The sequence below is a fragment of the Nonlabens sp. genome (assembly GCF_018401815.1).
In the GTDB taxonomy this organism is placed as follows: domain Bacteria; phylum Bacteroidota; class Bacteroidia; order Flavobacteriales; family Flavobacteriaceae; genus Nonlabens.
The window spans coordinates 1-230,686 of the sequence record NZ_JAGYKG010000005.1; the positions used below are offsets into that span (position 1 = coordinate 1).

A 230,686-nucleotide genomic window follows, 5' to 3' on the forward strand; every position below is an offset into this window, starting at 1 on the left:
ATCGTTAGACGGGTCATCACACAACCTGTAGGTCGCTACTGGATTGGCTACTGGTTGTGTATCTAAGCTCACTGTAAATGAAAAGGTGTCAAAACAAGGCTCGTTATTCAGGTTATCAATACGAGCAAAGAAAGTTGTTGTTGCCGTAAGGTCAAATGGGGATGCTTGATCATTTGCACCAGCATCAGCATCAGCTTGATTTAGGTGATAAGTAATTACATAATCAGGATTTGTTTGAGCAGCAAGAACCTCGTTATCAAAGTCAGTTAAAAGTATGATTTCTGAGCTGTCATTTGCCACATCACATATTGTTGTATCCATTATTGGATTTGCAATAGGAGTATCCCAAACAAATAGATCTACTTCAGTAGTGGAGGTGCAGCCACTAGGACTGTTATCTTGAAGTCTAATAAAAACTCGTTGCGTAGTTACCGTGACGTTCGTATAAGTTGTTGGATTTGTAATAGGATTCGTTCCAGTTCCTGCCTCAGCGGCGGTATTGTAATAAGAAATTGTAAAGGCACTGGCAGGTAAACCATTAAGCACTTCTGTTTCTGTAGATGTCAAATCAAAAGTAGAGAAGCCATTATTATCATTATCACAATTATTTAAATCTGCTGGACGTGAGGCCCCAGCTCCACTAGCAACTATTACATCAAAGGACCCGGTATCAAAACACAATCTAGAAATAGCATTTTCATCATTTGTAATCCTTGTATATACTGTGGTCGTACCTAACGGGAAATCGTAAGGTAACGCAATAGCACCCACGTTATTATCAGCTTGATTTTGAGTTAAGAAATAAGCAACTACGTAGTTAGGGTTGGTTTGCATGTCAAGTACTTGAGGAGTTTCTACTACATCAAGATCTCTGCTTTCTATTCCGTCTCCATCACTATCACAAAGAAACACATCGGCCACTATATTGTAAATAGGGTTGGAGTATATAGTAATATCTGAGGTTGCAGTAAATCTAAAGCCACCATTACGAACGATTAATGTAACGTTATAAACACCAGGGCCAGGAAAGGTGTGAATTGGATTCATTAAGGTACTAATTGGGCTTCCATCTCCAAAATTCCAAGTCACCGTTGAAGTTGGACAGAAATCAGTTGTAGAGGCTTCAAATTGAACAGGAGTTTGGTCGCAAAAATCCACTTGGTTGATAGAGCCTCCAGAAGCACTTCCAGCAACATAGGAGCTAAAAGAAGGTTCAAAAAAGGAAGTGATAAACGGTGGCAGTCCTTCTCGAGAATTATTATTTAGAGCAATTCCATCATCGGTGTAAGCTGCGCCAACACCAACTACATCAGGATCTCTTATCACTCCTAACCAATTTTGACATACTCTAGCGTGATAAATTTTACCATCAATTCCTAGTTGCAAAGCACCACGTCCACTATTTGCTCCAGTCGCGGCAAGCACAACTGGTGAAGAGTTCCAACCGCCACCACTATTAATATTATATTGTAAAATCTCTCGTGTGTTTGTAGCTCCACAACCATTTCCAGTATCATTAGAATTGGCATTTAAATAAACCAATTGCGAATTTGGAGAGAACTCTGTACCATAGAATCTATTACGAGTACCAGGTGTGGTTAAGGCAATAGGATTACTTACTATCCCAGTTACATTGTTGAAGTCCGCAAGCCACGCAGTTCCAGGATTGCCTATAGAGGTATTTGATATTTTAGTAGCATTTGGAGATAATCTAATATATCCACGAGCGTCAGACAATCCATTGGTACCTGGAACAATTGAATTAACCCCTCTGGATGGAAGTATAATACCCCCAGCAGCTGGATAGGAACTGTACACTCCATCTTCAAAAGTTACGATCCAATAAAAATTACCGTTATCGCTCAGGGCTGCGGTCACCTTTTCTTGAGTGTTCTGTTGTATAAGAATATCTCGTCGACCCGGTAAAACATCACCAAGCCCTGCGTTTAGGGTCATATCAACAATACTATATCTCAAACCTGTAAACCCCCCAATAGTAACGACAAAATACCTACTGGTACTACCTAAATCAGGTATAATAATAGCCGATTGCGCACTAGATGAATTCCCAGATAGACCGGTACCATTAGGCATAGGGACACCATTTCGATTCCAAATAGTGGTTCCATCAGAATACATTTGCAGGACTCCACAGGAGTCGGATATAGAGCTACAACCTTCGTCAGTACTTAGGCTACCCGCAGGCGCTGCTAAAGGAGCGCCAGAATTAAAATCTACGCTGGCATTTGTCCCAAAAAACCACCAAGCGGCTTCTAATTGGGCAAAGCCTATTATTGGAAAAAATATAAAAATTAAGAGGAATAATTTTTTCATTATTGTTAATTTTGGAGGCCCTAAAATACGCAATTTTATTGAAATCCTTGAATCGAACAGTAAGGCGATACATAGACATGTTATAAGGGTAAATGTATACGTAATACAAGTGTTAATTTACAGCTATCCTTGAATGATGAACATTGCTGGCCTTTTATGAAGTTCAGGAATCTGCTTTTTCCAAAGGTCGACGCTTAAAGTTCTTATGAATTCTGTAGGTAGACTGATATCGCATGCAATGCATACTTTTGTGTTTCCAGATAAGGATAGTAGTAACTCTTCTAGCATTTTGTTATTGCGATAAGGTGTTTCTATAAAGGATTGAGATTGCTGATTTTTTAAAGAACTATTTTCAAGGTCTTTTATCTTTTTACGTCGTTCGTGTTTATCAATAGGCAAGTATCCATTAAACGCAAAATTTTGCCCGTTTAAACCGCTGGACATCATAGCCATAAGGATGGAGCTAGGACCAACAAGGGGTTGTACTCGTATTCCTTTTTCATGGGCGATGGCAATAACATCAGCACCAGGATCTGCAATTCCAGGAACTCCCGCTTCACTCATAAGGCCCATGTTTTTACCTTCTAAACAAGGCAATAGAAAGGCTGGTAATTCACTTTTTTCTGTAAATTTATTGAGGCTAGCAAATTCTAAAGAAGCTTGTTGTTTGGATGGATAAATACTTTTTATAAACCTTCTAGCTGTCTTTTCGTTTTCTACGATATAATGATCGACCATTCCTACCACCTTTTTTACAGATAGCGGCAGCACTTCTAAAGGACTTATGTCTCCTAAAGGTACTGGTATTAGAAATAATTTACCTTTTTCTTCCATGGTTTGTATTCTGGGTTTATTTTGAATAGTTGTTTCGCTTTCGCGAAAGCGAAGTGTTTAAAAATCAATGACTTGATAGACTCTTTTATGTCTTAAGTAACTACTTATTATATGAGTCACTTGCTTACTTTCTTCAATAGGGGTTAATAGGTTTTTGAGCATGGAAGAATCCGTCATTTGTATTCTTAGATTCACAAATGCATAACCTATAACTTTACCTTCTTCTATTAAAATAACACTGCGCTCACTTGTTTCTCGACCTCGATCAACGATGATCTTGCTTTTTTCTAAAAGACTAAACTTTTCTTTTATTACAGCAATAATTTCTTGAGGGGATTTATTATCTTCTTCCTGCTTTTCCATAAAATTAGTTCCAGACTTGGAAGAGGAAAAGCTCAATAGATAATTAGGATCTTTGGCGGCCGACTTAATTTGTAGACTAGGTTGATCTTTCTCATTAATATGAACATATAATCCATGTGAGAAATTGCTTTTTTTTATCGTCCCATTCCAGATAGGTTGATGCTTTTTCACTTCTATAAATTCTTTAAGGATAGAAATTAATTCATTTCCAGTTTTTTCAAAAGTAACATCAGCTACTTGCTTTTGAATCTCTTTAGATTTCTTACTGGAACTGGTAAAGATTTGAGTGACTCTTTTTTTTATATTTCTACTTTTCCCTATATAAATGATTTCTCGATTTGAGTTATAAATGTAAAATACTCCAGTAGTATTGGGGATGTTTTCGAGTATTACTTTAAGGTTGGGTTCTATTTGTAATGGTTTGAAGTATTTTAAATTTTGTGTTATGATCTTTTTATCTACATCTTTTTGAAGCAATAATTTAAATAATTTTACGGTGGCAAGTGCGTCACCGGTTGCTCTATGCCTATCGGTAATAGGAATTCCTAATGCCTTAGTTAGTTTGCCTAGATTAAAACTATTTTGTTCTGGTAAGAGGCTCTGAGCTAATTCTACTGTGCAAAGTGTTGGGCGCATATAATCAAATCCTAACCGGTCAAATTCCAAACGCAACATACGGTGGTCAAAATCGGCATTATGTGCGACTAGCGTTACCCCTTCTGTAATTTCTATAATTCTTTTTGCTACTTCATAAAATTTAGGAGCGCGTTTTAACATGGCGTTATTAATTCCAGTAAGTTTTACCACAAATGGCTGAATTTCCTTTTCTGGATTGATTAAGCTTGCAAACTGATCAACTATCTCATGACCGTCAAATTTATAGATGGCGACTTCAGTAATACCCTCTTCATTATACTTTCCACCAGTGGTTTCTACATCTATTATTGCGTACAATTCTGAATTTTTAAAAGACCATTAGGTCTATATTATTAGGCGTAAGCTACTAAAAAAAGCCGTGTTATAAACACGGCTTTAGGTAATTTATGCAATGACTTATTAAATTTTTGAACCATAGATCTTGATGTAAAGATCCTGGTAGCGTGCTTTAATATTTCTGCGTTTCAATTTAAGAGTAGGGGTCAAGTGTTCTGCCTCAATGGTCCACTCTTCGGGTGTAAGTTCAAAGGTTTTAACACGCTCCCATTTTCCAAATTTTTGGTTGTGTTCTTCAACTTCTTTTTGGTATCTAGCAATGACTCTTTCGTTATTGCATAGGTCATTCCAGTTTTCAAATGCGATTCCTTTGCGCTTTGCCCAGTCCGTAAGAAAAAGAAAATTAGGTTGTATCAAAGCGGCAGGCATTTTTTCGCCCTCACCTATCACCATGACCTGTTCGATAAAACGACTTTGTTTCATGGTATTTTCAATTAATTGAGGAGCTACATACTTCCCACCAGAAGTCTTGAACATTTCTTTTTTACGATCCGTAATTTTAAGAAAACCTTCAGAGTCAACTTCCCCAATATCTCCGGTATGGAAGTAGCCATTTTCATCAATGGCTTCTTTTGTCTTTTCTTCATCCTTGTAATAACCCATCATGCGTTGTGGACCATTTATCATAATTTCTCCATCCTCAGCAATGATGACATCTGTATCAGGCAACATTTTACCCACAGTACCTATTTTAAAACCACCACCTCTCATATCATTGACGGAAATTACAGGACTTGTTTCAGTAAGTCCATATCCTTCCATTACAGGAACTCCTGCTGCGTTAAACACTCTTGCTAATCTAGGTTGTAAAGCTGCGCTGCCACTAGCAATAGCTTTTAAATTACCACCAAGAGCTTCTTGCCATTTAGAGAAAATTATTTTTTTTGCAAGGCCAAGTTTTTTCTCGTACCACCATCCGTTTGCTCCGTAAGGTTCCCATTCTAAACCTAGTTCTACGGCCCAAAAGAAGAGTTTTTTCTTAATACCAGAAAGATCGCTTCCTTTTGCAATAATTTTATCATAGACCTTTTCCAATAATCTAGGTACCGCGCTCATTACTTCAGGAGAGATTTCTTTTAGGTTATCTGAAATGGTTTCCAGTGACTCTGCAAAATAAATTCCAGTACCGGTGTAAGTATACATATATTGAAGCATTCGCTCATATATATGACATACAGGTAAAAAACTTAAAGCTTTTGATTGACCAAGTTCTAGAGGTAACCTTCCCGCACTCGTCACGGCATTACTAGAAATGTTTTTATGAGATAACATGACCCCTTTTGGGCGTCCAGTAGTTCCAGAAGTATAAATTAAAGTAGCAAGATCTTCTACATCGATAGAAGCCATGATACTTTCTAGCACTGCTTGATTACTATCATCTTCACCTAATTGTTTAACATCTTTCCAAGTTTTACATCCGGTAACATCTTCAAAAGAGTACACCTCTAACAAAGAAGCCACTTGATCTTTAATATTCATGACTTTCTCATAAACTTCTCGATCTGAAACAAAAACATATTTTGATTCACTATGATTCAAGACGTATGCATAATCTTCTTCAGAAATAGTGGGATAGATAGGTACATCCTGGGCACCAGTTTGCATAATTCCTATGTCCATGATGTTCCACTCGGTTCTGTTAGTGGTAGAAATGATAGCTATTTTATCATTTTTTTGAACTCCTAATCTTAGAAGACCTCTAGAGACAGCATTTGCTTGCTCTACAAAGGACTGCGTAGAAGTTTTTATCCATACCCCATTTACTTTTGAAACTAAGGCATCTTCACGTGGAAATGTTTCTAGTTGGTACTGAGGGAAATCAAAAAGTCTTTTATACTGCATGTTCAATTATTTCGTTATGGCAAAGTAGTGAAACATTGGGAATTTTCAAACGCTCTTTTTATGATACTTATAATTTATTGGCTCTCGCTTTCGCGAAAGCGTAATTTTTAACAGTCTCATGTATCAAAAAAGCCTAATCTTAACTAAGAAGAGGCTTTTTTACTTCCTAAAAGGCCATTGATGTTGCCTTTGATTGTAGCGATTTACCAGTTTAGCAACTAAAAACTTACCGTTTTTGTTTGGTTTCTAAAAACTAATTTGTTTTCAAAAGCATCAACAAGAACAACACTATCCGTACTTATTTTACTAGATAATAGCTGTTTGGAGAGTTCGTTAAGAACCTCTTTTTGAATGACCCGCTTTACAGGTCTGGCACCATATTGTGGATCATAACCTTTCTTCGCCAGCAGTTCAATTGCTTGCTCTGTGGCATCAATAACAATTCCTTGTGCCTCTAGCAATTTAGTAATTCCTTTAAACTGCAAACTTACTATTTGCTTAATTTCCTCTTCATTAAGCGGAGTAAACATGACAATATCATCAATACGGTTAATGAATTCTGGACGTACACGTTGTTTTAAAACGCCAAGAACATCTTTTTTAGTTGTTTTTGTAAGGCTAGCAATATCTCCTTTATAATTATCAAAATTTTCCTGTATGATATCTGACCCCATGTTAGAAGTCATGATAATAATGGTGTTTTTAAAATCTGCTACGCGACCTTTATTATCGGTCAATCTTCCTTCATCGAGTACCTGTAATAAAATGTTGAACGTATCTGGGTGGGCTTTTTCAATTTCATCTAGCAATACCACGCTATAAGGCTTTCTGCGCACTGCTTCGGTAAGTTGCCCACCTTCATCATAACCTACATATCCAGGTGGTGCACCTACTAATCGACTTACACTATGACGTTCTTGATATTCACTCATGTCAATACGTGTCATAGAATTTTCATCGTTAAAAAGGAATTCTGCTAGAGCTTTGGCTAGTTCTGTTTTACCAACTCCTGTAGTTCCTAAAAATAAGAACGAACCAACAGGTTTTTTCTGATCTTGCAATCCAGCACGACTTCTTCTTACAGCGTCGCTGACCGCTTGTATAGCTTCTTTTTGCCCTACCACTCTGTGGTGAAGTTCGTCTTCTAGTTTCAATAGTTTCTCACGATCACTTTGAAGCATTTTAGTAACCGGAATTCCAGTCCATTTAGCAACAACTTCAGCGATGTCTTCATAAGTTACTTCTTCTTGGATCAAGTTGTTAGAATTGTCATTTGCTTCCATATCAGCAAGCAATTTGTCCAGTTTTTCTTGGGCTTGTTTTATTTTTCCGTATCGCAATTCGGCTACTTTCCCATAATCTCCATCGCGCTCGGCACGCTCGGCTTCAAGTTTATAGTTTTCAATATCAGTTTTAGCGTTTTGAATGTTATCGACAACGCTTTTTTCATTTTCCCATTGTGCGTTGAGTTCGTTGCGAGATTCTTTAAGATTAGCCAATTCAGACCTCAGATTCTTTAACTTAGTCTCGTCATTTTCTCTTTTAATAGCTTCGTGTTCAATCTCTAACTGCATGATTTTACGGTCGAGTACATCAAGTTCTTCAGGCTTTGAATTGATTTCCATACGCAGCTTTGCCGCTGCCTCATCCATGAGGTCAATAGCTTTATCCGGTAAAAACCTGTTTGTGATGTAGCGCTGAGACAACTCGACAGCACCTATAATCGCTTCATCTTTTATTTGCACCTTATGATGGGTTTCATATTTATCTTTAATACCTCTTAAAATGGATATCGCACTTTCGGTATCTGGCTCATCGACCATTACTTTTTGAAAGCGACGTTCCAAAGCTTTATCTTTTTCAAAATATTTTTGGTATTCGTCCAAAGTTGTTGCTCCTATAGCTCTCAACTCACCACGAGCAAGCGCAGGTTTTAAAATATTTGCTGCATCCATTGCGCCTTGCCCACCGCCAGCACCTACTAAAGTGTGGATTTCATCAATAAAAAGAACAATGTCTCCTTCACTAGAGGTCACTTCTTTGATCACTGCTTTTAAGCGCTCTTCAAACTCTCCTTTATACTTGGCTCCCGCAATAAGAGCGCCCATATCCAAAGAATATATTTGCTTCTCTTTAAGGTTATCTGGAACATCACCGGCAACTATACGGTGCGCAAGGCCTTCGGCAATAGCCGTTTTACCAACTCCAGGTTCTCCAACAAGAATAGGATTGTTTTTGGTGCGTCGGGAAAGGATTTGTAATATTCGGCGTATTTCCTCATCGCGCCCGATCACAGGATCCAATTTGCCTTGATCGGTGAGTTCATTGAGGTTTTTGGCGTATTTTTTAAGACTGTTATAAGTTTCTTCGGCATTTGGAGAAGAAACCTTATTCCCATTTCTCAATTCTTCAATTGCCGATTCTAGGTTCTTTTTAGAGATGCCTTGATCTTTTAATAATTGAGCAGTTTTTGAATTTCCATCAAAAATCGTTAAAAGTAAATGTTCTATACTTACATATTCATCGTTCATCTTTGTGGCAAGGGTCATCGCTGCATTGAAAACGCTATTGGTTTCTCGAGACATTTGCAATTCACCACCTTCTACTTTTGGTAAAGACGCAATTTGACTTTTAATTAATTGTATTACCAAATCTAATTTTACATGAAGTTTTTTAAATAAAAAGGGCAATACATGTTCGTCTATCATAGTTATAGCAAGAAACAAGTGTGCATTCTCTATTTGTTGTTGACCGTATTCTTGTACCAGTTGCTGCGCTTTTTGCAGCGCCTCTTGTGATTTTGTAGTTAGTTTATTTGGATTCATGATCGTTTTTTTTAAACATCATTTCAATTCTTATACCCTTTATAAAAATTGACAACTCGACAGTTTTTTTTGTGTTTTTAACAGACATAATGTCGTGTTTATAAAAGCTTTACGATTTTGCTTATCGGAACTGCAGATAGTTGTAATTTAGTTTTTTTTATTAAAGAAACCTATTGCTTGTCCGCTTTTTGCGAAAGCAACCTACAAAACAAATGCTATGAAATTTATGGATAAGCTGTTTAAAAAACAGCCAAATAAGGAAATAAAGGAACTAACCGGAATACAATGGGAACCTCTAGAATCAATAGATCAGTTAGAGAATGTGATCAAAAACTCTATTTTAAAACCAAAGGTAATTTTTAAGCATAGCACCAGATGTGGGATTTCAAGAATGGTTCTAAGGCAGTTTGAAAATGGTTTTGAAAAAAACGATGACGAAGTTACCTTTTATTTTTTAGACCTATTAAATTACAAAGAAGTAAGTGCAGCCGTTGCCAATAGGCTTAATGTAGTGCACCAATCGCCACAGGTGATTATACTTTACAACAAAGAGATTTTACACACAGAATCTCATCAAGGTATTGATATTAAAAAAGTTCAACAAATTGTTGCACGCAAAAAATAGATCATGCATCCCAATAAACACCTATTAATAGCTCTAGTTTTTGTTCTATTTTCTTGTAAAACTAATGTCTTTACAGGTAAAAAAACTTTGAATTTTGTACCAGATAGTACCTTGTTCCCTATGGCTTTTACCCAGTACGATCAGTTTTTAGGAGAAAACAAAGTAGTCACAGGAACTAAAGAGTCTGAAATGATTACTAGAGTAGGCCAAAAAATAAAAACAGCAGCTCAACGATGGTTGAATGCCATCGGCGAAGAAAAGTACTTAGCTAATTACCAATGGGATTATAAATTGGTTCAAGATGAAACTGTAAATGCATGGTGTATGCCCGGAGGTAAAATTGTTTTTTACACAGGTATTTTACCTATTTGTCAAGGAGAAACCGGTGTTGCCATAGTAATGGGTCACGAGGTGGCTCATGCCCTAGCCAACCACGGTGCACAGCGCATGAGCGCTTCACAAGTACAAGCATTAGGAGCTGTAGGAGTTGCAGTAGGTGGTCAAGCAGCTGGAGCAAGTAAAGAATCTCAACAGCTTATCAATCAAGCTTATGGTATAGGTTCTCAAGTAGGAGGTATGTTGCCATTTTCTAGAGCACATGAAACAGAAGCAGATAAAATAGGTCTTTACCTTGCTGCTATTGCTGGTTATAACCCAGAAGAAGGAGCTCGATTATGGGAACGTATGAAATCCAATAACGCTGGACAAGCACCACCAGAATTTTTAAGCACACACCCGTCTAATGACAGCCGTATTGCCAATTTAAAAAGTTTGGCTTCTGAAGCAATAGCCGAAGCTGCAAAATACGGAGTAACTTCTTTTCAATAAACGTCTAAAAACACATACTTTTAAAGGGTTCTTAATGAACCCTTTTTTTATGAAAAAAATTCTACCTCGAGGCTCCAAAAAGTTACTCAATGCTTGGGCATTTTACGATTGGGCCAACTCCGTATATTCCCTAGTAATTAATAGTGCCATTTTTCCGATCTTTTATGCCGCTGTAAGTATCAAAGCTTTTAAAGAAGGAAATGTACCAGACATACTTCAAGGAGTTAATAATGAATCCATTATTATCGTTACCACAGCTATTGCTTTTTTAATCGTAAGTATCCTATCTCCTATTCTTTCTGGTATTGCAGACTATTCAGGTAATAAAAAACGATTTTTGCAATTCTTCTGTTATTTAGGAGCTTTTAGTTGTATAGGCCTGTCCTTTTTTAGCTTTGATTATTTGTGGAACAGTTTATTGATTTATTTACTGGCACTGGTCGGGTTTTGGGGAAGTTTGGTTTTCTATAATTCCTACCTTCCAGATATTGCATTTCCTGAGCAGCAAGACGCTATTAGTGCTAAGGGCTTCTCTATGGGATATATAGGAAGTGTCTTGCTCCTTATTATTTGTCTAGTATTGTTAGAAGGGGGGTTTTATCCAGAAGATGGTTTGTTGCCTGATAATGCGTATTTCCAACTCTATTCGTTTCAGCTTTCTTTTATTCTAGTAGGACTGTGGTGGATGGGTTTTGCTCAATACACCTATAAGTACTTGCCTTTAGGAACTAAAAAGGACCGAAGTGAGGTAAAAAACATTTTTACTAATGGTTTTAAAGAACTCAAAAAAATATACAAAAGCCTATCGGCTAACCTGCAAATGAAACGTTACCTAGGAGCCTTTTTTATCTATAGTATGGCGGTTCAGACTGTTATGTTAGTGGCAACCTATTTTGGTACAGAAGAGGTGCAATGGGAAGAGGATGGTGCGACCATGGGATTGATCATCAGTATTCTATTGATTCAATTGGTAGCTATTTTTGGAGCTTGGTTGGCTAGTTTGCTTTCGCGAAAACTAGGTAACATTAAAACCTTAATCGTTATTAATATACTATGGGCTGTCATATGCGTTTATGGATATTTTGTGGTAACTCCTATGCAATTTTATATAACAGCAGGATTTGTTGGGCTCGTAATGGGATCCATACAATCTTTATCACGCAGTACCTATTCTAAAATGATTCCTGATGGAAATCCAGACACTGCTTCTTACTTTAGTTTTTACGATGTGGCAGAGAAAATAGGAATCGTTATAGGTATGCTCATTTTTGCTGTTGTAGGAGAATTAAGTGGTTCCATGAGAGAGCCTATTCTATTCTTAATCGTCTTCTTTATCGTTGGAATTATTTTACTTTCTCGAGTGCCGACGTTAATAAGGTGACTGTTTAATTCATATAGACATAATACATAATTAAAAGTAATAGAATAGATTTTAACTATTCTATTGTAATTATATAAAATTAAGAAAGTAGCATCAATGCGTTATTTTGTTTAACTTTAGAGCTATAACAAACTATAAAAGATGATTTAATGGATACCAAAGACGCTAATAAAACTCCAGTATGGGATATCAATCAGTCTGATGCTGCGGCAAAATGCCCTTTTATGGGGGACCCTTCCCGTAACGCTGCAGGACAAGGAACTAAAAATAACGATTGGTGGCCTAATCAACTACGACTTAACGTTCTACGCCAAAATGCACCAAAGTCAGATCCGATGGATCCTGATTTTGATTATGTAAAGGCTTTTAATAGTTTGGACATGAACACTTTGCGAAATGATTTAACTCATTTGATGACTGATTCTCAGGATTGGTGGCCAGCCGATTACGGACATTATGGAGGTTTTTTTATTAGAATGGCTTGGCATAGCGCTGGAACTTATAGAGTGGGAGACGGTCGAGGAGGTGCTAGTGTTGGAAATCAACGATTTGCACCCTTGAATAGTTGGCCAGATAATGGAAACCTAGATAAAGCACGATTGCTGTTATGGCCTATCAAACAGAAATATGGTAAATCTATTTCTTGGGCAGACCTTATGATACTTGCAGGTAATGTAGCCATGGAATCTATGGGATTAAAAAAGCTTGGTTTTGCAGGAGGAAGAGTAGATTCTTGGGAGCCAGAGCAGGATATTTACTGGGGTAGCGAGACCAAATGGTTAGGAAATGATGACAGGTATGAAAACGGTGAGTTAGAAGGAATTCTAGGTGCCGCTCATATGGGATTGATTTATGTGAATCCAGAAGGTCCTAACGGTCAACCTGACCCGATGGGAAGTGCACATGACATTAGAGAAACATTTGGCCGTATGGCAATGAATGATTATGAAACAGTGGCCTTAGTTGCTGGTGGTCATACCTTTGGAAAAGCTCATGGAGCAGCAAATCCAGACGAATTTGTGGGACCAGAGCCAGCAGGAGCTCCTATAGAAGAAATGAGTAAAGGTTGGAAAAATTCCTTTAAAAGCGGGGTAGGTGATGACACCATTACCAGCGGTTTAGAAGGCGCATGGACCCCTCATCCAGATCAATGGGATCACGATTATTTTAGAGTATTACTAGATTACGATTGGGAACTTACTAAAAGCCCAGCAGGTGCCCACCAATGGAAACCTACTGCAGCTTCTAATGCCGATCAAGCTCCGAAGGCAGGGGATCCTTCAAAGCGTCAAAATTTAATGATGTCCACAGCAGATATTGCTTTGAAGACCGATCCAGAATACTTAAGAATTTCTAAGCATTTTAGAGAAAATCAGCAAGAATTTGAAGATGCTTTTGCAAAAGCATGGTTCAAACTAACACACCGAGATATGGGGCCAGCTTCTAGATATTTAGGTGCAGACGTGCCTGAAAAAGAAGAATTATGGCAAGACCCTATTCCTGCTGTCACTCATACATTAATAGAAGACAAGGACGCAGTTCATTTAAAATTCCAAATTTTAGAGTCTGGTTTATCGGTGCAAGAATTGGTTTCTGTAGCTTGGGCTAGTGCATCCACTTATAGAGACAGTGACAAGCGTGGTGGTGCAAATGGAAGTCGTATAAGACTAGCACCTCAAAATGAATGGGAGGCAAATAATCCTAAACAATTACACAAGGTACTTGATGTGCTGACTAAAGTGCAAGCTGATTTCAACAAAGCTCAAATAGGAGATCAACGAGTTTCTATGGCCGACCTTATAGTTTTAGGTGGAAATGCCGCTGTTGAAAAAGCAGCAAAAGATGCTGGACAGGATATTACTATTCCATTTCATCCAGGAAGAGGTGATGCCACACAAGAACAAACAGATGTGGAATCCTTTAGTTACTTGGAGCCTCGTGCAGATGGATTTAGAAACTTTTTAGGCAACGAGCAAAAGGCAGCCGGAGAAGATTTATTGGTGGATAAAGCAAATCTTTTAAGCCTTTCAGTTCCTGAAATGACTGTTCTTATAGGAGGGTTAAGGGCGATGAATACCAACTATGATCACTCTGACTACGGTGTATTTACAAAGACTCCAGGGGCTTTAACAAACGACTATTTTATCAATGTCTTGGACCTGAGTACCACTTGGAAAGCAAAGTCAAGTGCTGAGTTGCTTTTTGAAGGACGTAATCGCAATACAGGAGAGTTAAAATGGACCGGTACACGTGTAGACCTTATTTTTGGTTCTAATACAGAATTAAGAGCTATTGCCGAAGTCTACGCCAGTAATGATGGTAAAGAAAAAATGGTAAAAGACTTTGCCGCTGCATGGAATAAAGTGATGAACTTAGATCGTTTTGATTTAAAGTAAATACCCTTATTTTTTTAAAAAAAGTTCCCCAAATCTTTTTTTTGATTTGGGGAACTCTTTTTTTACCTCATACGATGAGCTACATTTTGGTAATATCACCACTACCGATAATGTTCTTTTTCACATTGCTTGTTGTTCCTTTATATCTTAAATCTCCAGAACCTATAATGGAGGCTTGAAGTTCTCCACCGTTGCAATAAACAGAAACATCACCACTACCGGCTATGGATGCATCTACATTATTTGCCTTAAGATTATAGGCAGAAATATCACCACTTCCAGCTACACTTGCATCCAGATACTCTGTGCGACCGCTCAATTTCACATCACCACTTCCCGCAATGCTTACCCGAAGTTTTTCTGCTTCTACTTCTACAGCAATATCACCGCTTCCAGCTACAGAAATAGTCATAGTTCTAGACTTGAGTTTCATAGTGCTTGTAATATCTCCACTTCCAGCCATACTTAAATTACTGATACGTTCAACTGCCACCCTAATTTGAATTCCTTTACGGGTATTGATGTTGTAACCATCCTCAATTCCTATTTCTAGTCGGTCTCCTTTTACTTCGACCTCTAGGTGTTGCATAATATTAGATTCTGCTTCAACAGTTATCGTTCCTTCTTTACCTTCTACGAGGACAATGTTAATACTGTTTCGGCCCGAGATTTTGTCATAATCAGACGTATTAAATACTTTAGTGATGACCTTGCCATTTCCATCGATGCGTTTATTACTACTCCACCATTGGGCGTTTGCAGTATGGGTTCCTAAAATGGCTATAAGAAGTAGGAGAATTTGTTTCATGATAGTGTTATTTTTAAGTTTTTTTTAATTAGCCTGGGGTTTTCAACCTAGTGATTTTTTAATTTTTCTTTAGACTCACACGGCCGAAGCTGGATCTTATATTGATTACTGCGGTACTGCTTTTAGGACCATAATAGCCAGATTTTTGCTTGTCTGTGTTGTCACTTTCAGAACTCGTAACTTTTAGGTCATCAGAGAGTTGGATACTGGAATATTCTGTGTCAATATCAAACCTAAAGGAGGCCTCTGGATGATAGTTGATTTTTATTCCTGTGTATTCTGATTTGATAGTGACTTCCTTAAAATCACGTCCCAGCTCTTCTACACTGATGGATCCGAAGTCTGTATTCAAATTCAAAAGCTTGCTGATGTTTCCTATTTTTATGGTAGTATAGTCTCCACGGCCCACTAGTTCGATCAACTCATCTATTTGTAAAGTAGAAAAGTCTCCATTAAAATCCAGAACTTTGACATCGTGAAAGGTAGCTTTGGTATAATCACCTTCATACGTTACTTTTTCTGCTCCGTAAAGTTCGAAGCCACTAAAATCTGCTTGTATGTTTCCAGACTTCATATAATCTATGTGTGAGTTATTCGTATAATCAAATTTAAGATCATTATTTTCTGCTAGGAGTTGTCCTATGTCCAGTCTTCCAAAGTCACAGGTGATTGTAGCACGGCCTTTTAATCTATCTAGACTCACCGCGCCATAATCGTTACTTAAATCTAGTGAAGCAGTAACTGGCATCTTAATGATGTAATCTATTTTCATATTAGAACTTCGGTTGGAATCGCTTCCAAATAATAAGTTCCATAAACCGCCACTATTGTTAGAACGGTGATCAGCATCAGTTACAGCGCTTACCTTAGAAGCACTAGCTTCAAAATTCACATCTATTTCTTTGAGCTGATTGATAACGCGATCTTCATTATTACCACTTACTTCAACAGTAATATCAATAGATACGGTAGGAGAATCCCAGGTCGTAATGCTCACACTTCCGAATTCGTTTTGAATAGCTACCAGACAATTTTTGTTGACGTTAAAAGTTTTACTAATTTTTTTGGACTTGGTATATTTCCCGTCTTCAGGACCGGCTACAAGCAATGCTGGAAGTAAAAACAGCAGGATACTTAGTTTATATAAATGTTTCATCTTCTTGTTCTTTAAAATTTTTCAGTTGTTCTATTTGCTCCAAAGCAGTTTCTAGTAAATCGATTCTATTTTGAAAATTTTGAATCATCGCAGCGATAACCGCTTTACTATCGTTGTTTATTTTAAAATCTACTTTGATGGACTGGTAATCCGATTCTAATTTATTCAAAGCCGTTTTGGTGTCGGCGATAATGCGCTCTGTATCTGGGGTTTGTTCTTTGTTCAGCTTTTTTAACTCTTCTTGTATAGTTGTTGTAAAAAAGTCTTGTGCTTGTGCCATTTCTGGTGACACACTGGAAAGTCCATTATCTACCGTTTTAGTTGGCGCCAGGCGCATTCCTGCAAATCCTAATAAAACAGCCAGTCCAGCAACTAGGGACCATTTGAACCAAGAGTTCATTGGGATCGCCTTGGTATCTTTCTTTGTTTTATCTAGAGGGAGTTGTTCCATAAGGACCACATCACTTTCTGGATGCTCTTCTTCTTCACCAGCTGCTTCCAGCTTTTCTAAAAATCTATTTCGGTGGCCGCTAGGCAATGATTCTGTATTAAAATCTTGTTCTGCAAACCATTCTTTCATGTCCTTTTTCATATCAGTTGCATTTTATTTCTGAGGCTTTCTTTTGCTCTCGATATTGTGGTTCGGCACATAGCATTTGACAATCCCATAATCTCACATATTTCCTCATTATCCATACCTTCAATAAGGCTTAGGGTTAACACTTGTTGGTAATTATCTTTTAGTAACTTCATTACTTGGAGTACTTTTTTTGCAGTCATTCCAGCAGCTTCCATATCGATCTGCACCTCTGTTTGCTGTTCCATCTCGTAAGCGACATCATCATATGCTACTTTAAGCATTTTCTTTTCTTTCTTTAAGTGTGTCAGACTATTGTTGACAACAATTCTTTTTAACCAGCAGCCAAAGGTTGCTTCACGGTTCCATTGTGACATCTTAGCAAAAGCAGTGATCATGCTATCTTGCATAATATCTTCGGCTTGAGCGCTGTCTTTTACGATCCTTAAGGCGACGTGGTACATTCCCTTAGCATATTGATCATAGACACGCATTTGTGCCTTGCGATTGCCTTGTTCACAGCCTTTATAAAGTTCTATTTCAGTTATTGTTAAAGTCACTTGGTCAGTGTTACGCTTTAAAGATGCAATTTATTCCAGTATGTTACACGTCATGGCAAGGAATTTGAAAATTATGGTTGATGTTCCTAATGGAATCTGCAGGATGCTATTTTACAATAACCTAAAATACTATTTAGTAGTTTGATAATGTGTTTATTATGTAGGTAAATTTAGCTTTCGCGAAAGCGAAATACCAGCATGACCCAAGCAGAAAATAATTATTAAAAATAAAAGCCAATAGTCAATATGACAATATGGCGACTGAAAAAGATATGTTCAAACCAAATAAATTTTCAATAGACAACTTGTCACTCCAAGAATTTGATCAAGATGCAGAATTCATCCCTTTATTAAGTAGCGAGGATGAGGAAGAAATGAATAACGAAAACGTACCAGAAACTTTAGCTATTTTACCATTACGCAACATGGTATTGTTTCCAGGTGTTGTAATTCCTATTACCGCAGGTCGCGATCGTTCTATTAAATTATTGCAAGATGCCAATAAAAAGGGTAATGCTATAGGGGTGGTAGCTCAAAAGAATGAAGATGTGGAAGAGCCGTCGTTAGAAGACCTGCATCGCACCGGAGTAGTTGCGAAAATATTAAAGACTTTTAAAATGCCTGATGGCAATACGACTGTAATTATTCAAGGTAAAAAGCGCTTTGAAATGGGTGAAATGGTAACAGAACACCCCTTTATCACCGCTGTTGCTAAGGAAATTCCTGATGTACGACCTGTAAAAGAAGATCCTGAATTCAAGGTTATTATTGACAAAATAAAGGAACTAGCTCTAGAAATTATTAAAGAAAGTCCCAATATTCCGAGTGAGGCATCTTTTGCTATTAAAAACATTGAGTCCGATTCCTTTTTAGTCAATTTCGTCTCTTCTAACATGAATTTGAAGGTAGAGGAAAAGCAAAAGGTACTTGAAATCAATGATTTAAAAGAGCGTGCGCTAGAAACCTTGCGTTTTATGAATATAGAACGACAAAAACTAGCCCTTAAAAATGATATTCAGTCCAAAGTACAGACGGATATCAATAAACAACAAAGAGAGTATTACTTGCATCAGCAAATGAAGACCATTCAAGACGAATTGGGAGGCGGAGTCTCTTCCCATCAAGAAGTGGATGAGATGCGGCAGCGTGCTAAGAAAAAGAAATGGGACGATAACGTAAAGGAGCATTTTGATAAAGAATTATCAAAGTTGCAACGTATGAATCCACAAGTAGCAGAGTATTCTATACAGCGTAATTATTTAGACTTAATTCTTGACCTTCCCTGGAATGAATTTTCAAAGGACAATTTTGACTTAAAACGCGCGATGAAAATTTTAGATCGGGACCATTACGGTCTAGACGATGTAAAGAAACGCATCATTGAATACCTTGCCGTGTTGAAATTGCGCAACGACATGAAGTCGCCTATACTTTGTTTATATGGACCTCCTGGGGTGGGTAAAACCTCTCTGGGTAAATCTATAGCAGAGGCCTTAGGACGACAGTACGTTCGTGTTTCCTTGGGAGGTTTACGAGATGAAGCAGAAATACGCGGTCACCGTAAAACCTATATTGGAGCGATGCCTGGACGTATTTTACAAAGCATTAAAAAAGCTAAAACTTCAAATCCTGTTTTTGTACTGGATGAGATTGATAAATTGAGCAATTCTCATAATGGAGATCCTTCTAGTGCGATGCTGGAAGTTCTAGATCCAGAGCAAAACAATTCCTTTTATGACAACTTCTTAGAAATGGGATTTGACTTAAGTAAAGTAATGTTTATTGCCACAAGTAATAGTTTAAACACCATACAACCTGCATTGCGTGACCGAATGGAGATTATAAATGTTACGGGTTATACCATAGAAGAAAAAGTAGAGATAGGAAAACAACACTTACTTCCTAAGCAATTAAAGGAACACGGACTTGACAAAATTCAACTTAAAATTGCAAAACCACAGATTGAAAAAATTGTGGAAGGCTATACCCGTGAAAGCGGTGTGCGATCTCTAGACAAGCAAATTGCAAAAATGGTGCGCTATGCTGCTAAAAGTATAGCTATGGAAGAAGATTACGACCTTAAAGTGACCAACGATACAGTTATTCACGTATTGGGATCGCCTCGAATGGAACGTGATAAGTATGAGAATAATGAGGTTGCTGGTGTAGTTACAGGACTGGCATGGACTCAAGTAGGCGGTGATATTCTATTTATTGAATCCATTCTTTCAAAAGGAAAAGGGAATCTTACCATAACGGGTAATCTCGGTAAAGTGATGAAAGAAAGCGCTACTATAGCAATGGAATACATCAAATCAAACGCCGAAGATTTGGGGATAGACAGTTCGGTTTTTGAAAAATACAACGTCCATATTCACGTGCCTGAAGGAGCCACTCCTAAAGACGGACCTAGTGCTGGAGTAAGCATGTTAACTTCATTAGTTTCTTTGTTTACACAACGTAAAGTCAAAAAAAGTCTAGCGATGACAGGAGAAATCACACTAAGAGGTAAAGTACTTCCCGTAGGTGGTATCAAAGAAAAAATTCTTGCAGCAAAACGAGCTAGAATTAAAGAGATCTTGCTTTGTGAGCAAAACCGTAGAGATATAGAAGAAATAAAGGCTGATTACATTAAAGGCTTGACCTTCCATTATGTCAGTGATATGAGCAATGTGCTGGAGCTGGCACTTACCAAGCAAAAGGTGAAGAATGCCAAGAAATTGTAGTTCTAATAACTAATAAAACAATAAAAGGTCGAGAAGTATTTTTCGACCTTTTTTTTACATCATTAAGCTTTAAAAACGCATTAGTTCATCCTAAGTTTTTCCTAAAAAATCTATTTACATCTTATCTATAATCCACCACCAGTTTCTTATACCATTTCCCTGAATCTCTGGAAATATCTTTATAATTCCTAGTCGGTTCTGTTGTTAGTCTGGAGTTAGAACGCTCTTTTAACGAGAGGTTTGCTGTTAAATAGCCTTGGAATTTCCCAGCATCATCTATAATTTTTGGTATCTTGTTTGAAACCTTGTTCCATGGTGACAGGGGATTGTTAGGGTCTCCATAATTATTTAAATGGTTCCATACGGAAGTCTTGCTAAAACTGCTGCCGTAACCTCCAAAAGCCTTCCAGATGACTTGCTATCCAATTTAGAACAGTCCATACATCCTAAATATTCGGTATAACCCGCACCACCAAAGAGGGGCAAGTTTTGAGAATTGGCATAGGGACTGCTTGCAATTTCAACTAATATTAGGAGTGTGTTGTTCATTTTATTGGAATGAAATCTATGTTATAAATTGATTTTTGTAACATTTTTAAAGCGGTTCTTTAACAAATAACTAGTTATTGATAACCAGCAGCTTGTAAGTTAAATAGTTGTTCATACAGCTTTGGAGTAGCCATAAGTTCTTCATGGGTACCTATTTCAGCCACTCGACCTTCTTCGAGAACTAAAATACGATCTGCCATACGTACAGTGGAGAATCGGTGTGAGATAATAATACTGGTTTTCCCTTTGGTAAGCCCAATAAAACGTTCAAAAACATCGTATTCGGCCTGTGCGTCTAATGCACTGGTAGGCTCGTCGAGCACGATAACATCAGCATCTTTCATATAGGCACGAGCCAAAGCAACTTTTTGCCATTGTCCACCGCTCAATTCTTGACCCTTTGCAAAGCGTCTTCCTAACTGTTGATCGATACCGTCTTTCATTACGGCAACAACTTGATCTGCCAGGCTGCGTTGTGCAGCATCATTGATCATCCTATCATTAGTAAGTTCGTCTATATTTCCTACGGCTATGTTCTCTCGCAGGCTAAACTCATACTTAAAGAAGTCTTGGAAAATAACACCAAAACGTTTTCTGTACTCTTGTTTGTCAAACTGCGCAATATTGATTCCGTCGAGTAATATTTCTCCTTGTGTAGGTTCATAAAAGCGCAAGATCAATTTGATTAAGGTAGTTTTTCCTGCACCATTCTGACCTACAAAAGCTATTTTTTCTCCAGCGTTGATCTTAAAACTAACTCCTTTCAGTACATCCGTGTCACTACCTGCATAACCAAAATGCACATTTTTAAGTTCAAATCCTTCTTGAATACTTTCAGGAAGTGGAGTCGTAGAAGCTTCCTGATCTGTGACCTGTATATCTAAAAAATCAAAGTAATCCCTTAAATAAAGCGAACTTTCAGAAATGTCTGTAAACCTGGAAAAGAAGCCTTGAAGGTTATTTCGCAACCGGTTAAATGATCCAGATAAAAAGGTCAATTCTCCTATAGAAAGCGTCCCCGAAATCACTTTAAAAATGATAAGGATGTAAGCGCCATAATAGGACAATATTCCTAAAATATTAAACAAGGAACCGTACAAGCTTTGCTTTATGGAAAGCTTTTTATTGATTTCGTAATAATCACCTGACAGCTTTTTAAACCGCAAGGCGATGTAATCCGTTAGGCCAAAAAGTTTGACTTCTTTTGCCGTTTGATTATTAGCTCCTATAAAACGTAAATAATCCAGTTCACGACGCTCGGCGGTCCAGCTGCGAGCTACAGAATACCGGTGGGAGCTGAATTTTGCTTCATTGATAAAGGAAGGTATAATACTCAATACCAAAAGGATGATCAATAAAGGTTCAAAATAGATCAAACCTGCGATTAAAGATCCTATAGAAATAATACTTTGAATCTGGCTTAAGGAAGCACTCATCAATCCTACTCGACCACTGGTTTGCTGTCTAGCGCGTTCCAGCTTATCATAAAAATCAGGATCTTCTAATTGCTCTAAAGTCAGTTCGTTTGTTTTCCTAATGATTCTTTCTGAAGAGGCATTGGAATATAAGTCTCCGATCAATCCATCGGTAAGGTTGATCAATCTATTTAACAAATCGGCTATCACCGCAACACTTAATTCGATTGCAACATAGGTCCAGATTTGATTAAGGTTTTTTTCATCTAGTGAGATTTGTAAAATAACCTCATCAATGATCAATTTTCCTACCCATAACAATATAACAGGACTTAGTGCAGTAAGCAGTCTTGCGATAAAGTTGGTCACAAAAAGCTTGGGACTCACACGCCAAATTTCCTTAAAGAATCTAGGTAAGGTTTTTAAGGCGCTAAAAGAGAATGTCGTTCCCTTTTTACTCTGTTCTTTTATGGATGCTGGAACTCTTGCCACATTTTTTGTTTAGAAGTCAAAGGTACGATACAAGGGATTGTTTTATGGCGTTCTCGCTTTCGCGAAAGCGGACTTTTAACAACCTCTTTTATTAGAATACCATAGAGCAGCGGAAAGAGAATGAAAGCTAGTTGTCAAGTGTGCGTATTCAAAAACAACAACGGTTTGCTGTAGCATCATTTATAAACCAATACTCATTTAGTTTATAGGTTTTTTGAAACTCTTCCTAAGGCAATTCTTTACCCGTCGAAGCATTATAAATCTGAAACCAGTGCGCTAATGACATCTGGATATTTAAGGAGTCAACAGCTGTTTTAATACGCTCGATTTTACCAGTCCCCAAAATGGGAATGATGCCAGAAGGATGCATTAATAACCATTGATAGAGGATCTGCTCTGTTTGGGTTACCCCCAGTTCTTGTGCTACAGCTTCTACGGCTTGAATCAGTCTAGTTCCTTTCTCGGTTTTGGGAGTTAGAAGTTCCCCACCAGCAAGTGGCGACCAAGCCATAGGGCGTATTTTTTTGGAGATCAGGTAATCTAGGTTTTGGTTTTCAAAATGCTCTAAAGAGTAAGCAGAGATCTCGATTTGGTTCGTGACTAGTGGTTCTTCAACAAAGGCTTGTAAGGACTCCAATTGCAATGGAAGGAAATTAGAAACCCCAAAATGATTTACCTTCCCACTAGACTTTAATTGATCAAAGGCTTTGGCTACTTCTTCAGGATTAAAAAATGGTGATGGTCGGTGCAATAACAACACATCTATATAATCGGTTTGCAGGTTTTTTAGGGATTGCTCAACTTGAGATATAATATATGAGGCGCTGTAATCGTAATACTTCAACTTGCGCTCTGGAAATTTATTGGTATTGAGTTTGATGCCGCATTTAGTAACCAGTTGCATTTGGTCGCGTAATAAGCTGTTATTTTTTGTCACTTTTCCAAAAGCAGCTTCACATTCGTGATTTCCATAAATATCAGCATGATCAAAAGTGGTGACCCCTATTTCTACCGACTCCTTGATAAAAGAGAGTAATTCTTGATGCGTTTTATTCCAGTCGATCAAGCGCCATATTCCCAATACCAATCTTGATATTTCTAAATGGGATACAAGTTTTGTTTTCATTTCCATAGGACCAAAGTTACCATTCATTTTTAATTTAACGCTCCACACTATGTTGAATTAATTCTAGGTTGTTTTAAGGTGGAATACCGCTTCAAATCATCAGCTTGTATGAATAATGGGAGCATTGGTCATTCTTCTAACTTCTCAATCTGGCTTCTATTGGTGTTCATGGCGCTTATCCGCAGCATGTTCAATTCATGAATGGTTCATATTTTTCAGAAAAGCTGCTGTCTTATTCAATAGACCGATCTTTACGTTGGTTGTGAACGATAGTGAAGATGAAAAGTCCCTTTTTAATGGTGTTGCAAGAAATTATCTATAAACCGATTAGGTTCCTCTTCGTTTTTGTTTGTTATTCGTCAATATTTTTCTAGTTTAATTCAGTTAATTTTTAATTTCTTATTGATTTCTTTATATTTTTTAAAGGAATTGAACTTGTGCGAAATACAGGAGGAATAAGACTAAACATACTCTCGAGTAGGAATGCACTTGTGGATTGAATACAGTTTTGTAATATAAGGTTCTGTTGTTCTTTTTGTAAACGCGTTATTCAGGTAAAATAAGCATGGTGATTGCAAAAATATGTTGAGTCACTATGATGTTCTCAAATGAAAGCGAAAAACACTACCAAATAAAAATAACTTGGAGTACACTTGATAGCGGAGAAGTTGCCAAACAGTCTTTGCAATTTTGGTGAGTCAGCAAACAGTCTACTAGATCTGTTAACATATGTAAAAGGAGTCCGATTCCTAAAATCCGAAACGGCTTACGTAAAAACAAGAGTCCCACATAAAAAACCATGGCATAGTAGGAATGTAACGGGTGGAAATTGATACTTCAACGGTTAGGATCAAATATAGGAGAGGCGAGAAGGTGGTCCAGGTCCACCAGCATCGTAAGAAGTAAAAGCAAGTAGGCGTTCTTCCATTCGTTATTAAAAAACACCCACGCGATCGCCAACGGGAAAACCAGGTGTAAAAAATAATGGAGAACTGTTTGCATAAAGCTTAACGAACTTGTTTTTTATTTAAAGAGCTAAATTACTGTTATTCTTGGTGGATAGTATGTTGTTTTTAAGGCAGCTGAATGTTTTTTACAAGATTTTTTTAGAACTTATTTCTAGTCAGTATTTATTGAAAAAAGCTACAGAATACCATAGTAAAACAAAAAAAAGACCCTGAACTGAATCAGAGTCTTTCTTGATGTACCCTATTTAACGGTACTAAAATTTATTTTACTTCTTCAAAGTCTACGTCTTCTACGTCACTTGTAGCGTCTGAGTCGTCAGAAGCATTAGCCCCAGCATCTGGACCAGGTTGTCCACCTTGACCGTCAGCTTGTGCTTTGTACATTTCTTCACTTGCAGCGGTCCAAACCTTATTTAATTTTTCAAGTGCTGGATCAATAACTGCTATGTCTTTAGACTCATAAGCAGCTTTCAATTCATTAAGTGCTTCTTCAATAGGAGCTTTTTTATCAGCAGGTAATTTATCGCCAAATTCTTCTAGCTGTTGCTCTGTTTGGAAAATCATCTGATCTGCTGCGTTTAACTTATCTGCAGTTTCTTTAGCTTTTTTATCAGCATCAGCATTTGCAGTAGCATCTTGCTTCATTTTTTCAATTTCTTCCTCGCTAAGTCCAGAAGAAGCTTCAATACGAATATCTTGTTTCTTTCCAGTTGCTTTATCTTCAGCACTTACTTTGATGATACCGTTAGCATCAATATCAAAGGTTACCTCAATTTGTGGTGTACCTCTTCTTGCTGGCGGAATATCTGATAAGTGGAACCTACCTATGGTCTTGTTATCATTTGCCATAGCTCGCTCCCCTTGGATTACATGAATCTCAACACTTGGTTGATTATCTGCAGCCGTAGAGAATACTTGAGACTTTTTAGTTGGGATCGTTGTGTTGGACTCAATTAATTTAGTCATCACACCACCCATAGTTTCAATACCTAAAGAAAGTGGAGTAACATCTAATAAAAGAACGTCTTTTACATCACCTGTTAATACACCACCTTGAATAGCAGCACCTACAGCAACTACTTCATCAGGGTTGACTCCTTTTGATGGTTTCTTACCGAAGAATTTCTCAACAGCTTCCTGTACCGCAGGAATACGAGTAGACCCACCAACGAGAATGATCTCATCAATGTCTCCAGTAGAAAGACCTGCGTTTTTCAATGCCGTTTCACATGGAGCGATCGTTCTTTTTACTAAGTCGGCGATTAATTTTTCAAAAGCAGACTTGGTCAATGTTTTTACAAGGTGCTTAGGGCCACTGGCTGTTGCAGTTACGTAAGGCAAGTTGATTTCTGTTTGTGCACTTGAAGAAAGCTCAATTTTAGCTTTTTCTGCAGCTTCTTTAAGACGTTGTAAAGCCATAGGATCTTTTCTAAGATCGATATCTTCAGCAGCCTTAAACTCATCAGCTAACCAGTCGATGATTTTTTGATCTACGTCATCACCACCTAAGTGAGTATCACCATCAGTTGAAAGTACTTCAAAAACTCCGTCACCTAATTCTAGGATAGAAACATCATGTGTTCCACCACCAAAATCAAATACTACGATTTTCTGATCGGTATCTTTTTTGTCTAATCCGTAAGCCAGTGCTGCAGCAGTAGGCTCATTGATAATACGTTCTACTTTAAGACCTGCGATCTCACCAGCTTCCTTAGTCGCTTGACGTTGAGAATCGTTAAAATAAGCCGGTACCGTAATTACGGCTCCAGTTACTTCGTATCCTAAATAATCTTCAGCGGTTTTCTTCATTTTTTGAAGAATCATCGCGCTTAATTCCTGTGGCGTATAAAGGCGCCCATCGATATCAACACGTGGGGTATCATTATCTCCCTTTACTACTTTATAAGGTACACGTCCAGCTTCATTAGTAGACTCGCTATATTTGTTACCCATAAAACGCTTGATAGAAGCAACTGTTTTTGTTGGGTTGGTTACCGCTTGTCTTTTTGCAGGATCACCTACCTTAATCTCACCACCCTCTACAAAGGCGATAACAGATGGGGTAGTTCTTTTTCCTTCTGCGTTAGGTATTACTACAGGCTCGCTTCCTTCCATTACTGAAACACAACTGTTAGTCGTACCTAAGTCTATTCCTATTATTTTACTCATTATAAATTATTTTAATTAAGATTCGATTTATTTACATCCTCGTTAAGTCAATGTTTGTGCCATGACAATTCTAATGACATGATGTCATTTTGACTGTCACTATCTCATGATAGTGGTGTCGTTCAACTCCTTTATAAAGGTTTCGCTTTCGCGAAAGCGAGATCAAGACAAAGAATTTAGTGTGTTTTCCTCTTAACTAACAACAGTCAGGCTGATAGCAAGCTGCATTTGAAATATCGGGTAGTTCCTCTGCCTAACGGAATTACTAAGAGCTATCTCAAAAGTGAATCGAGTTGGTTTTCTCTATGTTGTATTTCTAGAGAGGAGAAAAGCCCGCAAAGAATACTACTAACACCTCTTTTGCTGAGATTTATCGAATTATGGGAAATAGCATGCGCCAGTTCTTTCCCATCTGTAACAGGACCTGAACCTATTTTAAACGATCAGATTTGATGACAAGCATTCTAAAAATCAGCTAGCATACTTTTATTTTCTATCGGCATTATGTTTACTTTTACCTTGTAAATTTGGTATCATAATGAAACAAAATTCTCCTGCTAAAATTGAAGCCATCAGTGTGTTTGACATGCTTAAAATAGGTGTAGGCCCTTCCAGTTCTCACACCTTAGGTCCATGGCGTGCGGCACGTCATTTTTTAGCGAAATTGAAAGATAAAAACAAGTTGGAATTGGTGAAATCTATAGAAGTAGACCTTTACGGCTCGCTATCCTTAACGGGTAGAGGACATGCTACAGATCTCGCTTGTATTTTGGGACTTACTAATGCAGATCCAGAGACTTGTGCCATTGATGAAATCCCTGAAATTATAGACTATATAACCAATCAAAAGTTATTGCAACTCGACGGGGTTCATTTGATCTCCTTTGATCCAAAAACACAGATTCATTTCCATCGTAATTTTCTTCCGTTTCATCCCAATGCTTTTCGCTTTAAAGCCACCTTAAATAATGGGAAGCTAGTATTTGAAACCTATTACAGTATTGGTGGTGGTTTTTTTGTACAAAAGGAGCGTAAAAGATCTGCCAAACAAGTAGCTCTTTTTGAGTGTTTTCCCAGACCTATTGAAAAGGCAAGCGAACTTCTTGCCTATTGTGAACGCGATCAAATGTCAGTGTCACAAATTGTTCTTCAAAATGAAGAATACCTTCGGAGTCCCGAGGAGATCGATGAGCTATTTCGTAAAATTTGGGAGGTTATGTTGGATTCTATGTACATAGGTTGTCATACAGAAGGAGTACTTCCTGGGGGTTTAAATGTACGCAGAAGGGCTTATGATACCCATGAGCGTTTGCAAAAGGGAAAACCTTATTCCAATAAAGAAGAGTGGGTAGAAGCCATACGCGATACAGAAGTGAAATTTAGAGAAATTCTCAAATGGGTTTCTTGTTATGCGCTGGCGGTGAACGAGGTAAACGCTTCTTTAGGTCGCGTGGTTACGGCACCTACCAATGGAAGTGCTGGAGTGATTCCTGCCGTGATGATGTACTATATGACCATTGAAAATCACGATGCCGACTTTGAGGACGTCAAGAAATTTTTATTGGTAGCAGGAGAAATAGGAGCCCTCTTCAAAAAAGGAGCAACCATAAGCGCTGCAATGGGTGGCTGTCAGGCAGAAATAGGAGTGAGTAGCGCTATGGCTGCTGGTGCCTTAACAGAGCTTATGGGCGGCACACCAGCTCAAGTGCTAATAGCTAGCGAGATTGCCATGGAACATCACCTGGGGTTAACTTGTGATCCTATAGGCGGATTGGTGCAAATCCCTTGTATTGAACGCAATGCAATGGGGGCCATTAAAGCCATAAATGCCTGTGAGATGGCCCTAGAAACAGATGCTAAAAACGCTAAAGTTCCTTTAGATAAAGTCATAGAAACCATGTGGCAAACGGCTCAAGACATGAATACTAAATACAAAGAAACCAGTCAAGGCGGGCTGGCTGTTAATGTCGCACTTTCTGATTGTTGATTTTTTACAATTAGGATAGGTATGGTAAAGGACACACTAGCTTATTGTTTTAAAGCTATGGTTGTGGTTTCCGCTTTTATTCTTTATTTTGGAATGAATAAAGTTAATACGGCGCTTATTGTAGTGCGAAAGGCTAACTAGTATTACATTTATACACTAACAAAGCATGATGACAAACGACCAAGTTCTAGCTGACCGATTACCAAACATAGAAGAAGCAGTTTTTCAAAAACATCCCAAAAGATTTTTAAACAAAAAATTGATCGCCAAAGTGATCATTTTCTTGCCTTTGCTGGTAGGTGTAGGGGTTTTATATTTTCTTGTAGAGGACATAACTTGGTTGTGGAAAGCAGCACTAGCAGCATGGGTATTCTTGTTCTTAATAGCTGTCTTTTTGGCTTACAAAGAGTATTTTGTACGGGGGTATGTATTGAGAGAACAAGATATTACTTATAAGAAAGGCTGGTTGTTCCACAGTCAAACAACTGTCCCTTTTAATAGAATACAGCATACAGAGATCAATCACGGACCTATAGACCGACTATTTAAGCTTTGTGAACTGGACATATTTACCGCAGGTGGAAGCGCTAGCGATTTAAGCATCAGCGGACTGGATCCTGAAGACGCGGCAAAACTAAAGGACTATATTTCTGGAAAACTGTCAGTACATGCTTGATTTAACTATACCTCAAAGACAGAGCAAAAAGATCATTCTATTTTACTTGTTCAAGAGTATTAAAGGTTTAATTCTTTACTTTTTGTTTGCCGCTATAGGAACAAAGTCTATGGGAGCTTATGGTTGGTACATGACTGCTTTCATTGGTTTTATAGCAGTCATATCACTCTTGTCTCCTGTTCTCAAATACATTTATTTTACCTTCCATATAGAAGATGATGAATTGATTATTCAAAAAGGATTCTTGCAAAAGGAGCGAAAAGCAATTCCTTTAGAACGCATACAGTCTATCAATATCAATCAAAATGTCGTACAACGTATTTTGGGAATTGTTTCTCTGGAAGTAGATACGGCTGGTTCCAAAGCTAAGGAATTGGAAATCCCTGGACTGGAGCGATCCTTTGCTAGCCAATTCAAGGAGTTGCTTCAAGAACGCAAAGAGAAAATTGTGGAAGAAATGGATGCAACCTCCGGAGTAGTTACGGAAAATAAAAAAGCAGATTTTAGCGATGAATCCACCACATCAGCTAAAATGTCTCAAGTCATAACAGAAGTAGTCATTCTTCAATTGAGTGTTATTGATATTTTAAAAGTAGGAATTACTCAAAATCACCTAAAAAGTGCCGGTCTTGCTATTGGAGTAGCTTTTGGAAGTTGGTACAAAATAAAAGATATAGTAGAACAATATTTTGGAGAATGGTTGGGGCAATTCTCGTTTGAAAATGTTGTTTCGGGAACCAGTATAGGACTTGCCGTTGCCGCTGTGATTTCTTTCATGTTTTTCTCGGTTGTGATTAGTATGTTACTAGCCATTAATAAATACTGGGATTTTAGTATGGTTAAAAAAGGAACCGATCTAGAAGTGAAAATGGGATTATTCAATAAAAAGGAAATTAAAATTCCATTGAGTAAAGTTCAGATTTTAGAATTCCATTCCAATCCGTTGAGGAAGTTGTTAAACTTTCAGACGGCTCAACTATATCAAGCACAATCTACCGACAACAAGCTGGGTAGTGTTTCTGTGCCCGCTTGTAAAGAAGTACACAGGATTTTATTACAACATTTGATCTTTAAACAACCGGTGGAAGAAACAGAGCAAGAACTTTATTGCAATCCTTTTTCTTATGCTCGATTAGCGTTTTATGTCATTTCTGCAGTTGCGATACCATTACTAGGAGCCGCTATTTATTTTGAAGTATATGTGGCACTTGGACCGGTGGTCGCAATTTCATTCTTTTTAGTTTTTGCGGCTTTTATGTACGGAAAGAATAGCAAAATCATCAAAGATGATGATTTTGTCGTTTTTAAGAAAGGATGGATTTTCCCTCAAATCATTATCTCACCAGTCTTTAAAACTCAAGCGGTAGAAAAATGGCGTAGTATTTTTTTAAAACGTAGAAGAGAAGCGCATTTTAAACTTCATAGTGCCGCTGGATCAAGAGGTCTTAGGTTCCTAGAGGAAGTTGCCTTAAATAAATTGATGAATACCATCAATAATGAAGTGATTTGTAGTGAAGAAAAATGGATGTAGGCTTATGAATATTAATTAAATTAGATTTTAAAAAACTCTTTATTTCAAAAAGTTGGAAGTATTTCTCTCCCGAAGCAAGTTTGGGACCAGTTTCGCGAAAGCGAAATAAAACAAAATAGTCCAGACCTGATTTCATTACTAGCTATTGAAGCATAGCTACTTCAAACTTTCACGTTTAATAAACACTTCAAATTCTTTTGACAGGATCAAGTGTGCTACCTTTGTATCGTGCACGGAATAAATAAAAATTGAATAAGCAAGAACAATTAAAATCAAGTCGTTAAGTTCGTTTTCAGAGGTATTCTGTTTCTTGAGTATTGACTAAATTTTACATGCCTTATTTGGGTTTAAAAAGACTTGCTTATTCTCAATATTTTTGCTGTTAGTGTTTTGGGGACCTGATGAAGTGACCGTCAATCACCTGTCGCTTTTACTTAAATACCATTAGAGTATTTCCTCTTTTAAATGAATGCAGCAGTCCCATCTTATCGAGTGACGCCCTAGTAATAAGCATGATTCCAAGTTGATTATTCAGCTTGCCGAATAAGGAAAAGAGCTTAAAAATGAAGCGAGTCCAGTAGTGCCAAATGAAAGGCTACTAACATTGCTCACAGCAAATATAGAATTTCCAGAGATCACCCATTTAAAGGAATTATTGGAAGAATGAATTGGAGTACTGGATGAACAAAAATCAAAAATATTAAAAGAAATGGAATTATTAGAACGACTAAAGTGGCGCTATGCGGCAAAAGCTATGAGTGGAGAAAAAGTACCACAAGAAAAAATAGATAACATACTAGAGGCGGCAAGACTTGCAGCAACCTCTAGTGGATTACAACCTTTTGAAATTTATGTGGTAACTAACCAAGAAGTTAAAGAGAAAATTAGGCCTGTAGCTTGGAATCAATCCACCGTAACCGATTGTTCTCATTTGTTAGTTTTTGCAGCTTGGGATACTTACACCGCAGACCGTATCAATTACATGTTTGATTTAACCAATACCATACGTGGTTTTAAAAATGAAGGATGGGAAAATTACCGTCAGCAGCTCTTAAGCACCTATCCACAACAAGATGCTGAGGTAAACTTTAATCATGCGGCCAAACAATCCTATATCGCTTTTTCACATGCCTTAATTGCTGCTGCTTTTGAAGAAGTAGACGCCACCCCTATGGAAGGCTTTGATGCAGATGCTGTTGATGAGATTTTAGGATTGAGAGCAAAAGGCTTAAGATCCACAGTATTACTTCCTATAGGGTATAGAAAGCCATCAGAAGACTGGTTGGTCAACTTAGAAAAGGTGAGGAAGAGTACCGAAGACATGGTTACCATCATAGATTAATCTAACTAACTATGATATTGAAAAATTAATATATACAGCTATGGTACTTGCCTTGTTTGCAGCAATAAGTTGTAAAGATCAAAGCTAAATGGCAACTAGTGCCGATTTAAATAATAGTAGTAATCTTTAAAAAGAAAACAATATGAAAGTTTTATTTGTATTAACATCACACGATCAACTTGGAGACACTGGTAAAAAAACAGGATTTTGGGTAGAGGAGTTTGCTGGTCCGTATTACACTTTAACAGATAAAGGTGTTGAAATTACATTAGCAACACCTAAAGGTGGTAAAGCACCTATAGATCCAAGTAGTGATGCTCCAGATGCAGCAACAGAATTTACCAAGAGATTTGATAAAGACGAAGAAGCTCAAGAGTACATCAATAACACACATCAACTAGCAGATGTCGATGCTGCAGATTATGATGCGGTATTTTATCCTGGTGGACACGGACCTTTATGGGATTTGGCTAACGACGAAACATCCATTAAGTTGATCGAGACTTTTAACAGTCAAGAAAAGCCTATAGGCTTTGTATGTCATGCTCCAGCAGCCTTGAAACGGGTTAAAGGAACTGATGGAAGTCCATTAGTGAAAGGAAAGAAAGTAACTGGATTTACCAACTCAGAAGAAGATGCGGTGCAACTTACTGATGTGGTGCCATTTCTAGTGGAAGACATGCTTAAAGAAAATGGAGGTGTTTATTCTAAAGGAGCTGATTGGACAGCATACGCATTACAAGACGGTAATTTGATCACAGGACAAAATCCGGCTTCCTCGGTATTAGTAGCAGAAAAACTATATGCCGCGGTCCATTAATGGAGTAAAAAAACATCAAAAGGATTACAATCATTTGGATTTGAGCTTTATGCACAAAAAAATATTTTCCAAATGATTTAGAAATACAAACTTTCCCTATTCTTTGACTTCAGCTGCTGATGTTTTTGGTAGTGTATTGATTAGAGAGGAAGCATTAAATCATTATAAAATGGTCCCCGTGAAAAAGCCACTTCAACCTGAAGTGGCTTTTTAGTTGTATTAAAAATAAAATTAGGTTCCTAAATATTGGAGTGCCACTTGCGCTTGCCTGCTGCTTATATCTTACCATTAATTTATCGGTGACCTATCATGTCTTCTGGTTTCACCCATTCGTCAAATTCTTCTGAAGTAACGTATTCTAAAGCTAGTGCAGCAGCTTTAAGAGTGGTGCCTTCTTCATGTGCTTTATTTGCGATTTCGGCAGCTTTATAATAGCCTATTTTAGTATTTAAGGCAGTTACCAGCATTAAAGAGTTGTCGAGTAAGGATTTTATGGTTGCCGTATTAGGCTCAATACCCACGGCACAATTCTCATCAAAACTTCTACAAGCGTCGCCTATCAACTGCGCACTTTCTAGCACAGCTGCTGCCATAACTGGCTTAAACACGTTGAGTTCAAAATGTCCTTGCATGCCACCTACAGTAACTGTTGTATCATTGCCTATCACACGAGCACATACCATGGTGATGGCTTCTGCTTGTGTCGGATTTACTTTTCCAGGCATGATAGAACTTCCAGGTTCATTTGCTGGAATGATCAATTCGCCTATACCGCTGCGGGGACCACTAGCAAGCATTCTAATATCGTGAGCGATTTTATTTAATGAAACGGCTACTTGCTTTAAGGCACCATGAGTCTCTACGAGAGCATCGTGAGCCGCTAAAGCTTCAAATTTATTATCGGCTGTTTTGAAAGGCAATTCGGTAAAATGTGCAATATACTCTGCTACCTTTACGTCATAACCTCTAGGGGTATTAAGTCCAGTACCTACGGCGGTTCCCCCTAGAGCGAGTTGACTCAAGTGAGCTAGTGTATTTTCTAAAGCGATGATCCCAAAATCCAGTTGCGATACATAACCAGAGAACTCTTGCCCAAGGGTTAGAGGTGTTGCATCCATCAAATGTGTGCGACCAATTTTTACAACGTCTACAAATTCAATAGACTTATTATGCAAGGTATTTCGCAGTTGTTTGATTCCAGGAATGGTATTTTCTACTACTTTTTTATAACATGCAATGTGCATTCCTGTAGGAAAGGTATCGTTAGAAGACTGCGATTTATTCACATCATCGTTAGGTTGTATGATTTTTTCACCTTCACCTACTGTTTTACCAGCGAGCTGTTGTGCACGGTTTGCGATCACTTCATTTACATTCATATTAGACTGTGTTCCAGAACCAGTCTGCCAAATAACTAATGGAAATTGGTCATCGTGTTTTCCATCTAATATCTCATCACAAACTTGAGCAATTAAATCGCGTTTCTCTTCTACAAGAACTCCTAGATCACAGTTGGTGAAAGCAGCAGCTTTCTTTAAATAAGCAAATCCATAAATGATTTCTAGCGGCATACTACCAGAAGCACCTATTTTAAAATTCATACAGGAGCGCTGTGTTTGCGCACCCCATAGCTTATCTGTTGGGACTTCTACGTCCCCCATTGTATCTTTTTCTATTCTATATTGCATGTGATTGAATTTTTAACAAATATAAAACCTGCAGTTTGTTTAATCGTCTGATTATAGATAATTATAACAAGATACAACAAGAGGATCTTCTTCAATAACTCAAGTTGAAAGCGAGATTATGAAAGGAAGTCCAAGACAGTAATGAAAGATAATAAGGGGAGCCAGTTTTATAAACAGTTTTTTGTTAATAAATGACGTGTAGTCTTTGAATTTTTGGGTTGTAGTCTTTATCTTTGCACCAAATAAAGAAATACAATGTTCGATTTTGATCAATACTTAGGCTTTTTAGCTTTTTTAGGAATTCTAACTTTAGGGTTTTGGCTAATGATTTTTTTGACGGCAATTATACCCTATTGGATAACAGGTTCTTTATTAGAAAAAAGAAAATTAAAAAAAGAAGCAAAACTTAAAAAGCAAGAAGTAAATAGTTCCTTATAAGGAATTGATATAGCCTATTTTGAAAACCGTTCCGCTACTGCTGAACGGTTTTTTTATGCCTTAATCCTAGGAACAACTGATGTTCATAGATCATATAATCAATCAAACATCAAAAGTAAATAAGCTCTGTTTTATAGGTATTAGTAACCTATGTTGCACTATGTGGTTTCATCCATTTATGCTCTATTTTAACTCCTTGGAAGCTGTTAAGAATAGTCACGAGGAACAACTCCTGCACAAGAAAAAAAGGGAAAAAAGTACGAAAATTTGACAATGTTTTCTTATTAACTACACAGCAATAGGTGCTTTTCAATATTAAGAAAGCAGCGTTTAAAGTTGCACATTAGGTCCTTATCAACATCAAAAGACTAAGAAAAGAACTCAATAGATTGCTTTTGGCACTTTATTTAGAATCAACACAGGGCATGAAAGAGGTTTCAACGCATCCCCAATTTGACACGTACGCCAAGGAACGCCGTACTTACAACCCCTTATTTATTGAGGCATAATTTTAAAAAGCCACTTTTCAAGTGCCTTTTTTTATTTCTTGTTGCGAGCCTAGCTACAAGATTTTATATTTACACCATATAATAAGTAACTATTAAACTTTAGAAATGGGTAGAGCATTTGAATTCCGCAAGGCGCGTAAAATGAAACGATGGAGTGCCATGTCTAAGGCCTTTACAAGAATAGGTAAAGACATTGTCATAGCAGTAAAAGAAGGTGGGCCAGATCCTGAAACCAACTCTAGATTAAGAGCGGTGATACAAAACGCCAAGGCGGTTAATATGCCTAAAGTAAATGTAGAGCGCGCCATTAAAAAGGCTACCGATAAGGATACAGCCAACTATGAAACCGTACTTTTTGAAGGGTATGCACCTCATGGTATTGCAGTACTTGTAGAAACCTCCACAGATAATAATAATAGAACGGTGGCAAACGTGCGCAGTTATTTTAATAAATGCGATGGCAACCTAGGCACTTCTGGATCGGTTGAATTTATGTTCGATCATAAATGTCATTTTAGAATCCCAGCAGGCAACTTAGATTTAGATGAGCTGGAATTGGAATTGATAGACTATGGTGCTGATGAGTTGTTCTTTGATGAAAAGGATGAAGACGATGACAATTCTGTAGATGGTATTATCATTTATGCAGAATTTCAAAATTACGGTACTTTGCAAAAAGCATTAGAAGAGATGAACCTAGAAATATTGAGTTCAGATTTTGAATATATTCCTACCATTCAAAAGGTAGTGACAGCTGAGCAAAAAGAGGATATCGATAAATTACTGGAGAAGTTAGATGATGATGACGATGTAAATAATGTGTATACCACCTTAAAAGAAGAGGAATAAACAAGCGATGATAGGTTTTTTTGATAGCACCTGTAGAGATGTTTCGTTGTGTTGAAATCAAGACAGTATTAAGTGATGTTTAATGACATTCCTTACTATAGCAATTATGTTATACTTCTTTAAAATAGTAACTTAGAGGCAAAGTTTAAAATGATTTATTTTATGGTAAAAGAAAAATATCAAAGCGTCTTAGACTTAGGAGAAAAATTAAACATCCAAAACGGAGATGTAAAAATAAATGGGGACACATTAGAAATAAGAGGTACCGCTGCAACTCCTTATCATAAAAATTTATTGCTAGATGAAATTAAAAAAATAGGTGGAGCTAGTCCATCAGATTTAATAGCAGACATTAAAGTTGCCGATGAATCCATATATGCAAAGCATGTGGTAAAAAATGGAGAGTCCTTAAGCCTTATTGCAACACATTACTTTAAGAATCCACTAAGATACCGGCAAATTTTTGTTGCTAACATCGACATATTAAAAAACCCAGATTTAATTCATACAGGTCAGGAGTTAGTAATTCCTAATTTATAATTATCAACCTATTCTATTTAGGTAAAAAGACTCACAATTTGCGAGTCTTTTTTTTAGCTTGACTCACATAACACAGCGCTTTTATCGTCGAGGAAGATCATTATCTAAATCTTTAAGAGGTAATTGAGAAGTCCCCATTAAATAGGAGTCGACATGATGCGCTGCTTCTCGACCTTCAGAAATTGCCCAAACTATTAAGGACTGACCGCGTCGCATATCTCCAGCAGCAAATATTCCATCGACGTTGGTTTTATGGTTAGAGGGGTCTGCTTTTATATTTCCTCTCATATCTGTATCTAGGCCTAACTGGTCAATCAACGTTTTTTCTGGTCCAGTAAAGCCTAAGGCAAGCAACGCCATATCACATTTCCATGTTTTCTCTGTTCCTTTGACCTCTTTTAATTCTGGTCTTAGCTGACCTGGTTTTTTAATCCATTCTACATCCACAGTTATCAGGCCGGTGAGATTTCCTTTTTGGTCTCCTATAAATTCTTTAGTAGAAATGCTAAAAACTCGTTCTACGCCTTCTTGATGTGAAGAGGTGGTTTTTAAACGCATAGGGAAATAGGGCCAGGGTTGTTCTTCTGACCTTTCTATAGTAGGTCTGGATAGGATTTCAAAGTTGGTTACAGAGGCTGCTCCGTGTCTATTAGAGGTTCCTATGCAGTCAGAACCTGTATCGCCACCACCTATAACCACTACATTTTTATCGGTGGCCATGATGACTTCTTCCCATTCTTGAAAATCGTCTACACGTTCATTATTTTGCTTTAAAAAATCCATTGCTTGATAGACCCCTTTAAGATGTGCTCCTTTGATAGGAATCCCTCTTCTTATGGTAGCACCTCCGCAAAGAACAATGGCATCGTGATCACTTTTAAGTTTTTCAACGCTGATATTTTTACCAACCTCAGAATTTGTTTTGAAAATAATTCCTTCTTCCTCTAAAACTTGCAGGCGTCTATCGATCACGTCTTTTTGTAATTTAAAATCTGGGATTCCATATCTTAATAGGCCACCTATTTTTGCGTCTCGTTCATAAATAGTAACGCTATGACCAGCGCAGTTTAACTGTTGAGCTGTTGCGAGCCCTGAGGGTCCAGAACCTATAACAGCAACAGTTTTATCGGTTCGTTTCTTTGGAGGTTGTGCCTGCACCCATCCTTCTTCAAAAGCTTTTTCGGCAATATTCTTTTCTATATTCTCAATACTTACAGGATCTTCATTAATTCCTAGTACACAAGACTCTTCACAAGGAGCTGGACATAACCTTCCTGTAAATTCAGGGAAGTTATTGGTGCTGTGTAAAATTTGAGCAGCTTCTTTCCAGCGGCCTTTATACACCATGTCGTTAAAATCAGGAATCAGATTCCCTAGCGGGCAGCCACTATGGCAAAATGGGACACCACAGTCCATGCATCGTCCTCCTTGTTTTTTTAGTTCGGGCTCTTTAAGAGGTACGGTAAATTCTTTATAATTCTCTACTCGTTCTTGAACAGGTAAATAAGTTTCATCTGCTCTTTTATATTCTAAAAATCCGGTTGTTTTTCCCATCTCTAATTTCTTTAATTCTTTTAAAACTGTTGCTTATGACCTTTTGTTGAAATCACTTTTAAGACTCCAAGTTTTTGCTATATATCCCTATACCACAGTGCTCCATTTCTTTTTAGTCATCAAACAGTTTCTGTATTCTCTTCTTCTAATCTCAATAAGGCCAGTCGGTACTCTTCAGGCAACACTTTTACAAAATGTGTCACTTCTTGTTCCCAGTTTTCTAACAATCGCTGGGCTAATGGACTCAATGTCATGTTGTAATGTTCTTCGACTAGTTCTTTTAAAGTATGTAAATCGCCTGTAGTTTCTACAGGGATGAAATTGAGGCCATCCGTATTGGACTTGGATACCAGAGTGTGGTCTTTATCATATACAAAGGCGATACCTCCGCTCATTCCAGCGCCAAAGTTTCTTCCTACACCTCCTAAGATCACTACAGTTCCACCCGTCATGTATTCACATCCATGGTCACCTATGCCTTCTACAACTGCTTGAACTCCAGAATTACGAACACAAAAACGTTCACCAGCTTTTCCATTGATAAAAGCTTTACCAGTGGTAGCCCCATAAAAGGCAACATTACCTATAATCACATTTTCCTCTGGTGCAAATGTGGATTCCATTGGGACTTTTACAATCAATTTTGCCCCAGAGAGTCCTTTACCTATGTAGTCATTAGTGTTTCCGGTAACGCTCAGTGTAAGCCCTTTTGCTGCAAAGGCTCCAAAACTCTGCCCAGCAGATCCTTTAAAATTCACTTTAAGGGTATTATCAGGAAGTCCGTTAACTCCGTAGATCTTTGAAATTTCATTACTGAGAATAGTGCCGACAGCCCGATCTTCATTAGTAATGTCAAAGTCTAAAATGGTTTTCTCCTTTCTAAATAAAGCGGGATGTGCTTTACTGATGATTTTAAAGTCTAAAGCTTTTTCAAGATCGTGATTTTGCTTTGTTGTATTTCTTAAAGCCACCGTATCAGGAACATCTACTTTATGTAGGATAGGAGAGAGGTCGAGTCCCATCGCTTTATAAGAATCTATAGATTTATTTCTGTCTAGTTTTTGAACTTGACCTACCATTTCATCAACGGTTCTAAAGCCTAATTGTGCCATAATCTCGCGTAATTCTTGAGCGACGAAATACATGAAATTTACCACATGTTCTGGTTTTCCTTTAAACTTCTTACGCAATTCTGGATTTTGCGTGGCTATACCTACAGGACAGGTATTTAAATGACAGACACGCATCATGATGCAGCCAGAAGCAACTAATGGAGCGGAGGCAAAACCAAACTCTTCAGCACCTAATAAAGCTGCAACGGCGACATCACGACCAGTTTTTAATTGACCATCACATTCCAATACCACTCTATTGCGCAAGTCGTTCATGACTAGTGTTTGTTGTGCTTCTGCAAGGCCCAATTCCCAAGGCAAACCTGTATGTTTAAGCGATGTAAGTGCTGCGGCACCAGTTCCACCATCGTGACCAGAGATGAGGATCACATCGGCTTTTGCTTTTGCCACTCCAGCGGCAACAGTTCCTACACCTACTTCTGAAACCAACTTCACATTAATACGGGCTTCTCGATTAGCCGATTTTAAGTCATAAATTAATTGAGATAAATCTTCAATAGAATAAATATCGTGATGAGGTGGTGGCGATATCAATCCTACGTAGGGTGTAGAGTTACGCGTTTTTGCAATTGCTGCATTTACTTTAGGTCCAGGCAATTGTCCACCTTCACCTGGTTTAGCTCCTTGAGCCATTTTAATTTGGATTTCGCTAGCATTAGTCAAGTAATTAGAAGTTACTCCAAATCTTCCTGAGGCCACTTGTTTAATAGCGCTGTTTTTCCAGTCTCCGTTTACATCTTTATAGAATCGTTCTTGGTCCTCACCGCCTTCTCCAGAATTGCTTTTTCCAGAAATACGATTCATTGCAACGGCCAGATTTTCATGGGCTTCTTTAGAAATAGAACCATAAGACATCGCTCCAGTCTTGAATCTTTTTACAATTGCAGTCCAAGGCTCCACTTCATTGATATCTATAGGGTCAAAGTTGGTAAACTCAAAGAGACCTCTAATCGTCATCAATTGTTTTTGCTGATCATTGATTAATGCAGCGTATTCTTGGTAAACTACAGGTTTGTTACTCCGCACAGCCTCTTGAAGCTTGGCAATGGACATCGGATTGAACAAGTGTTTTTCTCCCTTTCTTCTCCATCGGTATTCACCACCTATTTCAAGATCAAAGTTGGTTGGTTGTTTCGCTTTCGCGAAAGCGGTATCATAACGTTTATGAATATCTTTTTCAATCGCATGCAAACCAATTCCCTGAAGTCGTGTTATTGTGCGAGGGAAGTATTGTTCTACCACTTTAGAATTGATTCCTATACATTCAAAAAGTTGAGAACCACGGTAAGAATTTAATGTAGAGATTCCGATTTTATTCATCACTTTTAAAACCCCTTTACCTATGGCTGCATTAAAGTTTTGGATGGCAATCTGTGGGTCATCCAATTCTAGTAAATCTATATTGTTCTCAATGATCTCATTTACCATATACGGGTTGATCGCACTGGCTCCATAACCAAATAATAAAGCAAAATGATGTACCTCACGAGGCTCAGCAGACTCGATGATCAAACTGGCTCTAGAACGTTTTTTGAGTTTTACCAATCCGTTATTGATATAACTACAAGCCAGAAGTGCTGGAATAGGAGCGCTGTCTTTACTTACTTCACGGTCTGATAGAATGATGATGTTGGTCCCTTGATCAATTGCTTTGGCAGCTTTTCCTAGAAGTCTTTCCAGAGCATCTTCTAAACCATTATGACCTTTCTGTACTTCATAAACCATAGGAATAGATATGATATTAAAGTGATCATGCTTGAAGTTTTTTACTTTATCCAGATCTTGCTTAGAAATCACTGGATTCTGAATTTTCAGTTTTCTACAATGAATATCATTAATATCAAAGATGTTAGAATCGCTTCCTAAAGTGAGGCTTATATCCGTGATCAACTTCTCTCGTATTCCGTCCAGCGGTGGATTAGTCACTTGTGCAAACAGCTGTTTAAAGTAATTATAAATGAGCTGTGGACGCTCTGATATCGCAGCAATAGGGGCGTCATTTCCCATGGATCCTATAGGCTCTTTACCCAGATTTGCCATAGGAAGAATAATGCGGTCTATTTCTTCTTGTGTGTATCCAAATAATAATTGTCGTCTGACTAGCGACTCCTGATTGAGAAATACAGGACATTCATTGTACGGAATGTCTTTTAAATACACGAGATTTTGATCCAGCCATTTTTGGTAGGGATATCTAGAGGCAATTTCCTGTTTGATCTCTTCATCATTTATAATTCTTCCAGCACTCATGTCCACTAAAAACATTTTTCCTGGTTCTAGTCTTCCATGCAGTTCTACATTAGCAGGCGCTATATCGATAACTCCAGTTTCTGACGACATGACTACGTAGCCATCTTTAGTAACCGTATATCTGGAAGGTCTTAATCCGTTTCTATCCAGAACGGCACCTATGTAATTGCCATCGGTAAAAGGAATAGAAGCAGGGCCGTCCCATGGCTCCATAAGGCAAGAATTAAATTCATAAAAGGCTTTCTTTTCTGGAGACATGTCAGGGTTTTTTTCCCATGCTTCTGGTACCAGCATCATCATGACTTCGGGTAGCGATCTCCCTGTCATTAATAACAGCTCTACCACCATATCCATAGAAGCAGAATCAGATTTACCTAGAAGTACAACCGGTAAAACCTTTTTAAGGTCTTCACCGAACCAATTGCTTTTCATGAGCTCTTCTCTAGAAAACATTCGGGCTACATTACCTCTTAAGGTATTGATTTCTCCATTGTGACACATGTATCTAAACGGCTGTGCCAAGTCCCAAGTAGGGAAGGTGTTTGTAGAAAATCGCTGGTGTACCAATGCTAGTCTAGTAACAAAAGAAGGTTCATTTAACTCTTTATAAAAAACCTTAATATCACGAGGACGCAATAATCCTTTATATATGAGAATTTTAGTTGAGAAACTGGGAAGATAAAAGAAAGAGCTTTCAGAAAGTTTAGAACTATATATAGTGTGCTCTGACGTTTTACGAGCGATGTATAATTTTAAATTGAAGTCAAATTCACTTTGGCCCTTAGGCTTTTCTACAAATAATTGCTTGATAAAAGGCTGTGATACTTGTGCGATTTCTCCTAATACAGACTCATCCACTGGAACATCCCGCCATCCTAAGATCTCTAATCCCTGTTTTTTAATTTGCTCTTCAAGAATATCAATACAGTAGTCTTGTTGATTAAGCTTGCGTGGAAGAAAAAGATTACTTACAGCATAATTCCCCGCAGGCGGAATCGCGAAGTCACAAACACGTTCAAAAAAATCATGTGGAATATCAATGAGTATTCCAGCTCCATCTCCAGTTCTACCATCGGCACTCACCGCACCACGGTGTTCTAATTTTTCTAAGATTTGAAGTGCTTTGTGTATAATGTCGTTAGACTTAGTTCCATGTAGGCTACAAATAAAACCTGCCCCACAATTATCGTGTTCAAATTCTGGAAGGTATAGTCCTTGTTTCTTAAGCATGTGTTGGATTTTAGGGGTAAAATGAAAGGCAAATGATTTTAAAGGTAGCTTTCAATCTACTGAACTCCTAATGCTTAGGTGATTTTTATTAATATCTAAATTTTGTTTTATGATAATTATCAATTTGGAAGAATACCAGCTTTTAAATAAGATTATCGAAATCACATTTTAGATTTATTTAACAAAGAGACTTTAATTTCTTGAAATAATTGGATGTAAGTATTGTTTTTAACGAGGAATATATATTCAAAAGCAGGCACTAATTAGGGAATTTATAATTAAAGAGCGATTGATGTCATTTTATATATGGAGGTGCCGCCCTAAAAAGAATTCCGTATATCATTGTCTGTTGGGGGAGGAAGGTTAAGAGTAGGTAGAACTAAAAAGCCACTAACTTTTTGCTAGTGGCTTTTTAATGACACATAGCATTAAAAAGGAGGAGAAGTTTATTTAAAAAATAGGATCTCCTACTAATACTCTTACTTTAAGAAAAAAGGTGCTATTTGAACATATCCATACCAGGGATACTAGGCATGCTGTTTTTAGCAACGGCAGCAACTTCAGCATCGTAAATCGCTTCGGCTTTAGAAAGTGCTTTGTTGGTCACTAGTACAAGATAATCTTCTAATTGTTCTTTGTCCTCTAAAAGTTCTTTTGCAATGTTGATGTTTTTAATTTTTCGGCTTGCGGTAACCGTTACTTTTAAAAGGCCATCGCTAGATTGTTCGTCTATCAATACCGCATCCATTCTCTTTTTAGTTTCTTCTACTTTTAGTTGGGTTTCTTTGAGTTTGCCCATCATATCTCCGAACATAATTTCTATTTTTTATAGGTAATGTTGTAACGTGTTTATGGTTATTCCGCTTTCGCGAAAGCGAGAACAAAATTAACTATATCACAACCATAGTAACAAATGGAATGCAATTTTATATCTTGCGGCGCTTTTAAACTTAAAGATTTTTATGGCTCATCAGGCACCTATTGCAAAGAAAATTACCCACGTTCACGACATGCATGGACATCAACGAATTGATAATTACCATTGGATGACAGCGCGTGATGCTCCTGAAGTTATTGATTATTTAAAAAAGGAAAATGAGTATTACGATGCAAGTACGCAGCATACAGCAACTTTAAAAGAAATTCTTTTTAAGGAAATCAAGTCTCGTATTAAGGAAGATGATGAGTCTGTTCCTTACCTATTAAATGGGTACTGGTACATCAGTAAAATGGAAACAGGTGAGAGCTATCCTTATTTTTACAGGCGTAAAGACGGTAGCGAGGAGAAAGAATTGCTTTTTAATGTCAATGAAATGGCTATTGGTCATGATTTTTATAAGCTTACCTCTTTAAATATATCACCAGATAATAAGCTAGTTGCCTATGCGGTGGATACTAAAGGCAGAAGAGAATACACGATCCATATAAAGAATCTAGAAACAGGTGAAACCTTTAAAAATAATTTAGAATTCACAACTGGAGGATCTGTTTGGGCAAACGATAATACAACACTTTTTTTCACACGTAAAGATCAACAAACTTTACGTGCTAATAAGATTTTCAAATACAAAATAGGTCATCCAGCTTCTTCTAACGAGATGATCTTTGAAGAGAAAGATGAAATCTTCAATTGTTTTGTTTACAAAACCATGTCAGAGCGTTTTATTATGATTAAATCATCTTCTACGCTATCTGATGAAGTGCGTTTTATAGACGCAGATTTACCGCACAGTGATTTTAAGATGGTTCAAGAACGCCAGCCAAAAATGGAATACAGCGTGTCTCATTTTCAAGATAGTTTTTATATCATGACAAATAAAGATGAAGCCACCAACTTTAAAATCATGAGAACTGCCATAGCAACACCAGAGATGGAAAATTGGGAAGATTTTATTGCACATGATCCAGAAGTGCTACTGGAAGATTTTGATCTTTTTGAGAAATACGTTGTTATTTCAGATCGTTTTAACGGCTTGAATCGTATTAGAATCAAGTCCTGGGACGATACAGTAGATTACTTTTTACCCTTTGATAACGAAACCTATACCGCTTTTACCAGTGCTAATTTCCAGTTCAAGACCAATAAGTTACGCTACAATTATAACTCGATGACCTTGCCTCCATCGGTTATCGAATTTGACATGGAAACTAGGGAAGAGGTGATCTTAAAAACGCAGCATATAGAGGATCCCAATTTTGATTCTGAAAACTATATATCAGAGCGTGTATGGGCAACTGCTTCTGATGGTGTTAAGGTCCCTATCAGTTTGGTGTATAGGAAGGATTTGAAAAAAGCTGATGGGAATCCGCTGCTGCAGTATGGCTACGGGAGTTATGGGAGCACCATCGACCCTTACTTTTCTATTTCTAGGCTGAGTTTGCTGGACCGTGGATTTATATTTGCGATTGCACACGTTAGAGGTGGGGAGTACTTAGGTAGGCAATGGTATGAAGAAGGGAAGATGTTTAAAAAGCGTAATACGTTTACCGATTTTATAGCTTGTAGTGAGTTTTTAATCAAAGAAAACTACACGACTTCCAATCATCTCTATGCTTCCGGAGGAAGCGCAGGCGGTTTACTAATGGGAGCAATTGTAAATATGGCGCCACATTTATATAAGGGAATCTTAAGTGCTGTTCCTTTTGTAGATGTAGTTACTACAATGTTAGATGATAGCATACCACTTACCACAGGAGAATACGATGAATGGGGAAATCCCAACATCAAAGAGAGCTATGATTATATGTTGAGTTACTCCCCTTATGATCAAGTAATCGCCCAGAATTATCCGAATATTTTAGTGACTACAGGTTATCACGATTCACAAGTACAGTATTGGGAACCTGCTAAATGGGTAGCTAAGTTGAGAGAGTTTAAAACGGATTCCAATTTAATACTATTTAAAACAGACCTTTCCAGTGGGCATAGTGGCGCATCTGGAAGATATGATGCTCTAAAAGAAGTAGCTGTAGATTTTGCTTTTCTGTTAGACCTTGAAAATAGTAACGGCTAGATTTTTTTATGTAGATTTGTCAAGTTTTAAGTTAAAAGTGATGCACACAGAATTTTTAGTCAGGTTTTTTAAAATTGAAAACAAAACTAAAAGTTCCAAGCAAAAACCAACATATGAGCGACAACATTAAAGCGTATAATAATGTACTGGAATTAATAGGAGAAACCCCTTTAATAAAACTTTCTAAGTCAGTAGAAACATTTCTAGGTAGTTATTACGCTAAAGTAGAGGCTTTCAATCCAGGGCATTCTTCCAAAGATCGTATAGCACTTCATATCATTGAAGAAGCAGAACGCAAAGGGATTCTAAAGGCAGGCGATACCATAATAGAAACTACTTCTGGAAATACGGGTTTTAGCATTGCGATGGTAAGCCGTATCAAGGGTTACGACTGTATTCTTGCGGTAAGTTCAAAATCTAGCGCAGATAAAATAGACATGTTAAAGTCTATGGGAGCAAAGGTTTATGTTTGTCCCGCTAATGTCAGTGCAGATGATCCACGTAGTTATTATCAAGTAGCAAAACGTCTTCATGATGAAATTAAGAACAGTATTTACATCAATCAATATTTCAACGACCTGAATACAGAGGCACACTACTTATCTACAGGTCCTGAAATATGGAATCAAACTGCTGGGGAAGTCACCCATTTAGTGGCTTGTAGTGGAACAGGAGGAACTATTTCAGGTACTGCAAGATTCTTAAAAGAGCAAAATCCGAAGGTTAAAATTCTAGGGGTTGACGCCTATGGTAGCGTTCTTAAGAAATATCACGAGACACAAGAATTTGATAAAGAGGAGATTTATCCTTATCTTATTGAAGGTTTGGGTAAGAACTTGATTCCTACTGCTACTGATTTTGAGGTGATCGATAGTTTTACTAAAGTTAAAGATGAGGATGCTGCGCATATGGCACGTCAAATTTCACAAACAGAAGGCTTATTTGTAGGGTACACAAGTGGAGCGGCTATGCAAGCAGTAAAACAATTGGCTGCTTCAGGAGAGTTTGATGAAAACTCTAAAGTGGTTGTTATTTTTCCAGACCATGGTTCTCGTTATATGAGTAAGATTTATAACGATGAATGGATGCAGGATCAAGGTTTTTTTGATTCCAAATCAACGGCTACTCAGCAACACATAGAATACATCAAGTAGGTTAGACAAAGATTTAACATATCATAAACCCTTGTATTACAGAAATATAGGGGTTCTTTTATTGGTTTTCTTAAAAATTAACCCGCCCATATTTGGATAACCACCTATTTATCAACAGATTATTGTTATCAACTTGTTTATTATGCACGCATAAGGAATGTTTCAATTGTGTTTAGAATTGTATCTTTGCAGTGTTATAACATTCTTATGAAAGATTTATTTGATAAAATTTACAAAGACAAAGGCCCGCTAGGCAAATGGGCTAGTGTAGCTGAAGGATATTTTGTATTTCCAAAGCTAGAAGGTCCTATATCGAACCGCATGCATTTTAATGGTAGAGAAGTGATTACCTGGAGTGTCAATGATTATTTAGGACTTGCTAATCATCCTGAGGTAAGAAAAGTTGATGCAGAGGCTGGAGTTCAATTTGGTAGTGCCTACCCTATGGGAGCACGCATGATGAGTGGTCATACAGACTTACATGAACAACTGCAGAATGAGTTAGCAGCATTTGTCAATAAAGAAGCATCCTATTTATTAAATTTCGGTTATCAAGGCTGCATGTCTACTGTAGATGCGTTGGTTGGTAAAGACGATGTCATTGTATATGACGTAGATGCGCATGCTTGTATTATTGATGGGGTACGCTTACATCAAGGTAAACGATTTACCTATAAACATAACGATCTAGAAAGTATAGAAAAAAACTTGCAACGCGCCACTAAAATTGCAGAGCAAACCGGTGGGGGGATTCTAGTAATCTCTGAAGGCGTTTTTGGAATGCGCGGGGAGCAAGGAAAATTAAAAGAAATAGTTGCCCTTAAGAAAAAGTATACGTTCCGTCTTTTTGTGGACGATGCACATGGTTTTGGTACCTTAGGTAAAACTGGTGCTGGAGCAGGAGAGGAGCAAGGCATACAAGATGATATCGATGTTTATTTTGCCACTTTTGCAAAATCTCTTGCTAGTACAGGTGCTTTTATAGCAGCTGATAAAGAAATTATCGATTATTTAAAGTACAATTTACGTTCTCAAATGTTTGCAAAATCTCTACAATCACAATTAGTGGTAGGAGCTTTAAAACGTCTTGATATGTTGCGCACTATGCCAGAGCTTAAGGAAAAGTTATGGGAAAATGTAAATGCACTACAAAATGGTTTAAAAGACAGAGGCTTTGATATAGGCACCACACAGTCCTGTGTAACTCCTGTTTATTTGAAAGGAAGCATCCCAGAAGCGATGGCTTTGGTTAAAGACTTGAGGGAAAACTTTGGGATATTCTGTTCTATTGTTGTTTACCCGGTAATACCTAAAGGATTAATCTTATTAAGATTGATCCCTACTGCTTCTCATACCATGCAAGACATTGAGGAAACGTTAACCGCATTTGAAGGAATACGTGAGCGATTAGATAGTGGTGTTTATAAAAGACTTAGCGCAAGTGTAGCTGCCGCTTTTGCATAACTAGGACATCAAATAAGTATAGATATAAATGGTTAAAAGCTCTGTTTTTTGCAGAGCTTTTTTATTTAAAATAACTAAGCAATGATTCTTTTGTAATCTCGACTTTTGGTTTGATAAAATACATTCCTTACTTACGCTATAGTCTATTAAGGCGTTAGTTTATATAGTGATGCTTGCTGCACGACGCTAATGGGATAACTAACGACTTCATATCCCGCAGCTTCACCTGTTTTTTCTTTATTCTTTAATACTGACATAGTAATCATAAAATCCATACGGTCTTGGTAAAAAACTTCGCTATTTTGTAATAAATTACCAGCAACTTCATAAGTGCTAAATAAGGTGTTTTTAGAATAAGCTACAGGTAGTAAAATACCGTTATTTTCATCGAGTTCATAAATGTTAGGGTTTTCTGTCTGAATTAATGTGTAGGCTCTTTCTGATCTTTCGGCTCCATAATATATTTTATAATCGTATTTTAAATGATCAGTTGTGGGGAGAAGATGAAACTCCATTGGAATGATTTCTATTCCATTACTTGTCGTGTTCATTAGGTCTCCTTTATAGATGCCTAAAAAATCATCTGGAAATATCAGTTCTTTTTTGATTTCTTCCACATAAGGCGCTAAGGTTATAGTGTGTTCCTTAGGTGTTGTTTTACAGTTTACTAAAACCAGTAGGAGTGCGATTACAGGCCATTTTTTCATTTGTCTAAAATATAAATTTATTTACTTTGATTGATGATATCCTATAAAGTTTATTAATAAAAGAAGTCCCAAGCCGTCTATAAATAACACCTTAGGACTTCTAACCAACCAACCAAAAAAACTTTATGAAAATTACTTTATATCACTTAACTGTTACAATATCAATACATGTGCCAAACTATTATGCATGCATAATGAAATAAAAAGCAATTCAGTTAATTTCATTTCTATCGTTATGATGTTTTTTGTTCTGATGTAGGAGTCCTAGGAGATGATGCCGGTACCGAAAGGGTGTCTAAAGGAACTGGTTAACGTAGTAAAGAAATTTATGTCGTTTAAAAATATATGATACGTACTATATTCTTTCAATAGGTTGTTTTATTAGATGATGGGTCTCAACTTAATTTATTTTTTGAAGCAAGTATGCCGAGGGCCTAAGTTGCAATGATCCTATTTTTAATGAGCCAACAGCGTTATCAGTACCGTCATTAAAAATGTAAGCTTCCAACTACATTGATCTATTTTGTTATAAAAATTACAATTCGGTAATTTTTTCATAACACTAGTAAAGCTATCAAGATATTAGGCTACAAATAATTAGAAAGGCATACTCACTACAACCACTTTTTCCATTTAAAAACGATGATAAGGCTTATAAAGATAATAACGTTAACTATCCAAAAATATTGATATCCATGTTGCCAAGTTAACTCAGGCAGGTGTTCAAAATTCATTCCGTAAACACCCGCTAAAAATGTCATAGGGATAAATATTGAAGATACTATAGTAAGTACTTTCATGATCTGATTCATTTTGTGACTAACACTAGAAAGGTACATATCGCGCAATCCAGCGTTGATCTCCCGGTAGGTCTCAACGGTTTCAATGATCTGAATGCAGTGGTCGTAAGCATCTTGCAGATAGGCATGAGTACGAGTGTCAATAAGAGTATTATCTTCTTTTAAAAGTCTAGAAATGGACTCTCTTAATGGAAAAATAGCATGTCGCAACTGCAGCAACATCCTTTTGTTCTTTTGTGCTTTATTCAAAGAATCTTTCTGTGGGTCATCAAAGACTTCATCCTCTAGTTGGTCTAAATAATCGCCTATTTGTTCAATGGCAATAAAATAATGATCTATGATACTGTCAATAAGGGCATAGAATAGGTAATCACTTTTTACTGACCTAATGCGACCACGGCTATTTTCAATACGTTCTCTAATATTTTCAAATACATCACCTGTTTTTTCTTGAAAAGTTATTACAGAACCTTGAGAAAGAATGATACTCACCTGTTCTTCTACGAGCTCATGATGTTCTGCGTCATAAGAGATCATTTTGATGCATTGATAGATGTAATTATCGTAGAATTCAGTTTTAGGACGTTGAGTGGTATTGGCTATATCCTCCAAAAGTAAGTGGTGCAAATGGAACTTACTTCCTATTTTTTCTAATAAATTTATATCATGAACCCCGTCCACATTGAACCAATTGACGCGATCTTCATTTAACTGATCTAAAAAGATTCCCTCTTGTTTCGAAAAATGAGTCTCGTTATACAAAATGGTTTCAGTAGTTACAGCACCGGTTCGGTCTTCTCCTACATATGAAATCGTTCCAGGTGGCTGAAACACACTATTTCTAGACTTAGGAGTTGCCTTGCGTCGCAATCTTAAATTGGATTTTCTCATGAGCAGGTAGATTAGAATTCCATTTTAATCAAATGTATGAAGTTTAAAGGGAACTATTCCAACAAGCTCTTTAACGGATTTGCAATACTATAGTAGGGATACGTCCAATTACTTTAATTTTTCTGCGACATAGGGAGCGGTATAACTATTTTTTATGAGGGCTATTTCTTCTGGTGTTCCAGCAGCGACAAGTTTTCCGCCAGCTTTTCCACCCTCTGGTCCGAGATCAATAACATGGTCGGCACATTTAACCAAGTCCATATTGTGCTCTATAACGATGACAGAGTGTCCTTTATCAATCAATGCATTGAAGCTGTCTAGTAGTTTATTGATGTCATGAAAATGTAATCCAGTAGTAGGTTCATCAAAGATGAATAAAGTCTTATCAGAGGTGGTTCCTTTTACTAAAAAGCTAGCTAGTTTGATGCGTTGTGCTTCACCACCTGAGAGGGTAGAAGAACTTTGTCCTAAGGTCACATATCCCAAACCTACGTCTTGAAGCGGTCGTAATTTTTTAGTGACTTTCGCTTGATTTTTACTGTCAAAGAAGGCAATGGCGTCATTGATGGTTAGATTAAGGATATCGTCGATATTGTTATCGTGAAATTTCACTTCTAAGATTTCTTTTTTGAAACGTTTGCCATTACAAGTTTCACATTTCAAAGTTACGTCTGCCATAAATTGCATCTCAATAGTGACTTCACCGTCTCCTTTGCAGGTTTGACATCTACCTCCATCCACATTAAATGAAAAATGTTTAGGTTGATAGTTTCTAATTTTAGCTACTTTTTCATTTGCAAATATGTTTCGGATGTCGTCATAAGCTTTGATATAAGTTACTGGGTTGGATCTTGAACTGCGACCTATTGGATTTTGATCAATAAACTCTACGGTTTTTACATTTTCAAACCTTCCTTTTATTTCGCTATACTGCCCTGCTTTTTTTCCATAACCCCCCAACTTTTTCAAAAGTGCAGGATATAAAATTTGCTTTACCAAAGTGGATTTTCCACTGCCTGAAACTCCGGTAACCATGGTTAAAACACCAAGAGGAAAACGCACGTCTATATTTTGAAGATTGTTCTGTCGAGCACCTATAATGTCTATATAATATTTGTGCGACCTTCGCTTTCGCGGAAGCGGAATTTCCATAGATCCATTCAGATACTTTGCCGTGAGACTATCCGATTTTAATATTTCGGCAAGTGATCCAGCGGCAACCACCTCACCTCCGTGAGTTCCAGCTTCTGGACCTATATCGATTATCTGATCAGCCGCCTGCATGATTTCTTCATCATGTTCTACAACAATCACGGTATTTCCTAGATCGCGTAGATTTTTTAGTACTTTGATCAAACGCTTGGTATCTCGTGGATGCAATCCTATACTAGGCTCGTCTAGAATATACATACTACCTACTAGGCTACTTCCCAATGAAGTTGCTAGGTTGATACGTTGTGATTCTCCACCAGAAAGGCTGTTAGATTTGCGATTTAAAGTCAAATAATCTAAACCTACGTCAGATAAGAACCTAAGTCGGTTAGTGATTTCAATAAGTAGTCTTTTGGCAATTTGTTGATCGTGATCACTAAGTTCTAAATTCTTAAAAAAGCGGGCCAAATCTGTTATAGGTAAGGTGACTAATTCGGTGATTGTGGTTCCGGCTATTTTTATAAAGTTGGTTTCCTTTCTCAAACGTGCCCCATTACAATTGCTGCATTTGGTTTTACCACGGTACCTGGAAAGCATCACGCGATTTTGAATTTTATAAGCTTTCGCTTCGAGCTCTTCAAAAAAGGAATGTAAACCGTCAAAATATTTATTTCCGTCCCAAACCAGCTGTTTTTGCTTCTCGGTTAATTCAAACCAAGGTCTATGAATAGGAAAATCAAATTTGTCAGCGTTCTTTATGAGTTGGTTGTTGTAATAAGACATACTCTCACCGCGCCAAGGGAAAACGGCTTGTTCATAGATAGATAGAGCCGTATTGGGAATAACCAATTCTTCATCTATTCCTATGACATCACCATAGCCTTCACATTTAGGACAAGCACCGTACGGATTGTTGAAACTAAATAAATGCGGGTTAGGTTCTAAAAACTCTATGCCGTCCAATTCAAATTTATTAGTAAACTCCCGGACTTTACTGCCGTCTAGGTGTTCTATAAAAGCGATGCCTTTTCCTTCAAAGAAGGCAGTATCAATGGCGTCTGCTAGTCGGTTATAGAAATCTTCATCATCACGGACAATGATGCGATCCACTACTATTTTTACTTCGTCTTTGTTAGAATAGGATAAATTTTCTTCATCCATTCTATGAACGCTGTTGTTAATTTTGATACGGGTAAAGCCTTGTTGTTGGAGTACTTGTAATTGTACTGAGATATCGCGCTTTCCTTTTACAATAAGCCTTGTAGTAAGCAATAATTTGGAACCTTCTTCTTGTTGTTTTACATATTTAACGACATCGCTAACCGTATCTTTTTTTACTTCATCGCCAGAGATAGGTGAATAAGTGTGTCCTATACGGGCAAATAATAATTTAAGGTAATCATATATCTCGGTAGTCGTCCCCACTGTAGATCGCGGATTTGTAGAATTCACCTTTTGCTCTATAGCTATTGCAGGTGCGATTCCTTTGATGTATTCTACTTTTGGTTTGTTCAAGCGGCCTAAAAACTGTCTGGCATAGGAAGAAAGACTCTCTACATAACGACGTTGACCTTCGGCGTAAAGGGTATCAAAAGCCAGAGAAGACTTACCGCTTCCAGACAAACCAGTGATAACAACTAGCTTATTGCGTGGAATGACAGCGTCTAGGCTTTTAAGGTTATGAAGCTCGGCACCTTTGATAAGAATATTTTCTTTAGGGCTCAACTGGTCAATATTGGCAAACAATTTAGTTTCTGGCATAGATACAAATATACTAGGGAGATCGTCCTTCAAAGAATCGTTTATAGTGATTTAAATGTTAAAAAACGTTATTAGTTTTTGTATTAATGGAATAAATGTTCCTATATTTATCTTTTAATAGTGAAAAACCCGCTGCCTATAGTATAACATTACTTTAAAATCTGATCAAAGACACCTATTCTGAGGTCACCAAAGTTGTTATACTATGAAATTAGAAAACGTACAAGATGCTGTATTAGTAAGGCAGTACCTAGAGGGAAATGAAAAAGGTATTGAAGTCCTTATCATTCGTCATAAACAAAGAATCTATAACTTTATTTTTTCCAAGGTATTGGATCGTGATATTTCTGAGGATATTTTTCAGGATACTTTCATTAAGGTAATACGTACCCTTAAAAAGGGAAAATATAATGAGGAAGGAAAGTTTCTTCCTTGGGTGATGCGTATTGCTCACAACTTGGTTATTGACCACTTTAGACGCAACAAGCGCATGCCTAAATTTCAATCTCGTAATGATTTTGATATTTTCGATGTGATTAGTGACGGAGAAGAAAGTATGGAATACGAAATGATCACCTTCCAAATGCATGAAGATGTCAGACGTTTGATCGAAGAACTTCCCGAAGATCAAAAAGAAGTTCTTGTCATGCGTATTTTTAAAGAAATGTCTTTTAAGGAAATAGCAGCTGCAACCCACGTGAGTATCAATACGGCGTTAGGCAGAATGCGCTACGCACTCATTAATTTACGCAAGGTAATTGATAAGAACCAGATCATCTTAACAAGATAATTTTAAGGTTTTTAATAGATTCCTATACTATAGTCTTTAAAAGTACGTTTAATTCAGAACTAAACTTACTTACAACATGGCACAACTTTACAATGAATCATTTCCTGAACCCGTAAAACCTATGGTTCCTAAAGAAGAGACGGTAAAATTTTTACTGGACTTTTCAAAAGCATTAAGTGTTACAAGATATAAGAACATGACGTTTGAAACACTTAACAATTGATATACTTCAGCCTGGTATCAATATTTGTTTTCAGTTCGAAAACCCATTTTCAAAGCTACTGAGGATGGGTTTTTCTTTTTATGCTAGTTTTTATACAAAAGTAGTGGGATGTTCTGCTGCTTATCAATTTTAAAAATTTGTGTTGTGGCCTGTATGATTGATCAAGGATTTGTTACAATAACTATGCGATGCTAGCTTATTTTCAGGGAATTTCTTTACAGGTTTTCTATTTCTTTAACTTTTTATAATAGGCATCGAGTACCGATTTTCTTCCTACGGTTTTTGTAATGATGTCCTTTTCTAAATCCCAACCACGTGCTGGGCTATATTCACGACCGTACCATATGATTTGAAGATGTAAGTCGTTCCATATTTCTTCTGGAAAGAGTCTTTTAGCATCTTTTTCTGTTTGCACGACATTTTTTCCACTAGAGAGGTTCCAACGGTACATTAGTCTTTGAATGTGTGTATCAACTGGAAAAGTTGGTATTCCAAAGGATTGGGCCATGACAACAGCAGCAGTTTTATGACCTACGGCGGGAAATTCCTCTAATTCCTCATAAGTTCTAGGAACAATGCCATTGTGTTTATCAATGAGAATTTTAGAAAGTCCATGGATCCCTTTGGCTTTCATAGGGGAGAGTCCCACAGGTTTGATGATCTCACGTATTTCTCCTACGCTCAGTTGTACCATGTCATAAGGATTATCTGCTCTGTCAAATAAGAGTGGTGTAATCTGGTTAACACGCACATCTGTGCTCTGTGCACTTAATAATACAGCTATTAACAAGGTGTACGGATCGCTATGATCTAAGGGTATGGGAATTTCTGGATATAACTCGCCAAGTTTTTTTATGACAAATGCAACTTTTTCTGATTTGTTCATTCTTATCTTTATACTTTAATTCATTCAAAAATACGATATGACTACATTAAAAGTAGGAGATAAGGCTCCAGATTTTTCAATTCTTAATCAAGATGAACAAACAGTTTCTTTGTCGGATTTTGCCGGTAAGAAGCTGGTTTTATTCTTTTATCCTAAAGCAAGTACACCAGGTTGTACCGCTGAGGCATGCAACTTAAGGGATAATGTAGATCGTTTTCGCGCAAGCGGCTACGAGATTTTAGGAGCAAGTGCCGACAGTCCTAAAAGACAAAAGAACTTTCAGACTAAATACGAACTTCCATACGACCTTCTAGCAGATGAAGAACACACCTTGTTAAAAGCTTTTCAAGTATGGGGTCCAAAGAAGTTTATGGGAAAAGAATACGATGGCATTCACCGGACAACTTTTGTAATAGATGAAAACGGCGTGATCACTGATGTTATTCAAAAGGTGAACACCAAAGATCACACAGCTCAAATTTTATAAAGGCAGGTCCTCTGTATGAGGAGTGGTATCTTTCTTAGAATTTTGCTCCTTATTGTTGCACCCGAAGAGATTTTCTTTTTCCATCAAATTAGGAATTCCTTCGGGCAACATTTCTTTCCAACCGTCTTCACCAGCTTCGATCATTCTCAGTACTTCTCTAGAAAAAATATGAAGAATATCAGGATTGTAGTCTTCTATATCTTTTAATTTCCCATTGTATTTAAAAAACTTATAAAGTTCTTTCATACGTGGATGTACTTTTAAGTTATCGCTTGTTGTGAGTTCTCCAGTTTCAGCATCTAGCATCGGGTATAAGTACACCCTTAAGTCTTTAAAGAAAAGTTTTCCAAAAGCTTCCAGAATACCACCACTGAGGTGGGTATAGTATTTAGTGTCAAAAATTTCAATTAAATTGTTAACTCCCATAACAAGTCCTATACGTTCTTTAGTATAGTTATTAAAGTATTCTACTAGCTTATAGTATTCTTTAAAGTTAGAAATCATTACGGTCTGCCCAAGAGAACAAAGCAGCTCTGCTCGGTGCATAAAGTCTTTTTCGTCAATTTCTCCACTAGCTCTTAAATTAGAAAGAGTGATTTCAAATACGGTTTCTACATTTTCTTCTTTAACTGTACCTGATTTTAAGAACCTTCTTCGAGCAGTTTCGAACATGTCCATATTTACTTTGGTTACTGGACGGAAACTGCCTCGTAGGGCCAGCACATTTTTTTTATAAAGAATACGTGCACTTAAAATATTATTGCCATCAGGACCAAACATCACCGCCTCTGTCATTCCATGTTTGAGAAGTTGTAAACTCATCAGGCGATTATCTACTTCCTCAAAACGAGGACCAGCAAAATTGATCATGTCAATCTCGATCTTATCCTTATCGATATGATCGTATAGGTACTCTAATAATTTTCTTGGGTTATCGTGTTTATAAAAGGCACCATATATCAAATTGGTACCCAAAATACCCAATGTAATTTGCTGTAATCTAGCATCGCGTTCTTTAAAACGCACATGTAAAATAATCTCTGAGTAGTCCTCTTCTGGGGAAGCTTGGAATCTTATTCCTACCCAACCATGGCCCAAGTATCTCTTGGCAAAGTCAATAGTCGCTACAGTATTAGCATAAGTAAAGAATAATTTTTCTGGATGCTTCTCTCGAGACAGTCTTTCTTCAATAAGATTGGACTCATGATCCAGCATTTTCACTAATCGAGACTCGGTGACGTAGCGTCCATCATCTTGCAAACCATATATAGAATCTGAGAAATCTTTGTCATAGGCACTCATTGCTTTTGCAATAGTACCAGATGCGCCACCAGCTCTAAAAAATTGCCTAACTGTTTCTTGTCCGGCGCCTATTTCAGCAAAGGTTCCGTAAATGTTGCGATTCAAGTTAATTCTAAGGACTTTGTTTTTTAAGGAAGGAACAGATTCAAAATCGTGATCTCCTGGTAAGCTTAAACCCATTTTGTATATTTTGGTGTTGATACAAAGGTAGCAAACAACCCTACTTTAATGAAAAAATATCAATACTTTTATAAAACAATTATGGAGGTAAAAATTACGATTTTAGGAACTGGTACATCACAAGGAATTCCTGTTATAGGCAGCTCACATCCAGTGTGTTTGAGTAATAACCCTAAGGACAAGCGCCTTAGAGTGAGTGCTATGTTTGAAATAAATAACAAACGTTTTATTATCGATTGCGGTCCAGATTTTCGCCAGCAAATGCTACGGCAAAATGTTTCTAACATTAATGCGATGCTTTTTACTCATGAGCACGCTGACCATACAGCGGGTTTGGATGATTTGAGGCCGTTTTATTTTCGTCAGGGCAATCTTCTTTGTTGCATGACTTCTAGAGTTCATAAGGCTCTTAAGGAACGTTTCAGTTATATATTTACTACAGTAGATAAATATCCAGGTGTTCCCACCTTAGATGTGTATGAATTTGAAAAGGAATCTTTTGAAATTGAAGGTGTTGAAGTAATTCCTATTCTGGCAGATCATGGTTACATCCCTGTACATGGTTATAGAATAGCAGATGTCGCGTACATGACCGATGTGAAAACGATTACTGCCGACGAAAAGAAAAAACTTAAAAATCTAGATGTTCTTATTCTCAATATGCTGCGAAAAGAAACTCATGCCACACATTTAAATCTAAAAGAAGCTCTAGAATTAGTAAGGGAATTGCAACCTAAACGTACTTACTTTACACATATAAGTCATCATTTAGGTTTTCACGATGAAGTACAAAAAACACTTCCTGAAAACGTATTTTTGGCATACGATAACCTTGAAATTAGATCAAATTGATAAAAAGTTTTTATTTATACCTGTTCATTTTTGCCTCTTTAATTGCACTAGTCATTTATGTGAATGGCAGAAAATACCAAGAAAAATTAGAGGACCAAGTGCAAAGTCTTAGAAAAGAGCTTTATGAAACAGATCAAGAGCGTAAAGAAGCACTGTCCACAGAAGTAAAAGCCGATTACGAAAATGCTGTTTTTTCCTTAAAAGGAAATCCAGAATCAGAAAATTATTTGTACAACCTAGGTTTAGAACCTTCTGAAGTTGAATCACTGGTTAGAGATCAATTGTTAGAACTCAATATCAAGGAAGGTGGTAACCCATTAGTTCCTTATATAGGTCAAGGACGTGGTTTTAGAATCAATGACACTAAGTTTATCAATCATAAATGGGTGCTCGCTAACTTTACGGATAACGATCGCTGGGGTGATGTGTTGATACGCTATGATATCAATGAGAAGAAAGAAGTAGAGCTAGAAACAATCAAAGCCTTGTTGTTTGATAAGAATACCAACAATTAATCCAATCGGTAAACTCTAACTTTTCTCTTCTTAATTTTACTATTATTAAGTCGCTGTGCTAAATCGTAAGCCTTTTCAAATGGTACTGCGATAAAAGCACAATCTTGCTTCAATTCAATTTCTCCTAATTCGTTTTTTTCTAGATGACCTTGTTTAAAGAACAATCCCGCGATGTCTCCTTTGGAGATTTTATCTTTTCTACCACCTGAAATAAAGAGTGTTTCCCACTTTTGTTGAGGCATAACTTTTAATCGCTCTCCATATTCTAAAGGGGTACTTTCTCCTATATAGTCTGGGAGGGGGTGTTTTTTATTGTGCAAAACATAAGCCGTACCATTAGCATGCATTCTTGCAGTACGACCATTTCTATGGGTAAATTCTTCTTTGTGGAATGGAAGTTCGTAGTGAATAATAAAATCTAATTCAGGCACATCGATCCCACGGGCGGCGAGATCTGTCGCTAAAAGTAATTGATGAGTTCCGTTTCTAAATTTAATTAGGGCACGCTCGCGATCTCTTTGTTCGAGTCCGCCATAAAAAACAGAATGAGAAATATCTCGGCTTTTTAGAAACTCGCTCACTTCTTCAATAGAATCTTTGAAATTGCAAAAAATGATCCCATTCCCATTATTGGTACGGGCAATAATTTGTTCTAGATTCAGAAAGCGGTTCTTAGAGTCAGAAGCCATTGTTTTAATTTGGAGTACGCTATCCGTCTTCTTTTCAAACTTCAATAGTTGGGGATCCTTCAATCCAACAAATTCTGGAACAGCTACTTTAAAAGTAGCAGAGGTGAGAATGTTACGTCCTACATTGGGCAATGCGCTTAAAATTTCTTTCATTTCCTTTTCAAACCCAGTTTCTAAAGACTTATCAAATTCGTCAAGAATCAATGTTTTAATAAAAGAGGGATCAAAAGATTCTCTGCGTAAATGATCGGCTATTCTTCCTGGAGTTCCAATTAGCATAGCAGGGGTGTGTTTCAAATCTTCCTTATCTTTTGTTCCAGAACGGCCGCCATAAATAGCATTTGCCTTATAACCAGTTCCCATTTCTCTAATCACTTGTTCTATTTGAATGGCAAGCTCGCGAGAAGGCACTAAAATTAGAGCCTGAACTTCTGTAAGCTCTGGATTTAATAATTCAATTACAGGAAGAAGAAACGCCAGTGTTTTACCGGTTCCAGTAGGAGAAATAATCAGAGTATCTCTATGATTAGTTATGGCATCATGCGCTTGCAATTGCATGTCATTTAAAGAAACAATCCCTAGTTTATCCAGAATTTGTTGTTGAGATTTGATAGAATTATTCATGGATCACTTTTTAATTATCAGCTAATTTACTGGCCTAAAACTCGTTTCTCGAGCCACTGCTTCATGTCGTAAAAATTATCTCTAGAAACACCGTGTCCTATGGGGTATTCTTTAAATACATAATCGGCATGGATTTCTTCTAGAAGCAGCGGGGCCTGTTTTGCCCATGTAAAAGGGATGACTTGATCCATGGTTCCGTGAGAAATGAAGTAGTTGGTTTGGATCTCGCTTTCGCGAAAGCGTGCTTCTAATCCAGCTCTCCCTGCAATTAAATCTTCATTGATGTAACCACTCATTGCCACTAGGTTACGGAATAATCCCGGATGCGAAAGGCTTAATCCATAAGCAAGAATCGCACCTTGACTAAAACCTAGTACATTCAAGTTATTAGGATCAATAGAGTAGGTGGCCTTTAACTCTTCTATAAAATCAGTAATCTTTAACATGCTTTCTCTAGCTTGATTGTCATCGCTAAACTTACCTCCAGAAGCATCAAAATTGATGGCATACCATGCAGCTCCTTGTGGAGGCATATCATAAGGGGCTCGGACTGAAACTATAAAAATGTCTTCACTTATCTCTGGCGCAAAGGAAAAAAGGTCCTCTTCATTACTGCCATAACCGTGAAGTAGCAGAAGCAATGGGGCATTTTCCTTGCGAGCAGGTCGCGTGATGTGGGATAATGTAAGTGATGTATGCAACGTTATTATTTAATAAATGTGAACCATTTCTGAAAGTACTTCCCTATAAATGGCAATAAAGCTTGTTGATTGCGCAGGGTACTTATCAAGCCTAATAGGGCGAGCAATACCATTAAAGTAATAATCAACAGCGGCAGTATCAGCTGGTCTTTAGGAATGTTATCGGCAAATACAGAAACTATTATCGCAACGATGGCTATACCAAACATTTGTCTGATATGGAATGACGCAAACTTATTACCTTTGTTATAATTAAGTATAATGGCTACCCCAAAAACAGCTATAAACACCATTAAGTGCAGGTATAAAAATACAGCACTGGCATAAGCAAGTGTAGCAAGGCTTTTAGCGGGTGGATTCTCATTCATTCCAAAGGGCCTTTTTATTATTGATGATTCCAACAACCGATCCTCTCATGGGTTTTCCTAAAAATGCAGAGTTCTTAGAAGTAGAAACAATATGACTTTTTTCAAAGTTATAGCTGGTATCTGGTTCAAATAGGGTCAAATTGGCTATTTGCCCTTCTTTTATTTCTGGTATTTCTTGATTAAAGATGCTATAGCCTTTGGTCAGCAATTCAATGGTGGTGGTAAGGTCTGTCAATTGATTTAATATACCAAATGCAGTTTCTAGACCAATAGTTCCTGCAGTGGCATGGTCAAATTCTAGGTCTTTGTGTTCTATAGTTAGTGGTACATGATCGCTAGTAACGACGTCAATCACCCCTGAGGCAAGAAATTTTTGTAACCGTTTTACTTCTTTCTCCTCTCTTAGTGGAGGCTGAATTTTAAAGTTTGCATCAAAAGTTTCTAATTCCTTACTTGATAAACTCAAATGATGAATGGAAACACTGCAGGTGACATTTTTAGCAGTTTTCTTATATTTTTTGATCAATTTTAAACCTTCTACGGTGCTTACGGTAGGAATGTGTAACCTTCCATTGGTGTAGGTTGCGATTCTTAAATCTCTCGCTATCTGAAGCTCTTCGGCCAGGCTAGGCATGGACTTGAGTCCTAAGTTGGTAGTCACGATATCTTCATTGACCATTCCTTTTCCTGCGATGTCTTTATTTTGCGGAAATGATTGCACCACAGCATTAAAGGAGGATGCGTATTGCAAGCCTACCTTTAGCAGGTTGGCATTAGTTACTTCATGCTTGTAGTCGTAGAAGGAAACCGCTCCAGCTTCTTGCATATCATATAATTCGGCAAGGTGTTCTCCATTTTGGTTTAAGGTAAAAGAACCTACTGGCAGGACGCTTACGACCTGATGTGCAGTAACGTTTTTCAAATATTTGATTCCCGATTGATCTTGAGGGTTGGGTTGGTTATTAGGGTTCAACATAATGGTAGTAAATCCGCCTGCTGCCGCTGCTTTAACTCCGTTCTCTAGTGTTTGTCGTTCTTCAAAACCTGGTTCTCCTAGACTGACACTTGTGTCAATCCAACCAATGGAAACATGCAAATTTGCAGTCTCGATGATTTTGGCACTTTCTTCTTTTATAGAAAGGCCTATTTTTTCAATCTTCCCATTTTTAATGAGTAGATCTCTTTTTTTGCCGTTTAAATCAGAACTGGCATTTACAATAATCACGTTTTTAAGTAGTATCATTTCACAAACTTTAAAATCAATAATTCACAAATTAGAAAGAATAGAGCTCCCATAACAAAATATCTCCACAAAGAAAGGACATTTTCTTCCTTAGTGAGTTTATAAAGTAATTCATCAATAGATTCCGAAAGGTCCTTTCCTAAATCAGCAGTTGAATAATATACTAACTTATTCTCTTGACGCTTGTTATTGAAGCTTAGTTTGGAGATCTTTTGTTCTTTAATTTTTACCATATAGGTTCCTGGTTTGAACAACTCGTCACCAGTAGCAATGAGTACATAACTATCAAAAGCCTGCTGTCTTGGAATTACTTCAAATGAATCATTTGCAAGGCTCAAAATGCCATTTTGGTTGGTATTTACGGCTATGTTATTGCGCTCATCGAGTTCGTAATACAATTGTGAAATCGGTAACGCATGAACCGCCATGTTGTAAAAAACAGGAACAATTAGGGGTGAATTTTGAAAGTTACTGTTTTCCAAATTAAGGCTTGTTGTAAAAAAATAAGTAGTGTTGTCTTTATAGAGGAAGCTGCTTCCATCGTCATATTTAAGTATAGGATCTATAGCGTTGGTAGTTTTTAAAACGCTAGTTACGTTGGGGTATTGGAAGTTGGAAACTTGCTTATTAAAAACACCTTTAAACAAGGGATGATTGAAATTAATTTCAGTAACCTTTTTTGAAAAACCGTTGTATTCTAGTCCACCAAGGCCTATGTGTTGATATCCAGAAGAATTTTGTGCTGGAATAACAACCAAGTAACCACCACTAGCAGTTAATTTGTTTAACTCATTACTAAGACTTAATGGAATATCAGTCAACTCATTAAGGATAACGATGTTTTGATTTTTGATTAAATTATAATTGATATCCCTTTCTGCCACGCTGATGTATTCAAATTCATCCCCATTATAAAGTCGGTCAAGGAAATTAGAGTCGGACCCATTGATACTTAAAACGTTAATTTTTTGCTTATTAGGCGTACTTATAAAAAGCTCGTTATCCATGGAGATTCCATTATCATCTATAAAGATTTTACCATCTATAGGCTCATCGATCTCCATTTCAAAATGAGCTGTGCCAGACTGATTTTCCATAAGCACCGAGGTTTTTGCTATTAAAATAGTATTGTTTTCAAATGATAAGGTTACAGGTTGTCCCACTTTATAATTAGCACTTAATTCCACTTGAATTTTTATGTTTTTACCCGATTGACTCATTATAAAAACGGTATCGATGGAGATATTATTAATTTCTTGTGGGGCTACCTTTACAAGTTCTCTTGTTACATTTTGTAAAGGTTCTGGAAATGGTTTTCCTGGATTTTTTTGAAAATCAGATATGAGAATAATTTCTTTAGCAGCATTCTTATTTTGCAGTAAGGAAGCGGCTTTAAGTTGCACTTGATCAAAGGAGAGCACTTGGGTGGAATAATTATTAGAAAGCAGCTCATTTGTGATCTTCTGTTTATTGGTATTAGTAAAGACGTTATCATTGGTAAATAGAGTAAATACTTTATCTGCGGGTAATTTTTCTAGTAGCTGGGTGGCTGCATTTTTATATAAAGCTCCATTCTTACCTTTTAATTCCATGGAGTAAGAGTTGTCCAGATAAATAGCAGTTTGTTTTTCCTGTGTAGTAGCATCGCTTTCTGGCACAACAGGTTGTGCAAAAGCCAGTACCATGCAAGTGACAGCCGCACAACGAGCTAACAAAATCAGCCATTTTTTAAGCAGGCGACTTTTTCTAGTTGTAGTGATTAAAGGTTGAAGGAAGGCAACATTAGTAAAGGATACTTTATTAAACTTTCTAAGCTGAAAAAGATGAACAATAATAGGAACTATAAGAAAAAATAGACCGTAAAGTATTATTGGGTTTTTAAATAACATCTATTCTATTTGCAAATCAAAGATACTGCCTTTGCATAAAAAAGCCCTTATTTTTTAACGGTAAATGTAAAAGTTGTTCCAGAGTTGATTTTCGATTTACACTTGATGGTTCCGCCTAGTTTGCCAACAAGTATTTTAACCGTCGAAAGACCAATGCCATTACCTTTTTTGCCAGTTCGATCGGTTTGGTTTAAAGTGGTAAATAATTTAAAAATATCTTTTTGTTTATCTTTTGGAATACCAATACCATTATCTGTAATGCTAAATTTATAGTACTTAGTTGTTTTTTTTGCCGTAATTTTTATAATAATAGTATCTTGAGTATTGTATTTAATACTGTTGCCAATGAGGTTTAATAATATTTGCTCAAAAGCTGTGCTGTTACTATTAAGGATCATATTTTCTTCCGGAAATATGAGTTGTATATCATCTCGAAGTCCTACCATTTCTTCTACTTTTTCAATAATAGAATACATATCAAACTCTTCTTTATCCTCTATGGCTAATTGGTCACTTTCATAATGATTCAAAATATTATCTATATAATCACTCATAGAAAAGGCTGTTTCTTTAATAGAGTGCAGGTAACGTTTACCATGGAGATCTAAACTCTCGTTGTATTTTTCTGATAGAAGATCAGTAGTAAGTATCATGCTTGCTAAAGGCATTTTCATATCATGTGATACGACTCTAGCAAAATTCTTTAACATCTCATTATTTTCTTCTAACAGCTTAGATTTTTTTTTGAGTTCTATATTTGTTTTGTTAAGCTTAAGTTGCTGCATGATAAGATCAGCAATCATCTTCAAAGATTTCTTTTGTTCTGAACTTAATCTGTGAGGTCGATCATCAAGTACGCAAACGGTACCTAGAGGTAAATTTTGTTTGTCTTTTAATTGTACTCCTGCAAAAAATCTAATAGTGGAGTTTTCTTTTAAAAAGGTAGCGTTATTAAAACTTGAAGTTTCATGCACATCTTCGACATAAAAAAAATTGTGGTCGCTAGCTATCGTATGAGCGCACCAACTTAATTCTCTAGAAGGATTATCGAGCTGCAACCCTTTTTGAGATTTGAACCACACTTCATCTTTGCCGACTATTGCAATTAGGCATTTTGGGACGTCAGTGAGCTTACAGGCAAACTCCGTAAGTTGATCAAGCACTTTTACTCGTTTAGCATCGATATGAAATGATTCTAAATAGGCAAGACGTTCGTTTTCACGAGGATGTAAGGATGCTTTGGTCATTGGAAGGCAGAAAGCATCAAAATTAACAAAACTTACTAAATATTCTGGTGCTTTTATAGAACTATAATTCTTTAAAAGCGCCTAATCCAAAAAGAGCAAAATCATATTTAATGGGGTCTTTAGGGTCAAATTTTCTAAGCACTTTGTCCAGTTCAGCAACGGCTTTTGCATCGTTTTGTTGGCGTTGGAGCAGCTTTAGTTTACGAGCTACATTCCCGGTGTGTACATCTAATGGTAGGGATAAAGCACTCATAGGTATGGAGTTCCATATTCCAAAATCCACTCCGGCATTGTCTTTTCTCACCATCCACCGCAGGAACATGTTGATGCGTTTTGCACTGCTATTTTTCATGGGATCACTGACATGCTTTTGGGTACGTGGCAAATGATCTACCTCAAAGAAGCTGGTTTTAAATTGGGAGATGGCTTCTTGCAAATTTGATTTTTCCTGATACGCTTTCGCGAAAGCGTGCTCTAAGCCATCATATTTCTTTTCTATATGCTGCAATGATCGCATAAAAGTCTTGCAATCTTCACTGTTAAAGGTACGGTGTACAAAACCATCCAATCGATCCAAGTCCCTTTCTTCATGATTTCTTATAAAGTCTGCTGGAGATTGATCTAAGAGGGTCATCAATCTATTAGCATTGTTGATGATGGACTTGCGGTTCCCCCAAGCAATTGTAGCGACGAGAAAGCTGGCTATTTCTATATCCTTTTTATCAGTAAAAAGATGGGGTATCTGAATAGGATCGTGAGGAATAAAATCTGGAGTGTTGTATTGCACGACTTTTGCATCGAGAAATTCTTTAAGTTTGTTTCGGTTCATTTGAAACCTGTTTTATTTTAGAATAGGATGGTTGCAGTCTCTTCTTTTGGTACGGCCTTAAAAAAGCTTAGTGTAATGCTGGTAAGACTGCTATTTAAAACCTTGATTAGCTCAAAAATAACGGAATTTAGGAATGGGACAATACAACCACTTCTTACAGAAATTTACCATCGCTCATTACCAGCTTGCGGTCTGCTAGATCTGCGAGTTCTTCATTATGGGTAACGATAACAAAGGTTTGATGGAATTCTTTTCTTAATTGAAAAATTAATTCGTGTAGGTCATGGGCTGTCGCACTGTCTAAGTTTCCAGTAGGTTCGTCAGCAAAAATGACTTTTGGATTATTGATTAATGCTCTTGCTACGGCAACACGCTGCTGTTCACCACCAGAAAGAGCTCCAGGCTTGTGATCCATTCGGTCAGATAACTTGAGATAGGAGAGGAGTTCTTTAGCTCGTTTTTCAGCTTTTGATTTATCAGTATTTGCGATATAAGCAGGGATACAAACGTTCTCTAAAGCTGTGAATTCGGGAAGTAATTGATGAAACTGAAATATAAAGCCAAGGGATTGGTTTCTAAATTTATTAAGCTGTTTACCACTCAGTTTCATAATATTGGTGCCATCTATTTCTAGGCTGCTGCCGGTACTTATGTCTGGTTGTTCTAAGGTGCCAAGAATATGAAGTAAAGTGGTTTTACCAGCACCAGAACTACCCACAACACTAACTATTTCACCAGCTTTAATTTCTAGATTTACGCCTTTAAGGACTTGTAAATCTCCAAAACTTTTATAAATCTGAATCGCTTTAATCATGTTAACAAAGTAATGAATATTTATGCTTTAAACCATCTTTTTGCATCATTAAAGTCAAGGAAATAAGTAACTCTAAGAGATAAATTGTGACGAGACGGTTGCGTAAATAATTCGTCTAGGCTGTCCTGAAAAGTGATATCCCCTTGATTATCAAAGTTAAATATGCTATTGCGGTATAGTAAAGTAGCTTCACTACCTGGAGCAAAACGCCATCGGTAGGAAAGGTCCAGGTTCCATACATTAAAATTTGCATCAGGATCAAAGTCGTCTGTCAAGGTGTAATCGGTAGGAATGGCAGCACCGTTGGAATCGAGTTCTTTAAAATCCCGACTAAATGTTGCTCGAGACCAAAAATTTCTAAAGGACAAGCTCAGCGCTTGTTTGTTATTAAAGTTATAAGTTCCAGACACTCTGTTTTCAACCGAATGTGTATGACGCCTGCTTACAATGGGGTTATCGTTTATATCTGTATCTACATAACTGATGCGATTGTCGTTTTTGTCCCATGCTAGGCGGTAAATAAGTAGGAATTGATCTGAGAATCTATACCTAGGACTAATATTAAAATTATAACTTTCTTCTATATCATTAAATCGTTTGAACCTACCCAACCTGATGTCTGTTGCAAATTTCTTACGATAATCTGTAGAGATAAAGCCTCCTGTGAAATAGGAAGGTTCGTATCTCACAACTTGTCCTACTTTACGCGCTTCAAATTGATTTAAGTTTTTAGTAAAGAAATTAATATCACCACCGAAGGCCAAACGTTCTCTAGTAGAAAAGAATGGGTTGATATTGAACTCACTATTGGTAGCTATATCTGGATCGATCTGTCTTCTATGTCTTATTCTAAAGTCAATATCATATCGATTAAAAATACCAACAGGCACAAACTGGTTGTAACTCAAATCTGCTGCAAAAGTTTGTGTGTTGTTTTGAAAATTACGTCCTAAATCATTAGGGTTCCAGTTTTTATCTCGGTAAAAGTGGGCGAGTCGTGGCCTCCATCTTCCTCTAGTTTTACGCCAGCTGGTCTCACTTGCGATACCCGTTTGCGTTCCTGTTGGAGTCAATCGATTACTCATTTTTAATTCTGCTCTATAATTATTGGAAGCATTTTTATCATTGTGGTCGAGTACCAAGGCATTAACAATTGCATCTGTAAAACTCCCATTTCTTAAGGTACTTGCCGTAGATAAAGCAATAGAACTGTTTTTACTGAATTGCTGGTCCAGAATAAACATATTGTAATTAGTAAAGGGTTCTGTGATTTCTGTACGTCGCTCATTGTTAAGTAAGTTTTCAATAGTAGCTTCTGTTTTTTCGGTTACGGCATTTAAAAAGCCTATTCCTAATCTATTTACTGTCCTTCCTGTAATTTTTACTGCATTGAGCAGTTTCGCGTTATTAGGGTTATCAATGATATATTCATTTTCTAAGAGGTTGACGTTACCAAAACCACTCGGGGTTTGTCCTATTCTACGCGAAAAGAAAATACCTCCCTTGTTAAATAAATCTGTTCCTTCATTAAAAAAAGCTCGGTTTTCTCCAAAGGTTTGTTCAAATGGTCCCAAATTAAGAACCACTTGGTCAAAAGCCACTTGACCAAAATCTGGTATCAATGTCGCGTCAAGAGTAAAGGCATCGTTAATCCCATATTTAAGATCCATACCAGCGTTATACTCTGTTGTTTGTACTCCATTAAAATTATCATTAACTATGGTGGCGTAAGGGTAAAGATTTAACCTTAAGGGGGGATTAATATTTTCAACCCCTGTCATCAAGGCATCGTATTGTGTGCTTATTCCTTTGGTTATATCTACGAAGTTATAAGAGTACTCTTCATTTAAAGCACGAATTCTTCTAAAAACTTGAAAACTCCAATCTTGTTTTTCTATTTCTGGGAACCTCAACGTTCTATATGGAATTTTCATTTCTACAAACCATCCAAGTTCATTAATGCTGGTCTCTGATTTAAAAACAACGTTATAACTAAAGTCTTCTCGATTACCTTCAGCAATGGCATCACCTAATGCGTTGGCACTAGTAGCAAAAAATTTTGTTTGATTAATTTGATTGTTGTAGTTGTTTAAAAAGAATCCAAAGACATCGGCCTGAGCGTTTATTTCATCTCTTTGTGAAAATTGTCTTGGAATGCTTTTTGGATTGTTGTCATAAAGAAATGCGGCAACATAAAGGGCATTATCATCATAAGCAACTTTAAACTTTGTTGTATGCGTATCTCTTTCTTTTTGACCATTTGATGGCTCTACCATTACAAAATCCCCTCCAGATGGAATAGCATCCCAAAATTTTTCAAAAGGCTTGCCATCAATTACTGGCAGGGTACTAACTCGGGTAGCTCGATATACTTTTCTTTTGATATCAAGAGTGTCCTGAGCTATTTGTGATTCCGCTTTCGCGAAAGCGAGAACTACAACCAACCAAGTGAGAATAAATTTAAATTGCATAAGAGGAGGTAAACGGCACAAAAATAACTTGTTTAACAAATCATTTCATTAAAGGCATGTTAATTAAAAAAAAGATAAAAATGAGTAGACTAAATTGCTAAAAAAAATATGGATGAGGCAATTTTTGCAGGAGGGTGCTTCTGGTGCACAGAGGCAGTTTTTCAAAGAGTTAAAGGAGTAGAGCGAGTGAAATCAGGTTTTTGTGGCGGGCATATTAAAAACCCAGCTTATAGAGAAGTAGTGCAAGGTAGAACAGGGCATGCAGAAGCTATTCACCTGACTTATGACTCTGAAAGAGTTTCCTATGAGGATTTAGTGGCCGTATTTATGGCGACTCATGATCCGACTACACTGAACAGACAAGGTTATGATGTGGGAACACATTATCGAAGTGCAATATTTTATCTTAATGAACAACAGGAAAAGACGGCTAGAGAGGTTATTAAAAATATGGAAGAAAAAGCTGTTGATACAGATCCTATAGTTACAGAGATCGCTCCGGCTACAGCCTTTTATCCTGCAGAAGATATTCACGATGAGTATTATAACAATAATAGAGAACAAGGATATTGTCAAAATATAATTGACCCTAAAATAAGAAAATTGATGACGGGTTTTAAAGAATTGGTCAAATAAAAAAAGCTCCTTTTTGAACTTGCTCCAAAAAGTTAGACGCTATTTAGGAGCTTTTTTTTATGAAACCTGATTTACATCGACGGACTTTTCTTTATCGCTACCTCTTCCAGATTTGATAAGATAGGTATAACACCACATGATGGTGAATGACGGAATGATATCCACGCCAGGGAGCAATTCTTCTATAGTTGTAATAATACCCGCCGCTACTCCAGATTTCCCTGGATAAAGTTTTGTCATTAAGTAACCCGCTAATGGTGCCCAAACCAAATCCATAAATTCTAAAACTCCATAGCCTAGTAATGACAGCATCCCAATAAGATCTAGTATTACACCACTAATTAATCTAGAACGTTTTGAATGAAACATAAGATTGATTTAATGGATTAAAATTACTAAAATTTAATGTAAAATATGTTAATGCAATTTTGAAGAAATAAGGTTCATGAATTCGTTACGGGTCTCTACTTTTTGAAATTGGCCTCTAAAACCACTTGTGGTAGTTACGCTGTTTTGTTTTTGTACACCACGCATCATCATACACATATGTGAAGCTTCTATAACTACAGCAACACCTTTTGGTTTTAAGGTATTGTCAATGCATTCTAAAATATCATGTGTTAGTCGTTCTTGTACTTGAAGTCGACGCGCAAAAACATCTACAATACGAGGGATTTTGGAAAGGCCTACAATATGACCATTTGGAATATAGGCAATATGAGCCTTTCCAAAAAATGGAAGCATGTGATGTTCACATAAAGAATATAGTTCAATGTCTTTTATAAGTACCATATCTTTATATTCTTCTGCAAACATAGCACCTCTTAGTATTTGAGCAGGATCTATATCGTAACCTGACGTTAGAAACTGCATCGCTTTTGCAGCTCGTTCAGGGGTCTTCACAAGTCCTTCCCTTTCTACGTCTTCCCCTAATTCGGTAATGACATCGCGGTATTTCCCTTTGATTTCATCTGTTATTTTTTCGTTGTATTCTTCAAAAAATCGGTAAGGAGCCATATAGTTTTAATTAAGCTACAAAGTTATCTATATTTTGTTTAACTATATAAATAATTAGTTAAACATTACAGAAATTAAGAGTTAGGCCAATGCAATTTGAAGTAGCACCGAGGTTAATAGCTAATTTTTGTCAGTTATGTTCTGTTTTGCCTATTCCGTATCGCTTATCAAGATATGCATTTTGTTCAGGTATATAGCGATTTACAGTTTCTGCAGCAGCAATGCTAATAACCATGTAACACTACATCGGTAAAAAAAAAAGGATCCTAACCCATAAACGAGAAACAAGAAATTAATCCAACTGTATACATTTTACTTGTACCTAAGGATTTTTAAATTCTTATGTTAGTAGTGAAGTCGGCAGAAAATCTAAATCGGGTATACGGTGGGAAATAATCGAAAACCAGATTCTCCTGAAAAAGGTCTAATCTCATGATCTTTTTAAACCAGTTTGCGGAGTTGCTCTTCCCGTAATTTTCATAAGTATTTGCTGTAATCATCATCCGGCAGTAGCACTAGATATTATCTACACACTGGTGCGCCTTCATTAGGAGTGTTTTGTAACTAACCCAAGAGCATAAATCCCTACGGTAACCCTATAATTATTTTGTGGGCCTCCAAAAAAACAACTAAAATTTTGTGATGCAAGGATATCTTTTTTTTATTCCTAGAGGAGTCAATTGATTCCTTATCAAAGGCACATAAGCCAACAACAAACAAACTTGTTGCACCTGCAGGATAAAGATCCCGTTCCTGCCAAAGAAACGGTCTAGAGTAGGAGCAGGCAATTCCATTAAAAATGTTTCCGCTATCGTATTCGAGCAAGTGCCATCTGTTCTTGTTTTCCTATTCTGATGCAGTGTAAGAGTCTGCTTTAAAACTTTAAAAATATAGCAGGTTTGCTATTAGAAGAATTTCTATCAAAAACGTATGTTACAAAAAAATACGGCGTTCAAAATTAAGAATTTCAACCAATTAAAAACATAAATAAAAGAATGGAATGTTTAATTTAAAAAATAGGCATGACTTTATAAAATAATACTATATTTGCAACCGCTTAGAGGTAATTTAAGTGAAACGGGCTCGTAGCTCAGCTGGATAGAGCACCTCCCTTCTAAGGAGGCGGTCACAGGTTCGAATCCTGTCGGGCTCACTAAATTGGATTAAATCAGAAAAAACGCCAAGTTCGCTTGAGCGTTTTTTTTATGGGTCACGCTCTCTTAATGATGCATCAGGAAGACCATTTAGAACTAATCAGGACCGATTGAAACTTTTGACTAATACTTAACCTGCGGTCATTAGTGCAATTTTAATAAATATTTCAATGGCTAGACATGAAAATTTTATTTGCAAAAGCACACACACAAGCTATAATAATACAGCAATAGTTTTTGTAAGTCTTTAATGATTTTGAAGCACTTTATTTTTTATTTTGTAAATCAACACCTACTTCAAAAAAAAATAGGAGTAGCATTCCTGTTAATTGAATGAAGTGAACAATAATTATGCTTTTCACCAATAGAATTTGAAGGTTATTAATTGGAGTGTTGCTGCATAGTAGATAACTCTAAAACCTTAGGCTTAACATGAACTCATTGGTATTTCCGGATTGAGCAAGCGTTGATCTTGTACTTGTCTCATAGGCATAACCTAAAGTAAAATTTGGACTTATGCTTATAGAACATATCCATGCCAATGCTTGGTCTGTTCTATAAGTTACTCCAAAACCAAACTTGTTTTCTAAACGTAACATCGTATTGATGTCTATAGATATAGGGGCACCATTAACATACCTTAATAAGAATGACGGGTTAATCGTCCATACTCTATCTGTGTCCAACCCTAATTTATACCCCGATGACAAATAGTAATGAGGTCTGTCTGTCGCTACCGTTGCTTGACCATTGTCGTTCCTTGCTCGCTCTGTGTTTAATAATCTTGGAACTGATAAGGAAACATACCAATCCCCTCTAACTAATAATCCTCCCAGTCCTACATTTGGTGTAAAATTATTGATACTCTCTAACGACGGATCTGAAAATATATTATAGGTATTTAAACCCACTGTATTAACATTATAATCATTACCTCCAGCTTTTATTCCCAAAAACAATTGTGTCTTTTCTGATACTTTTAAGCGGTATGAAAAGTCTATAGAGACAACTGTTTGAGTCTCTATAAAGGTCTTATCTCGCATCATAGATAAACCTAAACCTACATTCCTACCTAAATAGGTATCAAAAGTTAACATTTGAGTCTGCGGAGACTGATCTATACCACTCCACTGATCTCGCACCATTATGGTTGCGCTGGTTTGACCATCATACCCCGCATAGGCTGGATTGATTATATTCATGTTTGACCAGTACTGAGTTATAGCTGTCTCTTGCTGCGACCAAGATATGCTTACTACTAAAATTAATAAATTACTTATATATCTAAATTTTCTCATCTCTTTATGTTAATTTTCCCAATACTTTTTTAATTATCATTTAGTAATATAGATCCACCCTTCTTTATCCACACGACCATCACTATTTAAATCTAAACGATAATAATAGGACCCATCAGGTAGTGGCTCTGAGCTGTTCTTATAATAGGTATTCCAATCATTATTATAATTATGAGAATAAAACACCTCGTTCCCCCACCTATTATAAATACGTACCGTATTGTTAGGATACTCCTCTATACCATAGATTATCCAAGTATCATTGATGCCATCTCCGTTTGGTGTAACTCCCTGCGATACATAAACAGATAAATCATTCTCACACGCATCTCCTATGCCATCTCCATCCCTGTCTTCTTGATTTGGATTGGATATAAAAGGACAATTATCTTCCTCATCGATTATACCATCATTATCATCGTCTATATCACAAACATCTGGAAGACCATCTAAATCATTATCCGATAAATTTGTAGTTAATACCGTTACCGTTACGTTAGTTATATCTATCTGACCTACTCCGTCAGTAACTGTAAACGTTACCGTTGTATCTCCTATTGACCCGTCCTGAAATATGTATACACTAAAACAAATGTATATGTATAAAAACGATGGATATGTAAGACGATACAGTGAGAGTTTTAAACTCAAAGTCCTTGATGAACTCACCAAGGGAAACCACTCTAAAAGACAGGTAGGACTGCTCTACGGCATCCAACCCAGTACCATTAACGAATGGATAAAAAAGTACAATCGCAAAGATTTAATGAACACCCGTGTACTCGTGCAAACAGACGATGAACTTACCCGAATAAAAGCCCTGCAAAAGGAGCTTAAACAGCTAAAGGAACTTCTTATTAAGAAAGACCTAGACAAGCTTATTGATGATAGTTATCTCAAAGTAGCAGCTAATAAATTAGGCTACAAAGATGTTTTAGAACTTAAAAAAAAACTAAACATCTAGCACTAATGGAAACTATAGACAATAACCCAAAAGAAAGGCCTTTTAGCATCCTTACGATTTGCAATGGATATGACTTGACTCGTGATGCGTTTTATAAATACAAAAAGCGATATGTCAAGCGAATAACAATTGAAAACCAGGTGTTAGATATCGTCCACAAAAGAAGAAGGACCCTGCCTAGAGAAGGTGCCAGAAAACTGATGAGATCACTAAGATCCGACTTTGAAAGGCACAACATCAAGATAGGAAGAGACCAACTATTACGGATTTTAAGAGATAATGACTTGTTGATTAGACGAAAGAAATATTCGTCTAGAACAACTAATTCACACCATAGGTTTTACAAGTACAAGAATTGTATTAAGGATGTTATAATCAATAGATCAAACCAAGTGTGGGCAGCAGATATAACCTATATAAGAACCATAAATGGGTTCTGTTACTTGGCGCTCTTAACGGATATGTATTCCCGCAAAATAGTTGGCTACGACCTTAGTGACAGTCTTGAGTTGACAGGATGTGTTAGAGCACTTAAAAAAGCTTTGTATCACAATAAAGGATTCGAAAATCTGACTCATCATTCAGACAGAGGAATACAGTATTGCAGCAATGTATACACGAACGAGCTCAAGCGAAAAAGAATCACAATCAGTATGACAGAGGAAAATCATTGCTATGAAAACGCGCTAGCAGAACGAGTAAATGGAATATTAAAAGACGAATTTTATCTCGACCAGACCTTTGCCAGTGTGGAAGAGGCTAAAAAAGCAACCAAAAATGCAATCAAACTTTATAACTCTAAAAGATTACATTTATCTTTAAACTATGAAATACCTAATAACGTGCACCAAAATGCAGCTTAATCTTAATCAATAACCTGTAGACGTATTTTAGGACGAGACAGAGTAGCGGTAATCGTTGCGTTACCATTGGTATCTAGTGCAACCGTGACATCTTTTCCAAACACTAGTGCAGCATCTTTTGTTTCAACAGCTATTTTCTTAACATAGTTGTTTTCTATCGCTAGTTTATACTTTAATTGTAGTAGCCTAGAACAGAACCCCATTTCTTGCATTTTATAAGAGTTGTTATCAAAGATAAAAGGATTCCCATCTTCTTAAATTAGTTGTATTGAGCCCATGATGTAGATACAACAAGAGATCTTATTACTTCTTTGATTTAAAAGGAGATTTTCATAGCAAGTAAGAAATTTATAGTGACGTTTGATGCGTCACCATTGTACCAGTAATTCAAATTTAAATAAGCTAATTACTCACCGTATTTATCATAAGTATTCCAAAAAGTACATCTCACTTTGGGTATTGCGCAAATTGCATCGAAAGTTTATAAAGAAAATGGATCATCCTTTATTGGTTAAAGGACTATATGGTCACCCTCCAACTTACTAATATTGTTTGTCTTTTTATATGTTGTTATTGAGGGATTTTAGGATCCTTATAGTATTGAATTTATACTGGTTTTTTTTGAAAAATCAACGGAATGCGCTTAAGTAATAATAATCCTAGCTACTGCTTATTTCACCGCCAGGAAAGTGTCGTCCATAAAAAAAAAGGTTCTTCTTTATAATAACACCTTGTAATAGCAATTCTAAAGTAAGGTTAGTTGAGCGTGTGACCAGTAAGACTTTGAACCGTTAAAATTTGTGCACTCTGAGGCACTGGCAAGCTTACTCCTAAAGAAGAAAAATCCTCCAGTGTGTAGTCCAATTGATTTTCAGACTTGACAAGACCTACGTCTTTTGCCCAATAGTTATCAATGACAATCACCTCTTGTGATTGTAAAAGAGGAATCTGTTGAGTAAATCCGGAAATACTAACATCTGTAGTGATTGAGGCAGTGATAATGAGTTGTGAATGCAACAAGTCTGTAAAACTTATTCCTTCAACGGTCATTTGGGATACAGGAGCTTGCTGCACTGTAGTGACCTCATAATTAATATTTAAATCAAAATTCTGAACTGTTTGGGTAGTAGATCCGGTAGTACCATATAGCACTTCCCCAGCGTTAGCATTTTGATCGTACAGTGTGCCGTTAGTAATAATAACATTAAAGTTGTTCAATCCCTGTAATCCAAAATCAATCGTTCCATTACCTATCAACTTTCCAGAATCTGCTTTTAAGGCTCCACCACTTAAAATACGTGTCATGAATCCAACTGCATTAACAGGATTGGCTGCTAAGGTATATTCATTTCCTGTCATTGAGGCTACTGTTAGATTTTCGGAAGAAGAGTCTGCTCCTGTTACTACATCATAATCCCAACTGTTTGTAACGGCAAGTGGGAAATAACTGAAATCAGTATTAGCTCCATTAGAACCACTATTATCATCACCTGGGTCACAAGAAACTAATGAACCGACACAAAATAAAAGTATAATATTTTTAAACATAGTTTTTTTATTACAAGGTAAATATATTAGTATTATATAGAATTTGGTTATTTTTCTTAATGTTTAATTACACATAACTGTTTTTTCCTAAAGGTAGTACCTAATATTTTAAGTTTCGGGAGCCTCTAAATGTAAAGTCCTTTTTAAACTTTGACTTTTTAATAGCATTTAAGGGAGGTAAAATCACTCTTTCCGCCTATTGAGATAACATTCTAATAGGTTTTCTTGCAGTGATGCATACAAGATTAACATCAGAGCTTATGGTGAAGTACAGTGTTGTCGTTACCTTTTTCAACACTAAAGGTGTTTTTCTAACCGGTATGTCAAAATCATTCTAACGCATTCTTAAACCTTTGGACTGCTGTATTTTTGAATTTTCATTTGTGTTGTCTCGGGGCACTATGGAAATTTAGCTTGTTACACCCCTTAGATTGCTATCTTCATCTAGCTGTTCCTAAGTGGTGTTCTTCATTATTGACTCTTGTATAACTCTAATTTTTTTTAATTTTTGTTCAATCAGTTGAAAAATGACTAATTGCATCGCTTTGTTTTAGTATAAAGAATGAGTTGCTGCATAATCAATAGCGAATGGATAGGCGATTTAGCACTAGTAATCGCTCCATTTTGGTGAAGCACAAGCTTTATTAAATCATAAAGGTTCTTCATAAATATTCTTCGTTTATTTTTTGGAATTGCGTATCTAAGGATTGCATCTAGGCTTTGTTGCGTCTGCTTTTGATAAGTAATACACAGCAGCTTTATAAGAGCTTTTTTCTGAGCCTAATTGACTAGGTAGATAACTGCTTCCCAGTAACACCACCATAACAACAAGATCATACAGTTTTTTAAACTATAAAATTTTATAAGGATATTTATAATGTACACAAAGCTAATGCGATTCATATAGTATATTTGCCTTTATGGCAGGAAATACCTTTGGCAAGCAATTTACCGTTACCACATATGGAGAATCTCATGGACTCGCCTTAGGTGGTGTTATCGATGGATGTCCAGCAGGAATAGCTATTGATTTAAATGCAATACAATTAGATTTAGACCGACGCAAACCCGGTCAAAGCAAGATTGTTACACAACGTAAAGAAAGTGATACCGTAACGTTCTATTCTGGAATATTTGAAGGAAAAACTACAGGAACACCTATTGGTTTTCAAATTGTAAATGAGAATCAAAAATCTAAAGACTATTCGCATTTAAAAGAAACCTATAGACCTAGCCATGCCGATAAGGTTTATGAAGATAAATACGGTCATAGGGATTACAGAGGCGGTGGGCGCAGTAGTGCTCGTGAAACTGCTAGTAGAGTAGTAGCAGGAGCTATTGCAAAACAATTGCTTTCTCCTATCAAGATAACTGCTTACACCAGCAGTGTAGGAGATCTTTTTATAGATAAACCTTATCAAGAACTCGATTTCTCAGAGATTGAAAATAACGCGGTGCGTTGTCCTGATATCGCTTTCGCGAAAGCGATGGAAGAAAAAATCCTACAAACTAGAAAAGAAGGCGATACCATTGGAGGAACTATATCTTGTGTTATTCAAGGTGTGCCGGCTGGTCTAGGAGATCCTGTATTTGATAAACTTCATGCCGACCTAGGCAAAGCCATGCTCTCCATCAATGCGGTAAAAGGTTTTGAATACGGCAGTGGTTTCGCAGGGACTCAATTCAAAGGAAGCGAGCATAATGATCAGTACAATGCTGACGGAACCACCAAAACTAATTTAAGTGGTGGTATTCAAGGCGGTATTTCTAATGGTATGGATGTTTATTTTAGAGTGGCCTTTAAACCTGTGGCAACCATCATGCAATCACAAGAAACGATCAATTCCAAAGGCGACCTTGTAGAAATGCAAGGAAAAGGAAGACATGATCCCTGTGTGGTCCCTCGAGCTGTGGTGATCGTAGAAGCCATGGCAGCACTCGTACTGGCCGACCATTTTTTAAGAGCACGTACGTCAAAGATGTAAAGCGATCACTATACAGATAGTTTTAGGCAAATAGCTGTTCTTGATTTTAGTTTTAATTTTGTTTTTATACTCGCTTTCGCGAAAGCGGACCAGCACAAAAACTTTACTTATATTACGCCTCAAAGAATAAAAGAATTCAATTTTACATGAAAAAATTAGCATTACACTGGCAAATATTAATCGGGATGGTTCTTGGAATTGCATTTGGGTTTATCATGACACAAATGGAGTGGGGAAAAGATTTTGTAGGAGACTGGATCGAGCCTTTTGGAAAAATATTTGTCAATTTATTAAAATTGATTGCTGTTCCCTTAATTTTAGCATCACTGATTAAAGGGATTTCTGACCTTAAGGACATTGCAAAATTCCGTAATATGGGATTGCGTACGGTTTTGCTCTATATAGCCACTACGGTAATAGCGATTTCAATAGGTCTTGTTTTAGTTAATGTTTTTAAACCTGGTGAAGGGATTTCAGAAGAAACTATTGCCAATTTAAGTGCGACTTATGAAAACAATTCAGATATCCAAGGAAAACTTGCCACAGCTGCGGCACAAAAAGATGCGGGTCCATTACAAGCATTAGTTGATATGGTTCCTAGTAACGCTGTAGAAGCAATGGCTAACAATAGTTTGATGTTACAAGTAATCTTTTTTGCTATCTTCTTAGGCATCTCTATGTTATTGATAGGTGAAAAGAAAGCCGAACCATTAAAAAAATTCTTTGATAGCCTTAACGACGTGGTATTGAAAATGGTGGACTTGATCATGTTGTCAGCTCCATTTGCCGTATTTGCGTTATTAGCAACCGTAGTAGTCACTTCGGATGATCCAGAAGTACTGCTTGCTCTCTTGTATTATGCGCTTACAGTCATAGCTGGTTTATTGCTGATGATCGTGGTGTATTGTATCATTTTTGCTGTTTATGTCAAAAAATCACCTCTGTGGTTTTTACAACAAATAGCACCTGCACAATTACTCGCTTTTTCTACCAGCTCTAGTGCCGCAACCTTACCGGTAACTATGGAACGAGTAGAAGAGCATATGGGGGTGGAAAAAGAAGTTTCTAGTTTTGTACTTCCAGTGGGAGCCACGATCAATATGGATGGAACTAGTTTGTACCAAGCCGTTGCTGCTGTTTTTGTTTGTCAGGCTTTAGGTATAGATCTTACTATTGGTGCTCAATTAATCATAGTTCTTACAGCACTGCTTGCTTCTATAGGAAGTGCCGCGGTTCCTGGAGCTGGGATGGTCATGCTGGTTATTGTTTTAGAATCCATAGACTTCCCTAGTGAGCTGTTACCAGTTGCCTTGGCTTTAATTTTTGCAGTAGATCGGCCATTAGATATGCTTCGAACTACAATTAACGTTACTGGAGATGCCACGGTTGCTTCGGTCGTGGCAAAGAGTTTGGGTAAGTTTGGTAAGCCTAAGGTTCAGAACTGGGACGATCATCTGGATGAGGTTTCTTCCTAGTTGTGCAGCTTGTTGCAGTGTTCTTTTGGAGGTCAATAGGTTTGTATTTTTAAAGGATAGCATGTGTATTTTTTGCTTTCATTCCTTTTAACAAAAACGTGAAAAGTACTTTTATCGTGAATAATATTGCCTGAATTTCACCAGTAACTTCATTTTTTCTCCTTAGTTTGCTGAGGTAATTAATTCAAAAAATCAAAACATGAATGTTTGTTTTATCATGTACCCCTGGGAAGAAATTAACCCAGAAAAAGATTCTACTTTAACCCTGATTCACGAATGTGTTAAAAGGGGGCATCGTGTGGCCATAGCAACTCCATCAAATCTTACTATTAGAAATAGCATTGCTTATGCCTTCTCTAAAATAATCAAGAAAACAGAGAAAGTTCCCGCGCAATTAAAATCCTTTTATAAAAATGCAACGCTTAAGGAAAAAATGCTGCCGCTCGCAGGGTTTGATGTGATAATGATGCGAGCAAATCCGCCTTTGGATCCTATTGCCTTGAATTTTCTCGATTCTGTAAAAGATGATGTATTTATTGTCAATGATATTCAAGGATTGCGAGAGGCTAATAATAAACTGTATACCGCTTGTTTTGATGATCCAAATAACGAGATCATTCCAGTGACTCACGTATCTAAAAATAAGGAATATTTAAAATCTGTAATTAAAGAAAGCCCTAAGGAAAAGATGATCATGAAGCCTTTAAATGGTTATGGAGGAAGTGGAGTGATCATGATCGAGAAAACAGCCATGGGTAATGTTAATTCGCTATTAGACTTTTATATAGACAATAAGGACGGAACCACCAATTACGTGATCCTTCAAGATTATATAGAAGGGGCCGAAAAGGGTGATGCGCGTATTTTATTATTAAATGGAAAGCCTATTGGGGCAGTGCAACGTGTTCCTGGAGAAGAAGACCATCGCTCTAATATAAGTGCTGGAGGTACCTTTAAAAAACACACGCTCACACCAGCAGAGAAAAACCTTTGCAAAAAAATAGGCCCTAAGTTAGTTAAAGACGGATTGTATTTTGTTGGTATTGACGTCATAAACGGCATGCTGGTAGAAGTTAATGTCATGTCTCCAGGAGGGATTACTTATATTAATAAAGTATCTAAAGTAAAATTACAAGAAAAGGTTATTGACTTTTTTGAAGAAGTTGTTGAGGATCGCATCAAAGAATTAGAAAGACGAAACAAACTTAAAAGTACCATGCTGGATGATTAAATTGTCTGTTATTGAGATCATCACTCGTATTGAAAATAAAGAATGCTTTCATGCAGTGGTTGAAGACTATTCGTTCTCCATAAAAATTGAGGATTATGTACCTTATGCTTGCGCAGCTATTCATAATGGGCATCATTTTTCAAAAGATTTATGGGATAACTGCTCGCATACCGAGTACGATCGCTGGTATGAAGAAGATCCATGCACAGGTCAGATGATTTCTGGCTTGCCCATTACTTTAATTGCGCAGGACAGTAGGTTTGAGTACGATTTAAATAGAGCACCTGAACAAGCTATTTATGAAACTGCTTGGGGTAAAACGTTGTGGAAAAAGCCGTTAAGTCAAGATAAAAAAGATAGAGCGCTCTCCAAACATAAAAACTTTTATAACGTAGTTCATGCCCTTACGATGAAGTTAGAAGCCTTGTTCGGCAGTGTTGTTTTTTACGATATGCATTCCTATAATTGGAAAAGATGGGACCGAGAAGTTCCTGTTTTCAATATAGGAACTACTAATGTAGACGAAGAGAAATACCGTGCCGAAATCACTCAGTGGCAGGATATTTTAGATGATGTGCAACTGCCTATAGCGCAAAAAGTACATTGTAAAATCAACGACGTTTTTCAAGGAAATGGATATTTTTTAAATTTTGTTAGTAAGAACTCCCTCAACACACTTGTCCTTGCGACAGAGATTTCAAAGATATATGCAGATGAAATTACGGGAAGAATTTTCCCAGAAGTAGTAACAGCAATTCAAGACCTTCTCAAGTATTATATTAAAACACATGCTCACCGTTTTTATGATAGACACCACACTCCCAAAATATAAGAACATTGATTTTCATACCTATCAAGACGTATTTGAAATCGATACTAATATACATAGGATCGTAAAGAACTTAGAACTTCTAGCGTATATCAACCCGTTGAATATCGCCCAAGAACGCAAAGAGTTTTTTAAATCTAAATATACGTACGAGCCCAAGTTCAAGTACCGCAAACTTAAGTTCAAACCATACAAATTACACCGTATGTTCTATAGCCAGCGGCTGGAACGTATAGAGGATGAAGACATCAGATCTTTATATAAAGATATTATATACACCTACAGCGGATTGGTGCAATGCATAGAAACCATCAGTGAACCTAATAGCAAGTTTTATTACAACAGTTTGCGTTTTTTTGGAACACCTACAGAGAAGATGGTAGAAAATGCTAAATTCATCCTGCATTTTCAAGAAGAACAACTTGCAGCGCCCAAATACGACGCTGTGCTCAGTACTGATCAGGCAGAAGCTTTTTTTATCAATTACAGGGAAATGTACGATTTTGATTTTAACATTAAAACAAGTAGTGCGATGAGCGCTGCGGCTATGGTATCCAACAAGGATAAGATGCTGATTTTAAAAAAGGGCCACCGGTATTCACAGCATGAATTAAACGTACTGGCACATCATGAAATAGGAGTACATTTAGTAACTACCTTTAATGCTATAAAACAACCGTTGTATATTTTTAGCAATGGATTTCCTAACAATGTTGAAACGCAAGAAGGGCTCGCTGTGATGTCAGAATATAGGAGTGGTAATTTGACCTTAACTCGATTGAAAGAACTAGCTTATAGAGTCATAGCAACTGATTCCTTAATTAAAGGGTACTCTTTTGCAGATACATTTGATTTGATACATGGACAGTACAAATTAGATCGAGACCGTGCATTTAACATTACCTTACGCGTGCATCGTGGTGGTGGTTTTACTAAAGACGCATTATATCTTTCTGGACTGAAGAAGGTGTATGATCGTTACAAGAGTAACACAAATATCGACAATATGCTATTAGGAAAATGTTCCTTAGAATACAACCCTATTATTGAGAAAATGAAGTCCTTAAACCTGGTTTTACCAGTAACACACCAAGCTAAAACTTTTGATCAACAGTTGAATACCAATCCTACCATTGATTTTATTCTAGGTCATTTAAAATAGTAGAGAGGTAGTTTTAACTATCTCGCTTTCGCGAAAGCGGAACAAGAATAATTAATTACAACATCTTAAGCTAAACCGTTGCTAGAATATGTAGTATTGCAATTCGTAAAAACAGAGCATGTCAGACTTAAGTAAACAATTAGAAGAGCGATCAGGAAATACTTGTGAGCTTTGCGCTGCAACAGATACTTTAGAGGTTCAGGTGCACCTAGAGGTATATGAAGTGCCAGACTCCCCTAAAAATGTGAAGGATACTACTGTTTTTGCCTGTGAGACCTGCAGAAAGCAGTTGGAAGGAGAAACAGAAGTAGATCCTAACCATTGGCGTGCCCTTAATGATTCTATGTGGAGTAGCGTACCTGCCGTTCAAGTTGTTGCCTATAGAATGCTCGATCAATTGCGAGCTGAAGGATGGCCTGTAGACCTTATGGACATGATGTATATGGAGGACGATACCAAACAATGGGCTGAGGACGGTATACAGCGTGGAGCTAAAATCATACATAAAGATGTCAATGGGAATATTCTTCAAAAAGGAGATAGCATCGTGTTGATTAAAGATTTAGACGTAAAAGGCGCCAATTTTATTGCAAAACGGGGCACACCTGTTCGAAATATCACCTTAGTGCACGATAATGCGGCTCAAATAGAAGGTAGAGCAAACGGTATCTATATCGTAATCCTTACAGAGTATGTAAAGAAAACGCCTAAATCTGAATAAAGTACGCTGTATTTTTGGTATGGTTAAATTTTAGTTGATCCCTACCTTAACTCAAGCAAAATATAACATATTCACTGCGCACGTGCGAGTAGTTGTCCATTAAATAGTTAAGGACCAATCTTAAACCACATAAATTTCTTACAATGAGAAGGGTTAAAATATCTGTAGAAGGTTTTTAATATTCTAATAAGCACCTATCATCTAAATGAGGATGTCTAAATAGCAGATTACCTACCTGTAATGAAGACAACAAATACGTTCCTACTCATAACGCAGGGCCTCTATAGGGTCAAGCTTTGCTGCTTTTACTGCAGGAATAACACCAGATGCAAAAGCAATTAAGACAGAAACAATGGTTGCGGCACTGATCGCATTCCAAGGGATTTCAAAGGGGATTTCAAAACCTGCAGAGACGGCATAACCTATAAGCATTCCTAATAAAATACCTAGTATACTACCGTATTGACTAATCAAAAAAGTCTCAATAAAAAATTGCCAAGAAATGGTACTGCGCCTGGCTCCTAAAGCTTTTCGAACACCTATCTCTCGTGTGCGTTCTGTTACTGAAACCAACATGATATTCATCAATGCTATAGAAGAACCAAAAATAGTAATCAGACTTATGATAATGGCCGCAATATTCAACGATTTAGTTATGTCATTTAAATTTCCTAAAAGCTGATCGCTTTGTACGATTCCAAAATTATCTTCTTCGATAGGGTTGAGACCTCTGATGTTCCTCATTAAAATTTGAGCATCATTTTTTGATTTTTCCATTAAATTCTGCTCAAACACCTTGACACTTAAATCATAATTGATGTTGGGGGAGGTATAGATGCCTCTAGCTGCCTCAATAGGAATGAGGACTCTTAAATCAACATTATTACCAAAACTGGATCCTTTTTCTTCTAGAATTCCTATAACTGTAAATTTATTTCCTCTAATACTTAAGGTTTTATTTAATGGGCTCAATCCTTGAAAGAGATCCTTCTGCAAATCACTTCCGACGACACAGACTTTAGAATTATTTGAAATGTCTAAAGAAGAAAACATACGACCTTCTTTTAGCTGGATCCCTGTATTCTCCGCATAAAATTCATTGACACCAGTAACAATTACTTTTGGTTTGGTCTTGCGGTCTTCATTTTTTACTTCGGCACGGCTAGTGGCTTGAAAAGAAATACCTACTTGAGTTAACGGAGCAGTATACTTATTTTTAAATTCGGTGACCTGTCGGTAATTAATGATTGGATTTATTTTTGTTCTTTTATTACCCCCTCGGCTTTGAAAACTGCGGGCATATTGTTGTACATAAAAAGTATTGGTACCTATTCCTGAAAAACCGGTACTTAGAGTAGAAGAAAGAGCATTTACTGCACTTAAAATCCCTACTAGAGCGGTGATGCCTATGGCGATAATAATAATGGTTAAGATGGTACGCAATAGCTGTCCTTTGATGCTTTGCTGAGCGATACTAATATTTTGACGAAGTAATCCTATCATGAAACGTAAGACTTAAAAATATTTAGAAAGTTACAAGTTCTCTAGTTAAATTATTTTTTTATTAAAATTACTTTAGGAATAGACCTATATTAACTGTTTATATTTGCATCTTTAATTCCAATTATGGCACAGCAACCATCTATTCCAAAAGGAACAAGAGATTTTAGTCCTCTAGAAGTACAACGCAGGCACTATATCATGAACATCATCCAGCGACATTTTGAACTGTATGGTTTCATGCCTATAGAAACGCCTAGTTTTGAGAACTCGGATACCTTGATGGGTAACTATGGCGAAGAGGGAGACCGATTGATATTTAAGATTTTAAATAGTGGTGAATATCTAGAAAAGGTAGATCCGAAACTGTTACAAACTGGAAAAGAAAATCAACTAACATCTCAAATTTCTGAAAAAGCCTTACGCTATGACCTAACTGTACCCTTTGCTCGATATGTAGTTCAAAATCAAAACGATATCACTTTTCCTTTTAAAAGGTATCAAATGCAAAATGTATGGCGAGCAGATCGCCCACAGAAAGGGCGTTTTAGAGAATTTACTCAATGTGATGCCGATGTAGTAGGTAGTAATTCTTTGCTTCAAGAAGTAGAGTTGGTGCAGTTGTACGATGCTGTTTTTACAGATTTAAAACTTCATTCCTGTACTATAAAAATCAATAATCGTAAAGTTCTTGCCGGTATTGCCCAAGTAATGGGAGCAGAGGATAAGCTTATAGACTTTACAGTCGCCCTAGATAAGCTAGATAAAATTGGCAAGAAAAAGGTTCAGGAAGAGATGTTGTCTAAAGGAATTGAACAGCAGGCGATTGATATTTTAGATCCTGTTTTTTCTCTATCTGGATCTTACGCAGAAAAGATTGCGAGTATGAAAGAATTACTCAAAAATTCTGAAATAGGGTTAAAAGGTATTGAAGAGCTGGAATTTATTAATACTTCCATTCTTCAGGTGCCTTTAAAAAGTGCGATTCTCGATCTGGATATCACCCTGGCTCGCGGCTTAAATTATTACACCGGTTGTATTTTTGAAGTCGCTGCTCCAGAAGGAGTTTCTATCGGAAGCATAGGTGGTGGTGGCCGTTATGATGACCTAACTGGTATTTTCGGATTGAAAGATGTCAGCGGTGTTGGAATCAGTTTTGGATTGGATCGCATTTACTTAGTTTTGGAACAATTGGAGCTATTTCCAAATTCTGTAAGAGCAGGGGTAGAGGTGCTTTTTATTAATTTCGGGATAAAAGAAGCTCAGTATTGCTCGTTGTGGTTGTCTCGCTTTCGCGAAAGCGGAATCAAAACAGAACTCTATCCGGACGCTGCTAAAATGAAAAAGCAACTGACTTATGCTGATCGCAATGCTATTCCTTATGTAATACTTGCTGGCGAAGATGAAATAACTAAGGGAAAACTCAACCTAAAAAATATGGCTAGTAGCGAGCAGTTCCTGCTTACCCCTGAAGAGGTGATCTCAAAATTATCATAATACCTGCAAGGTAGCGTCAGGTTTTCTTTTAGAAGAACAACAAATTACTGTTGGTGAATGAAGAGCCATCCGATCGATGTAACGCAGGTGTTTTTAAAAATAAGCTTCGTTGGTGATCCTATATTTTTAGGAGTTTTATACTTAAGATTAGGATATCTTAAAGTAGAAACAATTTGACTGGTTAGCGTGGTTGAGTTATTAGAACTCTTATTGTTGCAATTGTTGGTATACCAAAAGTTCTTTGCTCCTTTTTTACTGATACCAGTTCCTGAACTCAATTAAAATCTCTTCGTTGTTCCGATACTCATTGTTCTAACAGCAGTATCAAGAGGGGTTAATCCCATACTGTTTGGGGTGTTGTCATTTTCAAAAATAGCAACTGTGTTTTCTAAAACGGCCAATGCTGTTGCAGCGGTTCCACAACAACCACCAGAGCTATATTAACGTTTAAAAAGGAAGCGTTTTGACCACTTTGTAATCCTGTTTACGAACAGTGTTTCTTCACAAAGTTGTTCTGGCAATGCCACCTCCATCCCAACTTTGATTGTGCCTATCTAAAAAGCGAGTGCTATGATAGTAGTATCTGATAAACAACCAAAGTAGATACGGGTATAATTAACTACCGAACCGATAGAGCACTCAGAAGATTATAATACCTATCCAATATCATCGCTAGAAGAACCTCTTGCAAGTAGTTTTCGCCAGACCAAGAGGACCCATTTAGATCTAAACTAACTGGATTGGTTGGAGCGACGCTTTACAAAGGATAAAAAGAGAATAATAAGAACCTTATAAATATCTAAGAGATAGAAGGGAAATTTTTTCATGGGAGTTGTTCTTTTTAAGGTATACAACTATCAATACTGCTTATCGTTAAAAAGAGTTTTGCAAAAAATAATCAGTGTCTGAAGTCACTATAGTAGACTATATGGAGTTGTTATTGACATGTGCTACGTAATTAAATAAAATTGATGTGGTTAAGCGATGAATTAAAGTAGTAATCTATGATATAAAGATCGGACTAGAATAAAGAATATTTGTCAGTGTAGAAGAAAACTCATATATTTCTTTTGGTAGTAGGAAACACATGAAAAAAGAGAAAGTAACCTTAAAGCAGTTGGCAGATTTGTTGAACTATTCGATTTCGACAATTTCGAAAGCTTTAAATAATAGTGAAGAAATAAATAGTCATACAAAGCTAAAAATTATAGATGCCGCCAAAAGCATGGGCTATAAAATTGCTCATACCTCTTTATCTACTTATAAGACAATAGTTGTGATGATTCCAGATATAAGGAATGATTTTTTCGCACAGGTTTTAAATGGATTAGAAGATGCAGCTAGGGAGCACAACTTTAAGATCATTACGGGTTTTTCTAATGAATCCTATGATCAAGAAGTCGCTTATTTAGCAGCTTTAAAAAAGGAATCTGTTGATGGTTTTATAATAGCTGCGGCAAGAGAAACCCAACAGATTAAAAAATATGATCATTTTGAAGAGCTCATAAAATTAGGGTTTCCCTTAGTTATGTTTGACCGTGTTATCGATGAGTTGGAATGCGATAAAATAGTTAACGACGATTACCAATCAGGAGGCAGGGCTTTTGATTCCTTGATAGAAAGTGGTGATAGAACGATTTGTATGGCAAGCACTATTAGTTGGTTAAGTGTAGGTCAGTTAAGAGAAAAGGGGATTAGAGCAAGTGTAGAAAAAAGTGAAAATGTCAACTTTCAAGTAATTTCTGCGTCTGATGAAGAGGAATATGCTATAAAGATTGAAAAAGCTCTGAAAATGGACGGAATTCAATCTATCATCGCGCTAGATCAAATCGCTGGAGTATTGGCATTAAATAAAGCACATGAATTGCAAATTAAAATACCAGAAGAATTACAACTTATATGCTATTCTGATGGACTTTTGTCTAATTATTCCTTTCCAAAAATGTCTGTTATTGATCAACATGCAAGCGAAATAGGGAAAAAGTCTTTTGTCCGGATGTTCCATCTTATTAATAATACCGATAAAATAAAGGTAACCCGTATTCACACCTTAAAATCGTCACTTATCAAAAGAGGAACCACTAGATAATAAAAAAAGCCCTTACTAGAGTAAGAGCTTTGTAGCGTGGGGCGGGCACGATCCGCCGACCTCAGCATTATGAGTGCTGCGCTCTAACCAACTGAGCTACCACGCCATTTATTGGTAATGCACTTTATCGCTAAGCGGCTGCAAATATACATTTATTTATATTTTCATTCCAAACCTTACTCATTATTAATTTTGATTAATTTTCTTTTTTCAAGAATGAAATTATAACCTATATTGCCATAAAAGTTTATTAAATGCAAGACCCAATCAAATTTGATCTTGAATTTCCAATTCAAGCATCACCGTCTTTGTTGTACCAACATATTGCAACGCCTTCTGGAATGTCGGAGTGGTTTGCTGATAACGTAAACAGTCGTGGCGAATATTTCCGATTTATTTGGAATGGTCAGGAAGAAAAAGCAAAGATCCTTAAACGTGTTTCTGGTGAAAGAGCTCGTTTTCAATGGGATTATGACGAGGATACCAAAAAATATTTTGAAATCAGAATTCAAGTAGATGAAATCACTAAGGATGTTTCTTTAATGATTTCAGACTTTGGTGATGATGAAGATGAGGTCGAAGAGCAAAAAATGTTTTGGGAAAACCAAATAGCGGAGCTAAAGAAAGTCTTAGGGTCTAGATAATGCCCTAATTAATATATAACTTTGAGCCCTGAATTTACAGGGCTTTTTATATGGTAATAATCAATAGAGAATTTTTAGAAGAACAAAATGCTGTTATCCCTTATGATAATAGAGGAACCTTTTATGGCGATGGTGTTTTTGAAACCTTGAGGTGTTTTAATGCTAAATCATTACTTTTTGAAGAACATTATTTTAGATTAATGTCTAGTATGCGCATATTACGCATGGATATCCCCGCATTTTTCACACCTGAATTTCTAGAGGACAGTATACTGGAGCTGCTTTCTAAGAATGATTTACATAAAAATCACGCCAGGATAAGAATTAGTGTTTGGAGAAAATCAGGTGGTTGGTATGCACCAAATGATTTGTCTGTAAATTATTCCATCTCCTGTTCTTTGCTGGAGGGTGCCTTTAGTAATGTATCTAAGAAAGAAATTGATTTGTTTAAAGATCATTTTGTTTACGCCTCAATGTTGAGCACTTTAAAAACGACCAATAAAGCAGTCAATGTTTTAGCTGGTATTTATGCTAGCGAAAATGAGTATGATGATTTATTATTGCTCAATCAAAATAAGATGGTGGTTGAAGCTATTTCGGGCAACCTCTTTTTAAGAAATGGTGACCAGATAAAAACCCCACCAATTGATGATGGTTGTTTGAACGGTATTATGAGAACCTATATTATTAACCAACTTAAAAAAATGCTCAACTACCACATTGTCGAAGAAACCATCACGCCATTTGAATTACAAAGAGCCGATGAAATCTTTACTACCAATATGATTAAAGGAGTTCAAAGTATTACTCAATACCGCAAAAAGAGCTACACTAAAGAAACAGCAAACGAGTTGATAGCGTTACTTAACGAAAGCTTTTTTGACTAGTTGGAAGAAGGGTTTTCTGGAGCGTTAGACCATAACTCATAATTACCTCCAAGATGTTTCATCTTTTTTTTCCAAATATCCTGCATGCTATTGGACAAAAGGTTTTTGCTATCGGTGTTTTCTACCACAACCCAAGAATTAGAATTTAATTCCTCCTCTAATTGTTGGCGTTCCCATCCTGAATATCCTAAAAAGAATTTAATTTCTCCACTTGTAATGGTTCCTTTCTTGAGTAAATCACTTACCGCGTCAAAATCACCACCCCAATAAATACCGTCTTCAATCAATAAAGAGCCTGGAATGAGGTCTGGAATATTGTGAAGAAAGTAAAGATTGTCGGTTTCTACAGGTCCACCTTGGTATACTTCTAATTGTAAGTTGATTTCTGGTATTAATTGATCAAGAGTACAGTTTAGCAGCTTGTTGAGTATAAAACCTACAACTCCCTCCTTATTAGATTCAGTGAGTAAAATCACCGAACGTGAGAAGGAATCATCTCCTATTATAGATGGTTCAGAAACTAAAAGAGTTCCCTTATCTGGTGCTATATGTTTCATGGAAAAATCTTCAACCCTTAAACTTAGTAAAAATTAATGAGTAGCCCACTAGTTTTTATGAAATAGGATAAAAATCAAACAAAATACCTCCTGCACCGAATAAAAAAAGTCCCAATCTTAAACGTGTTAAATTGGGACTTCTAAATAGTGAAAACTAATCTAAATTAGTTAACAGCTTTTTGTAAATCGCTACCTGCTTTGAATTTTACAACTTTTTTTGCAGCAATTTTAATGGTCTTACCAGTTTGTGGATTTCTACCTTCACGGGCAGCTCTTTTAGAAACTGAGAAAGATCCGAAACCTACTAGAGATACTCTATCTCCTTTTTTAAGAGAACCTTCTACATTTCCTAAGAAAGATTCTAGTGCTTTTTTAGCTGCTGCTTTTGAAATACCAGCGTGCTCTGCCATTCCTTCGATTAAATCTGTTTTGTTCATAATTGAATTTAAATTAATGTTGGTTAAACTAAAACGTCCCACAAATTTATACGGAATATGCGACCACGCAAGGATTACAGCGTAAATCTCAACAATTTGTTCATAAAACCAATAAATTGTTAATAACTATAGGCGTTTTAAGGCGGTTTCCCCTAAGGCCTTGCCAAATCTAGCTTCTCGAGCAAAGGTATATCCGTTTAAAAGATCTTTTACATTCATACGTTTTTTATTAGGTAGCTGTATTTCTTGAATTTCAATCATATCTTCAGCACAAGCCACTAATATTTGATTGTTTTCTAATACCAAACTACCTGGTGTCATCTTATGCGACTTTTCAACAACCTTACTTTTATGAATTTTTACATCTATGTTTTTTTCATTAAACAACACCGCTTTTGCTACTGGGTAAGGATACAACCCGCGGATCAACGCATCGACGGTTACAGCAGGTTTATTAAAATCTATAAAAGTATTTTCATTGGTAAGTTTTGGTGCTTCTTTTAAATGAGGGTGATTCTTTTGAATTGTCGTGGTTACGGTTCCAGCGGCGATCGCATCAACTGTTTTTAAGGTGAGCTGGGCTCCCATATTCATCAGTCTGTTATAAAGAGTTCCTGCGTTCTCTAATGGAGCTATAAGAGTTTCACGAGTAGCTATAATGGCACCAGTATCAATTTTTTCATCTATAAAAAAAGTAGATACCCCTGTTTGCTTTTCTTGATTAATAATCACCCAATTAATAGGGGCAGCTCCTCTGTACTGTGGTAAAAGGCTTGCGTGAAGGTTAAAGGTGCCCATAGGAGGCATTTTCCATACGGCTTTGGGAAGCATTCTAAAGGCTACTACTACTTGGACATCGGCCTTGAAAGAAGCAAGTTCTTTTAAGAAGTCTGCGGCTTTCAAGTTATGGGGTTGTAAAACGGGTAGCCCATGTGTTACTGCATACTTTTTGACATCACTTTCATTTATTTTCCTTCCTCTTCCCGCCGGTTTGTCTGGAACAGTTACCACAGCTACTATTTCATGTGGCGACTCTTGTAGGGCCTGTAATACACCTGTGGCAAATTCTGGCGTACCAAAGAATACAATTTTTAAAGACTTATTCATTGATCTTATATTTATTATGGCTAGTTAAAATAACTTTTCCTTGTTCTAGTAATGATTTGAGTAGTGTAATTACGACATCTTTATCTTTTTTAAGTTCTTGACAGATCTCTTGAGCATTAAGGGGTCGTTTGTGTAAGGCGATTAGGATTTCTTCTGAAGAAATGCGTGAGACTACTTGACTGCAATTACTGCAATTACCACAATCAAGTAATGTTTTTTCGTCAAAATACTCCAATAACATCCTATTGATACATGTGGTTGTATTGGTTACCAGTTGTACTAGCGATTTTAATTTATGGTGTTTTAAGGCATTCTGACGTTCTAATTCTCTCGAGAATCTATTGATGGTCCGATCGTCATCTCTAGGAGTTAAATAGGTAATTTGTAAATCTGTATGGGTAATACCGGCTTCTATTAGGTCTTGATCGTGAAGCAACTGTAAGGTATTAATTACTTCTTCTTCACTAGTATTACTTCTTGTAGCAATTAAAGCCGTATTGATTTGCAGCACGTGATTTTTACTACTTCCATAGCTGCGCAATATGGCTTGAATAATGGCGTTAACCTCCGGTTTGTTGTGGGTAAAAGAAAGAATTCTTGTACTGCTTTCGCGAAAGCTCACACTACATCGTCTGTGATATCCTTGAGAAAGACTTATAACACTAAACCTGTCTAAGGTATTAAGAGCACTATAAGCTTGCATACCGTTAAGTTGATAAGTTGCGCAAAATTTTGCAAAGGAAAGAGAATAGGTTTGCTCTTCACCTTCACCGAGGGCTATTCTCAAATAATTTGATAATTTGCGATAGATGAATTTTAGATCATCGGCAGTAGGTTGGGATTTTACGAATTGATTATATGCGTGTTCAATATCGTTTTGATTGTATATAAAACAAGCAATACTTTCCTGACCATCTCGACCTGCTCTTCCGGTTTCTTGATAGTAACTTTCAATACTATCGGGTAACTGCATATGAACTACACTTCGCACATCTGGCTTATCGATTCCCATACCAAATGCGTTAGTAGCTACCATTACTTGAAGTTTATTATTCATCCAAGATTGCGCAGTATTGGATCTCATCTTATTGGAAAGCCCGCCGTGATAGAATCCTGCTGTAATTTGATCATGTTGAAGATCTAAGGTAAACGCTACAGCATTCTTTCTACTCCTAACATAGGTAATGCTGCTGCCACGTTGGACCGTATAAAAATGCCGTAGGGCTTCTCTTTTATCTCCAGTATTTTTTATTTGATAATGAATATTAGAACGCTCATAACTGGATTGGAAGACCAAAGCGTTATCTAGTTCTAAAACGGTCTTGATGTCATTTTGCACTGCTTTTGTAGCTGTTGCCGTCACCGCGATAATTGGGACTTTCGGATGTAATTCTTTTAAGGTGATGATTTGCCGGTACGCTGGTCTAAAATCATGCCCCCATTCACTGATGCAATGCGCTTCATCAATGGCAATAAGATTGACATTCATTTTGAGGATACGTTCTTTTACCAATGCTTGTTGTAAACGCTCTGGGCTCAGATATAGGAAATCATAATTTCCATAAATACAATTATCCAAAACATCATCGAGTTCTTGATAGGAAATTCCGCCGGTGATCCCTACCGCTTTAATATTCTTCTTTTTAAGTTGATCGACTTGATCCTTAATCAACGCTACTAGCGGGGATATGACAATGCATATACCAGGAAGTTGTATGCCCGGAATTTGATAACAGACCGATTTCCCTCCACCTGTTGGCAATAAGGCGAGAGTATCTTTACCTTTCAATACATTGGAAATAATTTCCTGTTGTAAAGGTCTAAATTTTTTAAAACCATAAACGGTTGTTAATATGTCTAAGGATTTAGTTATCAATATTATATTCGATCGTTAATAAAAGTAAGACGCTTTTTTATATCAAATTTAGGAACCTTGATAAGAGTATAGCCTAGGTTACTGTAAAAGCTATGGAGTATATCTCCTAAAATTACTGCTTGTTCATAAGTTTCATAACGCTCGCGGTCGCTTTTATATATTTCTTTCCAAGGAGGTAAAAAGAATACCTGATCGTATTGGTGTTCTTCACTGGCCTTAATAAACGCTGCAGGGATTTCATCACCTGTAAATACATGATAGGCGGGTACGTCAGGAATACCTCTGTCATAAAAATGAATTCCTTCTGTAGCCATCTTGAATTGTAAAATACGACCAGCAAGCAATTCCTGGCTAAAAGCAAAGGGATCGGTTAGAAAAAGTTGTTGTATACCATCTTTTTGTGCTTGAGCGGTTACTTCCCTGGAGATTTCGTGATGTACGTTAAAGCCTTTGTTTTCTATAGCTCTAAGAATACTAGTTTTTCCCGATCCAGGACCACCGATGATTAAAATTCTTTTGAGTTTTTCCATAATCCTACAAAATAACTAAATCTAGGAATAGCAATCGAGAGTATCATGAATTATATTTGCAACTATATTATGGAAAATAAAAATTCAGAAGACTTTTATGCAAAACTAAAGATTCAACTGGCAGACACTAGTTTATGGCCATCTAAGTATTTGTATAAGTTTATCGTACCCACGCAAGGAACACAAATCTCAGAAATTGAAACAATTTTTGACAACACAGGTGCGGTAATAACAACAAAAGAATCCAGTAAAGGAACCTATACGAGTGTTTCAATTGTAGTGAATATGAAAAATCCTGATAGCGTGATCACAAAATACAAGGAAGTCGGTAAAGTTAAAGGAGTTATCTCTCTTTAATAGATTATTTATTCTATTTTGTGTATTTTGCAACACTTCACATTAAGTAATACTTTTCAATTTGATATCATCATTAGAATACAATACAGAGCGCAATCAGCTTGTTATACCTGAATATGGAAGACATATTCAAAAATTAGTAGAACATTGTAGAGCCTTAGAGACTAGGGAAGAGCGCAATAAAATGGCTACTGCTATTATTGGTGTAATGGGTAATCTCAATCCACATTTAAGGGATGTTGCTGACTTTCAGCACAAGTTGTGGGATCAATTATTTGTTATCGCAAATTTTGATTTAGATGTAGATTCCCCATATCCAATACCTAATAAAGAAGAGCTTGCTGCCAGGCCGGTTAGAATGTCCTACCCTCAAAAACGACCTCGTTACCGATTTTATGGTAATAACATTCAGGGAATGATTAACGTGGCTCTAGGATGGGAAAAAGGAGAGAAAAGAGAAGCCTTGACTTATATCATTGCAAATCACATGAAAAAATCGTTTTTAAATTGGAACAAAGATTCCGTAGATGATTCGGTTATTTTTAAGCATCTCTTTGAATTAAGCGAAGGTGAGATCAATCTTGCAGCAAAAGAAGAAGATCTTTTAGAGTCCAAAGCTTTGATTTATCCCAATACAAGTACCCTGCGCTCTAATACCAACAGCAATAAACGTCAGCATGGTAAAAAGAATCCTAGAAGTGGCAGCACTAATAATAGCAATCGAAGAAGAAGAAATTAAGTCGTTTACTTAATTTAATAAATAAAGCCCCATTTAATAATTTAAACGGGGCTTTATTTGTTTATAGGTATTCTGTTTAGATCGATCTTCTAGTGTCTTCAGAGTTCATTCTCCAAGCATCTAGCATCCACGTCGTTGTTTCAAGTTCTCTTATATATGCTCCAATTAAATCAATAGTTCCCTCGTCTTTACATTCTCCTGCAGTCGCTACAACTTTTGACATTTGACTAAGAATGCTTCCGTGGTCTCTTATCAAATTATTAACCATTTCTATATCAGATAACTCTGACTTGCTTTCCTTTAAATTAGAAAGTTTTAAATAATCACTATAATTTGAGGTAGGCTGGAACCTAAGAGTTAGAATGCGCTCTGCGATTTCGTCAATTTTTATGATGGCATCGTTGTACATTTCTTCAAATTTAACATGTAAATCAAAGAACGACCTTCCTACAATGTTCCAATGGTAATTTCTTAATTTTTGGTAGTATAAATGGTAGTCAGCTAATAACACATTAAGTTCTTTACTAGTGTGTTTTGCTTTTTCTAAATCAAAGTTGAGGTAATTCATTATTTTTATTTTTATCGTTTGTTGTTACTTGTTTGTGGTATCTATGCTAACTTTTCTGTGCCCAACGGCGCTGTTTCCATAACTCACTAAGGGTGGTTCTTTTGGCTTTCTTTCCCATTTCTTTTCTATGTTCTCAAGATAATCATATAAAGTACTTCACTTTAAGAAATTGAAGTTAAACTGTGTTTATAATATCATAAATCAATAGAATAAATCTATATCTAGCATAAATCTATATAGCTATTGGGTAATCAATTAACAACAAAAAAGCGTTCAAAACTCTTATCTTCTAATAGCATCCATAAAAGAGGCGCAAAGCCTCTTTCTAGGCTTTTATTGACAAGGAGAGCAACTTCATGGTAGCTATAGGACAGGGGCAACTCTTGGGGTGTCATTTTCCACGCATATTTTTCTGGTAGAAAATAGGTGTTTTCAGTTTCCGCTTTCGCGAAAGCGGCATTCTTATAATAATATCCAGCTATACACGATTTATGTATGTATTTAAATTTATGATTCCATAAATGATGTGGTATAAAGACATGGGCTAAAAAACAGACTTGCTGTTTTATTTTTTCTACAGCGATGTCATGATTTTTCAATAACTCTACAGCTTCATTGGTGTGGAGTAATGGCAGTTGATGGTTTTTAAGATGTTTTAATTTTCGCACAAGATGGTCCTTACCGTTGGGGCCTTGATATTTGTTGAGCTCTTGTAGGATTGTTGATTTCTCTGTGCTGTTAATTGAAGGATTATAAATGTAAAACTTATAGACTAATTCTACATGTATAGTGGAGTTAGTTTGTTTTTCTTTAATAATAAAGTCTAACTCACCTTTGGTTATTTTCCCTTTAAACACCTGTAAATTTGACAGTAATAACTGATAATTGTTAGATTGCTCTACACAATATTTGAAAAAATACTCCGCTCTTTTACCCAATAAAGTACCTTCAGGAATCCAAGGCAGGTCTAAAGATTTTTGATGTACCAGATGGTCAAATTTAAAATTTGATAATCCAAATTGTTGCAGTCCTAATAATTTCCCAGACCATAAACTTGTGGTACTGTAAAAAGCTTTAAAACGCGCAAAATCGCTTTCCATATAGTTATAAGCGGGGGTGATGACTTTTTAGGTAGGCACCTGCCGCTGGACCTAAGTTAAACAATAGATCGAGACCGCTTAGGGGTTGTGTAAAACCATGCTTTTCTTGAAATACTTGTAGGTATGGTGCTATTTTTATGACAGGTGGTTTTTTAGCATCAATTAATCGCTCGGCTAATGGATCATGTTGAAAAGTGGATAGGATTTTTATTTCTTTAATTAATTGAAGGTGTTCCAATATGAAATGAAGTGTTTTCATATTCCATTGAATTAACAATAATGGAATGTCTAGAAAAAGATCCTCGAGTTCATCTTGATAATATTCAAAAAAAGGACTGCTGTAATAGGCACTTTTAATGCTTTTTAAATGAGTGGTGGCCCAATTTTGAGAATGATCTATTTCAACGGAATCATAGGGTACTGAACTTCCTTTTTTTTGGTGTATTACAGGGATATTAAGCGCAAGTTTTCCATTTGCTGCAGCGATATAAGTTCTGTTCCTATAGGTCTGTTTTACATAACTATCTTTAATATCTAACCCAAGGCTAGTTGCCGAATGCATATAAATTAGGGATATCACATCCACAAAATACGATGGATGAATAATAATTTTATTCATAGCGGTTAACTTCTTGCTTTTATGATTCTTTTTACTACAAAATAACCTGCTAGGAGAACAAGAAAATAAATTAAGTAGGAGGTAGGTTGTCCAGATCCATTTACGGTGGTAAACATTCTTTCAAATCTAAAACCATTGGGAAATGATTTATTACTATCATAACTCATCCATACAAAAACGGGTTTTCCAACCACATGATTAAAAGGCACATAACCCCAGAACCTGCTGTCGAGACTGTTATCGCGGTTATCTCCCATAAGCCAATAATAATCTTGTTTAAAAGTATACGAAGTAAGTGGCACCCCATTTAAAAGGACTTGATTCCCTTTTAAAGTGATGTCGTGAAAAGTATTCATTTCACTCCCTTCATAAACCTCAATGATTCTTTCGAAGTAGGAGATGTTTTTATAATCAATGTCTACCGTCATTCCTTTGGCAGGAATCAAAAAGGGATCCCTATCATCGGTATTGTTTGATGTTCTTCCGTCATATGGGAAAATATTAGGTTTCATGTACAAGGAGTTTTCATCTTTAAGGTCTCTTAAAGCCATACTCATAGGCCTCCCTATATCCATATTTTGTCGCTCCACATGTAAAACGTGTCCTGATGCTTTTATCTTTTCTATGGCTTCCTCGGTAGCTGCTTTTACAAAAAAGGCTGGTCTACCGGTTTTTAAATGAGAACCAAATTGAAACCCATCAGTGATATCATAAGTAAAGAAAAACTCTTGTCTAGTTAACCGGCTCCCATCGGGGAAAATCATTTCTTGGTCGGTCTGGGATATTGCATCGGTTTCTATAACATAGGAATGCTGGGGCTTTGCACGTTCAGGAAGCACTAATTTTTCTCCATTGATAAAGATAGCTCCATTGATCATGGACATAGTGTCGCCTGCGATTGCTACACATCTCTTGACATAATTGGATTTCTTATCAATAGGCTTGTAGTGAAATTTACCATCATCATTAGGATATGAATTAATGGTATCTGTGGGATAATTAAAAACGACGATGTCATTGCGTTCTATTTTTTGAAATCCTGGAATTCTTGCGTAAGGCAATTGAGGTCGGGCTAAATAACTTTTTACTCCTGCAATGGGAATGGTATCATGCACCATAGGAGCCGCAATAGGCGTCATAGGAAGCCTTGCGCCGTAATGAAATTTACTTACAAACAAAAAATCTCCAGTAAGCAAGGTTTTTTCTAAAGAAGATGTGGGGATGATAAAGGGTTGCATCACATAAGTATGAACAATAGTAGCAGCTATAACAGCAAACAGGATGGAGTTGGTCCATTCTCCTGCAGCTGTTCTAGGATTTAAATCTCTTTCTTTTATATGATGTAAGGATTGTGTGTAATTAATGTAATAGAGGTAAAAACCTAGACTTAGTACACCCAGAAGAGTATTTATCCTTTTATGGTACCCAAAGGACCTCAACGTATCCACCCAGACAACGATAAACATAAGGAGGTTCACCACAGGTAGAAATAGTAGAAGGGTCCACCACCACGGTCTATTCATGATTTTCATCAAAATAACCGCATTAAAAACAGGAACAAATGCTTGCCATGCCTTATAACCGGAAGCTACATACATCTTCCATGTTCCTAACCCATGTACTAGCTGTATTACTAAAAATACGATAAACCATTCTGTCCAATTCATAATTGATATGTTGTCGTGTGATAAAAGAGTTGAGGTTGTGCTACAATCCTAATACATCTTTCATCGTGTATATTCCTTTTTTATTAATAAGCCACTCTGCGGCAATGATACTTCCTATCGCAAAACCATCTCTAGTTTGTGCGGTATGAATAATTTCTATGCGGTCTATTTCATTTTGATAGCTAACCACATGAGTGCCTTTTACATCATTCTCTCTAACAGCTTCTATAGGCAATGAGTTCTCTTTAAGTCGATGACCTAAGTGCCAATTTTCTTTACCTGCGCTTTCTGAAAGTCCTTCAAATAAGGTAATGGCAGTGCCGCTAGGGGCATCTTTTTTTTCTGTGTGATGAATTTCCTTCATTTTCACGTCATATTCCTTGAACGGGCTCATCATTTGAGCTAATTTCTTGTTGAGTTCAAAGAAAATATTCACTCCTAGACTAAAATTAGAAGCATAAACCATACTGGATTGATGTTGAGAAACTAATTTGGTAATTTCAGGAATATGTTGATTCCATCCTGTGGTACCGCATACTATGGGTATTTGTGTTGGAATTAAATACGTTAAATTCCCCATGACACTTTCTGGGCTGGTAAACTCGATAATCACATCGGCTTTTGTAATGTCTTCCATGGAGTCGTTGCGACCCACACGAGTTACTACATGATGACCGCGTTCAAGAGCTATTCTCTCAATAGCCTTGCCCATTTTGCCATATCCTAATAATGCTATTTTCATATTAAAAAGTGTAGCTTAAATTAAAGCCATAGGAGTTGCCAATGGCTAAGGTGTTATAATCCATATAAGGTAAGAAACTCAAATTGCGATCCACACTAAATTGGCTCAAATGCCCATCTACATTAGCATCTATTATTTGTATAACATAAAGTGCGGCTGTTATTAGAATGCTTAACTCTTTATTGCGTTGAGAGGTGCGTTGGGCTCGTTCTAGTCCCTCGTTACTTATTATAGGTGTACCGTCTTCATTTGAAAACTCATCGTTGGTTCCTCCAGCAAGTCTAATTCTAAAGGCATCTCTTAGTCTGTTGTATTCCTTATCGTTTATAGTATAAGCATAAATAGGCAATCCCACAGCAGCTAGAGCAAGTGGTACTTTCCAATATTGGTTATTATAGGCTTGACCTAAACCAGGGATAACAGCGCTATAAAAGGCAGCTTTTGAAGGTCTATTAGCGTCATAATTATTACCAATAGTGTCTTGTGCAACGAGCAAGGTGTCAAAATTAGGGCTTGGGTCGGTCGGATTTTGTGAGATCCCTACTATTCCCGAGAAAAGTAATATGTAAAAAAAACGGTTACTCATTGATCAACGTTACAATGCGTTCAAAATCAGCTTTAGAAGCGTAAGAAATAGTTATTTTCCCTTTCCCAGAATCGGACATAGTAGTGGTAACTTTAGTGTCTAATAAATCGCTTAAATCCTTTGTTTTCTTAGAGATATGCTCTGGTAAGGAATTGGTTTTAGTTGGCTTTCGCGAAAGCGTACCATTTTTTAATTCCTTGACCATTTTTTCTGTATCTCTTACAGAAAGGCCATTACTAAGTATTTTTTGATAACTATCTAATTGCTGTTCTAGACTTTCTATAGTGATCAAGGCGCGCCCATGTCCCATAGAAATAAATCCATCTCTTATACCCGTTTGTATAATTGGATCTAACTTTAATAGACGTAAGTAATTGGCAATAGCACTACGAGATTTTCCAATGCGATCGCTCATTTGTTCTTGGGTGAGATCGATCTCCTCAATAAGTCTTTGGTAGGAAAGAGCAATTTCAATTGGATCCAAATCTTGACGCTGTATGTTTTCCACCAGTGCCATTTCAAGAGATTCTTGATCATTTGCAATACGTACATAAGCAGGAATAGTTTCCATACCTAAAAGCCTAGCAGCGCGGCACCTGCGTTCTCCAGATACCAGTTCATACGTACCAAAGCCTTTTTTGCGTACCGTAATAGGTTGTATGACTCCAAGCTCTTTAATAGAAGAAGACAATTCTCTTAATTGCTCTTCATTAAAACTAGTCCTAGGTTGAAAAGGGTTGATGTCGATGTCCTTTAAAGGGAGGTCAATAACATTACCTACAATTTGATCTGCATTTTTATCTGCGGCAGAATTGATATCGTTACTTGGGTCTTTTAATAGAGCCGATAAACCTCTTCCGAGTGCCTGTTTTTTAAGTGCTTTGGCCATAGTGCTTAAGCGTTTTTCTGTATGAGTTCATTGGCAAGGCTCAAATAATTTTCTGATCCTTTGCTAGACGCATCGTAATTAATAATACTTTCTCCATAAGAGGGAGCTTCACTTAAACGCACATTGCGCTGAATGATTGTTTTAAAAGTAAGGCCTTCAAAATGTTGATTTACTTCTTCCACCACCTGATTAGAAAGTCGCAGCCTGCTGTCATACATGGTAAGCAATAAACCTTCTATATCAAGTTGGGCATTATGTATTTTTTGTACACTCTTTACCGTGTTCAGTAATTTACCTAAGCCTTCTAAAGCAAAGTATTCACATTGAATAGGGATCAATACCGAATTGCTAGCAGTGAGTGCATTTAAGGTAAGTAAACCCAAAGACGGCGCACAATCAATAATAATGTAATCGTAACGATCTTTTATACTTTGTAGCGCTTTTTTCATCATATACTCGCGATCTTCTTGATCTACAAGTTCTATTTCTATGGCGACAAGGTCAATATGGGCTGGTATAATATCAACATTAGGAGACGCGGTTGTAATGATTAAATCTTCAGCTTTTGCAGAGTTTTCTATGAGCTGATAGGTTCCTTGTTCTATAGTATCTGAGTCAATCCCTAACCCTGAAGTCGCGTTGGCTTGAGGATCAGCATCTATAAGTAAAACTTTCTTTTCTAAAACACCTAAACAAGCTGCAAGATTTACAGCAGTAGTTGTTTTTCCTACACCACCTTTTTGATTTGCTATGGCAATTATTTTACCCATGGAATATTTATAAATTTAAAATGCTAAAGTAAATATTTTAGGTCGGTTTTTAAGAACTATTCTATAATTAGGTTGACAAGATTTTATTAATAAGTAGGTAAAGGTACTTATTTGATTGATTAAAAGCTTTGGACTAAAAAAAATGATTGTATAGCGACAGGTCTATGGATCGATCTAGTTACAACTATGCATTAAATTTGCCTTATGAAAAAATTACTCGTCATAGGAAAGAACTGGCCTGAGCCTAACACAACAGCAGCAGGATATAGAATGTTACAGTTGCTCCGTATTTTTCAAGAAGACACTTATCAAATTCATTTTTCAAGTGCCGCGACAAAATCTGAATATTCTGAAGATTTAAATTCCTTACAGATCATCGAAAAGGCTATTATTCTTAACGATTCTAGTTTTGACGATTACCTCAAAGAATTGCAACCAACTATCATTCTGTACGATCGTTTTATGACTGAAGAACAATATGGATGGCGCTGTAGAGAGCAGGTACCTCAAGCGATTCATATACTGGATACTGAGGATCTGCATTTTTTAAGAAAGGCAAGGGAAGAGGCGTTTAATAAAAAGGAGCCGGTCCATGTATTTAATGAAACCGCTATGAGAGAAATTGCAGCTATATACAGGTGCGATTTGAGTATTATTATTTCCACAGTAGAGATGGAGCTGTTGAAGAGGACTTTTCAACTACCTGATCACAAGTTGATTTATGTGCCTTTTTTATTCCAGGCTTTACCTAATCAAAAGAGCCATAAGAGGCTCCCCAGTTTCCAAGAACGAAGACATTTTATAATGATAGGGAATTCCTTACACCATCCTAATTATGATGCAATTTTATACATGAAGAAGGACATATGGCCTAGCATTAGAAAACAATTGCCAGGGGTAGAGGTTCATATTTACGGAGCGTATCAAAATGAGAAGATTACCCAACTTCACAATAAGGAACAAGGATTTATTATAAGCGGATTTGCTACAAGTGCGATTAATACTTTAAAACAATATAGAATATTGATGGCGCCATTAAGGTTTGGCGCTGGCTTAAAAGGTAAAATAGTTGATGCTATGCAATCCGGCACACCAGTCGCAATGTCTTCTATTGCCTCTGAAGGTATGTTTGATGGAGAAAAGGTATTTGGTTTTGAGGAAAACGATACGATTGCTTTTATAAGTAAATGTGTGGAGTTGTATACCTCTAAATCTGAATGGATTAAGATCAGCATAACTAATGAACAAATATTGAAAAATAATTATGGTTATACCGCTTTCGCGAAAGCGTTTTTAAATAGAATACGCTCATTAAAGGAATCACATCTAGCTGGTGAATGTAAAGATGTTTTTTTCATTAAAATGCTTAATTACCACTCCAATAAAGAATATAAATATTTAAGTAAATGGATTGAGGAAAAGAAGCTATAAAGTCATGGAATTTTCCAATTGTTTTGCTTTTTTTGAAAAGGCAGATACTTGTGTATTTCATCGATAATATATAAGTTATAACGTATTTATGACAACTTACTGCTTAATTATTAACATTTGATATGTTTTTTTAAAGCTTTTTTATAATGTTTACCGGTTTAATCCGTAAACAATTGTTTAATAAATCGACGTCGGAATCACTTAGTAGGACGATACTTTAACTATATTATGTATTAAATGATTGAATATCAATATATTAAATAATTTAAATAACCTTGTTATTAGGTAACGCATAGTATTTTACTTGTCTTTCCCTACTTCTTCTTCTATTCTTGTGGTACTCATTTTTAACTTTGAAATAATGAATAAATTGAACCACTTCAACTTAAAGGTATTACTAACTGCTTTTACTTTATTTTCTGCTTTTTTTATTTTCGGGCAGGTGACTATTTTTAATGCTGATTTTGAAAATAGTGCGGGAGTAAATTCATGGACCTATCAAAATAACGGGGGAAGAGATTTCCGTAGGGGGACCATTTCTTATCATCCTGGCGGTTCTGGAAGTTACCAATACTCTCGGACTTCAAGTAATTATTATGAAAATAATACCGATATCTCTGCAACTTCTCCAGTTATTAATTTATCTGGATATGATAAAATGACCTTGTTTGTTGACATTAGTCATGATACAGAGCTAAATTATGATGGAATGAATATAGAGTTCACCAATGATGCTGGGGCTAACTGGCACTTACTAGGAAAATTTAATGGTGAAGCAACAAACTGGTACAATAGAAGTTATGATGCTTCTGCTTACGGATTAGTTTCTGTAATGGTAGGCGCATGGACTGGAGGACCTAGTGGATGGTTCAATGCATCTATTGATTTGCCGCCTCAAGCATTTGACAACCAAAGCAACATACAATTTAGAGTTAATTTTGAAAGTAATGATTCTAACAGAGACCGTGGTGTCGCGTTTGATAATTTTAGAATTGTCGGGTTTACGCAACAGGTTAAAAATTACTTTACTTGTGGCACAGGTATATATGACAATTTAGAACTTTGGTTGAATACAGAAACACTAGCGCTAGCAGGATTGAATAATGGAGATCGAGTGAGTGAATGGGAAAATACTTCAGCATTACTTCCAGGGTCAAATATCAGTCCAGACTGGACAAATGCTAAGGCTTCTGGAGCAGCTCGACCTACCTTTTATGATAATTCAAGCAATAACGTCAATTATAATCCCGTAGTTTCTTTTAATGGGTCCAACGCCATGTTTGGTAAGTCTGGATTTTATAGTGAAGATTTATATATCGTCTTTAACCCTACACTTACCATTTCAGCTTCACGTCCTACAGAGGATGTGTTTTTAGGAGATGATTATGTCGCTGATGGAAGAAATCAAGATGTTACTGGGATTTCTATTAATAACACTTCCGCTAGATATGGATCCTCTCCAGATATTGTGGCTTATAATCAAGGTTCTCAAAATGATTATGGAAAAGCCATTATTCACCCAACTTTAGTCTATGATAGACCAGTGATTTTTAATGCCCGTTTAAATGCAGCAGGTAATGCAATGGACTTGTTTTTAGATGGGATAGACTTAGGTGTTAGTGTTGATCCTACGTTTACTCAAGAAGAAAATTTGAGTACGTTTAAAAACATTTTAAATTCCAGGTATTGGTTGGGAAGATCAGAGTATTTCGGGCCTAGTTTTACAGGTGACTTTCTGGAAGTAATGTCTTTTTCCCAGCGCAAAAATGATATAGATCGCAAACGTTTAGAATCTTATCTAGCCGTAAAATATGGGATCACCTTAGGACTTTTTGAAGTTGCAGCTATAGGAATACCCCACGTCCCAGGGGAGTATTTTGATTCCAACGGAATTGCCATGTGGAACAGCACATTAGATCCAGGTTTTACGTATAATGTTACAGGCATAGGACGTGATGATTGTTCTTTGCTGAATCAAAAACAAGCCAAAAGTGTAGACCCGTTCTCTTTTATGACTGTTGGCTTAGGGGATATTTATGTTACTAATAGTGCTAATCCAAGTACTTTTGAATCTAGTGGAGACTTTTTGATGTGGGGTAGCAGTAGTGGAGCACTTTCTGCTCTTCCAACCCCTCTAGAGGTAACTTTAGGTCCCAGTCTAGTCACAACCTTTACAGACGTGACAGAGCGTACTTGGAAATTTAAGGAGTTATCTCAAAACGCTAATGATATCCCAGAAGTGAAAATATCAATAGTAACAGCTGGGTTAGTTTCCTTACCACCACTAGTTGGTAATGATGCTTACGTCATGATAGTTGCTGATGATGAAAATTTCACAACAGCTGTAGAAACCATCTTTCTGGAAACCATAGGATCCAATCAAGAAGCTTGGTATGATTTTGACGGTACCCGTTATGTGAAATTTGGTGTTGCTCATGAAGTTATCGCTTTTAAGGACATCTTATTTGATGGAACCAACGATTATGTAGCAATGGGAGACGAAGTGGAGTTTACCGGTGATTATTCGATTTCTGCCTGGGTAAAAACAAATGGGTCTAATTCGAGTACTTCTAATAAAACTATTGTTTCTAAAAGAGCAGGAGCTAATGATGGCTATCAATTCTATTTAACAGATAGCAACCGCCTTGCAATGACCCATAACGGGACCTCTACTATTGTTAGTAATACCGTTTTAAGTAATAATGCGTGGAGGTATGTGACTTTTACCTATAGTGGGAGTACAGCAGTGCTTTATATAGACGGAGTCCAGGATATTACACAGAACATTGCTAATACGATTCCTAACGATGCTAAGTTTTGTATTGCATCTAGATACGTGGATAAGGATAACATCATCGATAACTTCTCAGGAAGTCTAGATGAGATTCGGATTTTTTCTAGAGCGCTTAGTCAGGATCAGATTCGTTTTATGATGAATCAAGAAATAGAGATCGACGGAACGGGAATCAAAGGTGCTGTGATTCCAGAAACAGTGAGTAGAAATGATATTTCTGGATTGAATTGGAATAATGATCTAGAAGCCTATTTTAATATGAACACTTATATAGGAACCCATCTTAACGATGCTTCAGGAAACGGTCATAGAGGTGGTTTGATTCAGCCTGATAATTTTAGTATCAATGAGCAAACCGCGCCACTTCCTTACGTATCTGCTGCTGACGGAAACTGGAATAGCAGCAGTAGTTGGAGCAGTGGTAACGCGGGGTTTATACCAGGCGCTGCTAGGATCATTAATGGTGTAACGGTATCAATCGATTGGAATATCGCTATTGTCAATGAAAACATTACAGCAAATAATAGGGACTATACGCTTTTAGGACTTGAAGTAGGCGCACTAGGAACCCTTTCTATGGAAGGCGATAGAGGTCTTACGGTAACGCACAACTTAAAATTAGACGGCACCCTAGATCTTCAAGGAGAATCTCAATTGGTGCAGTCAACAAATAGTGATTTGATCACCTCGACAACAGGAAAAATAGAAATTGATCAACAAGGAACTTCTGATTTGTTCAACTATAATTACTGGAGTTCGCCAGTAAGTAGTATTACAAATGGTACGAATAATAATGGTTTTACCATTTCAGGAGTTTTTAAAGATGGAACACTAGTAGCAACACCTAGAGACTTGATATTTACTTCCTCTTCCGTAAGAGACGGTGCTCCAGGGACAGCTAGCACACCTGCAACTATTTCAGGAAGGTGGTTGTATACCTATGGAAATACGACTAGTAACACTTATGCCAACTGGGAATATGCAGGACCTAACAGCAGTCAACTTACAGGAGAAGGCTGGACGATGAAAGGAACAGGAGCTGCAGGAGCCACACAAAATTACATTTTTGTAGGGAAGCCTAACAACGGAGATATCAATCTAGCCATTGATAATGGTAATGATTATTTGGTCGGTAACCCTTATCCAAGTGCGCTAGATGCTCACGAGTTTATCTCAGATAATCCAGATACTGATGGAACTGTTTACTTTTGGGAACACTGGGGAGGAAACACTCATATATTAAGAGACTATCAAGGTGGATATGCCACTTATAATTATTCTGGTGGATTAGGGAGTGCTACTTTTGGGACTTCAAATCCTGACGTCAATCAAGGAGGTGTAGCCACCAAGCGACCAGAACAATTTATCCCAGTGGGGCAAGGTTTCTTTGTTACAGGAATCAATGATGGAGGGAGCATTAGATTTAGAAACGATCAGCGTCAGTTTAGAAAAGAGTCTGATGGGCAAAGCTTATTTGTAGCTGCTCCAGGAAGCTCCCCTATTTCAAGTATAGGAGGAATCAATACGGTCAGTGACTCTCGTTCTAAAATACGATTGGGATTTGATTCTTCTAATCTGATTCACAGACAGTTGTTGTTGACTATAGATAGCAACGCGACAATAGGTTTTGATAGAGGTTACGACGGCAGAATGTTGGAGGAGCAACTGGATGATATGGCTTGGTCACTTCCTAATGAAAAACTACTGATTCAAGGAGTGCCTGTCATGGATGCTACTACAGAACTGCCTTTAGTTATAAAAATAAATAACAACAGTAGTTTTAGTATCAAGATAGATGACTTACGGAATGTAGCTGCTGCTCAAGAAATCTTTGTCAAGGATGCTTTATTAAATACCTATGTCAATATAATGAATGGCACTTATGCCAGCCCACAACTGCTTGCGGGAACTTACGAGGACCGCTTCTTTATTACTTTTTCAGATCCATCTACTCTGAGCAATGATAGTTTAGAATTAAGCGCTTCTGATATCATAGTTTTTACACCTGAAAATATAGAAGAGCTACATATTAAAAAATCTATAGAACTAGAGATAGAAGAACTTAGTATCATCAATATGTTAGGACAACAGTTGAAGGTATGGCATGTAGCCGATCAGAATGGAATTATTAGAGTTGATATTTCTTCTTTAGCAAAGGGTAACTACATTGTAAAGATGAATACTAATTACGGTAGTCAAACTAGAAAAGTAATCATTAAGTAAAAAGGGATGTACCTAAAATTAAAACAGCCTGTTTATCTTAGTAAACAGGCTGTTTTTTTATCTTATTTTTTTGTTTTCCTATCTTCTAAAACACCATTATTAATAAGGTTCTTAAGAATATTTTGATAGAATTATGGAGCACTCCAACAATGATAAAGTGTAGTTTTTGGTCGGCTATTTAATGGGCTCTATTTTTATTAAAAAACACATATTTTGTTAGTTGAAACAAAGCAAAAGCAAGTATTCCTACCACCAGACCTGTGATTAACTCGCCTACAATAAAAGGAAGAGAGGATAGAAGTTCCTCTATAAAATGCAGGTTGTGCACAAAGATTCCACCAGCCACTAGTAAAAGTGCGACGGTTCCTATTATAGATAAACTTTTAATGATCCAAGGCAATGCATGCACTAAGATAGTGCCAATAGTCTTTGATATGCTTTTCTCGTTATCGCTCCATTTAACTAATTTCCATCCTAAATCATCTATTCTTACAATAAGAGCCACAATTCCATAAACTCCTACAGTAGCAATAATTGCAACTACGGTTACTACTAATATTTGCATAAGTAAAGGTTCGTTAATGACAGATCCCAAGGCGATAATTACAATTTCTACAGATAAAATAAAATCAGTTACAACAGCTGATTTTATCTTATCTTTTTCTATGGTGAGAATTTGGCTCTCCGATAATTCTGTGCTTTTTACTTCTATTTTTGGTTCATCGTGTGGAACCAGCCATTCATAAATTTTTTCAGCGCCTTCAAATGCGAGGTAAATACCCCCTAAAAGTAAAATAATCGTTATCGCCCAAGGTAAAAAAGCACTTAATAGAAAAGCTATAGGTAAAATGATTAGTTTATTTAAAAAAGAACCTTTAGTAATAGCCCACAAAACAGGTAGTTCTCTAGACGAAACAAAGCCAGAGGCTTTTTCAGCATTTACGGCAAGATCATCACCTAAGATACCTGCTGTTTTTTTGGTAGCAATCTTACTCATTGAAGCCATATCATCCATAAGTACAGCTATATCATCTAGTAAAGCAAAAAATCCTGACGCCATTAAGTGTTTTTATTAGTGTATATTTTTGAATACCTCCTATGAGAGCTATCATACTTCTAACTCTTTTCAGATTAAAATTGACTTCTTCATTTTAAGTTTTGAAAGGATATCAACTTGTATTTCTAGATGACAAATTTAAATTATTTACATCAGTAGAGCAACCTCAACCTGGATTCTCGAGAATAATATTCAATGTATGACATTACGTTGCTAGGGATGATGTGCTAACAGGTAACAACTAAATCAAAATAAAGCCCAATCATATGTTGGGCTTTATTATAAAGGGTAGAAGAGTGGGGTTTCCTATACCACTATTAATTCGTCTAATTGAATATCACATTGCCCTTTTAATATGTCCTCCATGGTTTCCCGTTCTCTTATCAAGTGGGATTTACCATTGTACCAAAGCACTTCAGCAGGACGGTAACGAGAGTTGTAATTACTTGCCATAGAAAAACAGTATGCCCCGGCATTAGAGAAGGAAAGAATATCACCTTCTGTAATTTCTGAGATTTGACGGTTATTGGCAAAGGTGTCGGTCTCACAAATGTATCCCACAACACTATAAAACCTATTTTTACCTTCTGGGTTTGATATATTTTTAATTCCGTGATAAGAGCCGTATAACATAGGACGTATCAAGTGATTAAAACCAGAATCTATTCCTGCAAATACTGTAGAAGTAGTCTGTTTTACTACATTTACTTGTGCAAGAAAATGTCCCGCCTCACTCACTAAAAATTTTCCAGGTTCAAAAGCCATGGTGATATCACGACCGTAGGAGATACAAAAATTATTGAATCGCTCACTTAACTGCTCGCCTAAATCTTCAATGTCTGTAGAGACATCACCTTCCTTATAGGGAACTTTAAATCCACTACCGAAATCAATAAATTCCAAAGCCTTAAACTTTGCAGCGGTTTCAAAAAGAATCTCGGTAGCATAAAGAAAAACACCTATATCTAGAATATCACTACCAGTGTGCATATGAACACCGTTTACCGTCATTCCCGTGTTCTCTACAATACGCAAGATATGAGGAATTTGATGTATGGAGATACCAAATTTACTATCAATATGTCCCACAGAAATATTTGCATTACCACCAGCCATTACATGAGGATTGATTCTTACACAAACCGGAGTTTTTGGATGCTTAGAACCAAATTGTTCTAAAATTGAGAGGTTGTCAATATTGATTTGCACACCTTTTTTGGCCACCAGTTCTATTTCTTCAAGAGAAACACCATTAGGAGTAAAGATTATTTTCTTAGGATCAACACCAGCAGCAAGACCTAACTCGACTTCTTGCAAACTCACGGTATCCAATCCAGCACCTAACTGTTTAAAAAGTTTCAAGATAGAGATGTTAGAAAGTGCTTTAACTGCGTAGTGAATTCTTAAGTTTTTTGCTTTCGCGAAAGCGGCAACTAAACGTTCATACTGCGCTACAATGACCTCTGCATCATATACATAGACAGGACTACCGAAGTCCCTAGCTATGTTTAATAAATCTTGATTATTCATAAAAAAAATTAAGCCTACAAAAGTAATAGAGTGGTAGAATTAAACGTGAATAATATCATAAAATTTAATGGTGAGGTGAAAGTCGTAAAAGCCTCGTTACTCCAAACAAAAAATAAGCATTCTTTTAGATAGAATAATTTCAAATTCAAAGCTCACTTTCTTACTTTTGCTGGACTTAAATGGAATCTTAAAGAACAATTATGAATCTTCACGAATATCAAGGTAAAGAAATACTCGCCAGTTACGGTGTTACCATACAAAGGGGTAAAGTTGCAACAACTTCAGAGGAGGCAGTAGCCGCTGCACAAGCACTTACTGAAGAAACTGGAACCGGCTGGCACGTCATTAAAGCACAGGTGCACGCAGGTGGTCGTGGTAAAGGAGGTGGTGTGAAACTTGCAAAAAACCTTGATCAAGTAAAAGAAATTTCTAAGCAGATTATAGGAATGGACCTAGTGACGCCTCAAACGACTGCTCAAGGGAAACGAGTACACCAAATTCTTGTGGCTGAAGATGTATACGAACCTGGTGAGGCAGAAATAGAAGAGTTCTATATGTCTGTTCTTTTAGATCGAGCTCAAGGAAAAAATATGATCATATATTCTACAGAAGGTGGAATGGACATAGAAACGGTGGCTGAAGAAACACCACACTTGATTTTTACAGAAACCATACATCCTGCTCATGGTCTTCAAGCTTTTCAAGCCAGACGTATAGCTTTCAATTTAGGATTAAGCGGTAAAGCTTTTAAAGAAATGACCAAGTTTGTCGATGCTTTATACAACGCTTATATTGGATCTGACGCTGCTTTATTTGAAATCAATCCAGTTCTTAAAGCTTCAAACAACACCATCATTGCAGTGGACTGTAAGATCACCCTTGATGAAAATGCATTATATCGTCATAAAGATCTGGAGGCATGGAGAGATATAAGAGAGGAAAACCCAACAGAAGTGGAAGCAAGAGCTGTAGGATTGAACTACGTAGCTCTTGATGGAAACGTTGGTTGTATGGTTAATGGTGCAGGCCTTGCCATGGCAACGATGGACCTGATCAAACAAGCAGGAGGTGAACCCGCAAACTTTTTAGATGTAGGTGGTACTGCAGATGCTAAACGGGTGGAAGAGGCTTTCCGCATCATTCTAAAAGATGATAAAGTAGAAGCTATTCTGGTTAATATATTTGGTGGTATCGTAAGATGTGACCGTGTAGCGCAAGGTATAGTAGATGCTTATAAAAATATGGGCGATGCTATAAAAGTGCCTATTATTGTAAGACTTCAAGGTACAAATGCCGAAATCGCCAAGGATCTCATCGATAGCTCTGGACTAGACGTTCAAAGTGCTATAGAATTCCAAGAAGCAGCTGATAAAGTACAAGCGGTGTTAAATAAGTAAAACCTAACAAATTTTTACGTTAAAAGCTCCCTTAAAGCACTGCTTTAAGGGGGCTTTTTAGTTTAGATAGTTTTTTAAAAAAAGAGCAGGTGCTATATTCCAACCGGTCGGCCTACTTTTTTATAGTTCAAAACTTTTATTGTCATCTTACTATTTATAAAAGCAGCAAGTATTCCGGCTACAATGAAAAATAGCATGACTTTTAATTAGCCCACTATCTTACAATTGTTCTAATGTAACATTAGTAGCACTTAAATAAAATAAAGCTGCAAGAAAAATATAAAAAAAAAGAATTTCAGCCAACTTGATAGGGATGTTTTTCATTAGTTGTTATTTGTTGTGGTGCATCAAGACGTCTTATTAGGTTGTAAACGAGTCAACATCTGTGATAAGTAATAACACAGGGGAGCTTTAATCTTTATCTTCTTCTTCTTCAGCTTTCTTTAGGTCCTCCACCGTAATTTCAGGAAGTGCTTCTGGATCGTCCATTTCCTTTTCAGAATAATCGTCTTCATCAAATGATTCCATTTGCATGGAAAGACGCTTGGATATCTTTACAAGGTACTTGGTATCCTGCGTAATGACTTCTACAGCTTCTATAGTTTCATACTTATGATTTTTAAAAGTAATCACATCATCATCACCATATCCATCAGGATATTTTTCTACCAGCATAGCCAATACCTCAGGTGTAAGTTTTTTATAATCAACAATAACATTTTTCATATCAAGTCCTTTTAGGAAATACCAAAATATAGCATTTTTAACAACTCGCAAAACAATATTTTGAAGTAATTTAAATTTTTAAAGTAAAGAAAAACTTTTGATGACATCTTCAACTGGTACGGTTTGATCAGTTACAAAAAAGCCTATAGATGGCAATAAAACAAACCTGATTTCCCCATTTACATTTTTTTTATCATGAGACATCAATTCCAGCATTTCTTCGATTTCAGTTAATGTAAATTCTAATTGGAATCCTAATTGGTGGTACCAAGAAGCTATTTGATCAAAATCATTTTTGTTCAGTCCTGTGTGCACATAACTTAAATAGGATTCTAAAAACAAACCTACCGCAATGGCTTCTCCATGCAGTAATGGTTCGTGATTTTTACTAGATAGACAAAAAGACTCTATGGCGTGACCAATTGTATGACCGTAATTCAAGGACTTACGAGGTCCCTTTTCAAAAGGATCACTCTTGACTATATGATCTTTTATCACTATACTTTGATAGATCAGGCTTGTAAACTTTTCAGAAAGATAATCATCCCCCGTTTGAATCATTTCATTCCAGTACTCCCGGTCTGCGATCAAACCGTGTTTAAACATTTCTATTGAGCCGTTAATCCATTGTTTTTTTTCTAATGATACCAAATAGTTAGTGTCGATTAATGTCATTTCTGGTGGGTTGACAACACCTATTTGATTTTTCAACTGTCCTATATCAACACCGTTTTTACCACCTATAGCGGCATCTACCATACCTAATACGGTAGTAGGAATGTGAATAAAAGAGATTCCTCTTTTAATTGTTGAAGCTATAAAGCCACCCAAATCTGTAATAACACCACCTCCTAGATTTATTAGTAAGCTATTGCGATCGCAGCCTAATTCAATCATTGCGCTCCACACGCCACTACATGTTGCTATGTTTTTGTGTTCTTCACCAGATTCCACTTCAATTATTTCTATACGAGCCACTGTTTCTATGTATGGTAGGAGTAGGGGATAACAATGATCCATGGTATTTTCATCTACGAGTATAAAAATACAACTAGGTTGTTTAGAAGCTATAAATTTATTGAGGTGTAGATAAGTTTCTTCTTGAAAGTGTATGCTGTAATTAGAATTTAAAATGGATTTCATTATAAATAAGCTTATAAGTTTGATGGCAATATCGCTTTCGCGAAAGCGAGAAATCTCTTGCTTTTTAGATGCGTAATGATTTATCAAAAGTAGGGTCTATAGGATGAAATAAAACCAATTTCCCAATTATATTTGTAGCATGAATGAGAACCCTTTTAATAATACAGCAAATGCTTTTTCTTTAAAGTCTGACAAGGAACTTAAGAAAGCACATTTTATATTTACATCCATGTCTCAACCTTGGCTTGTCCAATTGGGGTCTAAGGCTACCATGCTGGCCTTAAAATGGCATCTCCCTGTGAAAGGCATTATTGAAGATACGATTTTTCAACAGTTTTGTGGTGGTACAACAGATGAAGACTGTATACCACTTGTCGAAAAAATGTTTGAAAAAGGAGTGAGTTCCATACTAGATTACTCGGTTGAAGGTAAAGAAAATGAAGCTGATTTTGATGCAGTGGTAGGCAAGAAATTAACACTTATTCATATGGCAAGTGATAATAATGCATTGCCTTTTGAGGTGGTGAAGCCCACTGCTATAGGTCGTTTTTATATTTGGCAAAAAAAGAGCGAAAAGAAAACGCTAACAGTTCCAGAAGAATTGGAGTGGGAACGAATTTACAATAGAGTTGATTTACTTTGTAAGACAGCCGTTGATAATGACATAGCCTTGCTTTTTGATGGTGAAGAAACTTGGATGCAGGATGCTGCCGATGATCTCATTGGAGAGATGATGAGAAAATACAATCAGGGAAAAGCATACATATACAACACCGTACAGTGTTATCGCCATGACAGGCTTGACTATATCATGGAGCTCTATGAAGATGCAAAAGCAAATAACTACATAGTGGGTGCAAAAATTGTTAGAGGCGCCTATATGGAAAAGGAACGTGAGCGCGCCAAGAACTATAACTACCCGAGCCCTATTTGTGTTGATAAAACTGCTACAGATACTATGTATAATAATGTGATGCATTACATTTTGGACCGATTAGATGTTATCAAGCTGTGTATAGGCACACATAACGAAGAAAGTACTTTGGATGCCATGCGAGTGCTATCAGAAAAGGAAATAGAGCCTAATACCAATGATGTATGGTTTGGCCAGTTGTATGGTATGAGTGACCACCTGACTTTTAACCTAGCTGCACTGGGGCACAACACTTTTAAAATATTGCCTTTTGGCCCAATTGAAGATGTAATGCCTTACCTCATCAGAAGAGCTCAAGAAAATACGTCTGTTGCTGGGCAAACAGGAAGGGAACTGGCTCTTATCAAACAAGAAATGAAAAGAAGAGGCATTTAAATGCTTACTGGGTGAGTACTTTTTCTACTCTGGTAAAACGATCGCAATTTCTAACCCATAAACTGGTAGTTGCCAGTTCTTTTCTTCCAGAAATGTGGTAAAAATTACAAGGGATGGTATCGGTATTGGATTTTGAAAAATCGACTCGACCATATTTAAGGATAAGTTGAATATCTAACGTATCAATTTTACTTTGCTGCAGCAAATCTCTCACTTCTGGAGAAAACCTTACGTAGTTCTTTCTGGAAATATCGTTAAGTACCCGATCCTCTGGTAACCAAGTACATTGTGTTCTTTTTCCAGTGAGGAAAAAAATTAGAAAAACAATACCTATAGCAAAACCTCCACCATAAAAACCAAAACGTTTTATAAAATTCATAGTTTATTAAAAGATAAGCAAATTTACGTCGCTGTAAGGTAAATTATACCATTCGCCTACCGATTTATTAGTCACAATACCGTGATAAAGATAAATACCACACTTTAAGCCTTTGTCCATACGTATGGCATGCTCGATACCACCGTCGTTGGCAATGCTTAAAATATAAGGAGTAAATATATTACTTAAAGCTACACTAGCTGTTTTTGAATATCTAGCGGGTATGTTTGGTACGCAATAATGGGTTACCCCTAATTTGGTAAAAGTAGGCTTATCGTGAGTGGTGATCTCGCTAGTTTCAAAACAGCCTCCCATATCTATACTCACATCTATAATTACTGATCCTTTTTTCATATTCTCTACCATAGGTTGAGAAACCACCACTGGGGTCCTGTTTTCGCCTGTTAAGGCTCCTATGACTACATCACAGCGCTGTAGCGCTTTAGATAGGTATTTAGGTTGTATGGTGGAAGTAAATAATTGCTGACTGACATTATTTTGCACGTTTCGCAATTTGGAAATGGAATTATCAAAAATCTTAACGCTAGCCCCTAATCCTAAAGCAGTTCTTGCTGCAAATTCTCCCACAACCCCAGCACCTAATATCACCACCTCTACTGGTGGCACTCCCGTTATATTACCAAAAAGATGTCCGGTTCTGTTTTCTCCACTAGACAATAATTCAGCGGCAATAAGAATAGAAGCCACTCCTGAAATTTCGCTTAACGCGTTTACAGCGGTAAACCTTCCTTCGTCATCTGTGATGAACTCATAAGCAAGAGCGGTTATTTTTTTTTCAGCTAGTTTATTGAAATAATTTTGATCTCTAGTTCTCAATTGTAAAGCAGATATTAATACCGATTGTGGCTTTATGAGCTTGATTTCTTCTAAAGATGGAGGTGCCACTTTAAGAATGGTCGGGCAAGAAAATACTTTTGCAGTATCGGTGGTTAATTCTGCTCCAGCATTGTTATAATCTTGATCGGTAAAATTACTAGCTAGCCCAGCTCCTTTTTCAATTAAAATACGATGACCATGCGCACAGACTGCGGCAACAGCGTCTGGAGTCAAACAAATACGTTTTTCTTGATGCTGAGTTTCCTTGGGGATTCCAATAAACAACTCCTTTTTGGTTTTTGTGATTTCAAGACGTTCTTCTTGAGGAATTAACTGTTCTTTTGTAAAAGGTGTAGAGTATGAAGTCATTAAGCTTTAGCGTTTATGAATGATATATAGGAATCAATTATTGGAACCAGCGATCCCTAGGTTTTTTATTCCATCTTCCATTTCACAAATATCACTACTGTGAATTTGGTCAAAAATTTTAATTTTAGCCTGATAGCACAATGATAAAAAGATGTCTACTAGTTCAATAGAGCGCCACTCACCAATATCGTTGTATGTTCTGGAAAAATAAAAAAGATTACAGAGTTGAGATGCGCATAAACGGATAGGTAGTACTATCGCATAATACCACCAAAGTTTACTGGCAAACAACCACATAACTAACAAAAGTAAAGGTACTAACTTTTGAATGAATGTCCATGAGTCCATTAATAGAGAAATATTAAAGGAGCTGGAAAAAAAAATCAACATGGGAGTGTTCCTTAACCAGTTAGTCAATGCTTCATTATCATAGAAAGCATATGCCATAGCAAAAATAAAGGCACTAGCCACAGCTTTAGCTATGTTGTGTATTCCCTGTCTTGACTTACTTTTAGTGGTCATACAAAATTGAAAATTTAAAAAAGAGCTGCAAGTAAATGTAATGCGCTTTTTGTACAAAATCAAATTAAATCTTATTCAGTTAGCTGCACTTAAACGTTGTTGGTTATTCCTTTTTAGTTGTTGTTATCTTCTTTGAGCTATAAAAGTGGAAAAGGAACTGCGACTACCGGGAGATCGACTAAAAACACATCCAAAGGAAGTTATTAAAAAGAGTAGTATTTTAATAATACCAACAATGAATAGGGATTAATAACTAGAGTTTTATCCTATTTAGGAAGTAAAAAATTATTCAGTTGCTAGCGGTTTAAATTTTGCTACTATTTTTTTGATTTTAGCTGTTGTCGTCTATTGTGGTTGAAACTGAACGGTTATTTAGTTAGGAATGCGCTAAAAATGTCAAAAAGGGGTTAGAGCGTGTTAGGTTTTTAGTTCGTAAGGAGAAGTTTACATATATTCAAAACAAGCTAAGTTGCTCTTGTTCGATAATACTAATTATAAAAATAATCTCGTTGGATACGGTATAAATAAGGCGGTATCAAATTAAAGTTTTATGATTAGTTATCTTAAGATGATTTACAAATTAATTAACCACCTTAGTTAAAATTAACTTTCTGGTTTTTAAATCCAAAATTTCTAACCTGATATAATGATAATCAGATAAAAATGAAAGGGATAGCTTTGGCCACTCAATAAGGCAAAGCGCATTTTTTTCTAGGTAATAATCAAATCCAATATCCATTAATTGATCATACGTCTCTAACCTGTATAGGTCAAAGTGTATAACATCTATAAGGGAGCCCTTATACTCATTAACAATACTAAATGTAGGAGAGTTTACCTCCTCTTTAACACCTAATTGTCTGCAAATGGATTTTATCAAAGTTGTTTTTCCTGCACCCATAGGGGCGTCAAACAATACCGTCTTAGAATCTAAGTTTTCTAGTAGTTGTAGAGCTACCTTATCAATTTGTTTAAGCGTGTAGGCGAATTCCATTATCTTGGTTCAAAGATGGCAAAAGGTATCAACATTTCTTCAAGTGAAACACCTCCGTGTTGGTAGGTGTTTCTAAAATAATTCACGTAATAATTGTAGTTATTGGGATAAGCAAAAAATAGATCAGATTTAGCAAAAATAAAACTACTGCTCATATGGATCTTAGGTAACTTGATAGTGCTAGGGTCTATAACGGCAAGAACATCTTTTTCTTGGTAAGACAAGCTTCGGCCCGTTTTATATCTTAAGTTTAAACTGGTATTTTTATCGCCTACAACTTTACTTGGATTCGTCACATTAATAGTCCCATGATCGGTGGTTACAACTAATTTAAAATTAAGTTCTTGCCCGCGTTGTATGATATCTAATAAGGGGGAGTTTTTAAACCAACTTAGCGTTAATGATCTATAGCTCTTATCGGTACTTGCTAACTCTTTTATAACCTCCAATTCAGTTTTGGAATGGGAAAGCATGTCAACAAAATTGTACACCACAACAGTAAGATCGTTATCTTTTTGAGATTTAAAATTTTCAGCGAGTTTGCGACCACTATTCTCACTAGTTATTTTATGATATTGGTGTTTGATATGGAGCCCTAATCTTTTTAACTGAGCCGTTAAAAAGGCGTTTTCATGCATGTTTTTACCTCCTTCATCGGTATCATCTAACCATAGATCTGGGTGACGTTTTTTCATGTCTTCGGGCATTAATCCAGAAAATATAGCGTTCCTAGCGTATTGTGTTGCTGTAGGTAAAATGGCGCAATAGGTTTCCTCCTCCGTTTTTTTGTAATGATTGTTGATCAAATTCTCAAAAACTTTAAATTGATCATAACGCAAATTATCAACGACTATAAATAAAACAGGTTCTTTCTCTTTTAAAAGTGGAGCAACTCGCTTTCTAAAAAGGTCATGACTTAAGGTGGGGTTACTTTCATGCCCATCAAACCAGCCTTGGTAATTTTTTTCAATAAACTTACAAAATTGTTGATTTGCTTCATTTTTTTGAGAAGTTAAAATGTCAAACATTCCAGAATCATCAACATCTTCTAATTCAATCTCCCAATAAATTAATTTTTGATAAAGTTGTACCCACTCCTCGTACGTATTTATTATGGAAATATCCATAGCTATTTTACGGAACTCCCGCTGGTAATAACTAGTCGTCTTTTCATTGACCAACCTAGAATGGTCTAAGTTTTTCTTAACCGCAAGTAGGATTTGATGAGGATTCACGGGCTTAATTAAATAATCTGCGATCTTAGATCCAATCGCCTCTTCCATAAGATACTCTTCTTCACTTTTGGTTATCATAATTACTGGAAGTTGTGCTTGCTTCTCTTTTATTTCATGTAGCGTCTCTAGACCTGTAAGACCCGGCATGTTTTCGTCTAGGAAAATAAGATCATACCTGGTTTCTTCTATGGCCTCCAGCGCTTCCGAACCACTAATTCTAGTATCTATAGAATATCCTTTGTTCTCCAAAAATATAATGTGAGGTTTTAATAAATCCACTTCATCATCCACCCATAGTATTTTGATCTCTGCCATATCAGTATATTTGTGTTTAAAAATAGCTCTTCCCTTGAAACTAAAGAACAAACTTAAAATATTAAACGATCCTATCTACGGTTTTATTTCGATTCCTTCTGAAGAGATCTTTAAAATTGTTGAACATCCTTATTTTCAACGCTTACGTAGAATTACCCAAATGGGTTTGAGCTACTTGGTATATCCAGGTGCTCATCATACAAGGTTTCATCATGCATTGGGATGCTTGCATTTGATGCAAAAAGCAGTTCAAGTTCTTAAATCTAAGTCGGTTGAGATTTCAGATCAGGAAGAAGATGCTTTATATAAAGCAATTTTACTTCATGACATTGGACACGGTCCGTTCTCTCATGCATTAGAACATCAAATCATTGATAAGGTAACACACGAGCAATTGTCAGGTCATTTTATGAGCCAGTTAAATAAGGAGTTTAACGGTAGTTTAACGCTTGCTATTCAAATATTTAAAGGAGAATACCACCGTCCATTTATGTTAGAGCTCATATCAAGTCAACTAGATATGGATCGATTAGATTACTTGAAAAGAGATAGTTTTTATACCGGTGTCGCGGAAGGCAATATTAATAGCCAGCGCTTGATCACGATGCTTAACGTCGTTAATGACCAGCTGGTGGTTGAAGAAAAAGGATTGTACAGTGTAGAGAATTTTCTATCTGGGCGTAGATTGATGTACTGGCAAGTATACTTGCATAAAACAGGAATAGGAGCAGAGCATTTATTACAGTCGGTAATCAAGCGTATTCAAGAGCTAATGGAAAAAGAAATAGCAGTCGACCTCCCTAAGAATTTAGAATATTTTATTGTGAATCCAGATCTAGATTTTGACTCAAATACTCATGATCTTGAGAAATTTGCGTCATTAGATGATTCTGATATTTTGTCTACCTTAAAGCTGGGCAAGGATCATAAAGATTTTGTTCTTAGTGAATTGTGCAGCATGATTTTAAATAGACAGTTGCTTAAAATTAAATTTACTGACCATCAAATAGCTCCTGAAAAAGTTCAAAAACACCTAAGTCAATTAATGCTAACGTACAACTTGACCGCGCATGAGGCTTCTTACTTTGTGTTTTCCGGCAATGTTGTAAACGCAGCCTACGCAAAGACGCAACCAATAAAAATCCTGAATAAAAAAGGGAATTTAATAGAGCTCATTCAAGCAGGAAAAGAAGATAGTTTTAAAGCGTTGCTCAAAGAAGTGAAAAAATATTACTGTTGTTTTCCTAAGCTGCAAGAATGATATTAATTAGTACTTTTGCTAGAATGAAATTTACTATTAAACAGATCGCCGAAATTTTAGATGGAACCATTGAAGGAGATTCAAGTGTTGAAGTAAATAAATTGTCAAAAATAGAAGAAGGTAGTGCGGGTAGCTTAAGCTTTCTTTCTAATACCAAGTATACTTCTTATATTTACAAAACACAGGCTAGTGCTGTAATTGTAAATAAGGAGTTTGCAGTGGAACAGCCCGTAAATTGTTCTTTGATTAGAGTAGAAGATGCTTACCTCGCGTTTACAAAACTCTTGGAGTTTTATCAATTGTCTAAAATGAACAAGCAAGGAATTGAACAGCCTAGTTTTATTCACAATACAGCAACTTATGGAGATAACCTATATGTTGCAGCATTTAGTTACATAGGAGAACATGTGAAAATAGGAAATAATGTAAAGATTTTTTCCAACGTAACCATTGAAGATAATGTAACTATTGGAGATAACTGTATCTTACATTCGGCCGTACAAATTAAATCGGACACTATAATAGGTAATCAGGTGGTTATTAATTCGGGTAGTGTGATAGGTTCAGATGGTTTTGGGTTTGCACCTACCAAAGATGGTACTTACACCAAAATACCTCAAACAGGTAATGTAATTATTGAAGATCGTGTAGAGATAGGATCGCTTACTACTATAGATAAGGCTACTCTAGGAAGTACCATTATTAGATCGGGTGTAAAGCTTGACAATCAGATTCAAGTAGCTCACAATGTAGAGATTGGGGCTAATACTGTAATTGCTGCTCAAACTGGAATTGCAGGGTCGAGTAAAATAGGTAGAAATTGTAAGATTGGAGGACAAGTTGGTATTGCAGGACATATAGTAATTGAAGACAATGTAAACATACAAGCGCAAAGCGGTATAGGTAAAAGACTAAAAGAAGGAACAACAGTGCAAGGTTCTCCAGCTTTTGATTATGGAGACTGGAATAGAAGCTATGTACTATTTAAAAATTTAAGAAATATTGAATCAAGAATTTCAAATCTTGAAAAAAAATAAGCATAAATGACGGTAACAGAATTTAAGCAAACGACCATAAAAAATGAAGTGAATCTATCAGGGGTAGGTTTACATACTGGTAAAGAAGTAACTTTAGTTTTTAAACCAGCTCCAGATAATTATGGCTACGCTTTTCAAAGAGTAGATTTAGAAGGGAGTCCCGTAATCGAGGCATCCGCTAATTATGTGACAGATACTAAAAGAGGTACTACTCTAGACAAGAAGGGTGTACAAATCCATACTTGTGAACACGTTCTCGCAGCTTTAGTAGGTTTAGAAATAGACAACTGTTTGATAGAAATTAACAGTAGTGAACCGCCTATTTTGGATGGTTCATCAAAATTCTTTATTGAAGCTCTAGAAAAAGCAGGTAAAGTAGAGCTAGACCAGTTCAGAGAAGAATATGTGGTTCAAGAAAATATTTCTTACCATGATGAAGAAACAGGTAGCGAGATTATCTTGATGCCTGCTGACTCCTATCAAATTACAACAATGGTTGATTTTGGAACTAAGGTTTTGGGAACACAAAACGCAACACTTCATAAAATCAGTGATTTTAAAAAGGAAATTTCTAGTGCGAGAACATTTAGTTTTCTTCATGAAATTGAAATGCTTTTGGAGCATGGGCTAATTAAAGGAGGTGACCTTAATAATGCCATAGTTTACGTCGATAAAGAACTCTCTGAAAAAACGACAGAAAGTCTTAAAAAGGCTTTTAAAAAGGATAATATCACCATAAGGCCTAATGGGATTTTAGATAACTTAGAGCTTCATTATCCTAATGAGGCTGCAAGACACAAACTTTTAGATGTGATTGGTGACTTGGCATTGATAGGGTACAGAATCAGGGGTAAGGTGATCGCTACTAAGCCTGGGCACTTTGTCAATACACAGTTTGCTAAGAAAATGTCTAAAATCATTAAAAAGGATATCAAAGACAATGTACCTCAGGTAGATATACGAAAGGAACCTCTTATGGATGTGATGCAGATCATGGAGGTCTTGCCGCACCGTCCACCCTTTTTATTAATAGATAAAATATTTGAGCTTTCTGATAGTCACGTAATTGGATTGAAGAATGTAACTATGAATGAACCCTTCTTCGTCGGACATTTTCCTGGCCAACCAGTGATGCCAGGTGTACTTATTGTAGAAGCAATGGCGCAAACTGGAGGCATCTTAGTTTTAAGTACGGTTCCTGATCCAGAAAATTATTTGACGTTTTTTATGAAAATGGATAATGTGAAGTTCAAAAGAAAGGTTTCTCCTGGGGATACCCTTATATTTAAATGTGATTTAATTTCCCCTATTAGAAGAGGTATTTGTCACATGCAAGCTTATGCTTATGCCAATGGTATTCTTTGTGCCGAAGCTGAGTTGATGGCGCAAATTTCAAAAGTTAAATAATGAATCAACCATTAGCATACGTACACCCGGGAGCAAAAATCGCCAAAAATGTAGTTATAGAGCCCTTTACAACTATACATAACGATGTAATTATTGAAGAAGGAACCTGGATAGGATCTAACGTAACCATTATGGAGGGTGCTCGGATAGGTAAGAATGTAAGCATTTTTCCCGGTGCTGTGATTAGCGCCATTCCTCAAGATAAAAAGTTTGAAGATGAAGATACCGTCACGATCATAGGGGATAATACCACTATTAGAGAATGTGTAACGATCAATCGAGGTACTTCTGATAGAATGAAAACAATTATAGGTAAAAACTGCTGGATTATGGCTTATTGTCATATAGCACATGATTGTATCGTAGGAGACAATTGTATTTTTTCTAATAATAGTACTCTTGCCGGTCACATTACAGTAGGCGATTACGTCGTTCTAGCGGGAATGGCTGCAGTTCAGCAGTTTTGTCAGATAGGTAGTCATGCATTTGTCACTGGTGGTTCTCTAGTGCGTAAAGATGTTCCTCCTTTTGTAAAAGCCGGTCGGGAACCTTTAAGTTATGTTGGGATTAACTCTGTAGGGCTTCGTAGAAGAGGTTTTGACCTAGAAAAAATAAGAGAAATTCAAGACATCTATCGCATTCTATATCAAAAAAACTACAATGTTTCTCAGGCCGTTGATATTATAGAGGCAGAAATGAGCGCAACACCTGAGCGCGACGAAATATTAGAATTTATTAAAAACACAAAACGGGGTATCATGAGAGGGTACGTAAGTAAACAATAAGATATGGCAAGTACAAGCGACATAAGAAAAGGATTGTGTATTCATTACAATCACGATATTTTTAAAATCATTGAGTTCCTTCACGTAAAACCAGGTAAGGGTCCAGCTTTTGTAAGAACTAAATTGAAATCGGTAACCTCTGGAAAGGTGATTGATAATACTTTTTCTGCCGGACATAAAATTGAAGAAATACGTGTAGAAACACATGCTTTTCAATTTTTATACCAAGATGGTGAAGGCTACCATTTTATGAATACAGAAACGTACGAGCAAATTATTTTGCAAGAGAACTCTTTGGACGCCCCTGGATTATTAAAAGAAGGCGAAGTGGTAAAAATTCAAATCAATACCGAAAATGATTCTCCCTTATCTGTAGATATGCCTCAATACGTTATTCTTAAAGTTACTGCCACAGAACCAGGCCTCAAAGGCAATACAGCAACAAATGCCACTAAGCCAGCAACTGTAGAAACAGGTGCTGAAGTTAATGTGCCTTTATTTATTAATGAAGGTGATATTATTAGAATCGATACTGAAAAAGGGAATTACCACGAGAGAATGAAGCAATAAGTGAAATTCCCTAAACCATACCAACTGTCGGAGATAGCTTCAATGATCAACTGTGATTATGTAGGAGAAGACCATTTTCCTGTGCTGGGAATGAATGAAATTCATGTGGTCACCCCGGGCGATATTGTTTTTGTGGATCATCCCAAATATTACGAAAAGGCTTTGCAAAGTGATGCTACAATTGTGTTGATCAATAAGCAAGTGGAGTGTCCCAAAGGCAAGGCATTACTCATTTCAGAAGATCCATTTAGAGATTTTAATCAACTCGCGATGTATTTTTTTCCTTTTCTCGCTTTCGCGAAAGCGCAACTTCCTAAAAGTATAGGTGTACATTCCCACATTCATCCTAGCGCTGCAATAGGTAGGGATGTAGTAATAGGAAATCATACCATTATCCATGCCAACGTGACTATAGGTGATCGAACTGTCATCGGAGATCACGTGATCATTAATGCTGGTGTGGTTTTAGGTGGGGACGCTTTTTATTACAAACGACGCGCAGATGGTTATGATAAATTATTAAGTAGCGGGCGTGTAGTAATTGAAGATCATGTAGAGCTTGGAGCTAATACCACTATAGACCGAGGTGTTACGGGAGATACAACAATAGGTTATGGAAGTAAACTCGACAACCAAGTGCAAATCGGACACGATACTGTTTTAGGTAAACACGTACTTATTGCTAGTCAAACAGGTATTGCCGGTTGTGTAGTGATAGAAGACGAGGTGACTATTTGGGGGCAAGTAGGGATTACCAGCGGTGTAACTATAGGGAAGAAAGCGGTTATTTCTGCCAAGTCAGGAGTAAGTAAATCACTGGAAGGGAATAAAAATTATTTTGGTATTCCTGCTGATGATTTTAGAAGTAAGTATAAAGAAATAGCAGCTATTAAACAAATACCCGAAGCCTTAGAGCTTCTTAAAAAAATAATTAAACGCTAGTTGATATTTAACGAAAAGATAGAATATAATTTTAGGTTAACATTTCATTCTTACCTAGTTTAGCGCTCAATAAAAAAATTTTACAAATGGCTGCCTCAGCAAAGAAAATAGTGAAAAAATTTTTAGATTCTGACGTGTTTGTTAATGTTGAAAAATTTGATCATTACATACATAAAGGCTTTCAAATGCACTGGCATGCAAGTTCTGGTTACAGAGAGTTTGATTACGATGAGTACTACAGATTATGCCAGTCTACAGCTGCCTCATACGAAAGCATGAGGTCTGAGGTAACGCACATGATCAGTGATAAAAAAGAAGTAACCGCTAGATTTACGGTCTATGTAAGAACAATTGAAAACCCAAGAGAAGAAATTCCGGTAGGATACTTTATTTCTATCTTTAAGTTAGAGGATGATAAAATAATAGAGGTGCATCAAAGCAGCCACCCATCACAAGTTTAAATATAAGATTACTCCATATAAATTATAAACAATGAGCGTTTTAGTAAACAAAGATTCTAAAATTATAGTACAAGGTTTTACCGGTAGTGAAGGTACCTTTCACGCAGGTCAAATGATCGATTACGGTACCAATGTAGTAGGTGGTGTAACCCCAGGCAAAGGAGGGCAAGAACATTTAGGAAAACCAGTTTTTAATACTGTTCAAGAAGCAGTAGATAAAGCAGGAGCCGATGTCAGCATCATTTTTGTACCCCCAGCTTTTGCTGCAGACGCTATTAAAGAAGCTGCAGATGCTGGTATTAAAGTTATTATTACCATTACAGAAGGTATTCCAGTTGCCGACATGGTTCAAGTGGCAGATTATATCAAGGATATAGATTGTCGTTTAGTAGGTCCTAACTGCCCTGGAGTTATCACTCCTGGTGAAGCAAAAGTAGGGATCATGCCAGGTTTTGTATTTAAAAAAGGAAAAGTAGGTATTGTTTCTAAATCAGGAACGCTTACTTATGAAGCCTCTGACCAAGTTGTAAAACAAGGTTACGGTATTTCAACTGCCATAGGTATTGGTGGGGATCCAATTATAGGAACAACTACTAAAGAAGCGGTGGAACTTTTTATGAATGACCCAGAAACAGAAGCTATCGTTATGATAGGTGAAATAGGTGGGCAGTTAGAAGCTGACGCAGCTCATTGGATCAAAGCTACTGGTAATAAAAAACCTGTGATAGGTTTTATCGCTGGTGAAACCGCTCCTGCAGGTCGTACTATGGGACACGCTGGTGCCATCGTAGGCGGGTCTGAAGATACTGCTCAAGCTAAAAAAGCGATCATGAAAGAATGTGGAATTCACGTCGTAGATTCCCCAGCTGAAATCGGTAAGAAAGTTGCCGAAGTACTAGGATAAATGCAACAAAAACTAGAATATGTATCAATGATCTGATAGGTGTTCTAAATGGTATAAATCAACCTAATTATGAAACTATTACAAGGTAAAAACGTAATTATAACTGGCGCCAGTCGTGGTATTGGTAAAGGTATTGCTGAAGTATTTGCAAAACACGGAGCAAACATCGCTTTTACGTATGCGAGTTCTGAAGGTCCAGCCTTAGAGTTAGAAAAGGAACTTATCGCTCTAGGAGTTAAAGCAAAGGCGTATAAGAGTAATGCAGCCGATTTTAAGCAGTCCCAAGAACTTATTGATGCGGTAACTAAAGATTTTGACAGCATTGATGTGTTGATCAATAATGCGGGTATCACCAAGGATAATCTCTTGATGAGAATGAGTGAAGATGATTTTGACCAAGTCATTCAAGTCAACTTAAAGTCTGTTTTTAATATGACTAAAGCAGTACAACGCACCATGTTAAAGCAACGCTGCGGAAGCATTGTTAATATGAGCAGTATTGTTGGGGTGAAAGGTAATGCTGGACAGACTAATTATGCAGCAAGTAAAGCAGGAATAATAGGTTTTAGTAAATCGATCGCTTTAGAATTAGGGTCTCGTAATATACGTTGTAACGCTATTGCACCAGGTTTTATCGAAACAGAAATGACAGATGCGCTTAATGAAGAAACAGTACAAGGCTGGAGAAATGCCATCCCGTTGAAACGAGGTGGCACTCCAGAAGATGTTGCAAATGCCTGCGTATTCCTTGCTAGTGACCTCTCATCTTATATTACTGGTCAAACGTTACACGTAGATGGCGGAATGTTAACTTAAAAAAAAATCATGACCGTATTTTGGATCTTTATTGCTGCAGTAGTAGCTGCTTTAATAGCTCTTTTTCAATACGGTTATATAGGTGCTTCTAAAAACACCATAAGAAAACCGTGGTTTGCGCTATTGCGCTTTATCACGGTTTTTTGTATTTTATTGTTATTAATATCCCCGAGATTTGACTCTAAAACTTATGAATCTATTTTACCGCAATTGGTAATTATGGTTGATAATTCTAAATCTATTGACTATTTAGAGGCATCGCCTAGAATTCAAAAAGACTTACAAGTATTACAAGAAAATAAGGCGCTTAATTCAAAATTTGAGATGCAAGTCTTCCAGTTTTCAAACGCTATTCAACCTTTTGATTCCCTAAGTTTTGATCAACCTGATACGGATTTAAATAAAGCGATTGAACAACCTCAGAAACTTTTTAAAGACCGAAATAAAGCTATCGTTATTCTTACAGATGGACATCAAACTACTGGAAGTAGCTATGCGTATGCTTCAGTAGGTGATAAAACAAGTTTGTATCCAGTCATTTATGGGGATACGACCTCTTATGCTGATGTACAGATCTCCAATATAAATGTGAATAGGTATTCCTATCTCAACAATGAGTTTCCAGTGGAGGTATTTCTAGCCTATGAAGGCACTGAAGAGGTTACTTTAAACCTCACAGTAACTCAAGGAAATATAACACTACATGAACAAACATTTTCTTTTAACGCAAAACAACGAGCTGCGACTGCCAGTTTTAACTTAACGAGTACTTCTGTGGGGACACAATCAATGCGTGCAAGTATAGAAAGCTTATCGGGGGAGAAAAACACCAAAAATAATTATCGAAGTTTTGCAGTAGAGGTTATTGATCAACAAACCAATGTGCTTATTTTAAGCGACCAACTGCATCCAGACATCGGAGTGCTCAAGAAAGCGATTGAATCGAACCAGCAACGTAAGGTAAGCATCAAGAACACCGCAGATAATTATGATTTGAATGAATACAACTTGATAGTGATGTATGGTGTGAGTTCCGCTTTCGCGAAAGCGTTTACTCAAATAGAGCAGATGAATAAAAATACTTGGATCATCACCGGAGCAGTTCCTGATTGGAATTATTTAAATGCCAATAACTTGGCATTTCAAATAGAGGCAAGCAGTGAATACGATGAAGCACAACCCATTCTCCATGACGCCTATGCTACTTTTAATTTAGAGCAACTTAATTTTGATGATTATCCTCCCGTAAAGGTTCCTTTTGGCGATTTGGTATTCAATACCAATGCAGCGGTGCTTTTTTATAAACAAATAGGAGGGGTCCCGACCACACAACCTATATGGTTTACCTATGAAAATGCCGATTCTAAGCATGCGGTCACGTTAGCGAGTGGTTTATGGAGGTGGAGAGGCCAAAGTTTTCTTAATAATAAAGACTTTAAAAATTTTGATGACCTAGTAAGTAGTCAAGTTCAGTATCTTGCAAGTAATAAAAATAGAAATCGGTTAGAAGTTTCTTATGAATCTTTTTATTATCAGAATAATGCTATTAACTTGAATGCTCAATACCTCGACAAGAATTATGAGTTTGAAGATAATGGGATTATAAACATGGTCTTAAGTAATAAAAAAACGCAAGAAACACTTATAAGGCCTTTTGTATTGAAAGGTAATACCTATACAGTGGACTTAAGTGGTTTAAGCGCTGGAGATTATGTGTTTAAGGTTCAAGTAGAGAATGACTCATTATCTCGTTCTGGATTTTTTAGTATTTTAGATTTTGATATAGAGATGCAACAAGTAACTGCTAGCGATGTTGGCATGAAAAAGTTAGTTGGGCCTTCAAATGTGTTTTATCAAGGACAGATGGAGCAATTGATCGTTCAATTAAATAGTGACCCATTATTACATACAGTAGAAAGAGCAACTATAAAGCAAAACAGTTTAATTGACTGGAAGGCAGTGTTGATGGTGATTCTTTTATTGTTGGGTGTAGAGTGGTTTTTAAGGAAATATAACGGATTAGTTTAAAAAAGAGAATTATGCAAAAATTACCCAAAGCAGCAGTATTTACCTTAGTAGGTTTAGTTATACTGGCAATTATTATTATCAAAAGTTCAGTTGTTATTGAATCTGGACAAGCAGGTGTCTTGTTTAAAACACTAGACAAAGGTGTAGATAGAGAAAACACTTATGGTGAAGGATTTCACATTATTGCACCTTGGAATGAAATGATCATTTATCCAGTAAGGCAACTTTCTATAAGTGATAAAATGAGAGTACTTTCAGTAAACGGTCTGGAAGTAACTGTAGATGGAACCGTATGGTACCAACCAGAATACAGCAAATTACCTTACTTACACCAAGAAAAAGGGCGTAATTATGAGTCTGCTATTCTCGCTCCAGCCATAAGTGCTGCAGCTAGAAGTGTGGTAGGACGTTATACCCCAGAACAATTGTATTCCAGTAAACGGGATGTCATTCAAAACGAAATTCTTGAAGAGGTACAAATAGAATTAGGTGCTCAATACATCCAAGTGAACAGAGTACTGGTTGAGGATGTCACGTTACCGATTAAAATTAAAGAGGCTATCGAGCGCAAATTGCGTCAGGAACAAGAGTCCTTAGAATATGAATTTCGCTTAACTAAGGCAGCTAAAGAAGCTGAAAGACAAAGAATAGACGCAGAAGGAAAAGCAGTAGCCAACAAAATTCTTAGTGCCTCTTTAACCGATAAAATTTTAACTGAAAAAGGGATTGAAGCTACTTTAGAATTGGCTAAATCTCCTAATTCCAAAGTCATTGTAATTGGTGGCGGTGAAAACGGTGGTTTACCTATCATACTAGGCAATCAGTAAAACATTTCGATTTTAATACATTTAAAAAAAGTCCCATTTCATAGGTTATGAAGTGGGACTTTTTACATTTGGTAAAGTGAATTATCAAGCGGTAATTCAATAGATTCCAACAAAACAGTTTCAGAAAAAAGTCACTTAAAACAAGGGATAGGATCCTTTTTTATGGAAATATGCGGGTATCTGCAATACCGACGATCACCATGTCGTGCGCATCTGTGATGCGTTTGAACTAGTTGAGCATTACAAATGCCTAAAAAAATTAGCATGCTTTACAATACCGCGCTAATCAGAAGTTATCAAATTTCTACTTACTTCACCTAGCCTTCAACTTCAACTTAAATTTAGGTTTAAGTTTAAATTTAATCTACGACCCATAAATCCTGGTATCTGCAATACCAACGATCACCCATTTATCATCGATAAAGAAAAGGGTAAACTTATTGGTCCCGATGTGAGAGAGGAAATTATTGTAATAAAATTCATAAGTAGTGGAAACCGTTGCTATTTGTGTGTCTCCAGTGCACCTAATTTCGATAAGACGTTCTTCAAAAGGGATGCTGTCTGGAATACTTGCTATATTTTTAAGAAACTGGGTTGCTTTTGTTGTAATTAATTTTCGGTTCCCGCCATTTATAGACATAGAAGTCAACTGTATATTCATAAGCATGCACTCTTTTAAAGCAGTGGTATCTTGTTCATGAAAGTGCTTAAAAAAGCTTTTTACTGCACTGATGGCTGTTGGCTTTTCAATGCTTACACCAGTAGAATCTTGTGGTAGTGTTGGTTGAGAGTTTGCTTTCGCGAAAGCCAGAACACAAAGAATAGGAATTAGAAGTCTCATGTGGTTTCAGTTAAAATGCGCTGTAATATTAGTACTTTTGCCAGACTTAAAACAAGTATTATGTCAACTGCAAAGAAGCAATATAAAAGAGTCACCGTAAAATCGCTAACGGAGATGAAGGGGAATAACGAAAAAATCTCGATGTTAACCGCTTATGATTATACCATGGCAAAAATTATTGATAGCGCTGGTATAGATGTGATCCTTGTAGGTGATAGTGCTAGTAATGTAATGGCGGGTCATGAAACGACTTTACCTATCACGCTGGACCAAATGATTTATCATGCAAGTAGTGTGGTAAGAGGTACAGAGCGCGCTCTAGTTGTAGTAGACTTACCTTTTGGAAGTTATCAAAGTGATCCCAAAGAAGCCTTGCGAAGTGCGATACGCATCATGAAAGAAAGTGGTGGCCATAGTGTAAAGTTAGAAGGAGGGAGTGAAGTGAAGGAATCCATCAAACGTATTCTTCATGCAGGTATTCCAGTAATGGGTCACTTAGGGCTTACCCCTCAGTCTATTTATAAATTTGGAACGTATACAGTAAGAGCTAAAGAAATTGAAGAAGCAGAGAAGTTAGTTGAAGATGCACTTGCATTAGAGCGATGGGGATGTTTTGCCTTAGTTCTTGAAAAAGTCCCTGCAGCGTTAGCTAAGAAGGTGGCAGAGCAACTAACCATTCCAGTAATAGGAATAGGAGCTGGTGCAGGAGTAGACGGACAAGTTTTGGTTTCTCACGATATGTTTGGGATGACACATGAATTTAACCCGCGTTTTTTACGACGCTATTTGAATCTTTATGAAGACATGGGTAATGCTGTCGCTAATTATGTTAAAGATGTAAAAACGGTCGATTTCCCTAATGAGGAAGAGCAGTATTAAGCTTGTAATACTATAACTTTTTAGTTGGGTAAGATGTTGATGTAAAAGCACTTTGGAAGCACTTCTTCTAGCGCAAAAAGTCTATATACCATAGGATTTGAATGTAGCATGTTTATCTCTTCAAGGAACTGTGTAATAGTTGCTGTCAGTTCTGATAGTTTTTAAAAATTCCTTAATCCGTTAGTACTCTATACCATAGTAGAGATAGAATAAAGGCATCATGTTATGCAGCCATGGAGAGGTGTTCAATTAGGAATGCTTAATATTTCAAACTGCTCCTGATTACGGTGACTCAAGACTGTTCATTACTTGTGAATACTAAGCTTAAGAATGCTTTAACAAGTTCGTCAACTTCTTTATTTTTAATTTTTACAATTTAAGACAATTATGGGATCATTTATAATAGAAGGCGGGCATCAATTAAAGGGAGATATACACCCGCAGGGAGCTAAAAACGAGGTGCTTCAAATACTTTGCGCAGTATTATTAACAGATCAACCAGTAGAGATTAATAATGTTCCAGACATTATCGATGTGAATAAGCTCATCGCTTTATTGAATAACCTAGGGGTAAAAGTGACTAAAAATGGTCCAGAATCCTACACTTTTCAGGCCGATAATGTCAATCTGGACTGGTTACAGTCAGAAGATTATAAAATTCAAGGACGTGGATTAAGGGGGTCTATTATGTTAGTAGGACCTTTGTTAGCGCGTTTTGGAAAAGGGTACATCCCGCGTCCAGGAGGGGATAAAATTGGCAGACGTAGATTAGATACTCATTTTGAAGGCTTTATCAAATTAGGAGCGAAATTCAGGTATAATAAAGAAGAATATTTTTATGGTGTTGAAGCTGAAGAGCTTCACGGTGCTTACATGTTGTTGGATGAAGCTTCGGTAACAGGAACGGCAAACATCGTAATGGCGGCTGTCCTTGCTAAAGGGAAAACAACAATCTACAATGCAGCTTGCGAGCCTTACCTGCAACAACTTTGCAACATGCTCGTGCGTATGGGTGCAAAAATAGCTGGTATAGGTTCTAATATGCTACATATTGAAGGTGTCGATAAATTAGGGGGTACCACACATAGAGTACTTCCAGATATGATTGAGATAGGAAGTTGGATAGGCCTAGCTGCAATGACTAAATCTGAAGTGACGATTAAAAATGTAGCTTATGATGAGCTGGGAATCATTCCCAACACGTTTAGAAAATTAGGAATTACTATCGAGCGAAAAGGAGATGATATTTACATTCCGGCTCATAAAGATGGGTATGAGATACAGAATTATATCGATGGTTCTATCTTGACCATTTCTGATGCTCCGTGGCCAGGTTTTACACCAGATTTACTGAGCATTGTATTAGTGGTAGCTACCCAGGCGAAAGGGAGTGTCTTGATCCACCAAAAGATGTTTGAAAGCCGATTATTCTTTGTAGATAAATTGATTGATATGGGAGCAAAAATTATTCTTTGTGATCCACATAGAGCCAGTGTTATAGGTCATGATTTTCAATCTCAATTAAAGTCGACTATCATGACCAGCCCAGATATTAGAGCTGGAATATCGTTACTTATTGCGGCATTGAGCGCAAAAGGTACCAGTACGATCCACAATATCGAGCAGATTGATCGGGGGTACCAACATATAGATACCAGATTAAGAGCTATAGGCGCTAAGATCAAACGAGTCAATTAATTTCTAGGGCCCACTTTTTCGTTTTTTAGCAATAGATCCAAAGCAATGGAAATAGCGATGCTGGTATTCATGTCTTATTTTGGTGACGCTTTCGCGAAAAGCCCTCAAGTAGGAGAGTCATTTGTATCATTCTCAAAAGATAATTATCAATCATTCACCTGCCTTTAACTGTATAAAGGCAGATTTTTTTATGGTAAGTGTTTTTAATGAACTCCCAGATGACACAGAAATCCTATTATATCTATCGCTTTGAGTGTATAAGTTGTTGGACGCGACTCATTTATTATACTTTCTTTAACCTAAAATAACTCTTTAGAATTCAAATTAGGCAAGGAATTTGATAACTTGCAACTATGAAAAAGATTCTCGCATTCATTTTTATATTTTCGTTAGGTGTTTCGGGTGCTCAAGAAATTCCCAAAACTACACCTCGTACCATAGAACCACTACCTCAAACTACTGCAGGTGGATCCATGTTATTTCCAGAAAAGAAGGAAGTAAAAACCTATACTCGACCTAAAGACAACAACGAAATTAAAATGCGTGTAGAAACAGATTTGGTTGATCCAGGAATTAAATACGAAAAACAAAAATTTAAAAGGGATGCTCCTGTTGGTGCCGGTTTTAGAAGTGATACTTTCTTAGGTGAGATCAGAACTGGTGAGAAACTACTTCGTTTAGTATGTAGAGATCATCAATTTGAAGATGGAGATATGGTGCGTGTCTGGCAAGATGATAAAATATTGGTAGATAAGATTTATTTAAGGAACGTATACCAAGGAGTCAGTATACCGCTTAACAAAGGTTTTAATAAATTGGAAATAGAAGCCCTAAATCAGGGTACTTCAGGCCCTAATACAGCCGAATTTAAAGTAATGGATTCTAAAGGGAAAGTGATCCAACAAAACATATGGAACCTAGCCGCCGGAGTCAAAGCTACATTAATCATTTTAATGGACGAGTAAAGTGAGTTGCAGAGGAATGCTCACTCTAGTAGGGAAAATTATTTTTTGAAAAATTCAACCAAATCCTGAAAAAAGAATTGACCATTAAAGTAGATTCCTTTTTGAAATTGTTATTTGATTTGTTATTTCTAGTACTTTTTCTCCTTTTAAATCAGCCACTTTTAAATCGCCTATTCTTACACGGGCCAAACGCAATACAGGAAAACCTGCTGCGGCACACATTTTACGCACTTGTCTAAATTTACCTTCTTTTAAAGTTATGGAAACCCAGCTGGTCGGCCCGTGTCGGTCATCTCTTACTCGTTGTAGTGTTTGAGGCAATTGAGGTAGCCGATCTAAAATACGAGCTTGACATTCTTGAGTACGGTACTTATTGCCGTCAGTGCTGATTTCAATTCCAGAAGTCATTTTATCAAGTGCTTCTAAAGTTATAGTCCCATCTACTTGAGCATAATATTCCTTTTCTACTTTGCCTTTATTATTTAAAAGGTTGCTAAGCGTGCCGTCTGTGGTAATTATCAATAAGCCTTCGCTATTCTCGTCCAGCCTTCCTACTGCCATACTTTCAGATGGGAAGTTATGAAAATCACCTAAAAAGTTCTTCTTCTTTTGATGGCTGTCATTAGTCGTGAACTGACTGAGCATGTTATAAGGTTTGTAGATAAGGAAGTGGCGATGATTCATCCAGCAAAGGTCTTAAAATCAACAGGAACTACTTTGAATATTTATTTTTTATTTTTCTAAGTTTTAATGATGATGACTGCACGATAATGAATGTCCATATAAGCTGAGGAGATACCATATATTGGAATTATATATTTTAGTACCTAGTACGGCATTTTAAATGATGAGTTCCTCTTTCTCAACTAGTCTTCCGCACACTTGACCGGATATTAATCCTTACTTTAATTAAAAATTTATATAACGTTCCTGTAGGTCCTTTTGTAGATTCCCCCAATTGGCACTTCTTAAAACTCCTATTGCACCATTCATTATTAAATAGAATCAATAGGAACCATAAATTTTAATCCTTAGGCTCGCTCGTGTGATTCATTTAAGACTGGACCGTTTTTAAAAAATTATAGAATAAAGTCCAACAATAATGTATTCAACTCCTTTTTGTGAGTGAGGTATAAACCATGAGGACCGCCTTTAATGATTTTTAATTGAGAATCTTTTACTAATTGATGTCCTTGTTGGGAACTAGGGGCTAAAGGAACGATATGGTCAGCGTCTCCATGAATAAATAAAGTTGGAATTTCAATACCCTCTAGATCCCCACGCAAGTCTGTTCTGCCGAAAGAATTGATGCATTCTAAAGTTCCTTTAGGACTGGCATCTATAGCGATTTGAAAGTTGTAATCTAATTGTCCTTGAGAAATAAGGTCTTTATTATCTTCATAATTGACAAAGCCCTCGCCAAAAGTTTTTAAGAATCCGGCACGGTCCTTCTTGATATTCTCTTCCATCTCATGAAAGACTACTTCTGGAGCTCCATCTGGATTATCATCGGTTTTTAATAGGTAAGGAGCTATAGAGCTGATAAAAATAAGCTTACTGATTTTACTGGTTCCATAGGTAGCTGCATATCTTGCTAACTCACCACCACCCATAGAAAATCCAACCAAAATAATGTCTGTTATATCTAATTTTTCAATCAGATCATGCAAATCTTCTGTCATGGAGGTATAATCATAACCCGAATAAGGCCTAGAAGAACGACCAAACCCACGACGATCGTAAGTAATGACGCGGTAACCTGCTTCTACTAAAACTGGGACTTGGTATTCCCACATGCTACCGCTCAACGGCCACCCGTGAACTAAAACAATAGGTTGACCACTTCCTTGATCTTCATAGTAGATACTTACATTCGTGTCTTTTTGAGCTGGAGTCTTTATTAAATTTTTCATTTTTAGATTTTTAGTTACTTCAATTTAAAAAAATCAAACGGTATACCAATAAGGAAATGTGAAAATGGAAAGCTTTTGGAAATTTAAATTTGCTGTCAGTAGAAAGCTATACTCGATGTATTTTTCTTAGTCTAAGAAGTTAAAAAAAACTGAGCAAACAAATCCAAAACATTTTAGGTATCATTTATATCTAAGTCCAAGAACGCAACTAATAGGCGTAGTTGAGTGATATAGGCATAAAAATAGACAGATGTGTTACCTGCTAGGATTCGTGAACCCAGGTAAAATGTATCCTTATAAAGTTTACAAAGCACTATTTATAATTCTATGGATCCTTTTCCTTCCCTTAAAAGAACTGGTTCATTACCTGTAAGGTCGATAACCGTAGAGCCTATGTTACCTCCGTAACCGCCGTCGATCACATAATCCACAAGTTTGCCCCATTTTTCGGCAATAAGACTTGGATCGGTAGTGTATTCTATAACTTCATCATCGTCTTTAATAGAAGTAGAGATGATTGGATTCCCTAATAATCTTACTAATTCGGTAGCAATTTTATTATCTGGCACACGTATTCCTACTGTTTTCTTTTTTTTAAATGCGGAGGGCAAATTGTTATTTCCAGGTAAAATAAAAGTATAGGGTCCAGGCAAATTACGCTTGAGGATCTTAAAAGTATGGGAATCAATTTGACTGGTATAATCACTTAGATTGCTCAAATCTTCACAGATAAACGAAAAGTTAGCTTTTTCTAGTTTCACTCCTTTAATTCGGGCTATTTTTTCTAGTGCAAGTTTATTGGTAATATCACATCCTAGACCATATACCGTGTCAGTAGGATAAATAACTAAGGCACCATCACGCATAGCATCAGCGATTCGTTTTAAGTCCTTTTGGTTGGTATTGCCTTCATATATTTTAATCAGTTGTGCCATATTAATATTCTGAATTAAAAAGTGATTTGATAGGAATATATAGAAAGGTAAAAGTGATAATCGCGATGATAATGCGTATCCAAAATTTCAAATTGCTATTACCTAAATTAGGCACTACTTCATACTTATATTTACCGTTGTGATCAATCTTTACAGCGATAGAATTTTTATTGGAGTCAGCGTTTGTATTTTGATTTTTTAAAAACAGCATGCATCCCAACACAAAAAGACCTGAAATAATAAGAATTATAAAGGTGCTTTGTAAGCTGTATTGCAGTAATTGCTGCGCTGTAAGTAGGCTATGATTCAAATCTATATTTTGTTTAGGTTAAATTTAGTCAATAAAATTCATTAAACAGCAGGTTCTATGGTGCTTTATGTTTTTAAATGGCTTGCAGCTTAGTTCCCTGTTGTATCAAGTGTTTTTTCCTTTTACCAATATTGTTGCCTGTGAATTCGTTTCAATTCCTATTTTTTTTTGCGGTGCTATGAGGCATTTTGCTTTCGCGAAAGCGGGGTAAAAATAACGTCCCAATCATTTAGAGTCATCACAAAACTATCAAATATGGAATTACACCCAGCTCATCAATTTTTTTACCCAACTTAATTTGGAAGCGTAAGGTGCATACTTAACAGGTAAATCGATCCAAGTACCTCGATGTACTACGCTCTTATAATGAGAAAATACTTCAAAAGTTTTCTTTCCGTGATAAGAACCTATACCGCTATTACCAACACCACCAAAGGGAAGTCTATCATTGATAAACTGAACAATACAATCATTGATAACCCCACCTCCGAAAGTAAATCGATTGATGAACCACATTTCAAATTTAGAATCTCTGGTAAAGCAATAAGCGGCTAAGGGTTTTTCAAAACTATTTATCCACTGCTCTAGATCTTCTTTTGTCGTATAGGTGATCACGGGGAGTAGAGGTCCAAAGATCTCATTGGTCATTATTTTAGAATCTCTAGACGGTTCATCCACAAGAGTAGGAGCAATATATAATGCACTTCTGTCGTGCTGGCCACCTTCTAGAAGTGATTCACCATCTAGCATATCAACAAGTGTATTAAAATGACGCTCTCTTATAATTCTAGGGAAGTCTGTAGATTCATTTACGTTTGTGCCGAAAAATTCTTGAATTTGCTTTTTGATTTCAGCAATTAATGAGTCTTTGATGCTCTGATGCACCAGCAGGTAATCTGGCGCGATACAGGTCTGACCTGCATTGAGGAATTTTGCCCACACAATACGCTTTGCAGTTACTTTAATGTGAGCACTTTCATGAACCACACATGGATTTTTACCCCCTAACTCCAAGGTTACTGGAGTAAGATGTTTTGCAGCTGCTTGATAAATTAGTTGACCCACTGCTGAACTACCTGTAAAGAAGATATAATTCCAACGCAAGGTGGTAAGCTGCTGTGCCATGTTTGAATCTCCCAAAGCAACAGAAACATGTGCTTCTTCAAACGCTTCTTGTATAATTTCTTGTAACAATTTACTGGTAGCTTTGGAAAATTCGCTTGGTTTTAAAACTACGGTATTCCCTGCGGCCACGGCACCAATTAATGGGATTAAGGCTAGTTGAAACGGATAGTTCCAAGGAGCTATAATCAATGTATTTCCGTAGGGTTCTGGGTATCTTCTTGCCTTAGAAGGAAAGTTGAGGATAGAGGCTCTAACTCTTTTAGGTTGAGACCATTTACTAATTTTGTAAATATACCTTTTAAGTTCCCTAAGAACGACTTGATATTCCGTTAGAAACGATTCCAACTCGCTCTTGCTTAAATCCTTTGCCAGTGCATCGTAAACTTGTTGTTCTCGACGTTCTATTACCTTTTTAAGACATTGAAGGCGTTCCACTCTGTATTTTAGATCTTTCGTTTTACGTGTCTTAAAAAAATGTTCTTGGGCTTTATGAAGCTGTTCTACATTCATCATGATAATAAGGTATTGGTAAAAAGGGAAGTCGCTTTTAAATTATGGTTTTCTAGTTTGTGGTCTTGAAGCCAAGTTAAGAAATCACGTATTCCATCAGCATTCATTTGACCCCAATGTTCTTGATCTCCTAAAACAGCACAAGTCAACTCTATAGATTTTTGGAGGTCCATGTTTTTATCTTTTTCAGGAACCAGCACCTTTAAGATTTCAGCAGCCTTCTCCGGATGTTCTTGCGTATAGAAAAAGCCTTTTTTAGTGGCTCTTAAAAAAGATTTTAATGCGAGTTCTTTGGTTGAAATAATATGTTCAGAGCAACTGATCACAGGAGAATACGAATAGGGTATGCCGTAATCCTTGAGTTGGAATAATGTCAGTTCGGTATTCTTTTGAGCTGCCTGCACAGCTTCCCAATTTGTAAAGATCCAAGTAGCTTGAACTTCATCCTTTTCTATGGTTTCCCAAATACCTAATTTATCTGGGTAGACGCATTCTATAATTCCCTTTCCGCCATCATTTTTGATTAGTTGCTTGACGATCTCATCTTCATAACGCGCTTTATAAGAAGCATAGGTAGTATGATCTAAATCTTTAGGAGACTTGATCCCTGTACCAGATTTACAAGCTATTGCACTTAGATCTTCTTGAAATAGGGCTGCAATCGCGATGAGATCAAATGCTTTTGATTTTGTTTGATAGCTCATCACACTCTCTAACGGACATAAAGCCATATCTACTTGGCCTAGTTCCACTTTCTTTGCAGGAGTAAGCTCATAATTATCTTGTGAAGGATCAATAATTTCTACAGCTACATCTTCTTTTGTATAGAAGCCCAATTCCTGAGCTATAAAAAACCCAATGTGGTTGGCATTAGGTGTCCAGTCCAGAGCGATTTTTAAGGAGGTCATCGATTGTTTTTAAAATTCAAAACAAGTTACATCAAAGCAGACAAAGTTATGTGAAGGTGTTTGTAAAGTTTAGCTGTAGACAGCGTCACTTTCCGGCAGCGGCCCTCCATAAAGCATCTTCCTCATTTACCGGAGCGACTATTTTTACCGATTCGTTTTTCACTGGGTGTATAAATTCTAAGGTTCTCGCGTGCAGATGAATACTGCCGTCTTTATTACTGCGTTTGGCGCCGTATTTTAAATCTCCTTTGATCACACAACCTATTTTACTCAGCTGTGATCTGATCTGGTGGTGCCTTCCTGTTTCTAGTTGTACTTCTAAAAGCGTGTACCGATCCAGTTCTTTAATAACCGAGTAGGAGAGTGCTGCATTTTTGGAGTTAGGCACTTCATACTCATGTGCATAACTTTTATTTTGTTTCGGATTGCGAACCAAGTAATGTTCCAATCGGTCCTTTTTCTTAGGCACGTTCCCTTCTACAATTGCCCAATAGGTTTTAACGGTTTCATGAGCTGCAAAAAGTTTATTCATTCTAGGCAGTGCTTTTGAAGTACGAGCAAAGATCACGACACCGGTTGTAGGGCGATCTAAACGGTGTATAACACCTAAAAATACCGCACCAGGTTTATCGTACTTTTTTGCGATATAATCTTTGATTAAATCAGGGAGGATCTCATCTCCAGTTTTATCTCCTTGCACGAGATCACCAGACTGCTTATTAATAGCAATAAGGTGGTTGTCTTCAAAAAGAATGCGTTGATTGATGGACATAGTCTAGATTCGATTGGTAAAGGTAAAGTACTTGTAACTTTTTTGGAGTATACTATCTATATTCTATAAAAATATAAAAGTTGATCTTCAGAACTAATTGAAGTCAGATGACGAGTATAGCTCTAATTGTAGACTGTAACAACCCATGTACTATCCTATCAAAAGTATCTAAATCTAGAAACACTTCAAAATGGAGCGGTATCAGAATCAGATGTACCATATGACCAGTAACTAGAAAAAATCCTCATTCACTAGAAGTAAACAAGGATTTTAATTAAGTTTAAATCCAATTTAAAAATTGAATTAGCACATTTTCAAATTAATAAAGCATCAAATTAAAACAAGCCTTCATTCTTATTAGAGAAATAATTGAAATCGTGATTGTTTTCAATCTTCAATAACGATTCGTAAATCATTTTGATGACGTTTTCTACATCATCTCGGTGAACCATTTCTACTGTAGTGTGCATATAACGCAAAGGAAGCGATATTAAGGCACTTGGTACGCCGCCATTAGAATAGGCAAATGCATCAGTATCGGTTCCAGTAGAACGAGACGTAGCTCTTTTTTGGTAAGGAATTTTTTTCTCATCTGCAGCATCCATGATCAGGTTGCGCAAGTTGTTTTGAATTGCTGGCGCATAAGCGAGGACGGGGCCTTTTCCTATAGCAGCATCTCCATTAGATTTTTTTTCGATCATTGGAGTAGTGGTGTCATGGGTTACATCTGTAACTATGGCCACGTTAGGTTTTATGGTCTGCGTGATCATTTCTGCTCCACGTAGACCTATTTCCTCTTGAACAGAATTAATCACATAAAGTCCAAAATCCAATTCTTGTTTATTTTCTTTCAGTAATCGAGCTACTTCAGCAATCATGAAGCCGCCCATACGGTTATCTAATGCACGACAAACAAATTTGTTTTTATTCAAAACAAAAAACTCATCTGGATAGGTAATGACGCATCCCACATCAACTCCTAGCGCCAGGACTTCGTCCTTAGTCTCACAACCACAGTCTATAAAAATATTGTCTGGTTTAGGTGCCTCTTCTTTTGACTTATCTCTTGTGTGTATGGCTGGCCAGCCAAATACTCCTGTAACGATTCCTTTTTTGGTATGAATACTCACTTTTTTAGAAGGAGCAATCTGATGGTCAGAACCTCCGTTGCGCACCACATAAATAAGTCCGTCATCAGTAATGTAATTCACATACCACGAGATCTCATCGGCATGTCCTTCTATAACCACTTTAAATTGGGCGTCTGGATTGATAACTCCTACTGCTGTACCGTAATTATCGGTAATAAAGCTATCTACATAAGGTTTCAGGTAGTCCATCCATACCTTTTGTCCATTCCATTCATAACCAGTTGGAGAGGCGGTATTGAGGTATTTTTCCAAAAAGTCAAGTGATTTTTTATTTAAAATGCTTTTTTCAGCCATGTGATAAATTTTAGACGGTGAAGATAATAATTAGGTTGTAAAAACGCTTGTATTCTATTGGGTTTCTTATTTTTGAAACACTTTTAGAGCATACTTGTTTATGATAAAGAATTTCATTTTTTTACTAGTGGCTTGTGGTGGTCTCGCTTTCGCGAAAGCGCAAGAAACACCAACACCCCAACCTGTTTCAAAAGACTCGATAGCAAAGTCGTCAGAGCAATATTTCTACGTAGACGGCGACTCATTAAGTGCCATAGAACTGGATAAGGTCCTCTTGATGCAGGACTTAAACTTTGACAGCAGGTACGAGCGCATTCGTTATTTAATCTTAAAACGCAAAGTGGAAAAAGTATGGCCGTATGCAAAACTTGCTGCCGAACGTTTAAGCGTTCTCGATAAGCGACTGGCTTCTTTAGAAACTACCAACCAAAAGAAGAAATACTCTAGGATGGTCGAGGACTATATAGAGGATGAATTTAAAGGAGAACTTAAAAAACTATCCAAAACCGAAGGGCAAATACTCATTAAACTCATTCACCGGCAGACTGGGGATACCGCTTATGACTTATTAAAGCGCTTAAGAAGTGGCTGGAGTGCCTTCTGGTTTGATAAAACAGCCAGCGTTTTTGATATGTCTCTAAAAGAAGAGTACCGACCAGAAACCGTTGTGGATGATTTTTACGTGGAAGACATTTTACTAAACAGCATTATAGATGATAAATTAGAAGATCAAAAACCAGCGATTGAGTTTGATTATTTTGCTGCTCGAGCCCATTGGAAAACATATGAAAAAGCGCTTCCTGCAAATTATGACAGCATCCAACTCGCTGCAAGAGCAAAACGCATACAGGAATACAACGAGAAAAAAGCACGTAAAGCCAAGCGCAATAATTAATTTTTTGTCCGGTTCCTAGAGTAAGTGTTCTTCTCGGTAGTCCATACCTGTAGCAGATTCAAAAGGGCCATCAAAATACATGAAAAACGCTACAATAGACATTGTCTATAGTTAGTTTTAAATTTATTTAAAATATTATAATTCAATTAATTATAAACTTTAACTAAATAGATGATTCATGTTATTAAAAGGGGTAAAGTTTCTTTATGTCATCCTTCAAAAATCGCATATTACACCTTATAAATACATTAAAACTTGTTTAAAATTGTTGTTTGACGGCTTATTGATTCGTATGTCTACTTGCGATTTGATCAATTCATACAACTTGTATACAGCCTGAAATAGGCAGCCTTAAAAAAAGTAAATTTTTTCAGTGTCGCGCTTTCTTAATTTGATGGCATCCCTTAGATTTGTTATTTAAAATAATTCTAGATAACAAATTATAATGGGTAGAAAAACTTCTCAAAAAATGCGTGAATTGCACAGGTATCTGGGCTTTTTCCTTGCCGGTATTATGGCTGTTTATGCAATTAGTGGTATTGCGTTAATCTTTAGAGATACGGACTTGTTAAAGCAAGAGGTCAGCATTGAAAAAACAGTACAACCACAACTGTCCATCAGCGAAATAGGACCAGCACTTAACATAAAGAAACTGGAAGTAGAAAGAAATGAGGCTGGGACCTACTATTTTGAAAATGGTTCTTACAACAGTCTTACTGGAGAGACCCAATTCACTAAAATGGAATTGCCTTACTTATTAGATAAACTCACTCACTTCCACAAAGCAAAATCGGGGCAGCCTTTATTCTTTTTAAACATCTTCTTTGGTGTGGGATTGCTCTTCTTTGTTCTATCGGCATTCTGGATGTTTCTGCCTGGTACCAAAATCTTTAAAAAAGGAATCCTCTTTTCTGCTGCTGGATTGTTGTTGGCGTTGATCCTGTTATTTGTATAACTGTTACTGTTCCACTAGAGCTGACTGCAACACTAGAATAGGTCACTCTAAAGAAAAAAATCCTCCTAATAGATGTTTGATCTGTAGGGAGGATTTGTTTTTCTAAAACCTATATGTATCAAGCTCTTTTAAGCTGTATGATGCCTATAGCGTTCAGTAATCTTATAATAACGTAGGTAATGTCTATTTCATACCATTTGACACCAAAGTTAGCGCGATTAGCGTGTTTGTGGTGATTGTTGTGATAACCTTCTCCCATCATTAAGAAATCAAATCTAAATAAGTTCTTACTGGTGTTTTTCATTTGGTAATTCACATAGCCATAAATATGACCAAACCAGTTGATGATCACCCCATGAATAGGAGCCATCATAAAGGTGACTGGTAATAACAACCATTGCCACCAAGCTGTTACAAAGAAGGCAAAGAACAATACATACAGCGTAATCCATAAAAGTCTAGAGAACCGAGAGCTAGCAAATTTGTCAAAAGCTTTCCATTGAGGTACGTTTTTAGTAAAACGCGCATCTACTGCTATGCGTTCTTGATTAATGTCCTGATAGATGGTTTTGGTTTTCCACATCATGGCAAACATATTATCATCAAATTTTGGGGAATGTGGGTCTTTTTCTGTGTCTGTAAAAGCGTGATGCATTCTATGCATGATGCCGTAACCGTATGCACTGAGGTAACTAGAACCTTGAAAGATCCAAGTGAGTACAAAAGTGATGCGTTCCATTGTTTTAGACATTGTGAACACTTGGTGCGCTGCATAACGATGCAAAAAGAAGGATTGAAAGAAGAGTCCACCGTACCAAAGCGCTACAACTAAAAGTATAACAGCCATAAGTCTTTTTTTTTTACAAAGGTAGGAGCAGTACAGGTGTAAAACTATGAACCTAGATCAAGAAATTCGCCTCCTGATTCGGCTCAATGCTTGTGCGGTTACCCCTATATAAGAGCTGATATATTTCAACGGCATGACGCGTATCAACTGAGGTCTTTCTTTGAATAACTTCACGTAACGCTCTTCAGCATTGAGGTTCAATAGGTTTTGTTCGCGTTTGGATTTGATTAGAAAAAGTCGCTCTGCAGTTAATCTGCCTATAAGATTCCCGATTTGTGTCTTTTTGTACACTTCTTGCAGGTCGTCATAAGTAATACTGAGCAACCTTGTTGTAGTCAGCGTTTGTAATTGATATAGGGAAGGCTGTCTGGTTAAAAAGGAGTCGTAAGCACTTATAAACTGGTTTTCAAAACTAAAGCCAAAAGTGATGTCTTTTTCGTCGTCTTCCTTGGGAATAAACAAGCGTACAATACCAGATTCTATAAACGAAATCTGATTTTCTACCTCGCCTAATTTTAAAAAAACTTCTTTTTTAGGAATCACTCGCTGAGTTAATTTTGAAGTAAAAAAGTCCCAATCCTCATTTGAGATGTGAGCAATACTTTCTAAATATTCTTTAATTTGTTTCATTAGGGTCGAGCTTACTAATTCCATTTCAAAGATAAGCGCATAGCAGCGATTTCATAGAAAGCAGCTTCCTAATTAAAGGGTAATTTATTTAGATATATAGGAGGCCCTCCTACTTGACGAAGCATTGAAATGTTGGGTAAAATAGAGAGGAGGGACAAGAAAAAACCGTCTTTACCTTTGGATTTCAAATGTTTTTTGAGCTACGCCTCTAGCTACCTTATTGTTGATCAGTTATATAGTGTGGTTTATCGCTGCAACGTCATAGTTACTTTACAATTGGGACAAACCATTTTATTGCCCTTTATTAAATCTTTAGTGATCAACGGTATTGCAGATCCACAATCAAGGCAAGGAATGCTGGAGGTTGTTTTCTTTTTAATTTTAATAAACTTTTTAAATATGTCCATCTTAGCTTGATCCAAGTCTGTTTTTTCTGTCATCCCTATTTTAACATCACAATTGGAACAGGTAAAACTTATCCCTTTTAAGAATACTTCTGTATGTAATACGATGAGTGTTTGACAATTGGGGCAGGAAATGTTGTTCGACATTTGATAGGTGTGTATGAGAGGTATCACAACTATAAGCTGAAGTAGCATTCCAGAAACTGAATAATAATTCAGAGCTGTTAGGTTGCATAGCAAAGGTATTATAGTTATTCTTGATAAATGGGAGTATCCAAGAAATTTTAGAAGACGTATACCTTATAAAAAAACAAATGACAGCGAGCATCATCAATATTCACCCTTTAGGATTTCCATGGAAAACACAAGATCCTTTTTTATTTTGTGCACACCATAGAGATTTATATCCAGCAGGAGATCAGTATTTAGGAATTCCTGAGGTTCAAAAAGCAGGTAGAACTATAGGTCAGGATTTTGTGATCAAAGATGGTTTTAGAATGTACCATGGTAGTCATGTACCAGGTTTTCCCTACCATCCGCACCGGGGTTTTGAAACCATCACCATTAATAAAGAAGGAATTGTAGATCATTCGGACTCGTTGGGAGGTGCAGGTCGTTTTGGTGCAGGCGATGTACAATGGATGACTGCTGGGAAGGGAATACTTCACAGTGAGATGTTTCCGATGCTAAAGAATGATCAAGAAAACACACTAGAAATTTTTCAAATATGGCTCAATTTACCTAAAGTGAGTAAAATGGTGCCGCCACACTTCAAAATGTTGTGGAGTGAAGAAGTACCTGTTATTCACCACAAAGATCAAAACGGCTTTGCTACTGAGGTAGATCTTATTGCTGGAACATTAAATGGGCACCACTCCTTGAAACCAACGCCAGATTCTTGGGCAGCAAATCCTGAGAATGAAGTACTTGTTGCTACTATAAAAATGGAAGCCGGTGCAACTTATATACTGCCAAAAGCACAGGGTAGTGAAGTTAAAAGGAATCTCTATTTCTATAGAGGGACGCAACTAGAAATAGCAGGAAAACCAGTCTCTGAGCATCATTCTATTGAAGTTTTAGCACTTCATGATTTAAAGATACAGAATACGGGTAGAGAAGCTTTTCTACTCATTTTACAAGGCAGACCAATCCATGAGCCGGTGGTACAACACGGTCCATTTGTGATGAATACAGAGATGGAGATCAGGGAGGCTTTTACCGACTATCAACAAACACAATTTGGAGGTTGGCCTTGGCCACAACAAGAGCAAGTACACGAGCCTAATAAAGGCAGGTTTGCTTTGCATAGTGGTGGTAGGTTAGAAACAAAAGAGGGAAAATCTTAAGGATGATTATATAATAAATAAACACTGCGATGTGGATTTGGCAGTATAGAACTGGTCTTTGCTTAAAACACACCCCTCTTTAGTAACTACAAGTGCAACAAAATCGGATCCTAAATAAACATAGTAAAATGAGCAATATTCGGGCTATATGGGTATTTAATAAGACTTGGGTGACCTCCTTGTCTTGTACTGCATTCTTTTGATATCAGCTGTGTACTACTAAAAATAAAGCGGATAAAGTATCCTATTACTTCCACATGCCCGGAACATGTTGTTTTTGATTAAATATCATAATTTTTAGTTTCGGTTTTAGCATCTGTATTATTTAAGCCTATGCGCAAAGAATGGTTGATTTAGGAACATCTTAATCAGACAAGAACTTATATTTGTATCGGCTTCAACAAATTTTATTATAAGACCAAATCTTTTTATATATCATTGTAGTTGAAATTGGTACTATTGTATTTTATTCAAATCTGTTCGCATTCCTAGGCTTTGTTAACGAATAGCTTTATCCATCTCTAACATAGCTTTAATCGAGTACTAAAATGTAATTAATGAAATTTGCAATCTTATCAGCAAATCCTAACTTGTACTCCACCAAAAGAATTGTGGAGGCAGGTAAAAAGAAAGGTCACGAAATGATCATTATAGATCATACCAAATGTGATCTTGTAATTGAAAAAAAGAAACCTATAGTTATTTATAAAGACGAAGAAATACGGGACCTTGACGGAGTCATTCCTCGTATTGGTGCATCGGTGACTTTTTTTGGTACCGCTGTGGTACGTCAATTTGAAATGATGAAAATATTCACTGCTACTGAATCTCAAGCTTTAGTTCGTTCCAGAGATAAATTGAGAAGTCTTCAAATATTGGCACGTGCAGGTCTTGATTTACCTAAAACGGTTTTTAGTAATTATTCTAAAAATGTAAGTAATGTGGTAGAGAAAGTAGGGGGTGCACCATTAGTTATTAAATTATTAGAAGGAACTCAGGGACTTGGCGTTGTATTAGCTGATAACAAAAATTCAGCGGAATCTATTTTAGAAGCCTTTAATGGTTTACAGGCTCGAGTGATTGTGCAAGAATTCATAAAAGAGGCTAAAGGGGCTGATATACGCGCTTTTATTGTTGATGGAGTGGTAGTAGGAGCTATGAAAAGGCAAGGAAAAGAAGGTGAGTTTAGGTCCAATTTGCACAGAGGTGGATCAGCAGATATCATTGAATTAACAGATGAGGAAGAAAATGCAGCTTTAAAAGCGGCTAAAGCAATGGGATTAGGGATCGCAGGGGTAGATATGCTTCAGTCAGTAAGAGGTCCTTTAATTTTGGAAGTGAATTCTTCCCCAGGTCTAGAAGGTATTGAGACAGCAACGGGTAAGGATATTGCCTCTCAAATCATCAAATACGTAGAGCGTAATGCGTAACAAGACCATTGAAGTTTTAGGAAAAGCTATTTCGGAAGGAAAAGGACTTCAGATCAATTTGGATATTGCAAAACTTCATACACGTACCAAAATAGAAGTGCCTGTTATTATTGAAAGAGCTAAAGAGTCTGGACCAACCATTTTAATTACAGGTGGTATTCACGGAGATGAAATTAATGGGGTCGAAATTGTTCGACAATTGGTTGCTAAAGGGTATCACAAACCTCAAAAAGGCATGGTAATATGTATTCCAGTAGTTAATATTTTTGGTTTTTTAAATCAAACCCGCCAGTTTCCGGACGGAAGGGATTTGAACCGAGTTTTCCCAGGTTCTAAAAGAGGTTCACTCGCCAGTATATTTGCCTATCATTTGATGAAGGAAATTGTACCCCTGGCAGACTACTGCCTAGATTTTCACACTGGTGGTGCAGATCGTTTTAACGCCCCTCAAATAAGAATAAATGAGGGGGATGAGGAAAGTTTAGAATTAGCAAAATCCTTTGGAACTTCTTTTATTATGCAATCAAAACGAAGAGAAAAATCCTACAGAGATTCTGCTATAAAATTAGGTAAAAAAGTACTTTTATTTGAAGGAGGGAAATCTTTAGATATAGATAAAACAATCACTAAAGTAGGGATTACAGGAGCGTTAAATTTGATGCATCATCTAGGGATTAGAGATTTTTCAAAAGAACTAGCATCCAAGGCAAAAGTCAGTGAACCCATAATTGTAGCAAGTTCTAAATGGATTCGAGCAAATCATTCGGGTATGTTTCGCAGTAATGCGATTTTGGGAAGGTTCTACAAAAAAGGCGATAAGATCGGCAGTATTTCAGATCCGTTTGGCTTTTTTGAAAAAGACGTCAAAGCTCCTGTAAAAGGCTATGTCTTTTGTATCAATAAAGCTCCAATAGTCAACAAAGGGGATGCTGTAATCCATATGTCCGTAGAAAAATAAGAACAAGCCTAGACTACAATACAGACAGCGTATCGAACATCAACTCATATCAAATATCAAAAAACAGCTATGGACTCATGAGTATGTTAAGAAACATATGAGTCACTTTTTTTTGGCTTTCGCGAAAGCGCAATAGATCTAACATACTACCTCCGGTTTACTCGTTGTCGCTTCCATGAGCTTTATTAAGATCCGTAAAACTCGAATTGCTCGGCAGTTCAAATATTTTCAAATTAAAATAGGGAACTGACGCAATTAGATGATCAAAGATGTCGGCCATGATGTATTCATAATTTTGCCAGCGCTTATCACTACTAAAAGCATACATCTCTATAGGAATACCGTGGGCGGTAGGGGCTAATTGTCTAACCATGATCATCATCTCCTTATTAGTACCCGAGTGGTTCTCAATATAGGTTTCCATATATTTTCTAAATACTCCTATGTTGGTGAGGTTTCTACCGTTTAACAATAATTCTTTATTGATATTATTTTCGTTATTGTAAGTAATAATATCCGATTGGCGCGCATTTAAATAGGAAGTGATAAGTTGAATTTCTTTTAATTGTTCCACTTCCTCATTAGATAAATGTTTAATGCTGTCTAGTTTGATGTTCAAAGCTCTTTTAATGCGTCTTCCAGCAGATTCTTCCATGCCACGCCAGTTTTTGAATGAATCAGAAATAAGCGCATAGGTAGGAATGGTGGTAATAGTTTTATCAAAATTTTGAACTTTAACTGTAGATAAATTGATTTCTATCACATCGCCATCAGCACCGTATTTTTCAAAGGTGATCCAGTCACCTATGCGCACCATGTCATTTATAGATACTTGAATACTGGCAACAAAACCAAGAATGGTATCTTTAAATACTAAGATAATGATGGCTGAGGCAGCACCAATAGTTGTAATAAATTCAATAAACTCTATTCCTGTAATAATTGCAAAAGCAGATAGTATCCCAAGAGACCATGCAAAAATCATAAATACCTGTATGTAACTGTCTATGGGTTTATCGTTTAAACGAGGTAAGGTTTTGAAGTAATCTTTAAAAGCTCTTAATAAACTACGAGCTATCCACAATGTCAGTACGATAGCAAATACCTTCAAACCTTTTTCTATTATATTTTCTAATTTTGGGAAGTCGATAAATATTTTAGGAATAACTTCTAATATCAGAAGAAGAGGAATGATATGAGCTACATTTTGTGGCACCCTATTCTTAACCAATAAATCATCAAACTTGGTTTTTGTTTTATCACTAAACTGAGTAAATAATTTAATAATCACTTTACTTGTGATCAAATCAATAAGAACGGCTAGAATCAGCAGGAGCAGAAGTAAGCTAACGAGATTGATATATTTAGCAGTAACATCTGTCATTCCAGATGCTACCAAATAATCGTATAACAAATGTTCCATATTCATATGAGTGTTCTTTAATGAAAATCTACTGTTTAAAGAAGATGTGTTTTTATAGTTGGTAAAATTAAGTATACTTATACGGAGTGGCCTTGTTTGTATAGATTTATTTTTAATCTACGGCACAGCATACTAGGAGCAAGACCTTCTTAGGGTGCAGGTCGTGACTTATAAATCTAGCTGGAACTGCTTAAAGGTAAAGAATAGCGGTAGCCTTTTTATAAAGAATGTTGTCATGTGGATAAATGTTGTTATCTTTACGCCATTAACAGTATTAATATAAATAAATTACATTAAGATGAGTAGAGGAACAGTAAAATTTTTCAATGACACTAAAGGATTTGGATTTATCACAGAAGAAGGAGTTGAAAAAGACCACTTTGTACACATTTCAGGATTAATCGATGAGATTAGAGAAGGTGACGAAGTAGAATTTGATTTACAAGAAGGAAACAAAGGACCAAACGCAGTAAACGTAAAAGTTCTATAATATATACTTATATATTTTGACAAAAGCCCCATCAATTTTGATGGGGCTTTTTTATGTACGGTACTGATGTTCCTTTAAAGACTTATAAATTTGACATCAAGTCCTGGATTTTATGATTTCTTTATGGTTGGTGACTGTACTTTTTATTCTTTTGAAATAGCAAGAACGTCTTCCAGTTCTAGATCTTCATCCATTTTGTTTACAGCTGGTACCGAGTCCTTAAGAACGACAAAAGTTTTTAATAGCTCCATATCTTCCTCTTGGCCTGAAAAATAAGGAAATACATCCATAATAGGGGACTCTGACACCGCTGGGATGCTGTATTCTCCCATCGTATCTTTCATAGTTAGGACGGTGTTTTCATAAGCTTCCTTGACATCATTGGCTTGAACTAGCAAGTACATATTGGTCTTCCGTTCCTTACCACTTTCTTCGTCAAAAGCAATTAAGGAAACACGAGACTTGAACCAGCGATCGGTATTTTCAAACGGGTGAATTTCTGCATAATTAGCCACCTTGATATTGATAATCTTAATTTCTTCACTTTCGGGCAAATAAGCTGTCATTTCTTCCGTAATTCTACTTTCGGCTTCTGTATAAGAAATTGCATCTACTAGAAAGGCCTCTGTCTTTATTTTTTGTGCTCCAGAGGCTTCATCAAACTTTCTGTATTTTACTTTACACTCGTACCAAGTTGCGCTCATATTTTTGTTTTAGGACGGCAAATATAGGCTGCTGAGCTAGCTCCTAAACTCAAAAACAGAATAGATGTTCACAAATCAAAAACGACAGGTATAGTGCATTTAAAGTAAGTCTGTTAGCGGTCTTTTTTTGTTTTGCGTTACCGATTGCAACGGCATCCTTTTGTTTTTCTTTTAAAAACAAAAGATAAAGTGAAAAGCGGGACCCGGTAGGGAAACGCCCAACTCATTAATAATCAATTTTTTCTTATATAAAAGTATGTCGCATCTCATCGGTTGAAGAGGCTCCCAACAATTCATTGAATGTTTTTATGCTATTAAAATCGGCTGTAATGGCCTTAGTAACCATAATACCAGATACACCAGTATCTAGAATACCTAGAACATCTGCTGTAGTAATACCTCCAAAACCAATAAGAGGAGTTTCGGTTGTTAGGATTTCTATAATAGCGGCATACCCATTAAAACCTAAGGCAACCGGGTGATTTTTTTGATCTTCTGAAATCTTAAAAGGTCCTAAACCTATATAATCTATATCTTTTGCAATTAGAGAATGGCAATCTTCCAAGGTATTAGCCGCGGCTCCTATAGTTTGCCAGTCGTACAAACCTTTTCTAGCCAGAGTAGGGCAGGTGTCGTTACGGTCTAGATAGGTACCGTCTGCCTTGATTTTATGGGCAATTTTATAATAGGTCTTGATAACCAACCTGGTTTGAAAATGCGCCGTAATCTTTAACACTTCTTGTGCGAGCTTCAAATGATCTTTTTCAGAGATATGCTCCAGATCCAGCTGTACCAATTCGGCTCCAGAGCTGCAGGCTTTTTGTATGTTTTCTAGATGTTCGGTGGCGCTAATTCCTCGAGAAATAAAATGTAATTTAGGGATCATAGGTTCTTTTGGTGTGTGATGGCATACACATTAGAATAATAATATTCAAAAGTATCTATTTAAAATGGGATAGGATCGCTAGTAAATGTAAAATAGTACAAATAATAAGAGGTCGTAATGTTTGCTATCATGGTATTTCTTATGCTAGCATCCATATTTGAACGGTTATGTACAAAAGTTGACCTTCCATATGTACCAATGGAATATAAAAATAAAAGTCTAGTTTAATGTAATGTGATTGGGTGGTTGAGTTCACTCTTAACGCTTTTTAAACGATTCTCTGGTACAACTAGCCAAAAGCGGCTTTGAGTTCTAAGCTGTAGTTCCAATTCGCTAGGTTAACCAATAATAATATTTTATTGATGACCAATTTTATAACTCAAACTTATAATTGTTGCAGCGTGATTGGATCATTTTTTATGATTTGGGTGTTGTTGGTGTTGGTATGCAACAAATACGTTGGGTTGAATGATAGGAGTTCCTCATATATATTGTCTCATAATTTATATTATGTCAAATAGTAATAATATACATTTTAGAATAGCACACATTTCCTACCTCTACACTCAGTAGCACCTCTCGCCGTTAAATAACTTCGAAACACACCCACCTGTTTGTGAATGACAGGATCCTCCACAATTACCTCAACGTATAATAATGACGGACTTCTTTAATTGGTAAGCCATCCCCTTTAAAAAGAAAAAACCATTTAAAATTACACTTACTTAAAACATAAAGTTTAGATGTATAATAACACTACTTAATACATAAAATTGACGCGTACCACCTTTAACCTCATGCGCTGAGTTTGAAACAGTATTCTATATGTTTTAACGGAAGTTTACAACCCCTATGTTACGATCTAATTTTTATCATCGGTTTTTTTAAGAGTTGTATTATTGCTGGTATTGCATTTTTGTTCGATCAACAATATGGAATTACTCCTCTTTTACTTCCAACCATTTTAAGCGGCCTTCGTATTTCATAAAGGTACGGTGGGAACTGTTAATGTTTAACTTTACGTTATTAGGTTGGTAAATTTGAAGTTCCACGTCCAGTGTTTCTACGTCGTTTTTGGTGGTAAACTGATAAGAAATATAGCCATTTTTATCATTGATGTTGCTCTTGATATTTTTTATATCGGCTGTAAAGTTAAAACCGGCATCTGCAGCATAGCCACCACTAATACGGCGTTCACCGTAAAATGGCAAAGCAAATTCACCTTCTTGTGCTACTATCTTTAGGCTGTAGTCATCACCTTGTACATCGATTCGGGAAAGGCTGTTGCCCGAACGTATCAGTAGGTCATTGGCAACATTATTAAGGGCTTGTGTGTTAAATGGAATAACCACGTCAGCTTCAAATTCAAAACCTTGCTGGCTCATTTTTTTTTGCAAGTTTTCTAACTGACTTCGATCATCGGCTGTAAAACTAGTTTTACAAGAAATCAACACTAATAAAGCCACTAATACTGAGGTAAGTGTTAAAGTCTTCATTTTTTTCTTTTAGTAACGATAAACAAATATTAATTGAGGTACTAGAGGTCTGTTTTTATTTCGCTTTCGCGAAAGCGAAAACTTATAAATTTGTTTATTCCTATTCTTGCGTTGACGGCTTTGCTCCTCTAAAACACTACGTAAATTTAAACATAATAGAAGTATTACAAACTTATTGAGCTGTTAAGGTTTTTACTTCAACTAATCAATAAGCATATAACATTCATTCAACTTTTAAGTGCTCGTATTTGAAATAACAAACTAATTCTTATTGATCTGTTAAAAATATGCTTCTTCTACTTTTATAATGGGACTATAACAACAAGGTTAACAGTTTTTATAAAAAGGTGCCATTAGTTAGCATTAATTCATTAGTATCAGATTATTTGTTTATTAATAATTTAATCGACTGATTTTAACGATTAAAAGTAAATCAATTTACTTTTAATCGTTTTTAAATAACATTTAATCTAATATTATGCAAATGATTAAAAAAAAACCTCTCTTTTGCTCGATAATCGTCTTATTCATACGTTTTGACTAGTTATTTAAAATTTACACACCCACATCAATGAAAGGATTCTTACTCCAATATATGAAAATAACGCCAATTGCAATGGCGGTACTTTTCTTCACACCAGTGCACACCATTTATGCCCAATGCCCAACAGTTACTGTCTCTACGCAGGTTATCTGTGATGCTGCTGGTTTTGACTTTAGCGATTTGAATGCATATGCCATACCGGCCCCAGGAAATAGTGTGCGTTGGTATCTCAATGCTACAGGAGGAACACCTTTACAGCAGTCACAACTTGTTAGTCAAGGTACTTATTATGCTGGCGATCCAACAGGAACTTGCGGTACTCGTGCAGCTTTAGTAGTAGACTTTACAGTCAACCCTAGTGGTCAAAGTCTGGATGCTATATTTTGCTCTAATGAAACTCCTAGCATACAGACTTATATGGACCGAGCTCTTTTAATCAATGCTCCAACAGGCGGTAGCGTTCAGATTTTTGCTGACTTTGCCCTTACTAGTTTATTAAATCCTGCAACAGCCTTAACGGGGAATGCTAATTACTTTATCGTATTTGTTGATTCTAGTGGCTGTCGCAGCCAAATAGAAACAGGAAGTACCGCTGTATTTCCCTCACCCACGGCTCCTTCTCCTCCGGCGACGCAGTTATTTTGTTCCAATACCAATCCAACCATTGCAAATTTGAATCCAGGGACAACAAATAATTTCAATTGGTTTAATAATATAGACGCATCCAATAGCCCTATTCTTCCAGCTTTGTTAGATAATGAGCCTTTAGTGGATGGTGCTACATATTATATTCAAGGAGATAATTTCTTCTGTGAAAGTGATCTTGTTGCTGTAGTAATTCAAATTAATGATGCTGTTGATGCAGGAATGAGCAATAGTTTAGAATATTGTGAAGTTAACATTCCAGCAGCAGATTTTGACCTATTTCCTTTATTAGGACCTAATGCTGATTCAGGAGGAACATGGACGGGGCCTTTGGCTACATCAAATGGTGATCAAGGAACGGTTAACATTAGTGGACAAGCAATAGGTGTTTATAATTTTGTTTATACGGTTTCAGGAACTGGCGCATGTCCTGATGAGAGCGCAACAGTTGCTATTAACATCTCAGAAATTTTATCTTCTGGGATACCCTCCTTAATCAACTCAGTAAGCTTTTGCGTGTCTCAATTACCTACTGCTTATGACTTGACTTTATTATTGGACAACGAGGATACAGGAGGAACCTGGACCCAAGGCGCTACGAGTATGGATCCAACAGTGACATCACCTATGGATTTGACCTCATTTGTTCCGGGTACTTATGACTTTACATATAGTCAAAACTTAGCTCCTAACCCATGTCCAGAAGAGTCTACAACCGTACAAGTCATTGTGTTAGCAGATCCTAATGCTGGAACTGCTATAAGTATGGAGTTTTGTGAAAATAACCTTAGTGTTCATTCTCCATATGATTTGTTCAGTTCCTTAGATGGATCTCAAGATAACCCCCTTGGAACATGGACAGACGCTATGAACAATCTTGTCTCCACTTCTATAGACATAACTGCCTTTACAGTAGAAGGCAGTCCTTATATTTATACCTATACAATTAATACCGGTTTTTGTCAAGATGCTGAAACCATTGCAATTGAAATTTTACCAGCGCCAGAATCTGGTACTTATATAGGAACACCTTTTACAGTTTGTGAAGATCAAGCAGCGGCCAATTCGCCTTATGATCTTTTCAACTTATTAGATGGAACACAAGACACGAATGGAACTTGGTATGCAGGAAATACTTCTACAGGTACTTCGGTAACCAATCCAATAGACTTAAGTACATTAGGAAACGGAATATTTGACTTTACTTATACCGTTCCAACCATAGGAACTTGTACTGATGTAGAGGTAGTGGTAACCGTAATTATCAATGAATTACCTAATACCGGAACTCCTACTCCATTCTTAATTTGTGAAAATGAACTAGCGGCCACCTCACCTTTAGATGTATTCGGACAACTGTCTGGACAAGTTGCTGGTGGAACTTGGTCTGATGACGATGCTACTGGCGCGTTAACAGGAAACACAGTTGATCTTACTGGGTTGGTTGTAGGCGACTATAACTTCTCTTATACAATTACTGATGGAAATACTTGTACCAATAGCTCTACAGTTGAAGTAACTGTAGCCCCAGCACCAGAATCTGGTAACTACATTGGAACACCTTTTACAATTTGTGAAGATCAAGCAGCGGCCAATTCGCCTTATGATCTTTTCAACTTATTAGATGGTACACAAGACACCAACGGAACTTGGTATGCAGGAAACACTTCTGCAGGTACTGCGGTAGTTAATCCTATCGACTTAACCACATTAGGAAACGGAATATTTGACTTTACTTATGCAGTTCCAGCGATAGGAACTTGTACGGATGTAGATGTTACGGTTACAGTAATCATCAATGAATTACCTAACACCGGAACTCCTACTCCATTCTTAGTTTGTGAAAATGAACTTGCAGTTAACTCACCTTTAGATGTATTCGGACAACTGTCTGGACAAGATGCTGGTGGAACTTGGTCTGATGACGATGCTACTGGCGCGTTAACAGGAAACACAGTTGATCTTACTGGATTGGTTGTAGGTGGTTATAACTTTACTTATACCGTTACTAATGGATCTTGTTCAGATACGGCAACAGTACTTATTAGTGTGCTGGATGCACCTAATGCCGGTACTTCTACTGTCTTAGACCTTTGTCTTTCGGATATCACTACAGGACAAACATTAGATTTATTTACTCAGTTGACTGGAAATGACGCTGGTGGAAACTGGTCTGATGATGATCTTACGGGTGAACTGACCGGTTCTATTTTAGACGTCTCTTCTTTAACGACGGGTGTTTATAATTTCACGTATTCCGTTTCTCTTTTTGCTGCTTGTAATGTAGACTTGGAAACCCTACAAATAAGGATCAACAATATTAATGCTCCTACCGCTCTTGCTATTCAGGACTTTTGTGATCAAGCAACTGTTGCTGATTTATCAGTGATGGGGAATGCAGTGATATGGTATGAAGATGCGGCATTGATGAATCCGTTAATAAGTACAGATGTTCTTTTAGATGGAGAAGATTATTTTGCTACACAAACAGACGCAATAACCAATTGTGAATCTAACGATAGTGTTGCCGTGACGGTAAATATATTTGCATCACCTAATTCTGGTGTTGCCGTATTACTTTCTGTATGTAACGATCAAAGTATGGTAGATTTATTTACTTCTTTAGACGGTACGCAGGATGCTGGTGGTACTTGGATAGATACAGATGCTACCATGGCGCTGACAGGAAATCTATTTGATGCATCTGCAGTAGTCGCTGGAACCTATAGCTTTGAATATATGGTAAGTGCAACCGCACCTTGTACAGATGCTTCTACCATTGTAATGGTAACTATAGAAACTCCAGTAGACGCAGGAACATCTGCTGTTTTAGATGCTTGTACTGACAATGGAACAACAGATTTAGTTACTTTATTGGGAACAGCTACTACTGGTGGAACTTGGAGTCCTGCATTAGCTAGTAACAGTGGTGTATTTGATCCAGCTACAGACCTTGCAACAACTTATACCTATACGGTCACTAATTCTTGTAACACATTTTCAGCTGATGTTGTTGTTAGTATTACCGAAGCTCCGAATGCTGGTACAAACAATATGATTTCTACTTGTGTATCCGATGGTACTATTGACTTATTAACTCAATTAGCTGGCACACCTGACACGTCAGGAACTTGGTTCCCAGTACTAGATAGTGGTACTAATTTGTTTAATCCAACAGTGGACCTTTCAGGCACTTACACGTATACGGTTTCTGCAATTTCTGCTTGTGCTACAGATGCTTTTGCTACTTTAGACATTCAAGTGAATGAAAGTGCAGCGCCTACTCTACTAACTGCTACTCTTAACTTTTGTGCGATTGATCATCCAACAGTAATGGATCTGGATACGGCTGTAACTGGAGATATGATTTTATGGTATGATGTTATTGATGCTACTATTCCATTAGCGGCTACAGAAAGTCTTGTAGATGGAACCACATATTTTGCATCTCAAACAGAAGCAAATGGATGTGAATCCAGTATCAGAACACAAGTAATGGTAACTGTAGGAGATGCACCAACCCCTACTTTAGATCTGGATGGAGAACTATTTTGTATCAATGATAATCCTACTTTACAACAACTAACGTTGAACGTATTGCAATATGATTCTATTGCTAATAACGTTGTTTGGTACGATACGGTTGAAGGTACGAATGGCTTACCTCTTACGACAATAATGACAAGTGGAACTACGTATTACGCTGCTTTAATAGATGCAGCAACTGGTTGTGAAAGCAGTTTAAAAATAGAAGTAACGGTAGATTTATCAGCTTGTGGAGATCTAATCATTCCAGACGGATTTTCACCTAATGGTGATGGGGTCAATGATACTTTTGATATTGATAACTTAAGCTTTCTTTATCCTAATTTGAGTTTGGAGTTCTATAACCGATATGGAAGTCGCATTTATAGCGGAACTGCCAGTACCCCTAGATTTAACGGTTTCAGTAATCAATCGGCCTTATTGAGTGACGGAGAGTTACCAGTAGGTGTTTATTACTACATCCTTAAATACAACGATGGAACTACAAAACCATCCCAAGGTAGAATTTACTTAAGCCGATAGTCACTTCAAGAAAGAAACAAACAAAATGAAAAATTTTAATATAACACCTTTACTAATTGTATTGATCGGTATGCTTTCCCTGAGCACGGTTGCTCAGCAGGATCCGCAGTTTACTCAATATAGGTATAATCAAAGTATCTTGAATCCGGCTTATGCTACTGCAAACAAGTCTGAGCTCAATATTGGTGCTTTGTATAGAACACAATGGGTAGGACTGGAAGGCGCTCCTAAGACCGCCTCTTTATTTGTTCATTATCCTGTAAGTGATCGCGTGGAAGTAGGAATCTCTTTTACAAATGATGACATAGGAAATGTGGTTACAGAAAACAATATCTATGCAGATGTTGCCTATGTATTGCCGGTTTCTGAAACGGGTAAACTTTCCTTGGGTATAAAAGCAGGACTAACTTTATTTGATGCTAACTTTAACGGTTTTAACCTGCAGTCTGGTGGCGTTGATACAGATATAGCTTTTAATGAAAATGTGACTCAAAGCTTTCCTAACGTAGGATTAGGAGGTTTTTATTTTACAGATAAATTCTACGTGGGTTTATCAGCTCCTAATTTATTAACGACGACACATTTAGAAAATGAAAACGGTATACAATCTACTGGTGTTCAAGACATTCATTTTTTCCTAAACAGTGGTTATGTATTTGACATCAACCCAGACTTAAAGTTCCAGCCTTCTTTCCTTTTAAAAGGTGTAAAAGGAGCTCCTTTATCTGCTGACTTGAATGCCAACTTCTTGTTTAATGATACATTAGAAGCTGGTATAGGTTATCGTTTAGATGACTCTGTCAGCGCGCTGGTTAACTTTAAAGTGTCACCAGAACTTAAATTAGGTTATGCTTATGATTACACCACAACTAACTTAGGTAACTTTAATTCGGGGTCTCATGAAATCATTTTATTGTATAACATTAAAACAAAATACTGGAGGGGCGGTTACGATCGTTCCCCTAGATTTTTCTAAACCTATTTATCACCATACTTATGAGATTAATAATTACTTTATTGATGATCGCACTGCTAGCAGGAACTTATAGCACTGCCCAGAATTTAAGTCTGAAAAAGACGGATCAATTATTCAAAAATCAGGCGTATACGGAAGCCATAGTGAACTATAAAAACTTGGAGACTTCTGAGGAAGTTCTTCAAAAGCTAGGAGACTCTTATTATTACACTAATGATTTTGAAAACGCAGCAAACACCTACACCAAGCTTAAAGATAATTTCAGCAGTAGTCTAGACAAAGACCGCATGTATAGATATGCGCATTCACTTCTTGGTATTAAGGATTATCAAGCAGCAGATGTTTATTTAAAAACATATTATGGTAAAGATTGGAACACAGAAGAGTTTCTCTTTGAATTAGAAAGAACAACTCCTCACGTTTTTGAAGTAGTACCAATTATAAATAAAGGATCTAAAAGTGATTTTGGACTGTCTTTTATAGATGGTAAAAATGTAGCTTTTGCTTCTTCTCGTAATATGGAACGACCCGTTTTTTCTTGGAATGGAATCCCTTATTTAGATATTTATGAAGGGCAATTAAACGACACTGCATTAAGTAAGGTGACGCCATTTTCTGAAGAAATAAATACAGATCTTCATGAGAGCAATGCCGTTTTTACCAATAATGGAACTGTGATGTATTTCAATCGCAACACTGAAAAACGTGTTAAAATAGATGGCGATAGAGTTTCAAATATCCAATTGTACCGCGCAGAAAAAGTTGATAACAAGTGGACCAATGTGGCTTTATTACCTTTTAATAATGAATTGTACAGTGTGGAACACCCTTCTATCAGTAAAGACGGAAAGACACTTTACTTTTCTAGTAATAGGTCTGGTGGATACGGCGAATTTGATATCTATAAAATAGCGATCAATGAGGATGGTTCTTATGGTGAGCCTATTAACCTAGGTAATTCCATCAATACAGCTTATAGAGATCAATTTCCTTACATCAGCGATATCAACACCTTGTATTATGCCACTAACGGTAAGCAAGGCCTAGGTGGATTGGATATACATAGAGCAAACTTGGTAAATGGTGAGTTTGATACTCCTATCAATCTTGGTAGCAGTATCAATAGCTCTAAAGATGACTATGCTTTTGTAATTGACGAAGCTACAAATGAGAGTTACTTTTCTTCTAATAGAGATGGTTTAGATCAACTCTATACTGGTAAAAGAGAGGAGAATATACTGACTAAATATCAGGTGGTAGGTGTCGTACAAGACAGTATTAGTAGAAAGACCTTACCTGGTTCACTTGTTTCCTTATTGGATGAACGAGGAGTGGTTATAGATGACATGATCACTGGCAACGACGCCTCTTACCTATTTAAAATAGAGCCAAATAAAAAATATACTGTTCGTGCTACTCGCAAGTTGTACATTCCTGAGAATGTAGATTTTTCTACAGATAAAAATGGAAAAGTGAGTCACGATATATTTTTAACGCTTCTCTCCTATCAAGATGCAGAAGAAACTATCAACGCAGATCGCAAGGGAGAGGTACAAGTAGAATTAGAACAAATCTATTTTGATTTTGATCAAGCAATTATTAAACCTAAAGCTGCTGCTACTTTAGATGATCTGGTAGCGATCATGAATAAATATCCTGAAATGCACGTAGAGGTATCTGCTCACACGGATGTACGTGGACCTAGTGAATACAATCTAACTTTATCAAATCAACGTGCCGCCTCTACTATGAAGTACTTGATCAGTCAAGGGATTGATGAAAACCGATTGCGCAGTATAGGTTATGGTGAGATGCAACCACTTAATGAATGTGTTAAGGAAGGTATTTGTATTGATGAAGAATATGAGATCAACCGTCGTTGCGAGTTTAAAGTGATGCAATAAGAAATCTATTAAAAACTTAAAATCCCAATAGCGAGTTATAGTTATTGGGATTTTTTTGTTTGTGGTATGGATAGAGGTTACGCTTTCGCGAAAGCGAGAACAACATCATCAAATAGACACTTGCTAAAAAAAGTTAGTAAAAGCAATACCTCGAGCTGATTTGCTAATTATAAACTACCCCTTCTATGACCAAAGCCTAAACCTTTATTAAAGCTGTACTAATGATTTTATAAAGACTACAATAACTCTCTATAAGTTACTTAGATTACAATAAAATCGATAAAATGACTATTCAATTTAATTACCAACATGTTTCTGGAAGTACAGAACTTGAAAATTACACAAAAGAAAAGTTACAAACCATTTTTGACCGCTACAGTTGGGTCACTAGAGCTGATGTGTTTTTTATAGCCGAAAACACGTCTAGCGATCAAACAGGGAAGATTGCACAAATAAGGTTAAGTGCGCCTGGACCTCGATTATTTGCGGAGGAAAGTCACGATACCTTCACAGAATCGATAAACAAAGTGGTCGACCAACTTAAAACCCAATGCGAAAAGAGAAAGGCAACCATAATCACACATTCCTAAGATGATCTCCCTAGCCACCAATCACCGACAAATTGTTTTACTATATAATTCAAATCAAAAAGGCCATCGAGAAACATTAGCATACGCAAAAGCCTCGGGCAACAACTTACTTTCGATTGATGTTTCAAAGGATAAAGTTGCTGGAACTGTTTGGACAGAAGTTGCAACTCTACTTCAAGTTAATGTTCGTGATTTGTTGCATACAGAACACTCCCTTTATGAAAATAAATATGGTAAAGGACATGTAATAGATGATACTGGAGCCATTAAAACGCTCCAAAAAGATCCAGGAATTCTGTTGTACCCAATAGCCATAAAAGGAAATAAAGGAATAGAGGTGAAATTATATAATGAAATGTTAAAGTTATTTGATATAAATACCGCAGCCATCAAGATTCCATAATATATTTACTACCAGATTAAAAATCCAGCTTTTAAAAGTTGGATTTTTATATGACACCTATTTTTCCCTATGATCATTTGGATATCTTTTATCGTTTTAGTCAGCATTTTTTTATGCTTAGACCTTTTTGTTTTTAATAAAAACGCCCATGTTATAAAAACGAAAGAAGCTTCAAAATTCACTGCCTTGTGGGTAGGTATTGCGTTGCTTTTTACTGGGGTTGTTTATGTTATTTACGATCGAGGCTATTTAGCAAACCCGGATCAACTCAGTGGTAGTGCCGCTGCTATCAAGTACTTAACAGGTTACCTTATAGAACTTTCTTTAAGCGTTGATAATATTTTTGTTATTGCAGTAATCTTTAAATCCTTTTCAATAGAACAAAAGTACCAACACCGGGTGCTGTTTTGGGGGATTGTTGGCGCTCTTGTTTTTAGGGCCTTGATGATCCTTTTTGGTATTGCTTTGATTAATGAAATCAGTTGGATGACCTATATTTTCGGAGCATTTTTATTATATACTGCTTTTAAAATGCTCAAAAGTGAAGAAGAAGAATTTGATCCTAAAACTTCCAAAATTTATAAACTATCTAGAAAGCTATTTCCTGTCACAGATCGCATAGAAGGACAGCAATTGTTTATCAAAAAAATGGGAAAGCGTATTGCAACTCCCCTATTTTTAGCTTTGGTAGTTATTGAGCTAACTGATGTGCTTTTTGCTTTAGATTCGATCCCGGCGATTCTCGCTATTACTTCAGACCCCTTTTTGGTATTCTCTAGTAATATACTAGCCATTATGGGGCTGCGTAGCATGTATTTTTTCTTGTCTAATTTGCTGGATAAGTTTCAATACATTCATTACAGCTTGGTAGCTATTCTTGCCTTTGTAGGAATAAAAATGATTTTAGTACATCAGGTGCATCTTCCAGAATGGCTTTCCCTAGCGGTTATTTTTGTTTCTCTTGGAGCGGGTATTCTATTCTCCTTACAAAAAAAGGAAACTGAAAGTGATCCTGTAGATCAATAGGAAACTTTAAAGACTAAAAAAACACTGGATTAAGTTATTACTGCTTATTCTAATTATTTTTACACCTCATAAAAAACTGTTATTGCTTTTGCTACGTAAGTATGCTAAAAAATAACATGATCCATTTCTCTTACATTCACGTTCCTTCTATTCGCAACTTAGAAGCATTTACCAGTACATCTATACAACAGCTTAATAAATACTCTGGCTTAGATAGAGTTGACATTTCCTTTAAAAAGATATTTGACCTCAAAAACAGAACTAGAGAGGTCGCTAGCTTAGCAATTGCCTGCGATGGACATCAAGTAGACTGCGTCATAGCTTCTCTTAATTTAAAAAAATCAGTAGGAATTGCGGTAAAATCTTTGTGAAATAAATTGATGTCCAACACAGATGAACTTTCTGCATAACTAAAAATGCCCTGAACGTATTCAAGGCACCTTTTTTGTTTAACATATAATAAGAAGTACGGTATGATACTTCCTAACTTTTAGCTCTCGTTTAGGTCTCCAGTGACTTTGTAGTCCCCATTAAAAACAAAATCGTTTTGTTTTTTGCGAGATCGCTCCCCTGTTTCAGCATCTTGTAAGAAATCAGGAACATCATTCAATGCGCCACCGTAATAACCCAGTGCTATAGCAGTTGCTACGTGAAAAGTTTCAGGAAACTTGAATTCCTTTTTAGCTCTTTCATAGTCCAGTCCAGCCATTTGATGAAAAGCTATTCCCATACTTTGCGCTTGTATGGCCATATTTGCAGAAAATTGACCTAAATCATGAGGTGCGTGGTAATTGTCATCACCTTTAGGTGTTTTAGTATCTACCACACCTAATAATAATACTGGAGCATTCTTTGCCCATTTCTGATTGAATTCCACCAGAACATCCATAATCCGATCATAGGTTTTGCTACCTTTAATACCCCAAACTATATTCCAAGGCTGTAAATTATTAGAACTAGGAGCCCATCTGCCAGCTTCAAAAAGCATCTGAAGTTCTCTTTGAGAAACAGGTTGGTCAGAAAATGTACGTGGACTCCACCTGTTTTTAATAAGATCTATAATATCGTGATCAGTGGGTGTTATTTTATTAAAATCTGTAATATTTTTCATAATTGTGTTTTGATTTAAAATTAATAATTCATCGACAAGTTATGGCCAAGCTTTAGAAAGCTTTAACCACCTACTTGCATCAATTTTAATAAATGGAAAGTTCCTTATGCAGAATTACGACTGGCGTTGATATTTCCATAGAGAGAACGAGTTACCATACGCTCATAGGTATCTATATTTTCAGTCGCCTTTCCTGCATTGATCTCTTGCACCATTTTTAATGCATATTGTTGAATGGTTAATAATGGTAAGACGATAGTTTCTCTAGCTTGAATACTGGCCCGTCCTGCTGGCTCATTTTCCATCAATGTTTTCATTCCAGAGATCTTGAGCATATACTTTTTTGAACGCTCGTATTCTGTATAAATCATCTTCCAAAACTCACCGTAGATAGGATCATGCTCCATATAAGCAGTTAAACCAAAGAATGATTTGGTTAAACTCATCATGCTATTATCTAGTAGTGTACGGAAAAACTTATTGTTTTTATACAGCTCTTCAGCTGCTTCCCAGTTACCAGCCTTATCCATTATTTCTAGTGCGGTACCTACGCCGTAAAATCCAGGAACATTTTGCTTTAGTTGACTCCAAGAACCAACAAATGGAATAGCTCTTAAATCTTTAAACCTCAATTCTGCGCTTCCCGCACGCTTGCTAGGGCGACTTCCTATGTTGGTTTTGGCATAATATTTTAAGGTGCTCATCTGTTCCAGATAGGACAGGAATTGTGGGTGCGCTTTAAAATCGGTGTAAGCTTTATAACTTGATGTTGCTAGTTGATCCATAGTAGCTTCATCCTTTTCTGAAAAGTCATTGGCATCACTAGCATAAACCGCATTGCTCACTCCACTACTTATCATTTGCTCTAGATTGTACTGACAGCTTTCTAAGGTGCCAAACTTAGAGCTAATGGTTTGACCTTGCACGGTTAACTGAATGTGTTTGGATTCTATTTTGGTGCCCATAGAAGCGTAAAATTGGTGGGTTTGGCCTCCACCACGAGCAGGCGGTCCACCTCTACCATCAAAGAATACAATAGAAATACCGTATTCCCTAGAAACCGAACTTAAGGCTTCTTTAGCTTCATAAATAGCCCAATTGGCCATTAAATAACCACCGTCTTTAGTACCATCACTGAAGCCTAACATGATATGCTGCGTATCGTCTCGCCTTTTTACGTGAGCACGGTAATGCTCATTTTCATAAAGCGATCGCATCACCTCTGGAGCTTTTATTAAATCTGGAACAGTTTCAAATAAAGGCACTACATCTATTTTGGGTTGAGGCATATTACACAATCTGATCATCGCATAGACCTCCATAATTTGAGAAGCCATTTGTGTATTAGAAATGATGTACCGATTACAGCCTTTTTCCCCGTTGCGTTCTTGAATGTTTTTAATGGCGTAAATGCTGCTTAGTGTTCGTTGTGTGTAGTCGTCTGTAAATTCATTAGGATCGATAGAGCCCTCCACCTGTGCCAGTACGTTTACTTTCTCATCTTCAGTTAAGCTGTCGTAGTTGGAGGGTAGTTTCGCTTTCGCGAAAGCGAGGATCTCATCAAAAACCGCATCGTGAGCACTGCTATCTTGTCGTATATCTAAGGTGGCAAAATGGAAACCGAACAATTCAATTTTATGTATAAAACTGTCTATTTGACCGAGAAATAGGGAGTTATGCTGCTCTATAACAGTAGACCTGATCTCGTTCATTCTATCAATAAGATCTTGGGGAGTAAAATCCAAGACTTCTTTTTCAAAAATAGACTTGTAACACCTACTTTCTAAAGCTGATAACTGCTCTTCAACGCCTTTAAAAGTAAGCCTTCTGCGCAGCTTGCGCAAATCCCTGTAATAATTTCTAAATATGGTGGATCGCAATCGTTTGGCTACATTTAATGTAATAGCCGTAGTCACAAACGGATTTCCATCTCGATCACCACCTGGCCAAAAACCTATTTCTACAATCTGATTCTTAAACTCCTGCGGATTCTCAATATGGGTTTTAAGGTAATCATAAATATTACCCATCGCCTGATAAAATACATGTTCTAGGTACCAAATTAAACTTACCGCCTCATCAAATGGAGTAGGTTTTTCCTTTTTAAAGAAAGGGGTTTTACCCAATTGGGAAAGCAACAGTTTGACCTCCTGTAGTTGATTCGCTTTAATAGCATCTCCCAAATCGTTAATAATACCCAGAACAGCGCCTGGATAAAATTGTGTTGGGTGAGCTGTTAATACCGGGCGTACTTTAAATTCTTTTAAATAAGCAGCTAATTCTTCTGTTTTATTTAGTTCTACTGCCTCCTCTTTGATACTGCGCAGGGAACCGCGGCCATCTATATTGTTGACCTTACTAAAAGCGGCATCTTCAATAGCATCAAACAACACTACCTGTCGCTCTATATATTGAATAAATCTAAAAAGCATGTCTTCTCGCTCTTTAGAAGCTGTGTCACGCATGTATCTTTCAAAAAAGTACTCGACAATCTCGGTAGGGTTTTTACCTTTTTCATAACCTCTTACACATAATTCATGAAATAATGGCAATAATCCACCAGTATTTGAAATCTGATCAAATGGTAGTGTCATAAAAATCCCATTAAAAATCTGGTATTTTGATTCTACTTCATTTTTAAAACGTTCAATTTTTGGTAATCTTGACATGTGATTAGTGATTTATATGATTGGTAATTTAATGGCAGTTGAAACCTATGAAGCGGTTTTTGCTGTAACTATTTCAATAGCGTTACTTACCGTTTTCATAGCTTCCATATCTTTTTCATCAAGAGTAATGTCAAAGGCATCCTCCACATCGAGTACGACATCTACTAAATGGGCACTATTAATACCTAGATCTTGCATTAAATGGCTTTCCAATTGTATAGCGCTTTCTTTTACATCTTGAGGTAGATAGACTTTTACAATTTTAAAAAGCGCTTCTTGTATTTCGTTTTCTTGCATGTTATTTTTTCAATAGAATTTTAAAAATACCATCAAAAAATGGATTTTCCTTGGAGTTAGGGAGAGTTTAAGAGTTTAAACCCTTAATAACAAAGTTAGATCAGTAAAATACTTTTTTAGGAAATTCAGTAGTTAAGAACTGTACTTTTTTAGTAAAACGCAGGCATTTACATCTCCGAATCCGAAACTCGCTTTTGCCAAAATATTCAGATCTACATATTTGGAGCTTAACGGAAAACTCTTTTTGTCAATTACATCCATAATCTCTGGATGTATAGAAGTGATATTGCTGTTTCCATATATCTTTTGTTCTTTTAATTGTAGCACAGCTCCTACCAACTCTATACTACCTGCTGCAGCGAGGCAATGGCCTATACAGGACTTAAAGGTATTTATAAAAGGGAATTCTGCGCCTTTAAGTTTAAAAGCAGTCGACCAATTTTTAATTTCGAAAGCGTCTTTTGATGTTGCAGTAAGGTGTCCATTAATCGCATCGATTTCTGTTGCAGTTACTCCTGCATCTTTCATTGCCAGATGTATACAATCTTGTACAGCTTGACCATTAGGTGCTGTCATAGAGCCGTCAGCTCGATGTCCGCCAGAATTTACTGCACCTCCTAATACTTCTGCATAGATCTTAGCTCCTCGTTTTTGAGCACTACCTAAATGTTCTAAAATAAAAGCACCGGCTCCAGATCCAGGAACAAAACCTGCGGCATCTTCTGATAAAGGCCTGCTGGCGTTTTCTGGATCTTGGTTGTATTTAGTTGGTAAAATCCGCATGGCATCAAATCCGCCCCAGATATAAGGGCCTGAATCACTAGTAGATCCCACCAGCATTTGAGTTGCTTTTCCAGCTGCAATACGCTCATAGCCCATAAGAAATGCTTCTGTACCTGTGCAACAAGCACTGGAATTACTGGTGACGATATTGCCACAACCCAATTCTCCTGCCAACCAGGCACTGATACCGCTGGTCATGGTTTGAATCACACTGGTACTTCCAAGGCGGCGCACTTTTTTATCATCAATTAAATGAATGGCTTCCCTAAATTTTTCACCACCGCTTTGACCAGTTCCGAAAATAATTCCCATTTCTGACAGGGCCTTTTCTGGACTTGCGATTTCTAGACCAGCATCTTTAAAAGCTTCTTTTCCAGCGATAACCCCATAAACCAGGCCGCTGGCTTTCAAGCCTCTTAGTTGTAGCGGTGTAAAATTATCGGCGAGTAATTCTTCTGTAATTTGTGGGGTGCCAGAAACTTGACAGCCAAAGTTTAAATCGGCTAATTGTGGGTCAAATCTTATTCCAGAGGTTTGTTCTTGTAATGCTTTCGCGAAAGCGGAAACCCCAATGGCATTAGGAGCCACAACACCCATTCCCGTAATCACAACTCTTCGCCTATTATTATCTGTATTCATAACAAAACGAAACTACATAATCTTTAGTAGATATGGCTACTGTTAATCATGGACTTTTACTGTGTAGGATGGTTATAAAGGTTTGTTGCAGCAGCAGCTCATTCAAGAATAGTAATGATGAGTTAAAAAAAATAGGGATAGGAATGGGTGTTGAGTTGTATTCATAAGCATATCTTTAATGCAGTATTCCAATAGGATTAGGTTTTTGGTTTTGGTAAGAATCAAGCAAGTGGTTGGTTTTTGGAACAGTTCAGTACTTTTAAAAGAACACAAGATGACAAAGAACAAATTTTTAGTAGTTGCCTTATTGGGTATTGGCTTCTGTAACTCCCAGCAGAAGGAGGTTCAAGAACAGCATTTGGCCAATTATGTCGTTTCTAATACGGCCATGCAGCAAGAACATATACAAGAGAACAAAGAGGTCTTTGATCACCGCCTTTTTGATCAATTGCTTAAGAAGTATGTCAACAAAAACGGCGCAGTTAATTATGAAGGAATTAAAACACATCAAAAGCCTTTAAGAGATTATCTAGAAAGTATCCGAGTGCACACCCCAAAAAATAAGTGGAGCCGCGAGGATGAATTAGCTTATTATATGAATGCTTACAATGCGATGACCATTGATTTGATTGTCAGAAACTATCCTTTAAAAAGCATCAAAGACATCAAGGATCCATGGGAACAACGCCTTTGGAAAATAGGTGAAAAGCTGATCAGTCTAGAAGAAATTGAGCATGAAATACTAAGAAAAATGAACGAGCCGCGCATTCATTTTGGGATCAATTGTGCTTCTTTTTCTTGTCCGCCATTGATGGATGAGGCTTTTACGGCTGCTCAAGTGGATGCACAACTGCAGCGACTAGCGGTGCAGTTTATCAATGATCCCAAACGCAATACGATAACAGCAGGTAGAGTCGAAATTTCCAATATCTTCAAATGGTTCAGAAAGGATTTTACCAAAAATGGAGATCTTATTGATTTTTTAAACAGCTACAGTAAAGTTAAAATTGATAAAAATGCCCGAGTGCGTTATATGGATTACGACTGGAGTTTGAATGAGTAAGTCTTCATTGGAGTTAGTTGTGTAGGCTACAAAAGGAGATTATTTAGCAATTATAATTCCGCTCATCCAGCCTTCAGCGATTTTATTCTTGCTCTCATCTATCATTTGAACCCTTACTTTTAATTTACCAAAACGAAAGTATTCTTTTTTTGCAGTAACAATGACGGTTGTTTCTGGTAAAACAGTGTTCAAGAAAGTAATGTGATTTTCTGTAAAGGCACATTGAAGAGGTTTTTCTTCGTCTTGCATCAAATAACTTCCTAAGCAAGCCAACCCTATTTGAGCCATACATTCTGTTAGGATAACGCCTGGAGTTACTGGATGATCCTTAAAATGGTGTTCATAGAAGTATTCCTTCTTTTGAAAACGGTAAATCCCGATCACACTAGTGTCATCGATCTCTAACAACTGATCTACAAACTTAAATCCGTCACCATAAGGGAGGTTAGCTACAATTTTTTCTAATGGATTTAAGAGCATTCTTTTGGAGTATTAAGTATGATGTGCATATCTATAGGTTTTTGAACTTAGATTTCAAGTTCGATTTCGAGTTTCCGTTCCCCAGCCCTAAAGGGTGCGGAAGCCCCTTTCTATTTTATCTCGATTTTAAAAAAAAACCTAGTCTTTAGTTCGAGTTCAAGTTCAAGTTCAGATTCAAGTTCAAGTTTCCGTTCCCCAGCCCTAAAGGGTGCGGAAACCCCATTCTATTTTATCTCGATTTTTAAAAAAAACCTAGTCTTTAGTTCAAGTTCGATTTCAAGTTCAAATTCAAGTTCAAGTTCGAGTTCAAGTTTCCGTTCCCCAGCCCTAAAGGGTGCGTAAGCCCCTTTCTATTTTATCTCGATTTTTAAAAAAAAACCTAGTCTTTAGTTCGAGTTCAAGTTCAAGTTCAGATTCATCTTCATTGCAAACTCTCGCCACCATCGACTTTAATGATGGTTCCTGTGATCCAGCCTGCTTCTTCCTTACTCATTAAATAGACTGCGTTTGCTACACGTTCAGGAGTAGTTAATTCCTGATGAGGATTCCGCTTTAAACTCGCAGCCTTCAGTTCTTCGTACCCAGGAATCATGCTTAAACTCAAGGTGTCAGTAACTCCGGCTTGTATACAATTGGAAGTAATCTGGTGTGGAGCAAACTCAATGGCTATACTCCTATTGATCGCCTCTAAAACTGCTTTTGCTGCGCTCACAGCGGCATAAGACTTCATAGGTTTGGTACTCCCCTCACTTGTAAAACTTAGAATTTTTGCTGGTTGAGCAAACAAATGAGCGTTGAAAAGTGCTTTGGTCCAGCTGTACAAGCTTATTCCCATAGAATGAATGGTTTGCTGGAAATCAATAGTAGTTAATGGTTGATCACCTGTTAATGGCTTTAGATTGCCTTTAGAGATGCTGTGCAGCAGCACACTTATTTTTTGACCTTTTAAAAAGTCTTCTATTTTTGACAAGTTTTGTTCTAATTGATCCTCTCTAGTTGCATCACTATTGATGGTTACTAATTGGATATCATAAGAACGCAAGACATCAAAGCTCGCCTCTATTTGTTCCATTTGCATTCTGGCTGCTCTGTAAAAAATGATCAAATTCATTCCGTGTTGAGCCAATTTTAAAGCACTTGCATAGCCTAAGCCACTACTGCCGCCTAAAATTAACGCATAGGTATCTTTAAACTCTTTTACCATTCTAATAGTATTCTTTGAGCAGTAAACCCAGGTCCAAAACTTAACATCAAACCCTTAGAGCCTTTGTTGAGTTCCCTACACATAAAGCGTTCTAAAACAAATAGAACTGTCGCGCTACTCATGTTTCCATAGATACGCAATACTTCTTTAGTGTCGTCTATATTTTTACCGAGTTTATGAAACAGTTCTTCTACAGTTTGCACGATCTTTTTACCTCCAGGATGGAAAATTAAATGATCAACATCGTTGATAGTTAATCCATTCTTTTCTAAAAACGGATGTATAATAGCAGGAAAATGACTAGCTATAGTTTCTGGAACAGATTTATCCAACACCATTTGTAAGCCACTATTTACTAAGTCAAATCCCATCATGTGTGTTGCATCTGGGAAATGGTACATTTCATGTGATTTAATAACTGGACCTTTGTCTTCTTCACAAGAAGAAAGCAATACACAGGCGCATCCGTCACCAAATATAGCCGCACTCACCATATTGGCCATGGAGAAATCGTCCAATTGGAAGGTTGCCGTAGGTGCTTCTATAGCCAGCACCGCTGCTTTTTTATTTGGATTGGCTCTGAGGAAATTTTCGGCATAAATCAGTCCAGAAATCCCTGCAACACAGCCCATTTCTGTAACTGGCAATCGCACGATATCTTGTCTCATACCCATAGAGTTGATCAAATAGGCGTCAATAGACGGGATCATGATACCTGTGCAACTTACGGTGATGATGTAATCGAGTTCTTGAGCATTCCAAGAGGCTTTTTTCAAAGCTTTCTCTATAGCCGTTTGAGCTAGAGGCACCACTTCTCTTTTATAAATATCATTGCGTTCTTGAAAAGAAGTCCTTGTAAAAACTTCAATAGGATCCATGATGGAATAACGTTTATCCACGCCTGCACCTTCAAAAATCTTGATGGTTTTGCGTCTCAAACGCTCGTCCTGACCAGAAAGCCATTCTTCAACAAATGGCAAAATGTCTTTAGTTTCCTTATAATACTGCGGCGTTACCGTCGCTACACTTTTAATTTTTACGCTCATCTATTGGAATTATCCATATAAAACGGAACGACCACTTCCATGTCCATCGGTCATTTGTTACACCTATAGCAGTAGCATATTTCTTAAAATCTCTAGTTTTAAAACCTGATGCAATACTGATCAATCCATCGTGTTTAGAGATGTCATGTTTTATAAAAATAGGACTTATATATTTAAAAAATAGAAAGGCAATTCGATGCCTGTGCAAATCATTGATAATGATACTTTTGGTTGTAATCTCTTTAAATTTAGAAAGGAAACTTACGATTTCTTCGTCATCAAAATGATGCATGGTTAAAGAGCTTATGAGGATATCACAGTGTACTTCTTCAGGGTTGATCTGTAGTATATCGCTTTCGCGAAAGCTTAACCTTGACAATCCCTCACTTTTATCACGAGCTTTCTCAATAGATCGGGATGCAAAATCTAGCCCGACAAAGCTGATGTTTTCTCGATCCAAATGGGCTTCTAAATAGCGCAACATCTCACCATCACCGCAACCTGCATCAATTATTACCAATGATTGATTGGGGTGTTTAGAGACCTCTTTTTTTACCGCCTGAAGCATAAACTTAAAGCCACCTAGCAGGTTATTTACCGTATTGATATCGTCCACAGCATGTTGCAAAGTGAGTTCCTCTAGCATAGGATCATCCATCCATTCTGGATCGGTATTGCGTTTATGAGAATCGTATGTAATATTAGATAGGTTTCCCATGGGTGCCTTTTATGGTGGTAGGTAATATAAACGGAAATTTACGAAGGAGCCACAGACCCCACCTCGTATAGGTCTTATTTAACAGTATTCCTTGCAGGATGCGTCCTATTTTTAATCGCTTGCGGAATGTTTTTTTCCACCTACGCGCATAATTTTTTAAGGCTTGTTCTCGGGACATATCATCGTTGAGGTATAGATATAGCTCTTCAAAAGCGATTTTGGCACTGTGAATAGCCATAGCCATTCCATTACCGCAAAGTGGATGTATCAAACCTGCTGTATCTCCTAACATCAGAATGTTGTTCTCTATAGGTTCTTTCTTTTCAAAAGAGATTTGAGAAATAGTAATAGGTTGTTCCCAAGCAGGGATGGCTTCTTTAAAAAAACTCTTTAAAAACTCATTTTTTGAAAGTACTTTTTTATTAAAATCAGTAACGTTCTTATGCTTTTTAAAAGATTCATAACTAGCGAGATAGCAAAGATTCACATGCCCATTTTCCACCTTGGAAACACCTGCATAACCGCCATCAAAGTTGTGTAATTCCACCAGACGATCACTTATAGAGTACTTGTAATGCATTTTAACGGCGAGCCATGGTGATTTTTGCTGTATAAATTTACGATCTAGTTTTTTATCTAACAAAGATCGTTTCCCAGTAGCCATAATAAATTGCTTACACTGCAAATGCTGAGAAGTAGTGCTGACTTGAAAAGTATCTTTGTCAAAAACAGCATTTACGACCTTATCTTGAAGGAAATCGGCGCTTTTAATGGCTTTTTGATACAGTAGGTGATCGAGATGATACCTAGAGATTCCTTTACCTCCCTGAGGCAATGCGCATTCTATAGACCTATGACCAGCAATGGTGAATTTTAAGTGTTCTAAATCAACTGAGGATTCTCGATCCAGATCAATATCTAGTTCCTTTAGGAACCCGATGACTTCATTGCTCAAATACTCCCCACACATTTTATGGCGTGGATACGCATCAGGATCAATAAACAGGACATTGAAATCTTTAGAAAACAAAATTGCCGCTGTAAGACCTGAAAGTCCTCCACCGGCAATAATTATATCGTATTCATTTTTCACTATTCAAAGATAATAGCTATTGATTTATTTACTATTAATTAGACGCTATATCTTTTAATGATGTCTTTCTTCTACACTTTAAAAATCAACACAACACTAAAAGAGTTAAAAAAACGTACTAAAATGATGGCAGTGGGTATTATGATACCCTGATAGGGTCAGGACCCAAAAAGAACAAAAGCAAATCCAATCATTAACGACCAAAGCAGATAGCGGTAATTATCTGCTGTATCAATAAATCAACTAATTTTCTATTTATAAGGTACCTCAGAAGTGGTTTATTAGAAATATCCTGTTGATCCCATTAATTTTAATATTTCAATAACTCTTTTATTTTTTCCTTTAATCTTTTTGTGGGAAGGTAATTACTTTCTAAGCTCTTTTCAAAAGGTATAGGCGTATCAATACTTCCTAACCTCATTACGGGGGCGTCTAGATATTCGAAGCATTCTTCACTAATAAAGGCTGCTATATCACTAATAACACTACCTGTTAGGTTGTCTTCAGTTAATAACAACACCTTGCCTGTTTTCTGAACTGATTTAATTATGGCCTCTTTGTCCAAGGGAACTAAACATCTTAAATCCAAAAGGTCTAAGGAAAGATTTTCTTCTTTTATAAGCTGTTTTGCCCAATGTACTCCTGCACCAAATGTAATGATAGTAGCATCCATACCTTCACAAACAGTCATTGCTTTCCCTAATTCTCTATTGTAATAACCCTCTGGAACTTCTTCGTAGACGGATCGATACAGTGCTTTGTGTTCAAAGAAAAGTACTGGATTTGGATCTTCTATAGAAGCGATTAATAAGCCCTTGGCATCTGCTGGGGAAGAAGGGTATACGATTTTAAGCCCTGGTACCGTATAGAACCATGACTCATTGGTTTGAGAGTGAAAAGGCCCGGCTCCTACTCCAGCCCCACAAGGCATGCGGATCACCACATCTGCTGTTTGATTCCACCGGTAATAAGATTTAGCTAGATAATTGACAATCGGATTAAAGCCGCTGCTTACAAAATCGGCAAACTGCATCTCAACAACTGCTTTCATTCCCATAATACTCAGACCCATTCCCACTTCTATAATAGCACTTTCACAAATAGGTGTGTTTCTTACGCGTTCTCTTCCGTACTTTTCAACAAAACCGTCAGTTATTTTAAATACTCCGCCATATTCTGCGACGTCTTGGCCCATGATTACTAAGTTGTCAAAGGCATCCATAGCTTCCTCTAGCCCATCTTTTATGGCATCTATTAACCTTATGTTGTGAGTAGAATTTCCCTGCGGCACCGCTTTAAATAGGTGTGGTGCAAATACGTCTGCGAGTTCTAGTTCTGTTGTTGAATGAGGTAAAGCTTTCGCGAAAGCGATATCAAGACCATCATTGATCTCCTGTTTAAACTCCTCACTCCAGTTGTCAATTTGCTCACTAGAAATAACATGATCTTCCAATAAGAATTTTTCAAATCTGGATAACGGGTCTCGTTGTTCCCAGTATTCTAGCAATTCATCAGGTACATATTTGGTCCCACTTGCCTCTTCATGACCTCTTCTTCTAAAGGTCTTGAACTCGATCAACACTGGATGAGGATTCTCGCGCATGTCGTTTAATATGGCCGAAACTTTAGTGTAAACTTCGATAATATTGTTCCCATCAATAATATGAGATTCCATACCATAACCCAATGCACGGTCTGCAAGGTGTTCACAATTATACTGTTCTGAAGTTGGGGTACTAAGTCCATAACCGTTATTTTCTATGCAGAAAAGTACCGGCAAACTCCAAACACTGGCTACATTAAGCGCCTCGTGAAAATCGCCTTCACTAGTTCCGCCTTCACCAGTAAAAACCGCTGTGGCTTTACCAGTATTCTTCATCATTTGAGCAAGTGCAATACCGTCTGCAACCCCTAATTGTGGACCTAAGTGAGAGATCATCCCGACGATTTTATACTCTTGAGTTCCAAAATGAAAACTTCGGTCGCGGCCTTTGGTAAAGCCTTCTGCCTTCCCTTGCCACTGTGCAAAAAGCTTCCATAAAGGTATTTCTCGAGAGGTAAAAACACCTAGGTTTCTATGCATAGGTAAGATGTACTCATCCTTTTGCATAGCAGCCGTAAGACCTATTGAAATTGCTTCCTGACCTATTCCAGAAAACCATTTAGAAATACGTCCTTGACGCAAGAGTATTAACATCTTCTCTTCTATCAGTCGAGGCAATAGCATTTTTTTATATAAATCTATAAGCACCTTATGATCTAAGGCATTGCTGTAGAGTTTTTTTAAGTCTGTTTGATCTGTATCTATCATTAGTATGAACTGTATTTCAAATGTAAGATAATCTGTCTACTTCCTTTCAGGTTGTGGTTAAAGAGTACCTATCATTTACTAACTTTGTATCAACAATCAAAGTTCCATGAAACAGCTTCTTTTATCTCTCTTTTTATTCTATTCATGTAACTGCCAAAGCCAACAAAAAGTAGCTGATTCCCTCCCATTTCAAGAAAAAGTAGCTTTTAAAGGCACTTCTCTGTTGTTGCCTCTTGGATTAATGAGTTACGGTATTCTAGGAATTAAGAATGATCCTGTTAGAAAATGGGACCGAGATATTAGAAAAAGTTTACATCCTAATGGAGCCAAAACCATGATAGATGACTATATTATGTTCTCTCCTATTGCAGCAACTTACGGGCTTGACCTTTTAGGTATAAAAGGGCGAAACAATATGCTTAATAAAAGTATTATTTTGGGAACCTCTACTCTATTGTTATATTCCAGTGTGAATATCGTCAAGAACAATACCAACATAAGAAGACCTAGCGGAAGGTCTCAAAGCAGTTTTCCTTCTGGTCATACAGCGATTTCATTTATGGCAGCAGAATTCCTGCATCAAGAATACGGTCACGAATCACTATGGTACAGCATAGCTGGGTATTCTATAGCAACAACAACTGGTTTTTTACGTATATATAATGATAAACATTGGTTCAGTGATATTTTGGCAGGAGCTGGAATCGGAATTTTATCTACAAAAATCGCTTACTGGCTGTATCCTTTACTAAAGAATGTTATCTTTAAAAACAGAAATAAAACACTAGAATCTCAGGTAAAGGTTCAATTTACCCCATTGTACACTGGTAATGAGTTGTTACTTGCTACTTCACTGAGATTTTAATTACAGAACTTCTAATACTATTTATTATCATGACTAATATTCCAAGTGTAGATCTAGCTGACTTTTTAAGCGAGGATCCTAAGAGAAAACAAAAATTTATCAACGAGATAGGCGCTGCTTATGAAGACATAGGCTTCGTCGCTTTAAAAAACCACTTCTTATCTGATGAATTGGTGGAACAACTATATACTGAAGTAGAGAAATTTTTTCAACTTCCTAAAGATACTAAACTCGGTTACGAACGCGAGGAGTTGAATGGCCAGCGCGGTTATGTATCCTTTGGAAAGGAACATGCCAAAGGTAAGAAGGAGGGCGATTTGAAGGAATTTTGGCATTTTGGACAGGAAGTGTCAGCAGATGCACAGTTAGAAGAAGTCTATCCAGATAACGTACCAGTTAAGGAACTTCCAGAATTCAACAAAATAGGAATGCAAGCCTTTCGCATGTTAGAGAAGACCGGTATTTATGTGCTCAGAGCCTTATCGCTTCACATAGGTTTAAAAGAAAACTATTTTGATCATTGGGCGAGTAACGGGAACTCCATCTTAAGACCTATTCATTACCCACCAATCACCAGCGAACCAGATAACGCCGTAAGAGCTGGAGCACATGGAGATATCAACCTTATTACTTTATTAATGGGTGCAAGTGCACCAGGATTACAAGTTCAAAATCGCCAAGGCGAATGGATGGATGCTATTGCTCAAGAAGATGAGCTGGTCATTAATGTAGGTGATATGCTGCAACGCCATACCAATAATAAACTGCGCTCCACCATCCACAGAGTGGTGAATCCGCCACGTGAATTGTGGCATACGAGCCGCTATTCCATCCCTTTTTTCTTACATCCACGTAGTGATATGAAATTGGATTGCTTAGAGGAGTGTGTGGATGAGAACAACCCAAAACAATACGAAGACATTACGGCAGGCGAATTCTTATACCAGCGACTTGTGGAGATTGGCTTAATTAAAAAATAGGTTTTCGCTTAAAGAACTTTGTCGTCTGTAGCATTTAGCTCTAGCGATAACTTATTATAATAAAGTCCACTGGAAGTTGCTTCTAGTGGACTTTTTTTGTGGACGCTTTCGCGAAAGCGGAAAACATCAAATCACGATGACAATAGGTTCTGTTGGTGAGGGATTTTTTCTTATTACCTTAGAAGTGGTTTCAATTTCTTAAATTGGATTGTTGAAATAAATACATAATATGCAGGCCATAGATTACTTGTGGCAGTGTTATTTGAGCGGTCTTTGGAAGCGGCTCAACTAGAAATCGTATACGATGGTTTTCCACAGGAAATGAAGCGCCTAACTCTGCTAATGTCCTGTTTCTATTAATAGCAAATAAAGTATTTTAAGTAGAAACTGCCACCTTTAACAGAGCCCTATATTTTTTCCTCCTCTTTTTCTTAGAATCGAACCCTTTATCAAAACGCATCAAAACGTCTTGTTAAACCCTTAAAATTGGCTCTTTAAATCCATATTTTTGCGTACTTAAAGTAACTCCTATGTCCGACAGTAACGTGCTCCATTATATCAAAGAAGTTTTAGAAAACATGCCTAAAGACTGGATAGGTCTGACAACGCATCGACTAGATCTCTATGAGGAAAAACTGGCTAAAATTCAATTTTTAGAGCAGTTCGAGACCTTGTTTGAAGCTGATAATACGCAAACTTCTTCTCTAAGTATTCTGCCTACTGCCTACGATTATATTCGCTTGGGACATCCTCTATCTTCTATATTAGAATGGGCCATTGCTCAATTGAATCATACGGAGTCTGATCATGTAATCAGTTTTGCATCAAAGACAATTCCTGTTTTAGCGGTACTTAGAAAAAACTTATTGGATCAAAAAAGCACCCGAATTCTGTACACTAGTGAATTGCCAGAACTGTTGGACACTGATATATTAAGAGTTGTTTATGGCTATAACTTTGAGTTGTGCCAAGTGGATGATCTTGAAAAAGTTGCTGCATTTGATGGCAGCAGCATTTATATTTCCCAAAAAAATGACCTATGTAGTTTTGATCTTAACCCAAACATTGATTTCTTTATCAATGTTCATCCTTATTTAGGAAGTATTCTATTGGTGAACGGTTCAAAAAACGAATCTTATATTGCAGATATTCAGCATGTAAGAAGAAGGGAGACTATAGCCATGACTCCAGCCGATTCTCACACTGCGTTAACATCATTGGTTCAAAAAAGTCTTTTAGAAGACAGGGATATTTCTGCTGTAGAATCCAATAAAAAAAGTGTCTTAGCATCTATTGCCAGTGTTACTGGTTCGCATACCAAAGCTCTAGTAGGTTCTTGTGGATTATCTGTTCAATATGCGATCATGATGGGGCTGATAGATGAAGCATTAGAAAAACATCCTGGTAAGGCAATTAAATTTATAGTCCCTCCTAATTGTTATGGTGGCACAAATGATCAAGCGAGACGAGTAGCAGCTTGCCTTAGTACCGTTGAAGTAGTGGATTTACCAGTGGATGGGGACAACGACATGGTTAACAGTATCGATAGCATTTTAAATCAACTAGCTCATGAAGATGCGATACCTTATATCATTGCTGAGATCCCAACCAACCCTAGAGTTGAAGTTCCTGATCTTATTCAGCTTAAAGCGGTCTTAACAAAAGAGCGCACCACCCATACGGGGGAGCCTGCGATAGATCCTGTTTTTATTTTAGATCAAACTTTTTGTCCTAATGTTCACTTTTTAGGAGATGGGAAAATACTTTCTAGCATAAGAACTATATCTTATGCTAGTGGATCAAAATTCCCAAGTGGTGGTCAATGTACTGCTGGATACTGTGTAGGAAACAAAAAAACGGTTTCCTTGATGGAAAAGGTGGAAAAGCATTTAATTTTCTGTGATAATGAGGCGACTGATTTGCAATATGAAATACTAGCAAGACAATTGCCTTCTATGAATCAACGTATCAGTGATGCTTATAAAAACACTCGCGAATTTGTAGATTTCATAGGTAAAACTTTGCCTGAGGCTAAAATCAATTTTGTTTCTGAAGAACTAGCAGATCAAGGCTTCACCCCATCGGTATTTTCATTGGACCTTCCCACCAAAGGATCCACAGATGAAGAAAGAGAATCTTACAAAAGGGCGTTGAATCTTCAATTGATCCATTTAATGATTGCAGAAATCCCAGACGAAAGTAAATTTTGTGTGAGCTATGGTCAATTAGAAGGATGTTACTGGACGGTGCCTGCCACCTCTACACAAGGAACTACTAAAGAGGGTGATAAGGATTATATTGTACGTGCCTCTCTGTCACCAAATTTAGATCTAGAACGACATAAAAAAGTGTTTTTAGAATTTGTGGAGCAAATCTGATAAAATCTCATCTAAGCAGGACTCCTTAAAGAAAAGGTATACGAAGTAGTTGTGTTTACTAATTGGAGATGGCCTAAAAGACTATTTGGTATTCCAAATAGCTTGTTTTTAAAAGCGCCAAAAACCATAAGCTTGGTTTTGCGGCTTTTATATCGAGTTTTAAATGACGTAGCAATAGAATTAAAAGCCTGTGAATAAAGCAGACTTCTTCCAACTCAACTATATTGCACAAGTAAATCAGTATTATGAAATTAAACTTATTGTCTTGCGATGCTCTAAGACCAGAGAGAAGAGCCATAGCCCAATGTATTGTAGAGATTTCATTTCTAATGAGTGCCTCTTTATCAAACGAATTGACCGATATTCTTCTTGAAGGAGATGCGGTAGAAATTGAGGTTGAGGATAAAAACACGGCAACTGCTCTAAGATCACTGCGCAAACTAAGTATCGACTACGAGATTATAGAATAAATCAAATTAAGCCTCTACAGCTTGCAAGTTTCTAAAACCTATGGGTAGTGCTTTTCAAAATAAAACTGTTCTTATCGCTTTTCCCTTTTTAAAAGAATCTTTAATTAATTCCAAAGGCTTTTAGCTTTAAAAAAACTTACTCTCAGTCATCCCTAAATACCTCAATAGAAAATAAACTTCTGTATTAAATAAGTTACCTTCCTTTTTCTAGCCTAGCGGCTTGTGATAAGACCATAAGCGGAAGTCTTATCAAGGCGTTTATATCACTTGCGGGTGCCTAAGTAGTGTAAAGGGGGAATAATAGATGGTTCTAATACGATCAATTACTTATGTTGAAGCTCCCAAAGCTCCACTTCTTCTTGATCGCGCCAGTGTGGATCGCGTTTGGTTTTTTCTGAAGCAGAATTCACTCGCTTTTTAAAGCAACGTTCCAGTTGGAACCTATCGTTTTCTGCAAGTTCCTTTTCTATAGGATGTTCTTTGGTGACCTCTGTTATTTGAGCAATATTAGAAAACAAAATAACTAATTTACCACCTTCTGCCAGGCGTTCTTTTGCTCCTTCAAAGAATGATGGAAACAGATCTTCTTTATAATAAATGGCTTGATCAAGTCCTTCAACATCTTGTGATGCGGGCAACCATGGCGGATTAAACACAATAAGCTCTGCTGGTTGATCAAATTTTCCAAAAAGGGGGGCATGATCCAGTTCTATTTTACGAGATAACTTGGTATCGCCCATATATTCAGTAAGGCCGATAATAGCATTCGGGTTTACATCTGTAGCAAAGACTTTTTGAAAACTATATTTAAGCAGTTGAAGAGCGAGAACACCAGATCCTGTTCCTACATCAAACGCTGCTTTCTTAGGTCCCTCATAACGTTCTAAATAGGTATCAAAGACTTCCAAATGCTCAAAACGTGTTGGGAAATAAACCCCGTAATAAGGGTGTATTTTATTGCGCAGTACAGGAATGGAAATCCCTTTTTTAAACCATTGCCAAGAGCTGTTAAGTCCTTGAATTAATGGAAGAGGTAAATGAAACTCACTGACGTCTGGATATAATTTCTCTAACCAACCTATGGAAGGTGCTTTTTTTACCTCTAGTTGATTTTGAACGATCTCTAGCAAAATAAGATGGGACATTTTGCGGTAGGTATCTCGGTAAACTTGCTGTTCTTGATAGGTTGTATTAGGCAACTTCTTTTTAAGGTGCACATGCAATTCCTTGAGCAGATTCAGGCCATTGCTATAAAATGATCTTATAAGCACCACTTTACCCTCTTCTAAATTGTTCATAGTCGTAACCAGATTAGAATTAGCATCATAAAATGCTGGTCGCTCTGTTAAGTCTATAGGTGTTGGTCTGTTAATTTTGATATCCGTACTCATAAATAGGTTTTGATGGTTGGTAATATAAGGTATATTTTCACTTTTACCTCATTCATTAAGGCGTGACCACTGTTGTGGTCGGGCTTTACGCTGCAATTCCTCGCAGGTACCCAAGAAAAATGGGTGCCTGCTGCGGGATTTCCACTGCAATCCCTCACGCAAACTTGTAATAAGCACAATCTACTCATTAAAATTAAAAAAGGAAAAAGCCAACTACATCATACACCTAAAAGACAGCTTCAAGTTTACAAGAGTAAAAATTAAATCTCTGGTAGCTACTAAAAATCAGAGATCAAAAAATGATTGGAGCAATTTGGATTAAAAGAATTTTCGCAGGCTGTAACTACCATTTTATAGGCTTCATTCCGTGTTCTTGTAAATAGCGATTGGTCTTAGAAAAATGTTGGTTTCCAAACCAGTAGCCTCTATTAGCACTTAAAGGTGATGGATGACCGGTTTCTAAAATAAAGTGAAATTTAGGATCGATAAGCGTTGCTTTTTCTTTGGCAAATCCGCCCCAAAGAAGAAACACCACATTTTTACGCTCATCAGATATTCTTCTAATAACCGTATCCGTAAATTTTTCCCACCCTTTTTTCTGGTGACTACCCGCCATTGATTCCCGCACAGTAAGAACGGTATTGAGCAACAAAACCCCTTGGTCGGCCCAGCGTTCTAAATTCCCAGATTCTGGATACGGCTGATTTAAATCTTGAGAGATTTCTTTAAATATGTTGATCAAACTAGGCGGATGCTTTATGCCATCAGTTACAGAGAAACACAAACCGTTTGCCTGACCGGCAGCGTGATAAGGATCTTGTCCTATAATCACTACTTTTACACGTTCATAGGGAGTGCGATCAAAAGCTGCAAAAATTTTATTACCCGGTGGATAACAAGTGTGTTCTCTATAATCATGTTTTACAAACTCCGTCAAGTCCTCAAAATAAGGTTGACACAATTCATCACGCAATACTTCTCTCCAACTTGCTTCTATCTGTAGGGACATATTTCTTTTTGGGTAAAGTTACTAGATGTTCTTGAGTAATAAGAGGGTTGAGAACAATAGAATTCATAAAAAACAGATCGAGAAATACATCAGATTCATAAACAAATTACAGCTCTGGAGCTTAGTGATTCCTATCCAATCCCTAATGTCGGGGACTGCAAATGATAAAACTCCACTATACCAGGTATTGTAAAACTTAAGAATTCGATGGCTCATCAACACAAAACTAAAAATTCACCGCTTAAAACTCAAACCTAAAATCGTACTTTTGTGAAAATCAAAAATCTCTCATGCTTATACTAGGAATCGCAGGTGGAACCGGTAGTGGGAAAACCACAGTTGTCGAACAAATGGTTCATGAATATCCAGATCACGAAGTAACCGTTATCTCTCAAGATTCTTATTATAAAGACACTAGTGACCTTACTTATGAAGAGCGCACTAAAATCAATTTTGATCATCCTGAAAGTATCGATTTTGATTTATTGGAAAAGCATCTTTTACAGCTCAAAGAAGGAAAAACTATAGATCAACCTGTTTACAGTTTTAAAGAGCACAACCGCACTGAGGAAACTATAAAAACCGCACCTAGTCAAGTGGTTATCGTAGAAGGGATCTTAATCCTTACCATGCCTAACATTCGTAAGCTGTTTGACATCAAAGTTTATATTGACTGCGACAGCGATGAGCGATTGATAAGAAGGTTAAAACGCGATATTGCAGATCGTGGGCGCAATTTAAATGAAGTACTGGAGCGTTATCAGAATACCTTAAAACCTATGCACCAACAGTTTATAGAATCTACCAAGGTATATGCAGATGTGATTATACCTACCAACCGATTCAATTCGGTAGGTGTTAAAATCTTGCGTACGATTATTGACCAAAAACTAGGATAATTTCTTAAATTTCCACTTATGGGATTAAAAAAAATAAAAGCTAGTCCATATTGGAAGTTTTTTAGTAATAAGTACACGCTTATTAGCCTCTTTTTTGCAGTCTGGATTTTATTTCTAGATGCAAATGCTTGGATGACATCACACAGAAGCATTGACCAACACATCTCTGAAAAAGAAAAAAATGTTGATTTCTATAGAAAAGGAATAGCACGTGATCAAGCGCGAATAGCTTCTTTAAAAGATAGTTTAGGTTTAGAAAAATTTGCTCGAGAGCGCTATTTAATGAAACGTAGTAATGAAGAGGTGTTCATTATTCAGCATCCAGACTCTGTAAAAACTAAAGAAAATGAGTAAAGAACTTTTCCACGATTTTGAACCAGTTTCTGAAGCACAATGGAAACAGAACATTCAAATGGACCTCAAAGGTGCCGATTATAACAAGACACTGATAACACCAACCCGAGAAGGCATACATATCAAGCCATTTTACCATAGAGATGGTGCCCCTGAGGTACATATTCCTAATCGCTCGTCACCGACTAACGATTGGTATATTTCTCAGCGGGTGTATGCGGGTAATGCGGTTGCCGCAAATAAAAAAGCCTTAGATATACTCAGCCGTGGTGGAGAAGGAATTATTTTCTCTATCCCTCATAAAGACATCGATCCTGGGGTACTATTTAAAAACCTTCCTCAAAATGGCATACAGGTGCATCCTCAGTTTTTTGATTTGGATTATATCAAATCAGTTCATAAAATCGCTCCAAAAGTATACATTCACATAGACATCATCCACCAATTGGTAAGTGATGGTAACTGGTTTAAAAACAAGGATCAAGATCATCAAAAACTAGATGCTTTTATCCATAACTTTGAAGGTTACTTTTCAAACATTACGGTAAATACCACTACCTATCAACAAGCTGGCGCTACGATTACACAGGAACTTGCCTATTTTACGGCTCACCTTAACGAGTATTTAAATCATTTAAATGATACTGGTCATTTATCCGCTTTCGCGAAAGCGGGAAAAAGAATCAATATAGACACTTCAATAGGCAGCCATTACTTTTTTGAAATGGCAAAATACCGTGCCTATCGCATTCTTACTAAAACATTAGGAGAAGTATACAACATTGATTTGGAGTGCTATATTACGGCCTCTCCTAGCCTGCGCAATAAATCCTTAATGGATTACAACGTCAACTTGTTGCGCACCACAACAGAGTGTATGAGCGCCGTATTGGGCGGTGCCGACACCTTGTGTAACATCCCTTATGATACCTTTTTTAACAAGGAAAATGAATTCGGCGATAGGATTGCTCGCAACCAGTTGATCATCTTAAAAGAAGAAGCGTACCTGAATCAAATAGGCAACGCTGCTGACGGTTCTTACTATGTAGACACGATCACCAAACAACTCGTTGAAAAGTCTTTAGAAGTATTTAAAGACATCGAGAAAGCTGGTGGAATGGTACAATCCCTTTTTGAAGGAACCATACAACGCAAGATCAAAGAAAGTGCGCAACAGGAACAACAAGATTTCAATGATGGAAAACGAGTTCTAGTAGGAGCCAATAAATATCCTAACGCGGCCCTTCCGCTGCAAAAAGAATACGAAATCTTGCCTTTTGTAAAAATAAATCCGCGTAAAACGTTGGTACAGCCCGTTATCACTAGAAGACTGACAGAAGAATTGGAGAAAAGCGAAATGAAGAAATTATAATGAAAAGAAAGGACCTCTCTAACATAACGCCCAATTACGATTTTCATAGTGCTCGGCCAGAGTCCGCTACTTATGAAACATCTGAAGGGATTTTGATAAAAAAAGAATACACAAAAGAAGATGTAGCAGCTGTTGAGCATCTAGATTTTGTGGCTGGTACTGCTCCTCATCTGCGTGGTCCCTACTCTACCATGTACGTGCGCAGACCGTGGACCGTAAGGCAGTATGCTGGTTTTTCAAGTGCAACAGAATCTAATGCCTTTTATAAGCGCAATCTCGCTGCTGGACAAAAAGGACTCTCCGTTGCTTTTGACCTCGCTACACATAGAGGTTATGATTCGGATCATGAACGTGTGGTAGGCGATGTAGGAAAAGCTGGTGTTGCGATAGATAGTGTGGAGGATATGAAAATTCTCTTTGATGAAATCCCATTAGATAAGATGTCCGTTTCCATGACAATGAATGGCGCTGTGTTGCCTATTATGGCATTTTACATTGTCGCTGCTATGGAACAAGGTATTCATCCTCAATTATTAAGCGGTACGATTCAAAACGATATCCTTAAGGAGTTCATGGTTCGTAATACGTATATTTATCCGCCTACTCCCAGCATGCAAATCATCTCAGACATATTTGAGTACACGAGTCAGCACATGCCTAAGTTTAACTCGATTTCTATATCTGGATACCACATGTATGAAGCTGGTGCAACCAGCGACATTGAACTGGCCTATACACTAGCTGATGGTTTAGAGTATGTACGTAAAGGACTTGCTGCAGGAATGAACATAGATACCTTTGCTCCTCGTTTATCTTTTTTCTGGGCAATAGGAATGAATCACTTTATGGAAATTGCCAAAATGCGCGCGGCACGCATGCTTTGGGCAAAAATGATCCAACAGTTTCATCCTAAAAATCCTAAATCTCTTGCCTTAAGAACCCATTGTCAGACTTCTGGCTGGTCCCTTACCGAGCAAGACCCTTTTAATAATGTCGCTCGTACTACAATAGAAGCTTCGGCAGCAGCTTTTGGTGGGACCCAAAGTTTACATACCAATGCGTTGGACGAAGCTATTGCGTTACCAACAGAGTTCTCTGCCCGTATTGCAAGAAACACACAACTATACCTTCAAGAAGAGACGGGAATCACAAAAACCGTAGATCCTTGGGCAGGTTCTTATTATGTAGAATCACTTACAGATCAACTAGCCGATAAAGCTTGGGAATTGATTCAAGAAGTAGAAGAATTAGGCGGAATGACCAAAGCTATAGAAGCGGGTATTCCCAAAATGCGTATTGAAGAAGCTGCTGCAAAAAAACAGGCACGTATTGACTCCGGTATTGACACCATCGTGGGAATTAATAAATACAAGAGCCCAGATGAAGACATGATCGATACTTTTGAAGTAGATAATGCTGCGGTAAGAGTAGAGCAAATCGATCGGCTGACACAAATAAAAGCTTCTAGAGATGACCAAAACGTACATGCAGCTTTAAATGCTTTAACCGATTGTGCCCGCTCAAAAAAAGGAAATCTTCTGGAACTGGCCGTGGTTGCTGCAAAAGAACGAGCTACTTTAGGCGAAATTTCTGATGCGCTAGAAAAAGTGTACGGTCGTTACCGCGCAACTATTAAAAGTGTTCAAGGTGTTTATAAAAAGGAAATTATGAATGATCCCGCTTTCGCGAAAGCGCAACAACTAGCCGATCAATTTGCAAAGACAGAAGGCCGAAGACCTAGAATCATGATCGCCAAAATGGGTCAAGACGGACACGATCGCGGAGCTAAAGTAGTTGCTACAGGCTACGCAGACGTTGGTTTTGACGTAGATATTGGTCCTTTATTCCAGACCCCTTCCGAAGCTGCCAAACAAGCCGTAGAAAACGATGTGCATGTTTTGGGAGTTTCTTCACTAGCTGCAGGACACAAAACGCTTGTTCCACAAGTCATGGACGAATTAAAGAAATACGGACGTGAGGACATTATGATTGTCGTGGGAGGAGTGATTCCTCGTAAGGACTATCAGTTCCTTTTTGACGCTGGAGTAGCGGCAGTATTTGGTCCAGGAACAAAGATCAGTGAAGCTGCCATAGATATTTTAGGACTGTTGATGCAAGAATAAACAGCTCGATGTTCTCGTTCAAATAGCCCTGAATTGTACATTTTTTTAATACAAAGACTTGAGCTTTTATCTTAAATAGGTAAGTGCGCTGTGGCTAGTAAAATCCAATTAATTATATCATAATAATAATTTTAAGATGCAATAAAACAGTAATTTAAATAGAATTATGTTAACTTATGGTTCACTATAGATTATTTAAATTGCCACTCCAAATTACTTGTGTATTTTAATCACAAGTCTAATATAACACCTAGTGATACGCTAAGATTTTACCATTTAAAACATTCTTACAAATGATGATACGAGCTTTTACTTCTTTAATCCTATTATTGCTTATGAATCAATCTCCGACTACTATATTCCGATTTAATAATGACGCTGATGTTTCTGCATGGAATATTGTAGACGATCGCGTCATGGGAGGGATCTCCAGAAGCTATTTTGAGCTCACTGAAGACGGTTATGGAAAGTTCCATGGCTTTGTTACCACAGAAAGTAATGGTGGGTTCAGCTCTGTAGCTTATGACTTTGACAAGTTACAGGTGAGCCCCGCTGACAAAATACGTATCAAAATCAAAGGGGATGGAAAGACTTTTCAGTTGAGAGTCAAAGCCTTTGCTGGTGATCGACACAATTACATCAAGGAATTTGATACCACTGGCGAATGGCAAATTGTTGAAATAGCGCTTTCTGAAATGATACCTTCTTGGAGAGGTAATCAATTAAGGATTCCTAATTTTGATAAAAATCAAATAACCAGTGTCACGGTATTGATAGGAAATGGGAAGAAACAAAATTTTGAGCTTCTTATGGAATCTATAGAGGTGGTGAAGTAGTAGGGACTTAAATAGCCTATTGCTATCCAACAGCCTTACTAAATACAATTGTCATGTACTTCCACTACCACGTAGCTCAACTTGATCGTATTACTTACTAATTACAACAAAGATTTATTATTCTTTCTTTCTTTTCGCTGCCTTGTAACCTCTTTCTTTTTAAGAAAGTACAGTCGGCGCTTTTCTTTAATACTTAAATCAGCACGATCACGGCTTTGTAATTCTTGAAGATCTTGGTTCTCTGATTTTCCTAATGGAATAGTTCGGTAATCTCTTACATTTAAACGCATTCCTACAGCAAGGTTAAGGTAACTAGCATTATTAAAAGTATCGTTTAATGCAACTGCCGACTTAATATTGTAAGACACTAGTTCGTAGCTAGGACTAAAGAAAAATGAAACCCCATCACTAAAATTATATTCCAAGCTTGAAGTAAACCGCAACACATTTCCAGAATCCCTAAACTTTCCACCACCTTGGGAGCCACTTTGTCGGTTTTTATTCTGACTGTACCCATAACCAAGGTCTGCTGTGATGTTCCAATCTTCATTTAATCGGTAGTCGTAACCCGCAAAGAAATAAGCATTAAACTTGGTAGTTCTTGCATACTCACCGACTATAGCAGTGCTTGATACACTCATAAAATCTTGAGTGAGTGCAGCACCTAAATAAAAGTTTTTTGGCACATAAAACTGCATGCGTATTCCATAACCTACTCCTCCTTTCAATCCATTACCAGCAAAATTATCACCAGATGGAATGCCGCGTTGTAAATAAAGATCAGTAAGAAATAGACGTTTAGGTTGTTCAGAATTGGGTACGGCTAATTCTGATGAGTATTCCTGGGCAAAAGATAGGCTGGCAAACAAAAAAATCAGGATGCTTATAATTATTCTAATAGGTAATCTCATAACTTTCTAAGGCACTGGTTATAGTAAAAGTTCTTATGGATTCATTACCCACAGCATCTGTAAATTGGACCTCAATAATAGACGGATAGAAAACGTTTAAATTAATAATACCGTCATCACTTGTACTATTAAAACGTGTGGATTGCATCGTATAAAAGATACAGTCCTCATCTTGAGTGAGCGTATTATTTCTGTAAATAAGACCACAATCTAAAGATTCATATTCAAAAGTGGCAGTGTATTCTTCTGTAGTTCCTGAGGTGTTTACAAATTCAATTTGCACGTTTGAAGCCGCTTTTAAGACGGTTTCTGGGATATCTAAAAGATAATCATCATTCAATTCTTGTCTCGAAACGCTGATTTTGTTAGCTGCGTAATTTTCTGTATTAAAATTTATAAAAAAACTACCATCGATAAGCATTACAAATTCCACTTGCCCGTTTTCATTGGTAATTCCTTTTCCTAATATAAAATCTTCGTCTGCAGGAGAAAACTTGGAGAGCTCCTGCCCTATTATAAAGCGATTGGTTCTATAGGTAGTGGCGCTCACCTCCATATTAGCAATAGGGTTGCCAGAGACATCCACTACTCTAGTTTTAAAAAGTGCTCTGACATCATTTTCTAGTCTGGCTTCACAAGAAACCAGCAGAATCGGAAGGAGTAAAAGGAATAATTTTCTCATGCAATAATAATTGATTGAAAGATGCCTTAAATTAATAATGGTTGCGTAAAAGTAGTTTAATATATTGACATTTTTATTTGGTGATCTCATCAGTGCCTAGAAACTGATCCTCTTTATTGCCATACCACTTGCGCACCTTAGGCATATAGATATCATTAACCCTGTGGGTTTCAGAAAGTAAAATATACTCTCCAGTGTCAGGCAGTATTTTTCCAGAAGGATCTGTTTTAAAAAACTGGTACACTTCCATTTGATAAGTAGTTGGGTCAAAATAAAAAAACCAAGCATCGCTACCTACATGTTGATCATAAGTGGCTTTGAGTACGAGGTACTCTTTGCCTATAAAGCTTTTGCGTTCTACTTTTTCGGCTATATGAGTTCCTTGATCTTTTAACTTCATGGGTAATCCGTACAAATAGGTGTAGTAGTTTTTCATAAAAACCGCTCGTTCTAAATCCTTTTCTGCAGTTTCCAGTTTCTTTTTTGGGTTTTTCCAATCGGCCTTTACTACACTAATTTCATTTACATTGACACGATACTTAGTCATCACACTATCTCGTACAGCAATTAACTTAAAAGTTTGAGCAAGTAAATTAATAGTAACATCACTAACTCTCTTAGGGCTTTTAGGTGCCGTCATCGTTATCTGTATGCTTTCATTAAATGAAGGCCAATTATTATAAGGGTCATGTGCTTTGATTGCTTTTTCTAGTAATTCCTTACCGCTAAGTTCTTGCGAATGAGTATTACAAGTTGTGCAAAGCAACAAAAGAGTAAAAAGATAATTCATGATCCTGTATTTTAAGCTAAGATAAGTAATTGACTTCGGCTGTTTGAAACTTCAGAAAAAACAAAAAATCCCAACAGCAATGGCTCTTGGGATTTATATATTCTAATCAACTCAAATAGGCGATTATAAAAATCTTATTATGCGGAAAGGTTCTCAACTACAGCTCGAACAGATAGTTTAACTGTCAGCTGAGACTGAAAACTTATGATTTATGCATAAAAGCCTGTTTAGCTTCTAGCTGTTCCTTGGTCTCCACTACACTGTCGTCTGGCACACAACAATCTACTGGACACACTGCAGCACATTGTGGTTCTTCATGAAAACCAACACATTCGGTACATTTATCAGGAACTATATAATAAAACTCGTCACTTACTGGTTCTTGAGTCCTGTTAGCATCTACTTCTTTCCCAGATGGCAGGACTACATTTCCATCTAGATCAGTACCATCTGCATAGCGCCAGTCGTCTGCCGCTTCATAAATTGCGGTGTTCGGACATTCTGGCTCGCACGCGCCACAATTAATACATTCGTCTGTTATGATGATTGCCATAGCTTTTATTTACTTTTGTGCAAAAATAGCACCTCGTGAAGACAAAGCCAATTAATACCTCGTTAAATGATCGAATTACTGCTTTCGCGAAAGCGGGTGCCCTACTTACCTCCTACCTAGAAGGTACATTAACAGCCTTAACAAATGACGGTGCAAACTGGCAAGAACGCATTCAACAAAGGCTTGAGCTCGCTCAACGCAAGAATTCTTGGTTTACAGAGGACACCTTAGAATTTGCCATCACACAATGGGCAGAGGCACTTAACGAAGAAAATTTAACATACTGGACGCAAGAATATCCTTTAGACAAGGTGACCGAAAAAAATATTGCTTTGATTACAGCTGGCAACTTGCCATTAGTAGGTTTTCACGATGTGTTATCGGTGATCATCGTTGGTCATCATGCCATGATAAAAAATTCGAGTAATGATGATGTGTTGACGCCTTTACTGCTAGAAATAGCAACTTCATTTTGTGCAGACTTAGCATCATCTTATTCCTACGTGGAGGGTAAATTGGAACATTACGATGCAGTTATTGCCACAGGGAGCAACAATACCGCACGTTATTTTGAACATTATTTTGGTAAAAAACCTCACATCATACGCAAGAACCGCAATAGTGTTGCGGTTTTAACAGGTAATGAAACCTTAGAGCAAATGGAAGCTTTGAGCAAGGATGTGTTTCTTTATTTTGGATTGGGTTGTAGAAGTGTCAGTCATTTAAAAGTTCCTAAAGGATATAATTTTGATCTTTTTTTTAATGGAATGTTTGTACAGAAAGAACTTATCAAAAATGAGAAGTACTTGAATAATTACGATTACAACAAAGCGGTTTACCTGATGAGTGAGTTTGATTTACTCGACAACGAATTCCTTTTGATAAAAGAAGAAACGAGCAGCTACTCTTCTCCTATCGCGAGTTTAGGTTACAGTTTTTACGAAAAATTAGAAGATCTAGCCATAGAATTTGATCAAAACGCAGATCAATTGCAATGTGTGGTTGCTCAAGGCCCTGCAGCGGCTGCTGTTAGAGAAAAATTAGGAGATAGATCAGCGCCGCAACTAGTTCATTTTGGTACTACACAAACTCCAAGATTATATGACTATGCCGATGGTATAGACACAATTCAATTTTTGTTGACATTATCTTAAAAACCTTATTGATTTCATAACAGAATTTGGTATTATATTTTTCATTTTTGTAGTTCATCATAAAGGAACTAAATAATGCTTAAGCACAATTTTAGCGCAGGTCCATGTATACTGCCACAAGAAGTTTTCAAAAAAGCAGCTGCAGCTGTTCTTAATTTCAACGACCTTAGTATTTTAGAGATTTCTCATCGCAGTAAAGATTTCATTGCGGTAATGGAAAAAGCACAATCCCTGGCATTAGAGCACCTAGGATTAACTGATAAAGGTTATCAAGCATTGTTTTTAGGTGGAGGGGCTAGCATGCAGTTCTTAATGGTGGCTTACAACCTACTAGAAAAAAAAGCAGCCTATTTAAATACAGGTACTTGGAGTGATAAAGCAATCAAGGAAGCAAAAATGTTCGGAGAAGTAGTCGAAGTAGCTTCTTCCAAAAAAGACAACTACAACCATATACCAAAAGGTTATGTGGTGCCAAATGATGTGGATTACTTTCATATTCAGACCAATAACACCATTTTTGGTACGCAACTAAAATATACACCAGATGTTTCTGTTCCTCTTATTTGTGATATGAGTAGTGATATTTTTTCAAGACAACGCGATTTTGAAAAATACGATTTGATTTATGCTGGAGCTCAAAAAAATATGGGCCCTGCTGGAGCGACCTTAATTGTAGTAAAAGAAGAGATCTTAGGGAAAGTTTCAAGACAAATTCCTTCTATGCTCGACTATAGAATACACATCTCTAAAGAGTCTATGTATAACACACCTCCGGTTTTTCCTATTTACGTAAGTATGTTAACATTAGAATGGCTAAAAGAAAATGGCGGAATAGATGCCATTGAAAAACTGAACAACCACAAAGCCGCTTTGATTTATAACGAAATAGATCGGAATCCATTATTTAAAGGTTTTGTTATAGAAAAAGAAGATCGTTCTACCATGAACGCCACCTTTGTATTGAATAATGAAGCACATGCCGCTGCTTTTGATGCTTTATGGAAAGAAGCAGGAATCAATGGTTTAAACGGCCATAGATCTGTAGGTGGATATCGCGCAAGTATGTATAATGCGTTGTCATTAGAAAGCGTTCAAGCACTAGTAGACACTATGCAAGAACTTGAGAGAACATCCTAAAAATTTAAAAACGAAATTTAAATAAAAAATAGTTGTTTCCACTCCATGCCGGATGGGTAAACGAGACTTAAAAAATGAGAAGATTATTATGAAAATACTAGCAAACGATGGTATTTCACAAAGTGGAATAGATCAACTAGCCGCAGCTGGTCACGAAGTGTTGACTACAAACGTAGCCCAAGAACAACTGCAAGATTACATCAACAAAAATGATATTGCAGTTCTTTTAGTGAGATCTGCTACAACTGCTCGTAAGGAGTTGATCGATAATTGTCCAGGTCTTAAAATTATAGGTCGTGGTGGTGTTGGAATGGATAATATTGATGTGGCTTATGCTCGTGAAAAAGGTCTTCAGGTGATCAATACTCCCGCAGCAAGCAGCGCAAGTGTAGCTGAGCTGGTTTTCGCACACCTTTATGGGGGAGTTCGCTTTCTATATGATGCCAACCGCAGCATGCCGCTAGAAGGAGAAACCAACTTTAAAGGATTAAAAAAAGCCTACGCCAAAGGTTCCGAACTAAGAGGAAAAACTATTGGAATTATAGGAATAGGACGCATTGGTCAAGAAGTGGCCAAAATTGCTGCTGGAGTGGGAATGAACGTGATAACTCACGATAGTTTTGCAGATAAGGCACCTACTGTTTCTTGGGATCTTTTTGACGGTCAAAGCATCAGTATTGAAATTCCTTTAGTAAGTAAGGAAGAATTATTAAAAACAGCTGATTTTGTAACCATTCATGTTCCTGCACAAACAGATTATGTGATAGGAACTGATGAGTTAGAAATGATGAAAAAGGGAGCTGCTATTGTAAATGCTGCTCGTGGTGGTGTTCTTGATGAAGTAGCTTTAGTAGCAGCCTTAGCATCTGAGCACATCTCTTTTGCTGCTTTAGATGTTTTTGAAAAAGAACCACAGCCAGAGGTAGTATTGCTTATGAACTCTAAACTTTCATTAAGCCCGCACATTGGTGCTGCAACTAATGAAGCTCAAGATCGCATAGGAACCGAACTTGCTGAACAGATCATTAGTATATTAGGATAATTAACCTTTAATGAGATCCTCCAAGTAGTTGGGTGATTTAACTATTGGCTTCTAAAGAGTGTCTTTAAATACGTTTGATACGCTATTCAGTAGTTATAATGAATTAAAGGATCATATGGAATACACCGCATTTCAATAAGAAATGCGGTTTTTTTTGAATACGTTAACACCATATTACTTGTACCTACAATAAATTTGCCTACATGAATACCATACTACACAGATCAGACTCTAGAGGTCATGCCAATCATGGCTGGTTGAATAGCCATCACTCTTTTAGCTTTGCCGGATATCACAACCCAGAGCGTATGAGTTTTGGAATATTGCGCGTATTGAATGATGATACTGTTGCTGCTGGAATGGGCTTTGGTGCGCATCCTCATACCGATATGGAAATTATAAGCATTCCGCTTTCTGGAGACTTAAAACACCAAGATAGTACAGGAAGAACCGCCATAATCAAAAATGGTGATATCCAAGTGATGAGCGCAGGAACAGGCATTACTCATAGCGAGAAAAATGCAAGTACAAAGGACGAAGTGAAATTTCTTCAAATTTGGGTGATTCCTAATAAGCAACAGGTCACTCCTCGGTATGATCAGGTTACTCTTGATCCTAAAAATAGATGCAATCAATTGGAGCAAATACTCTCTCCTAACCCAGATGATCAAGGCGTATGGATTTATCAAGACGCTTGGTTTTATTTGGGAACCTTTGAAAAAGGTATAAAAAGCAGGTATGAGTTAAACATGTCTGAAAATGGGGTTTATGCATTTGTTTTAAAGGGTTCATTTCAATTGGGAGATCATATTTTGACACATCGCGACGGATTAGGAATTTGGAACCTAACGTCCATAGAATTGATCTCGTTATCAGATGATGCAGAGATTTTATTGATGGAAGTACCCATGAAATAACTAACTGCAGGAGCATTTATGGTACCTATAGCACATTATTTCTGTAACTTAATACTGTTTTTATCATTATAAAAATGTTTTCTTATTAGGAACTATAGGCATTTTCTAATCAACATTGGATGCACCTTTAAATTAAGTGCCTAGTATACCACCGCCTAACTAAAAGAAAATAGGTTGTAATAAAATGGTACCCACCACGTCTCAATAGTCTTAATAATAGCTAAAACGAATTTGATGATCAAAAAAATATTGTTCGGGATGATTATAGTGGTTGTAATGGCGGCAATGGCTGGTGGTTATGCCATATATTCCTTTTTCCCTGAAGATGATTTTGTGGCGCGATTTGCTTTAGAAAACCCAAGCAGATCGGCTTTCTTATTAGTTAGAAATGACACCGTTATTGGACAGCAAAACTTGCATCAACCAATGCCATTAGGGAGTACAGTAACATTAATTATCGCAATAGAATTTGCCGAGCAAGTAGGAAAGGGATGGATAAATTTAGACGAAAAAGTAAACAAGAATGAACTTCTTCGTTTTTATGTTCCTCATTCAGATAGAGGTGCACATAATAACTGGTTAAACAGTGAAACATATATCAGTTATGGTGATAGCATTCCCATTATAGAGATCGCAAAAGGAATGATTCAATACAGTTCCTATGCAAATTCAGAATGGCTCATGAACCGATTAGGAACCGATAATATTAATAATAGATTATTGGAATTAGGTTGTACCGACCACGCTCCCATTTACCCTTTTGTTTCTTCATTATTTATTGCTAAAGAATATTATACTACCAAAAAGGATGATCAGCTTTTAAAAGCAATTAATAATCTATCGGAAGAGCAGTACAAGGATTATGCGTTTAGTATTCATGCAAAAATGCTCCAGGATGTGGAGTATAGAAATCAACCTATAGAAATCACTGAAACGACGCAGCGCATATGGTCAGATCGATTACCTGCCGGTAGTGTTAGCGATTATGTTACCTTAATGAAAAAACTCAATTCGAAAACCTATTTTGATAAAACAACACAAACGGTACTTAATGAAATCATTGAAACAAGTATGAGTGAACCCTCCATACGGGAGTTTTATCATCATATAGGGATCAAAACTGGAGCAACACCTTTAGTGATTACCAAGGCGCTCTATGCAAAGGACAGAAAAGGGAATACCACAGAGATGGCTTACTTTTTTAACGATTTAGATGCTCAAGAGATTAAAAAGATGGACCTGTCCGTGAAGGATTTTGATAGAGCGGTTCTGAGAAACACCTTAATGGTACAGAAGATTCAGAAATTGTATTCCTCCTATGAATGAGGTATATTGATCGGAGGTAGTGACGCTTTCGCGAAAGTGAACTTAAAAAAATATGAGGTGAGAGATACTTATTACTTCTTTATTATCCAGGAGTTGACCTTGATTTACGGAGACTAGTGTTCGATGCGCATTAAAAGTGGTAGCCGCTCTCTTTAAAACAGGTACTCGCTTATTGTTCTTTGTAATTTTTAACTTGAGAACTGCTTATAGCAATTGTAAATCAAGCCTTTTCCATTTTAACAATAACAATAATTATAGGCAGCAATAAGATCATAACAATCCAAAACAAAAAAACGAACTCCTTTGCTGTTCACAATAACTATGTGTGTATTACAAATAAAAGTCTGAGATATAAGGTATTGATTCAGGAACTTGCAATGAGAGAAGTTTTACCAAGAAAAAAACTAAGATATTTCACAACAATCCATTAAGAGAATAAATAATAACAATGGAATTCCAGATAGTACTTTCAAACCAGAAATATTGTTGCAAAAAGAGTTTAAATATATCCTATTTCTAGAGCAACGGGGCCCCCTGTAAGTTATGGCTTTAAATGTAACTTTATGTGGTATAACACCTTTCTTTTCTTCTAACAAAAATACAATCTATGCCTGAAGTAACTTATTTTTGCAGCATGCAAAAAATAAAAAAGAATTGGGAAATAACCCATAATTGGCAACTGCTATTTATACCTCTAGGAATTATAGGGCTTCTTGCTTGCGGCTATTTTATGGCGGTACTCATCTCACCAACTACCTTTGAGGACATTACTTATGAATACCTATTTACTGGCATTACAACAATAATTTTTGCTTTTGTTTTTTATGCTTTTACCATCTGGTTATTTAAAAAATTACAGAGTAAATGGGAAGTAGCTTATAGATGGGAATTGATAGCCATATTTATAGTTTTTGCTATTACTGGCTCTTTATCTGCTCGATTATCTGGTCCGCTTATGGAATATATCAACTTGACTAAAGAAGCCACATCGCCTTGGATTTTTTGGCCACTACGCATTTTGGCGGTATTTCCTATTTATCAAATCGTTTTGGTAGTAATGGGATGGGTTTTTGGACAACACGCTTTTTTCTGGAAATTTGAAAAGAAGATGTTGTCCAAATTTGGTATTAAATTGCCCTAGTTAAAATTAGTGTATTGCGATGGTAGTCTATTTATATTGTTTTTCAAAAACGCACACCACAACATAAAGCTTTCCTAAAAAAATCATAATCGTACCTTTATCGCTTATAACGAGCTAAGAAACACAAGAAATGGATAACAATGATATACTAAGAAGACTGCGATTTACACTCAATTTAAGCGACGACTCTATGATAGATATCTATGCCAAAGGGGGTGAACGTGTTTCTAGAGCAGAGATAAGCAGCTGGCTTAAAAGAGAGGAAGATGAGGACTTTGACCTGGTTATTGATGAAAATTTAGCTACCTTTTTAAACGGCCTTATAGTAAATTATCGCGGTAAAAAAGAAGGGGAAACTCCGGTAGCTGAAACAGAATTAGATAATACCATCATTTTAAGAAAACTAAAAATCGCTTTTAACTTTACTTCAGACGAGTTGATTTACATCTGGAAAAAAGCTGATGTTGAAATTAGTGAAACAGAATTAAGCGCCTTTTTTAGAAAGAAATCGCACCCAAAATTTAAATATTTAAACGACCAATACTTGCGTAAATTCCTAAAAGGTTTTCAGATCCAACGCAAAACGCAGCGGGAAAAGGAAGCTTATAGAAATTCTTTTAAGAAGTAACTATCCTAGCTTCTAGATAGCACAACACCTATAAACACTTACCAAAGTATAAAAACACCCCACTTCCTTAAAAACATCAGAAAGCATAGATTCATGCATTACTGTTTATGAACCAACTATTTTGGAGTAGTAATCAACAGAAAAACCTATACGTATTAAATGTCGAGCCTTTTCTTTTAAGGACTAGCAGCTTACTTCTTCTCAGACTTCCTGTGAATCTTAAACTCCTTATACCTTGCAAAGGCAGCAATTACAAATATAACCGACAGTGTAATAACAGCAAATTGATACGAGATGATCTGATCCCCGCTGGCATAACTGTGCAATCCAGATAGGTAAAAGTTGACACCAAAATAAGTCATCAATACACTAGAAAAAGCGAGTACAGACCATAAATTAAAAGTCCATCTACCTTTTAAGCCAGGAACCAGACGCAAGTGTAGTACAAAAGCATAAATAAAAATAGTGATTAATGCCCAAGTTTCTTTAGGATCCCAACCCCAATAACGACCCCAGGATTCATTTGCCCACATACCACCTAGAAAATTACCTATGGTCAGCATAATCAATCCCACGGTAAGAGCTACTTCATTAATATAAGTTAACTCCTGAATATTGAGGTCCATGATTTTTCTGTTCTTTTTGGTAGAAAAGATCATTAAAATTAAGGTGACCAAACCTAGTATCATACCTAAAGCAAAAGGGCCATAACTACCTACAATGACAGCTACATGAATCATTAACCAGTACGAATCCAACACCGGTTGCAGGTTGCCTATGGATGGATCCAGCCAATTCAATTGTGCTACCCATAAAATAATGGCCACTACGAACGCAGTGCTGGCGACAGTCATCTCACTCTTTCTACCAAACATTAATCCAAATGCCATAGTAGCCCAAGCTACATAAATCAAAGATTCGTAAGCATCTGACCAAGGAGCATGACCACTTAGATACCATCTCGTTATGAGGGCTGCGGTGTGAACTAAAAATAAGGCTGCAATGACCCAGTGATGAAATTTAATAGTCCATCGTATTTGCTTCATAGGTCTAATGATCTCTACGATTAAGAGAATCAACATAAGTGTACCAAACCACACATACCATTTATACAAATTCTTAAAGACATCGTATTTGTTGTATACTATCTCTGCATCGATGCGTTCTTTGCTAGGAATGATTTCTGCTCCGTGATACTGTTGGAATTCAAAAAGACTGTTCAGTGCTGCATTTGCATTAAGGTAATTACCGCTGGCATTTCCTTGCCTTAATAAAGCGGTGTATGCTGGAAAAAAATCTCTTACAAAATTGATATCTCGTTCTTCTTCATAGGCCGCTTTTTCCATATCTGGCGAGGCATACCACGTATTATTTTCTGCTCCTTTTTTAGGGAAGATCTTTAAAATAGAACCGGAAAGCACTTGGTCTAAAATCCCTACACTGTAGTTGATATCTATAAAACCTTGCTGGATACTGGACTTTACATCAGCAGCATTTGCCTCATCTAGGTACGGACTGATTTTATAACTCCCTATAGTACTATCTTGCCTTCTCCAAAAGTCCATTCCACGCGCGTACTTAGTGCTTTTTTCGACACCTAAAATTGTTTTTAAAGAATCGTTTTTATAATTAAGCTTTATCAGTGGTACATCAAACCACAAATCCCTGAATTGAATCATACTGATCATGGTTTGTTCTGGAGTAAGCCGCACCGTACGATCTCCGACTTTTGCCTCATAATAGTCTCGTTCAGAAAGTCTGCGCAATATTTCACTCGCTAAAGTAGACATGGGCTTCATGCGTCCATCGTCTTGTACGACTACTTTACCAAAACGCTCTGCCTGAGCTAGTGGCACCATATTAGCTACAATAATACTGTCAGCAAGTCTTACTGGAATAGGCGGCATTTTAGGTGGGGCTAGCTCTTCTGCAGTTACACTTAAATTTACGGCGGAAGCGTCTTGATCGGAACTTACTCCTTCCCTATTCTCCACGACCTTAGAATGTTCTGCGGGAGTTTGTTGAGGTACGGGATGATCTTGTTCTGTTACCTGTGCTCCAGTCAGACTTACGGCAAATAAAATGGCCATCAAAGAAAGATGCTTTGCTTTGCGTTTTTTAACTCGTTCAATTAATCTTCTCAATTCTCCAAATCTAGTATTAGGATCAAAAATCAAGGCCATTAAACCAAGATATAACAAACAGTAGCCTAAATAAGTAACGGTTTTTCCCCAGTAATCATGGTTAACAGAAAGGTGGGTGCCTAGCTCATCTGGATCAAATCCTGCTTGGAAAAATCTATAGCCGTCTTTATCGAGTACGTGGTTCATATAAATGCGTTCTTTTGATTTTCCAGTAGAGTCAATTACGGTTACCTGACTTTCAAAAGCCGAGTAAGACTTTTCCGTGCCTGGTTGTTTGCTGGCTATAAAATCATTCAACTGTATCCCAAAGGACAGATCTCTAGCAATAGAACCATATTTTATATACACTTTTAAACCATTAATGTCTAGGTCAACATAATCTGATATAATGCCTTTCCCTCCTAACATTTCTATTTTCTGTGACTGGTCTCCGCTAGTCACAGTAGCCAAAATACCGTGAGCTTGCGCCTTGGTAGGTTCTGGACTTTTAATGATTCCCACTTCACCTTGTGTCACAGGATCTGGAATTACAAATTGCATTCCTGCCATCGTATACAGAGACCTTAATTGCAAGGGTTGTATAGAATCTGGAATTACCTTACCCTCCATCTGGTCTGCCATACGGAGAAAATTTCCTTCGTAAGGGGTTTGTATGGTATAGCCATTCCAATTTTCAGTAATGTTAATCAAGCCTTTTTGAGCAGCGATTTCTGGGTCGATATTCACACCGAATAACACATTGTGAATACTAGCCTCTTCTCCAGCTTTAATCAAGTGATCGTGACGCTTTCCTTCTCCTGCTTCCACTATTTTTAAATAGTAATCGCTATTCTCATCACCTTCTTTTAAGCCTTCCACAGCATCAAAGATCATGCTGTCTATAGAAACGCTAATTTTCTTATCGTAAAATTTAAAATCTCTAGAAGTCTTATAATCGTATTGAGAAATTAATAGTTCTTCTTTTACAGCACGCTGCATAGGTTTACCAGAGGGATCTTCTCCTTGAATAATCGCGCTGAAATAGGTTTCTTCACTTAAAAAAGTATTCTCTGTCTGTCCTTCTCGTATCAACATCATTCCTTCAAAAGAAATGTACCTGGTAATACCTGCGCCTATAATAATAAGAACCCAAGAAAGATGCAGCGTTAGAGTGGCCCATTTTTTCCACTGTAAGAGCTGGTATCTTTTAATATTGTAGATAAAGTTGAACATCAACCACAGCATAATTAATGAAAACCACCATTCATTATACACCCATAGTTTAGAAGTAGGCGTGTCGTAAGAATTTTCAATAAAGGTTCCAGCCGCCATACTTGCTGCAAAAGCGAGTAATAAAACTGTCATTGTGCGTGTACCAAAAAGCAAAGCAATTAATCTGTCTTTCATAGGACTTTTTTACCGGCTGCAAAGATACTTCACAAAAGCCGCATCACCATCCTATTGTGAGTCGCTTTGAAGTGTGTATTTTTACAACATGATAAGGATAATTATTATTGGAACGGGAAATATAGGCGGGCACCTTTGTAACGCCTTTGAAAGTGAGCCTGCATCAAAGAAAGTACAGCTTACCGGCTATTGTAATAGAACGCAAAAACAGCGGTTGGACAGCAATGCATCCTTAATTAAAGATTTGAGTCAACTGCCAGAGGCCGATCTTATTTTACTTGCTGTTCCTGATGATGCCATTGAAAAAGTTTCACAACAAATCAAAATATCTAATGCTATAGTTGCTCATACTAGTGGTAGTGTTGCTATGAGCGTTTTATATCATCACCCTAATCACGGTGTTTTTTATTTGCCACAAAGTTTTAGCAGTTCCAGAAAACCCAGGTTTGAGGATGTTCATATATGCCTAGAATCCAGCAGTAAAGAGGTGAATGAGGTTTTGGAACTAGTGGGTGGTACGCTTTCGCGAAAGCGAGAACAAATCAATTCTACACAACGTAAAAAACTTCATCTGGCAGCTGTTTACATGAACAACTTTGTCAATCACTGTTACTCTAAAGCAGAGGAGCTCATGGAGGAGGCTTCTATAGATGTTCATTTGTTAGATGCTTTGATGCGGGAGACTTTAGAAAAGGCTATTTCCCTTTCTCCTAAAATGTCACAAACAGGTCCAGCAATAAGAAATGACCTAAATACAATAAAAAAGCACTTAGAACTGCTTGAAAAAGGAGATCGAGAAATGTACCGATCCATTACTAAATCTATACAAAAAACACATGGCAAAAAGCTATAAAGAATTGCTTCAAAACATTAACACATTTATTTTAGATGTAGATGGTGTGCTCACCGATGGCAGGCTTATTATATCTGAAAATGGAGCGCTATTGCGCACTATGAATGTTAGGGATGGCTATGCCATGAAAACCGCACTTGATAACGGATATAATGTTTGCATTATTACTGGCGGCACCAATGAAGGAGTGAAAATGAGACTCACCGAATTAGGAATTAAAGATATATACCTCAATGCGAGCAATAAAATGACTCACATACGGGAATATGTAGCCGCACATAACTTAAAACCTGAAAACATTGTATTTATGGGGGATGATATGCCCGATGTCCAAGCCATTCAATATGCTGGATTGGGCTGTTGTCCTCAGGATGCTATTCCTGAAGCAAAAGCAGTCAGTCAATACATTTCTCATAAAAACGGTGGCGATGCTTGTGTACGCGACATCATAGAGCAAGTAATGAAAGTACATGGAAAATGGAAGGTTCAAGATGGAGAAAGCGTGAAATCGACCTAATCAAGTGCTTTTGCAATACGCAAAAAGTACCAAGCTCCCGTAATTTTGCTCTTAAATAGAACCGCCTAAAGCGATCACTTGTATTACTAATAGTTCCTTTTATTTTTATTTTTGTTTTATTTTAAATGATCACTTTAATTTTTACTTTCGTTTCCCCTTAATTTATCTAATGGCTACTTTTTTTAAAATCATACGCTGGCCTAACGTTATGTTGACTATTCTTACACAATTGGTCATTATTTACGGTCTGTTAATTCCTTCAGGAGTTGATCCAACTTTAAACTGGTGGCAATTGCTTTTGTTGGTGATGGCTACAGGATTGCTTACGGCAAGCGGTAATGTGATCAATGACATTTATGATGTTGGCATTGATCAAATCAATAAACCTCAAAAACTATTAGTCACCAAAAGGATTTCAGAAACAAGTGCTTATAACTTGTATTTTGTTTTAACGGTGCTTGCCGTAATCTGCGGGTTTGTGCTGTCTAACAGTTTAAACAAGCCTATACTTTCTAGTATTTTTATAGGTGTTGCTTTTGTTCTTTATTTATATGCTAGCTCGCTTAAAGCGATGTTGCTAGTCGGTAATATAGTCATATCCTTGTTGGTTGCTTTAGTGATATTGATTACTGGAATATTTGAACTTTTTCCATCCCTGACCACAGAAAATCAACCGGCATTTAAGTTTCTTATGGAACGGCTGCTTGAATTTGGGTTAATGGCATTTTTAATCAATTTAGCTCGAGAGTGGGTCAAAGATTGTGAAGATGTAAATGGAGATAAAGCTGGCGGCAGGAATACGCTTGCTATCGCATTAGGAAGAACCAGAGCTGCCCGGTTGGTAGCTATTTTTATTTTAGGGATTTTGATTTTGTTAGGCTGGTATATTTATAATTACGTTTATAAAAACGATGTAATAACTTACTACTTTATAGTTTTCATCATGGGACCTTTAATGTTTGTCATGATCAAGCTATGGACGACAGCAACTCAAAAGGAATTTCATTTACTTTCTTCAGTTCTTAAAGCAGTACTTCTCTTTGGGATACTCTCCATAGGAGTGATTAAAATTAATTATTACCTTAATTAAAGGATATGCTCTCAGAAAAATTTGCAAGTATCGATATCATTCTAGCCTCACAATCTCCTAGAAGACAGGCGCTTTTAAAAGGATTAGATATCGACTTTAGCATAGCAACGAGGCCGGTAGATGAAGTGTATAGCAGCGAATTAAAAAGACAAGAAATCACCAATTATCTCTCCATTTTAAAAGCGGAAGCCTTTACAAATGAGCTTACAACCAGGCAGTTATTAATCACTAGTGATACTATTGTATGGTTCAAAGATGAGGCATTAGAAAAGCCTAAAAATGCGGAACATGCTAAAGAAATGCTGTCCTCGATGAGCGGGCATTCTCATGAAGTAGTTACCTCAGTTTGCTTTACAACTACACAACGGCAAGAAGTTATTTACGACTGTACTAAGGTACATTTTGCCACATTGACTGAAGAAGAAATAGAGTACTATGTGGGAAACTACCAACCATTTGACAAAGCAGGCGGTTACGGTGTTCAAGACTGGTTAGGCTATGCAGCCGTTACCCGATTAGAAGGCTGTTATTACAATGTTATGGGACTGCCATTACCTAAGGTGTACGAGTTTTTAAAAAACTTTTAAGCTTGCTGTACTGCTGCAAAAGAATCATATAAATAACAAAAAAATCCGCTTTCAAAAAAGCGGATTTTCTATATTAAAAAGCAGTAACCCTATACTGAAGGCCATTCCTTAATACATTTCACGACCTGAGAAATGGAATGCGCTCTCGATAGCTGCATTTTCATCGCTATCACTACCGTGAATAGCGTTTTCTCCTACACTCTTAGCAAACATTTTTCTGATCGTACCTTCTGCAGCCTCATCAGGATTTGTAGCACCAATTAAGGTGCGGAAATCTGCAACTGCATTTTCTTTTTCAAGAACAGCGGCGACTATAGGGCCACGAGTCATAAATTCAACTAATTCGCCATAAAATGGGCGCTCGCTGTGTACTGCATAAAATTCCTGCGCATCGGCAACAGTCATTTGAGTTTTCTTAAGAGCGACAATTCTGAAACCACTAGAAGTAATCTTGTCAAGTATAGCACCTGTGTGACCGTCTTCAACGCCGTCAGGCTTAATCATTGTAAATGTTCTATTCGTTGCCATTTTTATATTTTTTTTTTAAAATGCGGTGCAAAAATAAACTATTCCTTAGTTTTCATTGAGATTTATTAGAATATAATTCATCAGATTTAATCAAGTGGTGATTTTCACTAAGAACAACTACCAACTCATTGGTAATGCTTAGCCTGATGCAAATCGCACATAATACTGCGGTGTTTTAAATCAATAGTAGGAAAGATTGTAAGACCTTGTCTAAATGAAACCATTGTATTTCGTCGCTATTTTATAGCTTTATCTTATTAGCACCTAATAATTAATGGTAATTGAAAAAGTTAATCCTTACTTTTGCTAGCATTATGAGTGAAGACCAAATTCAAATCTTAAAACAAGAGCTATCTACCCCAAAAAAAATAGTTATTGTTCCCCATAATAATCCAGATGGGGATGCCGTGGGTTCTGTAATTTCCCTTCATGGTTACCTCTGCCAGTTGGGGCATCAGGTGAGCATGATCAGTCCAAATGACTTCCCCTCCTTTTTAAAATGGTTAGAAAACAGCGACTTGTTCATAAACTATGAGAAGGAAAGTCAGCGGTGTGACGCCTTAATTAATGAGGCCGATTTGATTTTTAACCTCGATCACAATGCTCTTCATCGTACAGGGGCGATGGAATCTATACTTAAAGAAGCAAAGACTACTTTTGTCATGATCGATCATCACCAACAACCAGATGATTTTGCTCAATTCATTTTTAGCGATAGCTCAATGAGTTCCACCTGTGAAATGATCTATCATTTTCTAGAAATGATGAATGATACCGACAAGATTAATTCAGCTATGGCGACTGCTATGTACACTGGTATTCTAACCGACACCGGGAGTTTTAAATACCGATCTACCACCTCTACTACCCTACGTGTTGCAGCAAATTTAATGGATAAGGGAGCAGACGGTGAAGCCATCAACCGTAAGATCTATGACGTAAATACACCATCAAGGATGAAGTTATTGGGTGTAGCATTAAGAAATATGGTCATTTTAGAAAATTACCGAACGGCTTATATTACCTTATCGCAAAAGGAACTCAATGATAATAATTTTAAAAAAGGGGATACAGAAGGATTTGTCAACTATGCACTTAGCTTAGACGGAATTGTTTTTGCTCAAATTTTTATAGAAAATGAAAGTGAAGCGATTGTTAAGACCTCTCTAAGGTCAAAAGGTGATTTTGACGTCAATCAATTGGCTAGAGATAACTGGGAAGGTGGCGGCCATAAAAATGCTGCTGGAGGTAAATCTGATTTATCAATGACAGCGACCGTAAAAAAATTAATCAGTATCTTGCCTGCGTATAAAAACGAGCTACGTGATGTTGTTATTTAAAACATTTTTAACTGGTATTTTGTTGGTTTCTCTTCAAGGCTGTAGCAAGAAGGTTGAAGCTAGAAGACCTATTACTGCCACTACCGGATCTAGTATACAACAATCAATAGAAAAAAATAAAAAACTAAATGCAGCCGAAGAAAACGCTATAGAAAACATCATAAAAGATCTTGATGAAAAATTTGAACGCAGTGCCAATGGTTTTTATTACACTTTCGTTAAAAAGGATTCTATTGTAGGGGTACATCCTAAATTTGGAGATCGAGTCACCTTTGAGTACGATGTGGTATCCTTAAACGGAGATACCATATATAAAAAAGAAGAACTTTCTCCCATTACCAAAAGTTTAGATCAAGAATACGGTATTTTTAAAGGAATGCGTGCTGCCTTGAAATTAATGAAGACAGGCGAAGAACTGATAGTGTTCTTCCCATCTTATACTGCTTATGGCTACTATGGTGATAATAATCGAATTGGTGCAAATACACCATTTAAAAGTAGGGTAAGACTTCTAGGGATTACTGTAGAAAAATAAAAAAGATCATTTCTTTAATGAAATTGATGCGGTTCAATTACAAATAATTAAATATATTTAAACAAAAATTAAATTAATAAAATGAAAAAAATCCACGGACTCCTTGCAATTCTAGCCCTCGTATTTATGGCATCATCTTGTGAAGACAAATATCCCGACATAGAGGATGGTATCTATGCAGAGATACAAACTAACAAAGGGACGATGTTTGCTCAATTATATTATGAAGCGGCACCTGTTTCTAGTGCTAATTTTGTGGCATTAGCTGAAGGAAAACACCCATTAGTAAGCGACTCGCTAAAAGGAAAGCCTTTTTATGACGGTTTAATTTTTCATAGAGTTATTAAAGATTTTATGATTCAAGGAGGTGACCTAAGCGGCACTGGTAGTGGTGATGTGGGTTACAAATTTGACCAGGAGGTTAGCGATTCTTTAAAACACGATGCCAAAGGTGTTCTTTCTATGGCAAATGCTGGTCCTAATACCAATGGAAGTCAATTCTTTATCATGCATAAAGAAAATCCTAGTTTAGATATGCGTTATAACGTTTTTGGTAAAGTAATACAAGGTTTAGAAGTTGTTGACTCTATAGCCTTAACTCCAGTAAACGGTCAGCGTCCTGTTGATTCCATGATCATGCAAAAAGTTTCTATTATTCGTAAAGGAAAAGCGGCTAAAAAATGGGATGCCGTAAAAACTTTTGAAGACGCGATTAGTGCTGCCGAGGCTGAAAAAGAAGAGGCTGAAAAGCTTGCTGCCCAAAGAAGTGCAGCAGCACCTGCGGAACGAGCAACGAAAGCTGAAGAACTCGCCATTCTAAAAGAAAAGGCAACCAAATTACCCAACAGTAGTGTTATGGTGTATATAAAAAGTAAAGGAGATGGAGAAAAACCAGCTGAAGGTGCGTCAGTCATGATGGATTATAGTGGTTTCTTTTTGGACGGTACTTTATTTGATTCGTCAATTCTTGAAATTGCTCAAAAATTTGACAATGTAAATACTAGGAAAGAACAAATGGGCGCCTATGCTCCTATGCCAGTGCAGTACAGTTCTTCTGTAGGAATGGTTCAAGGCTTTAAAGACGCTATGTTAAGCATGAACTACGGTGATGAAATTGTAGCCTTTATTCCTTCTGATCTTGCTTATGGTGAGCGAGGGGCAGGTGGTGTAATACCTCCCAATACAGATCTTGTTTTTGAAATGAAGATCACTAAATAGTATATTTTGAACTAAGACTTTACTAAAAAACGCATTGTTGTATTCAATGCGTTTTTTTGTTTCTTAGGTAGCACCAATAAAGATTTAGATTCATCTATGTTTATTTAAGTATTATGAAAAAAATCATCTACACCAAGCTGGCACCCCAACCAATAGGACCCTATAATCAAGCTGTTTACTATAAAAATGCATACGAACATACCTTGTATACCAGTGGGCAAATCGCGATTGACCCCAGCACTGGAGATTTAAAAATAGACGATCTAAAGGAAGAAACCCATTTGGTGATGAAACATTTAGAAAGCTTGTTGACACAAGTAGGCATGACCTTTGAACATGTTCTTAAAACGACTATATTCCTAAGTGATATGGCCAATTTTGCTACAGTAAATGAGGTTTATGGAAGCTATTTTAGAGAAGAAACAGCACCTGCAAGAGAAACAGTAGAAGTAGCCAACTTGCCCAAATATGTGAATGTAGAAATCTCACTTATTGCAAAACACGAGATATAATGCCCATAGCAAATTCAGAACTCATTATCAATACCGATGGAAGTATCTACCATCTTAATTTAAAACCTCACCAACTTGCAAATACCATCATCACGGTTGGTGATCCCGAACGTGTAAAGGAGGTCTCTAAGTACTTTGATGTAATTGAATTAAAGGTAGGGAAACGGGAATTCCACACACATACGGGAAGTTATAAAAATAAACGTATCAGCGTGGTTTCTACAGGGATAGGAACAGATAATATAGATATCGTTTTTAATGAGTTGGACGCATTAGTTAATGTAGATTTTAAAACAAGAGAAGTTCATCATCAACTCAAGTCTCTAGACATTATACGTTTGGGAACAAGTGGCGCTGTTCAAAGTGATATTTCTGTAGATAGCTTCTTATTGTCACAACGAGGTATTGGATTTGATAGCCTAATGCACTGGTATGAAAGTGATGGTGGTGATCTCGCTTTCGCGAAAGCGGTATCCAAACAAATACCCAGATCAAAATTACATGCCAGCCCTTATGTGGTGGCTTGCGATCCTGAGCTTGCCAAAAAGTTTCAAACCCTAGAAATGAAAAATGGAAATACGGTCACAAGTGTTGGCTTTTACGGTCCGCAAAGTCGAAAAATACGTCTAGATCCTGCAGATAACCATCTCCTTACTCATATAGCAGATTTTAATTATGAAGGTCATAAAATTACCAATATAGAAATGGAAACTGCTGGAATATATGCTATGGCGGCACTCTTAGGACATCGAGCAGTTTCTTTAAATGCCATACTCGCCAATCGCGCTACTGGAGAGTTCTCTATTCAATCTGTTGAGACTGTAGAGAAACTTATCAAATTTACTCTTGATGCTCTTGTGGCTTAACCGTTATCGACAATAGCTTTTATACTTTTTCATTTACTTAACACCTGTGGACTATCTTTGCCCCCAATGGAAAAAAAAATAACCATAAAAATAGGTGGCGTACCAGAGCATTTTAATTTGCCATGGCACCTCGCCATTGAGGATGATGCTTTCGCAAAAGCAGGAATAGATTTACAATGGCAAGATATTCCAGAAGGGACTGGTCGCATGAGCAAGCTACTACGCAAAGAAAAACTGGACGTGGCTTGTATATTAACCGACGGTATTGTAAAAGATATCATCGCTGGTAACAAATCGCGTATCCTTCAAGTATATGTTTCTTCTCCATTACTTTGGGGTGTTCATGCACCCGGACAAATTGAAGCAGATCGCACCGAACAATTAGAAGATGGAAAAATTGCTATAAGCCGTTACGGAAGCGGCTCTCATTTAATGAGCTACATTCTTGCCAAAAGACATGGTTGGAATCTTAAAGATATAGAATTTGAATTGATCAATACACTGGATGGTGCTGTAAAAGCACTGAGTACTAATCAAGCACAATTATTTCTTTGGGAACGTTATATGACTCAGCCTCTAGTAGATCAAGGTGTTTTCAAACGTCTAGAAACTATCGCAACTCCTTGGCCTAGTTTTGTCATCGCGGCAACCGAAAATTGTATCAAAGAGAAAGAAGAAGCCTTAACAAAAATGCTTCATATCATCAATATCTACACAGCAGACTTTAAGTCTATACCGAGTATAGACCGAACTATTGCTTCTCATTACAACCTGCAAGTAGGAGATGTACAGCAGTGGTTGTTGCGCACAGAATTTAGTAGTGAACAATTATGGGAAAGCACCGTAGACACCATTATTGAAGAATTTACAGCCGTAGGCATTATTGATAAAAAAGTGACTCTTAATGACTTGGTCCATTATCTTCCTAAAATAGATGAAGAAGAATAGCGCTTATTCAACAACTAATTCACAAACTCAAAAGCTCATCACAAAAGATTCCTTCACTCTCATTTCTTCTCCACTACAAGGCTTTACGGAGTTTAGATTTCGTAACGCTTTCCATACGTATTTTGGAGGTATAGATACGTTTTATGCACCTTATATTAGGTTCAATAACAAGCCAGAAATAAGTAATAAATACCAACGGGATCTAGAATTGAATAACAATCATGTTCCAGAGTTGATTCCGCAAGTGATGACTAATGATGCCGATGAGTTTCTTATAGCGGTTCATTATATCAGATCCCTTGGGTATAAAGAACTCAACTGGAACCTAGGTTGTCCCTATCCTATGGTGACTAAAAAAGGAATGGGTTCTGGATTAATTTGTGATCCTGGAAAAATTGATCACATTTTAGAACGGGTTCACGCAGAAACTGATGTGATCGTTTCTATGAAAATGAGAATGGGGTACCTGGAGCCCACAGAGATTTTAAAAACCTTTCCTATTTTAGAAAAATACCCTATTAAAAATATAGCCATACATGCGCGTATTGGAAAACAATTGTATAAAGGCGGTGTTGATCTCGAGTCTTTTCAAAAATGCCTAGACACTTCAAAACACCAACTCTACTATAATGGGGACATTACCTCAGTGGCAAGCTTTAGAGAAATGAAAGCCCTATTCTCTAAGATCAATCACTGGATGATAGGTCGTGGACTTATTGCCGATCCTTTTCTACCCAGTATGATCAGAGCAAATACAGAAGTATATCCTGAAAACAGGTGGGAAATCTTTAGAGAGTTTCATGATACTTTGTATAAGGAATACGATGAATTTCTTCAAGGCCCCACTCCTATTAAAATGAAAATGCAAGGCTTTTGGGAATACTGGTCACAGACATTTCCCGATCCGCAAAAGGCGTTTAAAGCTATTAAAAAAGCATCTAATCCTAGAGCATACCAACAGGCAGTAAATGATAATTTAAAATCGGTTTCTTAACTAGAACATAAAATACTATAAGAATTACACTTTCGCGAAAGCGGAATACCTACTTACCTTAACTTTGCACTACATTTTGATCTATGCAAAAAGACCTTTTCCTTTTCACGCCTCCATTTACCCAACTGAATACACCCTATCCGGCAACGGCATATATCAAAGGCTTTCTAAATACCAAGAACATAGAATCCTATCAGATGGATTTAGGTATTGAGGTCATTTTAGAATTGTTTTCATCTGCAGGAATGACAAAGCTTTTTGAAGTTGCACTGGATAAAAACAGTATTTTAAGTGATAACAGTCAGCGTATCTATGCACTAAAAGATCATTACATACGGCCTCTGGACAACATCATCGCTTTTCTTCAAGGTCATAACGATACGTTTGCTAGACAAATTTGCACAGATAATTTTCTTCCACAAGCCTCTAGATTTGATCAAATAGACGACTTGGAATGGGCTTTTGGAAACATGGGAATGCAAGATAAAGCAAAGCACCTCGCTACCTTATACTTGGAAGACCTGTCTGATTTTATAGTGGATTGTGTAGATGATCATTTCGGTTTTAGTCGTTATGCAGAGCGATTGGGAATGAGTGCCAATAGTTTTGACGAGCTTTATGAAGAGTTGCAACAGCCATTATCCTACATAGATGTGATCACACTATCTATTTTAGAAAAGAAACTTCAGGAAATCCAACCAAAATTGGTCGTAATGTCCATCCCTTTTCCGGGTAATTTATACAGTGGATTGAGGTCCTGCCAGTTGATCAAAAAGCACTTTCCAAAAATAAAAATTGCAATGGGCGGCGGTTTTCCTAATACAGAATTGCGTTCCTTAAAAGATGCTCGAGTATTGGAGTTGGTAGATTTTATTTGCTTAGACGACGGGGAATTACCGCTGGAATTAGTTGCCGATTACGTATTGCATCATCCTTCAAAACCCATTCAAGACCTTGAATTAAAAAGGACTTTTATACTGGAAAATGAACAGGTCACTTATAAAAACAACTCTAAAAAAGCCGATTATAAACAGCTGCAAGTAGGTACGCCAGATTATTCAGACTTGCTTTTAGATCAGTATATTTCGGTGATAGAAATTGCCAATCCTATGCACAGCCTTTGGAGCGATGGAAGGTGGAACAAACTAACCATGGCACATGGATGTTATTGGGGTAAATGTACTTTTTGTGATATTTCTCTTGATTACATCAGTCTTTACGAACCTGTTGCTGCAACTATGCTTGTGGATCGCATGGAACAGTTGATCGCGCAAACGGGAGAACAAGGTTTTCATTTTGTAGATGAAGCAGCACCACCTGCTTTGATGAGAGCTGTCGCCTTAGAAATCCTAAAACGAAATTTAACCGTCACTTGGTGGACCAACATAAGATTTGAAAAGAACTTCACTCAGGACTTGTGCCATTTATTAAAAGCTTCTGGCTGCATTGCGGTTTCAGGTGGGCTAGAAGTAGCATCAGATCGCTTACTAAAATTGATCGATAAAGGAGTAACTGTAGAACAAGTGGCACAAGTGACTAGAAATTTTACCGCTGCTGGCATCATGGTCCACTCCTATTTGATGTATGGCTATCCTACACAAACCATTCAAGAAACTGTGGACAGCTTAGAAATGACCAGGCAATTGTTTGAATTAGGAGTGATACAAAGTGGTTTTTGGCATCAGTTTGCTCTTACGGCGCATAGCCCGGTGGGAATGAACACAAAGGATTATGGCATCACGCCTCATTTAAAAGAAATTAGTTTTGCTAATAACGATGTTCAATTTACTGATGCTACAGGAATTGACCACAGTATTTTTAGTGATGGATTGAAGAAGTCATTATTTAATTTTATGCACGGTATCGGCTTTGATATGTCCTTACAGGAATGGTTTGATTTTGAGATTCCACAAACAACTATTGCTGCTTACTATATAGAAAATTGTTTAAACAAGGATTCTTTTAGATCTATTACCTCCAATTCTAAAGTCATTTACTTAGGTAATTTACCATTGATAGGTAAGTTTTCAAAGACTAAAAAAGGGGTAGAAATCCCTTATTTGGAACTGCTATTTCATGAGAAAACAAGTTCCTTTAAAATAAAACTTCCCGAAGATCAAGGAAACTGGTTGTTAGATCAATTAGAATTATGGCAGCCTGGTCATCAACTCACTACCTTTTCTCAAATTAAAACTTCATACGAATCTCAATTTGACACATTCGAAGCTTTTTGGTACGCTGGGGAAATGGAGGTGTTACGAGAAAACGGCTTGTTAGTTTTATAATGCGCTCGATATGACAGGTACTTGAACTTCTCCCATGGTAATGCTCTTAAAACCTTTAGAAAAACTCATTGCCTGCCTCATAGGTTTTAAATACCATAGCATCGTTTATGCATCGCATTGCACTTCTATGCAGAAATTGAGTATTTATAAATCACCCCTTAGTGAAAAGCTGCTAATTCTATTTTGTCCTGCTAGGAGACCTTCCTTGTGACTGATCATTTTTACCGTATAAAACCCTTGGTCTGATAGTTTTTTCCAAGAATCCCCTTGTGTTCCACTCCACCAAATCCCTTGAGGTCCTACGGCCAGAAGTTCCTTTCCCTTTGTTTCAGGAATAAATACGATATCGCTGCAATAACCTGGACCATTATCAACATTCAGCAACTTCCAAGTGTTACCCCCATCATAAGAAATTGCTTTGTTAGCTAAGTTATCATTCTTATTGTTCCAATCTCCACCAATCACTACACCAAGCTTGTCATCATAAAAGTCAACTGCATAAATACCTGTCATTTCTCCACCTGAACTAATAGGGGTAGAATAGGATTCCCAAGTGATGCCTCTATCTTTACTGTGTAGCACTCTGGCAGCGGCTCCCCCTGTAACAATCCAAACATGATCTTTATACAAACTAATGTTGGAATTACTAGCGGCAAATCCTGCTTCCCCAATTATAAATTTTGGCAGATCCTCACAGAGAGACGAGTTCCAAGTAGCACCTCCGTCAATAGTTTTGATGATAGACAGACAATCTTTTGAAGGATCGCCAAAGGCAATTCCTTCCTGATCATCCCAAAATTTCATACTATCATAAAAGACCTTTTCCCCGAGCTCGCTATAAACCAATTTCACCTTATTAGTGGCATTTGTGATTTTATAAACTAGTGCCGGGCTACCTGCACTTAACAAGTAGGTGTAATGCTCAGTTACTGCTAAAGATCTAAATTCCATGGTGAGAGCTTCTCCAGGGGGCAGTTGTAACTTTAAAACCTCACCACTTTCAGCATTTATTTTTCCATATTTACCCTTGCTTCCCGAATACCAGTAAGCGCCATTTCCATAATCCAACGCCCGTATACTTATTGAATCCGACATGATTTCATTAATTTCAATAGTAAGATTTGATCTAGCAGACGGAGTATCCAGCTGGTTTACCATCGTTGGTGAGTTGGTTTTACAAGCTGTTAGCGTTAAGGCTAAAGCAACATATAGCGCATTTTTCATAGAAGTAAAAATAAGTTAGAAAAAATAATTAGTAAGTGAAAATTTTCGCTTTCGCGAAAGCGAAACATTTATCAGAAATCTGGTAAAAAAAATATATCGTCTCGCTTAACTTCCTGAGGAATAGCCGTACTTTTGCAAAATGAGATTTCACCATAATTTAGTGGAAGCAACTGTAGATGCTTTACACCTTATATTTAATGACGGTAAGTATGCCGATCAAGCGATTCAAAAGATTTTAAAACGCGATACACGTTGGGGCTCTAGAGATAGAGGTTTTATTGCAGAAGTAACCTATGACATTGTCCGGTACAAAAGGTTATACGCTTCTATTGCTAAGGCCAGTGAGCCTTTTAATAAAGAAGCTTTATGGAGACTGACCAGTGTATGGATCGTCTTAAAAGGACATGACCTTCCTGCATGGGAAGAATATTTTAATACTCCAGTAAGACGCATCAGAGGCGGACTTGACGAGGTAAGAACCAATCGCAAGATGCGGGAATCCATTCCTGACTGGATGGATGACATGGGTATTGCAGAACTAGGTAATATTTGGGAACAAGAAATTACTGCTTTAAATGAACAAGCATTTGTCGTTTTAAGAGCTAATAGATTAAAGACTGATGTAGCGTCTTTAAAGGAAAAACTAGTTGCACAGGAAATAGCAACCACCACAGACGAACGTTTTCCGGACGCGCTCATTCTCACTGAACGTGCCAACGTTTTTAAAACACAATTATTTACCGACGGATTGTTTGAAGTACAAGATGCAGGATCACAGCTCATAGCAGCTTATTTAAACCCTAAACCAGGAGAGCGTATTATGGATGCTTGTGCAGGCGCAGGAGGTAAAGCGTTGCACTTAGCTGCATTGATGGAAAATAAAGGACAAATTATCGCAACAGATATTTATCAAAGTAAACTCAACGAACTAAAAAGACGCACACGTCGTGCCGGAGCTCATAATATAGAAACACGATTATTAGAGTCTACTAAAACCATCAAGAAACTAGATGGTAAAGTAGACGGTTTACTTATAGATGCCCCTTGTAGCGGTTTAGGTGTTTTAAGGAGGAACCCCGATGCCAAATGGAAACTACAACCAGAATTTATTGAAAAAATTAAAGAAACCCAGCAAGAAATTTTACAGTCTTATAGCCGTGTAGTAAAATCTGGAGGTAGAATGGTCTACGCCACTTGTTCTATTTTCCCTTCAGAGAATGAAATGCAAGTCGACAAGTTCTTAAATTCTGAGGCTGGTGCAAATTTTGAATTGGAACACTCCCAAACCTTATATGCCCATAGGGATGGTTTTGACGGTTTTTTTATGGCAAAGATGAATAAAAAATAAAAAACGAATAAACAGAGACTCACATGATCTCTTTACTTCCAGATTTAGTGCTTTATCCTGTTACATTGAATGAGCAAAAAAAATTGTTTAATTTGATGATGAACATTTACAGACCTGTATACCAGCATCTTTGGTGGGATGATGGAAGTAACTATGTAGAATCACAATTTAATGAAGCACAGTTGCAGTTGGAATTATCTAATCCTAATGCTTCCTATTACTTTGTTCATTTTAAAGAGGAGCCTATTGGAATCCTTAGATTTATATGCGATAGTGAAATCAATAACATTAAAGAAAGAAACACTACTCAACTACACCGCATTTATTTAGATCCACTTGTTCATGGTCAAGGAATAGGTAGGGCATTAATGTGCTGGTTGATCGCATTTTCTATTACCCAAAATCAACAATCCATCAGGTTGGAATGTATGGATACCCAACTGGCTGCATTCCACTTTTACAAACAATTTGGTTTTAAAATTGTAGAAGCATTCCAGCTTGACTCTCCAACAATGCGCTCTGAAATGCGTGGAATGTTGCGCATGGAATTGAACTTAAATAATAGTTCATGTATCCAACCACCAATAGCAACGATCGAACGATATAACCTTTAGGCTTTCTTTTATAAAAAATTAGATACCTCCTATGGAAATTTTAGCTGCATCCAAAAACTTGATATTTAGATGCAAATTTGATGTATAACTCCAGTTCTTATTCTCTTTTTATTTGTTATTTCAAAATAGATCCTTTTGGTGGCTATGTTGTTCAGTCTCTTTTTTTATTCTAATTGTAAATAAGTACGTTAATAATTCCGCTTTCGCGAAAGCGGAACAACTACAATTATCATCCTAAAAAAGTATCTTTGTGACCGCCCACAAAAGCGCTTATAAATGATCCATTTCTACGGTAATCCATCCCAATCAGTTTACGCAGTGCACACCCAAGCACCGATCTCTACAGAAGATGATCATAAATTACAATGGCTTTTTGCCGATGCCCCAAAACTAGAAGCCGATTCTTTATCTGGCTTTTTTACTGGACCTCGAGCTACGACCATTACGCCATGGTCTACTAATGCAGTAGAAATCACACAAAACATGGAAATCAAAGGAATTCTGCGTATAGAGGAATTTCATGCGTGTACAGCAGACGCTGACTTTGATAAAATGTTGTTGCAAAAATTTGATGGATTAGATCAATCCCAATTTGATGTGCGGGTGCAGCCAGAAAGCGTTCTAGAAATAGATGATATCCCTGCGTATAATATGCAAGAAGGGCTATCCTTGAGCGATGACGAGATTGATTACCTCATAGCTCTTTCAGAAAAATTAGATCGAAAATTAACCGATAGTGAAGTTTTTGGATTCTCACAAGTGAATTCAGAGCACTGCCGCCACAAGATTTTTAATGGAACCTTCATCATCGATGGAGAAGAAATGCCTACATCACTTTTCAAACTCATTAAAGAAACTTCTAAGCGCTGGCCTAACGGTATTGTAAGTGCTTATTCTGATAACGTAGCTTTTGTAGAAGGCCCACAAGCAGAGCAATTTGCTCCCAAAACGGCTCATCAACCAGACGTTTATCAAACCAGTCTTTTTGATTCGGTGATCTCTTTAAAAGCAGAGACTCACAACTTCCCTACAACTGTAGAGCCATTTAATGGTGCTGCCACAGGATCTGGTGGAGAAATAAGAGACCGTCTCGCTGGTGGCCAAGGATCGTTACCGCTTGCAGGAACCGCTGTTTATATGACCAGTTATTCCAGACTCAATGAAGAACGACCATGGGAAAAAGGTTTTGAAGCACGCAAATGGTTGTATCAAACACCTATGGATATTTTGATCAAAGCCTCTAATGGTGCAAGCGATTTTGGAAACAAATTTGGCCAACCCTTAATAACAGGATCTGTCTTGACTTTTGAGCATCAAGAAGGGGATCAGAATTTAGGTTTTGATAAGGTCATTATGCAAGCTGGTGGTATAGGCTATGGTAAAAAAGATCAAGCTTTAAAGAAAACTCCTGCCACAGGTGACGATATCATCGTTATGGGTGGAGATAATTATAGAATTGGAATGGGTGGTGCTGCGGTAAGCAGCTCAGATACCGGAGCCCTAAATTCTGGACTGGAATTAAATGCCGTCCAACGTTCTAATCCAGAAATGCAAAAACGTGCTGCCAATGCCATACGTGGACTGGTAGAAAGTGATCACAATCCTATTAAATCCATTCACGATCACGGTGCCGGTGGACACCTCAATTGTTTATCAGAACTCGTAGAAGAAACAGGTGGTATTATAGATGTTGAAAAACTTCCTATAGGTGATCCTACCCTATCTCGTAAAGAGCTGATAGGTAACGAGTCTCAAGAACGTATGGGACTAGTGATGGATGCAAAAGACACTCCTATTCTAGAAGAAATTGCTGCTCGTGAGCGCGCACCTTTATACAAGGTTGGAAAAGTTACTGGAGATAACAGATTTACTTTTAGCGAGAAGGATGGTCGCAGCCCTATGGATCTGGCACTAGAAGATATGTTCGGTTCCAGCCCTAAAACTATTATGGATGATACCACCATCAACCGCACCTATGCTCCTATTTCTTATGATGGAAAAGATTTTAAACTATACCTCTACCAGGTATTGCAACTAGAGGCTGTCGCTTGTAAAGACTGGTTGACTAACAAAGTAGACCGTTGTGTAACGGGACGTGTGGCAAAGCAACAAACTTGTGGAGAGCTGCAATTACCCTTAAATAATGTGGGGGTGATGGCACTAGATTACAACGGTAAAAACGGTGTAGCAACTACCATAGGTCATGCTCCTGTTGCTGCCTTAATTGACCCAGCAGCTGGGTCTCGCAACGCGATTGCAGAGTCGCTAACCAACCTTGTTTTTGCACCTTTAGAAAAAGGCTTGTCAGGTGTGAGCTTAAGTGCTAACTGGATGTGGCCTTGTAATAACCCTGGAGAAGATGCTCGTTTATACAGCGCTGTAAAAGCCGTAAGCGATTTTGCTATTGAACTGGGAATTAACATTCCGACGGGTAAAGACAGTCTTTCTATGAAGCAAAAATATCCAGATATGGATGTACTTGCACCAGGCACGGTCATCATTAGTACCGTAGGGAATTGTGATGACATTACCAATGTGATTGAACCGGTTTTACAGCCTCAATACGAGGCTCCTATTTACTACATCAATATGAGTGGTGATGACCACAAATTAGGCGGTTCTAGCTTTGGGCAAACACAAAATAAAATAGGTGATGAATGTCCTACGATTATAGATAGTTCCGCTTTCGCGAAAGCGTTCAACACCATCCAATCACTTATCAAACAAGGTAATATACTGGCAGGACACGACGTTGCTAGTGGTGGTTTGATCACTACGTTATTAGAAATGTGTTTCCCTTCTCAAAACATAGGAATGGAATTGGATTTCAGCCAAGTAGGTCACGATATGGTCAAGGTGCTTTTTGCTGAAAATGCAGGTATCGTACTCCAAGCAACCGACGACGGCGTCGAAGCCGAACTTGCTAAAACGGGCGTACCGTTCTTCAAAATAGGAACCGCTATAGACGAGGCCGTGCTGGACATCAACGAATTCATTATAGACGTTGACGATATGAGAGATGTGTGGTATGAAACCTCCCATTTACTAGATCAAAAACAATCCTTTAACGGCACAGCAGACGAGCGTGCATTGAACTATGTGAATCAACCATTAGAATTCAAGTTTCCAGCACATTTTACTGGAAAACTACCTGTATTACCTCAAAAACGTATAAAAGCAGCTGTTATACGTGAGAAAGGAAGTAATTCTGAACGAGAAATGGCACGTGCTATGTACCTGGCTGGTTTTGAAGTGATCGACGTACACATGACCGACTTGATTGCAGGTCGTGAAACTTTAGAAGACGTACAATTTATAGCTGCAGTAGGTGGTTTTTCCAACTCTGATGTATTGGGAAGTGCCAAAGGTTGGGCAGGGGCCTTTTTATACAATGAAAAAGCAACTAAAGCGTTAAAAAACTTTTTTGCCAGACCAGATACTATGAGTATAGGAGTTTGTAATGGTTGCCAACTTTTTGTAGAACTTGGCTTAATTAACCCTAATCACGATGAAAAGCCTAAAATGTTGCACAACAATTCTGGGAAGTTTGAATGTAATTTCACCAGTGTAGAAATATCCGAAAACAATTCCATCATGCTAAAATCGCTAGAAGGAAGTAAACTGGGAATATGGGCGGCACACGGAGAAGGAAAATTCCATTTCCCAAAAGACCGCAAGGCTTACCATATACCAGCAACTTATGGGTACGACAGCTACCCTTCCAATCCTAACGGCTCAGACTTTAATGCAGCCATGTTGAACTCAGACGATGGTCGTCACCTAGTGATGATGCCACATTTAGAACGTTCTACCTTCTCATGGAATTGGGCGCACTATCCTGCTGATCGCAAGAATGATGAAGTCACTCCATGGATAGAAGCTTTTGTGAATGCAAGAGCTTGGTTGGAAAAGAAAAGTTGATAAGGTGAGAACATTCATACAACCGACAACCATATTATTGCCGACCGATGACGAACCTTTCACCGTGCGGACGGTCTTCCGTCCACATAATCCTTCTGGAAATTGTACAAAAAGAGACTTGAAAACTTTAGCATATAAAACTGATAATTCCCCAAAAATTAGAACAGTAAGTTAAGTTCAAAAAACATTTATCTTTGTATTATTAACTAAATACTCTCTTAGGAAAAGTCCACATTAGTTTGAAGACATAAACTATGTATCCATTTTTAAAAATTATTAATAATAAAATGTTGTATTTCAAAAGAATATTCGAAAAAGCACTAATTAAAACACGCTAAAAAATAATGATATGAAAAAACTTTTTTTGTTTTTTGTATTAACCATCTCCTTCGTATCCTTTGCACAATCTGTGGGCATCAACACCACGTCGCCCGATGCTTCTGCTGCTATAGACATTACCAGTACTACGCAAGGTTTTTTACCACCGCGCATGACAAAAATCGATCGGAATGCTATTGCAGCTCCCGCAACCGGTTTGGTGGTGTGGTGTACCAATTGCGGTGTGGCAGGAGAATTGCAATTTTTCAACGGCACGGCTTGGACAAAATCGGGCGTGTTGCCCGGCACGGCACAAGGGCAGCTGCAGTATTGGAACGGCACCGATTGGGTGGTGATTCCTCCCGGAACCGAAGGGCAAACGCTTACGTACGTCAATGGAATACCCACCTGGAGCATAAACTAACACAAATGCATATATTGTACAAACGCACCAACTTTAACTCATGAAAAAAATATACCTAATCGTTTTACTATTCAGTGCCTTTTATTCCAGTGCACAAGTAGGAATAGGCACCACAACACCCGATGGTTCTGCAGCTTTAGACATTTCAAGCACCACGAAAGGGCTTTTACCACCAAGAATGTCCACCACAAAGCGAGATAATATTAATGCTAGCGCTGCTGGATTGGTAATTTACAACACCACCACCAACACGCTGGAATATAAAACGGCTTAAGGATGGGTATCTTATAAAGACATGCCTGATGGAACTGCTGTTGGAGCAATGAACTATTGGGATGGCACCAATTGGGTAAGCATTAGCCCTGGTGCCAACGGCGAGGTATTAAAGTTTGTTAATAACGCACCAGCATGGGGAATGGTTGAGGCAACTGTTCCCGATGCGCCAACTATTGTGTCAGCGGTTGCAGGTAATGGTCAGGCTACAATTACATTTAACGCACCTGCATTTAACGGATATTCAACTATCACATCCTACACAGCTACTTCTTCACCAAATAATATTTCAGATTCTGTATCACAATCGGGCGATGGTACAATAACGGTATCTGGTTTAACTAATGGAACATCCTATACCTTTACAATTACTGCTACTAATGCACTTGGCACAAGTGTTGTTAGCAATGTGTCTCAAGCAGTGATTCCCGACACTGTTCCCGATGCGCCAACTATTGTGTCAGCGGTTGCAGGTAATGGTCAGGCTACAATTACATTTAACGCACCTGCATTTAACGGATCTTCAACTATCACATCCTACACAGCTACTTCTTCACCAGATAATATTTCAGATTCTGTATCACAATCGGGCGATGGTACAATAACGGTATCTGGTTTAACTAATGGAACATCCTATACCTTTACAATTACTGCTACTAATGCATTTGGTACAAGTGTTGTTAGTAATGTGTCTCAAGCGGTGATTCCTGGAAATATTTATGATAATTTAGCTACAACAGCTTTCGGAATCGATTATGGGAATAAATCAAAAATTGGTCAACAATTTCTTGCAACGGGTGGAGGCCAATTAGTACAAGTAGAGGTTAATTTATTTAGAACTAATTCACAATCAGGAACTTTTACTGTAGAGCTTTGGAGTAATATTGCAAATTCTACGCATCCTCTAGCCAAACTAGCAACATTAAATTCTTCTGACTGGAGTAATATGCCATTAAATTCAATTACTCCTTATTCCATAACTTCTTTTACTCAAAATTATACCCTTATCGCTGGAACTTATTATTGGTTAGTGGTTAGTCAACCTGCAAATGGACCTGCAGCAAAACGATGGGCTATAAATGGTTCAGGATTAGGACAAACTGCAGAATATAATAATAATAACAGCACTTGGACAAATCTTGGTTCTTCGCAAAATTTTGGTGCACGTATTAAAATTAATTAAAATATATTAGGCATTCAAAAAAATACTTAATCAATATGATAAAGTATTAAAAAACTGCATTGAAACTAGTTTGCGTAAACGAACACCAAAGATTAAAAGGGCGATACTATATGCTGCACCTAAAAAATTATATCTAAATATATGAAAAATAGTGCAATTTTATTATTACTTACACTATCAATAGTTTCCTATGCCCAAGTAGGAATAGGCACCATGTCGCCCGATGCTTCTGCGGTTGTAGACTGATCAATCCCCCAAAATTAGGACAGTAAGTTAAGTTCAAAAAAGAACATTAAATTTACTGATATGACACGATGAAAATTTACTTCAAAATTTAAGACGAAAGTCGTTTTAGAAGCTCTTAAAGAGCAATAA

Annotated in this window: 198 protein-coding genes, 2 tRNA genes and 1 pseudogene; 104 read left to right on the forward strand and 97 right to left on the reverse strand. The window is 37.0% G+C overall.

Features of this window, described 5'->3' with window-relative positions:
- The 5 genes from KG732_RS10125 to clpB form a co-directional block, all read right to left on the reverse strand.
- Nucleotides 1-2,334, reverse strand: a 2,334-nt coding sequence (locus tag KG732_RS10125) for a PKD domain-containing protein (RefSeq protein ID WP_213523219.1), incomplete at its 3' end; no start/stop codon positions are given.
- 123 nt (nucleotides 2,335-2,457) lie between these two features.
- A complete protein-coding gene (locus KG732_RS10130) occupies nucleotides 2,458-3,168 on the reverse strand; it encodes an SAM-dependent methyltransferase (protein WP_213523221.1) in 711 nt (236 codons plus the stop codon).
- 57 nt (nucleotides 3,169-3,225) lie between these two features.
- Nucleotides 3,226-4,485: an exonuclease domain-containing protein gene (locus tag KG732_RS10135; RefSeq protein WP_213523223.1), complete on the reverse strand. Its 1,260-nt coding sequence runs from the start codon at nucleotides 4,483-4,485 to the stop codon at nucleotides 3,226-3,228.
- A gap of 102 nt (nucleotides 4,486-4,587) precedes the next feature.
- Nucleotides 4,588-6,366, reverse strand: coding sequence for a long-chain fatty acid--CoA ligase (locus KG732_RS10140; RefSeq protein WP_213523225.1), 1,779 nt, complete (start codon nucleotides 6,364-6,366; stop codon nucleotides 4,588-4,590).
- Nucleotides 6,367-6,584: 218 nt separating this feature from the next.
- Nucleotides 6,585-9,191 (reverse strand): ATP-dependent chaperone ClpB, encoded by a 2,607-nt coding sequence (clpB, locus tag KG732_RS10145; protein ID WP_213523227.1) that lies wholly within the window; start codon nucleotides 9,189-9,191, stop codon nucleotides 6,585-6,587.
- Between the two features lie 217 nt (nucleotides 9,192-9,408).
- Between clpB and ytxJ the strand changes: the two genes are divergently transcribed.
- From ytxJ to katG, 4 genes are all read left to right on the forward strand, one after another.
- Nucleotides 9,409-9,816, forward strand: a complete 408-nt coding sequence (gene ytxJ / locus KG732_RS10150) for a bacillithiol system redox-active protein YtxJ (RefSeq protein WP_213523229.1) — start codon at nucleotides 9,409-9,411, stop codon at nucleotides 9,814-9,816.
- A 3-nt stretch (nucleotides 9,817-9,819) separates the two neighbouring features.
- On the forward strand, nucleotides 9,820-10,644 hold the full coding sequence (locus tag KG732_RS10155; RefSeq protein ID WP_213523231.1) for a M48 family metallopeptidase: 825 nt from the start codon (nucleotides 9,820-9,822) through the stop codon (nucleotides 10,642-10,644).
- A 49-nt stretch (nucleotides 10,645-10,693) separates the two neighbouring features.
- Complete coding sequence (locus KG732_RS10160) at nucleotides 10,694-12,025, forward strand: MFS transporter (protein WP_213523233.1); 1,332 nt, start codon at nucleotides 10,694-10,696, stop codon at nucleotides 12,023-12,025.
- 149 nt (nucleotides 12,026-12,174) lie between these two features.
- A complete protein-coding gene (gene katG, locus KG732_RS10165; RefSeq protein ID WP_213523235.1) occupies nucleotides 12,175-14,421 on the forward strand; it encodes a catalase/peroxidase HPI in 2,247 nt (748 codons plus the stop codon).
- Between the two features lie 79 nt (nucleotides 14,422-14,500).
- Here katG and KG732_RS10170 read toward each other — a convergent pair whose 3' ends face one another.
- The 4 genes from KG732_RS10170 to KG732_RS10185 are packed head-to-tail and all read right to left on the reverse strand — an operon-like array spanning nucleotide 14,501 to nucleotide 17,522.
- On the reverse strand, nucleotides 14,501-15,229 hold the full coding sequence (locus KG732_RS10170) for a head GIN domain-containing protein (protein ID WP_213523237.1): 729 nt from the start codon (nucleotides 15,227-15,229) through the stop codon (nucleotides 14,501-14,503).
- A 58-nt stretch (nucleotides 15,230-15,287) separates the two neighbouring features.
- A complete protein-coding gene (locus KG732_RS10175; RefSeq protein WP_213523239.1) occupies nucleotides 15,288-16,385 on the reverse strand; it encodes a hypothetical protein in 1,098 nt (365 codons plus the stop codon).
- Complete coding sequence (locus KG732_RS10180; RefSeq protein WP_213523241.1) at nucleotides 16,369-16,977, reverse strand: hypothetical protein; 609 nt, start codon at nucleotides 16,975-16,977, stop codon at nucleotides 16,369-16,371. Before KG732_RS10180 ends, KG732_RS10175 begins: the two co-directional genes overlap by 17 nt.
- Nucleotides 16,974-17,522, reverse strand: coding sequence for an RNA polymerase sigma factor (locus KG732_RS10185; RefSeq protein ID WP_367271504.1), 549 nt, complete (start codon nucleotides 17,520-17,522; stop codon nucleotides 16,974-16,976). The genes KG732_RS10180 and KG732_RS10185 overlap by 4 nt, the downstream gene beginning before the upstream one ends.
- Nucleotides 17,523-17,794: 272 nt before the next feature.
- Between KG732_RS10185 and lon the strand changes: the two genes are divergently transcribed.
- Nucleotides 17,795-20,248, forward strand: coding sequence for an endopeptidase La (gene lon / locus KG732_RS10190; RefSeq protein WP_213523740.1), 2,454 nt, complete (start codon nucleotides 17,795-17,797; stop codon nucleotides 20,246-20,248).
- Nucleotides 20,249-20,596: 348 nt separating this feature from the next.
- On the opposite strand, the gene KG732_RS10195 is transcribed toward lon, so the two are convergent.
- From KG732_RS10195 to dnaK, 5 genes and pseudogenes are all read right to left on the reverse strand, one after another.
- The gene (locus KG732_RS10195; protein ID WP_213523243.1) at nucleotides 20,597-20,797 is read right to left on the reverse strand and encodes a hypothetical protein; all 201 of its coding nucleotides are present in this window, start codon (nucleotides 20,795-20,797) and stop codon (nucleotides 20,597-20,599) included.
- 74 nt (nucleotides 20,798-20,871) lie between these two features.
- Nucleotides 20,872-22,704, reverse strand: a complete 1,833-nt coding sequence (locus KG732_RS10200) for an ABC transporter ATP-binding protein (protein WP_213523246.1) — start codon at nucleotides 22,702-22,704, stop codon at nucleotides 20,872-20,874.
- 226 nt (nucleotides 22,705-22,930) lie between these two features.
- Nucleotides 22,931-23,830 (reverse strand): aldo/keto reductase family oxidoreductase, encoded by a 900-nt coding sequence (locus KG732_RS10205; RefSeq protein ID WP_292891203.1) that lies wholly within the window; start codon nucleotides 23,828-23,830, stop codon nucleotides 22,931-22,933.
- A gap of 624 nt (nucleotides 23,831-24,454) precedes the next feature.
- Nucleotides 24,455-24,832, reverse strand: a pseudogene (locus tag KG732_RS13115) (DUF6122 family protein).
- Between the two features lie 227 nt (nucleotides 24,833-25,059).
- Nucleotides 25,060-26,967, reverse strand: coding sequence for a molecular chaperone DnaK (dnaK, locus tag KG732_RS10210; protein ID WP_213523248.1), 1,908 nt, complete (start codon nucleotides 26,965-26,967; stop codon nucleotides 25,060-25,062).
- Nucleotides 26,968-27,505: 538 nt separating this feature from the next.
- Between dnaK and KG732_RS10215 the strand changes: the two genes are divergently transcribed.
- The 5 genes from KG732_RS10215 (at nucleotide 27,506) to KG732_RS10235 (ending at nucleotide 33,323) form a co-directional block, all read left to right on the forward strand.
- Nucleotides 27,506-28,954, forward strand: a complete 1,449-nt coding sequence (locus tag KG732_RS10215) for an L-serine ammonia-lyase (protein WP_213523250.1) — start codon at nucleotides 27,506-27,508, stop codon at nucleotides 28,952-28,954.
- 166 nt (nucleotides 28,955-29,120) lie between these two features.
- The gene (locus tag KG732_RS10220) at nucleotides 29,121-29,630 is read left to right on the forward strand and encodes a PH domain-containing protein (protein WP_300980430.1); all 510 of its coding nucleotides are present in this window, start codon (nucleotides 29,121-29,123) and stop codon (nucleotides 29,628-29,630) included.
- Nucleotides 29,623-31,161: a PH domain-containing protein gene (locus tag KG732_RS10225; protein ID WP_292891211.1), complete on the forward strand. Its 1,539-nt coding sequence runs from the start codon at nucleotides 29,623-29,625 to the stop codon at nucleotides 31,159-31,161. Before KG732_RS10220 ends, KG732_RS10225 begins: the two co-directional genes overlap by 8 nt.
- A gap of 709 nt (nucleotides 31,162-31,870) precedes the next feature.
- Nucleotides 31,871-32,503 carry an NAD(P)H-dependent oxidoreductase gene (locus KG732_RS10230; RefSeq protein WP_213523252.1) on the forward strand — a complete coding sequence of 211 codons (633 nt, stop codon included), beginning with the start codon at nucleotides 31,871-31,873 and terminating at the stop codon, nucleotides 32,501-32,503.
- Nucleotides 32,504-32,645: 142 nt separating this feature from the next.
- A complete protein-coding gene (locus tag KG732_RS10235) occupies nucleotides 32,646-33,323 on the forward strand; it encodes a type 1 glutamine amidotransferase domain-containing protein (RefSeq protein WP_213523254.1) in 678 nt (225 codons plus the stop codon).
- 293 nt (nucleotides 33,324-33,616) lie between these two features.
- On the opposite strand, the gene fumC is transcribed toward KG732_RS10235, so the two are convergent.
- Nucleotides 33,617-35,011: a class II fumarate hydratase gene (gene fumC / locus KG732_RS10240; RefSeq protein ID WP_213523256.1), complete on the reverse strand. Its 1,395-nt coding sequence runs from the start codon at nucleotides 35,009-35,011 to the stop codon at nucleotides 33,617-33,619.
- Nucleotides 35,012-35,266: 255 nt separating this feature from the next.
- Here fumC and KG732_RS10245 point away from each other — a divergent pair, with 255 nt between their 5' ends.
- From KG732_RS10245 to KG732_RS10255, 3 genes are all read left to right on the forward strand, one after another.
- Nucleotides 35,267-35,449, forward strand: coding sequence for a hypothetical protein (locus tag KG732_RS10245; RefSeq protein ID WP_213523258.1), 183 nt, complete (start codon nucleotides 35,267-35,269; stop codon nucleotides 35,447-35,449).
- A gap of 614 nt (nucleotides 35,450-36,063) precedes the next feature.
- Nucleotides 36,064-36,807 carry a YebC/PmpR family DNA-binding transcriptional regulator gene (locus KG732_RS10250; RefSeq protein ID WP_213523260.1) on the forward strand — a complete coding sequence of 248 codons (744 nt, stop codon included), beginning with the start codon at nucleotides 36,064-36,066 and terminating at the stop codon, nucleotides 36,805-36,807.
- Between the two features lie 162 nt (nucleotides 36,808-36,969).
- A complete protein-coding gene (locus KG732_RS10255) occupies nucleotides 36,970-37,347 on the forward strand; it encodes a LysM peptidoglycan-binding domain-containing protein (protein WP_213523262.1) in 378 nt (125 codons plus the stop codon).
- A gap of 81 nt (nucleotides 37,348-37,428) precedes the next feature.
- On the opposite strand, the gene KG732_RS10260 is transcribed toward KG732_RS10255, so the two are convergent.
- The 3 genes from KG732_RS10260 to KG732_RS10270 form a co-directional block, all read right to left on the reverse strand.
- Nucleotides 37,429-38,901: a glutamate synthase subunit beta gene (locus tag KG732_RS10260; RefSeq protein WP_213523264.1), complete on the reverse strand. Its 1,473-nt coding sequence runs from the start codon at nucleotides 38,899-38,901 to the stop codon at nucleotides 37,429-37,431.
- 119 nt (nucleotides 38,902-39,020) lie between these two features.
- The gene (gene gltB, locus KG732_RS10265) at nucleotides 39,021-43,514 is read right to left on the reverse strand and encodes a glutamate synthase large subunit (protein ID WP_213523266.1); all 4,494 of its coding nucleotides are present in this window, start codon (nucleotides 43,512-43,514) and stop codon (nucleotides 39,021-39,023) included.
- 499 nt (nucleotides 43,515-44,013) lie between these two features.
- Nucleotides 44,014-44,328, reverse strand: a complete 315-nt coding sequence (locus tag KG732_RS10270) for a YbaB/EbfC family nucleoid-associated protein (RefSeq protein WP_213523268.1) — start codon at nucleotides 44,326-44,328, stop codon at nucleotides 44,014-44,016.
- Between the two features lie 148 nt (nucleotides 44,329-44,476).
- Here KG732_RS10270 and KG732_RS10275 point away from each other — a divergent pair, with 148 nt between their 5' ends.
- The 3 genes from KG732_RS10275 to KG732_RS10285 all read left to right on the forward strand — a co-directional run bounded on the left by KG732_RS10275 (nucleotide 44,477) and on the right by KG732_RS10285 (nucleotide 49,146).
- A complete protein-coding gene (locus tag KG732_RS10275; protein ID WP_213523270.1) occupies nucleotides 44,477-46,528 on the forward strand; it encodes a S9 family peptidase in 2,052 nt (683 codons plus the stop codon).
- A 113-nt stretch (nucleotides 46,529-46,641) separates the two neighbouring features.
- Nucleotides 46,642-47,682 (forward strand): PLP-dependent cysteine synthase family protein, encoded by a 1,041-nt coding sequence (locus KG732_RS10280; protein WP_213523272.1) that lies wholly within the window; start codon nucleotides 46,642-46,644, stop codon nucleotides 47,680-47,682.
- Between the two features lie 207 nt (nucleotides 47,683-47,889).
- Complete coding sequence (locus KG732_RS10285; RefSeq protein ID WP_213523274.1) at nucleotides 47,890-49,146, forward strand: aminotransferase class I/II-fold pyridoxal phosphate-dependent enzyme; 1,257 nt, start codon at nucleotides 47,890-47,892, stop codon at nucleotides 49,144-49,146.
- 146 nt (nucleotides 49,147-49,292) lie between these two features.
- On the opposite strand, the gene KG732_RS10290 is transcribed toward KG732_RS10285, so the two are convergent.
- The 3 genes from KG732_RS10290 to uvrA form a co-directional block, all read right to left on the reverse strand.
- Entirely contained in the window at nucleotides 49,293-49,853 is a 561-nt protein-coding gene (locus KG732_RS10290; protein WP_213523276.1) for a hypothetical protein, read from the reverse strand.
- Between the two features lie 614 nt (nucleotides 49,854-50,467).
- Nucleotides 50,468-51,544, reverse strand: coding sequence for a magnesium/cobalt transporter CorA (gene corA, locus KG732_RS10295; protein ID WP_213523278.1), 1,077 nt, complete (start codon nucleotides 51,542-51,544; stop codon nucleotides 50,468-50,470).
- Nucleotides 51,545-51,652: 108 nt separating this feature from the next.
- A complete protein-coding gene (uvrA, locus tag KG732_RS10300) occupies nucleotides 51,653-54,457 on the reverse strand; it encodes an excinuclease ABC subunit UvrA (RefSeq protein ID WP_300980432.1) in 2,805 nt (934 codons plus the stop codon).
- A 205-nt stretch (nucleotides 54,458-54,662) separates the two neighbouring features.
- Between uvrA and KG732_RS10305 the strand changes: the two genes are divergently transcribed.
- Both KG732_RS10305 and KG732_RS10310 read left to right on the forward strand, forming a co-directional pair.
- Nucleotides 54,663-55,247 (forward strand): sigma-70 family RNA polymerase sigma factor, encoded by a 585-nt coding sequence (locus KG732_RS10305; RefSeq protein WP_213523280.1) that lies wholly within the window; start codon nucleotides 54,663-54,665, stop codon nucleotides 55,245-55,247.
- A 76-nt stretch (nucleotides 55,248-55,323) separates the two neighbouring features.
- Nucleotides 55,324-55,470 (forward strand): hypothetical protein, encoded by a 147-nt coding sequence (locus KG732_RS10310; protein WP_213523281.1) that lies wholly within the window; start codon nucleotides 55,324-55,326, stop codon nucleotides 55,468-55,470.
- Nucleotides 55,471-55,696: 226 nt separating this feature from the next.
- Here the strand turns inward: KG732_RS10310 and nth are convergent, their stop codons facing one another.
- Nucleotides 55,697-56,356 (reverse strand): endonuclease III, encoded by a 660-nt coding sequence (nth, locus tag KG732_RS10315; protein WP_213523283.1) that lies wholly within the window; start codon nucleotides 56,354-56,356, stop codon nucleotides 55,697-55,699.
- Between the two features lie 37 nt (nucleotides 56,357-56,393).
- Between nth and bcp the strand changes: the two genes are divergently transcribed.
- Nucleotides 56,394-56,843 (forward strand): thioredoxin-dependent thiol peroxidase, encoded by a 450-nt coding sequence (gene bcp, locus KG732_RS10320; RefSeq protein WP_213523285.1) that lies wholly within the window; start codon nucleotides 56,394-56,396, stop codon nucleotides 56,841-56,843.
- On the opposite strand, the gene KG732_RS10325 is transcribed toward bcp, so the two are convergent.
- Nucleotides 56,838-58,325, reverse strand: a complete 1,488-nt coding sequence (locus KG732_RS10325; protein ID WP_213523287.1) for a TonB-dependent receptor — start codon at nucleotides 58,323-58,325, stop codon at nucleotides 56,838-56,840. The two genes, bcp and KG732_RS10325, sit on opposite strands and share 6 nt — an antisense overlap.
- 48 nt (nucleotides 58,326-58,373) lie before the next feature.
- On the opposite strand from KG732_RS10325, the gene KG732_RS10330 reads away from it, so the two are divergent.
- Together KG732_RS10330 and KG732_RS10335 are read left to right on the forward strand one after the other, a co-directional pair.
- Nucleotides 58,374-59,177 carry an MBL fold metallo-hydrolase gene (locus KG732_RS10330; RefSeq protein WP_292891435.1) on the forward strand — a complete coding sequence of 268 codons (804 nt, stop codon included), beginning with the start codon at nucleotides 58,374-58,376 and terminating at the stop codon, nucleotides 59,175-59,177.
- Nucleotides 59,174-59,692, forward strand: a complete 519-nt coding sequence (locus KG732_RS10335; RefSeq protein WP_213523289.1) for a hypothetical protein — start codon at nucleotides 59,174-59,176, stop codon at nucleotides 59,690-59,692. The genes KG732_RS10330 and KG732_RS10335 overlap by 4 nt, the downstream gene beginning before the upstream one ends.
- On the opposite strand, the gene KG732_RS10340 is transcribed toward KG732_RS10335, so the two are convergent.
- From KG732_RS10340 to KG732_RS10380, 9 genes are all read right to left on the reverse strand, one after another.
- Nucleotides 59,689-61,005 (reverse strand): DEAD/DEAH box helicase, encoded by a 1,317-nt coding sequence (locus tag KG732_RS10340; RefSeq protein ID WP_213523291.1) that lies wholly within the window; start codon nucleotides 61,003-61,005, stop codon nucleotides 59,689-59,691. The two genes, KG732_RS10335 and KG732_RS10340, sit on opposite strands and share 4 nt — an antisense overlap.
- 26 nt (nucleotides 61,006-61,031) lie before the next feature.
- Nucleotides 61,032-61,706, reverse strand: coding sequence for an alpha/beta hydrolase (locus KG732_RS10345; RefSeq protein ID WP_213523293.1), 675 nt, complete (start codon nucleotides 61,704-61,706; stop codon nucleotides 61,032-61,034).
- Nucleotides 61,707-61,711: 5 nt separating this feature from the next.
- Nucleotides 61,712-62,074, reverse strand: coding sequence for a hypothetical protein (locus KG732_RS10350; RefSeq protein WP_213523295.1), 363 nt, complete (start codon nucleotides 62,072-62,074; stop codon nucleotides 61,712-61,714).
- Nucleotides 62,067-63,317 (reverse strand): dihydroorotase family protein, encoded by a 1,251-nt coding sequence (locus KG732_RS10355; protein WP_213523297.1) that lies wholly within the window; start codon nucleotides 63,315-63,317, stop codon nucleotides 62,067-62,069. The genes KG732_RS10350 and KG732_RS10355 overlap by 8 nt, the downstream gene beginning before the upstream one ends.
- Nucleotides 63,314-65,206 (reverse strand): BatA domain-containing protein, encoded by a 1,893-nt coding sequence (locus KG732_RS10360; protein ID WP_213523306.1) that lies wholly within the window; start codon nucleotides 65,204-65,206, stop codon nucleotides 63,314-63,316. The genes KG732_RS10355 and KG732_RS10360 overlap by 4 nt, the downstream gene beginning before the upstream one ends.
- A 47-nt stretch (nucleotides 65,207-65,253) precedes the next feature.
- Nucleotides 65,254-66,453, reverse strand: coding sequence for a GAF domain-containing sensor histidine kinase (locus tag KG732_RS10365; RefSeq protein WP_213523309.1), 1,200 nt, complete (start codon nucleotides 66,451-66,453; stop codon nucleotides 65,254-65,256).
- Nucleotides 66,454-66,514: 61 nt separating this feature from the next.
- Nucleotides 66,515-67,282 carry a TIGR02757 family protein gene (locus KG732_RS10370; RefSeq protein WP_213523311.1) on the reverse strand — a complete coding sequence of 256 codons (768 nt, stop codon included), beginning with the start codon at nucleotides 67,280-67,282 and terminating at the stop codon, nucleotides 66,515-66,517.
- A 154-nt stretch (nucleotides 67,283-67,436) separates the two neighbouring features.
- Nucleotides 67,437-68,096, reverse strand: a complete 660-nt coding sequence (locus KG732_RS10375; protein ID WP_213523313.1) for an ABC transporter ATP-binding protein — start codon at nucleotides 68,094-68,096, stop codon at nucleotides 67,437-67,439.
- A gap of 20 nt (nucleotides 68,097-68,116) precedes the next feature.
- The gene (locus KG732_RS10380) at nucleotides 68,117-70,567 is read right to left on the reverse strand and encodes a DUF5916 domain-containing protein (protein ID WP_213523315.1); all 2,451 of its coding nucleotides are present in this window, start codon (nucleotides 70,565-70,567) and stop codon (nucleotides 68,117-68,119) included.
- Nucleotides 70,568-70,675: 108 nt separating this feature from the next.
- Here KG732_RS10380 and msrA point away from each other — a divergent pair, with 108 nt between their 5' ends.
- Nucleotides 70,676-71,203, forward strand: a complete 528-nt coding sequence (gene msrA / locus KG732_RS10385; protein ID WP_213523317.1) for a peptide-methionine (S)-S-oxide reductase MsrA — start codon at nucleotides 70,676-70,678, stop codon at nucleotides 71,201-71,203.
- A gap of 57 nt (nucleotides 71,204-71,260) precedes the next feature.
- On the opposite strand, the gene KG732_RS10390 is transcribed toward msrA, so the two are convergent.
- A complete protein-coding gene (locus KG732_RS10390) occupies nucleotides 71,261-71,572 on the reverse strand; it encodes a hypothetical protein (RefSeq protein WP_213523319.1) in 312 nt (103 codons plus the stop codon).
- A 48-nt stretch (nucleotides 71,573-71,620) separates the two neighbouring features.
- Nucleotides 71,621-72,220 carry a GTP cyclohydrolase I FolE gene (folE, locus tag KG732_RS10395; RefSeq protein WP_213523321.1) on the reverse strand — a complete coding sequence of 200 codons (600 nt, stop codon included), beginning with the start codon at nucleotides 72,218-72,220 and terminating at the stop codon, nucleotides 71,621-71,623.
- A gap of 1,079 nt (nucleotides 72,221-73,299) precedes the next feature.
- On the opposite strand from folE, the gene KG732_RS10400 reads away from it, so the two are divergent.
- Nucleotides 73,300-73,373: transfer RNA gene (locus tag KG732_RS10400), tRNA-Arg, on the forward strand.
- Nucleotides 73,374-73,787: 414 nt separating this feature from the next.
- Here KG732_RS10400 and KG732_RS10405 read toward each other — a convergent pair.
- Both KG732_RS10405 and KG732_RS10410 read right to left on the reverse strand, forming a co-directional pair.
- On the reverse strand, nucleotides 73,788-74,672 hold the full coding sequence (locus tag KG732_RS10405; protein ID WP_213523323.1) for a type IX secretion system membrane protein PorP/SprF: 885 nt from the start codon (nucleotides 74,670-74,672) through the stop codon (nucleotides 73,788-73,790).
- 36 nt (nucleotides 74,673-74,708) lie between these two features.
- Nucleotides 74,709-75,323, reverse strand: coding sequence for a gliding motility-associated C-terminal domain-containing protein (locus KG732_RS10410; protein WP_213523325.1), 615 nt, complete (start codon nucleotides 75,321-75,323; stop codon nucleotides 74,709-74,711).
- On the opposite strand from KG732_RS10410, the gene KG732_RS10415 reads away from it, so the two are divergent.
- Together KG732_RS10415 and KG732_RS10420 are read left to right on the forward strand one after the other, a co-directional pair.
- Nucleotides 75,271-75,636, forward strand: a complete 366-nt coding sequence (locus KG732_RS10415; protein WP_213523327.1) for a transposase — start codon at nucleotides 75,271-75,273, stop codon at nucleotides 75,634-75,636. The genes KG732_RS10410 and KG732_RS10415 overlap by 53 nt on opposite strands.
- A 5-nt stretch (nucleotides 75,637-75,641) precedes the next feature.
- Complete coding sequence (locus KG732_RS10420; RefSeq protein WP_213523329.1) at nucleotides 75,642-76,499, forward strand: IS3 family transposase; 858 nt, start codon at nucleotides 75,642-75,644, stop codon at nucleotides 76,497-76,499.
- 2 nt (nucleotides 76,500-76,501) lie between these two features.
- Here KG732_RS10420 and KG732_RS10425 read toward each other — a convergent pair whose 3' ends face one another.
- Entirely contained in the window at nucleotides 76,502-76,702 is a 201-nt protein-coding gene (locus KG732_RS10425; protein WP_213523331.1) for a hypothetical protein, read from the reverse strand.
- Nucleotides 76,703-77,255: 553 nt separating this feature from the next.
- Entirely contained in the window at nucleotides 77,256-78,047 is a 792-nt protein-coding gene (locus tag KG732_RS10430) for a chorismate synthase (protein WP_213523333.1), read from the reverse strand.
- A gap of 920 nt (nucleotides 78,048-78,967) precedes the next feature.
- On the opposite strand from KG732_RS10430, the gene aroC reads away from it, so the two are divergent.
- The 6 genes from aroC to KG732_RS10460 all read left to right on the forward strand — a co-directional run bounded on the left by aroC (nucleotide 78,968) and on the right by KG732_RS10460 (nucleotide 85,450).
- Nucleotides 78,968-80,032: a chorismate synthase gene (gene aroC, locus KG732_RS10435; protein WP_213523334.1), complete on the forward strand. Its 1,065-nt coding sequence runs from the start codon at nucleotides 78,968-78,970 to the stop codon at nucleotides 80,030-80,032.
- Nucleotides 80,033-80,178: 146 nt separating this feature from the next.
- Nucleotides 80,179-81,507 (forward strand): dicarboxylate/amino acid:cation symporter, encoded by a 1,329-nt coding sequence (locus KG732_RS10440; RefSeq protein ID WP_213523336.1) that lies wholly within the window; start codon nucleotides 80,179-80,181, stop codon nucleotides 81,505-81,507.
- 199 nt (nucleotides 81,508-81,706) lie between these two features.
- A complete protein-coding gene (gene gshB / locus KG732_RS10445; protein WP_213523338.1) occupies nucleotides 81,707-82,738 on the forward strand; it encodes a glutathione synthase in 1,032 nt (343 codons plus the stop codon).
- Complete coding sequence (locus tag KG732_RS10450; RefSeq protein WP_213523340.1) at nucleotides 82,731-83,570, forward strand: N-formylglutamate amidohydrolase; 840 nt, start codon at nucleotides 82,731-82,733, stop codon at nucleotides 83,568-83,570. Before gshB ends, KG732_RS10450 begins: the two co-directional genes overlap by 8 nt.
- Nucleotides 83,542-84,729, forward strand: a complete 1,188-nt coding sequence (locus KG732_RS10455) for a tyrosine/phenylalanine carboxypeptidase domain-containing protein (RefSeq protein ID WP_213523752.1) — start codon at nucleotides 83,542-83,544, stop codon at nucleotides 84,727-84,729. The genes KG732_RS10450 and KG732_RS10455 overlap by 29 nt, the downstream gene beginning before the upstream one ends.
- A gap of 118 nt (nucleotides 84,730-84,847) precedes the next feature.
- Nucleotides 84,848-85,450, forward strand: a complete 603-nt coding sequence (locus tag KG732_RS10460; RefSeq protein WP_213523342.1) for an alkylphosphonate utilization protein — start codon at nucleotides 84,848-84,850, stop codon at nucleotides 85,448-85,450.
- Nucleotides 85,451-85,711: 261 nt separating this feature from the next.
- Here the strand turns inward: KG732_RS10460 and KG732_RS10465 are convergent, their stop codons facing one another.
- Nucleotides 85,712-86,953, reverse strand: a complete 1,242-nt coding sequence (locus KG732_RS10465) for an ABC transporter permease (protein WP_213523344.1) — start codon at nucleotides 86,951-86,953, stop codon at nucleotides 85,712-85,714.
- 123 nt (nucleotides 86,954-87,076) lie between these two features.
- Here KG732_RS10465 and hisS point away from each other — a divergent pair, with 123 nt between their 5' ends.
- A complete protein-coding gene (gene hisS / locus KG732_RS10470; protein ID WP_213523346.1) occupies nucleotides 87,077-88,447 on the forward strand; it encodes a histidine--tRNA ligase in 1,371 nt (456 codons plus the stop codon).
- A gap of 1,087 nt (nucleotides 88,448-89,534) precedes the next feature.
- Entirely contained in the window at nucleotides 89,535-90,536 is a 1,002-nt protein-coding gene (locus KG732_RS10475) for a LacI family DNA-binding transcriptional regulator (protein WP_213523348.1), read from the forward strand.
- A gap of 32 nt (nucleotides 90,537-90,568) precedes the next feature.
- On the opposite strand, the gene KG732_RS10480 is transcribed toward KG732_RS10475, so the two are convergent.
- A tRNA-Met gene (locus KG732_RS10480) sits at nucleotides 90,569-90,642 on the reverse strand.
- Nucleotides 90,643-90,790: 148 nt separating this feature from the next.
- Between KG732_RS10480 and KG732_RS10485 the strand changes: the two genes are divergently transcribed.
- Nucleotides 90,791-91,180: an START-like domain-containing protein gene (locus tag KG732_RS10485; protein ID WP_213523350.1), complete on the forward strand. Its 390-nt coding sequence runs from the start codon at nucleotides 90,791-90,793 to the stop codon at nucleotides 91,178-91,180.
- Nucleotides 91,181-91,230: 50 nt separating this feature from the next.
- Nucleotides 91,231-92,067: an aminotransferase class IV gene (locus KG732_RS10490; protein WP_213523352.1), complete on the forward strand. Its 837-nt coding sequence runs from the start codon at nucleotides 91,231-91,233 to the stop codon at nucleotides 92,065-92,067.
- Here KG732_RS10490 and KG732_RS10495 read toward each other — a convergent pair.
- The 5 genes from KG732_RS10495 to KG732_RS10515 all read right to left on the reverse strand — a co-directional run bounded on the left by KG732_RS10495 (nucleotide 92,064) and on the right by KG732_RS10515 (nucleotide 96,574).
- Nucleotides 92,064-92,624: a YqgE/AlgH family protein gene (locus KG732_RS10495; RefSeq protein ID WP_213523354.1), complete on the reverse strand. Its 561-nt coding sequence runs from the start codon at nucleotides 92,622-92,624 to the stop codon at nucleotides 92,064-92,066. The genes KG732_RS10490 and KG732_RS10495 overlap by 4 nt on opposite strands.
- A gap of 164 nt (nucleotides 92,625-92,788) precedes the next feature.
- Nucleotides 92,789-93,061, reverse strand: coding sequence for an HU family DNA-binding protein (locus KG732_RS10500; protein ID WP_015363467.1), 273 nt, complete (start codon nucleotides 93,059-93,061; stop codon nucleotides 92,789-92,791).
- Between the two features lie 126 nt (nucleotides 93,062-93,187).
- Nucleotides 93,188-94,168: a methionyl-tRNA formyltransferase gene (gene fmt, locus KG732_RS10505; RefSeq protein WP_213523356.1), complete on the reverse strand. Its 981-nt coding sequence runs from the start codon at nucleotides 94,166-94,168 to the stop codon at nucleotides 93,188-93,190.
- Nucleotides 94,161-96,044, reverse strand: a complete 1,884-nt coding sequence (locus KG732_RS10510) for an ATP-dependent DNA helicase RecQ (RefSeq protein WP_213523358.1) — start codon at nucleotides 96,042-96,044, stop codon at nucleotides 94,161-94,163. Before KG732_RS10510 ends, fmt begins: the two co-directional genes overlap by 8 nt.
- 2 nt (nucleotides 96,045-96,046) lie before the next feature.
- Nucleotides 96,047-96,574, reverse strand: coding sequence for an AAA family ATPase (locus KG732_RS10515; protein ID WP_213523360.1), 528 nt, complete (start codon nucleotides 96,572-96,574; stop codon nucleotides 96,047-96,049).
- A gap of 69 nt (nucleotides 96,575-96,643) precedes the next feature.
- On the opposite strand from KG732_RS10515, the gene KG732_RS10520 reads away from it, so the two are divergent.
- The gene (locus tag KG732_RS10520; protein ID WP_213523754.1) at nucleotides 96,644-96,931 is read left to right on the forward strand and encodes a DUF493 family protein; all 288 of its coding nucleotides are present in this window, start codon (nucleotides 96,644-96,646) and stop codon (nucleotides 96,929-96,931) included.
- A gap of 61 nt (nucleotides 96,932-96,992) precedes the next feature.
- Nucleotides 96,993-97,670 (forward strand): DUF4290 domain-containing protein, encoded by a 678-nt coding sequence (locus tag KG732_RS10525; protein ID WP_213523361.1) that lies wholly within the window; start codon nucleotides 96,993-96,995, stop codon nucleotides 97,668-97,670.
- Between the two features lie 76 nt (nucleotides 97,671-97,746).
- On the opposite strand, the gene KG732_RS10530 is transcribed toward KG732_RS10525, so the two are convergent.
- The 8 genes from KG732_RS10530 to KG732_RS10565 form a co-directional block, all read right to left on the reverse strand.
- The gene (locus tag KG732_RS10530; RefSeq protein WP_213523363.1) at nucleotides 97,747-98,238 is read right to left on the reverse strand and encodes a DNA starvation/stationary phase protection protein; all 492 of its coding nucleotides are present in this window, start codon (nucleotides 98,236-98,238) and stop codon (nucleotides 97,747-97,749) included.
- Between the two features lie 251 nt (nucleotides 98,239-98,489).
- Nucleotides 98,490-99,338, reverse strand: a complete 849-nt coding sequence (locus KG732_RS10535; RefSeq protein WP_213523371.1) for a DUF1853 family protein — start codon at nucleotides 99,336-99,338, stop codon at nucleotides 98,490-98,492.
- A gap of 4 nt (nucleotides 99,339-99,342) precedes the next feature.
- A complete protein-coding gene (locus KG732_RS10540; RefSeq protein ID WP_213523373.1) occupies nucleotides 99,343-99,957 on the reverse strand; it encodes a WbqC family protein in 615 nt (204 codons plus the stop codon).
- A 5-nt stretch (nucleotides 99,958-99,962) separates the two neighbouring features.
- Nucleotides 99,963-101,624 carry a signal peptidase I gene (gene lepB, locus KG732_RS10545; protein ID WP_213523375.1) on the reverse strand — a complete coding sequence of 554 codons (1,662 nt, stop codon included), beginning with the start codon at nucleotides 101,622-101,624 and terminating at the stop codon, nucleotides 99,963-99,965.
- 40 nt (nucleotides 101,625-101,664) lie between these two features.
- Nucleotides 101,665-102,366 carry a 4-hydroxy-tetrahydrodipicolinate reductase gene (dapB, locus tag KG732_RS10550; RefSeq protein ID WP_213523377.1) on the reverse strand — a complete coding sequence of 234 codons (702 nt, stop codon included), beginning with the start codon at nucleotides 102,364-102,366 and terminating at the stop codon, nucleotides 101,665-101,667.
- Nucleotide 102,367: 1 nt separating this feature from the next.
- Nucleotides 102,368-102,952: a DUF5683 domain-containing protein gene (locus KG732_RS10555; RefSeq protein ID WP_292891082.1), complete on the reverse strand. Its 585-nt coding sequence runs from the start codon at nucleotides 102,950-102,952 to the stop codon at nucleotides 102,368-102,370.
- Nucleotides 102,945-103,841, reverse strand: a complete 897-nt coding sequence (locus KG732_RS10560; protein ID WP_213523379.1) for a ParB/RepB/Spo0J family partition protein — start codon at nucleotides 103,839-103,841, stop codon at nucleotides 102,945-102,947. The genes KG732_RS10555 and KG732_RS10560 overlap by 8 nt, the downstream gene beginning before the upstream one ends.
- 5 nt (nucleotides 103,842-103,846) lie before the next feature.
- The gene (locus tag KG732_RS10565) at nucleotides 103,847-104,611 is read right to left on the reverse strand and encodes a ParA family protein (protein ID WP_213523381.1); all 765 of its coding nucleotides are present in this window, start codon (nucleotides 104,609-104,611) and stop codon (nucleotides 103,847-103,849) included.
- A 204-nt stretch (nucleotides 104,612-104,815) separates the two neighbouring features.
- Between KG732_RS10565 and KG732_RS10570 the strand changes: the two genes are divergently transcribed.
- Both KG732_RS10570 and KG732_RS10575 read left to right on the forward strand, forming a co-directional pair.
- Nucleotides 104,816-106,042 (forward strand): glycosyltransferase, encoded by a 1,227-nt coding sequence (locus KG732_RS10570; protein ID WP_213523383.1) that lies wholly within the window; start codon nucleotides 104,816-104,818, stop codon nucleotides 106,040-106,042.
- A 361-nt stretch (nucleotides 106,043-106,403) separates the two neighbouring features.
- Entirely contained in the window at nucleotides 106,404-111,059 is a 4,656-nt protein-coding gene (locus KG732_RS10575; RefSeq protein ID WP_213523393.1) for a LamG-like jellyroll fold domain-containing protein, read from the forward strand.
- 178 nt (nucleotides 111,060-111,237) lie between these two features.
- Here KG732_RS10575 and KG732_RS10580 read toward each other — a convergent pair whose 3' ends face one another.
- On the reverse strand, nucleotides 111,238-112,119 hold the full coding sequence (locus tag KG732_RS10580; RefSeq protein WP_213523395.1) for a DUF808 domain-containing protein: 882 nt from the start codon (nucleotides 112,117-112,119) through the stop codon (nucleotides 111,238-111,240).
- Nucleotides 112,120-112,422: 303 nt separating this feature from the next.
- Nucleotides 112,423-113,646, reverse strand: a complete 1,224-nt coding sequence (gene lysA, locus KG732_RS10585) for a diaminopimelate decarboxylase (protein ID WP_213523397.1) — start codon at nucleotides 113,644-113,646, stop codon at nucleotides 112,423-112,425.
- A gap of 200 nt (nucleotides 113,647-113,846) precedes the next feature.
- Here lysA and sucC point away from each other — a divergent pair, with 200 nt between their 5' ends.
- The gene (sucC, locus tag KG732_RS10590; RefSeq protein ID WP_213523399.1) at nucleotides 113,847-115,043 is read left to right on the forward strand and encodes an ADP-forming succinate--CoA ligase subunit beta; all 1,197 of its coding nucleotides are present in this window, start codon (nucleotides 113,847-113,849) and stop codon (nucleotides 115,041-115,043) included.
- Between the two features lie 411 nt (nucleotides 115,044-115,454).
- Here sucC and KG732_RS10595 read toward each other — a convergent pair whose 3' ends face one another.
- Complete coding sequence (locus KG732_RS10595) at nucleotides 115,455-115,769, reverse strand: hypothetical protein (protein WP_213523401.1); 315 nt, start codon at nucleotides 115,767-115,769, stop codon at nucleotides 115,455-115,457.
- A gap of 78 nt (nucleotides 115,770-115,847) precedes the next feature.
- On the reverse strand, nucleotides 115,848-116,999 hold the full coding sequence (gene aroB, locus KG732_RS10600; protein WP_367271507.1) for a 3-dehydroquinate synthase: 1,152 nt from the start codon (nucleotides 116,997-116,999) through the stop codon (nucleotides 115,848-115,850).
- 52 nt (nucleotides 117,000-117,051) lie between these two features.
- Between aroB and KG732_RS10605 the strand changes: the two genes are divergently transcribed.
- Nucleotides 117,052-118,221 carry a proline dehydrogenase family protein gene (locus KG732_RS10605; protein WP_213523403.1) on the forward strand — a complete coding sequence of 390 codons (1,170 nt, stop codon included), beginning with the start codon at nucleotides 117,052-117,054 and terminating at the stop codon, nucleotides 118,219-118,221.
- Nucleotides 118,222-118,225: 4 nt separating this feature from the next.
- Here the strand turns inward: KG732_RS10605 and KG732_RS10610 are convergent, their stop codons facing one another.
- The 5 genes from KG732_RS10610 to KG732_RS10630 form a co-directional block, all read right to left on the reverse strand.
- On the reverse strand, nucleotides 118,226-118,600 hold the full coding sequence (locus KG732_RS10610) for a DUF4258 domain-containing protein (RefSeq protein ID WP_213523405.1): 375 nt from the start codon (nucleotides 118,598-118,600) through the stop codon (nucleotides 118,226-118,228).
- Between the two features lie 6 nt (nucleotides 118,601-118,606).
- Nucleotides 118,607-119,806 carry an alanine dehydrogenase gene (locus tag KG732_RS10615; protein WP_213523407.1) on the reverse strand — a complete coding sequence of 400 codons (1,200 nt, stop codon included), beginning with the start codon at nucleotides 119,804-119,806 and terminating at the stop codon, nucleotides 118,607-118,609.
- A 33-nt stretch (nucleotides 119,807-119,839) separates the two neighbouring features.
- A complete protein-coding gene (locus KG732_RS10620) occupies nucleotides 119,840-120,328 on the reverse strand; it encodes a hypothetical protein (protein ID WP_213523409.1) in 489 nt (162 codons plus the stop codon).
- 580 nt (nucleotides 120,329-120,908) lie between these two features.
- Nucleotides 120,909-121,322, reverse strand: coding sequence for a tRNA (adenosine(37)-N6)-threonylcarbamoyltransferase complex ATPase subunit type 1 TsaE (gene tsaE / locus KG732_RS10625; protein ID WP_213523418.1), 414 nt, complete (start codon nucleotides 121,320-121,322; stop codon nucleotides 120,909-120,911).
- Entirely contained in the window at nucleotides 121,322-122,872 is a 1,551-nt protein-coding gene (locus KG732_RS10630) for a bifunctional response regulator/alkaline phosphatase family protein (protein WP_213523420.1), read from the reverse strand. Before KG732_RS10630 ends, tsaE begins: the two co-directional genes overlap by 1 nt.
- Before the next feature lie 34 nt (nucleotides 122,873-122,906).
- Between KG732_RS10630 and KG732_RS10635 the strand changes: the two genes are divergently transcribed.
- The 11 genes from KG732_RS10635 (at nucleotide 122,907) to KG732_RS10685 (ending at nucleotide 133,910) form a co-directional block, all read left to right on the forward strand.
- On the forward strand, nucleotides 122,907-124,133 hold the full coding sequence (locus tag KG732_RS10635) for an HD domain-containing protein (protein WP_213523422.1): 1,227 nt from the start codon (nucleotides 122,907-122,909) through the stop codon (nucleotides 124,131-124,133).
- A gap of 23 nt (nucleotides 124,134-124,156) precedes the next feature.
- Nucleotides 124,157-125,170 (forward strand): UDP-3-O-(3-hydroxymyristoyl)glucosamine N-acyltransferase, encoded by a 1,014-nt coding sequence (lpxD, locus tag KG732_RS10640; RefSeq protein ID WP_213523424.1) that lies wholly within the window; start codon nucleotides 124,157-124,159, stop codon nucleotides 125,168-125,170.
- 6 nt (nucleotides 125,171-125,176) lie between these two features.
- Nucleotides 125,177-126,577 (forward strand): bifunctional UDP-3-O-[3-hydroxymyristoyl] N-acetylglucosamine deacetylase/3-hydroxyacyl-ACP dehydratase, encoded by a 1,401-nt coding sequence (locus KG732_RS10645; RefSeq protein ID WP_213523426.1) that lies wholly within the window; start codon nucleotides 125,177-125,179, stop codon nucleotides 126,575-126,577.
- Complete coding sequence (lpxA, locus tag KG732_RS10650; RefSeq protein WP_213523428.1) at nucleotides 126,577-127,362, forward strand: acyl-ACP--UDP-N-acetylglucosamine O-acyltransferase; 786 nt, start codon at nucleotides 126,577-126,579, stop codon at nucleotides 127,360-127,362. Before KG732_RS10645 ends, lpxA begins: the two co-directional genes overlap by 1 nt.
- A 3-nt stretch (nucleotides 127,363-127,365) precedes the next feature.
- Nucleotides 127,366-127,932, forward strand: a complete 567-nt coding sequence (efp, locus tag KG732_RS10655) for an elongation factor P (protein ID WP_213523430.1) — start codon at nucleotides 127,366-127,368, stop codon at nucleotides 127,930-127,932.
- Nucleotides 127,933-128,874: a UDP-3-O-(3-hydroxymyristoyl)glucosamine N-acyltransferase gene (locus KG732_RS10660; protein WP_213523432.1), complete on the forward strand. Its 942-nt coding sequence runs from the start codon at nucleotides 127,933-127,935 to the stop codon at nucleotides 128,872-128,874.
- Between the two features lie 86 nt (nucleotides 128,875-128,960).
- Nucleotides 128,961-129,335 (forward strand): nuclear transport factor 2 family protein, encoded by a 375-nt coding sequence (locus KG732_RS10665; RefSeq protein WP_213523434.1) that lies wholly within the window; start codon nucleotides 128,961-128,963, stop codon nucleotides 129,333-129,335.
- A gap of 31 nt (nucleotides 129,336-129,366) precedes the next feature.
- Entirely contained in the window at nucleotides 129,367-130,239 is an 873-nt protein-coding gene (gene sucD, locus KG732_RS10670; RefSeq protein WP_213523436.1) for a succinate--CoA ligase subunit alpha, read from the forward strand.
- 69 nt (nucleotides 130,240-130,308) lie between these two features.
- Entirely contained in the window at nucleotides 130,309-131,055 is a 747-nt protein-coding gene (gene fabG / locus KG732_RS10675) for a 3-oxoacyl-[acyl-carrier-protein] reductase (protein WP_213523438.1), read from the forward strand.
- 9 nt (nucleotides 131,056-131,064) lie between these two features.
- A complete protein-coding gene (locus tag KG732_RS10680) occupies nucleotides 131,065-133,083 on the forward strand; it encodes a hypothetical protein (RefSeq protein WP_213523440.1) in 2,019 nt (672 codons plus the stop codon).
- Between the two features lie 11 nt (nucleotides 133,084-133,094).
- Entirely contained in the window at nucleotides 133,095-133,910 is an 816-nt protein-coding gene (locus KG732_RS10685) for a prohibitin family protein (protein WP_213523442.1), read from the forward strand.
- 364 nt (nucleotides 133,911-134,274) lie between these two features.
- Here the strand turns inward: KG732_RS10685 and KG732_RS10690 are convergent, their stop codons facing one another.
- Nucleotides 134,275-134,751, reverse strand: coding sequence for a nuclear transport factor 2 family protein (locus KG732_RS10690; RefSeq protein ID WP_213523444.1), 477 nt, complete (start codon nucleotides 134,749-134,751; stop codon nucleotides 134,275-134,277).
- Nucleotides 134,752-134,811: 60 nt separating this feature from the next.
- Between KG732_RS10690 and panB the strand changes: the two genes are divergently transcribed.
- From panB to KG732_RS10705, 4 genes are all read left to right on the forward strand, one after another.
- Nucleotides 134,812-135,630 (forward strand): 3-methyl-2-oxobutanoate hydroxymethyltransferase, encoded by an 819-nt coding sequence (gene panB, locus KG732_RS10695; RefSeq protein WP_213523446.1) that lies wholly within the window; start codon nucleotides 134,812-134,814, stop codon nucleotides 135,628-135,630.
- A gap of 387 nt (nucleotides 135,631-136,017) precedes the next feature.
- Complete coding sequence (gene murA / locus KG732_RS10700; protein ID WP_213523448.1) at nucleotides 136,018-137,328, forward strand: UDP-N-acetylglucosamine 1-carboxyvinyltransferase; 1,311 nt, start codon at nucleotides 136,018-136,020, stop codon at nucleotides 137,326-137,328.
- A gap of 45 nt (nucleotides 137,329-137,373) precedes the next feature.
- Nucleotides 137,374-137,496: a hypothetical protein gene (locus tag KG732_RS13120; RefSeq protein WP_292891038.1), complete on the forward strand. Its 123-nt coding sequence runs from the start codon at nucleotides 137,374-137,376 to the stop codon at nucleotides 137,494-137,496.
- A 185-nt stretch (nucleotides 137,497-137,681) separates the two neighbouring features.
- A complete protein-coding gene (locus KG732_RS10705) occupies nucleotides 137,682-138,293 on the forward strand; it encodes a hypothetical protein (protein ID WP_213523450.1) in 612 nt (203 codons plus the stop codon).
- Between the two features lie 84 nt (nucleotides 138,294-138,377).
- Here KG732_RS10705 and KG732_RS10710 read toward each other — a convergent pair whose 3' ends face one another.
- The 8 genes from KG732_RS10710 to KG732_RS10745 all read right to left on the reverse strand — a co-directional run bounded on the left by KG732_RS10710 (nucleotide 138,378) and on the right by KG732_RS10745 (nucleotide 146,211).
- Nucleotides 138,378-138,977, reverse strand: a complete 600-nt coding sequence (locus KG732_RS10710) for a pseudouridine synthase (protein ID WP_213523453.1) — start codon at nucleotides 138,975-138,977, stop codon at nucleotides 138,378-138,380.
- Between the two features lie 395 nt (nucleotides 138,978-139,372).
- On the reverse strand, nucleotides 139,373-140,206 hold the full coding sequence (locus tag KG732_RS10715; protein WP_213523454.1) for an alpha/beta hydrolase: 834 nt from the start codon (nucleotides 140,204-140,206) through the stop codon (nucleotides 139,373-139,375).
- 317 nt (nucleotides 140,207-140,523) lie between these two features.
- Nucleotides 140,524-141,141: an L-threonylcarbamoyladenylate synthase gene (locus KG732_RS10720; protein ID WP_213523456.1), complete on the reverse strand. Its 618-nt coding sequence runs from the start codon at nucleotides 141,139-141,141 to the stop codon at nucleotides 140,524-140,526.
- 1 nt (nucleotide 141,142) lies between these two features.
- Nucleotides 141,143-141,451, reverse strand: a complete 309-nt coding sequence (locus tag KG732_RS10725) for a hypothetical protein (protein WP_213523458.1) — start codon at nucleotides 141,449-141,451, stop codon at nucleotides 141,143-141,145.
- 261 nt (nucleotides 141,452-141,712) lie between these two features.
- Nucleotides 141,713-143,089, reverse strand: a complete 1,377-nt coding sequence (locus tag KG732_RS10730) for an aldehyde dehydrogenase (RefSeq protein WP_367271509.1) — start codon at nucleotides 143,087-143,089, stop codon at nucleotides 141,713-141,715.
- The gene (locus KG732_RS10735) at nucleotides 143,086-143,994 is read right to left on the reverse strand and encodes an ABC transporter substrate-binding protein (RefSeq protein WP_213523460.1); all 909 of its coding nucleotides are present in this window, start codon (nucleotides 143,992-143,994) and stop codon (nucleotides 143,086-143,088) included. The genes KG732_RS10730 and KG732_RS10735 overlap by 4 nt, the downstream gene beginning before the upstream one ends.
- Before the next feature lie 85 nt (nucleotides 143,995-144,079).
- Nucleotides 144,080-144,766, reverse strand: coding sequence for an RluA family pseudouridine synthase (locus tag KG732_RS10740; RefSeq protein WP_213523462.1), 687 nt, complete (start codon nucleotides 144,764-144,766; stop codon nucleotides 144,080-144,082).
- A gap of 335 nt (nucleotides 144,767-145,101) precedes the next feature.
- The gene (locus tag KG732_RS10745) at nucleotides 145,102-146,211 is read right to left on the reverse strand and encodes a M42 family metallopeptidase (RefSeq protein WP_213523464.1); all 1,110 of its coding nucleotides are present in this window, start codon (nucleotides 146,209-146,211) and stop codon (nucleotides 145,102-145,104) included.
- 100 nt (nucleotides 146,212-146,311) lie between these two features.
- Between KG732_RS10745 and KG732_RS10750 the strand changes: the two genes are divergently transcribed.
- Both KG732_RS10750 and KG732_RS10755 read left to right on the forward strand, forming a co-directional pair.
- Nucleotides 146,312-147,106, forward strand: a complete 795-nt coding sequence (locus tag KG732_RS10750) for a DUF4294 domain-containing protein (protein ID WP_213523466.1) — start codon at nucleotides 146,312-146,314, stop codon at nucleotides 147,104-147,106.
- A gap of 445 nt (nucleotides 147,107-147,551) precedes the next feature.
- The gene (locus tag KG732_RS10755; RefSeq protein ID WP_213523468.1) at nucleotides 147,552-148,061 is read left to right on the forward strand and encodes a PepSY domain-containing protein; all 510 of its coding nucleotides are present in this window, start codon (nucleotides 147,552-147,554) and stop codon (nucleotides 148,059-148,061) included.
- 118 nt (nucleotides 148,062-148,179) lie between these two features.
- On the opposite strand, the gene KG732_RS10760 is transcribed toward KG732_RS10755, so the two are convergent.
- From KG732_RS10760 to KG732_RS10770, 3 genes are all read right to left on the reverse strand, one after another.
- Nucleotides 148,180-148,908, reverse strand: a complete 729-nt coding sequence (locus KG732_RS10760) for an acyl-CoA desaturase (RefSeq protein WP_213523470.1) — start codon at nucleotides 148,906-148,908, stop codon at nucleotides 148,180-148,182.
- Between the two features lie 57 nt (nucleotides 148,909-148,965).
- Nucleotides 148,966-149,538 (reverse strand): cyclic nucleotide-binding domain-containing protein, encoded by a 573-nt coding sequence (locus tag KG732_RS10765; RefSeq protein WP_213523472.1) that lies wholly within the window; start codon nucleotides 149,536-149,538, stop codon nucleotides 148,966-148,968.
- A gap of 245 nt (nucleotides 149,539-149,783) precedes the next feature.
- Nucleotides 149,784-150,089, reverse strand: a complete 306-nt coding sequence (locus KG732_RS10770; protein ID WP_213523474.1) for a hypothetical protein — start codon at nucleotides 150,087-150,089, stop codon at nucleotides 149,784-149,786.
- A 167-nt stretch (nucleotides 150,090-150,256) separates the two neighbouring features.
- On the opposite strand from KG732_RS10770, the gene KG732_RS10775 reads away from it, so the two are divergent.
- The 3 genes from KG732_RS10775 (at nucleotide 150,257) to KG732_RS10785 (ending at nucleotide 153,676) form a co-directional block, all read left to right on the forward strand.
- Nucleotides 150,257-151,288, forward strand: a complete 1,032-nt coding sequence (locus tag KG732_RS10775) for a pirin family protein (protein WP_213523476.1) — start codon at nucleotides 150,257-150,259, stop codon at nucleotides 151,286-151,288.
- 557 nt (nucleotides 151,289-151,845) lie between these two features.
- On the forward strand, nucleotides 151,846-152,718 hold the full coding sequence (rimK, locus tag KG732_RS10780; RefSeq protein ID WP_213523478.1) for a 30S ribosomal protein S6--L-glutamate ligase: 873 nt from the start codon (nucleotides 151,846-151,848) through the stop codon (nucleotides 152,716-152,718).
- Nucleotides 152,711-153,676 carry a succinylglutamate desuccinylase/aspartoacylase family protein gene (locus KG732_RS10785; protein WP_213523480.1) on the forward strand — a complete coding sequence of 322 codons (966 nt, stop codon included), beginning with the start codon at nucleotides 152,711-152,713 and terminating at the stop codon, nucleotides 153,674-153,676. Before rimK ends, KG732_RS10785 begins: the two co-directional genes overlap by 8 nt.
- 157 nt (nucleotides 153,677-153,833) lie before the next feature.
- On the opposite strand, the gene KG732_RS10790 is transcribed toward KG732_RS10785, so the two are convergent.
- On the reverse strand, nucleotides 153,834-155,105 hold the full coding sequence (locus tag KG732_RS10790; RefSeq protein WP_213523482.1) for a mechanosensitive ion channel domain-containing protein: 1,272 nt from the start codon (nucleotides 155,103-155,105) through the stop codon (nucleotides 153,834-153,836).
- A gap of 292 nt (nucleotides 155,106-155,397) precedes the next feature.
- Between KG732_RS10790 and KG732_RS10795 the strand changes: the two genes are divergently transcribed.
- Nucleotides 155,398-155,589 (forward strand): cold-shock protein, encoded by a 192-nt coding sequence (locus KG732_RS10795; protein WP_213523484.1) that lies wholly within the window; start codon nucleotides 155,398-155,400, stop codon nucleotides 155,587-155,589.
- A 143-nt stretch (nucleotides 155,590-155,732) separates the two neighbouring features.
- Here KG732_RS10795 and KG732_RS10800 read toward each other — a convergent pair whose 3' ends face one another.
- The 3 genes from KG732_RS10800 to KG732_RS10810 all read right to left on the reverse strand — a co-directional run bounded on the left by KG732_RS10800 (nucleotide 155,733) and on the right by KG732_RS10810 (nucleotide 158,675).
- Entirely contained in the window at nucleotides 155,733-156,293 is a 561-nt protein-coding gene (locus tag KG732_RS10800) for a DUF4494 domain-containing protein (protein ID WP_213523486.1), read from the reverse strand.
- 244 nt (nucleotides 156,294-156,537) lie between these two features.
- Entirely contained in the window at nucleotides 156,538-157,179 is a 642-nt protein-coding gene (locus KG732_RS10805; RefSeq protein ID WP_213523488.1) for a thiamine phosphate synthase, read from the reverse strand.
- Nucleotides 157,180-158,117: 938 nt separating this feature from the next.
- Nucleotides 158,118-158,675, reverse strand: coding sequence for a DUF4251 domain-containing protein (locus tag KG732_RS10810; protein WP_213523490.1), 558 nt, complete (start codon nucleotides 158,673-158,675; stop codon nucleotides 158,118-158,120).
- 595 nt (nucleotides 158,676-159,270) lie between these two features.
- Between KG732_RS10810 and KG732_RS10815 the strand changes: the two genes are divergently transcribed.
- The 7 genes from KG732_RS10815 (at nucleotide 159,271) to KG732_RS10845 (ending at nucleotide 169,202) form a co-directional block, all read left to right on the forward strand.
- A complete protein-coding gene (locus tag KG732_RS10815; RefSeq protein WP_213523492.1) occupies nucleotides 159,271-163,932 on the forward strand; it encodes a gliding motility-associated C-terminal domain-containing protein in 4,662 nt (1,553 codons plus the stop codon).
- 25 nt (nucleotides 163,933-163,957) lie between these two features.
- Nucleotides 163,958-164,908 carry a type IX secretion system membrane protein PorP/SprF gene (locus KG732_RS10820; protein WP_213523495.1) on the forward strand — a complete coding sequence of 317 codons (951 nt, stop codon included), beginning with the start codon at nucleotides 163,958-163,960 and terminating at the stop codon, nucleotides 164,906-164,908.
- Nucleotides 164,909-164,928: 20 nt separating this feature from the next.
- Nucleotides 164,929-166,812 (forward strand): OmpA family protein, encoded by a 1,884-nt coding sequence (locus tag KG732_RS10825; RefSeq protein ID WP_213523497.1) that lies wholly within the window; start codon nucleotides 164,929-164,931, stop codon nucleotides 166,810-166,812.
- Nucleotides 166,813-167,096: 284 nt separating this feature from the next.
- Complete coding sequence (locus tag KG732_RS10830) at nucleotides 167,097-167,402, forward strand: HPF/RaiA family ribosome-associated protein (protein WP_213523499.1); 306 nt, start codon at nucleotides 167,097-167,099, stop codon at nucleotides 167,400-167,402.
- A gap of 1 nt (nucleotide 167,403) precedes the next feature.
- On the forward strand, nucleotides 167,404-167,805 hold the full coding sequence (locus KG732_RS10835) for a hypothetical protein (RefSeq protein WP_213523501.1): 402 nt from the start codon (nucleotides 167,404-167,406) through the stop codon (nucleotides 167,803-167,805).
- 69 nt (nucleotides 167,806-167,874) lie between these two features.
- Complete coding sequence (locus KG732_RS10840) at nucleotides 167,875-168,831, forward strand: TerC family protein (RefSeq protein ID WP_213523503.1); 957 nt, start codon at nucleotides 167,875-167,877, stop codon at nucleotides 168,829-168,831.
- A 116-nt stretch (nucleotides 168,832-168,947) separates the two neighbouring features.
- Nucleotides 168,948-169,202 (forward strand): hypothetical protein, encoded by a 255-nt coding sequence (locus KG732_RS10845; protein WP_213523505.1) that lies wholly within the window; start codon nucleotides 168,948-168,950, stop codon nucleotides 169,200-169,202.
- A 119-nt stretch (nucleotides 169,203-169,321) separates the two neighbouring features.
- On the opposite strand, the gene KG732_RS10850 is transcribed toward KG732_RS10845, so the two are convergent.
- From KG732_RS10850 to KG732_RS10865, 4 genes are all read right to left on the reverse strand, one after another.
- Nucleotides 169,322-169,942, reverse strand: a complete 621-nt coding sequence (locus KG732_RS10850; protein ID WP_213523507.1) for a nitroreductase family protein — start codon at nucleotides 169,940-169,942, stop codon at nucleotides 169,322-169,324.
- Nucleotides 169,943-170,046: 104 nt separating this feature from the next.
- Nucleotides 170,047-172,611 (reverse strand): phosphoenolpyruvate carboxylase, encoded by a 2,565-nt coding sequence (locus KG732_RS10855; protein WP_213523509.1) that lies wholly within the window; start codon nucleotides 172,609-172,611, stop codon nucleotides 170,047-170,049.
- Between the two features lie 45 nt (nucleotides 172,612-172,656).
- Nucleotides 172,657-172,908 carry an acyl carrier protein gene (locus KG732_RS10860; protein ID WP_213523511.1) on the reverse strand — a complete coding sequence of 84 codons (252 nt, stop codon included), beginning with the start codon at nucleotides 172,906-172,908 and terminating at the stop codon, nucleotides 172,657-172,659.
- 132 nt (nucleotides 172,909-173,040) lie between these two features.
- The gene (locus KG732_RS10865) at nucleotides 173,041-174,330 is read right to left on the reverse strand and encodes a beta-ketoacyl synthase (RefSeq protein WP_213523513.1); all 1,290 of its coding nucleotides are present in this window, start codon (nucleotides 174,328-174,330) and stop codon (nucleotides 173,041-173,043) included.
- A 274-nt stretch (nucleotides 174,331-174,604) separates the two neighbouring features.
- On the opposite strand from KG732_RS10865, the gene KG732_RS10870 reads away from it, so the two are divergent.
- Nucleotides 174,605-175,393, forward strand: a complete 789-nt coding sequence (locus KG732_RS10870) for a DUF547 domain-containing protein (RefSeq protein ID WP_213523515.1) — start codon at nucleotides 174,605-174,607, stop codon at nucleotides 175,391-175,393.
- Nucleotides 175,394-175,432: 39 nt separating this feature from the next.
- On the opposite strand, the gene KG732_RS10875 is transcribed toward KG732_RS10870, so the two are convergent.
- From KG732_RS10875 to KG732_RS10900, 6 genes are all read right to left on the reverse strand, one after another.
- Entirely contained in the window at nucleotides 175,433-175,873 is a 441-nt protein-coding gene (locus KG732_RS10875) for a 3-hydroxyacyl-ACP dehydratase FabZ family protein (RefSeq protein ID WP_213523517.1), read from the reverse strand.
- 421 nt (nucleotides 175,874-176,294) lie between these two features.
- Entirely contained in the window at nucleotides 176,295-177,077 is a 783-nt protein-coding gene (locus KG732_RS10880) for an SDR family oxidoreductase (RefSeq protein ID WP_213523519.1), read from the reverse strand.
- Complete coding sequence (locus KG732_RS10885; protein ID WP_213523521.1) at nucleotides 177,071-178,123, reverse strand: type III polyketide synthase; 1,053 nt, start codon at nucleotides 178,121-178,123, stop codon at nucleotides 177,071-177,073. The genes KG732_RS10880 and KG732_RS10885 overlap by 7 nt, the downstream gene beginning before the upstream one ends.
- The gene (locus KG732_RS10890) at nucleotides 178,107-178,841 is read right to left on the reverse strand and encodes a methyltransferase domain-containing protein (protein WP_213523523.1); all 735 of its coding nucleotides are present in this window, start codon (nucleotides 178,839-178,841) and stop codon (nucleotides 178,107-178,109) included. Before KG732_RS10890 ends, KG732_RS10885 begins: the two co-directional genes overlap by 17 nt.
- A complete protein-coding gene (locus KG732_RS10895; RefSeq protein WP_213523525.1) occupies nucleotides 178,825-179,934 on the reverse strand; it encodes an FAD-dependent monooxygenase in 1,110 nt (369 codons plus the stop codon). The genes KG732_RS10890 and KG732_RS10895 overlap by 17 nt, the downstream gene beginning before the upstream one ends.
- Nucleotides 179,935-180,244: 310 nt before the next feature.
- On the reverse strand, nucleotides 180,245-182,245 hold the full coding sequence (locus KG732_RS10900) for a thiamine pyrophosphate-dependent enzyme (RefSeq protein WP_213523526.1): 2,001 nt from the start codon (nucleotides 182,243-182,245) through the stop codon (nucleotides 180,245-180,247).
- A 106-nt stretch (nucleotides 182,246-182,351) separates the two neighbouring features.
- On the opposite strand from KG732_RS10900, the gene KG732_RS10905 reads away from it, so the two are divergent.
- The 4 genes from KG732_RS10905 (at nucleotide 182,352) to KG732_RS10920 (ending at nucleotide 186,938) form a co-directional block, all read left to right on the forward strand.
- Entirely contained in the window at nucleotides 182,352-183,110 is a 759-nt protein-coding gene (locus tag KG732_RS10905; protein ID WP_213523528.1) for a phosphatase PAP2 family protein, read from the forward strand.
- A 29-nt stretch (nucleotides 183,111-183,139) separates the two neighbouring features.
- Nucleotides 183,140-184,090: a 2-oxoglutarate and iron-dependent oxygenase domain-containing protein gene (locus tag KG732_RS10910; protein ID WP_213523531.1), complete on the forward strand. Its 951-nt coding sequence runs from the start codon at nucleotides 183,140-183,142 to the stop codon at nucleotides 184,088-184,090.
- A 530-nt stretch (nucleotides 184,091-184,620) separates the two neighbouring features.
- Nucleotides 184,621-186,468 (forward strand): cystathionine beta-synthase, encoded by a 1,848-nt coding sequence (locus tag KG732_RS10915; RefSeq protein WP_213523533.1) that lies wholly within the window; start codon nucleotides 184,621-184,623, stop codon nucleotides 186,466-186,468.
- Between the two features lie 245 nt (nucleotides 186,469-186,713).
- Nucleotides 186,714-186,938, forward strand: a complete 225-nt coding sequence (locus KG732_RS10920; RefSeq protein ID WP_213523535.1) for a hypothetical protein — start codon at nucleotides 186,714-186,716, stop codon at nucleotides 186,936-186,938.
- Nucleotides 186,939-187,261: 323 nt separating this feature from the next.
- On the opposite strand, the gene KG732_RS10925 is transcribed toward KG732_RS10920, so the two are convergent.
- Together KG732_RS10925 and ung are read right to left on the reverse strand one after the other, a co-directional pair.
- Nucleotides 187,262-188,329, reverse strand: coding sequence for a methyltransferase (locus KG732_RS10925; RefSeq protein WP_213523537.1), 1,068 nt, complete (start codon nucleotides 188,327-188,329; stop codon nucleotides 187,262-187,264).
- A gap of 343 nt (nucleotides 188,330-188,672) precedes the next feature.
- Nucleotides 188,673-189,338, reverse strand: a complete 666-nt coding sequence (ung, locus tag KG732_RS10930; protein ID WP_213523539.1) for a uracil-DNA glycosylase — start codon at nucleotides 189,336-189,338, stop codon at nucleotides 188,673-188,675.
- 290 nt (nucleotides 189,339-189,628) lie between these two features.
- Between ung and udk the strand changes: the two genes are divergently transcribed.
- From udk to KG732_RS10955, 5 genes are all read left to right on the forward strand, one after another.
- A complete protein-coding gene (gene udk / locus KG732_RS10935) occupies nucleotides 189,629-190,237 on the forward strand; it encodes a uridine kinase (RefSeq protein ID WP_213523541.1) in 609 nt (202 codons plus the stop codon).
- An 18-nt stretch (nucleotides 190,238-190,255) separates the two neighbouring features.
- Nucleotides 190,256-190,591: a septum formation initiator family protein gene (locus KG732_RS10940; RefSeq protein WP_213523543.1), complete on the forward strand. Its 336-nt coding sequence runs from the start codon at nucleotides 190,256-190,258 to the stop codon at nucleotides 190,589-190,591.
- Nucleotides 190,584-191,963, forward strand: a complete 1,380-nt coding sequence (locus KG732_RS10945) for a methylmalonyl-CoA mutase subunit beta (protein ID WP_213523545.1) — start codon at nucleotides 190,584-190,586, stop codon at nucleotides 191,961-191,963. Before KG732_RS10940 ends, KG732_RS10945 begins: the two co-directional genes overlap by 8 nt.
- Complete coding sequence (gene scpA, locus KG732_RS10950) at nucleotides 191,963-194,086, forward strand: methylmalonyl-CoA mutase (protein WP_213523547.1); 2,124 nt, start codon at nucleotides 191,963-191,965, stop codon at nucleotides 194,084-194,086. The genes KG732_RS10945 and scpA overlap by 1 nt, the downstream gene beginning before the upstream one ends.
- 293 nt (nucleotides 194,087-194,379) lie before the next feature.
- Entirely contained in the window at nucleotides 194,380-194,922 is a 543-nt protein-coding gene (locus KG732_RS10955; RefSeq protein WP_300980435.1) for a CIA30 family protein, read from the forward strand.
- Between the two features lie 101 nt (nucleotides 194,923-195,023).
- On the opposite strand, the gene KG732_RS10960 is transcribed toward KG732_RS10955, so the two are convergent.
- From KG732_RS10960 to KG732_RS10975, 4 genes are all read right to left on the reverse strand, one after another.
- Nucleotides 195,024-195,833, reverse strand: a complete 810-nt coding sequence (locus tag KG732_RS10960) for an autotransporter outer membrane beta-barrel domain-containing protein (RefSeq protein WP_213523548.1) — start codon at nucleotides 195,831-195,833, stop codon at nucleotides 195,024-195,026.
- Nucleotides 195,817-196,515 carry a hypothetical protein gene (locus KG732_RS10965; protein ID WP_213523550.1) on the reverse strand — a complete coding sequence of 233 codons (699 nt, stop codon included), beginning with the start codon at nucleotides 196,513-196,515 and terminating at the stop codon, nucleotides 195,817-195,819. Before KG732_RS10965 ends, KG732_RS10960 begins: the two co-directional genes overlap by 17 nt.
- Nucleotides 196,516-196,588: 73 nt before the next feature.
- Nucleotides 196,589-197,305, reverse strand: coding sequence for a DUF6503 family protein (locus KG732_RS10970; protein ID WP_213523552.1), 717 nt, complete (start codon nucleotides 197,303-197,305; stop codon nucleotides 196,589-196,591).
- Between the two features lie 202 nt (nucleotides 197,306-197,507).
- The gene (locus tag KG732_RS10975; RefSeq protein ID WP_213523554.1) at nucleotides 197,508-197,858 is read right to left on the reverse strand and encodes a 4Fe-4S dicluster domain-containing protein; all 351 of its coding nucleotides are present in this window, start codon (nucleotides 197,856-197,858) and stop codon (nucleotides 197,508-197,510) included.
- Nucleotides 197,859-197,893: 35 nt separating this feature from the next.
- On the opposite strand from KG732_RS10975, the gene KG732_RS10980 reads away from it, so the two are divergent.
- From KG732_RS10980 to KG732_RS11010, 7 genes are all read left to right on the forward strand, one after another.
- Complete coding sequence (locus tag KG732_RS10980) at nucleotides 197,894-199,012, forward strand: acyl-CoA reductase (RefSeq protein ID WP_213523556.1); 1,119 nt, start codon at nucleotides 197,894-197,896, stop codon at nucleotides 199,010-199,012.
- A gap of 75 nt (nucleotides 199,013-199,087) precedes the next feature.
- Nucleotides 199,088-200,149 (forward strand): 3-phosphoserine/phosphohydroxythreonine transaminase, encoded by a 1,062-nt coding sequence (serC, locus tag KG732_RS10985; RefSeq protein WP_213523558.1) that lies wholly within the window; start codon nucleotides 199,088-199,090, stop codon nucleotides 200,147-200,149.
- Between the two features lie 88 nt (nucleotides 200,150-200,237).
- On the forward strand, nucleotides 200,238-201,191 hold the full coding sequence (locus KG732_RS10990) for an NAD(P)-dependent oxidoreductase (protein ID WP_213523560.1): 954 nt from the start codon (nucleotides 200,238-200,240) through the stop codon (nucleotides 201,189-201,191).
- A gap of 203 nt (nucleotides 201,192-201,394) precedes the next feature.
- Nucleotides 201,395-202,108 carry a pirin family protein gene (locus KG732_RS10995; protein WP_213523562.1) on the forward strand — a complete coding sequence of 238 codons (714 nt, stop codon included), beginning with the start codon at nucleotides 201,395-201,397 and terminating at the stop codon, nucleotides 202,106-202,108.
- A 234-nt stretch (nucleotides 202,109-202,342) separates the two neighbouring features.
- The gene (locus KG732_RS11000; protein WP_213523564.1) at nucleotides 202,343-203,434 is read left to right on the forward strand and encodes a serine hydrolase; all 1,092 of its coding nucleotides are present in this window, start codon (nucleotides 202,343-202,345) and stop codon (nucleotides 203,432-203,434) included.
- A 607-nt stretch (nucleotides 203,435-204,041) separates the two neighbouring features.
- Nucleotides 204,042-204,575: a DUF6787 family protein gene (locus KG732_RS11005; RefSeq protein WP_300980437.1), complete on the forward strand. Its 534-nt coding sequence runs from the start codon at nucleotides 204,042-204,044 to the stop codon at nucleotides 204,573-204,575.
- A 130-nt stretch (nucleotides 204,576-204,705) separates the two neighbouring features.
- Nucleotides 204,706-205,203, forward strand: a complete 498-nt coding sequence (locus KG732_RS11010; RefSeq protein WP_213523566.1) for a DUF1456 family protein — start codon at nucleotides 204,706-204,708, stop codon at nucleotides 205,201-205,203.
- Nucleotides 205,204-205,394: 191 nt separating this feature from the next.
- Here KG732_RS11010 and ccsA read toward each other — a convergent pair whose 3' ends face one another.
- Nucleotides 205,395-208,733 (reverse strand): cytochrome c biogenesis protein, encoded by a 3,339-nt coding sequence (ccsA, locus tag KG732_RS11015; RefSeq protein ID WP_213523574.1) that lies wholly within the window; start codon nucleotides 208,731-208,733, stop codon nucleotides 205,395-205,397.
- Between the two features lie 88 nt (nucleotides 208,734-208,821).
- On the opposite strand from ccsA, the gene KG732_RS11020 reads away from it, so the two are divergent.
- The 4 genes from KG732_RS11020 (at nucleotide 208,822) to KG732_RS11035 (ending at nucleotide 211,780) form a co-directional block, all read left to right on the forward strand.
- Entirely contained in the window at nucleotides 208,822-209,586 is a 765-nt protein-coding gene (locus tag KG732_RS11020; RefSeq protein ID WP_213523576.1) for a Rossmann-like and DUF2520 domain-containing protein, read from the forward strand.
- The gene (locus KG732_RS11025) at nucleotides 209,570-210,103 is read left to right on the forward strand and encodes an HAD family hydrolase (RefSeq protein WP_213523578.1); all 534 of its coding nucleotides are present in this window, start codon (nucleotides 209,570-209,572) and stop codon (nucleotides 210,101-210,103) included. The genes KG732_RS11020 and KG732_RS11025 overlap by 17 nt, the downstream gene beginning before the upstream one ends.
- Before the next feature lie 169 nt (nucleotides 210,104-210,272).
- Entirely contained in the window at nucleotides 210,273-211,193 is a 921-nt protein-coding gene (locus tag KG732_RS11030; protein WP_213523580.1) for a geranylgeranylglycerol-phosphate geranylgeranyltransferase, read from the forward strand.
- Nucleotides 211,194-211,198: 5 nt separating this feature from the next.
- Nucleotides 211,199-211,780: a Maf family nucleotide pyrophosphatase gene (locus tag KG732_RS11035; protein ID WP_213523582.1), complete on the forward strand. Its 582-nt coding sequence runs from the start codon at nucleotides 211,199-211,201 to the stop codon at nucleotides 211,778-211,780.
- 108 nt (nucleotides 211,781-211,888) lie between these two features.
- Here KG732_RS11035 and KG732_RS11040 read toward each other — a convergent pair whose 3' ends face one another.
- Entirely contained in the window at nucleotides 211,889-212,308 is a 420-nt protein-coding gene (locus KG732_RS11040) for a nucleoside-diphosphate kinase (RefSeq protein WP_213523584.1), read from the reverse strand.
- Between the two features lie 281 nt (nucleotides 212,309-212,589).
- Between KG732_RS11040 and KG732_RS11045 the strand changes: the two genes are divergently transcribed.
- The 8 genes from KG732_RS11045 (at nucleotide 212,590) to KG732_RS11080 (ending at nucleotide 221,006) form a co-directional block, all read left to right on the forward strand.
- A complete protein-coding gene (locus KG732_RS11045) occupies nucleotides 212,590-213,648 on the forward strand; it encodes a bifunctional oligoribonuclease/PAP phosphatase NrnA (protein ID WP_367271510.1) in 1,059 nt (352 codons plus the stop codon).
- The gene (gene gldI, locus KG732_RS11050) at nucleotides 213,635-214,183 is read left to right on the forward strand and encodes a gliding motility-associated peptidyl-prolyl isomerase GldI (protein ID WP_213523587.1); all 549 of its coding nucleotides are present in this window, start codon (nucleotides 213,635-213,637) and stop codon (nucleotides 214,181-214,183) included. Before KG732_RS11045 ends, gldI begins: the two co-directional genes overlap by 14 nt.
- 81 nt (nucleotides 214,184-214,264) lie before the next feature.
- Nucleotides 214,265-215,401 (forward strand): peptidylprolyl isomerase, encoded by a 1,137-nt coding sequence (locus KG732_RS11055; protein WP_213523589.1) that lies wholly within the window; start codon nucleotides 214,265-214,267, stop codon nucleotides 215,399-215,401.
- A gap of 113 nt (nucleotides 215,402-215,514) precedes the next feature.
- Complete coding sequence (locus tag KG732_RS11060; protein ID WP_213523591.1) at nucleotides 215,515-215,913, forward strand: Rid family detoxifying hydrolase; 399 nt, start codon at nucleotides 215,515-215,517, stop codon at nucleotides 215,911-215,913.
- Nucleotides 215,913-216,779, forward strand: a complete 867-nt coding sequence (locus KG732_RS11065; protein ID WP_213523593.1) for a nucleoside phosphorylase — start codon at nucleotides 215,913-215,915, stop codon at nucleotides 216,777-216,779. Before KG732_RS11060 ends, KG732_RS11065 begins: the two co-directional genes overlap by 1 nt.
- Before the next feature lie 66 nt (nucleotides 216,780-216,845).
- Nucleotides 216,846-217,727 (forward strand): substrate-binding domain-containing protein, encoded by an 882-nt coding sequence (locus KG732_RS11070; RefSeq protein ID WP_213523595.1) that lies wholly within the window; start codon nucleotides 216,846-216,848, stop codon nucleotides 217,725-217,727.
- Nucleotides 217,714-218,721 (forward strand): tRNA-dihydrouridine synthase, encoded by a 1,008-nt coding sequence (locus tag KG732_RS11075; RefSeq protein WP_213523598.1) that lies wholly within the window; start codon nucleotides 217,714-217,716, stop codon nucleotides 218,719-218,721. Before KG732_RS11070 ends, KG732_RS11075 begins: the two co-directional genes overlap by 14 nt.
- 83 nt (nucleotides 218,722-218,804) lie before the next feature.
- Nucleotides 218,805-221,006, forward strand: a complete 2,202-nt coding sequence (locus tag KG732_RS11080; RefSeq protein ID WP_213523600.1) for a radical SAM protein — start codon at nucleotides 218,805-218,807, stop codon at nucleotides 221,004-221,006.
- Between the two features lie 144 nt (nucleotides 221,007-221,150).
- Here the strand turns inward: KG732_RS11080 and KG732_RS11085 are convergent, their stop codons facing one another.
- Nucleotides 221,151-222,230, reverse strand: coding sequence for an exo-alpha-sialidase (locus KG732_RS11085; RefSeq protein WP_213523601.1), 1,080 nt, complete (start codon nucleotides 222,228-222,230; stop codon nucleotides 221,151-221,153).
- Between the two features lie 139 nt (nucleotides 222,231-222,369).
- Here KG732_RS11085 and KG732_RS11090 point away from each other — a divergent pair, with 139 nt between their 5' ends.
- The 6 genes from KG732_RS11090 (at nucleotide 222,370) to KG732_RS11115 (ending at nucleotide 230,311) form a co-directional block, all read left to right on the forward strand.
- The gene (locus KG732_RS11090) at nucleotides 222,370-223,578 is read left to right on the forward strand and encodes an RsmB/NOP family class I SAM-dependent RNA methyltransferase (protein WP_213523603.1); all 1,209 of its coding nucleotides are present in this window, start codon (nucleotides 222,370-222,372) and stop codon (nucleotides 223,576-223,578) included.
- 23 nt (nucleotides 223,579-223,601) lie between these two features.
- Nucleotides 223,602-224,192 carry a GNAT family N-acetyltransferase gene (locus tag KG732_RS11095; protein ID WP_213523605.1) on the forward strand — a complete coding sequence of 197 codons (591 nt, stop codon included), beginning with the start codon at nucleotides 223,602-223,604 and terminating at the stop codon, nucleotides 224,190-224,192.
- A 276-nt stretch (nucleotides 224,193-224,468) separates the two neighbouring features.
- Nucleotides 224,469-228,113, forward strand: a complete 3,645-nt coding sequence (purL, locus tag KG732_RS11100) for a phosphoribosylformylglycinamidine synthase (protein ID WP_213523607.1) — start codon at nucleotides 224,469-224,471, stop codon at nucleotides 228,111-228,113.
- Between the two features lie 349 nt (nucleotides 228,114-228,462).
- The gene (locus KG732_RS11105) at nucleotides 228,463-228,855 is read left to right on the forward strand and encodes a hypothetical protein (protein WP_213523609.1); all 393 of its coding nucleotides are present in this window, start codon (nucleotides 228,463-228,465) and stop codon (nucleotides 228,853-228,855) included.
- Between the two features lie 40 nt (nucleotides 228,856-228,895).
- Complete coding sequence (locus KG732_RS11110; RefSeq protein ID WP_213523611.1) at nucleotides 228,896-229,129, forward strand: hypothetical protein; 234 nt, start codon at nucleotides 228,896-228,898, stop codon at nucleotides 229,127-229,129.
- A 21-nt stretch (nucleotides 229,130-229,150) separates the two neighbouring features.
- Complete coding sequence (locus KG732_RS11115) at nucleotides 229,151-230,311, forward strand: fibronectin type III domain-containing protein (protein WP_213523618.1); 1,161 nt, start codon at nucleotides 229,151-229,153, stop codon at nucleotides 230,309-230,311.
- Nucleotides 230,312-230,686: the final 375 nt, after the last annotated feature.

What these genes read in the sequence shown, in the direction of transcription:
- KG732_RS10130 (WP_213523221.1), bottom strand. Translation starts at nt 3,168, where the DNA reads ATGGAAGAAAAAGGTAAATTATTTCTAATACCAGTACCTTTAGGAGAC.
- KG732_RS10140 (WP_213523225.1), bottom strand. Translation starts at nt 6,366, where the DNA reads ATGCAGTATAAAAGACTTTTTGATTTCCCTCAGTACCAACTAGAAACA.
- clpB (WP_213523227.1), bottom strand. Translation starts at nt 9,191, where the DNA reads ATGAATCCAAATAAACTAACTACAAAATCACAAGAGGCGCTGCAAAAA.
- ytxJ (WP_213523229.1), top strand. Translation starts at nt 9,409, where the DNA reads ATGAAATTTATGGATAAGCTGTTTAAAAAACAGCCAAATAAGGAAATA.
- KG732_RS10155 (WP_213523231.1), top strand. Translation starts at nt 9,820, where the DNA reads ATGCATCCCAATAAACACCTATTAATAGCTCTAGTTTTTGTTCTATTT.
- KG732_RS10160 (WP_213523233.1), top strand. Translation starts at nt 10,694, where the DNA reads ATGAAAAAAATTCTACCTCGAGGCTCCAAAAAGTTACTCAATGCTTGG.
- katG (WP_213523235.1), top strand. Translation starts at nt 12,175, where the DNA reads ATGGATACCAAAGACGCTAATAAAACTCCAGTATGGGATATCAATCAG.
- KG732_RS10170 (WP_213523237.1), bottom strand. Translation starts at nt 15,229, where the DNA reads ATGAAACAAATTCTCCTACTTCTTATAGCCATTTTAGGAACCCATACT.
- KG732_RS10175 (WP_213523239.1), bottom strand. Translation starts at nt 16,385, where the DNA reads ATGAAACATTTATATAAACTAAGTATCCTGCTGTTTTTACTTCCAGCA.
- KG732_RS10180 (WP_213523241.1), bottom strand. Translation starts at nt 16,977, where the DNA reads ATGAAAAAGGACATGAAAGAATGGTTTGCAGAACAAGATTTTAATACA.
- lon (WP_213523740.1), top strand. Translation starts at nt 17,795, where the DNA reads ATGTTCAAACCAAATAAATTTTCAATAGACAACTTGTCACTCCAAGAA.
- KG732_RS10195 (WP_213523243.1), bottom strand. Translation starts at nt 20,797, where the DNA reads ATGAACAACACACTCCTAATATTAGTTGAAATTGCAAGCAGTCCCTAT.
- KG732_RS10205 (WP_292891203.1), bottom strand. Translation starts at nt 23,830, where the DNA reads ATGAAAACAAAACTTGTATCCCATTTAGAAATATCAAGATTGGTATTG.
- dnaK (WP_213523248.1), bottom strand. Translation starts at nt 26,967, where the DNA reads ATGAGTAAAATAATAGGAATAGACTTAGGTACGACTAACAGTTGTGTT.
- KG732_RS10215 (WP_213523250.1), top strand. Translation starts at nt 27,506, where the DNA reads ATGAAACAAAATTCTCCTGCTAAAATTGAAGCCATCAGTGTGTTTGAC.
- KG732_RS10220 (WP_300980430.1), top strand. Translation starts at nt 29,121, where the DNA reads ATGATGACAAACGACCAAGTTCTAGCTGACCGATTACCAAACATAGAA.
- KG732_RS10225 (WP_292891211.1), top strand. Translation starts at nt 29,623, where the DNA reads ATGCTTGATTTAACTATACCTCAAAGACAGAGCAAAAAGATCATTCTA.
- KG732_RS10230 (WP_213523252.1), top strand. Translation starts at nt 31,871, where the DNA reads ATGGAATTATTAGAACGACTAAAGTGGCGCTATGCGGCAAAAGCTATG.
- KG732_RS10235 (WP_213523254.1), top strand. Translation starts at nt 32,646, where the DNA reads ATGAAAGTTTTATTTGTATTAACATCACACGATCAACTTGGAGACACT.
- fumC (WP_213523256.1), bottom strand. Translation starts at nt 35,011, where the DNA reads ATGCAATATAGAATAGAAAAAGATACAATGGGGGACGTAGAAGTCCCA.
- KG732_RS10245 (WP_213523258.1), top strand. Translation starts at nt 35,267, where the DNA reads ATGTTCGATTTTGATCAATACTTAGGCTTTTTAGCTTTTTTAGGAATT.
- KG732_RS10250 (WP_213523260.1), top strand. Translation starts at nt 36,064, where the DNA reads ATGGGTAGAGCATTTGAATTCCGCAAGGCGCGTAAAATGAAACGATGG.
- KG732_RS10255 (WP_213523262.1), top strand. Translation starts at nt 36,970, where the DNA reads ATGGTAAAAGAAAAATATCAAAGCGTCTTAGACTTAGGAGAAAAATTA.
- KG732_RS10260 (WP_213523264.1), bottom strand. Translation starts at nt 38,901, where the DNA reads ATGGGAAAAACAACCGGATTTTTAGAATATAAAAGAGCAGATGAAACT.
- gltB (WP_213523266.1), bottom strand. Translation starts at nt 43,514, where the DNA reads ATGCTTAAGAAACAAGGACTATACCTTCCAGAATTTGAACACGATAAT.
- KG732_RS10270 (WP_213523268.1), bottom strand. Translation starts at nt 44,328, where the DNA reads ATGTTCGGAGATATGATGGGCAAACTCAAAGAAACCCAACTAAAAGTA.
- KG732_RS10275 (WP_213523270.1), top strand. Translation starts at nt 44,477, where the DNA reads ATGGCTCATCAGGCACCTATTGCAAAGAAAATTACCCACGTTCACGAC.
- KG732_RS10280 (WP_213523272.1), top strand. Translation starts at nt 46,642, where the DNA reads ATGAGCGACAACATTAAAGCGTATAATAATGTACTGGAATTAATAGGA.
- KG732_RS10285 (WP_213523274.1), top strand. Translation starts at nt 47,890, where the DNA reads ATGAAAGATTTATTTGATAAAATTTACAAAGACAAAGGCCCGCTAGGC.
- KG732_RS10290 (WP_213523276.1), bottom strand. Translation starts at nt 49,853, where the DNA reads ATGAAAAAATGGCCTGTAATCGCACTCCTACTGGTTTTAGTAAACTGT.
- corA (WP_213523278.1), bottom strand. Translation starts at nt 51,544, where the DNA reads ATGAGAAAATCCAATTTAAGATTGCGACGCAAGGCAACTCCTAAGTCT.
- uvrA (WP_300980432.1), bottom strand. Translation starts at nt 54,457, where the DNA reads ATGCCAGAAACTAAATTGTTTGCCAATATTGACCAGTTGAGCCCTAAA.
- KG732_RS10305 (WP_213523280.1), top strand. Translation starts at nt 54,663, where the DNA reads ATGAAATTAGAAAACGTACAAGATGCTGTATTAGTAAGGCAGTACCTA.
- KG732_RS10310 (WP_213523281.1), top strand. Translation starts at nt 55,324, where the DNA reads ATGGCACAACTTTACAATGAATCATTTCCTGAACCCGTAAAACCTATG.
- nth (WP_213523283.1), bottom strand. Translation starts at nt 56,356, where the DNA reads ATGAACAAATCAGAAAAAGTTGCATTTGTCATAAAAAAACTTGGCGAG.
- bcp (WP_213523285.1), top strand. Translation starts at nt 56,394, where the DNA reads ATGACTACATTAAAAGTAGGAGATAAGGCTCCAGATTTTTCAATTCTT.
- KG732_RS10325 (WP_213523287.1), bottom strand. Translation starts at nt 58,325, where the DNA reads ATGGGTTTAAGCTTACCAGGAGATCACGATTTTGAATCTGTTCCTTCC.
- KG732_RS10330 (WP_292891435.1), top strand. Translation starts at nt 58,374, where the DNA reads ATGAAAAAATATCAATACTTTTATAAAACAATTATGGAGGTAAAAATT.
- KG732_RS10340 (WP_213523291.1), bottom strand. Translation starts at nt 61,005, where the DNA reads ATGAATAATTCTATCAAATCTCAACAACAAATTCTGGATAAACTAGGG.
- KG732_RS10350 (WP_213523295.1), bottom strand. Translation starts at nt 62,074, where the DNA reads ATGAATGAGAATCCACCCGCTAAAAGCCTTGCTACACTTGCTTATGCC.
- KG732_RS10355 (WP_213523297.1), bottom strand. Translation starts at nt 63,317, where the DNA reads ATGATACTACTTAAAAACGTGATTATTGTAAATGCCAGTTCTGATTTA.
- KG732_RS10360 (WP_213523306.1), bottom strand. Translation starts at nt 65,206, where the DNA reads ATGTTATTTAAAAACCCAATAATACTTTACGGTCTATTTTTTCTTATA.
- KG732_RS10365 (WP_213523309.1), bottom strand. Translation starts at nt 66,453, where the DNA reads ATGACCAAAGCATCCTTACATCCTCGTGAAAACGAACGTCTTGCCTAT.
- KG732_RS10370 (WP_213523311.1), bottom strand. Translation starts at nt 67,282, where the DNA reads ATGAACCGAAACAAACTTAAAGAATTTCTCGATGCAAAAGTCGTGCAA.
- KG732_RS10375 (WP_213523313.1), bottom strand. Translation starts at nt 68,096, where the DNA reads ATGATTAAAGCGATTCAGATTTATAAAAGTTTTGGAGATTTACAAGTC.
- KG732_RS10380 (WP_213523315.1), bottom strand. Translation starts at nt 70,567, where the DNA reads ATGCAATTTAAATTTATTCTCACTTGGTTGGTTGTAGTTCTCGCTTTC.
- msrA (WP_213523317.1), top strand. Translation starts at nt 70,676, where the DNA reads ATGGATGAGGCAATTTTTGCAGGAGGGTGCTTCTGGTGCACAGAGGCA.
- KG732_RS10390 (WP_213523319.1), bottom strand. Translation starts at nt 71,572, where the DNA reads ATGTTTCATTCAAAACGTTCTAGATTAATTAGTGGTGTAATACTAGAT.
- folE (WP_213523321.1), bottom strand. Translation starts at nt 72,220, where the DNA reads ATGGCTCCTTACCGATTTTTTGAAGAATACAACGAAAAAATAACAGAT.
- KG732_RS10405 (WP_213523323.1), bottom strand. Translation starts at nt 74,672, where the DNA reads ATGAGAAAATTTAGATATATAAGTAATTTATTAATTTTAGTAGTAAGC.
- KG732_RS10415 (WP_213523327.1), top strand. Translation starts at nt 75,271, where the DNA reads ATGTATAAAAACGATGGATATGTAAGACGATACAGTGAGAGTTTTAAA.
- KG732_RS10420 (WP_213523329.1), top strand. Translation starts at nt 75,642, where the DNA reads ATGGAAACTATAGACAATAACCCAAAAGAAAGGCCTTTTAGCATCCTT.
- KG732_RS10425 (WP_213523331.1), bottom strand. Translation starts at nt 76,702, where the DNA reads ATGGGGTTCTGTTCTAGGCTACTACAATTAAAGTATAAACTAGCGATA.
- KG732_RS10430 (WP_213523333.1), bottom strand. Translation starts at nt 78,047, where the DNA reads ATGTTTAAAAATATTATACTTTTATTTTGTGTCGGTTCATTAGTTTCT.
- aroC (WP_213523334.1), top strand. Translation starts at nt 78,968, where the DNA reads ATGGCAGGAAATACCTTTGGCAAGCAATTTACCGTTACCACATATGGA.
- KG732_RS10440 (WP_213523336.1), top strand. Translation starts at nt 80,179, where the DNA reads ATGAAAAAATTAGCATTACACTGGCAAATATTAATCGGGATGGTTCTT.
- gshB (WP_213523338.1), top strand. Translation starts at nt 81,707, where the DNA reads ATGAATGTTTGTTTTATCATGTACCCCTGGGAAGAAATTAACCCAGAA.
- KG732_RS10450 (WP_213523340.1), top strand. Translation starts at nt 82,731, where the DNA reads ATGATTAAATTGTCTGTTATTGAGATCATCACTCGTATTGAAAATAAA.
- KG732_RS10455 (WP_213523752.1), top strand. Translation starts at nt 83,542, where the DNA reads ATGATAGACACCACACTCCCAAAATATAAGAACATTGATTTTCATACC.
- KG732_RS10460 (WP_213523342.1), top strand. Translation starts at nt 84,848, where the DNA reads ATGTCAGACTTAAGTAAACAATTAGAAGAGCGATCAGGAAATACTTGT.
- KG732_RS10465 (WP_213523344.1), bottom strand. Translation starts at nt 86,953, where the DNA reads ATGATAGGATTACTTCGTCAAAATATTAGTATCGCTCAGCAAAGCATC.
- hisS (WP_213523346.1), top strand. Translation starts at nt 87,077, where the DNA reads ATGGCACAGCAACCATCTATTCCAAAAGGAACAAGAGATTTTAGTCCT.
- KG732_RS10475 (WP_213523348.1), top strand. Translation starts at nt 89,535, where the DNA reads ATGAAAAAAGAGAAAGTAACCTTAAAGCAGTTGGCAGATTTGTTGAAC.
- KG732_RS10485 (WP_213523350.1), top strand. Translation starts at nt 90,791, where the DNA reads ATGCAAGACCCAATCAAATTTGATCTTGAATTTCCAATTCAAGCATCA.
- KG732_RS10490 (WP_213523352.1), top strand. Translation starts at nt 91,231, where the DNA reads ATGGTAATAATCAATAGAGAATTTTTAGAAGAACAAAATGCTGTTATC.
- KG732_RS10495 (WP_213523354.1), bottom strand. Translation starts at nt 92,624, where the DNA reads ATGAAACATATAGCACCAGATAAGGGAACTCTTTTAGTTTCTGAACCA.
- KG732_RS10500 (WP_015363467.1), bottom strand. Translation starts at nt 93,061, where the DNA reads ATGAACAAAACAGATTTAATCGAAGGAATGGCAGAGCACGCTGGTATT.
- fmt (WP_213523356.1), bottom strand. Translation starts at nt 94,168, where the DNA reads ATGAATAAGTCTTTAAAAATTGTATTCTTTGGTACGCCAGAATTTGCC.
- KG732_RS10515 (WP_213523360.1), bottom strand. Translation starts at nt 96,574, where the DNA reads ATGGAAAAACTCAAAAGAATTTTAATCATCGGTGGTCCTGGATCGGGA.
- KG732_RS10520 (WP_213523754.1), top strand. Translation starts at nt 96,644, where the DNA reads ATGGAAAATAAAAATTCAGAAGACTTTTATGCAAAACTAAAGATTCAA.
- KG732_RS10530 (WP_213523363.1), bottom strand. Translation starts at nt 98,238, where the DNA reads ATGAATTACCTCAACTTTGATTTAGAAAAAGCAAAACACACTAGTAAA.
- KG732_RS10535 (WP_213523371.1), bottom strand. Translation starts at nt 99,338, where the DNA reads ATGGAAAGCGATTTTGCGCGTTTTAAAGCTTTTTACAGTACCACAAGT.
- KG732_RS10540 (WP_213523373.1), bottom strand. Translation starts at nt 99,957, where the DNA reads ATGAATAAAATTATTATTCATCCATCGTATTTTGTGGATGTGATATCC.
- lepB (WP_213523375.1), bottom strand. Translation starts at nt 101,624, where the DNA reads ATGAATTGGACAGAATGGTTTATCGTATTTTTAGTAATACAGCTAGTA.
- dapB (WP_213523377.1), bottom strand. Translation starts at nt 102,366, where the DNA reads ATGAAAATAGCATTATTAGGATATGGCAAAATGGGCAAGGCTATTGAG.
- KG732_RS10555 (WP_292891082.1), bottom strand. Translation starts at nt 102,952, where the DNA reads ATGAGTAACCGTTTTTTTTACATATTACTTTTCTCGGGAATAGTAGGG.
- KG732_RS10560 (WP_213523379.1), bottom strand. Translation starts at nt 103,841, where the DNA reads ATGGCCAAAGCACTTAAAAAACAGGCACTCGGAAGAGGTTTATCGGCT.
- KG732_RS10565 (WP_213523381.1), bottom strand. Translation starts at nt 104,611, where the DNA reads ATGGGTAAAATAATTGCCATAGCAAATCAAAAAGGTGGTGTAGGAAAA.
- KG732_RS10570 (WP_213523383.1), top strand. Translation starts at nt 104,816, where the DNA reads ATGAAAAAATTACTCGTCATAGGAAAGAACTGGCCTGAGCCTAACACA.
- KG732_RS10575 (WP_213523393.1), top strand. Translation starts at nt 106,404, where the DNA reads ATGAATAAATTGAACCACTTCAACTTAAAGGTATTACTAACTGCTTTT.
- KG732_RS10580 (WP_213523395.1), bottom strand. Translation starts at nt 112,119, where the DNA reads ATGGCGTCAGGATTTTTTGCTTTACTAGATGATATAGCTGTACTTATG.
- lysA (WP_213523397.1), bottom strand. Translation starts at nt 113,646, where the DNA reads ATGAATAATCAAGATTTATTAAACATAGCTAGGGACTTCGGTAGTCCT.
- sucC (WP_213523399.1), top strand. Translation starts at nt 113,847, where the DNA reads ATGAATCTTCACGAATATCAAGGTAAAGAAATACTCGCCAGTTACGGT.
- KG732_RS10595 (WP_213523401.1), bottom strand. Translation starts at nt 115,769, where the DNA reads ATGAAAAATGTTATTGTTGATTATAAAAAACTTACACCTGAGGTATTG.
- KG732_RS10605 (WP_213523403.1), top strand. Translation starts at nt 117,052, where the DNA reads ATGAATGAGAACCCTTTTAATAATACAGCAAATGCTTTTTCTTTAAAG.
- KG732_RS10610 (WP_213523405.1), bottom strand. Translation starts at nt 118,600, where the DNA reads ATGAATTTTATAAAACGTTTTGGTTTTTATGGTGGAGGTTTTGCTATA.
- KG732_RS10615 (WP_213523407.1), bottom strand. Translation starts at nt 119,806, where the DNA reads ATGACTTCATACTCTACACCTTTTACAAAAGAACAGTTAATTCCTCAA.
- KG732_RS10620 (WP_213523409.1), bottom strand. Translation starts at nt 120,328, where the DNA reads ATGACCACTAAAAGTAAGTCAAGACAGGGAATACACAACATAGCTAAA.
- tsaE (WP_213523418.1), bottom strand. Translation starts at nt 121,322, where the DNA reads ATGGAATTCGCCTACACGCTTAAACAAATTGATAAGGTAGCTCTACAA.
- KG732_RS10630 (WP_213523420.1), bottom strand. Translation starts at nt 122,872, where the DNA reads ATGGCAGAGATCAAAATACTATGGGTGGATGATGAAGTGGATTTATTA.
- lpxD (WP_213523424.1), top strand. Translation starts at nt 124,157, where the DNA reads ATGAAATTTACTATTAAACAGATCGCCGAAATTTTAGATGGAACCATT.
- KG732_RS10645 (WP_213523426.1), top strand. Translation starts at nt 125,177, where the DNA reads ATGACGGTAACAGAATTTAAGCAAACGACCATAAAAAATGAAGTGAAT.
- lpxA (WP_213523428.1), top strand. Translation starts at nt 126,577, where the DNA reads ATGAATCAACCATTAGCATACGTACACCCGGGAGCAAAAATCGCCAAA.
- efp (WP_213523430.1), top strand. Translation starts at nt 127,366, where the DNA reads ATGGCAAGTACAAGCGACATAAGAAAAGGATTGTGTATTCATTACAAT.
- KG732_RS10665 (WP_213523434.1), top strand. Translation starts at nt 128,961, where the DNA reads ATGGCTGCCTCAGCAAAGAAAATAGTGAAAAAATTTTTAGATTCTGAC.
- sucD (WP_213523436.1), top strand. Translation starts at nt 129,367, where the DNA reads ATGAGCGTTTTAGTAAACAAAGATTCTAAAATTATAGTACAAGGTTTT.
- fabG (WP_213523438.1), top strand. Translation starts at nt 130,309, where the DNA reads ATGAAACTATTACAAGGTAAAAACGTAATTATAACTGGCGCCAGTCGT.
- KG732_RS10680 (WP_213523440.1), top strand. Translation starts at nt 131,065, where the DNA reads ATGACCGTATTTTGGATCTTTATTGCTGCAGTAGTAGCTGCTTTAATA.
- KG732_RS10685 (WP_213523442.1), top strand. Translation starts at nt 133,095, where the DNA reads ATGCAAAAATTACCCAAAGCAGCAGTATTTACCTTAGTAGGTTTAGTT.
- KG732_RS10690 (WP_213523444.1), bottom strand. Translation starts at nt 134,751, where the DNA reads ATGAGACTTCTAATTCCTATTCTTTGTGTTCTGGCTTTCGCGAAAGCA.
- panB (WP_213523446.1), top strand. Translation starts at nt 134,812, where the DNA reads ATGTCAACTGCAAAGAAGCAATATAAAAGAGTCACCGTAAAATCGCTA.
- murA (WP_213523448.1), top strand. Translation starts at nt 136,018, where the DNA reads ATGGGATCATTTATAATAGAAGGCGGGCATCAATTAAAGGGAGATATA.
- KG732_RS13120 (WP_292891038.1), top strand. Translation starts at nt 137,374, where the DNA reads ATGGAAATAGCGATGCTGGTATTCATGTCTTATTTTGGTGACGCTTTC.
- KG732_RS10705 (WP_213523450.1), top strand. Translation starts at nt 137,682, where the DNA reads ATGAAAAAGATTCTCGCATTCATTTTTATATTTTCGTTAGGTGTTTCG.
- KG732_RS10710 (WP_213523453.1), bottom strand. Translation starts at nt 138,977, where the DNA reads ATGAATCATCGCCACTTCCTTATCTACAAACCTTATAACATGCTCAGT.
- KG732_RS10715 (WP_213523454.1), bottom strand. Translation starts at nt 140,206, where the DNA reads ATGAAAAATTTAATAAAGACTCCAGCTCAAAAAGACACGAATGTAAGT.
- KG732_RS10720 (WP_213523456.1), bottom strand. Translation starts at nt 141,141, where the DNA reads ATGGCACAACTGATTAAAATATATGAAGGCAATACCAACCAAAAGGAC.
- KG732_RS10730 (WP_367271509.1), bottom strand. Translation starts at nt 143,089, where the DNA reads ATGATGAATGTAGAACAGCTTCATAAAGCCCAAGAACATTTTTTTAAG.
- KG732_RS10735 (WP_213523460.1), bottom strand. Translation starts at nt 143,994, where the DNA reads ATGACCTCCTTAAAAATCGCTCTGGACTGGACACCTAATGCCAACCAC.
- KG732_RS10740 (WP_213523462.1), bottom strand. Translation starts at nt 144,766, where the DNA reads ATGTCCATCAATCAACGCATTCTTTTTGAAGACAACCACCTTATTGCT.
- KG732_RS10745 (WP_213523464.1), bottom strand. Translation starts at nt 146,211, where the DNA reads ATGGCTGAAAAAAGCATTTTAAATAAAAAATCACTTGACTTTTTGGAA.
- KG732_RS10750 (WP_213523466.1), top strand. Translation starts at nt 146,312, where the DNA reads ATGATAAAGAATTTCATTTTTTTACTAGTGGCTTGTGGTGGTCTCGCT.
- KG732_RS10755 (WP_213523468.1), top strand. Translation starts at nt 147,552, where the DNA reads ATGGGTAGAAAAACTTCTCAAAAAATGCGTGAATTGCACAGGTATCTG.
- KG732_RS10760 (WP_213523470.1), bottom strand. Translation starts at nt 148,908, where the DNA reads ATGGCTGTTATACTTTTAGTTGTAGCGCTTTGGTACGGTGGACTCTTC.
- KG732_RS10765 (WP_213523472.1), bottom strand. Translation starts at nt 149,538, where the DNA reads ATGAAACAAATTAAAGAATATTTAGAAAGTATTGCTCACATCTCAAAT.
- KG732_RS10770 (WP_213523474.1), bottom strand. Translation starts at nt 150,089, where the DNA reads ATGTCGAACAACATTTCCTGCCCCAATTGTCAAACACTCATCGTATTA.
- KG732_RS10775 (WP_213523476.1), top strand. Translation starts at nt 150,257, where the DNA reads ATGACAGCGAGCATCATCAATATTCACCCTTTAGGATTTCCATGGAAA.
- rimK (WP_213523478.1), top strand. Translation starts at nt 151,846, where the DNA reads ATGAAATTTGCAATCTTATCAGCAAATCCTAACTTGTACTCCACCAAA.
- KG732_RS10785 (WP_213523480.1), top strand. Translation starts at nt 152,711, where the DNA reads ATGCGTAACAAGACCATTGAAGTTTTAGGAAAAGCTATTTCGGAAGGA.
- KG732_RS10790 (WP_213523482.1), bottom strand. Translation starts at nt 155,105, where the DNA reads ATGAATATGGAACATTTGTTATACGATTATTTGGTAGCATCTGGAATG.
- KG732_RS10795 (WP_213523484.1), top strand. Translation starts at nt 155,398, where the DNA reads ATGAGTAGAGGAACAGTAAAATTTTTCAATGACACTAAAGGATTTGGA.
- KG732_RS10800 (WP_213523486.1), bottom strand. Translation starts at nt 156,293, where the DNA reads ATGAGCGCAACTTGGTACGAGTGTAAAGTAAAATACAGAAAGTTTGAT.
- KG732_RS10805 (WP_213523488.1), bottom strand. Translation starts at nt 157,179, where the DNA reads ATGATCCCTAAATTACATTTTATTTCTCGAGGAATTAGCGCCACCGAA.
- KG732_RS10810 (WP_213523490.1), bottom strand. Translation starts at nt 158,675, where the DNA reads ATGAAGACTTTAACACTTACCTCAGTATTAGTGGCTTTATTAGTGTTG.
- KG732_RS10815 (WP_213523492.1), top strand. Translation starts at nt 159,271, where the DNA reads ATGAAAATAACGCCAATTGCAATGGCGGTACTTTTCTTCACACCAGTG.
- KG732_RS10820 (WP_213523495.1), top strand. Translation starts at nt 163,958, where the DNA reads ATGAAAAATTTTAATATAACACCTTTACTAATTGTATTGATCGGTATG.
- KG732_RS10825 (WP_213523497.1), top strand. Translation starts at nt 164,929, where the DNA reads ATGAGATTAATAATTACTTTATTGATGATCGCACTGCTAGCAGGAACT.
- KG732_RS10830 (WP_213523499.1), top strand. Translation starts at nt 167,097, where the DNA reads ATGACTATTCAATTTAATTACCAACATGTTTCTGGAAGTACAGAACTT.
- KG732_RS10835 (WP_213523501.1), top strand. Translation starts at nt 167,404, where the DNA reads ATGATCTCCCTAGCCACCAATCACCGACAAATTGTTTTACTATATAAT.
- KG732_RS10840 (WP_213523503.1), top strand. Translation starts at nt 167,875, where the DNA reads ATGATCATTTGGATATCTTTTATCGTTTTAGTCAGCATTTTTTTATGC.
- KG732_RS10845 (WP_213523505.1), top strand. Translation starts at nt 168,948, where the DNA reads ATGATCCATTTCTCTTACATTCACGTTCCTTCTATTCGCAACTTAGAA.
- KG732_RS10850 (WP_213523507.1), bottom strand. Translation starts at nt 169,942, where the DNA reads ATGAAAAATATTACAGATTTTAATAAAATAACACCCACTGATCACGAT.
- KG732_RS10855 (WP_213523509.1), bottom strand. Translation starts at nt 172,611, where the DNA reads ATGTCAAGATTACCAAAAATTGAACGTTTTAAAAATGAAGTAGAATCA.
- KG732_RS10860 (WP_213523511.1), bottom strand. Translation starts at nt 172,908, where the DNA reads ATGCAAGAAAACGAAATACAAGAAGCGCTTTTTAAAATTGTAAAAGTC.
- KG732_RS10865 (WP_213523513.1), bottom strand. Translation starts at nt 174,330, where the DNA reads ATGAATACAGATAATAATAGGCGAAGAGTTGTGATTACGGGAATGGGT.
- KG732_RS10870 (WP_213523515.1), top strand. Translation starts at nt 174,605, where the DNA reads ATGACAAAGAACAAATTTTTAGTAGTTGCCTTATTGGGTATTGGCTTC.
- KG732_RS10875 (WP_213523517.1), bottom strand. Translation starts at nt 175,873, where the DNA reads ATGCTCTTAAATCCATTAGAAAAAATTGTAGCTAACCTCCCTTATGGT.
- KG732_RS10880 (WP_213523519.1), bottom strand. Translation starts at nt 177,077, where the DNA reads ATGGTAAAAGAGTTTAAAGATACCTATGCGTTAATTTTAGGCGGCAGT.
- KG732_RS10885 (WP_213523521.1), bottom strand. Translation starts at nt 178,123, where the DNA reads ATGAGCGTAAAAATTAAAAGTGTAGCGACGGTAACGCCGCAGTATTAT.
- KG732_RS10890 (WP_213523523.1), bottom strand. Translation starts at nt 178,841, where the DNA reads ATGGGAAACCTATCTAATATTACATACGATTCTCATAAACGCAATACC.
- KG732_RS10900 (WP_213523526.1), bottom strand. Translation starts at nt 182,245, where the DNA reads ATGATAGATACAGATCAAACAGACTTAAAAAAACTCTACAGCAATGCC.
- KG732_RS10905 (WP_213523528.1), top strand. Translation starts at nt 182,352, where the DNA reads ATGAAACAGCTTCTTTTATCTCTCTTTTTATTCTATTCATGTAACTGC.
- KG732_RS10910 (WP_213523531.1), top strand. Translation starts at nt 183,140, where the DNA reads ATGACTAATATTCCAAGTGTAGATCTAGCTGACTTTTTAAGCGAGGAT.
- KG732_RS10915 (WP_213523533.1), top strand. Translation starts at nt 184,621, where the DNA reads ATGTCCGACAGTAACGTGCTCCATTATATCAAAGAAGTTTTAGAAAAC.
- KG732_RS10920 (WP_213523535.1), top strand. Translation starts at nt 186,714, where the DNA reads ATGAAATTAAACTTATTGTCTTGCGATGCTCTAAGACCAGAGAGAAGA.
- KG732_RS10925 (WP_213523537.1), bottom strand. Translation starts at nt 188,329, where the DNA reads ATGAGTACGGATATCAAAATTAACAGACCAACACCTATAGACTTAACA.
- ung (WP_213523539.1), bottom strand. Translation starts at nt 189,338, where the DNA reads ATGTCCCTACAGATAGAAGCAAGTTGGAGAGAAGTATTGCGTGATGAA.
- udk (WP_213523541.1), top strand. Translation starts at nt 189,629, where the DNA reads ATGCTTATACTAGGAATCGCAGGTGGAACCGGTAGTGGGAAAACCACA.
- KG732_RS10940 (WP_213523543.1), top strand. Translation starts at nt 190,256, where the DNA reads ATGGGATTAAAAAAAATAAAAGCTAGTCCATATTGGAAGTTTTTTAGT.
- KG732_RS10945 (WP_213523545.1), top strand. Translation starts at nt 190,584, where the DNA reads ATGAGTAAAGAACTTTTCCACGATTTTGAACCAGTTTCTGAAGCACAA.
- scpA (WP_213523547.1), top strand. Translation starts at nt 191,963, where the DNA reads ATGAAAAGAAAGGACCTCTCTAACATAACGCCCAATTACGATTTTCAT.
- KG732_RS10955 (WP_300980435.1), top strand. Translation starts at nt 194,380, where the DNA reads ATGATGATACGAGCTTTTACTTCTTTAATCCTATTATTGCTTATGAAT.
- KG732_RS10960 (WP_213523548.1), bottom strand. Translation starts at nt 195,833, where the DNA reads ATGAGATTACCTATTAGAATAATTATAAGCATCCTGATTTTTTTGTTT.
- KG732_RS10965 (WP_213523550.1), bottom strand. Translation starts at nt 196,515, where the DNA reads ATGAGAAAATTATTCCTTTTACTCCTTCCGATTCTGCTGGTTTCTTGT.
- KG732_RS10970 (WP_213523552.1), bottom strand. Translation starts at nt 197,305, where the DNA reads ATGAATTATCTTTTTACTCTTTTGTTGCTTTGCACAACTTGTAATACT.
- KG732_RS10975 (WP_213523554.1), bottom strand. Translation starts at nt 197,858, where the DNA reads ATGGCAATCATCATAACAGACGAATGTATTAATTGTGGCGCGTGCGAG.
- serC (WP_213523558.1), top strand. Translation starts at nt 199,088, where the DNA reads ATGCTTAAGCACAATTTTAGCGCAGGTCCATGTATACTGCCACAAGAA.
- KG732_RS10990 (WP_213523560.1), top strand. Translation starts at nt 200,238, where the DNA reads ATGAAAATACTAGCAAACGATGGTATTTCACAAAGTGGAATAGATCAA.
- KG732_RS10995 (WP_213523562.1), top strand. Translation starts at nt 201,395, where the DNA reads ATGAATACCATACTACACAGATCAGACTCTAGAGGTCATGCCAATCAT.
- KG732_RS11000 (WP_213523564.1), top strand. Translation starts at nt 202,343, where the DNA reads ATGATCAAAAAAATATTGTTCGGGATGATTATAGTGGTTGTAATGGCG.
- KG732_RS11005 (WP_300980437.1), top strand. Translation starts at nt 204,042, where the DNA reads ATGCCTGAAGTAACTTATTTTTGCAGCATGCAAAAAATAAAAAAGAAT.
- KG732_RS11010 (WP_213523566.1), top strand. Translation starts at nt 204,706, where the DNA reads ATGGATAACAATGATATACTAAGAAGACTGCGATTTACACTCAATTTA.
- ccsA (WP_213523574.1), bottom strand. Translation starts at nt 208,733, where the DNA reads ATGAAAGACAGATTAATTGCTTTGCTTTTTGGTACACGCACAATGACA.
- KG732_RS11020 (WP_213523576.1), top strand. Translation starts at nt 208,822, where the DNA reads ATGATAAGGATAATTATTATTGGAACGGGAAATATAGGCGGGCACCTT.
- KG732_RS11025 (WP_213523578.1), top strand. Translation starts at nt 209,570, where the DNA reads ATGGCAAAAAGCTATAAAGAATTGCTTCAAAACATTAACACATTTATT.
- KG732_RS11030 (WP_213523580.1), top strand. Translation starts at nt 210,273, where the DNA reads ATGGCTACTTTTTTTAAAATCATACGCTGGCCTAACGTTATGTTGACT.
- KG732_RS11035 (WP_213523582.1), top strand. Translation starts at nt 211,199, where the DNA reads ATGCTCTCAGAAAAATTTGCAAGTATCGATATCATTCTAGCCTCACAA.
- KG732_RS11040 (WP_213523584.1), bottom strand. Translation starts at nt 212,308, where the DNA reads ATGGCAACGAATAGAACATTTACAATGATTAAGCCTGACGGCGTTGAA.
- gldI (WP_213523587.1), top strand. Translation starts at nt 213,635, where the DNA reads ATGTTGTTATTTAAAACATTTTTAACTGGTATTTTGTTGGTTTCTCTT.
- KG732_RS11055 (WP_213523589.1), top strand. Translation starts at nt 214,265, where the DNA reads ATGAAAAAAATCCACGGACTCCTTGCAATTCTAGCCCTCGTATTTATG.
- KG732_RS11060 (WP_213523591.1), top strand. Translation starts at nt 215,515, where the DNA reads ATGAAAAAAATCATCTACACCAAGCTGGCACCCCAACCAATAGGACCC.
- KG732_RS11065 (WP_213523593.1), top strand. Translation starts at nt 215,913, where the DNA reads ATGCCCATAGCAAATTCAGAACTCATTATCAATACCGATGGAAGTATC.
- KG732_RS11070 (WP_213523595.1), top strand. Translation starts at nt 216,846, where the DNA reads ATGGAAAAAAAAATAACCATAAAAATAGGTGGCGTACCAGAGCATTTT.
- KG732_RS11075 (WP_213523598.1), top strand. Translation starts at nt 217,714, where the DNA reads ATGAAGAAGAATAGCGCTTATTCAACAACTAATTCACAAACTCAAAAG.
- KG732_RS11080 (WP_213523600.1), top strand. Translation starts at nt 218,805, where the DNA reads ATGCAAAAAGACCTTTTCCTTTTCACGCCTCCATTTACCCAACTGAAT.
- KG732_RS11085 (WP_213523601.1), bottom strand. Translation starts at nt 222,230, where the DNA reads ATGAAAAATGCGCTATATGTTGCTTTAGCCTTAACGCTAACAGCTTGT.
- KG732_RS11090 (WP_213523603.1), top strand. Translation starts at nt 222,370, where the DNA reads ATGAGATTTCACCATAATTTAGTGGAAGCAACTGTAGATGCTTTACAC.
- KG732_RS11095 (WP_213523605.1), top strand. Translation starts at nt 223,602, where the DNA reads ATGATCTCTTTACTTCCAGATTTAGTGCTTTATCCTGTTACATTGAAT.
- purL (WP_213523607.1), top strand. Translation starts at nt 224,469, where the DNA reads ATGATCCATTTCTACGGTAATCCATCCCAATCAGTTTACGCAGTGCAC.
- KG732_RS11105 (WP_213523609.1), top strand. Translation starts at nt 228,463, where the DNA reads ATGAAAAAACTTTTTTTGTTTTTTGTATTAACCATCTCCTTCGTATCC.
- KG732_RS11110 (WP_213523611.1), top strand. Translation starts at nt 228,896, where the DNA reads ATGAAAAAAATATACCTAATCGTTTTACTATTCAGTGCCTTTTATTCC.
- KG732_RS11115 (WP_213523618.1), top strand. Translation starts at nt 229,151, where the DNA reads ATGCCTGATGGAACTGCTGTTGGAGCAATGAACTATTGGGATGGCACC.